Origin of the sequence: Fictibacillus phosphorivorans, from assembly GCF_001619875.1 — a bacterium.
Classification (GTDB): Bacteria; Bacillota; Bacilli; order Bacillales; family Fictibacillaceae; genus Fictibacillus; species Fictibacillus phosphorivorans_B.
The window spans coordinates 57672-288357 of the sequence record NZ_LRFC01000038.1; the positions used below are offsets into that span (position 1 = coordinate 57672).

Sequence of the window (230686 nt, forward strand, 5' to 3'; positions counted from 1 at the left end):
TTAGAAACACCATACCCCGACCAAGAAGCACTTAAAAAGGATATTGAATATATCCTTCAACAAATTCAGTTACTTGCAGAAGAAGCAAAAAATGAGTTTCCACCAGATGGAGAAAATGTTGATGAAATCATAGATGAATTGTATGAAGTTTATGTAAGAGAAGATACCGAACGATTTAATGATTTAGTACAGTATGTTCTAGGCTTAATTAAGAAACGTTTTGATGTAATTCAAGAAGGTACTATTCATCGTGATACGAGAGGATGGCCATTATATTGGCAACATGAATCTGAAGATAAGTGGGAAGTTATTAAAATGATGAGGTGGTTTGCAGGTAATGAGGGTAGACGATTTGGCCAGCTACTCGCTCCTGTTGTGAATGGTGTTAGGTTGCAGGGACCGTTTAAACCAAGCTGGTGGACTGATGAAAAACCACCGCGTTTAGTCGTTATTGATGGAGAGGGCATCGGACACGATTCTAACATTACTACAAGTATACCAATGGAAGTCACTAATCGCTTTAAAGAAACAGATGCTGTGGTTTTAGTAGATAATGCAACACAGCCTATGTTAGATATACCTAAGGTGATTTTACGTGAAGCGACTTCTCGAGGCCAATTAGAGAAGCTAATGGTTGTCTACACAAGGTTTGATCAAGTAGAAGGTTCAAATATGATAGATGATGAAGATCGTATTGATCATATTCTAGGTATTCAAAATGGTGCCATTGAAGCAATGCAAGAAGCATACAACCTTAATCCCAAATTAATTCGTCAGCTTAGAGATCATTTGAAAGATGCTACATTCTTTTTCCCAAACACAAATGAATTAAAAAATACTTCTGATGAATTGAAAGAAGAAATGGATAAATTTATACAGGCTCTGTGTGATAAATCTTTAGATGTGGATTTTCAAACTCCAAACGCAAACGGTAATAAGGCAATTCCCAGTTATGATTTCGGTCGTCTCGTTCTCGTAATCAATGAAACAGAAGAGTTATTTATGCAAAAGTGGATGGGTTTGTTAGGGTTAAGTACTTCTCAATTCCCTAAACAACATTGGATGAGAATAAAAGCATTATCCAACCGGTTAGCCAACTGGCCTAACACTGTTGAATATAATGACCTTAAACCTGCTAGCGACCTGGCAAGTTACATGATGCAAAGAATTAATGAATTTATAAACACTCCTAAACAGTGGTCAACAAATGTCCCAGATGAAATAGCAATCAATATTCTTCAGAACTTGTCTCAAACTATTTCCGATAAAATTAATCAATTAGTGCTTAATCGAATTAAGATCGAAAATCATGTTCAATGGATTACTGCTTATAATTTTCGTGGAACAGGATCAACTATCTTAAGAGCAAAAGAGATGCGTGATATCTTTGAAAAAACCATTCCTCGACCTAAAATAACTTATGATTCTCACTCGGATGACCTACTAGAGGCTATCAAAAATATGATTACTGAAGCAATTGAATTAACTCTTCAAGAGGAAAAAACTCGAGCAAATCAAATTTAGGGGTGATTTTCATGCGTAAAGCGGATGAAGAAACGATAATTAGGTTAGCAAAAGAAGGTAAACAAATCTCAAAATATGGACTGAAAATTTCTCAGAGTACGAATACTGGGAGATATATGAAGCAGCATATGGAGCGGGAGAAAGAAGTTCTTTGGGTGTTAAAAGAATGATTACCGCTCGTCTTAATAAACTTACGACTGCTAAAAATAAACAGGAACGGGAGGAATTAAAAGATGAGTTAAATGAACTAATCTTCCATCTATATAGCCGTTATAAGGCAAGTCAGCAAAAAATTGATGAAATGAGATCTATTATTAATAATTAGTTCTTTCATTGCCTTTTTATAAACAAGATGACGCATACTGTATCAGGCGTCATTTTGTTTATTTTCATGTTGGGGTTTAGTTAATTAGTTATACAAGGCGCGAAGACGGTCAGTTAGTTTCTTTTCAAATGAAATCATTAAAAATAAGCTACCAAATATTTAAGCTGTGCTTAACAGTATGTTATAAATGCCGTTATGTATACCATTATTTCGGCTAACACTGTTTTAAAATCGTTGAAGGTGAGATAGGAAGCAGGAGAACCGTCCCTCGCTTCCCAGAAAGAAGACGGGAGAAGTTTTCCGTCTTTTTTATACTGAGATAACTCAAACAATCTTAAGATTCTTATCATATATAAGGTCAATATTTTAAACAATAATAGTGTTGTAGTACAATATTTCAAAAAAAAACGTTAAACTCTGAGAACATAGGGCATTTATTTTTAAATAATATAATAATAAATTTCAATTATTTACCAAAATGAGATATACTACATTAGTATTCTATGTATATTGATAGATTAGTATATTCCATAATAATAATTCAAAGAGGTGAGGGTAGTCTTGGATAAGACAGATGAAAAAAAAGTAAATTGGTTTGTTAGAATCTTATTAATTATATTCATACTTTATTTATTCGCAATTATTACAGCAGGGTTTCTGATGGGGACACCTACATACAGCTTGACACCGGAATATATAACATTGTTTATACTAATAACACTATTAATCCTATCTGAATCCTTCGATAACTTAAGTATGGGTAAATATTTGTCTCTTTCAAGGGAAATTAACGAAAAGAAAGAAGAAATAATAGAGGCAAAGAAGGAAAATGCTGATTTAAGAGAACATATAATTAAAATGACCACATTAATTAATCAGAATCAACACCAAACTAACAATACAATAAACGGAGTAACACCTGAATTACTTCAAATGTTAGGGGTAATAAAGGCCGATGAGCACAAGGAACCCGAAAGTGATAATGAGTCTTCTACACTAAGTGATACAACTACATCAGATTTATCAGGTTCTATAACTGTTACAGAACCAAAGAAACCAGAGTTTAGCAAGCGGTACTTTTATAAATTTACTGAAAAGGAATCAATAGATCAATATCTTACTAAGCATCAAATTCCTGAAGTAAACATTATAAGAGAAGTACAATTTGCACCAGCTTTTCAAGGATTAGATCCTATTATGGAACGCAAAATTATCTTTGATGCTTATCTTAAGACAGACATTAAAGAATTTTTCTTTGAAGTTTTATTAACAATCAGCCCAATGACATTAGATCGAATATATGTACAGTTATCAAAGATAAATTACTATAGTAAAGCGAAGCATATAAAAGCACAACTGATACTATTAATACCTGAATTCCCTGCAGAATATGAAGGACGCCAACATATTCGTCCTGAACGTATCATAGAGGCCTTTCAACCAGCAATCTCGAATGATTTAATAAGAATTGAAATTGTTCAATTTACGTTAGAAGATATAGATAGATGGAAGAAAGAGTTAAATAATTAGTGGTTTTGAACCGTCTGTTTCTTTTCTTTTCTAAATGTTACTCAAGAAAATCATCATCATCGTTTTTAAATGTACATAAGGAAGTTTTTATTGTTATAACATGAACGGTGATTGGTAACTTTTGATAGGTGAATTATTAAATTGATACCGTGAACCGTATCATAAGTAACTATTGTATGGCTGAACTTGCAAAGTCAAACATTTGACAAAAACACAACTCCGTAATAGTATTAAAAATTATCAGAACTACTTAAATTTAATAGATAGCAAGCTATGATTGCTGTGGGTCGTACTACAGCAGGAGCAGCTTCTGGAGAGACCGCTTGGTAAGCGGCGCCGAAGGGTTCACAATCTCAGGCAAAAGGACAGAAGAGTATTGAAGTTAGACTTTGTTGTGCCTGTTGTTTTTAGCGCAGTAAAAGCTTATTTAATATTCTAATGTACAAGAGATTGGAGATTCTTCCAGTCTCTTTTTTCGTTTTATTTGCATCTTAGAAGGAGGATTCATACGTGTCACAGCATGAGTTAAAGAGAGATTTAGCCAACCGCCATGTGCAGCTGATTGCTATTGGAGGAACGATTGGTACGGGTTTATTTTTAGGGTCTGGTAAAGCGATTCAGCTTGCGGGGCCGTCTGTTATATTTGCTTTTCTGATTGTTGGGATAGGATTGTTCTTTATGATGAGAGCTTTAGGAGAATTATTGCTTTCAAAGGAGGGGTATCAGTCGTTTACGGATATTGCGGAGGACTATCTTGGACCGCGTGCTGCGTTTATCACAGGATGGACGTATTGGTTCTGCTGGATCATGACAGCGATGGCCGATGTGATTGCGGTCGGTGTTTATGTTCAATATTGGTTTGACATACCGCAGTGGGTTCCGGCACTGATAAGTTTACTTCTTTTACTCGGGCTGAACCTTTTAACGGTTAAGCTTTTCGGAGAATTAGAGTTTTGGTTTGCTTTGATTAAAGTGGTTACGATTCTCGCGCTAATTGTAATCGGGGTTGTTTTGCTCGTAATCGGCTATCAGACTGATGCAGGAGCTGTTTCAACGAACAATCTTTGGGCGCACGGAGGGTTGTTTCCAAATGGGCTGACAGGCTTTTTACTCTCGTTTCAGATGGTTGTGTTTGCGTTCGTAGGGGTGGAGTTGGTCGGTGTAGCGGCGGCAGAAACGTCTAATCCTAGAAAAAATATTCCGTCTGCGATCATTAAGATTCCACTTCGAATTTTGTTTTTCTATGTTGGCGCTCTAATTGTCCTTCTTTGCATCAATCCATGGACACAATTAAACGCAGCGGAAAGTCCATTCGTTAAAACGTTTAGCTTAATAGGAATTCCGCTTGCGGCTGGAATTATCAATTTCGTCGTTTTGACATCTGCAGCATCTGCGTGCAACAGCGGATTGTTTTCCACGAGCCGGATTTTATTTACTTTAAGCAAGAGTGAGCAGGCGCCACAATCTTTTAAGAAACTGACTAAAAATCATGTTCCTGGAAACGCGCTTTGGGTTTCTGCCGTTGTCGTTTCAGCAGGAGCGCTTCTAAGCAAGCTAGTTCCAGAACAAGCTTTTGGGATCGTAACGACAATCAGTGCTATTTGTTTTATCTGGGTATGGAGCGTCATCTTAATCAGCCATATCAAATATCGTAGAACACGTTCAGATCTTCACAAAAAGTCAGCATTTAAAGCACCTTTTGCTCCGTTCATTAATTATGTGGTACTAGTACTGTTCGGGTTAATTTTAATCGTGTTGCTTGTTGCAGATGCTACCCGTCCGGCGTTGTTGCTGACACCTTTGTGGTTTGTTTTGTTATATTTCATGTATCGTTCTAAAAAAACATTGCCAAATAAAAACGTTCATTAATCAATAAATGAAAGGACAGAAACACACTCACTCGTACGTTTCTGTCCTTTTACATTTTTACTGTAATCGAGTAATCAAATAAGCGATATCTGATGTAAATGCCTGTTATCTTTCAATAGGCGAATAGATTGTGCTATTTTTTCTATTCCGGTTTGTATTTGATGTTCGCCAACTTGAGAAATGCACAAACGAATAAGGTGATCTTGATTAAATTCAGGCAAAAACATTCTTTCGCCATCATCTAGTAAAAGGTGTTGTGTTCGTAATAGGGATGTAAGTTTTTTGGCTGATACATGGGGAGGCAAATAGATGGAAAGGTAAAACCCCGTATCAGGCTGCGAATAGTGCGTCTCTTCAGGAAGTAACTGATCACATGCTCTTTTTAGTTCATCCATTTTATGAAAATAGGTGTTCTTAATCTTTTTCAGATGGTTGTAATACATTCCGCTTTTTAAATAAATGTCTAATGCACCTTGTGAAAGAACGGGGCTGTTAAAGTCAGCACTAAACTTATAACGCAAAAAGCTTTTAATCATCCTTTTCGGCAAGACTACACTCGCAATTCTGAGTCCTGGAAGAAAGACTTTTGAAAAGCTTTGTATATAAATGACTCTTCCTGATGTGTCATAAGCGAAAAACGGATCGGCTTTCTTATCACGCTCTAATTCACCTAGAAAATCGTCTTCTACAATATATACATCATATTTAGCTGCCAGCTCTACGATTCTTTTCTTTTCGCTATTTGTATAGGAGTGTCCAAGAGGATTCTGGAATCTTGGAATGACATAGAAAAACTTAATCTCGTTATTTTTAAATATAAATTCTAGACGCTCTAAGTCGATTCCGCTCATGGATAGTTCAATACCAAAGGTCTTTACCTTGTTCAGTTTAAGAGTCTCAATCATTCCAAAATAGGTTGGCTGTTCTATTAAAATATTCTTTTTATTATTAGGAAAAGAGAGATTTGTTAATAAATGAATGGCTTGCTGTGACCCAGAAACGATGACGACATCGCTAGGATTCGTAAATACTTGAGAACGCTGAAGGTTTTTAGTGATTTGAGTTCGTAATGAAGGAAGACCTTGTTGATCGGTATACGTGAAAATTTCTTCTTTGTAGTGTTCAATGGCTTGATTTAAACAGTGTTGAAATTCAGTGTAAGGCAACAGCGTTTTATCCGGTCCAGCAGATAAAAAATCAATAACATCAGTGTGATCTTCAGGAAGTCGGAATGCATTGACGACATAATAGCCCTTTTGAGGCACGGTATAAATCAAGTGCTCTTTTTCCAGCTCATTATATGCTTTAATGATTGTATTCTTGCTGCAGTTATACGCATCAGATAGTTGTCGAATAGAGGGCAGCTTATGGCCGGCTGCGAGTTTCCCATCTGTCAGCTGTTGCTTTATGTCTTCTAAAATGATTCTGTATTTTGTGCTCAATCGTGCTTCACTCTCCTCAAACTGTACCCTGACAGTGGATAAAAACAGCGATAGTAACATCTATCTCATTCTAATAGTATGTGATTATATCCATTATAGTCGGGGAGGAAGAGAATTGGAAAAAGAAAAGATAGGATTATGGTATGGCTTAGTGGGTGTCATTTGCTTTAGCCTTACCTTGCCTGCGACGACTATAGCTGTAGAACATTTCGGGACGACGGTTGTTGGGTTAGGAAGAACGGTGATTGCCGCATTACTTGTAGCAATCATACTAATCGCGCGGCGGGAAAAGGTGCCTAGTGTGCAGCAGTTTAAAAGCATCCTGATTGTTGCAACAGGTGCAGTGTTAGGTTTCCCATTACTCACTTCATGGGCAATGAAAACACTGCCGGTTTCACACGGGGCGGTAGAAGTAGCCTTATTGCCATTAGCAACAGCCGGTATTGCTATGTATAGAGCAGGAGAGAGACCATCTGTACGTTTCTGGATATCCAGTATAATTGGTTCCGGAGCAGTTATTTTATATGCGGGATCTCTAGGCTTTGGTTCCTTTCAAGTTGAGGATGCAGGTATCTTAGCTGCTGTTATCCTCTTAGGGCTGAGTTACGCAGAAGGAGGCAAGCTGTCAAAGGAGATTGGCAGCTGGCAAGTCATTGCATGGGCGATCGTAATAGGAGCGCCTTTCTTTGTTATTCCGGTAGGGATGAGTTTTTCTGCCGAGATGTTACATGCTCCTATACAAGGTTGGAGCAGTTTAATCTATTTGGCTGTGGTAAGTCAGTTTTTAGCATATGTCGCCTGGTACGCAGGCATGGCATTAGGAGGAATTGCGCGGATTAGTCAGATGCAATATTTACAACCGTTTCTGATGATTATGTTTTCTGCCCTTTTTTTAGAAGAATCTATCACGACAATGACAATCGTCACTGCTATCGTTGTCGTCGCTTCTGTATACATTGGAAAAAACGCACCGATATCTAAGTATCAAATACATGCAAAGATTAGTGAGACGAGAATGGACAATAAAGGATAAAGTGATCTACTACAAATGAAAAAACACCTAATCTAGCTTGTCCCTAGCAATGTTTTTACCTCGGAGACATCTGATTAGGTGCTTTTCATTTCTCTATGATTTCAATTTTACATCAAAACGATCAGCGTCCATCACTTTTACCCATGCTGCGACAAAGTCACGTACGAATTTTTCTTTGTTGTCATACTGTGCATACACTTCTGCTAGGGCGCGAAGTTCTGAGTTTGATCCGAAAACAAGGTCGAAGCGGGAAGCAGTTCGCTTCACTTCTCCTGTCTTACGGTCGCGGCCTTCATATTGATTGAAGCCCGCTGATTTCCATTCGATGCCCATGTCGAGCAGATTGACGAAAAAGTCATTTGTTAGCGTACCGATACGGTCTGTGAATACGCCGTGTTTCGTCCCTTGATAATTTGTCCCAAGCACACGCATACCACCGAGAAGGACTGTCATTTCAGGAGCCGTCAGACCGAGCAGCTGTGCTTTGTCTACGAGCATCTCTTCTGGACTCGTAGAGTATTCTTTCTTCTGATAGTTGCGGAATCCGTCAGAAACGGGCTCTAATACATCAAACGTACCGGCATCTGTTTGTTCTTGTGTCGCATCACCGCGTCCAGGGGTGAAGGGAACAGTTATATCAAAGCCTGCGTCTTTTGCTGCTTTTTCAACGGCTGCACTTCCTCCGAGAACGATTAGATCAGCTAAACTCACTTTCGTATCGAGCTGGTTTTGGATCTCTTGGTAGATTCCTAGAACTTTCTCCAGCTGTGCGGGTTCGTTTGCTTCCCAGTCTTTTTGAGGCGCCAGACGAATGCGTGAACCATTCGCACCTCCGCGCATATCAGAATTACGGTACGTGCTTGCTGAAGCCCAAGCCATTTTAACGAGCTCGCTTACAGATAATCCAGCATTTAAGATTTTTTCTTTTAACTGAGCGATCTCAAATTCTGACAAATCATAATCAACACTCGGAACAGGATCTTGCCAGATTAGATCTTCCTCTGGCACCTCTGGACCTAAGTAACGGACTTTAGGACCCATGTCACGGTGAAGCAATTTGAACCAAGCACGCGCAAAGGCATCGGCAAACTCATCTGGATTCTCATAATAGCGGCGAGAAATTTTTTCATAGTCGGGATCCATACGCAATGCCATATCCGCTGTTGTCATCATCGTCTTAACGCGAATGGAAGAATCTTCAGCATCAGGAGCCATATGCTCTTCTTTCATGTTGACAGGACTCCATTGGGAAGCGCCTGCCGCACTCTTTGTTATCTCCCACTCGTATCCAAATAAGAGGTCGAAATAACCGTTATCCCATTGTGTCGGGTTCGAAGTCCACGCTCCATCAACACCACTCGAGATCGTGTCACGTCCTTTTCCGCTTCCGTGTTTGCTCAACCAACCTAAGCCTTGTGTTTCAAGGGTAGCTGCTTCTGGATCATCCCCAACAAGTGAAGCATCACCTGCACCATGTGCTTTTCCAAAAGTATGGCCGCCAGCGATAAGGGCAACTGTTTCTTCGTCATTCATCGCCATACGGCTGAACGTGTCCCGAATATCACGAGCACTTGCGAGTGGATCAGGCTTTCCGTTAGGTCCCTCTGGATTCACATAGATCAGACCCATTTGAACGGCTGCAAGTGGTTTTTCAAGCTCGCGGTCACCGGAGTAACGGTTGTCCGCTAACCATTCTTTTTCAGTACCCCAATACACATCTTCTTCCGGATGCCAGATATCTTCACGTCCGCCAGCAAAACCAAACGTTTTTAACCCCATGGATTCGATGGCTACGTTTCCTGTTAACACAAGCAGGTCTGCCCATGAAATTTTGTTGCCGTATTTTTGCTTGATCGGCCATAAAAGGCGGCGTGCTTTATCAAGGTTGACGTTATCTGGCCAGCTGTTAAGTGGTGCGAAGCGCTGGGATCCTGACCCGCCGCCTCCACGTCCGTCAGCTGTTCGGTATGTACCTGCAGCATGCCAAGACATTCGGATAAAGAAAGGACCATAGTGACCGTAGTCAGCTGGCCACCAATCTTGGCTGTCTGTCATCAGCTCATGAAGATCTTTTTTCAGCGCGTCATAATCCAGCTTTGAAAATTCTTCGCGATAATTAAAGTCTTCACCCATCGGATTAGATTTTTGGTCATGTTGACGAAGAACATTTAAATTAAGCTGGTTCGGCCACCATTCCTTATTTGTCGTACCTCGAGGAGCTGTCGTTGTTGTGATCGCAGTATCTTTGTGGTGAGTTACAGGACATTGTCCTGCGGACGTATGTTCTTTTTGATCGGGCTTATTGTTGTTTTCCATTACAATTCTCCTTCCTAGTCTGGAACACAAGATTGTAAAGCGTGACAAAGCTATGATGTTAAATTTCAGATTATTATGATAGTTCTATTATAGTAGACAGACATTTGGATTCAAAGCGTAATGCTTGTAATTACTGTCTCTAATGCCAATCGTAAAAAAGATTTAAATATTACAAAAAAATACATATTAATAGGTTTTAAGAACTAGTATAATTTGGGTATATAGTAAATTACGACCTGTACTACATAGTTAAAGTTCCAAAAGATTATGAGGAGGGTAAATTTATGAAGAAGATTTTATCACTAGCTTTATCATGCTTTTTGTTAGTAGGTATTGTCACACCTGTTTATGCTGCAGAAGATGAGGATATCGCTAAAGCGTTAGAGATGATTGAAAAGACGAACAGAGATATTGATACGAAGATCGAAAAAGCAGTTAAAGAAGCAGATTCGCTGCATGCTAATTATCTTTTTGAGATTCAAAAGTTAGAAGAGGGAGATAAAGTAGTAAAATTAAATGAAGAGAAGAAAAAAATCGACTCTGAAATGAACAATTTGAACAGCAATGAACAAGACAAGCTGACTAAGTTAACAGAGAAGCTGATAGAGACAACTGCAAAATTAGAAGAAGAAAAATTGCGTATTAAAACTAAGATGGAACAGATTGATAATGAAATAAATGCAGTAACAGCAGAATTAGTCTCATCAGGTGATGATTCTAAGAAATTGAATGATAAATTAAATAAACTCAATGAAAAGTTAAATAAAAAAAATGATAAGTATACAGAGAAAACAGAAAAGTTTACAAAAGATCTTCAAAAAGTAATAGATAATGTATATAATGAAACACTAAAAATGTCGGCTGTAGCTATTGAAAAGGCTGCTCAAAAAGGAGTTATCGCTGAGTGCAGTTGGAAACTCGTGCGCTTTGCTGATCAATGGGTTTGGATAGATCCTGTAAGGGTAATTAGATTTACTAAGGGATAAAAAAATTTTCATCGCAAAAAAGGAAATAGTCTGTCTATCATAGAATTACAGCTAAAGCGAGTCTGAATTAAAAAGGCTCGCTTTTTATTGATTTTTTTAAAAGGGGGTATTTGAAATGCCTTTTCACATAGGCAAAAAAGGTTCAACTATTGAGAAAGTGTCTTTTGAGACATTTAATATAGGTCTTCTAGCTCGTGGAGATGGTGTAGATATCATGCTGCAGGCGATAGAAGCTAACGAACCTTTTTATGTATATCCCAGCGATAACCCCAATGTAATGGAATTCTTTTATATCCTTAAAGGTGAATTAAGTTGCGAGTTAAATGGACAAAAAGTTCATTTAGGCCCTCAAGACTATTATTATACGAGTGATCTAGAAGAGCCGGTATATTTTACAGCTATTACGGATGTAGAATATTTATGGGTGATTACGGAACCTACTTTTTATCAATTAAGTGAAAGTGTTACACAATTGAAGGATATCGTTGACCAAGTAGAAGTAAAAGACAGATATACATTTAAGCATAGCGAAAGAGTAAGTCTCTATGCTGTGCAAATCGCAAAGAAATTAATGGTTCCTAAAGAAAAAGTTGAAACTTTGTACATCGCTGCATTGTTACATGATATTGGAAAGATCAATACGCCTACTGAAATATTAACAAAGCCTGAAAAGCTGACAGAGGAAGAGTTTTCAATTATTAAGAGGCATCCATCAGATGGTGCGGAGATGGTGAAAAACCTCTATTACGAAGGTGTAGCACAGATTATCGAGCAGCATCATGAACGATTGAATGGAAGCGGGTATCCGAAACAGTTAAAAGGTAATGAGATACTTTTGGAAGCACGAATAATAGCAGTAAGTGATACCTTTGACGCTATGACAGAAGATCGAGCCTATCGAAAAGCCTTTGACGCACAAGCGGCTATTGATGAACTAATAAGGCTGCAAGAGTCTCATTACGATAAAAGGGTTGTTGACGCTTTATTAGAAATCTTAAAAGAAGAAAAGCGGATTTAAACCATTTAACTTAATAACAGCAAGCAACAGATAACCACCTTACCACATGAGGGGGTTATTTTTTTATGTCTTGATAAAAATTTTAAATTAAAAAGATTAAACATTGGATATTTCGGGTATTTAAAGAAATTATATGTGTAAAAATAGTAAAAATCTAACCCTCCATATACTAGGATCAACAGTTTTTAGCGAAGGAGAGAAAGAATGAACTTACAGTTTGATCAATATAAGCAGTTAGGTATTCGGGAAATATGGGGAAGTAAGAACCAAACCATTTCTTCCGTTTGCTATGATTCGAGAAATGTAACTCGCAACTCTTCCTTTGTGTGCTTAACCGGAGAAAATAAAGACGGTCATGTTTTTATGGAAAGTGCCATTCAAAAAGGTGCTGTAGTGGTGGCTGGTGAAAATAAAACTTTATTAAAGAAGGCAAGCAAAAGATACGGAAATCTGACTTTTTTACATGTACATGATGCACGTGAATTTTTGGCAGCTTTATCAATTGTTTATTATCAAAACATCCATGAAAAATTAATAACAGTTGGTATTACGGGAACAAACGGTAAAACAACGGTTGCAGCCTATGTACGTTCACTTATGAATTTATGCGGCATAAAATCGGGTTCGATCGGAACTACGGGAATGATTACATCTACCGGGAAGTTGAACTTTACACAGTCAACACCCACAACCCCTGAAGCACCTGACCTTCATTACATACTTCAGGAATTTGTACAACATGGAGATCAGCTTGCTGTAATGGAGGTTACCTCTGTAGGTATTGAACAAAAAAGGGCAGAAGGCATCCATTTTGATGTAGCCATACATACGAACCTTTCGCCAGAACATCTAGAGTTTCATCATACATTTGAAAACTATAAACGTGCGAAACTAAAGCTTTTCAATCAAGCAAAAAAAGCTGTCGTAAATATGGATGATGAGGGTATGTCAGAAGAAATTTTGCGATCCTTTAAAGGGCCTCTGCTTACCTACAGTTTGGAAAGGGACAGTGGCGCGGATGTCATCGCTACGCATTTAAAACCGTTAGCAGATGGGACGGCTTTCACCCTGACCATAAAAAATAAAAACTATTTTGTGAAAGTGCCTTTATACGGGACTTATAATATAGCAAACCTGCTTTCAGCCCTCTGTACAGGTATGCACGCAGGGATCTCCATCGATCAGATGCTTCAAGTCCTTCCTGAACTAACAGGTCCTGAAGGAAGATTCGAGATCATTCATAAACAGAACCGAAAGATTATTTTGGATTACGCACATACACCCGTTGCTTTGCAAAATCTTGTAACGGAAGTAAAAACGTTGCCATACAAGCGGCTGATCGTCTTAGTTATGGGGATCGGAATTAGGGACAAAGAAAAGATGCCAAAAATGGCACGAACCATTGAGAATCAAGCTGATGAAATTGTTGTATCTGTCGATCATCCAGGGTACAATGACCCGCGTGAAATCATCGGACATGTGATGAAAGGGTTCAAAAATCCTTATGCGGCAAACATCCACACTGAACTGAACCGGCACGACGCCGTCATAAAAGCTCTTTCTTTAAGCAATGAAGGGGACACGGTTCTTTTAACAAGCGGCTGTATTAACGGAGCGCAGATTATTAAAGGAGAAAAGATACCGCACTCTGACAAAGATATTATTGCAGAGTTTTTCAGAAGTAAAGAGGTTGTGAAGAGTAGAAGGATGATTGTATTTTCTAAGATGAAGTGGGCTGCGCACCAAGAGCGAAATATACTTTAACTAACTTTTAACCCCGTTATGAGCATAGCGGGGTTTTTGCTATTTTAATACTTATAGCGTGAAACACGCTGCAACTGCAGTTATCGTGATTACAAATAAATAAGCGGGGTAATGGTAACTACTTACAAAAAATCCCGATAACGAAAGGGCTGACAACTTGAATACGCTACTTTTAGTATCACTTTTGGTGAGTTCGATCTTAACTGGGTCAAACCCGAATCAAATGCAAGTCAATAGGACGAGCAGCGAAGAGCCGAACGCATCCGTTCATGCCACTTTTGAAGAGCAGCAAGAAGCAATCTTACAATTTATTAATGTCGACGTTGCGAGAGTTTCTAGTTATGAAATGGAAGCTTTTGATTCTCTAGCAAAAGTGTCTGGTGAAAATTATACAGATGATGAAACGATGTATTTAGAGCTGGTCGAAAACACGATTCCAGCTTATGAAAAAGCATTAGCAGAAGTAAAGAATATTGAAGTACAAGGGCAAGAGCTAGAGGAAATGAAAAAACGGCTTTTAGTAGCTACGGAAACCTTTTATGAAGCCATCTTGCTCCAAAAGCAGGCTTTAGAACAGCAAAGCGAAGAGTTAATGGTTGAGTCAAATTTTAAACTAGAGGAGTACATTCAATTAGTTGATGCCTATCATCTGGAATTAGAGCTGCTGAGTCTAAAGTACAAAGTTGAATATGAGAGAAATGACGAAAATACAGAGAAATCTGATGAAAGTTTCATTTAATCGTGCAAAAGCTGAATCAAAAGGTGCGTAACGTGCCAGTTTGATTCAGCTTTTTTGTTTTAATGCAATTTTTTTAGATGAACTTTCTTTGATAGAGGGCATTTCGAAGTGGTGTGAGCGAAACGGAGGCCGAACTGAGCGAAACTAAGGTCGAACTGAGCGAAAACGCTACTCAACTGAGCGAAACGAGCGCCCTATTGAGCGAAACTGAGGTGTCATTGAGCAAACGTGTAATAAATATAAGAACACGTACCGTGAAAACCCAACACCACCGCGAAACCAGCCTTAAAACGACATCTATTCTTCCAGCAGCATATGTATAAACTCCTGTGTTGCGAACGTAACATATTTGCCTTTCTTTTTGATGATTGCTAATTGATAGGGAAGAGTTGGATTAACAATTGGAATCGCTTTTATCGAATCGGAATCTACTTTCTCTGAAATAGATTGTGGAAAGATAGAAACCCCTAAACCTTCACCGATCATACCGCTGATAAAATCCCACTGTGAGCTTTCGTATGAAATTTTCGGGTGAAATCCTGCCTTTAAACACTCATGAATCACCCTGTCATGCAGTGTAAATCCTTCTTTAAACAGAATAAAAAGTTCTTCACTCAACTCCTTCATCTCAACTGTTTTTCGGTTTGCGTAAGGGTGAGAAGAGTGAACAAATAACAATAGCTGTTCTTCTATAAAACTCACGACTTCGAACTCTTCTTGGTCTGCAGGTAAGACGACAATGGCAAGATCCAATAGGCCATCATGAACTTCTTGCTGAATTTCGTTCGCCCCGTGTTCGACCATCTGAATTTTAATGTCGGGGTAGCGTGTTTTGAATTTCTTAATGAGTTTTGGGAAAAATAAGAAACCGATAAGAGGTGGTATTCCTATTTTGATTTTGCCTTTTTTCAAATGCATCAAGTCGTACAAATTCGCGGAGAGATTGTCGAGAGAATCGAGTATCATTCTACTTTGTTCGAAGACGATCTCACCCGCTTCAGTAAGCTCGATTTTTCTGGAAGATCGGTCGATCAGCTCCATTTCAAGTTCATCTTCTAAACTTTTAACCATTTTACTGAGAGCGGGCTGAGAGAGGTGCAAAACTCCTGAAGCTTTTGTAAAACTTTTATACTTTGCAACTGCGTGAAAATAAGTGAGCTGGCGAATATCCATATTTATTAACTCCCAATCTATAACTTTTTCTCATACTAGTAATAGTTATAATTCATTTTACTTATTTATAGCACAAGAGTAAAATGTCCTTCGTGCAAAGAAACCATTTTTAAAGAAGTGCCAAATGATGAAAGCGCACTCTTTTATATACAAAAAGGAGGAAAGATTTTGATTAGTATTATTATAGGTCTAGCTCTATTGATGTTTTTTGCTTACCTCGGCTGGTCGATCATTTGGGTTGCGCCAATCGTAGCTGGAATTGTTGCGCTAATGAGCGGTTTAGACCTTATGGACGCCTATACAAATACGTATATGACTGGCTTTGTGGATTTCGCAAAAGCTTGGTTTCCAATCTTCTTATTAGGAGCAGTACTCGGAAAGCTGATGGAAGATACCGGAGCAGCAAAATCGGTTGCTATTCAGTTTACAAAGTTTATAGGGGAAAAACGTGCCATACTCGGCGTACTAGTAGCATCAGCTGTACTGACATATGGTGGAGTGAGTCTCTTCGTTGTTGTATTCGCAATCTATCCGATTGCTCTAGCTTTATTTAAAAAAGCGGATATCTCGAGAAGGCTGATCGCACCGACAATTGTTCTTGGTGCTTTCACGTTTACGATGACGGCCGTACCAGGAACGCCTCAGATCCAAAATTTAATCCCGATGAACACGTTTAAAACAACACCGATGGCGGGTACCATTATCGGTATTGTTGCAACGCTTATTATGGCTGTAGGCGGATACTTCTGGCTGAAGTTTAGAGAAAAACGATTAACAGCAGCTGGAGAGAAATATACAGAGCCGGATCGATCAAAAGAAAATGAAGATGAAGAAGAGGGTAACCTCCCAAACTGGATTCTTTCATTAGTACCTTTACTAGTCGTTGTCATTTTACTTAATTTCTTAAAAGTAGCTCCTATTCCATCCCTATTAGCTGGAATTTTAGCCATTCTACTTATTAATGTGAAGCAATACAAGACGTTCATTCCATCTATGAACGAAGGAGCGAAAGGCTCTGTTATGGCAATCATCAACACGAGTGCAGCTGTTGGTTTTGGTGCTGTCGTAACAAGTGTGCCTGACTTTGACAACATTACGGATATGCTTTTAGGCATCTCGAGCAATCCGCTTGTATCCGAATCACTAGTGGTTCAGCTTCTGGCAATGATCACAGGTTCTGCATCAGGCGGGATGGGAATTGCCTTACAAGCGCTTGGCAATACGTATTATGAATTATCACAGTCAACAGGCATGAGTCCAGAAGCGTTCCACAGAATGGCATCCATTGCATCTGGTGCATCCATCCTTCCGCATAACGGCGCATTGCTGACTCTTCTTGCGGTAACACAATTAACGCACAAGGAAACCTATAAAGATGTGTTTGTTGTAGCTTTAATCATACCTACAATAGCTGTAATTGTCGGAATCATCATGGCAAGTATGGGTATTATATAAAAAATTTTAGGAGTGAGTCGTATGGTAGAAAATAAAGTAGTTGTTATTACAGGATCTGCAAGCGGTATTGGCTTTGAAATCGGAAAAGTGTTTGCTGAAAACGGAAGCAAAGTGGTCTTAACAGATCTTAATGCTGAAGGAGTGAAGAAGGCTGCGGAAGAACTTAAGAATCTTGGGCATGAAGCGATCGGCCTTAAAGCTGATGTTACAAGTGAAGAAGATATTAAGAACATGATCGAAACAGCACACAAAGAGTATGGGCGAGTAGATGTTTTAATTAACAATGCAGGTCTTCAGCATGTATCACCCATCGAAGAGTTCCCTACAGATAAATTTGAACTGATGATTAAGATCATGCTGACGGCACCATTCATCGCAACAAAGCACGTGATGCCGATCATGAAGAAACAAGGCTTTGGACGCATCATCAACATTTCATCGATTAATGGTTTGATTGGATTTGCTGGAAAAGCGGCTTACAACAGTGCAAAACATGGTGTAATTGGCCTTACAAAAGTTGCAGCACTAGAATCAGCAGCTGAAGGCGTAACGGTTAACGCCCTATGCCCAGGTTATGTGGATACACCACTTGTTCGCGGTCAATTAGAAGATTTAGCAAAAACAAGAAATGTATCCTTAGATAAAGTTCTTGAAGAAGTTATCTATCCGCTAGTACCGCAAAAACGTCTTATGGATGTAAGCGAGATTGCAGACTATGCCATGTTTTTATCAAGCGATAAAGCGAAGAGCGTAACAGGACAAGCCATCGTCATTGATGGCGGTTATACAGCTCAATAAACCTGGAAACCCCTCAGCACAGGAGTGCTGAGGGGTTTTTTACTCTTTCCTATATGAGAAATTCTCAATTCATATAAAAAAGCTCCAGCCAAAAGGCAAGAGCTAAGCTTTATAAAGCCTCATTAATGACTTTCTTATAATAAAGAACAGATAACAAGCCAAATATCGAATAAAGGATCGTATAGACGACCATCACGATAATCATCGGCGTCCAAACTTCAGCACCAAATAAGAACCAGCCAGATTGTACGGCGAAATAACTGTGAAGTAAGCCAATCATTAAAGGGATACCAAAATTAAATAGTTGCTTATACTGAGTTCCTTTTAAGAGATCTCCTTGTGTATATCCTAACTTCCTCAATATGGTATAGTTTGATTTTTCATTCTCACCTTCATCCATCTGTTTAAAATAGAGGATACAGCCAGATGTAATAAGGAAAGTAAGTCCTAAGAAACCTACGATAAACATCATGAGTCCCATGTTTTTCTTTTGATTGCTGCTGATTTCATATCGTGATTCATTGTAGAGTTTTTCGTGTGTTCCCGTGGATTTAAAAAGTTTATCCGCTTCCTCAAGCTTTTCGCGATCCTTAATTGCAACGCCAATATAGAGATTAGATTCCTTCTGAATTTTAGGATCTAAATCTTTTTTGATACGTTTGAAAACCGTATCATCTACAATGGCAACAGGTACACCGCCTCCTGTAAAGTACCAGGAAACAGGGTGTTCTTGCTTCAGTCCTTCGTAAGTTTGGGAGATGACCTTCGTCTTTCCTTTCAACTGAATGGTCCCAGAATTTTTTAAAGGCATAAATTTCTGCAGAAGATCGTTATAACCAGTAAACACCGTTTCGTCTGGTGAAACATCTATCCAATCAACAGACTTATCACTAATTAGGGGAAGAGGCATCGCCTTTGGATCGATGACTAAATCTTCAAGACTTCGATCAACAAGTTGTCCGGCGTTCACGGTTGATTGAATGACCTCAATGGATGTTTCCGTGTAGGCTATCTCTTTTTCTTTTAAAGCTGCCTCAAAGCGATCTGCAGTTTCTCTTTGGATAATAGAAAAATCATGTGGTATACGATCCTGCGCTGTTTTTTCTGCTGAATAATAAGAGATATAGGCAAGACATAGCAAAGCAATGGATAGGGCGGATACCGTCGTAATAATGGTTAAGAGCAAGGCGTTAGATTTCATGCGAAACATAACAGATGCAAGTGACATCACTTCATTAATAGATAAATATCCGTCTTTTCGCTTTCTGATCACGTTAAAGATAAAGCTAACAGATCCTTTGTAAAAGAAATAAGTTCCTAGTATGACTGATGCAAGAATGACGATCATGGCACCGAATAACTCAGGCATCGTTGTAAAATCCCCGCCAAATAGCTTAGAGGAAATGAAATAGCCCGTCATGATCAGAAGCAATCCGATAACACCGATAATGATTTCCAAAACAGAGATTTTTCTCATTTTGTTCTCCGTTGAAGAAATGACTCGGAACAAAGCGAGTATACTTTGTTTTTTTATAAAGATGTAATTCGTTAACATAATAAATAGATAGATAGCAGAAAAAACAATAACCGTCTGAATAAGAGCGTGTGTTGAAAAACGTAGAGTTGCGATTGCTTCAACCCCAGTTGTCTTAAACAGTATTAAAATAATTAATTTCGAAAAAGAAAAGCCAGCAAAAATGCCGATTCCTAAGCTTCCGAAATAGAGTATGAGATTTTCAACAGTTAGCATACGGAATATTTCACTTTTGGTCATGCCGATCAACTGAAACAATCCGATTTCTTTACTTCGTCTTTTAATAAAAATGGTGTTGGCGTATAACAGAAAGATACTAACAATAATGACAAGCAAGACAGAAGCAGCGCGTATGGATGCTTCTCCTTTCACAGAGCCTTCAACGGAATCCATGGAGGGATCATATTGCAGCGTAACAAATGCGAAATAAAGAGCTGAACTAAAGATTAAGGCAAAAACGTATAGGTAATAGTTTTTCAAGTTTTTCTTACTATTTCGGAGAATAAGCTGATTAATGTTCATGGTGGACACCGCCTAAAACACCTTGCGTTTTCATGATGTCTTTAAAGAAGTTCTGTCGATCTTGGTCGCCTTTCATCAATTGCGTGTAGATCTGTCCATCTTTAATGAACACCACACGGCTGCAATAGCTTGCGGCAACCGGATCATGTGTCACCATTAATATGGTGGCCATACGATTTTCATTGAGAGCACTCAGTTTATTTAATAAATCAGATGCAGATTTTGAATCAAGAGCACCTGTTGGTTCATCTGCAAAGATGATACTCGGCTCATGTATAAATGCTCGAGCAGCGGAAGTACGCTGCTTTTGACCACCTGAAATTTCATTTGGATATTTGTCCTTAATGTCATGAATGCCTAACTCATCCGCTACCATTTCGAATTTTTGTTCGGCTGTTTTCTTTGGTGTCTTTGAAATGGATAAAGGCAATAAAATATTTTCTTTCACCGTTAACGTGTCTAATAAGTTATAGTCTTGAAAGATAAACCCGAGATGGTTCTTGCGAAATTCAGCAAGCTGTTTTTCTTTCATAGCTGTCATTTCTACAGAATTAATATGAATGGTGCCTTCGCTTACCCGGTCGATCGAGGAAAGGACATTTAGCAATGTTGTTTTCCCAGACCCGGAAGCCCCCATAATACTTACAAATTCCCCTTTTTCAACGTTTAAGTCAATCCCTTTTAGGACGTGCTGTTTATTATTTTTAGTACCGTAACTTTTATGAAGTTTAACTGCGTTCAAAATACTCATTTCCATAACCCCTCTCTGATAGTTTTAGTATAGAAAGAGTTCATCTGTTATTCCTTCTATTGACCGAACAAAATACAAAAGCATGTGACACTTTTGTCACATGCCCATAATCTGATGAAATTCATTCTTACTAGGGAAAACAAGGGTAAAGGTCGTTCCATCATGCAGCTTTGACGCTGCAGAGATTTTTATATGAAGAGAATTCGCTGCTTTCTGAGCTAAATACAACCCCATACCGGTTGACGCTTGATCATGATGTTGAGAAGTTGAAGTGAACCCTTTATCAAAAATACGAGATAGATCACGCGCGTCAATTCCACGTCCAAAGTCCGTTATTTCAAGATAGGTGCGTTCATCTTGTTCATAACTTTTTATCCTGATATCGGAATCATCGCTATACTTTACGGCGTTGGTAAGGATCTGCCGGATGATAAACGCAAGCCACTTTGTATCCGTTAAAACATGCGTAATCTGCAGATCAAGATCAAATCCTATTCCTTTTTGTATACACCACGACTGCAGTGTTTTTAGTTCGGAAAAAAGAAGAGTTTCTAAATCAGTGTTCTCCATATAAAGGTCATTTTTAATAAAAGGAATTCTCTTTTGATGAAGCTGCTGATCGAGCAGAAGGTGAATGCGCAGCCACTCATAGGTTAAGTCAGCTTTTAATGATTTATCGTCTATCCGTTGAATCATTAAGTGTAATGCGGTTAAAGGTGTTTTTACTTCATGAATCCAAGATAACATCTCATCTTTTTCTTGCTCAATCTCCGTTCTAATTTTTGAAGCGGCTTGGTTTAAATGTTGAGTTTGTTCTAAGATACTTTTCTCTACAATCGTTTCAAAAGGGGAGCGGGCAGTTGGAAGACAAGAAGGATCCATGTCATTTATACGTTCTTCTAGTTGTTTATAGTAAATCGTTTCTTTTTGATAACGTAAAAATAAGAACAAAAAGAAGAGAATTGAAAATAAAAAAACAAAATAACCCACAGCTGACAGGGAAATGGATGGGTCAACATAAGCGCCGAATAATAAAATCAGCTGTTGTAAAAGGAAGAACAAAATCCAGCTTCGCCTTTCTGTTATAAAGTGCTTAATCATACGTTATTCTCTTCAATCGCCATATAGCCTTGGCCAACTTTGGTTTCAATATATTGGCCTAACATGATCTCATCTAAACGTTTTCGGAGGCGATTTACGTTGACGGTCAGCGTGTTATCACTAATAAACCGCTTATCATCCCATAAGCTGTTTATAAGATTATCACGGCTAACGATTTTATTTTTTTGTTCGATCAGAAGCTTAAGAATAAACACTTCATTTTTTGTCAGTTCTACAGACCCTTTATCGTTTGCAACTAAATTCTTCTCATAGTCAATGGTTGCCCCGCACCATGATTTCAAGGACACGGCCTCGGTGTTGTAGTTATAAACACGACGTAAGATAGCATGAATTTTAGCGATTAAAACGTCAAAATGAAAGGGCTTTTGAACAAAATCATCCGCTCCAAGCTGCATAGACATCACCATGTCACTTGGATGGTCACGAGAAGATAAAAAGATAATGGGAACATTAGAATGAGAGCGGATATTTCTGCACCAATGAAAACCATCAAATTTAGGAAGCTGGATATCAATGATGACTAAATCAGGTTTAATCGTAGTAAACTCTTGAATGACATGAGTAAAGTCAGTAATACCATACACCTCATAAGACCACTGAGCTAAACGTTCTTTTATCTCGTTAAATAGTGTTGAGTCATCTTCTATAAGCAGAATCTTAAACATACTTTATCACCACATCATAAAAGTTGTATGGTTAGATTTTATAGCAAAACCTGGATATTTACTACTAAGGCTGCAAGCTCACTTTGGATCATATAAAAAGGATCCTTTACGAGAGGATCCTTTGAGGAACTATAAAACGTCAACTTCACTCATCAAACCGTGTGTATTTCCTTCAGAATCTTTAAAGAATACCATCCACGTTTCTGTATTTCCCATTTTTGCAACGATGTGCGGTGAATCGATGAATGTTACTTCTTTTTCCTGAAGCGTGCTGTAGGCTTGCTTGATGTCGGCCACGTTAAAATAAATAACAGAGCTAGAATGAGCAAATTCCTCTTTTTCAGGCAGGGTTAACATGATTCTAAGTCCGTTACAGTCAAAGAATGCCATCGTATCCGTCTGAAATAATAGATTCAACCCTAAGATCTCCTCATAAAAAGTAATCGACCTCTTTATGTTATGAACCGGTACGGCAAGCTGTCCCACGTTTTGAATAACATTCGTTTGAATCGTCATACTGATCTCTCCTTTTCATTTTCTTCAATCATCATAAACAATCTTAAGAATTAATTCTTATCCAATATCACCTTTTTTCGATATTGAAGGGGAGAGAGTCCAACATGCTGTTTGAACAGTTTGCTGAATGAAACAGGATTGTTCAGTCCGATTTCAAATGTAATATCGGTCATTGAGTAATCTGTATGCTTTAACAGAAGGATGGCTTTAGCGATTCTTCGTTCAGTGATGTCCTGAAAAGGTGTTTTCTTATAGATGGCTGAGTAATTTCTTAATAAATGATTAGGGGACAAACATGAAATGGCTGCAATCTCTTCTAATGTAAGCCGCTTATCATAAAAAGCTCTAATATATTCATGTGCAATGCTGACTCTCTTATAAATCTCTTCACGAGTAGACAAATGTACGGCGTCAAGCCGACCGACTTCTCGGAATGTCTTTGTTTGTTCCATGAGGAGAATTTCCATAATAAGATGAAACTGTTCATCTAACAAGTGTAAATCATTTGTATATTCACTGGCACTTTCTTTGAGATGATCGAGCACATACATTAAGCGATTGCTTGTTTCATAGGTTTTTTCAAAAAATGCAGCAGAAGGAATGTTGTTAAAAGGATCATCCAGCAGCTTGTTCGCTGAATGGGACATGTTTCGTAAAACATCTCCTGCAAAATGCTCTTGGAAAAAAACACAGAAGGATTCGACCTCACTGCGTTCTTCGATAGAGATGGCATATGGACCTTCATTAAGGAGCAGATAACGTCCTTCTTCGACTGCAAAATACCCTTTATTCGTTTTGTAATGAGCCTTTCCATTTGAGAAGGTTTTAATAGAGAGAAGTCCGTTACCCTCCCAATGGTATTGATTGCTACTTGCATGTAGTATGTAGTTTGATGTGCTTTTCTCAGCCATTTTGCAGCTCTCCTCGGCAGAGTTTGTAATAGGTAAATTATACCTTAAAGCGTGTTCCTTAGCGTATTATTCTTAACAATGTTCCACATGAAACATTAAAAAAAGAAGGTGATGATTTATTAATTTCTACAGAATGAATCAATCATACTTAACCACTGGCCATTTTTCTTTTCTAAGTGAACGCATCAGCACAGGACTTGCATGTAAGTTCGTCTGAGCAAGCTAATGCCATGCATTGATTTAACGATCGTCACTTTTAAACATTTCTAGAAACCACAGACATGGGTCTTTGTAATTGGGAGCTCACGAACGGTAATTTCTCTAGACTGCTGACTTAACTGCATGTGTGTATCTGAATACGAAAATCGTAAATTTGGTACGTCAAATGGAAAGTACATCAACTTGCTGATTTGTTGAGATGGAGCTAAACAAAGAAAAAACACCTGAAAGCTTGCCGAGCTTAAAGGTGTTTCGTATGAGAAAAAATATCGTCTTGGTGGCTTTTAATTCGTTTTAATTGTGCAACGATAATGATGCTGATAATGACAAGCAAGAACCAAGAGCTGATCTTACCAATGTGAACGAGTGACCAAGACGCTTCCTGATTAGGGTACTGCCAGGCTCCAAGAAACGTTGTAATGTTCTCCGCAATCCAGATAAAAAATCCAATCAGCAAAAAAGAAAGAAGGATTGGCATCTTATAGACACGGTCATTAATCGTATAATGTACAACTGTCTTATAAAAGATAGGAAATAAGAGCAGAATTAGAATCCACCTGGCATCAAACGAGTAATGATGGGTAAAAAAGTTTAAATAGATCATTACACATATTCCAAAAGAAAAAAGAGAATTCGGCCAACCCGTAATCTGAAGATCTAACCTCCGCCAGCTTTGACAAATATAGCTAGCAACACTTGCATACATAAAACCGCTGTAGAGAGGTACACCGTAAATTTTAGAATAGGCTTCTTCAGGATAGCTCCAAGATCCCATATGTACTTTAAAAAGCTCAAGAGCTAAGCCGATCAAGTGAAAGACACAGATGACTTTTAGTTCATCTATCGTTTCAAGCTTCGTTACGATCATGGCAACCTGTGTGATGAGACATAAAAGAAGTATGAAATCGTATCGTGGGATGAGCGGAATGCTGACGAATTTTGAAAGAGCTAACGCACCAAAGATGATGACTGGAAAGATGCAAGAAAGTGCTTGTAAATAAGTGAATTGCAGAAGCGCCCTCATGAGTAAACCACCTTTTATCGATTGATATGGAAATATATTGTATCCATAATAACCTATGGTGATGTAAAACTCATCATACAAAAAAATGTTTAGTTTAACATGAATCTGTTAGTTGACTTCTTTTATTTAAGTGCTGCATCTGCTAATGAATAGACGATCGCATCATCTGTTGGCGGATTATGAAGGCCAGCTCTCACATCTCGAAAATGCCGCTGCAGCGGGTTTTGTACAGAAAGACTTCTAGCTCCAACGATTCTCATCGCGAGATCAACGACTCTGTTTGCGCTGTTTGTTACAGAATGCTTAACAGCAGCGAGTTCTGTCGCTAGATTTTGACGTTGTTCTGGGTGGTTTACCCATTTTTCAGCAACGGCATGAAGAATGGTTCTTGCCTGAAAGAGCTCAAGTTCTATCTTTCCAATCTTTCTTCTTACTTCTGGTACGTCTGAGATAGGTCCTGATAAAGTGTTAGGACTATACTCTGATGCAAATGCAATTGCATAATTCCGCGCTGCTTTTGCAATACCCAGGTATACAGCAGGCACCTGCAAATACCAGCCCTTTGGTATGCTGTTCTTCCCATCTTCTATGACAAGAAGATTTTCCTGTGGTACGTAAACGTCTTTTAATAGCAGATCATCACTCTTTGTACCTCTCATCGAGATGCTGTCCCAAGTTTCCTTAACAAAAACGCCTTTTTCTTGGTGGTTCACTAAGAAAAATCCTTTATGATTGGTTCCTGAGATCGTCGCTGTAATGACCGAAAAATCAAGGGCTTCTGCCATAGACGTAAAAGCTTTGCTTCCGTTGATCAGCCATCCATCTGCTTTCTTTACGGCAGATGTAGTAGGCATACCCCCTCGAGAAGGGCTTCCTGTTGCACGCTCTGTTTGAGCCAAATTAATGAGTGCTTTATGTTCCACAACTTTCCGGCTAAGATCAGCGAATGAATTACCACTCCAATGACGGTTTTCTGCCGCCTCTAAAAGGGTACCCAAATGCCACCCAAGAGAAAGGGCAGTAGGAGCATCTCCCTCAGCTAAATGCTCTTGTATCGTTAAAAACTCGAGAAGGTTTAACCCCTTACCACCATATTCTTTTGGAATGGTGAGAGAAAGAAAGTTATGATTCTTCAGGTCTTGAAAGTTCTCATGGGGAAAAACGCCTTCACGATCTACATGCTCTGCTCGTTTCTTGAAGTTTTCTTTTAATGCTAGAGCAGTATTTATCGCTTCTTCAAAACTATCTTTTTGAATGGTTTTTCTCAAAGATATGCTCATGGTTCCCTCCTAAAGTTTTTTAAATTGGTTTTAGAATTTGGTCTTTTGATTTTATAAAAAGACTTCATTGAAAAGTTGATTGTAGTGTAAGGTGCGAGACTCCTGTGGGACAGGAAGGGAGGTGAGACACTTAAAAGTGAAACGCCAGAATGTGGCTCACCCCCTGCCCCACGGAAAGCGAGCACCTGAAACGGAAATCAACAGCTATCAAGTACTTCAAAGAACAACTAAGCACAAAAAAGCCCTCTTTCAAAGACGAAAGAGGACGTAAATTCCATGATGCTCACACGCTCTCTCATCTATCAGACATTCAAAAAACATCTGCTGGAATTAGCACCTTTCTTTAAAAAAGCGGTTGCTGCAGGATCATAGGACCAGTTCCTCCCCTGACTCTTGATAAGAATCATACAATATTCATTTATTAGTCATCACTATAAAGCATCAAGCAAACCGCTGTCAATTAAAAACTGAAAACTAAGAACATTTACTCATTTCTAAAATAAATCGTTGACAGACCATTTTTATTCCTGTATATTCTGTTGATAAATTCAATAATATCGATTTCTTATCGAGAGAGGTGGAGGGACTGGCCCTTTGAAGCCTCGGCAACAACTATTTTTAGTACTGTGCCAATTCCAGCAAGCGGAATCGCTTGAAAGATAAGAGGAAACGTATACGTATGTTTTTTTGACGTATCTTCAAACCTCTTCTTACATGTGAAGAGGTTTTTTATTTTCTCTTGGAACAGGTACGAAAATACAGGATACGGAGGAATTTATTTTGAGTAAAGAAATTTTGTTTAACGCGTTTGAGATGACGAGTGCCATGCATAATTCTCATGGCCTTTGGAAGCACCCTGAGAACAAGAGACACCGAAACTATAAGGATCTGAATTATTGGATTGAATACGCAAAACTTCTCGAAAAGGGGAAGTTTGATGCAGTGTTTTTTGCAGATGTACTAGGTGTTTATGACGTGTACAAAAGAAGCAAGCATCCGTCGATCCGCGATGGACTGCAAGTGCCTTTAAACGATCCAGCGCTTCTCATATCTGCGATGGCGAGTGTTACTGAAAATCTATCGTTTGCCATTACGGTCAGTACGACGTATGAACAGCCTTTTGGCAACGCGAGACGTTTTTCCACACTTGATCACTTAACAAAAGGTCGTATCGCTTGGAATGTGGTCACGTCTTACTTGCCGAACGCTGCAAGAAATTTTGGTTTAGAGGATATGATCAAACATGATGAACGGTACAACATTGCTGATGAATATCTAGAAGTGTCATACAAGCTTTGGGAAAACAGCTGGGAAGATGGTGCATTTGTTGAAGACCACGAAACCAATACGCTTGTAGATCCTGAGAAAGTTCATGAAATCAATCACGATGGCCACTATTTTAAAGTGGAAGGGCCACATTTAAGCGAACCATCCTTACAGCGGACTCCTGTTATCTATCAAGCTGGAACATCAGAGCGGGGCCGTGATTTTGCAGCAAAGCATGCAGAGTGTATTTTTGTCGGTGGACCAACACCAGAAAGAATTCGTTTTTATGCTGACGATATTCGTAAACGCGCTGTAAAACATGGACGTAATCCAGAAAACATTAAGATCTTTTCGTTTTTAAACGTGGTGGTCGGAAATACCACTGAGGAAGCAGAAGAAAAGTTTAAAGCATATACAAGCGTCTGGAGTGCTGAAGCGGCAAAAGCGCAATACGGAGCAAGCGGCTATGATATTGCCGAATATGAAGAGTTAGATCCTGATCTTCCGTTTGGTTACAACAAATCCACAGAGGGCGGACATTATAAAGCGGCTATGCTTACAACCGATGCGCCAAAACCGCTTACGGTGGGAGAAGTATTAACTCGTTTTGAATCACCAGATAGAAGTAGTTTTATCATCGGCAACCCAGAAGAAGTAGCAGATGGTATACAAGCTCAATTTGAAAAATCAGGAGTAGATGGATTCAACTTAAACCATCTCGTTACACCAGGTGATCTAGAATCTTTTGTGGAGTTGGTTGTACCCGTTCTTCAAGAGCGAGGACTGTACAAAAAAGAATATAAACAAGGCACACTTCGAGAAAAATTATTCTCCCAAGGGGAGCCGCTATTGCCAAATGATCATCCGGCGGCAAAATTCAGAAGAGCCTTTGTGGAAAGTAAATAATAAAGTGGGGAGAGAGACAAATTGAGAAGATATTCATTACTTTTATTTGCAGTCTTTATTAGTGTTCTATTGTCAGGTTGTGGTGCTTCAGGAGAAAACGAGAAAAAGGAAATTACTCTAGGCGCTACCGTTCCATACAGTGATATGCTTGAAAAAGGAGTAAAGCCGTATCTTGAGAAAAAGGGATACAAAGTTGAAGTGAAAGAGTTTAACGATTATGTCCAGCCTAATATTTCATTAAAAAGCGGTTCATTGGACGCAAACCTCTTTCAGCATAAGGTTTATATGGACGCCTTTGGAAAAGAGAATAATATGAAACTCGCTTCTGTTATAACGGTGCCCACTGCACCAATCGGCATCTACTCTAAGAAATATAAAACATTAGATGAAATAAAGCCTGGAAGCACGGTTACTCTAGCAAATGATCCGACTAACTTATCGAGAGGGTTAACGGTTTTACGAGATAACGGATTAATCGAGATTGATAATTCCGCAAACCCTTTAAAAGTATCTGAAAAAGACGTTACTAAAAACCCAAAAAATCTCAAGTTTCAGCCAGTAGAGGCTGCGCAAACACCACGAACACTAGACTCGGTAGATCTCGCGGCAGTGAACGGAAACTTTGCCCTCTCTTCAGGTCTGGACTTAAAGGATGCTCTTGTTAAAGACAAACTGCCTGAGGAGATCATTAATCGAATTGTTGTACTCGAAAATGATAAGAATTCCAAACTTGCTAAAGATCTTAAAGCTGCAGTAGAATCTGAAGAATTTAGAAAAGTGATAGAGCGTAATTTTGGAGAGTTTCATAAGCCAGATTGGATGAGTAAATAAATAGACAAAAAAACTTGTCCAATAGCCGTTACCAACTCCCTTAACCTTCATAGAATATCCTATGTTGACTCGGAAGGGGGACTTCTATTGAATAACTGCCCGCACTGCGGCCTTTTTCGGTATGATTTAAGCGGCTGCATCTGCTCTGATCAAGACACTCATTTCGATTGGAATAAGAGATATATCGATGAGATCTTCAACGCAAAGAATGGTCATGTACAAGCATCTAAAAAGATGAAAATACAACAGAATCTATCAGATCGATAATCGCAATTAGCCTTATCTTTTCTACTAAAAAATGAGCTGACAATGCTTTTGTCTAGGACAAAGGCATAAGTCAGCTTTTTACATGCAAGAAAAAAGCAGACCTCTTTAACAAGGTCTGCTATTTCCTTCTCTTCTATGGACGAAGTGACGGAGGTGTATTCAACTTTCTAACATATGAAGAGCGTTCACTTGGCAAAGAATCAGTGTTAGAGGTTTCAATATTTTTTTGAATGACAATACTTGAACCGATTTGCCCTTGTACCTTAAAGCCCCAATGCTTAAATACGTTTAATGCATCGGTATTGTCCTCATCTACTGTACCAAAAACAGTGTGGATGCCTTGTTCCAACAAGTGTTTTTCGAAAACTGGAAGAAAGGAGCTGGCGATCCCTTTTCCTTGATGCTTCGTATCTAAAACAACATAGTCCACAAAAATCATGTTTCCAATTCTAAAACGATAACAAACAAAACCTACAATTTGGTTATTGCTTTCACAGATAACCATGACTTCATTCGCCATTTTTAAAATTAACTCGATTACCTCTCTGCGGACTTGAAAGTTATTAACGACTAAATCTGCTAATAAAGGATCGTCTTTACCAGGAACCCGTTTACGAATATACAAATATATTCCCCCTTGTATTACTTTGAAAAGGGAAGATTGATGAAAAAAAGCAAAATTGTATCTTAAATGGTTGTCAAAAAACACTGATGCAGTTATTCCGAAATATCCCCTATGCTTGTACTATATGTGGTTATCTATGAAAAAGTTTGGATATTGTCCCATCTTAAGCTAAAAAGGCATCGGCCTATTTATGAAAGGTTAAATACAAATGCAAAAGCCGGAGAAATCTCCGGCTTTTCTAGCATTTTCCAATTATGCTGGTCTTTTTTTACAAGTTTTCTTTCTTTTCTTTGGACCAAAAAGGGCTTGTAGTAGGCTCACTATAGACACCCCCTTCTATACCGAACTTCAGAGAAGAGGACCTTCTGTTCCCCCTCTATCCTATCTTACGCAAGCTTGTCTCAATTGCTTGGACAAATAACGATTTTAGAAAAAATGGATTAAGAAAAATACATACGTTCAAGTAATGATAGAATTTTGTTTATAATTTAAGGAAAAAGATTTGAAGATAAAGTGGAAGTCATTCATGGATATTGTGAGAGAACAACGAAAACATATATGTCCTTGAGTATTTGGTTTTTACATTGCTTGGACTCCTGCATGGTTTGTTAAAATAAAAGCTACATTTGTTTGAATGAATAAAAAAACCACTGACATAATGGCAATTCCATTACATCAGTGGTTTTATGCATGTTGTTATTAACGAACACCTTTCATGAACACTTGAATCTTTGGTGCGAGCATGAACAGGATAAGACTTAGAAGAATGGCTACTCCACCAATTACTCCAAAGTACATCATTTCGGTTTTATCTGTATAAAATTTAACGATTTGTGCGTTAATTGCCTGTGCAGCTGCACTGGATAAGAACCATAAGCTCATTGTTTGTGCTGAGAATGCAGCAGGTGCAAGTTTCGTTGTTGCAGAAAGACCTACAGGTGATAAGAGAAGCTCACCAATTACAACGATAAAATAACTAAGAACAAGCCATAATGGATTTACTAGTGCGTCTTCTCCGCCAAAGTATGCAGGCAGAAGAATAACAAGGAATGATAGTCCAGCAAATAATAAACTTAAAGCAAATTTCTTAGGTACTGACGGCTGACGGTCACCAAGCTTCACCCAGATCCAAGCGAATAACGGCGCTAGAACAATGATGAACAATGGGTTTAATGATTGGAACCAAGCAGGTGAAATTGTGATACCTGCAAATTCAAGGTCTGTACGCTTGTCTGCATATACAGCAAGAATGGTAGACCCTTGTTCTTGAATAGCCCAGAACATTACAGAAGCAATAAATAACGGGATATAAGCGATAATTCTTGAACGCTCGGTTGCCGTCGTTTTTGGGCTGCGGTACATTACGATAAAGTAAAGTGTCGGAATGGTAATACCGAAAATACCAACTAGAGTAATGAATACGTCTAATGTAAAGATACCAGCAGGGATTGTTGTACCTAAGATTACAGCTAACGCAACCACACTAATACCAACGATTAATGAAACTTTTTTCTTCTCAGCAGGTGATAATGGGTTGGGCACATAAGTACCTGCAAGACCAAGATTCTTTTTCTTAGTAACAGCAAATACGATTAGTCCTAAAAGCATACCAAGTGCAGCAATCCCAAATCCTAGATGGAAGCTAGTTTTTGAAACTTCCCCTACAATCAATGGAGAGATGAAAGCACCTAGGTTAATACCCATATAGAAAATACTGAAACCAGCATCTCGGCGATTATCTTCAGGTGAATACATGTCACCTACAACGCTTGAAACGTTAGGTTTAAGTAAGCCTGTCCCAATTACGATAAAGACCATTGAAATAAACAACATAGTCAGATCGCCTGGTAATGATAAGACAATGTGTCCGATCATTATTAAAATACCACCATAGAATAACGCTCTAGATGTACCAAAAACTCTGTCTGCTAACCAACCACCGATTACACCTGACATATATACGAGTGAACCATAAATGGACATAATAGCTAAAGCAGTGGACTCTTCTAGCCCTAAACCACCTTTAGAAACCTCATAGTACATGTAATAAATGAGGATCGCTCTCATCCCATAATAAGAAAAGCGTTCCCAAAACTCAGTGAAGAATAGTGTGAATAGACCTTTAGGATGTCCAAAGAAGCCTTTTTGAGGTACACTATCCGCAATTTTCTGTCTATTGATGTCTGACATAAGACAACCTCCTTTAGTTCATTAAATATAATACTTTGAAATATTTATTATTGTCAAAAGTTTTCGGCTTATCTATTATTACAGGTTCTTATGCATTCGTAAATGGAAATTACAACCTATGAAGCCGTTTTCACTTATAACTATGCAAATACAAAGTATAAAAAGTGTATAAATTTTGTATAGAAATTACCCGGATAGTATGTACAAAAGGATCAAAATAATTGTAAGGTGTTGGGAAAATACTTATAACATTGTGATACGAGTAAGATTTCAGTAGTATAGAAGAATAAGTTTAAGGTTTTGAAAAGAGGTCTTGATCAATGAACAGAAACTCCATTTATGGATTAACGATTGAACAGCTTACAGCCTGGCTCGGCCAGCATGGATATAAACCCTTCCGCGCTACACAAGTTTGGAACTATCTATATAGAGAACGGGTAACTACTTTTTCGGAAATGACCGATATTAAAGAAGAGTGTATGCAATTATTAACCGACAATTTTACGATTCAAACGCTTCGTGAGCATGTAAAGCAAGAAGCATCAGATGGAACGGTAAAGTTTTTATTTAAACTGCAGGATGGCAACTTGATTGAAACCGTCCTTATGAGACATAAGTACGGCCTCTCTGTATGTGTTACGACCCAAATAGGCTGCAATATCGGGTGCAGCTTTTGTGCAAGTGGTTTGTTAACAAAAACAAGAGACCTTTCGAGCGGGGAAATTGTTGAGCAAATCATGAATGTTCAGCATCATTTAGACGCAGTGGGTGAGGGAGAAAAAGTAAGTCATATCGTTGTAATGGGAATCGGCGAACCATTTGATAATTTTGAGAACATGGTGGACTTCTTAAAAATTATGATCGACCAAAAGGGTCTAGCGATCGGCTCCAGACACATTACGGTTTCAACCAGTGGAATCGTTAATAAAATGTACGAGTTTGCAGATGTGAACATCCCTGTAAATCTAGCCTTATCCCTGCACGCACCGAACAATGAACTGCGTACACGAATTATGAAGATCAACCGAGCTTTTCCTGTTGAAAAGCTAATGGATGCGATCAACTATTATATTGAAAAAACAAATCGCAGGATTACAATTGAATACATTCTATTAAAAGATGTAAATGATCATGTAGAAGAGGCTGTTGAACTTGCAGCACTTTTCCAAGACAAGAAGAAGAAAACGTATATTAACTTGATCCCTTATAACCCAGTTGATGAGCATAGTCAGTATCAGCGAAGTGACCAAGAATCAGTTCTAGCTTTTTATGATACGCTCAAGAAAAACGGCATCAACTGTAAAATCCGTCAAGAGCACGGAACAGATATTGATGCTGCATGCGGCCAGTTAAGGAGTAAACAGATCAAGAAGGATAAAGATCAATCTGTTAAGTCTTAATGGGAAGCTGTTTACTAAAAGTGTGTGGTGAATGGAAGTGGACAGTAAAAATGGCGAAGTGGACAGTAAAACTCAAAAAGTGGACAGTATTTTCTAAAAAGTCGACAGTAAGCACACTTTGAGGTGTTTGCGCGCTCCCCATATGTTGTTTACTCATTAAAACTGCCCCTATGTGGAAGTAGTTTTGTTGATAGTGACGGTAATCTGTCTGATTCGAAGGTTAATCTGTCCGATTCAAAGATTAATTTGTCCGATTGGCATCATAATCTGTCCAATCTCCACCATAATCTGTCCATTTCAGCCAATAATCTGTCCAATGATACTACTTTCAAAAGCAGCAACATTAAATTCGAATACAGCGTAAAGGAAAGAGACCCATTTTCAATGGGTCTCTTTTCTTAAGTTGACAACTGTAAAACAATTACATATGATGATGGTAATTCAGTGGAAAGGATGGTGTGTTTGTGAGCGTTGTCGTTCTTAACTAAAACAATTTGGATACAGGTATGCAAAAGAAAAATGAAACGGGTTCTCCGGTTTATTTGTTGTGCTCTTTTGTTGCCGCCAATAGTTAAGAACAGCGGTCAGATACAAGCCATCATATTCATTCCTTGATGCTGCGGACTCTTCTTATGAGCCGATTTTTTTATGCAGTTTTTTAGGGTGAAGTCTATCTATGAGGCAGAAATGACAATGTTCATTTCTGTCTTTTTTTATTGGCACGTTCCTGGCCTCTGTTTAGAGGAGGGGATATAAAAAATCATTTTTTTAAATGAAAAAAATTTTGGAGGTAGATCCACTTGAATAAACAAACCATTACTATGCTTGAATACAACAAAATTAAAGAAAATCTTAGATCATTTGCAATGAATGCAGCTACGAAAGGGGTCATTGAAAAACTTGAGCCTTCCTCAGATTTATCAATAATTAAATCGTGGATGTTAGATACGACTGAAGCTAAGCTGATTCTGGAGAAAAGTGCTAGCGTTCCGATCGCTAATTTAAATGGGTTAGAACAGGTGCTTGAAATACCGAAAAAAGGTTTGAACCTATCACCTGAGCAGCTTACTTTAATATACGGCTTACTCGAAAATGTTACAAGAATGCAGCGTTTTATGAAGGATAAGAATTTTTTAGCACCGGCAGTATCCACTTATGCATACTCCATGTTTGATCTCGGCGATTTAAGAGATGAAATCTATCGGTGTATCCGAAATGGCAGAGTTGATGATCATGCCAGTAAAGCCTTATTAAAAGTCAGGAAAAAAATAGCCGTAGTAGAGGAAAGAATCAAATCAAAGTTAGATCATATGATGAAGTCAGCGGCTTATCGCGATATGCTGCAGGATCCAATCGTTTCAATGAGAGATGGGCGTTATGTGATTCCGGTTAAAAGTAAATTTAAACGAAATATTGATGGGCAGATCCTTGATCAATCTTCTAGTGGTGCAACTGTCTATATGGAACCAAATGATGTGCGGAAACTGCAAACCGAAATAAGTATGTTGCGAGCAGAAGAAGAGATCGAGATTTCAATGATACTCGGTATACTGACAGGAATGGTAGCGGGATATGAGAGAGAGCTTCATATTACGATTGAAGCGATGATCCACTATGATTTTATTTTTGCTAAAGCAAAATATAGCAGAACGATGGATGCTCGAGTTGTTGAAATCAACCAAGACAATAGGATTAGTATCCATAACGGTAAGCATCCGCTTCTTGGTGAGAAATGCGTCCCGTTACATTTTAATTTGGGTGAGAATTATCAATCCCTAATCATTACGGGTCCAAATACAGGCGGAAAGACGGTTGCGATCAAAACCGTTGGGTTGTTGACGTTAATGGTTCAGTCTGGCCTTCATGTACCCGTGGGAGAAGGCAGCTGTTTTGCAGTGTTTAGAGAACTCTTTGTTGATATTGGAGACGGACAGAGCATTGAGCAGTCTTTAAGTACCTTTTCTTCTCATATGACAAATATTATATCGATTTTGAAAAATGCAGGTCCACAAGATCTCGTTATTTTAGATGAACTAGGAGCAGGAACAGATCCATCTGAAGGTATGGGCCTTGCCGTTGCTATTCTTGAAAAATTGTACAGCAAAGGAAGTATGATTCTAGCGACCACACATTATAGTGAAATAAAAGAATTTGCTGCTTTAACACCTGGTTTTGAAAATGGATCGATGGAGTTCGATTTAGAAACTTTGCAGCCTATGTATTCATTAACAATAGGTAAAGCAGGAAAAAGCCAGGCATTCGCGATCGCTACCAAACTCGGGATGGAGAAAGAGGTTATCCACCGTGCACAACAAATCACTCAAAAAGAAAGTTATCCACATGTGGACAATGAGGTTTTAGGCATGTTTTCCACAGAAGGATTTGAAAAGATCACTCATTTAAGAGATAATGCCCGTTCAAAAGTGAAAAATCAGATTAAAAAACCACAGAAAGCGGAGAGTCTCCAAAATGCAGTCTTTCAAATCGGTGACCGCGTTTTTGTTTCAAGTCTAAAAACAGCAGGGATTATTTTCGAATTAGAGAATAACCAAGGAGAGTTTGGTGTAATGGTTGAAAACCAAAAACATTACATCCATAAAAAACGGCTGAAGCTCCATATTGAAGGTAAGATGCTTTATCCTGAAAACTACGATATGGATATCGTTTTTGAGTCTAAAGAAAATCGAAAAAAAGATAAACTCATGAAGAAGCGTCACATTGAGGGACTTTCGATCGAAAGAGAAGAAACTTAAGAGGGGGGAGTGAGATGGAAAGTAGTAGAATTCTGTATAAAATTTTAAAACGAACGGATTTAACAGAAGACCTCTTAGACAACTTTAGCAGGTATCAGGAAACAAAAAAGGTATGGTATCTTGAAGATGGTGAATTCAAAACGAAGGATGACAGTTTCATTGATGACTGGTCTGCTGCCAAGAAGAAGTTAGTGATTGAGGAACTTATGTTATGCGTTACAAACAATGGCATCGTCGCAGGCGCATATAAAGGGATGAAGTTAGTAGGTTTTGCAAGTGTAGAGAGCGAACGTTTTGGCTCAAACCATCAATATGTTGAGCTTCCTTACATCCATGTTTCAAGTGAGGCAAGAGGGCTAGGAGTCGGGAAAATGCTTTTCGAGATATGCTGCAAAGAATCTAAGAAGTTAGGTGCTGCGAAATTATACATCGCTGCTCATCCATCTATTGAATCACAAGCCTTTTATGAAGCAGTAGGATGTAAACAAGCCGAGGAAATCAACATGGAGATCGTAAAAAGAGAGCCTTTAGACATTCAGTTAGAGAAAATTTTATAGAAATAGAAGAGACATCTATTCAAGTGATAGATGTCTCTTTGTTTGCAGGAAGGATCATTACGCTGTGGACTTTAGAGTTTTCAATATCATGTCCTACATCAACTGCTTTTGAAAAAGTATGATCACAGGTAATGTTAGAAAGAGTGATATCATCAGCTCGATGTGGTCCTCCATACACTTTTACAGCGGGTCCGGCAGATTTAAAATTCTTAATGAAAATCTGATTTAGTATGACATTTCGAGCTCTGTATTGAATGGCGATTACCGGGTTTTGTTTATAATCGTAGGAGGGATCGCCGATTATAGTTAACCCATTAATGACAACATGATTGTATCCTGAGACAACTAGGCTTCGTGGTGTTGAATCTCTGTATAGATGAGTATAACTAGGAGCGATGCTATAAATATTTGTTGCGGTAATATGATGTGCTGTTTTTGATTGTGGATCAATGTCCTTATGATGGCCAATATGACGAAAATTGTAGGATCGGTTGTCATTGATCGAAATATGTCCATAGATGTGTACATTCGTTGCAGCAGAAGCATTATGATGAGCTTTTACTTCTACTCCGCCAAAACAGCGAGTGGTGGAGTTGTTTAACAGCCATACATTATGTGATCCATCATCAACTTCAATGCCATTAGAATTAGAAAAGCCTTTCTTATGAGACCTGCCGCTAGGATCACACATATGGGAATTGGAAATAAAGATATATTCACTGTGGTGAGTTGTAATCCCATCATCTCCAAATCCATATCCGTTAAGATTATCTAACCAAATGTATTTGCTGCCTCCTCTTGAACGTGTACCATCCCCTAAATACGTATAAACAGAAGAGGAGACATCGAAACAATGAAGTCCGGGGGTAATGGCCTCAAGGTCCATCATCCAGCCATACGTAACGTTAGCAAAAGTGACACAGCTAGATCGATTATTTCCGGCACTCGTCTTTTCTTCATCTCCTAATCGTTCAATGTTCCAGTCCAAACTCATTCCTTTGACTGCTATGTTGCGATTTCCCTTTAGGTGATTCTTATTTGTGATAAGCCACTCTGCTTTTGATGATTGATCATGCAGTTTTAAAGTTGTTTTGTTCTTTCCTTCCCCTAAAAGAATTGTCCATGAAGGCAATTTGATTCCTTTTGTAACATAAATCCCCTCTGGAATACGAACGATTACCTTTCCTTTACCTATTGCTTTCCGAAACGCTTCTGTATTGTCTGTTATGCCGTCACCAATTGCGCCAAAATCTATTACGTTTACTTCCTCTTTTATATGGTCATACAGTTCTTCGTATTGCTGATCTAACGTACTGATCCAACTTGGAAAGACATTCTCTTCTTCATCAAGCTCCCAATCAGTTGTTTGTATATCGTTATATAGGACTTTTTTAATCAAAAAACTTTTGGTTATATACTTTATCCAATCAAAACTAAAACTCTTATGCTGTGACCACTTTTTGCTCGAATTCTTAAATAGGTTTTCTGATGTGAGTAAATCAACAGGTTGTGATAGGGCTTCTTCACGATTTAACTTTTCGATGAGTCTTTTATTTTCCATGGGATTATGTTTTTTATCTAATTGCAGCAAAGTAATAATCACCTCTTTTAAAATAAATGAACTATAGTTAATGGTTTCCCTATCTCAAGTTATGTAATCAAGAGAATGAAAAGGGGGTAGGGGAGGGGATTTTTGTCATGATATATATCTTGCAAACAAAAATGTTTACAAGTTTACAAAAATGTTTGCGGTTGTTTGCTATTTTGTTTGCAAGTTTACGAATGTGTTTGCATGTTGCTGTGTAAGGGATTAGAGAGTTTGAGAGTTTTTGTTTGCAATAATGTTTGCAAGTTTACAGAAAATGTTTGCGTGTTTACAAATTTGTTAAAAAGAAAATAGGCATTGTTTAATTTAAGATAACCCTCTAATCTAGTAACATAGCAACAAAATAAAGTTGAAAAAAAGAAAGGATGTACGCACATGAGTAATTCTAGAATTGCTGCTGTTGATGTAGGTAACGATTCATTAAAAGGAATTTTCGGTACATTAGATCATGAATTAAACATCCCTAACGTAATTGCTAGAGACATTGAAGATCGTCCTGTAATAGGGATTGAGGAGTTAGACAGCAAAGACCCGTTAGAAGGCATACATATTAGAGTACACTCCCCTGCCCTAAAAGAAAATAATGTCATTTATCGTGTTGGTCAGCTTGCTGCTAAAAGTGACAACTCTACTGAACTAGATCCCGGAAGCAGCAAGTCTGAAGAAGATCAAACATTGATCATGCTTTTTGCAGCTCTAGCTCTAGATGCTGTAAAAGAAGAAAACGCAAAGACGTTCACAAAGAACAATAACGTTATCGATACGAGCTACATCTTAGGTACTGGTTTGCCTCTTCGTGAAGTGAAAGAAGGGAAAGACGCTGGTTACCGTTCTAAGCTATTAGGATCTGTTCACCAAGTAGAATTCCTTGTAACGCCAAAGTACCAAGGAATTAAGGTGAATTTGAAATTTGAAGAAGTAAAAGTGTATCCAGAAGGCTTTGCAGCATTTATTAACCTTGTAATGGATAACGATCTTAACATAATTAATAAAGACTTAATCGACAAGCCGATTCTTATTCAGGATATTGGCGGACTTTCTACTGATATCGCAGTGATTAAGAACAGAAACGTTGATGATGATAAAGCGCAAGGGTTTAACTTAGGTGTTTCTGAAGCGCTTGAGCAAATTAGAGAAGAGATCCGCTCTAAGCATGGTGTTGAACTCGACAGCCGTCGTGATGTTGTTGATATCATTACGAAAAAGACGAACCGCAACCACATCATGGTACGCGGTAGCCGTACTAGCGTTCATGATATTACAGATCGCATTTTAGTAGATCTGGCGAAAAAGCAATACCGCCTGCTTCGTAACGTTTGGCAAAAGAATTCTCAAACAGAAATCTGCTATTTTGTTGGAGGAGGGTCTGCTGTACTAAAAGATTACATCAAAACGTTAAACAACAATTTAGATGGCTATAACATCGACTTCTTTGAGGACGAAAAAGAAAGCATTTGGATGATGGCAAATGCCTATTACAAGCTAATCTCTGATCACCTTAGAAGAACAGCCCCTAAAGAGAAAAAGAGCGAGGATAAAGACAAAAAAGCCGTTAAAGCTTAAGTATAAGTAGGGTGATGAAATGGACAAAAAAGCATCCAATGAAATAACAAGAGGGAAAACGATCGCTTTTCGCATTCCCTCTGACACCCCTGATCACGTCTTAAAACAGCTTCAAAAGCTTAAAGAGACAGAGAGGCGCAACTTTTCGAGCAGAATTTCTGAGTTTGTTCTTCAAGGTGTTGGACAAAGTATTCAAAAAGACAGAGAGACGATTACGATTCCGCTTCCGAAAAATCTTAGTAAGATGCAGAGGGATTGGTTGAAGCATGAACATTCAGAAGCTTTATTAGGAAACATTATGTATCAGCTTATATCGAATCCGGTACGAACCGCATCATTGCTGGCGGCTTTAAACAGCAACTCAACTGACATTGATCAAGCTCTTTATCTGCAGGAAGAACATATAGATCATGAAGTTTCTTTAGACCGCTATGATGACATACCTGCCGAATCGGAAAGCTCAACAAGTGATTTTGACGATGATGACCTTAGTCAGTTTGATTGGAATTCTGCTAAACGGGATGAAGATGAAGAAAAAGAAGAACCTCAAAATCCAGAGCAGGAAATGGAAGATCTGTTAGGCGATTTTCTAGCACATATGAATAAATAACGTTGGCGCAGCTGTTATCAGCTGCGTTTTTTTTGTATTTAAGGGGGTATATGTGAGTAGAAGAGAGTGCGTAACTTGTCGAGGATTGTAGACTCGTGGATAAATAGCTAAAACTTTTGGATTGAGAGCAAAAACTCGTGGATAAACAGGCAAAATTTCTGGATTGCGTGCCGAAACTTCTGGATTGCGTGCCGAAACTTCTGGATTGCAAGGACTAAATACCCGGTTGGGTATAGGTAATGACCAGTTTCGGGACCCGAAACTGCACCTAAATTAAACTTTGACAAATAAGCATTTTTATAAAAAACAGTTTGCTCTCTTCCACTGCAGGGAAGGGTCTCTATATGGTGTTTAAATACATATAGAGAGGAACAATCGAATGAGCGACCTTAATAAGTTGAATGGGAACAGCAAAGATGAGCAGTTGGAACAATATCGTACAGATGACAAAGGCAAAAAGCTGACAACGAACCAAGGTTTAAAAGTAGCCGAAGATGAATTCTCGTTAAAAGCGGGAGAGCGTGGCCCAACACTTATGGAGGATTTCCATTTTCGCGAAAAGATGACTCACTTCGACCATGAACGAATTCCAGAGCGTATTGTGCATGCTCGTGGTTTCGCAGCTCATGGTGAATTTGAATTATACGAATCGTTAAGTGACTATACAAAAGCTGATTTCCTAGGCAATACTTCAAAAAAAACACCTGTTTTTGTACGCTTTTCAACAGTAGCTGGTTCACGAGGATCAGCTGAAACCGTGCGTGACGCCCGCGGCTTTGCAACTAAATTTTATACGGATGAAGGGAATTATGACCTCGTAGGCAACAACATTCCAGTCTTTTTTATTCAAGACGCTATCAAGTTCCCTGATCTTGTGCATGCGTTGAAACCAGAACCACACAACGAGATGCCGCAAGCTGCAAGTGCTCACGATACGTTTTGGGACTTTGTTGCAAACAACCAAGAATCTGCTCATATGGTCATGTGGGCGATGTCTGACCGTGCCATTCCACGGAGTTTTCGTATGATGGAAGGGTTTGGGGTTCATACGTTCAGGCTTGTAAATGCAGAGGGGAAAGCTCATTTCGTTAAGTTCCACTGGAAACCGGTACTCGGAACTCATTCACTGGTCTGGGATGAAGCACAAAAGATATCTGGTAAAGATCCAGACTTTCACCGCAGAGATCTATGGGAATCCATTGAGAATGGAGATTACCCTGAATATGAATTAGGGTTGCAGATTATCGCTGAAGAAGATGAATTTAACTTTGATTTTGACATATTAGATCCGACTAAACTGTGGCCTGAAGAGGATGTACCTGTGAAAATTGTCGGCAAGATGACGCTGAACCGAAACGTGGACAATGTGTTTGCTGAGACGGAACAAGTGGCTTTTCATCCAGGACATGTTGTGCCGGGAATTGATTTTTCGAATGATCCGCTCTTGCAAGGACGATTATTTTCTTATACAGATACACAATTATCACGTCTTGGTGGCCCAAACTTTCACGAACTGCCGATCAACCGCCCAGTTTGTCCGTTTCATAACAATCAACGTGACGGGATTTCACGGCATACGATCAATAAAGGTCAAGTGAGTTATCACAAAAATTCTTTAGCAGCGAACACGCCGTCAACTACTCCTGAAGCAGAAGGCGGCTATGTACATTATCAGGAAAAAGTGGAAGGCAGAAAAATTCAAAGCAGAAGTGAGAGCTTTAAAGATCACTTCTCTCAAGCCACACTGTTTTGGAACAGCATGAGTGATCCGGAAAAACAGCACCTTAAGAATGCTTTTAGTTTTGAACTCGGTAAAGTAAAAAGCAAATCTGTACAGCAACAAGTGGTCGATATGTTTGCTCACGTGAGTCTGGAGCTTGCCACAGCGTTTGCTGAAGCGATTGATGCGGTACCGCCCAAAGGGGAAGATTCTGCTGTAACCAAAAAATCTCCTGCGCTCAGTCAGCTCAATACGACACAAAGTCCAAAGACAAGGAAAGTAGGAGTTATTGTCGGTTCAACTATTAGTGGTGAGGTTGCAGAAATTCTCCAGGCTTTAAGCAGCAATGGCATTCAAGCAGAATGCATCAGTGATAAGCTAGGAAAAAGAACAGCCGATAACGGAGCAGAGTTGGAGATCATGCATACATTTTTAACCGCTTCGTCTGTACTATTTGATGCGATATATGTTGTTGGTGGAAGCGGTGATAACGCGATGTTTAAAAAAGAAGCTTTACATTTCGCAAACGAGGCGTTTACACATTACAAACCTATTGGAGGAACTCATGAGGGACTTCATTGGCTAAAAGAAGCAGAACTTGCTGGAAACCCTGGTGTAGTAATAGGTGAAGGAAAAGAAGATTTTGTATCCAGCTTTTCTGATGCTATTGCCGTACATCGTCATTGGGATCGTCAATTATAAAAATACTCTGGAGCAGTGGATGTATGTTCACTGTTCTTTTTTTGTGTTCTAGAAGCACCTGAAACGGAGATAAACGACCTTAACACCAACTAAATAAAAATTCAAGAATGAAAAACAAGGAAAGATACAAACTACATATGAATCAACATAAAAGGAGACTTCATATGTACAGAAAATTATTGAGCTTAATCATGGTACTCACGTTAGCCATTCCGATTGTTACAGGGATCCATGCTGATGCTGCACCAAAACAAAGGGTGCCTGGTCCATGTTATAGCCAAAATGCGATTGATTTGTATTCTGAACAAAGAAGATTGTGGAAAGATCATGTGTATTGGACAAGGAGCTATATTGTAAGTGCTCTTTCAGGAGCAGAAGATCAAAATGCAGTATTAAAACGATTGCTGCAAAATCAAACAGACATCGGAAATTCCATAAAGCCTTATTACGGTGATGCTGCAGGGAACCAGCTTGGTAAACTATTAACAGAACATATTGTAATCGCAGGGCAGTTAGTAGATGCAATCAAGAAGGGTGATACGGTAAATGCAGGCAAGATAAATAAAGAATGGTACCGTAATGCAGATGATATCGCCAGATTTATGAGTAAAGCAAATCCGAACTGGTCTGAGAAAACAGTGAAAGAGATGCTTTATGTTCACTTGAAGTTTGTATCTGATGAAGTAGCTGCAAGACTTAAAAAAGACTACGCGGGTGAGATTGTAATCTTTGATAAAAACATGAATCACATGGCGATGTTTGCTGACGAAATCACAAACGGGATTATGAAGCAATTTCCCGACTCATTTAGAACTTCTTAAAAAGAAAAAGCCTCTCAGATTGGGAGGCCTTTTTCTTATTTCTTGTCTTTTTGTTTTTCTTTTTCATCAATTGTTCCTTGAGAAAGCGTATCATTGACCTGTTCGTGAACCTTCTCTAAATCCTTATCTGTTCCAGACTGGTTTTTCTTATTTGGATCGTAATTTTTTTCTGCTACTTTTTCTGATTGCTTCTGTTTATCGCTCATGAAATAAATACCTCCTATATAACCAATGAAGTAAATCTTCAGCTATAATTTGCTGATACTTTACTTTTCCCTATCCTCTTTCCCTAAAACATGCAGAGATAAAAAAGCCTCATCCATTATTTAGGACAAGGCTTAGGATTTAAAAAAAATCAAGAAAAGCAATAGGCTTTTCGGTAATCATTTTCTCGAATTGAATCATATTCTCTTGCTTGCCTTTTATTTTTCCGCATTGGTATAAAAACGTTGGCTTATGTGAGCCTAACAGTGCTGCTGTCAAAGTTTGAATATCCATAGAAAGTGCTGCTTCATTGTTTGAAGGTGTTCTTGTAATATCATCTTCACCTATTGAAAAAGTACCGTTGTTCCATTCAGCTTTGTCATCTGTGATCGCTATTGTTATAGGACCACCCGCTTGTTTAAAGGAATATTGTTTTAAGAATGCCTCAACATCCACAATACGTGCCATAAAGTATGGATAGTGTTCTTGGTGAATGCGAGGGTTGTTGATCAGAAATGGGAGTTGATCATTAGACGGTGCGATGATTTTCACCTTATCTACCATTGAGTCATGCTGGCAGATAAAATTCCACAAAGCACGGCGAGCGTCTTCTGTGACATAAACAAACTCCTGAACATCCAACAACTTATCTGCAGCTTTACAGCATAAATAACCTTTTGGAACTCCATCTTCATCCCTATAAATAATTCGGTTGTATCCTTCTGTGAACACATGGTTATTCCACCAATCATCTGTTCGGACTAATAGATGATTGTAGGTTTGAAACCACTCTTCATAAACAGCATTTAATAAGCTGTTACCATCTTCCTCCGTTAATCTAGACACAGTCCCTGGAACTTCTTCGTAACGGATGAGGTCACTTTTTTCGAGTGTGTACTTATTAACAGAAGCCGTTAACTCCCAGCCGAACCGGCGGTAAAATTGAATGTTAAATGGGTGCAGCAAGCTGATCGTCTGTCCTTTTTCTTTCATGGAAAGAAGTGCTTTTTGTAAGAGACGTGTTACAGATCCTTTACGTCTATGCTCTGGCCATGTAGCTACACCTGCAATTCCTCCCATAGGAAATCGCTTGTTATCAATACTGATCTCTAAAGAAAGAATATGGAGTTTAGAGAGTAGATCTTCCTTTTCGAACTCTCCCCAAATCTCATGCTTCTTCATCACTTCAAAACGCTTTGGCCGATCTTCCTTTTTCACTACATATTGAAAAGCATATTGTGAAAGCTGCAATGATTTTTCGTATTCCGTTTCTGACAGTCTTCTTATCTCCATTTCGCATGACCTCCCTTTTCACATTCATTCTACAAGTTTGGATTGAACATTGAAAAGTGATTTACTAATTTTCTGAAAATCGATATTTTTATAGAGGTAATATAATTTTTTTTAGTGAAAAATATTGGATATTTATAAAAACTATCGAAATTATATTCATTAGCAGTTATAATTATAAACTGTTGTGCATAACCGCAACTTTAAGTGAGGCTTAGGATGAGAATTCATAAATATATCAGTACAACAGGCTATTGTTCAAGACGAGAGACGAAAAGGCTTCTTGAGAGTGGACGGATTACGGTAAATGGCGAGACCGCTAATAAGGATACGTTTGTAAATGAGGGTGATATCGTTCTAATCGATGGGGAGAGTCTTCCTCAAAAGGCTGCTGCTGTTTATGTAGCATTTAACAAACCAGTTGGAATTACGAGTACATCGAATCCCGAGATTGAAGGCAACATTCTTGAGCTAGTGGACCTTCCAGAGCGTGTATTTGCAGTCGGGCGTTTAGATAAGGCTTCTCAAGGATTAATTCTTCTAACCAATGACGGAGAGTTCGCAAATCGTATATCTCAGGCTGATTTTGGCCACGAGAAAGAATATGAAGTAACCGTCGATCAGCCGATAACAGATTTGTTTCTTCAAAAAATGGCTCAAGGTGTTCCGATCTTAAACACAGTAACAAAACCCTCGAAAACAGAGCTTGTCAGTAAGTATGTATTCAGAATAACGCTTACCCAGGGGTTAAACCGGCAAATCCGGCGAATGTGCAAAGCATTAGGTTATGAAGTAGAGAAATTAGAGCGTATACGCATTATGAATATACATCTTCATGCATTAGAGGTCGGGAAGTGGCGGTACTTAAGGGATGAGGAGCTTTATGAACTAAAGAAGTGTTTAGAACTTCTTTAAAAAAGGAAAGAATCACTAGGTTTTTATAAATAAACTAGCATTTCTTACAATATTGCGAAAATTGTAGAAAAGCCATATACTTGGTAATGGAAAGTATATGAAAGCGCTTTACACCTAAGGAAGAGAGGCATACATCATGGGATTACCGAAGCAAAATATTGACAACCAGATGAGACAAACTAGTATTTCCAGTTTAATTAAATTTATAGTTCCATCCTTAATTGGGATCTTCTTATTTATGATTCCTATCTCATTTAATGGGGAAATTACAATTCCTGTAGCGATTTTAGCAGGAATTCTACAAGATTTAATCGGGAATTATATTCCTCAGATTATGACAGCAATCATTGCCATTACGGTTATTGGATCGCTTGGGACCTACTTTTTTAAACCTAAAGCAATTGTTAACCAGCCATTTTTGAACACGCTGTTCAACGTTAATATCGCATGGCAAATGATACGTTTACTTGGACTCATTTTTGCAGTGATGACCTTGTTTAAATTAGGACCTGAAGCAGTATGGTCTGAGAACACAGGACAGCTTTTACTTTATGATCTAATTCCGGTATTATTCTCGGTGTTCTTGTTTGCTGGATTATTTTTACCACTACTGTTTAACTTTGGATTGTTAGAACTATGTGGAGCATTACTCGTTAAAGTGATGCGTCCTGTGTTCAAGTTGCCAGGGCGCTCATCGATTGACTGTCTAGCATCTTGGCTAGGTGACGGTACGATTGGGGTTCTTTTAACAAACAAACAGTACGAAGAAGGGTACTATACGAAGCGTGAGGCGGCTGTAATCGGCACAACATTCTCAGTCGTATCGATTACTTTTGCTATTGTTGTTCTTGCTCAAGTAGATTTGGCTCATATGATTGTTCCTTATTATTTAACAGTTGTACTGGCTGGGCTTGTATGTGCGATCATTATTCCGCGCATCCCGCCGTTATCCAGAAAACCGGATACGTATTATGAAGGTGCAAAAGAAAACGTAGCGGATGAAGTCATTCCACAAGGGGAAACACCATTTAGCTTTGGGCTTAAAAAAGCAGTTAATCGTGCGGATCAAAACAAGAGTGCGGCAACTCTAGTTAAAGAGGGTATTCAAAACGTACTTGATATGTGGATGGGTGTTGTGCCGATCGTTATGGCGATTGGAACATCTGCATTGATGGTCGCTGAGTTTACACCATTTTTCTCATACCTAGGTGCACCGTTCGTACCGATTCTAGAACTGCTGCAAGTTCCTTTTGCATCAGATGCAGCAGAGACGATCGTAATCGGATTTGCGGACATGTTCTTGCCATCCATTATCGGAGCTGGAATTGAAAGTGAACTGACTCGATTTGTAATCGCAGCCATGTCTGTAATTCAATTAATCTATATGTCTGAAGTTGGCGGACTGCTTTTAGCATCTAAAGTGCCTGTTAACTTTAAAGATCTCGTTATCATCTTTTTCTTGCGTACGTTTATTTCACTCCCAATTGTTGTGGGGATGGCGCATCTTATGTTCTAACAAAGAAAGCTGTTCGGAGGAATCCTCTGAACAGCTTTTTATTTGTAGCTGAGTTGTGTGTAAATTGTAAGGGGTCTGTCCCGGGGACAGACCCCTTACAATTTATTTATAACAGCTCTTTTATGTGTTTTTCGATGGTTTCTGGTTTGTCTGTTGGCGCAAAACGTTTTACAACTTTTCCGTCACGGTCTACTAGGAATTTTGTGAAGTTCCACTTAATCGCCTTAGAGCCTAAGATTCCTGGTGCTTCAGCAGCCAAGTATTTAAAAAGAGGATGTGCATCATCTCCGTTAACGTTCACTTTCGCAAACATGGGAAAGTTTACTCCATAGTTTAATTCGCAAAACTCCATGATCTCGTCACTCGTTCCAGGCTCTTGTGCACCGAATTGGTTACAAGGAAAGCCGAGCACTGTTACCCCTTGTTCTTTATGGCTTTCATAGAGTGATTGGAGACCTTGATATTGGGGTGTAAAACCGCATTTGCTTGCTGTGTTAACAATTAAAAGCACGTCTCCTTTATAAGAATCAAGATTCGTTTGATCTCCCTTAATCGTTTCAACAGAAAAATCATAAACTGACATTTTTTCTAGCTCCCTCGTCTAGCGTTTTTAATTAGTTTAACGATAAATGGAACGGCTTTCACTGAAAATGCTCGGAGTGGTAAAATAAGGTGAATGTTTAAGGGGGAATTAAAATGGACGCAGTGTTTCATGTGGAACATCAAGTTTTTAACTACCGTGTTGCAGCCGTTATGATGCAAGAGGGCCGTGTTTTAATACATCGGTCCAAAAAAGAATCAAACTGGTCTTTACCAGGAGGAAGAGTTAAACTCGGCGAAGATGCGCAAACAAGTCTGCAGCGTGAAATGAAAGAAGAATTAAATTTACAGGTAACCATTGATCGCTTTTTATGGACGGTAGAGAACTTTTTTACCTATGCAGAGAAAGAAATTCATGAGGTTGGTTTATACTTTAAACTAGCAGCAGAAGAACAGTGGCCGCTATATAATGGTGAAGAATTTACGGTATTAGAAGCAGAAAGGTTAGTCTTCAAATGGGTTCCTCTACAAGATTTAGATCAGTATGAGCTATACCCTGAAGTGGTAAAGAAGAAGCTTCTATCTAGCTCATTCGATTCTGATTATTTCCTAGTAAGCAGCAAATTGCAAAATGTATAAGAAAGAGGATAACCATGCATCCAACGATAAAAAAACTAAATGTTAAAACGCTAGATCGTCCTGTCCTAATTATGAATCCCCCTTCTGAATATAGTGAAGTGGTGAGTTCTTTTGACACAGACGTTCATGAAGAACCAAAAGAAGAATCGTATCCATTTGTTCAGGTGTTCGGTACAACAAATGAACAGCTTCAAAAAGATGCGAAATTGGGGGCTGAGAAGGTAGAGAATGATGGTCTTCTGTGGCTGTGTTACCCAAAAAAGAGTTCAAAAACGTATAAAGGATCTGATTGCTCACGGGAATCGGTCGCGGCGTTATTATCGGACGAAGGATTTGAACCGGTTAGACAGGTAGCTATTGATGAAGACTGGTCAGCGTTAAGATTCAGAAAACCAGAACACATCAAGTCGATGACTCGCAAAAGCGCAGTAACTAAAGAAGGACAAAAAAGAATAGAGAATTAAGGAGTGGAAGGCTCAAGAGGTTAATAATTCTTGGAGTCTTCCACTTTTTTGGTAGAGATGTGAAAGTGAGCCTAGTTTGTATATGTGGTACGTGCATTTTCGTGAAAATGTTTACTGCAAAAAAGCACAAGAAATAATTACAAGGTAATCCATCATAAGTACGAGGTAATGCGAAATATATCCGTGTTTAAGGTCAATAATTCCGTGTATAAATTTATTTATCCGATTTTTGACTCATACAATTGATGTGTCCACCCCATTTGTACAAAATGGGGTTTTTGTAATTGTGTGGGGTCAGACCCCTAAGCCTTAAGTCTTACTTCAAAATACAGCCTCGGCCAGTTTTGAGAAAATGCGCAGGAAGGTAAGCTAAAGATACGAAAGGAGGAAGCCACTATGAAAAAATTAGGCTTACTTGTAGTTGGAGGAATTGCTGCAATCGTGCTGATTGCTAACGTGGGTCCGATGGTTGGTCTTGCGATTGGTCTTGCTGTTATGTACTACGCTTTTAAGAAAGCGATGGCAGCAGAAACAGGAGGAAAGAAGTTCTGGTGGGGCGCACTATCGGTTGTAGGTCTATGTGTTTCGGTTGCGAACTTACCAGCCATCTTAGGAGCAGTAGCGATCTACGTACTTTACATCGTGTATAAAAAGTGGAATCAATCTGGAATAACAGAAGACAAAGTTGATAACGACCCGTTCACCAATTTTGAAAGAGAATGGGCAAAACTTAAAAACAGCTAAAAAACGAAGAAAAATGATAAACAATCTAAAGGAGCGAAAAATACTATGAATTTATTTGAACGCATTAAAAACTCGATTTCAGCGGATGTTCATGAACTTTTAGACCAAAAAGAACAAAAAAATCCTCTTTCTCTTCTTAACCAATATTTAAGACAATGTGAGTTAGAAGTGAATAAAGCAAGAAAGCTAGTTGAGCGTCAGCAGCTTTTAAGAGACCAATTTTCTCTTGAAACAGAAGAAGCAGAGTCGAAAGCCGTTAAACGTGCTCATCAAGCTGACCTAGCGCAACAAGCAAATGAATCAGAGCTTTATCAGTTTGCAATTCAGGAAAAAGAGCAGCATGAAAATCGTGCAGCTAAGCTAAAAGAATCCACTAAGCAAGCAGAAAAAGATCTTTCAGAATTAGAACAAAAGTATGAACAGATGAAACATAAACTAAAAGATATGCAGATCAAGCGAATGGAATTGATGGGACGGGAAAATGTAGCTCGAGCGCACCAGAAGATGGACCGCGTTATCGATCCATCAAGTTCAATGAAAAAATCAGTGTTCCGCTTTGATGAGCTTGAAAACTATATGGATCGTCTTGAACAAAAAGTAAACGCAGATTATCACGCGAGCTCAATGGAAGCGAAGCTCGCAAAATTAGAAAAAGAATGGAAAAAAGAAGAGACACATACTACCGTTTAATTCAGTATGTGATACGATAAAAAAAGACAACAGGCGCAAAGTGCTGCGCCTTTTACGACGTTTATGACAGAAAGTGAGTGAGTGCAGATGCTGAACATGAAAAAAAGTGATTTGATCAGTTGGGGGCTTTTAATCGCCTGTGTCTTGCTGTTATTAGAAGCTGTTCTGATTGGTGAGGGCATTTTATTTGCGCTTTTATTTGGTGCTGCACTCATGTTTTTTGGACGTAAGCGATTACCGAGACGTTCTGGCAAGGTCATGTTCTGGGTAGGTGTGTTTATCACCGTCATGAACATTTTGAGTATGTATACATTTAAGCTCTTGCTAGTAGCTGTCGTTATTTATGTCATTTATGAATTTTATCAATCCAAGCAAAATCCGGTTATCATCAAGCCGCACGTTGATGATCAGCATACTTTCTCACCGCATGAAGATATATACCGAAAAGAGCCGCTTTTAAAAAATATCTTGATCGGTACTCAACAAACCCCAGAGCATGTGTATGAATGGAGTGACATTAACATTCAATGCGGACCTGGAGACTCGATTATTGATCTGAGTCAGACGATTCTCCCTAAAGGAGAAGCGGTCATTATGATACGCGGTTTTATCGGTAACATCACGATACAGATTCCTTACGAGGTGGAAACGGCTGTCAGTCATTCTGTTTTATTAGGAAATACACAAATTTTTGATCAGCCAGAACCCAAAGTGTTCAACCAGACGTTATTTTTTAGAACGAAAGGTTATGGTGAGGCTGAGAAAAAAGTGAAGATCGTGACAAGTTTGATCGCTGGCAGTTTGGAGGTGAAGCGGGTATGAGTACCGTTTTGCGCCACTTGTTTTCCGGAATTGCGTCAGCTTTTGCTGTATCCATCGTCTTAGGCGCCATTGTATATTCTTTATTTCCGATCGATGACTGGAACTTTTTATTAGAGAGGCGACTGCTTGATTTTCCTATAGCGTTCGTATTGCCTTTTCTTGTGTTTTTAATGGGAGCTTTCTTTGGCTTGAATTCTGGGATTACATCCCGTAAACAGCTTAATCTCATCAATCGTACGCTCGCCTCGATTGAGGATGGAAGACAAGTAAACATGAAAGAAGTTTCTAGTCTTGAGTTAAGGGCGATCACCAAAAGAATGGAAGGCATTCAGAAGCAGTTAGGCGAAAAGATTCGCCAGTCACAAAAGATGGCGACTGAGAAAGCTGTTGATCAAGAAAAACGAATTCAAGAAATCATTTCCCAAGAAAGAAACCGGCTGGCTAGGGAGCTTCATGATTCAGTTTCTCAGCAGCTCTTTGCAGCAAGTATGATCATGTCTGCGGTCAATGAAACCCGGTCTGAAGAAGATACACGGGAATCGAAGCAGCTTAAACTCGTCGAAGAAACGATTCATCAGACACAGCTTGAGATGAGAGCACTTCTCTTGCATCTTCGTCCTGCAGCATTGAATGGCAAATCGCTGCAAAAAGGGATGGAAGAACTTTTACAAGAGCTGCTGCAAAAAGTACCGATCGAGCTTAAATGGAAAATTGAAACAATCCCACTTGCTAAAGGGGTAGAAGATCATCTGTTTCGTATTTTACAAGAATCGGTGTCTAATATTCTTAGGCATGCACAGGCAAACAAAGCCCAGATTTTACTTGTGCAGCGTGACGATCTTATCCTTCTTCGGATAGAGGATGATGGAGTCGGCTTTAAGCTGGATCAGGAAAAAACAGGTTCATATGGACTGCAGAATATGCATGAACGTGCTGCTGAAATCGGCGGTACGCTTAAGATTGTGAGTCTGCCAGGTGAAGGAACACGACTTGAAGTGAGAGTTCCAATTTTATCAGCGGGAGAGGAAAAAGTATGATTAAAGTGTTATTAGTGGATGATCACGAAATGGTGCGTATCGGCGTTTCTGCTTATCTTTCTGCGCAGGCTGATATTGAAGTAACAGCAGAGGCGGAAAACGGAAGAGTAGCGGTTGAGAAGGCATTAGCGCTTAAACCAGACATTATCTTGATGGATCTTGTGATGGACGAAATGGACGGAATTGAAGCGACACGCGAGATAACAACGGCTTGGCCAGAAGCAAAAATTATCGTCGTTACAAGTTTTCTAGATGATGAAAAGGTGTATCCTGCTTTAGAGGCAGGAGCATCCAGTTATATGTTAAAAACATCAAAAGCGAGCGATATCGCGCAAGCGGTTCGCGACACATTTCACGGCAAGTCCGTCCTTGAACCGGAAGTAACGGGCAAGATGATGAGCAAGATGAGGCAAAAACAAACGCGCGAGCCACATGAAGAGCTGACTGCACGCGAGATGGAAATCTTATTATTGATGACAAAAGGAAAGACGAACCAAGAAATTGCAGATGAGCTGTTTATCGCTTTAAAAACAGTTAAAGTTCACGTGAGCAATATTTTGAGCAAATTGGATGTACAAGATCGAACACAGGCTGTCATCTATGCTTTTAACCATTCGTTGGTTTAAGACTTTAATCCGCTTTTACAGAGATATGCTGAAACGTTTTAAAGTCGAATAGTCCTAAATCTGTCAGCTTCATTTCTGGAATAACGGGCAGAGTTAAGAAAGATAGCGTTAAGAACGGATCAAAGTCACCGGTAAAACCGAGGTCTTTTAGTTTAGCTTTTAAATGAATGATCTCCTCATTTACTTTTGTAAAGGGTTGATCTGACATTAAACCCGAAATGGGCAGGGGAACGGATGCGAGAACTTTTCCATTTTTAACGATTACATAGCCGCCCTGCATGTTTAGGATGGCTTCTATGGCTACAAGCATATCTTCATCATTCGTGCCACAAACGACAAGGTTATGAGAATCATGGGCGACAGTGGACGCGATCGCTCCGTTCTTAATTAAAAGACCCTTAACAACACCAAGGCCGATATTGCCAGTTTGTTTGTGGCGTTCGATAACTGCCATTTTTAATAAATCATCAGAGACTGAAGGTGTAAAGCAGCCGTTTTCTGTAATAGCAGGAAACACCTTCTTTTTTGTTACAAGCTGGTTCGGAATGACTTCAATAACGTAAATGGAATCTCCGGTATTAATAGGAATCGCGAGCTTTTCAGATCCTATCTTCGGAAGGTTCACGGATTGTGTTAAAAGAGCTGTGGGTTTTTCCATGTTAGCCTGTTTACCTGTAAATGCGCCATCCTTAGCAACTGATTTTCCACCAACAAACACTTCAGATATAGATATCGTATCTAAATCATCCAGTAAAATAAAATCTGCTACTCGTCCTGGTGAGATGGCACCTTTTTCATCTAGACCGTAGCATTCAGCTGCATTTAGAGTAGCGAGTTGAATGGCTTGAAGAGGGGAGATTCCTTCTTTGATCGCAATTCGTACGTTATGATCAACACTTCCTTCAGCTACGAGGTCGTCGAGGTGCTTATCGTCTGTACAAAACAAAAAGCGTCGTGCGTTATTAGCTGTTACAGCTTTAATGAGCACTTTTAAATTCTTCGCAACAGATCCTTCCCGAATTAAAACGTACATGCCCCGGCGAATTCGATCTAGTGCTTCTACGGCTGTTGTGCATTCATGATCTGTCGTAATCAGGGATGAGCGATACACGTTGATTCCGTTCGCATCTAGGCCTGCCGCATGCCCGTCGATTATGCCGTTGTAGTTCGCTGCCGAAACAATCTTACTAAGCATATCGTTATCCCCTTTAAAAACGGCTGGAAAGTCCATCACTTCTGCTAGCCCGAGTACACGAGGGTGCTTATAGAAAGGTTCCAGATCTGGTGCTTTTAAGGTGGCTCCTGCATTTTCAAAAGGCGTTGCTGGAACAGAAGACGGCAGCATCACACGAACGTCCAGTGGAAGTCCTTCAGATTGATCCAGCATGAATCTAATCCCTGTGGTTCCTGATACGTTGCCGATCTCGTGCGGGTCTGTGATGACGGTTGTGACCCCATGAGCGAGCAATACTTTGCTGAACTCAAGTGGTGTCACCATTGAGGACTCGATATGCACATGCCCGTCTATAAAAGCAGGCGAAACATATTTACCGGTAGCATCAATCGTCTCATGCCCGTCGTACTCTCCAATTCCTGCAATATAGCCATCCACAATCGCGATATCGGCTTCAATCATTTCAAGGTTAAACACATCAATAATCTTACCGTTCTTTACAACAACATCTGCAGGAATTCTTTTTGTACTCACATCAATTCGTTTTCTTAAATGATCCTGGTTCATAAGCCGATCTCCTTTAGAGAAAAATCTACCATCTAGTATACGAACAACTGTAGCATCTTATTTCATATGTATAAAAAGAAAAACGGTCCCAAGGGGGAGACCGTTTTGTATCGTTAATTCAGAATGTCGATAACTCGACCTACTTGACCATCTTCTAAACGCACCTTAATACCATGTGGATGGGTGGGTGAGTTTGTTAAAATATCTTTTACGATGCCTTTTGTTTTCTTGCCAGAACGCTGATCCGCTTTTAAAATCACGTTCACTGGGAGTCCTGGAGTGATGTTTGAACGCTTGCGATGCATTTAAACACCCGTTCTCCGTGCTTGATTGTTTGCTTTTTTCGTCTGCTGATTTTTAAGCTGGTTGGCCACTTTTACAGGGCCTTTGCTGAATTTGCCGCCTGATTGCTGTGCTTTCTTCTCAGCTAAGCGCTGTTTAGCGATCTCTTGAAAGCTTAACTTCTTTTTCTCCTCCGCCATCTTAATCACCTCTATTTATTTTCTCTTTTTGAATCCTGCTTCTTTTAAATAGCCTTCTGCTTCTGCATATGTTTCAAAAGCTGCTTCAAGCGCATCATCTTCATCAAAGATAAACCACATGCCGTCTTCTCCTACAAGACGAATTTTTTCGTGGCCGTAGCTGTACCACTCTTCTTCTTTTCGCTCGTCTTCGTCTGAACGATCTTTCTTAGGCTGCTGCCATCCGTGTTTTTTAGAAAGAAACTCCATCGATTCTTGAATAAGAGCAATCAATTCGTCAGCTTCATAATCGCGAATATTAACATAGCCCTTTTCGTTCTTAACGCTTTGAGGCAGGTGTCCGCCGTAAACAAAGCCGTTTCCGTTCGGGTGTAGGTGATACACGACAATCTTCTTGTCTTGCACACTTCCTTCAAAATGGAAGTTCAAGCGGCCTAAGGATACTTCATGCATCTCAAGCTCTGGGAAATTTTCTTCAATTAACGCAATTTTATCTTCAAATGAAAGCATTTTTTATACTCTCCGTTTCTTTTGTTGTGATTGGTTGATTATATCACATTGGGTGAAGAAAACGAAAATGCCTCTCGTGGATAATTCTCTGTTAGACTTGGAAGTAAGTTGATCTCCGTTTCAGGTGCTTCGCTTTCCGCGGGGCAGGTGGTGAGTCACATTCTTAACGTTTCACTCTTAAGTGTCTCACCTGCCAGCCTGTCCCGCAGGAGTCTCGCACCTTACACTCCTATCAACTAGCATTGGAGAAAAAGTGATCTTAAAGCAAGATATATCTTAGAAACCTTTTTGTTTTCTTATTCGAGCAGTCAGAGAGCAATTACGCGCGATTGTGTCTGTATTACGCGCAGGATTACTGGAATTGCGCGCGTGTTAACCTCTGTAGTGCGCAAAATCACCTCAGTTACGCGCAGTCATCGCTTGTTTTCATTGCACGAAGTAAATCACACGCATAAAAACTTCGTCAAAATAGCGAAAAGCTGGCAATTTCGGTTAACTTAACCTCTTTTGTGCCAGCTTCTACATGGTTTATCGTGTGGTTGCTTCTTTTTTTATCGACTTTTCTAGTTCAAACCAGTAGTCAGCGAGTGTTTCCATGCCTTTGTCGAAGTTTTCGAGATGGAAATGTTCGTTCGGCGCGTGGAAGTTTTCTGTTGAAAGACCGAAGCCCATTAATACAACAGGAATGTTTAGCATCTGATCGAACGTTGCAACGATCGGAATCGATCCGCCGCCGCGCGTGAATGCTGTTGGCACGCCGTACACTTTTTCGTAGGAACGTGCTGCCGCTTGAATCGCAGGGTGATCGAATGGGGTGACATAAGGTGCACCTTTATCAAAAAGAGTGACTTTCACTTCGATGCCTGCAGGCTTATGCTTTTCGATATGGGCTTTTACTTTTTCAATGATTTCATCTGGCTCTTGATTCGGCACGAGTCGGCAGCTGATCTTTGCGTGAGCTTTTGCAGGGATAACAGTCTTGATGCCTTCCCCTTGGAAGCCGCCCCATACACCGTTTAATTCTAGCGTTGGACGTGCCCATGTGCGTTCGATGTGAGAATAGCCTTCTTCGCCGGCAAGCTCTGTTACGCCAAGCTGTTGCTTTAGTGCGTCTTCAGTTAGCGGAAGGGCACGGAACGCTTCTCTTTCTTCATCTGTTAATTCTTGTACATTATCGTAAAAGCCATCTACTAAAATGCGGCCGTTTTCGTCACGGAACGATTGAAGTAGCTCTGTGATCGCATGCAGCGGGTTTTGAACTGCTCCACCATATAGACCTGAATGAAGGTCACTGTTTGGTCCCGTTACATCCACCTGCATCGCACACATGCCGCGCAGTCCGTAGCAGATTGCAGGCTTTCCGCGGTCTAGCATGCCTGTATCCGAAATTACGATAACGTCTGCTGCAAGCAAGTCTTTATTTTCCTCAATGAACTTTGGAAGGCTAGGGCTGCCGACCTCTTCTTCTCCTTCAATACAGAATTTGAAATTTAGAGGCAGTGCTCCTTCCGTTTCTAGAATTGCTTGTAAAACTTTTACGTGCATGAACGTTTGACCTTTATCGTCGGATGCACCGCGAGCGTATAATTTATTGTCACGAATAGTCGCTTCGTATGGCGGAGACTCCCACAGCTCTACAGGGTCAACAGGCTGAACGTCATAGTGGCCGTAAACGAGCACAGTCGGTTTGCCTTCAGCTTTTAACCAATCCCCATAAACAACACGATGTCCATCTGTTTCATAGATTTTTACGTTGTCCATACCGGCTTTGGTAAGGTTATCTGCAATCCATTCTGCACCTTTTCGTACGTCTTCCTTGTGCTCGGGCAGTGCGCTGACACTTGGAACGGCAAGCCAATCGGTCAACTCTTTTAAATGTGTGTCGCGATTTTCTTTTAGATAATTCACAATTTTGTCTGTCATCTTTAAATCCTCCTTATGTACGCTATACTCTATTTCCTAGTTTAATGGAGTTTAGCTCAGAAATGAAATATTCTTTATCCTCTTTTTTCTTGATAAGTTGAGCTGCTTCTAACGCAAGCGTGCAGTATTCCTCCACCTTGTTTTCATCACCTTTTACTTGATACCCGCGAGCAACAGCTTCATAAGCGAATGCGAGATCAAAATCGCCTATATAATTTTCTAAGCATAGAGTCAGAGACTGGTTTCCGTGAAGAAGGGCTGAGTCACTCATTTTTAAAAGGGAATAGACTCTTGAAATCTGCCATTCTCCACGAGCAAAGTGGAGAGGTTCACCCGCTACACCCCAATGGAAACGGGAAGCATGTGCAGTGTGGATCATGTCCAGGTCTTCCTCATGAGTGCGGTCTTTCTTTTCCATGAGGTCCCATGTTTTGTTAAAATTCTCGACCGCCTGTTTTCGGTGCCATTCTATCATTGTAAACTTGTTCATCGATTTCACACACCTTATGTATTTGTGGTTTACTAAAGGTAAAGCTATCGGTATGAGTATTCTGTATAAAGGACGTTTTCCCTTTTATAACACGATCAGAAAATATAACATGTTAGCATGATGCTTTTCGACGTCGTAACAAGTTTAGGTCGATAGTATAAGGGCAACTAAGTCTGACGCGAAAGATATGGCGTCAAACAAGTTTTCTTTAAAGTTCAGATAGAAAGAAGTGCGTGAGATGAATAAAAAAATAGGTTTTATCGGGTTTGGAAAAATGGCGCAGGCGATGGCAAGAGGGATGATAGATTCTGGTCTCATCAAGGCTGATCAAATCATGGCAAGCATGCGTACGGAAAAAACGCGAAAGCAGGTAGAGGAGCAATTTGGAATCACTACTCATCCATCAAATTCAGAAGTGGCAAAAAAGGCAGACATACTGTTTCTTGCGGTTGCTCCTTATTCGTATTTTGAAGTGATTGACGAGATAAAAGAGGTTGTAAAGCAGGATGTTATGATCATTACGATTGCAGCAGGCATTACGATGGGGGACGTCGAACAAGCTTTTGGGAAAAAGATAAAGGTCGTTCGAACGATGCCGAACACACCTTCACTTGTCGGAGCAGGTATGACAGCTGTTTCGGTAAATGATGAAATCACAGATCACGAATTGGAAATCGTCGAAGAGCTGTTGAGCAGTTTTGGGAAAGTGGAAGTTATTATTGAATCCCAGATGGATGCAATTCCTGCAATCAGCGGATCGTCACCTGCATACGTGTACATGATGATTGAAGCGATGGCAGACGGCGGTGTAAGGCAAGGGCTGTCACGTGATCAATCCTACCGCTTAGCCGCTCAAGCAGTGCTAGGAGCGGCACAGATGGTGCTTGAAACGGGAAAACATCCAGGTGAGTTAAAAGATCAAGTAACCTCTCCTGGGGGCGCAACAATTGCAGCGGTCGCAACACTTGAACAAGAACGTTTTCGCGGTGCGGTGTTAGCGGCGATGGAAAGCTGTACAGTGAAAGTCAAAGAATTGGGGAAAAAATAGATGGGTTTTAAAGATTTAGGAATTCACGAGCAATTTATCGATCTATTGCTGCAAAACGGTATTGGGGAACCGACGCCGATTCAAAAAGAAACGATTCCTGTAATTTTAGAAGGTATAGACGTTGTTGGACAAGCGCAAACAGGGACAGGAAAAACGCTCGCATTCGTACTTCCGCTTCTCCAAAAAATTGATGTTGAGCGTGACGTGATACAAGGCTTAATCGTTGCTCCGACTAGAGAGCTAGCCATTCAGATTACAGCTGAAGTTCGTAAACTAACAGAAGCACTCGGTGAGATTCATGTACTCGCTGTCTATGGCGGCCAGGATGTGATCGCGCAAATGCACAAGCTTGAGGGTAAAGTTCATGTTGTAGTAGCAACACCTGGAAGACTTCTTGATCATATCCGCCGCGAAACGATTGACTTATCTCATGTTTCAACGTTCGTATTAGATGAAGCCGATCAGATGCTGCATATCGGATTTTTAGATGATATTGAAGACATCATGGATGAGGTGCCGGAGAATCGACAAACGCTACTCTTTTCAGCAACGATGCCGGATGAAGTAAAAAAGCTTGCTGAAACGTATACGAAAAATCCTCGCGATATTCACGTGAAAACGAAGCAGATTACATTAAAAGAAATCCGACAGCGTATTGTGGAAACGACGGACCGCGGGAAGCAGAATGATCTCGTTCAGACAATTCGTTTGCTCCGCCCTTATTTAGCTATCATTTTTTGCCGGACGAAAAGAAGAGCAAGCAAGTTAAATGAGGCGCTGCAAAACCTGGGTTACAATTCTGATGAACTGCATGGTGACCTTTCGCAGGCGAAAAGGGAAGACGTGATGAGGCGTTTTCGGGAAGGCGAGATTCAGTTTCTAGTTGCGACAGATGTTGCGGCACGCGGCCTTGATGTGGAAGGCGTCACTCACGTTTTTAATTATGACATTGCGCTGGATGCGGAAAGCTACATTCATCGTATTGGAAGAACGGGGCGTGCTGGCGGTAAAGGATTGGCAGTTACTTTTGTTGCGCAAAAGGACCGCCGTTTGCTGCAGATCATCGAGCGGGAGACAGATCAGAAATTAAACGTTCTGAAATTGGAATATTTATGAGTTTACGAGGTCATCCTTAAGGGTGACCTGTTTTTTTATGGGTACATAATACCAACTATTATTACCAGGTAATAAAAAAGTTGCGTCATAAAACAAACCTTGTTACCATGATAAAGTACGAGAATTCGAAAGAGTCAGATTTAAAGGAGTTGAGCAAATGAAAGATTTACAATCGTTTGGCTGGTATGCAGCAAAAATCGCTCCAAAGCTGCCGAAAGAAGCCTTTAAACCAGTACCATCTCGTTTATGGGGTGGATTAGTCTACCTAGTGATCGCAATCGCCGGTATTTTAGTTATCGGGTTATTAAATAATTTACATCCTTGGCTCGGAATAGGAATCGCTGTAATCTTAGGAACTTGTTTCGCGGGCATGGGCTTTTTGGGACATGAAATCCTTCACGGAACGGTGATCCGCAAACCTTGGCTGCGTGACTTTTTAGGAGCAGTTGCCTTTTGGCCATTAAGCGTTGGACCGAAATTATGGCGCAAGTGGCACAACACAACACATCACGTTCATACACAGCATGACGGCAAAGATCCTGATGCTTGGCCAACTCTAGAAAACTTGTCACACAAACCATTTTTACAAAAAGTGTACAAGCTCCCAATGTGGATGCGTTCAATCGTTAGCTTTGCTTTCTTATCTGTATCGTTTACGCTGCATGGACTCTTCATGTTTAAACGATTTATTAAGGAGTTCAAACCGAGCAAACGCCCATCTGTTTGGATTCAGCTGTTGTTGCCGTGGGCGATGTGGCTTGGATTACTTGCATGGCTTGGGCCTGTTAAATGGTTCTTTGCGGTATTGTTGCCATTATTGATCGCAAATGCCATCGTAATGAGCTACATTTCTACGAATCATCGTTTGAACCCGATGACAGATGTAAACGATCCGTTAGCGAACAGCTTAACGGTTACCGTTCCAAAATGGGTGGATGTGATCCACTTTAATTTCTCTTACCACACGGAACATCATCTGTTTCCTGGTATGAGTCCAAAATATTATCCGCTCGTAAAAAAGCACATTAAGGAAATGTGGCCAGAGCGCTATCACGAAATGCCGCACTGGAAAGCACTCGTGGCGTTATGGAAAACACCGCATGTATACTTTAATCAGCACCAATTCGTCGATCCGGCACCGGGTAATCTTTATCCTTCGCTCGGGCATGGGATGAATGAAACGTTGGAGAAGAAGCGTGATCGCGATCCAATGAGCAGAAGAACATCGAAAAGCATCCATTAATTTGGGTGTTTTTTTTTGTGGAGCCATTGAAAAAGGGATTGGACAAATTAATTCTGAATTGGACAATTTATGTTGGAGATTGGACAGATTACGGGGCCAATCCGATAAATTAATGATTCAATTGGACAGATTATCACTTCAATCGGACAGATTCTCATTTTTGTTGCTCAATTAAGGAGCTTAAATCATATACTCTCCCCTTTGTAGTACCTGTATGGGGCAGCTTCAGAGATACTAAGAGCTTTGACGCTGCTGAAACGGAAGAAAGTTTCAGAAAATCGCGTGCTTGTTGGTTGGTTATAGTTGGTTGTATGAGAAGAGAGTAATCTTTAAGTGCTTTAATGTGGGAGGTCTTGCTAGAATGGGAACAATGAGGACAATTCCAAGTTCGATAGCCTTTTTTCATAGCGAAGGTCATACATCCCGTACACTGTACACCCTTAATAATTATATCTTTACTAATTTTATACCGCTCAAATACATCCACCTCACGTGGCGTGTGTTCTTTAATCAATCTTTTGGTGATCTTGTTCATCACATCCCTCGAAACTATCACACGCTGCTTATATTTTTTGTGAAACTCTCTGATTCGGTCTAGCAGCTGAACACTATGAATGATTTTCCTCGAAACACGACTCGTACGGTCATCTGTTCTCAGCACGGATTGGGAATGAGTCATAACAACTAATGTTTCAATCGGAACAGTGGGAAACTTATGTTTAGAAAGCCAGTTTTCAAGCTGATACTTTTGACGTTCGGCCTGTGCGATGGGGTCTTGGAAGGGTTCTTCTATACCATTTTTGGTGCGTAAAAGTTGATTGAAGGTATGATCGAAGAATAGATTTCCAGAGATGTTTTTCGCTTCGATGATTAAAATGTACTCGGGGTTTACAATAAGCGTGTCGATTTGAAAAAAAGTAGATTCATGGGGGATTCGAAGATCGTGTAGAACGTGGCATTCTTTCCTGTTCGGCAGCATGTTTAGAAAGTAGTTTATAGAGTCTTCACCGCGAAAGCCGGCCATCATCTTGCTAATCTCTGTTTCAAGACTCTGTTTAACAAGATCGTCATTTAATCGGTTCATCAAGAGTTGGAGTTTATTCATATAGATTGGCATAATTCTTACCTTTTTTATCATAGCATCACTCCTCATGTTAAAATTCTCCATTCATCGTAAAAAGTCCTTTAAAACGCTATAGGATTGATTAAAGGATTGGTAAAATAGAGAGTGAGTAATTTTGAAGGAGAATTGTCTATGAAAAAAGAAATCAACTGTGAAAGCTGCTTGATGCCGATTAAGGCGAGGGAAGAACTGCGCACGGTATGGGCATTTTTTAAGTTACGGCCGTATCATCGATCATGTTATGAAAATTCATTAAAAGGGGCTGCTCTTTTTGTAGGAAATCAGCCGGTAAACGGATTCCCTGGGAATTTTACAGCACTAGCTGCATTTGTCTTAGCATGGACTCCATTGTTCACCGACATTACACCTGCTTTATCAATCGTCGGTTCGCTGATCGTCCTTTTACGGTTATATTCTTTTTTACGATTTGAAAAACAGCTGCCACAATAAATAAACGTGCTCTCCATCTTTGGAAAGCACGTTTTTACTCGTTAAGCTTGAACGCGATAAACGCGAGCTTCGTATGGCTGAAGCGTGAAGCTCGTTACATCTTCATGAGCCGCAACATCTTTATTCGCTAATAGCAGATTTTGAGCGTTCAACGCAAGTGTAGATTCGAAAGCTGCAGCTTCCTTAGAAAGGTTCGTGATTACCACTACTTTTTCTTCACCTATCGTACGTGTGTAAGCGTAGATTTGCTTGTCATCTTCTAAGATCAAATCGTACGTTCCATATGTGAAAACTTCGTTGCTTTTCTTTAAAGCGATCATCTTTTTGTAGAAGTTCAGAACAGAATTTCCGTCTTGCTCTTGCTTCTCGACGTTAATCTCCGTGTAGTTTGGATTCACTTTCATCCAAGGTGTGCCGCTCGTGAAACCTGCGTTCTCTTCGCTGCTCCACTGCATCGGAGTACGGCTGTTATCACGAGACGATGACCAGATTACTGACATGATGTCTTCGTGTGAAACGCCTTCTTCACGCTTGATGCGGTAACGATTTTTGTCTGCCACATCATCATAGTCCTCGATTGAATCGAACTGTACGTTCGTCATACCGATTTCCTGACCTTGATAGATAAAAGGTGTTCCTTGCATCAAGAAGTACATCGCACCGAAGCTTGTTGCACTTTCAAACCAAAACTCCTCGTCGTTGCCCCAAGTGGAAACAACTCGAGGTTTGTCGTGGTTTTCGATGAACAATGCATTCCAGCCTTCTTTTTCAAGGCCTTTCTGCCAACGAGATAATACTTTTTTCAATTCAACGATATCTACCTCTGGATTTGTTTCTGCATCCCAAAGGCCAAGGTGTTCGAATTGGAAGATCATGTCCATCTTTCCGTTTTCTTTTCCTACCCAAAGATCGGCTTCATCAATTTTAACGCCGTTTGCTTCACCAACCGTCATTACATCGTAGTTCGCATATGTGCGGTCTTTGAACTCTTGTAAGAACGTGTGGATGCCTTTTTGGTTCATGTGCATGTCGAATGAAGAAACGTACTTTTCGTTTTTCGGATTCGGCATGTCAGGGAAACCTTCACGCTTTTTAATATGGCTGATCGCATCAATACGGAAACCGTCGATTCCTTTATCTAGCCACCAGTTGACCGTGTCATATAGAGCTTCACGCACTTCAGGATTCTCCCAGTTTACGTCTGGTTGCTTTGTTGAGAAAACATGCAGGTAATATTGATCTGTCTTTTCGTCATATTGCCATGCAGATCCTGAGAAGATGCTTTCCCAGTTGTTCGGTTCTTTACCGTCTTTACCGTCTCTCCAAATGTACCAATCACGTTTAGGATTGTCTTTAGAAGAACGAGACTCGATAAACCACTGGTGCTCATCACTTGTATGGTTCAGAACAAGGTCGATGATCAGCTTCATACCGCGCTTATGAACTTCTTCCATCAATAGATCGAAGTCTTCCATCGTTCCGAAGTCATCCATGATATCTTGATAGTCTGAAATGTCATACCCGTTATCGTCGTTAGGAGATTTGTACATCGGGCAGATCCAGATCACGTCGATGCCAAGGTCTTTAATGTAATCCAGACGCTGAATGATTCCTTTTAGATCCCCGATTCCATCTCCATTTGAGTCTTGGAAGCTGCGAGGGTAAATTTGATAGCCAACGGCTTCTTTCCACCAAACTTTTTCCATAATGTTACCTCCATGTTTTCTCTTAAACAACAGGGCAGGGGATACCGTTGAACGGCTCCCCATTGTCTGTTTGTTTTATTTATTATCTTTATAAAAATAAGGCTGCTTTCTGATCAGTTTATTTTTACTTCACTGAAAAAGTTGATTGTAGTGTAAGGTGCGAGACTCCTGGGGGATCAGCGGGACAGGTGAGACACCTAACAGCGCAGAGCGCTAGGTGGCTCACCGCACGCCCCCCGGAAAGCGAGCACCTGGAACGGAAATCAACCCCATTCAAGAGCAACTAAGCTTATAACGCAATCGTCACTGCAACACCTGCATGATCGGAAACAACTGGTGTTTCTTTTCCGTTAAAACGTACAGATGATTGAAGGACGTCAACGGGCTTGCTGCTTAAAATATAGTCAATCCTGCGGCCAGCTTCGTTGTCATCCCAGCCTGCAATCGATCCTATGATTGTCAGGCCGTCATCTTTTTCGGAAGCTAGTTCATATGTGTCGTAAAGGCATTTTTCTTTTACATAATCAAAGCCTTCACTACGGACGTTAGCATCGTTGTTCAAGTCACCCATGATAAAGGAAAGACCTTCTTCAGGAATGTACTGCATCAACCGATCGAACTGCCCTTTAAACGGTTCGACATCATCTTCCCACCAGCCAAAGTGACCGGAGAAAAATTGAATGTCTTGTCCCTCATAGGAAACAGAAGCTTTTACAATCTTACGCGTTTTCCAATTGTGCATATCTTGTAAGTCTGAAACAAAAAAGCTTTCATGAGATGTAATCGGGTGGCGGCTGATGATCGCCAATCCTTCTTCATACGTCACATAGCCGAAGTGTGCCATGTCCCATACGAAGTCATAATCTTCAACGCCAAGTTTCTTCAATAGCTCTAAAAGAACAAGGGCATAATTATCTTTTTTGATGTTGTCTTTTACGAGAGGAGCGTCGATCGACTGCATAACCTCTTGAAGTGCGATAACATCATAACGCTCACTCGCGATATCGCGAGCAAGCATCTCTAATTTTTCCATCTGGTTCTCTTCCTGCCAAGCATGAACGTTTAACGTTAATAGCTTCATGAATTACATCCCCAAACGATCTTGAATATCAGATTTTAAAACGTCCGCTTTTGGTCCGTAAATCGCTTGAACACCTTTATCTTTGATGATCAGCCCAAGTGCGCCGTTTTCTTTCCATTCTTTCTCCGTTGCAACACATGTTGTGTCTTTAACCGTTACACGAAGACGAGTCATACAAGCATCAACGTCTTCAATGTTGTCAGCTCCGCCTAAAAGGCCGATGATCGCTGAAGCTTGAGAGTTGTCAGAACCTGTTGCAGCTTCATTTTTAGCTGGTGCTGCATCGTTTTCAGTTGTTTCAATATAGTTTCCTGCACGACCTGGAGTAGGCAGGTTGAACTTTTTGATCAATACATAGAAAATCGAGAAGTTTAATCCAAAGAATACGATACATGTTAATGCAAAGTTGATTAAGTCACGTGTTAATCCTGCTTTTACAAGCAATGGTGTACGTGTAAGAAGCTCGATAAAACCGAATGCGTGAACACGTACATGGATAAGATCCGCTACCGCGAACGCAAGACCAGTCGTGATTGCGTACACGACATAAAGAAGTGGTGCAGCAAACATGAACATGAATTCGATCGGCTCTGTAACACCTGTTAAAAATACAGCTAGTGCTGCAGATATGAACATGGACTTATACTTTTTACGCTTGTCTTTATCAACGTTCATGTACATAGCAAGCGCAATTGCTACAAGTGATGCGGTTGAAAGGACAACTTGACCCATTTTAAAACGAGCAGGTACAACATCGTTTAAAAGTGCTTGATACGCTTTTGTATCTCCAGCAGCTAAGAAATTGTTAAGGTCGTTGATCCAAGCTAACCATAGTGGATCTTGTCCAGCTACAGAAGAACCTGCTCCTGAACCCGTCATGATTTGATAGGTTCCTCCAAGCTCCGTATAGTTGATCGGCACCGTTAACATGTGGTGAAGACCGAATGGCAATAATAGACGCTCTAACGTACCGAACACAAATGGTGCGATAACTGGAGCTGTATTACGAGATGTTGCGATCCATTTACCAAAGTCATTTAACAGTCCTTGAATAAACGGCCAAACCAATGCAAGAACGAGTGCTGTTACAACCGACCATAAGATAACTGCGAATGGTACAAAACGTTTTCCGTTAAAGAATGCTAGTGCATTTGGAAGCTTATTGTAGTTGTAATATTTGTTGAATAGTATCGCACCTAGGAAACCGGAAATGATACCGACGAAAACACCCATGTTAAGAGCAGGTGCTCCAAGAATTGATGTGAAATAGTCACCAACAACTAATTCAGAGCCAAATAGAGATTTAACTTTCGCTCCTTCTTCAAGCATCATAGCGCTGTTAACACCAAAAATGGCTCCAGTGATACGGTTGATCAGGATAAATGCAATGACTGCTGCAAAAGCACCGCCGGCACGTTCTTTAGCCCAAGATCCTCCGATCGCTACTGCGAATAAAATGTGCAGATTTGTAATGATTGCCCACCCGATGTCTTCCATTACACGGGCAATCGTTTGCACTAATGCCATGTCGCCACCAAACATAGCGATAACCTTACCTAGTGATATCATCAAACCAGCAGCTGGCATAACTGCTACTACGACTAGAAGCGCTTTACCAAGCTTTTGCCAGAAATCAAATGAAATGAGTTTTCCACGTTGTTTCAAAACGATTTCCTCCTTTAGTATATATCTTTTGTTGAATTTTTGAAATCGTATTCATCCGTTTGCAAAAAAATATGAATCGCTTACAAATTTGTATATGCATGTCGGTGCAATCGTTTGCATTAGTGATTGTAAAATAAAACGATTACATTTACAAGTTAATTTGTTTAAAAATAATATAAAAGTTTTTCCAGTAGTGTTTTTGGGGTTCTAATTTTGGATGCGGCAGCATAATGGTGGCCATCGTGCGTTAAAAAAGCATGTTTGTGCGCGCAATCTTGGAGGAAGCGCGCGCATATCTATTAACTCTGCGCGTAAAATGGACTCGACCGCGCGCAAAGAGCTTCTTGCTGCGCGCGTGTGTAATGAAAATAAAACGCGTACCGTAAAACGATTATGTGAGTAAAGAACTATGAACATTTTCTCATTTATATACAGAGGTAAAATATACAAAGGCTTTAGAAAACATGTGTGGAATAGGAATGATGTAATAAATTTGTAAAATTACAATTGAATAAATATTCATTATTAAGTATAATTATTTCGGAGTGAGGAAGGGGAGAAACAAATGAAAAAGAAAAAATGGATGGCTGGTGCGTTAAGTATAAGCTTACTCGCATCTATGCCTTATGCGGTAACAGCGGAAGCACCTCAAAAACAATGGACGAACGTTAATGCTTATGAAGAGGCTGATGGCAGCCCGTTCAACTCAGAGCATTATGATTTCGTAAAATACTCAAAAATAGGTGAGATTCTACAAGATTTTGAAAAACAAAGTAAGCGTGTGACCTTGGAGCAATCGGGCACATCTTCTGATGGTTATCCGATGTATGTTGTAACGATTTCAAATCCTGAAGATAAAGGGAAATATGGACATTACAAAAAGCTTCGCAGGCAGATGTTCAAAAATCCACAAAAAGCTCAAGATTGGATTGCTGAGAATCCAGATTTTAAGGTCCCAGTTATGATTAATGGATCCATTCATGGTACGGAATACATAGGGTCAGATGCGGTTCTTCAATTGATTGATCGCTTTGCCAATGATAATGATGCGGAGACGAAAGAGATTCTGAGTAGTAACATTCTCATCTTTAATGTAGTAGCGAACCCGGATGGCCGTGTAGATGGGACGCGCTTTAACGGAAACGGAATCGACTTAAACCGTGATTTTATTACACAGTCTCAAGAAGAAACGAAACAGACCGTTGATCTTATTACCGAATGGAATCCGATGGTCTTTCTTGATCTGCACGGATATGTGAACAGTTCTGACGGCAAACCTGGCCTTATCGAGCCATGTACACCGCCTCATAATCCGAACTATGAATATGACTTGTTCTCAAATTGGGCGTTGGATCAGGCAGAGGCGATGGAAGCTGAAATCGTTGGCAATAAAGCAAACTATGCATCTGATCATTATAAAAATATGACAGGAACGTATATCCCCCAACGTGATGACAGTGCGGGTTGGGACGATTATCCGCCAATTTTTACACCGATGTACGCGATGTATCACGGGGCATATGGATATACGCTTGAAGCACCGACAAACAGCTGGGACGGTGTAAGATGGGCAAATGACGCAGTTATGGGTGCTCTGAAGTTTGCAACGAATAACAAACAAGGTATGCTGACTGATCAAATTGAGATTTTCGAACGTGGCATCAATTTCGATCATCCGTATCATGAAGAAGGATTTTTCCCGAAAGCATACGTACTTCCGGTAAATGAAAAGGATCCGACTGTTACTGAAAAAGCAGTGAATCACCTTCTTGAAAACGATATTTCTGTAGAAAAAGCAACGAAAGCCTTCTCTGCAAATGGACAAACTTATCCGGCAGGGACATACATTGTGGACATGAGCCAAGCGAAGGCCGGCCTTGCGAATACGATGTTATGGGATGGGGAAGATATCACGAACGATACGCCTGCGATGTACGACATTTCTGCATGGAGTCTTCCAGAACTTTGGGGCTTTGAAGCAATTGAAGTTAAGGAAGAACTAAAAGTGAAAACAGCTCCTGTAAAAGAAGCAGACTATGCCGGCTCTATTTATGGTAAAGGTCCATATGTAATTTCAAATAGCTCTGTACAAGCTGTGAAATTGGTGAACGACTTAGTAAAAGCAGGAGAAAGTGTTTATAAAGGAAATGATGGACAGTTTTATGTAGAGACTTTATCGGCTTCGAATAAAACAATTGTAAAGAAATCAGGTATCTCAATGGAAACTGCGAAAATACCAGCACAAAAAGAAAAACTATCAACACTTAAAGTCGCAATCCTAAAAGATGGCGGCATGAATAAAGCACAAAGCCACGCGGGTACGAAACTGGCCCTTGAACGTCTAGGCTTTTCTGTAACGGAAGTAACACCAACTGAAGTTGCTGAAAAAGGACTTTCGCAGTTCGACGCGTTCCTTTACTCAGGAACGGATGCAATGCTGCAGTACGAACGATTAAGTGTTGGCAATAAGCCGTTTACAGTTGGAACGAAAGAAGCGTACGAAAAGTTTAAGACAAATGTACAAACGTTCATTAATAACGGCGGAAAATACATTGCAGTTGGTGCTGGAGGCGCAAGAGCAACAAGTCAGCTAGGATTAACGACTGTAAAAGTAAACACAGGCAGTGCGAACAGCAACGGGATCGTAAAAGTGAATTACAATGAAGATGAAGTAACAGCAGGTTATAACTCTGCTGACCTTGGTTTCGTTTACAGACCGGTATGGTTTACAGAGTTAGGCAATGCGAAATCTGTAGCAACGTTAGCTTCTGGCGACTTCTTTGTTGCTGGCCACTGGAAGGGTAATGAACAGGCTGCAGGACAAGCGGTGATCGTTGAAGAGGCAGGCAAAGATGTGACGCTGATCGGGATTGAAGCAGGTTTCCGTGATCACACGGATTACTTATTCCGTCTGTTATCCAATGCGCTTTATCAATAAAGAACCTTTCTAATTGACAACGTGTTAAGTGCTGCATTACTTTTATAAGGAAAGTTTACCCTGTTCAATAAAAAGACCTGAAGAGCATCGAGATGAATTCGTTTCCAGCTCTTTGGGCTTTCTTTGTATCAGAAAGTATGTATGTAGAAGATTGTTTTTGGGTTGTTTTTATGCATCATGGACAAGTTGATTGAAGTGTAAGATGCGAGACTCCTGTGGGACAGGCGGGCAGGTGAGACTCTTAAGAGTGAAACGTCCGAATGTGGCTCACCGCCTGCCCCGCGGAAAGCGAACATCTGAAACGGAAATCAACCACTTTCAAGAAACTTCACGAAAATGCCCAAATAAAACTGAAATGTTTTAAAGCTTTCGGACAGGTGTAAATTATAAAGGTAAGCAAACGGAAAGGTGAGTGAAAAAGAAATGTTCAATAAATTATTTGGAAAAAAAGAAGTAAAAAAAGAGGAGACGGTTATTGCTCCGTTAACTGGGAAAATCGTAAACATTGAAGAGGTGCCGGATCCGACTTTTGCTCAAAAGATGATGGGCGACGGTATTGCGATAGAACCAACTGAAGGCGTTGTGGTTTCACCTGTAGATGGAGAAATCGTTCAGTTCTTCCACACAAAGCATGCGATCGGGATTCAATCAGAAGCTGGAGCTGAAATTCTTATTCACGTTGGGTTAGAAACAGTGAGTATGAACGGTGAAGGCTTTGAAGGTCATGTTAATGTAGGGGACAAGGTGAAAGCAGGCGATAAGCTTTTAAGCTTTGACCTGGACCTGATCAAGGAAAAAGCGGCTAGCACTGTTACGCCTATTGTAATTACAAATGGTGATGCTGTTGAGTCTTTGGATAAGCGTGCCGCTTCTGAAGCAACAAAAGGTGAAACGTCATTATTGCAGATTAAAATGAAATAAGGGATGGGATCAGGCTAACCACGCCTGATTTTTTTCCATATGGAAAAAGGGGAGGCTATGATGAAAAAAGGAGTTATTTCTTTAGGAGAAGCACTTGTTGATTTTATTCCAACTGATGAAACGAATACCACCTACCAGAAAAGCCCTGGCGGTGCGCCCGCAAATGTGGCTGTAGGAGTAGCACGACTAGGATCGGCATCTACTTTTTTAGGAAAAGTAGGGGATGATGTTCTAGGTTCATTCATGATCGATACATTAAAGAGCTATGGTGTGAATGCCTTTCACGTTTACAAAACGGAAGAAGTAAGAACGGGTGCAGTTTTTGTGACATTAGGCGAGAAGGGCGAACGTTCTTTTGACTTTTACATCAATCCTAGTGCAGACCGCTACTTAGAAGAAAAAAATGTTCAGCCTAGTCTTTTTAAAGAGCATAAAATCCTCCATTTTGGATCTATTTCATTGATCGGGGAGCCTTCTAAGAGTGCTACTGAAAAGGCGGTCAGATTGGCTAAGGAAAACGGGATGTGGGTTTCATATGATCCTAACCTCAGACTCTCACTGTGGAAGACACCTGCGCATGCACGAGAAACAATCCTTTCAATGATGCAGCATGCAGACATTGTGAAGATCTCAGAAGAAGAATTAGAATTTATTACAGGATTAAAAAAGGTTGAGGAAGGTATTAAGGTGCTTCAGCAATATGAGATTCCACTGCTATTTATCACTCTTGGAGATGACGGCAGTTATGTAGTCACGAAAGAAGGCGGAGAGTACATTCCTGCTAAACGTGTTTCCGCTGTAGACACAACTGGAGCAGGCGACGCTTTTGTCTCAGGCATTCTTCATCGTTTGAATGAGTACGATGGCACGCTTGATGACCTCACACTGGATGAAGCGAGTGACATGGCCTTGTTCGGGAGTGTTTCAGGATCGCTTGCGGTTTCGGTAAAAGGTGCGATGACTGCACTGCCTACTTTAGAGCAAGTGGAGAAAGAGCTTGCACAAAACAAGCAATAAACGCATAGAATAAGAAAATATTTTGACTAATGTTTTTGTTTTTTGGTAATATTATTTTATTATAAAAGATGATATGCAGCTGTGAAGGATGAATAGTAGCTAATTGAACACTCTTTTTAGCGAGCTGGGGATGGTGAGAGCCCGGCAAGAGACATTAGTGAAACGGCAATCCGGAGTTGTTTTTTGAAAAGAGGATTCGTTTTTTTACATACGGATCAACTAGGGTGGAACCGCGGGAGATAACAACTCTCGTCCCTGGGCATAGCGCCTTGGGACGGGAGTTTTTTTATATGTTAAAAACAACCGATCCATAAGGCAAAATCCGAATGGGAGGAATAAAAATGTCAAAAAACATGGAAACCATCACAAATCATGCGAAACATCGCGGTTTTGTTTTTCCGGGATCTGAAATTTACGGAGGTTTGGCGAACACATGGGATTATGGTCCGCTTGGTGTTGAACTGAAGAACAACGTAAAAAAAGCTTGGTGGAAAAAGTTTGTTCAAGAATCTCCATATAACGTAGGTCTTGATGCGGCGATCCTGATGAACCCTCGTACGTGGGAAGCTTCTGGACACATCGGCAACTTCAACGACCCGATGATGGACTGTAAGAACTGTAAGGCGCGTCACCGTGCCGATAAATTAATTGAAGACGCAGCTGAACAAACAGGAAAAGAGATCATCGTTGACGGACTTCCTTTTGAAAAGATGGAAGAGCTCGTAAAAGAGTACAACATCGCTTGTCCTGAGTGTGGAAGTCATGACTTCACAAGCATCCGCCAGTTCAACCTCATGTTTAAAACATACCAAGGTGTAACGGAATCTAGCTCAAACGAGATCTACATGCGTCCAGAAACGGCTCAAGGGATCTTCGTTAACTTTAAAAATGTTCAGCGAACGATGCGTAAAAAGCTGCCGTTCGGTATCGCACAGATCGGTAAAAGTTTCCGTAACGAGATCACACCAGGTAACTTTACGTTCCGTACACGTGAGTTCGAACAAATGGAGCTTGAGTTCTTCTGTAAGCCAGGAACGGAGATCGAGTGGTTCAACTATTGGAAAGATACTGCTGAGAACTGGCTGAAGTCTCTTGGTATGACATCTGAAAACCTTCGTTTGCGCGACCATAACGAAGATGAGCTGTCTCATTACTCAAATGCGACGACTGACTTTGAATACAAGTTCCCGTTCGGCTGGGGCGAGCTTTGGGGTGTTGCATCCCGTACGGACTTCGATTTGAAGCGTCACATGGAATTCTCAGGTGAAGATTTCAACTACATCGACCAAGAAACGAACGAACGCTACATTCCGTATTGCATCGAGCCTTCTTTAGGTGCTGACCGTGTAACACTCGCATTCCTCATTGATGCGTATGAAGATGAGCAGCTTGAAGATGGTACTTCAAGAACCGTTATGCACTTGCATCCGGCACTTGCTCCTTATAAAGCAGCGATCCTGCCACTATCTAAGAAGCTTTCTGAAGAAGCAACAGAAGTGTTCAGCTCACTTGCGAAAGACTTCAATGTGGACTATGACGAAACTGGTTCAATCGGTAAACGTTACCGTCGTCAAGATGAAGTAGGTACACCTTTCTGTATCACATACGATTTTGATTCAAAAGAAGATGGCATGGTTACAGTCCGTGACCGTGACACGATGGAACAAACACGTGTGAAGATTGCTGATCTTAAGAGCTTTATTGAGTCTAAGGTTCAGTTTTAACTAAGGTTTTGATTCATTGTTGCTTTTGTGGGTGATTGATTTCCGTTTCAGGTGCTTCGCTTTCCGGGGGGCGTGCGGTGAGCCTCCTCTGCGCTTTGCGCACTTAGGAGTCTCACCTGTCCCGCTGATCCCCCAGGAGTCTCCCACCTTACACTCCAATCAACTTTTCAAGGAAGCTTCAAAGATCTAAAAGCTTACTAAAAAGCACACATTTGCTCCTTGCGATGTGTGCTTCTGTTTTTTCTGTGGCGTTTATTCTACAATAGAGTGTGAGAGATTAATTCATAGCCCATGGGCTTTTATTGGAGGTATATACATGAACGAAGGACGTATTCAAAAGGTACAGAATTGGTTGAAGCAAGAAGGGCATACTTTCGCGTTCATTCATACGACGGCAAACGTGTTCTACCTATCAGGATTATATTCTGATCCGCATGAGCGTGTATTAGGTGTGACTGTACTTGCAGAAGGAGAGCCATTTATGATCTGTCCGGGTATGGAGCGTTCGCAAGCTAAAGACGCAGGTTGGACATATGAGATCGTAGGATACAGCGACTCTGAAAATCCTTGGGCGAAAGTTCAGGAAGCATTAGCTAGCCGCGGTGTTACGTCTGCGTCATCTGTTGCGGTTGAAAAAGAAACACTTCCGTACGCGCGTGGTGAGAAGCTTCTTGGTATGTTTGATGGTGCTGTTTTAGTTGGAGCGGAAGAACTGTTGAACGAGCTTCGTCTTATAAAAGAAGAGAGCGAGTTAAAGACGTTGCGTGAAGCAGCTAGACTTGCAGACTATGGAGTCGAGGTTGGAGTTGCAGCGCTTCGTGAGGGCGTAACGGAGATGGAAGTACTCGCGAAGATCGAATACGAACTGAAGCAAAAAGGGATCAGCGCAATGTCGTTTTCTACAATGGTGCTTTTCGGTGAAAAAGCGGGACAGCCTCACGGGAAGCCAGGTCTTAGAAAGCTTCAGCATGGCGACTTCGTATTGTTTGATCTAGGTGTTGTGCTAGATGGCTATTGCTCAGACATCACGCGTACTGTAGCGTTTGGCGATCTGGATGAAAAGCGCCGTGAGATTTACGATACGGTGCTGGCGGCTCAATTAAAGGCATTAGAAGCATCTAAGCCAGGAACTCGTATCGGTGACCTTGACGTGATTGCGCGCAACCACATCACGGAAGCAGGATATGGGGACAACTTCCCGCATCGTATCGGACATGGTCTGGGAATTGATGTTCACGAATTCCCGTCCATGAGTGATAACAACGACGGCGTGCTGCGAGAAGGTATGACATATACGATCGAACCAGGCATCTATATTGATGATATCGGCGGCGTGCGTATTGAAGATGACGTGTATGTAACAGCAGATGGGTACGAAACGTTAACGAAATACCCGAAAGAGCTGCAGATTATTAAATAATTTAAGAAAATGATGAAGGATGACTCGTTTGAGAGTCATCCTTTCCTCTTTTATGGGCCAAAGATTGGCCATAAAGACTCTTAGAAGGGGTGTGAAGGATCTCAATCCAAAAGTTTTGCTCCTGAATCCACGAAAAACAGGGTTCAATCCAAAAGTTTAGGTCATGAATCCAAAAGTTTTAGGGATTTATCCACGAGTATACATTTTTAGACATATATCGACAAAGAAAAACTTAGAAAAAGAGCAGATCCCATTTCTGCTCTTTAAAAGTTTTTTAATTATAGGGGCAGCACATAAAACATCATCAGAAAATGCATTACACTGCCGGCTAGCACAAACAGGTGCCAGACCGCGTGGTGAAAGGGAAAACTGCGCCATACATAAAAGATGCTGCCCAGTGTATATATGATTCCGCCCGCTACTAAGAGTTGAATCCCTGCTGGCGGCATGTTTGCTGTGATGTCTTGAAAAGCAAATGTGATCAGCCATCCCATCGCGACATAGCCTAATGTTGATAGCACCACAAACTTTTTCGTGAAGAAGACTTTAAATACTACACCAGAGATCGCAAGTCCCCAAACGACGCCAAACAGTGTCCAGCCGAGTGCGCCACCCACGACGATCAATACGATCGGCGTGTATGTGCCGGCAATAAACAGATAGATGGCGGCGTGGTCCATAATTTCAAATAGATCTTTAACCCGTCCTTTAGGAAAAGCGTGCACGAGGGTGGAAGCTGTATAAAGAGCAAGCATCGTTCCTCCGAATACCGCGAAGCTAACAATATGAACCGCTGTTCCTTTCCATACCGCAAATACGAGCAGTATAGAAGTAACCGCAACACTAAGGAGGACACCGAGTCCGTGTGTAATGGCGTTTGCTATCTCTTCGCGTTTTGAAAATACATGTGTACCCATTCCGATCACCTTCCTTTACGTTATGGTAAGTATATCAGAAAACGGTATGCTTTAACCAATTAAAGAATATAAGATTTTGTAAAAAAGAAGGATTGTATTCTAACAGGATTGAAATAGGTAAGATTATAGACTTTATAGATAAAGAGAGGGTCATGAATATGGAGGTAACACGCTATTCATCCATTCCTGCTTTTTACGCGGATGTGGAGTCTTTCTTATTGAGTCAGGAAGACCGAGCGGGAATCATGCTTGGCAACAGTCTGCGCTTTAAAGACAAAGTATGGGAAGAAGAACAGCCTTTCTTGGCAACGGTAAAAAAAGATGGGGAAATTGTACTTGCAGCGATGCTCATTCCGCCCTATGCTTTGCTTCTTCTCGAAAAAGATGAAGCAGAAGGGCTGGCGGCTGTCCCGCATTTAATTCAATACTTAATAAAAGAAGATTATGCCATTCATAAGATTATGTCACCAAAAGCGGTCGGAAAAGCATTCAGTAAAGAGTGGACGACAGCACATCAATTGGAAGAAAAAGTACTGATGGATCTTCGACTGTATACGCTGCAGTCTGTCATACAGCCGGCGGCACGTCCAGGGAAATTAAGAAAAGCAACACAGACTGACTTAACGTTCTTGCCTCAATGGATCTTAGAGATGACAGAAGAAACGAACCAGCTTATGACATTTGCTGAAGCAGAAGAGTATGCGAAGGATCGAGTAGAAAGTGAATTCCTTTTTATATGGGAAGAAGATGGCCGTCCTGTTTCTATGGCTGCAAAAACACGTCCGAACATTAAGGGGGTTTCTGTTAATCTCGTATATACACCACGTGACTTAAGAGGCAGAGGGTACGCAAGTGCATGTGTGGCCATGTTAAGCAAATACCTCCTAAATGAAGGTTTTGAGTTCTGCACACTGTATACGGATCTCGCTAACCCGACTTCTAATAAAATCTATCAAAATATCGGGTATCAGCCAGTATCCGATTTTATCGAGTTAAAGTTTAATCAAAAAAGTACAGAATCTCCAGTCTGATTACCGGCAGACTCTGTCTCTTTTACTAAGATAATAAGTTATGTATCTTTTTGCGCCTGCTAAAGTGCCTTCAGGAAGTTTGTCTGGTGCAAAGTAACGAAAGTCGAACGATTCGTCTTCATCAATTGACAGTTCACCCGAAACAGAACTTGCCGTATAAACCGCAGTCACAGCATATAATTCATCACCATTTGGCGTCTTTAGATAGTGATCTTCACCTGAATAATCGTGAAGCTGGGTTAAACCGTCTATATCGAGCCCAGTTTCTTCTTTTACCTCACGAACAGCGGTTTCTTCAAAGCTCTCACCAAGTTCCATCAAACCGCCTGGCAGCCCCCAGCCACCATCTTTTCGGTGCTGCAGCAGAATTTCTTCTCTATCATTTTTAATGATAACAACTGACCCTGGTAAGATGAGCGGTGCACTTCCTACATATTTGCGAAGATCTTCATAATAAGCCATCGTATCGCTCCTTTCTAACCAACATTTTACAGAAAATAGGTTAATAATTCATCTAAAAGTGGAACAATGATAAAAGAATGATTGAGGGGAGTTTTTGAATGGAAGCTTTTGCAAGGCCTCGTGTGGTTGTGAGTAAATGTCTAGAATTCGACGCATGCCGATACAATGGTGATGTGATTTATAATGATGTGATCAAAAAATTAATGAATTATGTTGATTTTGTTCCTGTATGTCCAGAGGTGGAGATCGGGCTCGGGACACCAAGAGAAACCATTCGTATCGTTAAAAAAGGGGAAGATCATTTGCTTCTTCAGCCTTCCACTCAACGAGATGTAACGAACGAGATGAAAATGTTCTCAGATGGTTATTTATCTAAAATCATTGATACGGATGGATTTATTTTAAAAACGCGTTCACCTTCTTGTGGTTTAAAAGAAGTGAAAGTGTATGCTTCAACAGAAAAAGGACCAGCGATCGGTCATTCGAGCGGATTATTCGGAGGAAAAGTAGCCGAGCTTTTTTCGCACTTAGCGATTGAAGAAGAAGGGCGGTTAAATAACTTTACGATCCGAGACCGTTTTTATACTAAGCTATTTACACTTGCCGCGTTTCGAAACATCCTTCCACAAGGAATAAATGCGTTAAAAGAATTTCATAATAAAAATCAGTTTCTTTTTATGGCGTATAGCAATCCGACATTAAAAGTGATGAACCGTATCTTAAAAAATGAGCAAGAGAATGGGGAGGAACGAACCATTCAATTGTATGCGAAGGCGATGAATAAACTGTTTAACCGTGCGGCAAGAAGTGATTCAAACCGAAAAGTCGCGTATGAAATTTTTAAGCGGTATGAAGATAGGCTATCTCAAGGAGAGGTCGCTTTTTTTGAACAGCTTCTTCAAAAGTACGCAGACAAAAAAGAGCCCTTCTCGAGTGTTGCTACGATTTTGAAATCACACGCCATCCGATTTGAAGACAGCGAAGTGTTAGCACAAACCTTTTTTGCGCCGTATCCTGAGATTCTGCTGGAGATCTCAGATTCAGGTAAGGGAAGAGACTATTAGAACAAGCCAATAGAGTGCTGGAATGGTAAGGAAGGAAAGAATCGTACTTAATGCTACACCTGCAGCGGCAAATGAGGCATCTTTACCATATCTCTCTGCATACATCGAGATGGTTGGAGCGGAAGGCATGCCTGCGGTCAGAACAGCAACAGCGAATAGTTGAAAAGGCAACGAAAAAAGAGCAAATGGCAATAACAGAACGGGAAAGAAGACCAGCTTATAGAAACTAGCTAGCCATAATGACTTGTTGGCGCAATAGCTTTTCAGTTTCTCAATCGGCATGTTCCCTAGAAGAACACCGATCAGCAGCATGGAAAGAGGAACAGTGGGCTTTCCTGTCATTTCAAGTGTGCTGGACAGAACGGCTGGCAGCGTTCCTGGCAGCAGCATGAGAACAAAGCCGATGAATGTGGCTGTTACACCAGCGTTTAAGAACACTTTGCGCCATTGAACTGTTTCAGAGTTTCTGGCAAAGAGATAGATGGCGTACGTCCAAATGACTAATAAATAAACAAAGTTAAAAAGAGTTGCGATAAACACCCCTTCTTTTCCAAACAATAAAAAACTGACAGCTATGCCTAGAAAGCCTTGGTTTCCAAAAATCATGATGCCTTCTAAGGCATTTTTTTGTTTATTTGGAGACCTCAATTTCTTTACCGTCCACCATGAAATGATTGAGGACAAGGTCAGAACAAACACCGACATAACGGAAAGCCAGGCGAACTGTTTCATATTTTCAAAGGAAAAAGGGACGTCCATGCCAAATAAAATAAGAGCAGGAAGCGTGACATTCAAGATAAGAGCAGTTATTGTTTTTTCACTTCCAAGCGGTAAGATCTCCTTTTTACGAAGGATATAACCTAATAACGCAATGCTGTACAATAGGGTTAACTCCTGAATAAAGGGACCAAAATGGTTCATCTATCATCCCCTCCTTACTAAAAGGGTATGGTTTGCTGGTGAATTGGGTGAAAGTGATTTATGCGATGCTTTGTGTTCGTGGACATAGTTGATTTCTGTTTGTTGGTTTAAGAGGAGATTTGTTAACTGGGCTTTAAAAAAGCTGAAGTGAATTGTCAAAGAATTTACATACATATGAACGTAAGATTTTTGCTCCTTTAACAAAAGATACATGTATAAAACTAAAGGAGTGAAAATCATGAAAAAATTCATACCGTTAGCCCTAGCTTTTTCTGTTTTAACGAGCGGCGTTGTTACGGTTTCTGCTGCAAACCAAGAAAAGGTACAGGTAGAAGCGCGGGATAAAGGTCACCATTTTAGACATATGAAAAAGTTTGAAGAGCAGGTTCATAAAGCAAATGCTCTAAAAATCGAGCGGTTAGAGATTCAGAAGGAAATTCTTCAAAAGAAAGATAAACTATTCACACAGCATATAAAAGCTGAAGAAAAGGGAACGCAAGAAAAAAGGACAGGAAACAAAGCAAATTGGCAGGATATGAAAAAAATTCATCAAGAATTAAGAGCTTTGCAAAGAGAAGCGCATGAAACAAAAAAGGCGATGCATGAAGCGATGAAGGCCGATAACGAGAAGCTTGCTTTAGAGAAGATGAATCAGTGGCTAAGCATCAATGAAAAAATCAACAGCAAGCTAGGTGAAAAATCAGCTAAGCTGGATGAGGCTTTGGCGAAGTATAAGTAATTTTTAAAAGTGTTGAGACAAAAGTTGCCTCAACACTTTTTTATGAGTTACTTCGCTTTATGCAATGGTGGGTAATCGGGATAATCAGTTATGATACCATCTACACCAGCATCTAAAAGTGGTTGAACTTCCTCTTGTTTCCGAACGGTCCAAGCCATGATCCCCATGTTGCGTTCATGAACTTCATCTACGATAGAGGAATTCACAAGGGTTCTGCTAGGATTCACAAATTCCGCATATGAAGCGAATTCATTTAGCTTTGCTTCGCTTAAGTCTGTTGCACGGGACGTTAGAACGCCTACAGGTACTTTAGGCAAAAGCTTGTCCATTCGCTGCATAGAATCAAACTCAAAAGATTGAACAATGATTTTATGATGAGCAGGAAGATGCATGTTTCGTTGCTTTATAGCTGCTGCCACTTTTTCTTCAATACCAGGATAATAATACGTTGCTTTTAATTCGATAAGAATACCCGTTTTTCCACGAAACTCATCAAGAACTTCTTCAAAAGTAGGGACTTTTTCTCCTGTAAATTCTTCTCCAAAGTAGCTCCCAGCATCTAGTTGACGTATTTCATCAAGCGTACGGTCTTTTACATATCCTGTTCCGTTCGTTGTACGGTCTAATGTAAAGTCGTGGATAACAACTAGCTCGCCATCTTTTGATTCTTGCACATCAATTTCAATATAATCAGCTTTCATTTCAACACCTTTATGAAAGGCTGCCATCGTATTCTCTGGTGCATATCCTGCTGCACCGCGATGGGCAACTGTTTGAACTTGATCGGATGGCTCATAAGCAAGCGTTGTCGTCGTAAACATTGAACCTACAATCCCCAAGTGATAGTATTGATGCAACTGCCGCTTTTTTAACATGCATGTCCTTCATCCCCTCTGTCATTGTTTGATCGAGAACTTACTTGCCTCATGCAACAAGCAAGCTCACAAACATTATGCTAACAAAGGAAAATAAGGAAAGAATGGTCAAAAGCTCCTGAGTATTTTAAAGAAAAAAAGGTCTTTATAAGGGGATATCTTAATAAAAAGCTCTTCTGTAAAGGGAGTGTGAATGAAGTGTCACCACTGTAAAAATGTAAAAAACCAGGCGTGATTAAACGCCTGGTTTTTGAGTCTCTTCTGGGTGTTTGAAGCTTCTTGCAATATAGATAAAAGGTGTAGAAGCAGCAGAAACAACAAACTTAATCACATATGTCGTGAAGAAGATCTGGATCCAGATATCCCATGAAAACACGCCAGCAAATGCAATCATACAAAAGATAAACGTGTCGATCAGCTGACTTACCATCGTACTTCCGTTGTTACGAATCCAAAGCTGATCAGGACGGGAAAACTTTTCCTTCAACTTTGCAAACAGTTTAACGTCAAGATACTGACTGATCAGGTATGCAGCTAGACTTCCGATTACTAGTCGTGGCATAAAGCCAAAGATAGCTTCAAGATGCGGCTGGAAGATATCACTTTCATGTGGTTGAAAAACGAGCACCATCTGCATGATGATCGTCGTCATGATGAGTGTGAAGAACCCAAACCATACCGCTTTTTTCGCTTCTTTTTCCCCGTACTTTTCGTTGATTAAGTCTGTCGCTAAATAGATGGTGCCGTAAATGACGTTACCAAGTGTCATCACAAGACCGAACATCTCAATGGTTTTAACGACTTGTAAATTAGCGAGAATCGTTGCTGCGGCAATCCAGGCAAATAAACCAGTCTTTCCAAACCACTTATAGCACGTTAGGAACAATATAAAATTAACAAGTGCAAAAGCTACACCAAAATAAAAATTAAACATAAAATTACCTCCTAGTTTTGATAACGCGGGAGTTTTCGAACCGCGAAAAACTTTTAACACAACAGTTCACAATTATAAGTCAGTTTTTGTAATTAAGCAATAAACCCTATAAATATATGATCTCTATGCAGTTTACTTTCTCATTCTTTGTGAAATACATAGTGTATGTGGATTTTTGATATTGAAAGTGGTTGATTTCCGTTCCAGGTGCTCGCTTTCCGCGGGGCAGGCGGTGAGCCACATTTGTAGGTTTTACTTTTAAGTGTCTCACCTGTCTAGTTGCAGTGGCTAGCCCCTCGAGGTCAAAAGTTGAACGGCTAAGAAGGCTAGTGCGCCTTCCTTACCCATTCACCTTTTGCTTGTCGGGGCTTAACGAGCCACTTCCACTTTTCGGGCTGCCAGCCTGTCCCGCAGGAGTCTCGCACCTTCCACTCCAATCAACTCACACCGAAGAAATACATATGTGGTCTGAAAGCAACCATCACTTAGAAGAAACTAAAAGATAAAGCACACTAAGGAGCAGGTGAATGATTACTTTTGATAATGTTTCTAAAGAATATCCAGATGGGACGGCTGCTGTTCGTGATTTAAACCTCACGATACAACCAGGGGAATTTTTTGTTGTTATTGGTCCGAGCGGATGTGGGAAAACGACGATGCTTAAGATGATCAATCGGCTTATTCGTCTTACAAAAGGCACGATCCTCATCGATAACAAGAGAATCAGTGATTACAAGATTGATGAGTTACGCTGGAACATCGGGTATGTTCTTCAGCAGATTGCTCTTTTTCCTCATATGACAATCTTGGAAAACATCAGCATCGTTCCCGAGTTGAAAGGCTGGGACAAAGAAAAAATTGGTAGAAGAGTGGACGAGCTTTTAGAAATGGTCGGCTTAGATCCTAAAACCTATCGAGATCGCAAACCTAAGGAGCTTTCCGGGGGACAGCAGCAGCGAGTAGGTGTCGTTCGTGCATTAGCTGCGGATCCTGACATCATTCTTATGGATGAGCCTTTTAGTGCACTGGACCCGATAAGCAGGGAAAAGCTGCAGGAAGATCTTTTTACCTTACAAAGAAATATTAAAAAGACCATTGTTTTTGTGACCCATGATATGAAAGAAGCGATAAAGCTTGGAGATCGAATTTGTGTGATGAATGAAGGCTCTATCGTACAAGTCGGAACGCCCAAAGACCTGCTCGAAAACCCTGCCGATGATTTTGTAAGAAATTTTGTAGGCACGGATCGTGTGAGTTCTGTTGAAAAAATGGATCTTACTAAGCTTGTAAGACCATTGAACGCTGAAGAGATCGGATTGGATTATCAATTACATAGCATCTCAGTAAAAACGAGTATAAAAGAGGCGCTTGAAATCTTAACTCACGAAGATGAAGTGACTGTTGAGGATCAAGGTGCGATCATAGGAAAAGTTAACAGACAGGCTGTTATTCAATATCTTGCAGATCATTTGCAGGAAAGGGGTAACAGAGATGACTAGTTTTTTGCAAGTTTTTCAAGACAGAAAAGGTGAACTCGCAAGTGCCCTAGTAGAGCATATTCAGATTTCATTTATCGCTCTACTTTTTGCCGTTGTTATTTCGATACCCCTCGGAATCTATTTAACGAAAAAACCAAAGGCAGCTGAACCGATTATTGGAGTGACTGCTGTGCTGCAGACGATTCCTTCACTTGCTCTTCTAGGGCTCTTGATTCCACTATTCGGAATTGGGAAGGTGCCAGCGATTATCGCTCTTGTTGTATACGCGCTTCTGCCCATCTTAAGAAATACATATACAGGGATCAAAGAAGTCGATTCGTCCCTGATTGAAGCGGCGCGAGCAATGGGGATGAACAGCAGGAAGAGGCTGATGAAGGTTGAGCTTCCTTTAGCCATGCCTGTTATTATGGCCGGAATTCGAACCGCCATGGTCCTGATCATTGGTACAGCTACGCTGGCTGCTTTAATCGGCGCAGGTGGATTGGGCGATATTATCTTGCTTGGTATTGACCGCAATAATACGATGCTGATCGTGCTGGGAGCTGTTCCAGCTGCACTCTTAGCTATTTTATTCGATTTTTTGCTAAGAAGATTTGAGCTTTTATCTTTTAAGCGAGCACTAACAATCGTCAGTTCATTTTTGATAGCGGCTTTACTAATCATTCTTGTTCCTTTTGCTATGAAAGGCGGACAAGAGGATATTGTTATTGGCAGTAAACTAGGATCTGAGCCTGAGATCCTGATCAATATGTACAAGCTCTTGATTGAGGAAGAGACCGATTTAAATGTTGAACTAAAGCCAGGACTCGGTAAAACGTCCTTTGTGTTTAATGCGTTAAAATCAGGAAGTATTGATATCTATCCAGAATTTACGGGTACTGCAATCGCCGAATTTTTAAAAGAAAGCGCAACAAGTACAGATAGCGAAAAAGTATATGAACAAGCCAGAAAAGGAATGGAAGCCAAGTTTGATATGCAGCTACTGAGCCCAATGAAATATAACAATACGTATGCGCTTGCTGTTCCGCAACAAGCGGCAAAGCAATACAACTTAAAAACCATTTCTGATTTAAAGAGCGTCAGTCAAAGTTTGAATGCAGGGTTTACTTTGGAGTTTTCTGATCGGGAAGATGGCTACAAAGGAATCCAAAAGCTGTACAATATTCAGTTTGCAAACGTCAGAACGATGGAACCGAAACTAAGATATAACGCGGTGAAAAAGGGAGAAATTGATGTGGTGGATGCCTACTCAACAGACAGCGAGCTGCGTCAATATAACTTAGTCGTTTTAGAAGATGATAAGAAGCTTTTCCCGCCATATCAAGGGGCACCAATGCTGCGTAAAGAAACGGTAGAAAAGCATCCAGAGTTGAAGAAAGCATTAAACAAATTGGCTGGGAAAATTACGGATGATGAAATGCGTGAGATGAATTATAAGGTGAATGTTGAAGGAATGTCGCCTGTGGAAGTGGCTAAAGAATTCTTAGAGAAGGAAGGGCTGCATTAACCTTCACTTAACAAGCTTTCTCTAATATTTCGACAAAAATTTCCCGGAAAATAATAAACCATCCATAGCAGTTTTGGACTGCATGGATGGTTTTCGTTTAGAAATCTACTTTAAACGTAAGTGGATCAGCTATCTTCTTTTTCTTATCATTAAGGACTTCACTGGAAGTTATCGTTACGTTTTTGATTTTTTCTGGATCTGTCTCATCAATGATAAAGCCGAGGCTGCCGACTTTCTCTTCACCGGGCTTTAATTCGCCATTTAGTTTTTCTAAATAGAAGTCATCCTCCCACGTTACTGTTTCTCCTTGATCAGTTTTAATTTCTGATACAGGGTTGAAATGAACGTTTTCTTTACCGTTATTTTTAATTCTTACGTTAACACGAACATAAGGGAATTTGTCTTTTTCGGTATAACCATGGAAGAAATCAATCAGATCAAGAGAAGGTGCGTAATCAAGCACTTTTACTTCTGCAATCGTTAGCGAGATCAAATCTGATTTTTGTTCTTCACCGGGTTTTGCGTATTTTTTTAGTGTGACGGTTCCATCAGGATCTTCTACTGTTTTGTTAATTTCTGTAAGCTCTGTATCATCAGAAGCCTGGGAACTGTCGTTAAACGAGAGTTCATCTTCATTCTTTGAAGGGGTTTCTTGTTTTTGTTCATTCTGCTGTGTTACGTTTTTCTTTTCTTGTTTTTCAGTATCCGTTGAACAGCCAGTAAAAATGACAGCTGTTAATCCAAGTAAGATCCAGCGTTTGAAAGCCATAAAGGTACCTCCTAAAAGATAAGCACCCCGCTAAAAAACGGGATGCTTTTTTTGTTAGATTATCCTACTGGGATAAGGATTATTTCTTTGCAGCAGATTTGGTTTTCTCAAGGATAGCGAAGATCTCTTTTGCAGTATCTGTGTTATCAATTTTTCCAGTGAAATGATCCATTCCTGGTCCATAAGCATAGACATTTACATCTTCACCAGTATGCCCATCTGTTGTCCACCCAGTTCCTGTACGAAGATCAAAGATCTTTTCGATGGCGTTATCGATTTCTAAAACATCACCGCTTTTTTCTTTTGCATCTTTAACAGATTGAACTTCTTCAGGTGTTAATTCAAGATCAATATACTTCTTTAATGTTTCTTCTACAGGTGCACCTTTTGCGATTTCTTTTGCGATAAAGTCAGGTGTTTTCTTGGCTGCTTTAATATCAGCTGGATCCCACTTGTAGTCACCATCACGTCCCATTGTCATACCGCCTGTTGAGTGGTCGGCTGTTGTGATAACAAGCGTGTGCTTGTCCTTTTTAGCAAATTCGATAGCAGATTCGAAAGCTTGTTCAAAGTCTTGCATCTCACTCATTCCTGCAACAACATCATTGTCATGGCCAGCCCAGTCAATTTGGCTTCCTTCAACCATAAGGAAGAATCCTTTGTCATTTTTATTTAAACGATTCAATGCAGAGTTAGTCATTTCCTTCAATGAAGGCTGTTCTTTAGGACGATCGATCATTTTATCAATCTCTTTCGGGGCAAACAATCCTAAAATTTGTTCGTTGTCGTCTTTTAACATATCTTCACGGTTTGTAACGTAAGAATAACCGTCTTTTTGGAATTCCTCTGTAATGTTGCGATCTTTACGATCAAAATAGCTTGTACCGCCACCTAAAATAACGTCAACCTTATGCTTGCCGTTCACCATATCATCGTAATAGTCATCTGCAATTTGGTTGTAGTTTTCACGAGATTCGTCATGCGCACCAAATGCTGCAGGTGTAGCGTGGTTGATTTGAGATGTTGCGACTAAACCAGTTGATTTTCCGTTTTCTTTCGCTTGTTCTAATACTGTTTTTACATCTTGTTTTTCCATATCAACCGCGATTGCGCCGTTGTATGTTTTGATTCCTGAAGACATAGATGTAGCTGCCGCGGCAGAATCTGTTACGCTCTCTTTTTTATCATGAGAATACGTGGACTGCATCCCTACTAAATACTTGTCGAACGCTGTGTCTTCCATCATAGGAGTGCTTTTATCGTCTTTAAATGCGCGGTAGGCTGTCGTATAAGTAGGACCCATGCCATCACCGATTAAGAAGATTACATTTCTAATTTCGTTTTTGTTCTGATCCTCAGCTGATGCCTGATTTATAGCTAAACTGCTTATTGCAAGTGTTGAAGCCATTGCGACAGTTAAGACTTTTTTTGATATACGCATAATTGCCTCCTGTTGTATTCGTAGTTGTCTTACAGGGAGAAATTATACTCGCATAACATTTCGGTTAGATTATGAGAATGTAAAGGTTGTGTAAATAAAAGGGAAATTGTTTTCTGTTAAGAAAGGATGAGGGATTAGGCTGAAAAAAAACCGCTGGGTGTTTTGTCAAAAATCGGATAAATATTTTTATGTACGAATATATTTCATTTAACTGCGGAATTAATAGTGGATTACCTCGTATAAAAACTGAATTACCTCGTATAAGGAGTTTGTCTGTCTAAAACGTTATTTTGCGAATACATCAAAAAGAGGCTATGACTCAGGATTTTGAGTCAGCCTCTTCTATTTCGTATGAATTATACCGTTTGAACCGCTTTTTCAAGAGCTGTTTCAGCTGGAACATAGTCGTAGCCAAGATCAGTCGCTACAGCTTCATAAGTTACGTATCCGCCAGCTGTGTTAAGTCCAGCTTTAAGAGATGCGTTTTGAGCGATTGCTTCTTGTGCTCCTTTGTTAGCAATTTGAAGTGCATAAGGAACGGTTACGTTTGTTAGTGCGATCGTTGAAGTACGCGGCACGGCACCAGGCATGTTTGCTACTGCATAGTGAACAACACCGTGCTTGTCGTATGTCGGGTTGTCATGTGTTGTGATGCGGTCAACTGTTTCAAAAATACCGCCTTGGTCGATCGCAACGTCAACGACAACAGAACCTGGAGTCATGGATTTGATCATTTCTTCTGTTACTAATTTAGGTGCTTTTGCTCCTGGAATTAATACAGCTCCGATTACAAGATCAGATTCAGCAACAGCTTGAGCGATGTTTAATGGGTTAGACATCAGCGTTTGGATACTGTTTCCGAAGATATCGTCTAGTTGACGCAGACGGTCCGGGCTAAGGTCGATAATTGTAACATCAGCGCCAAGTCCGATCGCAACTTTAGCTGCGTTCGTACCAACAACACCGCCACCGATGATTGTTACTTTGCCGCGACGAACACCTGGTACGCCTGCTAGAAGGATACCTTTTCCGCCTTTAGGCTTCTCAAGGAACTGTGCACCGATTTGTGCAGACATGCGCCCAGCAACTTCACTCATTGGTGTTAATAGAGGAAGTGTGCGGTTAAATTCAACTGTTTCATAAGCGATCGCTGTTACACCGCTCTCCGTTAGTGCTTTCGCCAAAGCTGGCTCAGCCGCTAAGTGAAGATATGTAAACAGGATCAAATCTGAACGGAAGTACTTATATTCAGAAGCTAATGGTTCTTTAACCTTCATAACCATTTCTGCAGCCCATGCGTCTTTCGCTTCTGCAACGATTTCTGCGCCTGCTGCTGCATAGTCTTCGTTTGTAAAGCCGCTGCCAACACCCGCATTGTTTTCTACAAGTACTTTATGGCCTGCTGCTGTTAATGTAATCACACCTGATGGCGTAATCGCAACGCGGTTTTCATTGTTTTTAATCTCTGCTGGAATTCCGATAATCATTTGTGAATCCTCCTATATATATGAGTCATTGAGTGCGTTTTCAATTGTGATTTCAGTATAGTTCGGAGGTAAACGCTTTGCATTGTTAGGAAACTAGAAAATAAAAAAAAGCATTTGTGAATTTTCACAAACGCTCCTGCTTAAAAAGTCTATTCATCTTAAAATCCAGGTAGATCATAATTTTTTGGTGAGGGCTTTTCATGTCAATGTTGGTGATCTCGCTAATTCGCTTTAAACGATAAAGCAACGTGTTCATGTGAATGTGAAGGACTTCTGATGCCTTATTCAAGTTTTCGTCCATTGTTAAATACGTCTCTAGCGTGTGATAGAGCTCCGTTTTATGCAGACGGTCATACTCCTGCAGCGATCGAAGCATTTCGTTTTGATAGCCTTGCCTTTGTTGTTTATCATAAATCGCATCTAAAAACTGGTAGATGCCGAGTTCATGGTAGCCGTTCAGGTTTAGTGTTTCACCGCCTAGCTTTTCGTGGACAGCGAGTACACTGGATGCTTCTTTATAACTTTTTTCAACATGTGAAAAAGAAGAGACAAGACTGCCGTAAGCCGCTTTTATTTCAGAAACTGAAAATCGTTCTTTCATATGAGTAAAAAAGGACTCCACAAAAGATTTTGCCAGGTCTAATGGCGGCTCTTTGCCAACGAATGAGGCAAGGAGAAGCATTTGGTTTGCGTCTGCGGCAGACAAGAGGACATTGATCTTTTGATTGACCGCTGCCAAGTATAGAATGTCTTTTTCTAATGCAGGCGTTACTTCGTCCTCTAGCTGCAAAATAAATACGGTCGCAGGAAGGACTGGCAAAATGTTGAGTTCATGCAGTTTTTCTAAAATACGTTCTTCTTGAGGAAGATTTCCTGTAAGCATCTTCCAAAAAAGCTCTTGCCGGTTTTCTTCTTTCTTTTTTGTGCCGATCTGCATTTGTAGAAGCTGACTTTTAGCAGAAGCAGCGGCTAGTTTTAACAACTGCATATCCTCTTGAGTTAGCTGTTTTTCGACCTCTAGAACCCAAATATAACCGAGAACTTCATTGTTTTTTCGTATGGAAACGGCCACGCGGTCACCAAGTCCAACCTTTTGGATAGAACTAACCCGCACTGGGTCATCACTTTCTTGCAGTCTTGGAATCACGCCATCCTTCCAAAGACTGTTCACTACTTTTTCAGGTACGCGGCGCCCGATAATGGTTGCAATGCGCGCCGGATCTGTGCCGTCTTCGTGTGTACTGTAAGCAAGGAGACGATGGTTCTGATCTTCAATCGTTACAGGGCATGACAAAACATCGCTAATTTTATCTGCTAAATTTTCAAGACTGCCGAATGTCCCTTTAAAAGGATCTGATTGATAGTTCTTCATTACTTTTTCTCCCGCCAATGGTTTCTTTGGTTTTATTCTACCGAAAAAGGGAACGGGATTACAGGAGAAAAGCAATGGATTGTAGAAATGTTAATAAGGTAAAGGAATGCAAATGTATAGGGGGATTAATAATGAAGTTTAGTGAATTTACATACGAACGTCCAGATGTCGCAAAGCTTAAAATGGAATTTGAGGAAGCGGTCCAGATTTTTAAGGATGCTTCATCAGCAGAGAAACAAAACGAAGCGATGAAAAAGGTTTCAGCATTGCGCAATCGTTTCGAATCAAAAGCAAGGCTAGCAAAGATTCGTCACACGATTAATACCGAAGATGTTTTTTATAAAGACGAACAAGCCTTTATGGATGAAAACCTTCCAGTCTATCAAGGTATGGTAACGTCTTTTCATGAAGCACTTGTTCAATCCCCTTTTAAAGGGGATCTTGAAAAAAAATGGGGCAGCCAGCTGTTTCGTTTAGCAGAATTAAAGGTGAAGACGTATTCAGAAGAAGTATTGGAAGACCTAAAGCAAGAAAATAAATTAAGCTCGGAATATGTAAAAGTTATGGCATCAGCGAAAATTGAGTTTGACGGAAAAGAGCTAAACCTTGCCCAGCTTTCTCCATATGTACAATCCGCTGACCGGGAAACGAGGAAAGCAGCAAGCAAGGCGAGCAATGCGTTCTTACGTTCAAATCAAGAAAAGTTCGATTCGATTTATGACGAGCTTGTCAAACTTCGTACAAGAATCGCTAAAAAGTTAGGCTACAATAATTTTACTGAACTTGCTTATGACCGTATGGGCAGAACGGATTACAACGCGGCAGATGTAAAAGTATTCCGTGATCAAGTAAAAGAGGTTATCGTTCCACTCTGTTCGAAATTGAAGAAAAGCCAGCAAAAACGCATTGGTTTAGATGAATTCAAATTTTACGATGAGCCGTTCAGCTTTACAACAGGAAATCCTAAGCCACAAGGTGATGCAGGCTGGATCGTGGATCAGGCGAAGCAAGTATTCAGCGGCCTTGCGCAAGAAACAGGAGCGTTTTTTAACTATATGGCCGAAGACGAGCTCATGGACTTGGAGAGTAAAAAAGGAAAAGCACCTGGCGGCTATTGCACGTATCTACAAGACTATACGGCTCCGTTTATCTTTACAAACTTTAACGGGTCAGATAACGATGTGCGCGTACTGCTGCATGAAATTGGCCATGCGTTTCAAATGTATACGAGCCGCGGGTTTGAAGTTCCGGAATATCAGTTCCCAACCCTTGAGGCGTGTGAGATCCACTCGATGAGCATGGAGTTTCTAACGTATCCGTGGATGGAAAAGCTATTTGGTGAGGACACAGAAAAATACTTATATTCTCACTTAACGGGTGCTGTTGAATTTATCCCATATGGTGTTGCAGTCGATGAGTTTCAGCATTTTGTGTATGATAACCCAGATGTTTCGCCTACTGAACGCCGTACTAAATGGAGAGAACTTGAGAAGGTGTATTTGCCGCACCGTGATTATGATGGGTTAGAATACTTAGAGAACGGTGGTTTCTGGCATAGACAAGGCCACATTTTCCGCTCACCGTTCTATTATATCGATTACACGCTCGCTCAAATTTGTGCCCTTCAGTTCTGGAAGCGTTCTGTAGAAAACCGTGAGAGCGCATGGGAAGATTACTTCGCGCTTTGCCAAAAAGGAGGAAGCCTGCCGTTTACTAAGCTGGTTGAAGAAGCAGGGTTAATTTCGCCTTTTGAAAAAGGATGTGTAGCATCCGTAGTCGGTGAAGTAGAGAAATTCCTTTCGACGGTTGATGAAGATCAGTTTGCGAAAGCATAAGAAGATATAAAGATTGGATGTGGAGAACCGGCCGTGTGCCGGTTTTTCTTATTGAAATTGGATGTTGGGTGGGAGATGTGGGGGCGTGAGCTGGGATGGTGCTGGACCGGACCGGGGTATATGGACTACAGATTTTGTCGATAAATGACATCTCGTGGATAAACTTTAAAAACTTCTGGATTCATACCTAAAACTCGTGGATTAACAGCCAAAATTTGTGGATTGCGGCCATAAATTTGTGGATTGATATCGGATTGAGAGCTAAAATACACCATGGGGTATCACTTCCCGGCTATATAAAAGACGTTTCGGTAACCGAAACTTTGAAGAATTATTGACACTTGTAAAGGGAATGCTGTTTTCAGCTGCACATAAGTTTGTGAATAGAGGCTTGAGTGGTAAAATAATAAAGAAATCGTAGAAGTTTTAAAGACTCTTAGTTGAAAAGGAGTAATACAAAAATGGCTGAAACGAAACAGCGTAACTATACACCGCTCATTATCGGACTATCCATTGCGATCAACGTGCTTGTGGCCGTATTGTTCTTCTTGCCTGAATACGAAGGAGAAATTGCTTTTGATGTAACGTTATTGCCGAGATTGAACGCGATTTTTAACAGCTTTACATTCGTATTTTTACTTGCTGCTCTTTATTTTGTTAAACAAAAAAACATCACCCTTCATAAACGCTTTATTTTTGCTGCATTTACGAGTACAACCTTCTTTTTGCTGTCTTATGTTACGTATCATTACTTAACAGAATCAACATCTTATGGCGGTGAGGGGCCACTTAAGTACATCTACTTCTTTATCTTAATCACACATATCCTGCTCGCCATTGTGATTGTGCCACTCGCATTAATAACCGTTACACGAGGACTCAATATGCAAGTGGACAAGCACCGTAAAATTGCACGCTGGACGATGCCTTTATGGTTGTATGTAAGTTTAACAGGCGTACTTGTCTATTTGATGATTGCGCCATATTATTCATAAACAAACAGGGGACTTTTGCTGAAGAGAAAACAGCAAAAGTCTTTTCTGTATGGAGAGGAAACAACAAAATGAGCTTATTTTGGATCATACCGGTTGTACTGTGCGGATTTGGCATCGCTTTAATCGTTTATGGGATCCGTTATAACAAGGAAGATTATGAACATACGAAACGCTATGGAACGAATTATAGTGGTGGAAGTGTTTCCGATACGTTCATTGGAGCATTAGTTGAGTTCATCTTCGTTGTTGTTATCGATCGATTTGTGCGTTTTTTTCCTAAATGGCTGATAAAAGCTTTCTTGTTCGTTATTGGAATTGCCTTTATTGTGCTCGGTGTATATATCTTTTCAGACATGCCGTCAAAGACTTAGTATGCGATGCCCACCCGTGACTGAAAGAAATCTGGCATCTTTATGAGAGAGTACGTAAAATGAGCCGTATCACCTGTACTGATTCGGTTGCCGTCTTCAGGCAAAAAATCTTTTTCCACGCGGTATGTTCCTGTTGCTTCACCATCAGGGAGGTATGTTGGACAGACGATCGTCCAGTTAAGGCCGCTTTCTTGAAGCTCGTGAAACGCTTTATGGTGGTCTTCAGCTGCTCGTGTTAGTTTGCGTTTTGATTCAGAAGACTGATATCGAAGCAAGTGGGGTTCTGTTCGGCTCTGCAATATCCCTGCTGTTCCAATTGTGATGATCCGCGAGATTCCTTCCTTTTTCATAGCTTCAATGACTAGTGGCATACTTTCTGACAGAACGCTCTCTCCATCAGTGGACAGGGTGCTGATGACAATGTCGCAGCCCGCCATTGCTTTTTCAATATGCTCCTGTATGAGAGCATTCCCCTCTACGATGTGAATTTTTTCTAGCAAGTTACCAGTTAGCTTAGCCGGATTACGCACTAATGCTCGAACTGCAATCTCATCTGTAGCTGCCAGCTCCGCTACTTTACTTCCAACTCTCCCTGTGGCTCCCAAGATACATAATTTCATCGGTTTTTCCTCCGTTTGGTTTCTTTTGTATATCATAACATTTCTTTATAAAAGCTTTTTTAAAAAGGCTGCTTGCTCAATCTATGATACAAATGAAAGTTGTTGATCTCCATTTCAGGTACTCGCTTTCCGGGGGGCGTGCGGTGAGCCACCTCGGCGCTTTGGCCCCTAGGTGTCTCACCTGTCCCGCTAATCCCCCAGGAGTCTCGCACCTTCCACTCCAATCAACCTAGCACAGATGAGAAATGAACAAGAAAATAGCATTTCTAAAAGATTGCTTGCAGACACAGGAGCACACTGCTTTATAAAATGCTTTCAATAGCAGCAAAGTTTGCGAAAATAGCCAATGAAAAACACCCTTGCCAACAGAGCTGACAAGGGTATTTCCTCTAACTTTAACGAATGGTAATAACATCTGTATATCTGTAATCTTGTTTTTCCCCTCTATAAGAGAAGGCAACCACTCGGTACTGGCCAGGGGCTGCATTTTGTCCGGAGATCTTACCGTTCCAGTCAAAGTAATTGTATTCTTTAGGAACATTCTCGTACGTGCCGATTACTCCGAATGACTGAGATAATGTGGCGTTATAAAGTACGAGCTCTACTTTTTCTGCAGAAGCAGGCAAGTAGGCAGCAAACGTGAAGTTGTTGTTTCCTAAGGCTGTCGCGCTAAAATGCGTAATGGAAGGGAAGTCAGGTTCTTGTACAAATAAAATCGTTGGCACTTCTACCAGCTTGCTTCCATCACTAATTCGGATCGTACCTTCATGATAGCCAGGAGCAAGTTTTGATGCATCTACTTGTACATTAAATCTAACGTCTTTCGCGCTTTTTCCGTTAATCTTTACGTTCTTGCTTGTTGTTACTTTTACACCTTCTAAAGCAACGTCAAACGTGTAATCTTTCGTCTTATTGCTTAAGTTTTTAATTGTAAAATGTTCACCTCGTACTTCTTTGCCTTTCGTTTTGGAGAATACACCAAATGAATGGCTGCCAGGTGATACAAGTGTTTCGGTTTCAATCGCTTCAACGACACGGATGCTTCCTGCTCCTTGCGAATTATGAGGGTAGCGTTTTCCCGTAGCGTCATACAAGTTTTCTGCTGTATTCATGAGCGCAGCTTTCACATCGTCAACACCCCAGTCAGGATGTGCTTCGAGTAAAAGGGCAGCTGCACCAGCAACGTGAGGAGACGCCATGCTTGTCCCTTGCTTTGCTCCGTAACCATGTGGGTTCAGAGGATCATGTGTTGGAACTGTACTCACGATGTTTACTCCAGGTGCCGACACATCAGGCTTAATCATCCACGTATCCATAACAGGTCCACGAGATGAGAAATCTGCCATTAATTCACCAACAGCACCAGCAAACTTAATATCAAAGCTTACGGTTACTTTCCCTGACTTAGCCAGAAGTGCTTGTCCATCTGCTTGATTCAACATGATTGTCGGAACAGCCATTCCAGGAACAACAGGCATGCTTCCAGCAACGTTATTATAAATCACTGCACCAGATGCGCCTGCTTTTTTCGCTTCTGTCGCTTTATCTACAAATGCAATACCTGCACCACGGCTGATTAATGCGATTTTACCTACTAAATTTTTTCCGGCAAAATCAGCAGGTGCACCAAATCCAACATCTACTAATTCAAAGTTTTTCCCGTTTAGAGCGAGCAATGCTTCATCTGATGGAAACCCTTGAACAGCAGAAGAGGCATAAGTTGTGCCATCTGATGAAGTAGTTGTAGCTGAAAAGACGTTATATGGAAGCTGAGTAGCCCCGACAGAAATAGCTTCTCTAGATGTACCAGGTGAACCGACTGTCCAGTTGTTCGGTCCGCTGTTTCCGTTTGATGTTACAGCCACAACACCGTCAGACATCGCTTGATCAAGTGCGATACTCGTTGCCCAATCCGGATTGTTTAACGTGTTTCCAAGTGATAGATTCATAATGTCAGCGCCATCTTCAACCGCTTTTTCAACTCCGGCAATAACGTTTTCAGTCGATCCGCTTCCTCCAGGCCCTAACACGCGGTACGCTAGCAGCGTTGCATCAGGTGCTACACCTTTAATACCGCCATCCGCTGCAACAGTTCCAGCAACGTGCGTGCCGTGTGTTGTTTCAGCGCCTCTTGGGTCTCCTTTAGGTGTTTCTTGCGGATCGTTGTCTTTATCTACAAAGTCATACCCTTTATATTGACCGAATGCCTGATCTAGGTCAGGATGTGTGTAGTCGACACCTGTATCAATAACTGCAACTGTTATTCCTTCCCCTGTGTAGCCTGATTCCCACGCTTTGTTTGCACCGATAAAAGGAGCTGAGTTCATCATTTGAGGAGTTACTTCGTCAAATGACTGATCACCCATATCATCTCCTGTTGTGTGGTATTCAACATCTGGGTAAACGGCTTTAATACCTGATACCGTTAACAGATCAGGTATCTCATTAGCTGGAATTTCTAATGAAAAACCTGAAAAGACATGGTCGTATTCGTTGTTGACTTTATATGTTTTGGCGCGAGTGGAGATCTCTTTCACCACAGCGTCACGTTTTGATTTCAAGTTTGATTTCGTTTGTTTTTGACCTTTCTTTTTTGCTTCTAGGACAGAAGGTTCTTTTAATTCAACAATTACTTTTGTAACATGAGAAGAGTTTAAATTATACTTCCCGTAGAGAGGTGCTAGTTCTGGCTGTGCATCGTTAGAGGATGGAGCAGCAGAAGCACCAGAAAAAGCAGAGAAAATAAACGTACAAGCTAATGTTAAACTAGAAGTCTTGCGCAAAAAGTGTTTCATTCAAGCAGACACCCCTTAATTTTAATGTAAAGGTAATCTTCTACCATCTTTTTCAAATCCCTTGATGAGTTGGTAAAAACAGATATTTTGTCCTTATATTGGAAAACCATTAGGTGTCTTTAGTCACTGAAAATATTTTGAGCAAACCATGGGTCTGATGATTTGGTCCCGTGATAAGATAGGAATATTGTTCTATGAGAAAGAAGGTGAATGAATGGCACAAGAAGAACGTTATGGCTCGATTCAGGAAAATCGGATTATCCCGCTTTGGAGTCTGACAGTGTGGCTAGTAGTCATGAACACGACGATGTTTAACGTTGCACTGCCGAGTGTCATTTCACAATTTGATTTGAGCCCGACCGCTGGTTCGTGGATTGTTTCAGGTTATTCGATCGTGTTCGCCTTATCGACCATTACATTCAGCAGGTTGTCTGATTTTATACCGATTGGGAGGCTGTTACTCACTGGCCTTATTATTTTAGGAATCGCTTCAATTATTGGATATTTCTCCAATAGTTTTGAGTTCGTGCTGATCAGCCGTATGGTTCAAGCGATGGGAGCAGGGGCCGTTCCGGGGCTCGGAATGGTGCTCGCGACTCGTTATATCCCGATTTCAAGGCGAGGACGCGCCATGTCACTGATCTCGTCTGCCGCATCACTTGGTTTTGGTTTAGGGCCAGTGATTGGAGGCGGCATTACACAGTTGTTTGGCTGGAATTTTCTTTTTGTGGTTACAGGTCTCGTACTGCTGCTTTTACCTGTTTTCAAGGTATATTTGCCTGTTGAACAGAAAAGCGAAGGCTCGTTTGACGTTATCGGAGCCCTATTAACAGGAGGCGGAGTGACTTCGCTGCTCCTCTATCTCTCGTCATTCTCTCTATATTTGCTGTCTTTAAGCGTACTATTCTTTGTCGTACTCGTTTTGTATTCCAACAAAAAAGAAGATCCCTTTATTCGTGTGAGTTTATTTAAGAACACAAGGTATGTCTCGATTTTACTTGTCGGTCTTATCGCATTTATGACCCATTTTGCGTTTTTGTTTGTAATGCCTGTCATGCTTTCAAATTTATTTCAAAAAGAGCCGGCGACGATTGGTTTTGTTATCTTTCCAGGTGCAATGCTCTCGGCGTTTGCCGCTATTTATGTGGGACGATGGATTGATCGATTCGGAAATCTCCCTGTCATGCGCGCAGGACTCTTATCGCTTCTGTTATCCGCTATATTGTTCTCTCTTTTTGCAACAAAAGCGTATTACATGACGGCAATCTTTTATATGTTTACGAGTATCGGGTTTTCTAGTTTAACGTCTAGTTTAGCGAATGAGAATTCTAGAATACTAAGTAAAGATGAAGTGGGTTCAGGCATGGGGATGCTGCAGCTTGTTCAGTTTTTTGGAGGAGCGCTAGGTGTAGCCGTTGCTGGACTGTTAATTGAAGGACAAAAAGCTTTGGCGCTTGATGTCATCTACCGAAATGTGTTTGTTTTTTATACGATTCTAGTGGTCGTTTCAATGGTTATCTATCAAGTGAAATTAAAAAGAAATGTGAGCCTCGGATCGTAAATGATTCCTCAGCTCACCTTTTTTTGTTATTTTAGCATTTTAAAATCATACGAGTAGATGGATTTGCCTTTAATGGATCGCAAAATATCGTTCAATCCTTTAATCTTGATCTCTTCTATCTTCTTTCTTTCTGTTAAGGAATAATGCTCGATGTAGTATTTTTCTTTTGTTTTTTCGTTATGCCTTACGACGTATAGATGATCATCTTTAAAGAATAGCTCTTCGTTATGTCTAACACCGTCTTGAGGTGCATCTTTCACCGTAAACAAGTTCCTTACTTTTGAGTTTTTTGTATTAAAGGCATATATTTCACCTAAGCCATTTGCGTAATAAAGAACTCCGTTAAATAAATGCGCAGAGTTTTTTATGTTGTATGGAATGTGTGCGATTAAATTTTTTTCATTTCTGTACGTGGATATTGTAAATTGCTCTTGAGTCAGGTTTTCTTTGTTGATGCGATAAAGAACGATGTTTTCACTTGTTTCATCAACATATTCTCTCAGTATGACATAGTGAAATTGATCATCACTAAGAATAGGAGAAAAGCCTGTTAATTCTATGTTTTTCGGATTATTCACCTTTACGAGATACTGAACGTTTACGTCATTCGTTGATAAACTTACTTTTTTAAAGAAATATTCGTTCTTCTCGGTATCTTGTGTTAATACAACTACATCATTTTGATCATTTCCAGAACTAGAAATGTAATAGGGAATGTTTCCTTTATTAAATCCATTTTCGTTCCCATACACGATATTCGAATCATATCCGCCATCTCCACTTATACCGGTATTGAAAATGGTAAAATATAAATCTCGTTTTTGAAGGTAACCCGTTCTTTCACCTGTATATTGAGGCTTCTCCATTTCAAATTCTTTAAATGTGTTTCCGATTAAACGTATTTTGTTTTTGTCCACTAAGAGGACCTCGTTATCAGTTGTGGTTACACTTCCAAGTTCAAGGCCGTTCATTCTGAAAGCATCTGCTTTGCCATCGTCATTGATAAAAACAGCTAAACTTACTCCCTTATCATCCATGTCCTGGTCAGCGGTTGTAGAAAAATACATAACGGCTTGCTTATCTTTTAAAAAGTTTTCTTGTTCAATCGCCTCTTTTTTTATAGACATAGAGGCATCGATACTTTGGTTAAAGAAAAACTGATAAGTCAAACCGCCAGCAGAGGTCATAAGCAGAAGCAAAATAAATATCTTTTTCAATGTAATCACCTTTCAGATAAAGAAGGCAATAAGTCGTAGTGATACGTCCTTATTGCCTTGTTGTTTTAAATATTCCGGACTAGCTTTGTGTCGGGAGCATCCCTGACATCTCTAGGATAAACTCCTAGACCGCCATCAACATCAAGATCTAGATTGCCGTTTAATTTATATGCTGACCAAATTAATTTCGAACAGTTTTTATCTCCAATATGTGAAGTCGTTCGGTTGGTTACAAAGTTATACGAATAGGCGTCGATTCCCACTCGGCTAAATGCCCAGTTTGCTGCGTTATCACGATTTGTTGTACTTGTCGTAACAGATTTGACCTGTGCATCTCCTTGGTCGACTTTTCGTAAAGTGGTGGAGATCGTGCGAACACCTGTATCAGGAACCGATTCAACAATCGTGCTGCTCGTATAATACATGCCGACATGCCCGTGATTCATATAAGCAGTCTGTGAGGCTGTGTAATAAAAGTTGCCTTTTGTACTGGTACCGACAGAAACCGTTCCTCCGCTGCCGCCCATCGTGCCAAATTCACCTTTTTGCTGTTTTTCATTTTTCCCTTTTGTTTCGTCGTTCTTCAATTCTTTGTAAATTTGTTTGAGCAGGGCTTCTTCTGTATCACCCGTGTTCTTTGCGATGGATCGAACGGTTGAAAGCAATTCTTGTGAGGTTAAGTCAGGCTGCATTTGCAAAATTTCATCTTTATAAGAAATAGTATGATTTTGAGCAAAAGCACTTGGTACCGAAAAAGCTGCGAGACAGAATGCTAAAACACTACATAATAGATGTTTTTTCATCTTCCAAACCTCCTGCCGTAATACGGGACCCCTTTGTCGACAAGTCCAATTTACCATTTATATACAAATGAGTAAATATGAAAACGATGAAACAGTATGATGGACTTATACAGAAAATGGAAGATACTTCTAAAGAACTGTCAAGACAATAAGAAAAATATGATAAAACAGGCCAAAGGGTATTGCGGAAAAATAGTAAGATGGAAGGCTTTCGGTGAGGAGTGATAAGAGGGATGGTAATTTGAAACAGTGTACTTCTTGTGGCGGGAAATGAGTATTTTCTCAGGTGAGAAACATGAAATCTGAATGGGGAATAAATTGTTAGGGGTCAGACCCCAACAATTTATTTGAAAATGTTTTAAAAACTTTGAAAGCAATGGCCGATACATAATAATAGGAAATACCTAAACATAGGAACTTTTAACAAATGAAGAGAAAAACGGAAAGGACGAGGGTCGAATTCGTGGAAAGAAACAAAGAACTGATTGATTCATTATTGAAACTTCAGGAGCTATTAGACACAGAACCAGATACAGTAGATGCCATACCCGCTTTCACACAATACATCCGCTCTTTTTTGCGTATTAAACCGACAGGCCGCACATTGCCCACCATTGAGATCATGACGCTCATAAAAAGAAGAAAACCAAACTTATTCTATTTACTTAAACGACATTCTAAAGACGATATGATGATCATGTTAACGTATCTCGATATGGATTATGAGCAAGCACAGATAAAAATAGAGCGCATTTTACAAGGAGAAGTCATCGCTTAATAAGCGGGGCTTTTTTTATTTTTTCTTTTCTTCGTTATAATAAGAAAAAGGAGTGAGGAGAATTGCAAACCGTTGGATTTATAGGAACAGGTGTAATGGGAAAAAGCATGGCAGGTCACTTGATGAATGCAGGTCATCCCGTCCATGTTTATACGAGAACAAAAGAAAAGGCGGAAGACCTGCTTGAAAAGGGTGCTGTTTGGGCAGATACGCCAAAGGAGATTGCAACAAATTGTGATGTGATCATCACGATGGTCGGCTATCCAAAGGATGTAGAAGAAGTTTATCTAGGCGCTGACGGACTGATCGCACACGCTAAAGAAGGTTCTTATCTCATTGATATGACGACATCGAGTCCACAGCTTGCCCAAAAAATTGAGCGCACTGCTGCTGAACGAAATATCTCGGCACTTGATGCACCTGTATCAGGCGGGGATATTGGAGCAAGAGATGCTAAGCTTTCCATCATGGTTGGCGGAAAGGAATCGGCATTTAACGATATGAAGCCCGTTTTTTCAAAGATGGGAACAAACATCGTGTACCAAGGAGAAGCAGGAGCAGGACAGCATACCAAGATGTGTAATCAGATTGCGATTGCCTCTGGAATGATGGGCGTTTGTGAAGCGATTCTTTATGCAGAAAAAGCAGGTTTAAATCCAGAGAAAGTTCTAAAAAGCATTGAATCAGGTGCTGCCGGAAGCTGGAACCTTAGCAATCTAGGTCCAAGAATATTAAAAGGTGATTTTGCACCCGGTTTTTATGTGAAACATTTTATAAAAGATATGACGATTGCTTTAAACTCAGCGGAGGAAATGGGATTATTGACACCTGGACTTTCTCTTGCTAAGAAATTGTACGATGAGCTTGCAGAAATGGGTGAAGAAAATAGCGGCACCCACGCGCTTTATAAACGTTTAGCGAACCGAGGATAATCCCTTGGTTCTTTTTTTTTGCTCTTTACAAAGCGAAATAATTACGATTTAATGTAGTTGGCGTAGCGTATTTTAAAGTACCTCTCCCGAATGTAGCGGCCTTATAGTTGGGGAGATTCATAAATTAAGAAGCTAAATTTGCAAAAAACAAAAAGAAAAGGAGCGTTCTAAAGGATGAGAGATCTTGCAACAAGAAATTCTGTACGAAAAGAGATGATCGGGCTTTTATTGTTAGCCATCTTTATCATTTCGTTTCTATTTATGGAAGAAATTAAGAATGACTCTGTATTCGAAAACTTGCCGAGTTCTATCATGCATGTGAACACGGTATTTTTAAGTATTTTAATAGAAGCGGTTCCCTTTATTTTATTAGGAGTTTTCGTTTCAGCCTTAATTCAAACCTTTGTATCAGAACAACATATCCAAAAATTGATTCCTAAAAATCCTTACGCAGGAATTGGTGCTGTTCTGTTCATGGGGATCATCTTTCCAGTCTGTGAATGTGCCATTATTCCAGTAGTGAGACGTTTAATTAAGAAGGGCCTGCCGCTTCATCTAGGTGTTGTTTTTCTTTTGACGGTTCCGATTGTCAATCCGGTTGTTATACTCTCCACGTTTTATGCTTTTCGAACGAACATGACGGTTGTGTATGGTAGAATTGGACTCGCTCTTTTAGTAGCAATCGTTATTGGATTAATTATCTATTGGGTTTTCCGCAATGCAGATCAGTTAAAATCCCATGTTCAGCATGGCGGACATGATCATTCACATGGTTTGTCGATCAGCCGCTGGAAACAAACGGTCTATCATGCATCAGACGAATTCTTTGATACAGGGAAGTTTCTTATTTTTGGAGCTTTCCTAGCGAGTATGTTCCAGGTGTTCATTAACCGAAATGATTTGCTGGCACTTGGCAGTAATGAGTGGTCATCGACAGGTTTAATGATGGGGCTGGCATTCTTGTTATCCATTTGTTCTGAAGCAGATGCCTTTATCGCCGCTTCGTTTGGAAGTGCGTTTACAGTAGGATCGATCATTGCCTTTTTGGTTTACGGGCCAATGCTTGATGTGAAGAACATGCTCATGATGTTCGCGTATTTTAAGACACGGTTTGTTTTTGTGTTAATGGGCTTGATTACGTTTGTGGTTTTTGCTGCCGCTATGGTATTTCAATACGTGTAAAGAAGGGAGTATGGTGATATGAAAAAGGAGAACCAAGACTTTCATGCCTATTTAAGGGGAATTATCTTAATCGGTTTTATGCTTCTATTAATTGGTTTAATCACTACAGGAAAGCTTACTTACTATGTTGCACCTAAAATGCATATTTTTGTTTACTTTGCGATTGCGATCTTTGCCATATTAGGTGTTATGCAGTTTTATAGAAGAACAGACAGCGAGCATGATGAGGCTTGCGGATGTGGAGTAGATCATACGCCAAAAGGCAGGCCGATGCAGCATTTTTTAATCTATATGATTTTTGTCATTCCTCTTCTTACAGGGTTTATGATGCCTGAAAAAGCGATGGATAGCTCTGTAGCTGAAAAACGCGGAATTCGTTATGGAACGGGATTGTATGCGAAGCCGGCTCAGCAAACTGATGACGGGAAAGTGGTGCCTAATCAAGAAGTCGATGTTGAAGCCTATTTAGAAGATCCAGAAGGCTATATAAAGAAGATGGAAGAGAACGTAAAGAAGGAAAATCCAGTCGAAACGTATGATATAACGGATTATTATAAGAAATTCGGTAAAGAGCAATTACAGAAAGAAAAAATTGTGGTTACGTCTGATTACTACCTCGATATGATGACTGTCCTTGATGTCTACTTAGACAAGTTTATTGGAAAAGAAATAGAGACAAAGGGCTTTGTTTATCGTGAAGAAGGGATGGCCGAGAATCAAGCCGTGATCGCTCGTTTTTCCATGAACTGCTGCAGTGCCGATGCGGTTGTATATGGGACAATTGTAGAAGGTGAAGGGGTTTCTAAACTGGAGTCTGATGAGTGGTACTCCGTTTCGGGAATAATAGATGAAACAGAGTTAAATAAAGTGCGCTTGCCACTAGTGAAGGTAGAGACTATGAAAAAGATTAAGCCTCTAAAAAATCCTTACGTCTATCCAAGCGCTGAAAGTCTAGGAGCTTATTAATATCAGAAAAAAAGCGGAGGGAAGTTCCTCCGCTTTTTTTATTAGTATACGTAAGTGCCGACAATAAATAGTTCAAATAAAACGGTAACACCTATAAAATAAGAGACTTGCGCAAACAAACCCCAGTCTTTATTCTTGGCTAGTTGCATAACGTACAGCGCAACAGCAGAGACGATAACGGGTACAATAAGCGAGCTTCCACTAAACGTAAGATACTTTGGTGCTAGCGAATAGAACGTACTATTGAACAAGGATTGAATGACATAAAGCTGAGTGAAGATAAAGAGTCCGATCGATATCCACTTTGCCCAAGGTTTTTCTTGTTCGATCACATCAATTCGGACAAAATACAATATACCTAAGAATAATACAGGGGGAACCACCCAAATAAACGCACTTGTCATCGCGATAAGCGATACGACAGAAGCTGCAAGCGCATCAAACGTAGCGTTATACACATCTTGTTTACCAATGGATTGGCTCTCTTTTTTAATGTCAGAATCTTGGCTTGCTATAAATACTCTGTAATCACTTACTGATTCTGCTTTCAGCCAACCTATCGTCTGTTCATCAATATATAGGGGATAGACAGAGAAATTGTCGGTCGTGCTAATCCGTGAAGCTTCCCATTCCTTGTTTTTTAAAGTTGCTTTATAGATGTTCCCCGCTTCCTTCTTTGCTGAGATGGGTCCTTTAGCTGAAAAGAGAACAACAGGCTGATTGTTTTCAATATTCAGCTGCTGATACATAGGATTCTCCATTTCGTAACCTAAATCAGACTCTATAAAATGGACAGTGTTAAAGGAGAGAGCTGTTAATTGATCAGAAGGAGCCGCTCCGTAATAAGTTTTAAATGACTTTGTTCCTTGTTTCGATGAATAAAGTGTATAAAGAAAATGAACCTGGTCTTTTGATTCTGCAAATCTGAAATTATAGATCTTATCTGTAGGTGTTTTGTTATATTGAATAATAGAATGCGCTTTATATTGCCCCTCTTTTTCTTGTAAATAAAAAGCTTCCATCTGAACCTTTTCACCAACTGTTGCAATAAATGAATTGGATTCAGAGTGTCCTGTTAACTCTGAAAGCTTTTCTTTTGCCGAATAAATGAGACGGCTCTTTCCGCTTTCAGAATCATACACATAGACTTGGTTCCCTTTTGAATAAGCAAATCGGGTCTTTGAATCAGCTAATAATTCTACATTCTTATCAAGGACTGTTTGTTTACCTTCTTCATAGAGAATGAGTTCCCCGTTTGAAACAAAAGCAATTTGCTGGCCGTTTGTCCAAAAATTTCCTCTCTCATCAAGAGGCAAATTCTCTGTCTTTTCTGTTATCAAATTTAGCTTTTCATCTAATGTAGTCACCTTTAAACCATTCTTTTGTTTCGTGTAGATCTGATAATGGTTATCTTTCTTTAATGCGATAGGTTCAGCACTAATCGAATCTGCTGGTGTACTGACCGATCTGCTCCAGTCAGAGTGTGGCAATCTCGTTTCATTCACAATATTATTCCAAACCACAGCCCCTAAAAGCAGTAAAACGACAGCTAAAGGCAGCAGCAAAGCCTTGTAGTTCGATTGATTCCTTTTCTTTTTCTTTGGTCGCAACTCGGTGTTCATAGTGGTAAAGCCCCCTTTTCTCTTTAAAAAGAACAAAATATAACTATTCAATAATAAGACGTATATCCCTGTAAATTCCATTCATTTTTTTAAAAAAAGTAGTTAAAAAGTAGCGAAAGGGGGGATGAACAGTTAAATGTTAAAGGAATAGGAGTATATTTTATTGACATTTTTATGATTTTGTTGCTAGTTGAAGTGGTTGTTTTACGTTCCAGGTACTTCCAAAAATGAAGTTTAAAGCAATAATCTCTTAGAAAAGAGCCGTTTTAATAGATGTTATAAATTGTAGAATCATGACTATTCCCTAGGAAATGATGTCGAATTTAATAAACATTTTAAAATAATAGTAAGAAATGAACCGATTAGTTGTACTTTTAATTGGTCTAAAATATATACTTTTTAAAAATAAGCAAGCGGAAGTTACAGTCATTCAAGCAGAACACAAGGAACTTGCCCTGACCATGTAGAAATAAACGTTAGAAAAGTTAGATAAGAGGCAAAATTAATAATCCAGCAGATTGGTTAAAGTACAGGGAGATAAAACGGAATTCCCATCTAAATCCGCTAAGATTGATAAGGTAAATAACACGAACAAAAAGAGGTGCGGTTACGGCAACAAGGAATCACAACTGGAAAATTTTCGCTCACCCTCTTCCAAAAAAATAAAAGAAATGGGTGGAATGGATGAGAAGACAGAAATGGTTCATTTACCTAGTGTTAGCCGTCTTTCTTGCTGGGTGTTCCAGTGAGGCTTCAAAAGGTACGTTGAATGATAAAAACTTAACTCTGCAAGATCATCCGAAAGGCGCTTATCCAAGGTATTATGATCAAGTGTCTAAGGAAGAAACGGAAAAAGCCTTGCCATTTCCATTAAAAATACCAAGTGAACTGCCGTTTAAAGTGGTATTATCCACCTACCAAATTTCAGATTGGGGGGAAAAGAGAAATATTCTGCTCGACACCGTTTTTTATCCGACACAAGAGGGACAAAATGTGTACTTGGCTTATCGGATCTCAAATTTTCTACCCAAAACAGACAAATTAGAGACGAAGGATAAAGTTAAGCTGAAAGACGGAACAAAAGCGTATTTCTCTGGAAGTACTGACCTGCCTATGATTGCCTGGAAAAAAGACGGTTTGTATCATAAGATGGAATACTTAATAAAAGAAGGAACAGACAGAAAAGCTGAAAAACAGAAGCTTTTAGAGGCTGCTAGTTCTATTTATAGATAGATTGAATGGTGAATTGAATATAAATAAAAGAAGCTGACTCAAAAGGATTTCCCATTGTCTGAGTCAGCTTTCCTTATTTAATGAACTCGTTCTGCTTTAATGATTAACCGATATTTATCAGAATAAAGTGGTTCGCATGTAATAAGTGTTAGCTCTTCTTCCTTCGAAGCATTCAATACGGATAGATCCTCAGGATTAACGATGATCTTTTCATAAACTCTGTAGACAATTTTCCCAGACGTGGTCTCAATTCTAATAGAATCTCCTATCGTTACCTCATTTAATCTATGAAAAAACTGGCCATACGTATGTGATCTGTGACCGGCCATTACGCTGTTTCCTGGTTCACCTGGAAAAGAAGTAGAAGTCATCCAACCAACTGCATTCTTAAGATCCTTTTGAGCAACACCAGGAACGACCATGGTCTCCAGATTGATTTTTTCGATGGTTATTTTTCCGATTACACCTTCTTCTATAGCAATCGTTTTATCTATTTCTTCGGGTTCTTTTTTTTCTTCTTTATCGGTTTTGTCAGCCTTTATCGCTTTTACTTCTGGAAGTGTAAAAGGGTTTTGATAAGAATGGTTTAATGCACTCCACTCTTTTTCAAGTGCTTTCTGTTCGTTTTCTGTCTTCCAGTCTGTTAGTAACGGTATGAAAAGGAGCGTGATGCCAAGAAGGACTGCTAAAAGTGCCGCACGTTTTACCGTTTTTGCACTCATGGCTCCATCCGGACTGCTTTAAAGTATAGTCCAATTCCTAAAAGTAAGAGTAATGTGCCTAGCATCGTCCATGTTGATTGGCCAAAAGGGCTTCCGGTTTTCGGTAGAGTTTGATGTGGCGGGCCAGAAGCATTTATTGGTTTTTCTACATCAGAAATGACAACAGGTGTTTCCTCGTCAGTTGAAGTCTTCCCTTTTATTTCTGTTGAAAGGGTAGAGGTTACGCCATCCGCACCTTGAGTCATGATGCCTGTAGAGATTGAATCGCTAGTTCCAGAGTATGCTCCCGTTATTCGCACATTCACTTTTGACGTACCCGTTTCTAACGTTGGAACCATGATCCAAACTATACCTTCTTTATCCTTCTGGATAGTTGCACCCTTTATCCCGGATATATTAAGGTTTTCTATTTTAACCGTTTCAGGGAGAAGAAGGCGAAGCTTATACGAATTTGCAGATGTCTCATTCTGATTCTCAACTTGGAGCAAGTAGTCTAAAAAGAGTTTACCTTTCTTCATTTCCGCAAAGTAACTTCCCTTAACTTTAACCATCTTCCAGTCAAATTCAGGAACATCTTTTAATAAAAATGTAATTGGTGTAAGAGATACATCTTTCACTCCGTTCATCCCGATCATGAGTGGCAGTTGAATATTTTCCCATCCGTTAATTTTCTTCATAGTAAATTGAAGAATGATATTTGATTCTCCTGTCATGCATTTTGGAAGATGAATATATGCATAATCCTCTTTAACGCTAACGGTTGCCCCTTCAATCCCAGTAACTGAAACGTCGGAAATGAGATCGCGAGCTGGAAGTTTTACTTTTAAAACTGTGTCTTCGAGTATCATTGAATTCATATTATTCATTTTTAACATTAACTTAAGCTTTACATGATTCTTAAGTGATTCCAACATTACCGCTTCAGATTTCATTGTAACTTTCGTTAAGTCAGCTGAAGGTTGCTCAACTTCATCCGTTGGCAGCAAGAAGAATTTTACATCGAATGTCAATATTTCATCACTTTCCATGTCTGGAAGTGTTAATGTGATACCAGTGGTTGTATCATAATTAGCGATAATATCTTCTTTGTTACGATTTTTGTTAGTCTCGGTGATTAAAACTTCAGGAGGATATGTAGTGTCTAACTGGGTGTGAGGCGGGTAAGGGATGGTGACGGTTAATCCGCTTAACGTGTTTTCTGTATGATTTATAAGCTTGAACTTGTAAACAGGACGCATTTTCTTTTGTGCATCAGGTACGTTTCCATTAAGTAGGATTGAGCCGCTTAATTTACGCATAGATTCACTTACGGTAAAATCAGAAAATGCAGTGACTGTTGGATCAATCTCGAGAGCATTCAACAAAGTTGTCTCGGAAGTAGAAGATTCATTGCCGGCAGCTAATACACTCATGGGAACAAGCATCATACATAAAACAAGAAATGAAAAAAACACCTTTTTCAAATAATTCACATTCCTTTCTATTTTTGGATAATTAGCACCAAGGAAGATATACCCATAAAATATGACGAAATAACATGAAATTTGAAATTTAAGTATTTTTTTGTGTGATATCATGAATCAAAGGAGTGATTTAATTTGCAAAATTTAGCCTTTGAATCTGCATGGGACAGGACTTTAGCCCATAAAGACCGATTAGAGATCGAACGAGTTTTTTCTGGGTTAAATCATACTCATAGAATGGGGCAGGAGGCTGTAATTTTGAAGACAGCCTTTAATCATAAAGAGGAATTTTTAGTGACTGTATTAGTAAGTAACTATTCAAAGGAACCATTTTTACTGGAAGACAAAAAAGTGTTATATAACGAGGGCGGCGAACTTATTAGCGAGATGAAGTCTCATTATGAACTTGTGATTCCAGCACAAACGAGTATGCCGTGGACGTTTATTTTTCCAGCTGAAGCCTTAAAGAAAATGCCATCCAAAGTGCTTGGGGAAATAATCATCAATTAAAGTGGGGGAACGTTTTGAGAACGATTATTTGGTTTGTTTATTTTTGGGCAGTTTTATTAAAGTTGATCCCATCCTTAGGTCGCGTTAAGAAGCTGCATAAAGCAGGTAGAATGGAAGAACGTGATCAGTTAGTAGATAAAAAAGTGAAAGAATGGTCGACATCGCTTGTAAAGTTGAGTGGCTCTAAGATTACGGTAAGTGGAGAGGAAAATATCCCAAAAGACACTGCTGTTCTTTTTGTGTGTAATCATCAAGGTAATTTTGATATTCCGATCTTATTAGGCTATATACAAAAACCAAAAGCTTTTATCTCAAAGATCGAAGTAAAGAAAATGCCTTTTATCGGCACATGGATGGAGCACTTGAACTGCTTATTTATGGATCGTAAGAATGTAAGACAGTCGGTTAAAGCGATAAATGAAGGCGCAAAATTGCTAAAGAACGGAACATCTCTTGTTATATTTCCTGAAGGAACAAGAAGCAAAGGGGATAACATGGCTGAGTTTAAAGCAGGCAGTTTTAAATTGGCCACTAAATCAGGTGTTCCAGTTATTCCTGTATCCATTAACGGTTCTTATAAAATCATGGAGCAGCAAGGGTTTTGGATTAAACCAGCAGACGTTCATATTACGGTTTATCCGCCGGTCTATCCAGAGCAGTTAGAAGCAAAAGAACTTGCGCGCTTGACAGAACAAATCATAAAAGAAGGCGTTAAGAAAGCTGTTTCTTAATGGATAATCCCTGTTAACTAGAGTTAAGCCTATACGAGAATCGCTAAAATTGGTATTATTGGTATAGAAGGTAATAATTTCTAGGAGGAATACCATGACCGGAATCATTTCTGTCATTATGATTTTCTCAATTCCCATTATCGCCATCGTATTAGGACATTTTCAATCGCAAACGAAGTTAAAACATAAGATGTTAAAAGATGAGCTAGAGCTTGAACGTTTAAAGCATGATAACTATGTGATTGAGACGCAGAAGATGAGGCTTGAGCTTGAACAGATGAAGCTGATTGACGCAAGTGATAAGAAATCCGTGTAAAAAAGCCTCTCGCGATGAGAGGCTTTTTTAGCTTTATCTGTAATTAATAAATTGAACATCGATAGGCAGATTGGCTTCTCTTACAAGTGCGATAATCTGCTGAAGGTCGTCTCTGCTCTTTGCTGTTACACGAACTTGATCATCTTGGACTTGGCTTTTTACTTTTAAACCAGAGTTTTTGATCAGCGTGTTAATTTTCTTCGCGTTGTCTTTATCGATCCCCGTAACAAGCTTAGCGCGCTGGCGAACAGTTCCGCCTGAAGCTTGCTCAATCTTGCTGTAATCCAGGTTCTTGGTTGGTACTCCGCGTTTGATCAGCTTTGTAATAAGAACATCTTTTAGCTGCTCAAGCTTGTACTCATCATCGGAAACTAATACGAGTTCTTCACTTGATTTATCAAGTGTGATCTCACTTTTGCTTCCTTTGAAGTCATAGCGTGTTGTGATTTCTTTTGTTGCGATATTAATCGCATTGTCGACTTCTGATAGATCGACTTGTGATACGATATCGAATGAACTTTCTTTAGCCATTTTATGAAACCTCCTGACGTTTACTTCGTTTATATAGTTACAGTATAAATACATTGCGGTTATGTTTCCAGTTTGTACACATTCTTTTCCGTGGAAACGGGTACAAAATGAATAATGTATGTTAAAATGAAGGCTGGAAAATTTACAGAATGTTTAAACCACTAGGAGGAGTACTTTGTGCTTCATTACAAAACGTATACACACGAAAAAAATCATCAATGGGTGATTTTTGTCCATGGAGCAGGGGGCAGTTCATCCATTTGGTATAAACAGTTACGAGAATTCAAGCAGCACTTTAATATTTTGCTCGTTGATCTCAGGGGTCATGGCAAATCACAATCCGATAAATTTTTATTAAAAAAATATTCGTTTAAAGAAGTCAGCCTGGATGTGCTTGAAGTCATGGATCATCTTAATATCCAAAAAGCACATTTTGTAGGTATTTCTTTAGGGACGATTTTAATACAAACAATCGCTGAACTCTACCCTGAACGAGTAGCTACCATGACGCTTGGCGGTGCGGTGACGAAGATGAATTTCCGCTCGAGGCTCTTAATTGCGATGGGCAACCTCTGTAAGTCATTTATTCCGTACATGTGGTTGTACAGCTTGTTTGCTTGGGTCATTATGCCGAAGAAAAGGCATGAAGCTTCCCGTTCTTTGTTTATTGGTGAAGCCAAAAAGCTTTGTCAGAACGAATTTAAGCGCTGGTTTAAGCTAACGCTAAAAATTAATCCTTTTTTACAAAGCTTGCGCAAAAAAGAAATCCCGATTCCAACCCTATATATAATGGGTGAGGAAGATTATATGTTTTTACCGCCGATTCAGGCGTTTATCGACAAGAAAAAGCATTCAAAGCTTCTGACGATCAAAGATTGCGGACATGTATGCAATGTTGACCAGCCAGATATTTTTAACAAGAATTCAATTGAATTCATTAAAAGACAAATTGCCGCAGCACCAAATGCGTCATAATAAAAAGGAAGTCCCCGTTTGGGGGACTTCCTTTTTCGTTCGGTTATAAACTTACAGCTCTGGCAATCGTAAATAACCGTGATGCGGGGTGGAAACCTTTTGTAATCAAGTCTTTAATGATGGTTGCGCCCAGCATGCTGTAGACCGTTCCGTTTCCGCCAAAACCTAAACAATAGTATTCACCAAGACGGTTCGGGTGTTCACCGATATATGGCAAACCATCATGTGATTCTCCGAATGTCGCGCACCATGTATGAGAAATCCTTGGTGCTAAATCGGGGAAATGTTCCCTAACCTTTTCAAGGATCCGCTCACCGTGTTCTTCAATCATTCCTTCATTTAACGGAGCCTCTGCTTTATCTTCATCCAAGCCGCCAGCAACAATTCTTCCGTCTTTTGTCGTTCTCATATACAGATAAGGACGTTTCGTTTCCCAGATCATCCACTCTTTGTACCACGTTTTCAAGGAAGGAAGCGGTTCAGTTACGATAGCATAGGAACGGTTTAAATCGGCTCCCAGCTGCTGAGCGAGAAAGTCATTTTCATAACCGGTCGCAAAAATAATATAACGAGCTGAAATAACTCCTCTTTCCGATTCACATGTAAACCCATGTACGGTTTTGGTTTTGCGTATAAGTGGCGTTTGTTCAAAAATTCTTACTCCTGTGGCTGCAGCGTCTTTTAACAGGATCTGAACAAATTTATACGGGTTTACATCGGCATCTCCACTTGTGACAAGAGCAGCAGGTTTTGAAAATGGAAACCTTGAAGAAATTTCTGATGGCTCTAAATAGTCAACCGGAAAGTCATATTTTTTCAAAACTTCATATTCACGAATTAGCTTTGAGGCGTCTTCACCTGCGCTGGCGAAGTATAAGCTTTTTTGAGGGCGAAATTCAGGATTCTCTGAGAGTTGAGAGGCGACCTTGTATAAATCTTTCATCGCGGTCTGACAAAGCTGGTAAAAATATACCGCATCTTGTTCGCCCTGCTGTTCAATCAGTTCGTGAAGCATCTTGTCACTGGAGAATTGCAGAAGTCCAGTATTCGCTGAGGAGCTTCCTGAGCCGGGATGTCTTCTATCAATTAATACAACATCAAGTTCTTTTTCCTGACTCAATACATGAGCACAAAGAGCGCCAGCCATTCCACCGCCAACAATTAATACGTCACACGAGATATTTTCTTCAAGTTCTGGAAATTGAGTGATTTCTGTATACGTTTCAGGCCAATATAGCTGACCGTTGTGTAGATTCATATTTACTCCTCCTCGTCTTCCATTGATTCCCCCGAATGACATGAAAGAAACGCATGAAAGGAAATATTTATCAATACGATAAGAAGGAGGGGGAGTGTACATGATTTATTGGATATTGACAGGTTTTATACTGCTCGTTCTTATCAGGATGATTCTTTTTATCCCAAAAAGATGGAGTGTTTCACAAACGGTTTTGGTCCAGACATCAACAGAACAACTGTATAATGATTTATCTACAATAAAAAATTGGAAAAGGTGGCAAATGGAGAGTGAAGAAGAGGAGATCGACCTTTTATATATAGGTCCTGAAAAGGGAGAGGGAGCATCTGTTTACTGGAATGCTGATGGGAATTCTGCGGGTTTGCGCATATACAGATGTGTACATTTGAGAACTATACACTATTTTATGAAAATAAATGCAAGTGAAACGTTATTATATTTTAAATATGAATTGTTTTCGTTAGGGGAAGTGGTAAAAGTGGCATGGGTTTGTGAGGGAACTTCAAAAAATGCTCTTCTTTCTCTCATTTATAGATGGGGCGTTCGCAGGGAAATGAAAAAAGCGTTAGAGAAGCTTTCGGAAGTTTATTTTCATGAAGAGAAATCATTGCAAACGGCATAAAAAGAGCTGCTAAACCGATTGGTTAAGCAGCTCCTTCTTTTTTATGGTAAGTTTGTTACCTTGTCTTCATCTTTTATGATTAATAACATCTTACCCATGTCGAGCTTTCTTTCGTACTGATCCGCTTCAACGTCAGATAACCCCATTTCAGTCATTTTTTTGCGGAGCTCGTCCCCTCTTGATTCAAATACGTTGCTGAGGGCAGTGCCCAGTCCTTCTTCCTTTAATCCGATTGTATTAACATCTGCATCATGTGCAAGATCTTTTGTGTCATCTTTTTCGTGAGATAATACATACAGGTTGTCTTCGTGAATACCTTGCGTCTTCAGTTCATTTGCAGCTGCAATCAATTCTTGTTGGGAGTTGAATTCGTGTACGATTGGTTTAACCATTTACTATCCTCTCCTTTTACGAAGTTATAATATATATTCACGGAATCAGCCCCTATTAAACTACCTTTTTCACTAAGTAACCGGGAGGAAAGTACTAAATTTATGGATTCATCAAGAATCTCTAGGTACTAACTCCTTTTTTTATAGGAATATAACGTTTTTACACCAATTTAACGAATATCCTCTATCTTTTTACAATTCAAAATATATAATTTAAACTGTTGGGTTTTTGACAAAATGAAATGATAGGGGAGTATTTCAGATGAAGAAAACACTTTCGGCCTTAGCGCTGTCATTGGCATTAACACCTATGGGAACAGCTGTCCATGCAGAAGGAAATTCATTTTCAAAGCAAAGCGGTCCATATTTGGACGTTCAGTTGCTTGGAGTGAACGACTTTCATGGCCAGATTGATATTACACGCAAGGTGGCTAATCAATCTGTAGGACGTGCGGATTACCTAGCTAGCTACATAAAGCAAAGAGAAGCTGAGAATGATAACACGCTTATCGTTCATGCTGGAGATATGGTAGGCGCGAGTTCGCCAACGTCCGCATTGCTGCAGGATGAGCCGACTGTTGAAATCATGAACGAGATGGGATTTGATGTAGGTACACTAGGTAACCATGAATTTGATGAAGGCGTAGATGAGATGATGCGACTGATTAATGGCGGATCTCATGAGAAGACAGGTGATTTTGAAGGAGCCAACTTCCCTTACGTGGTTGCTAATGTAGTAGATAAAGAGACAAAGAAACCTATTCTTCCACCTTACACGATTAAAAAAGTGAAGGGTGTAGATATCGGATTTATCGGTGTTGTTTTCTCGGATACGCCTGACATTGTTATCCCAAGCGGCACAGCTGGTGTAGAGTTTACAGACGAGACCGAGGCAATTAACAAAGCAGCTAAGGAACTGAAGAAAAAGGGTGTAAAGGCAATGGTTGTGCTTGCTCATAACCCGATCGATCAAGCGAGTACAGGAGAAGTTTCTGGTGAATTAGTAGATATGGCAAATAACGTTGATGATGAAATCGATGTTATGTTTGGCGCGCACAATCATAGAAACGTAAATGCAGTAGTAGATAATAAGTTACTCGTACAAGCCTATTCGTACGGAACGGCATTTGCAGATGTAGATCTAAAGATTGACCGCCGCACAAAGGACATTGTAGAAAAGAAAGCTGAAGTGGTTACGACGTTCCATAACGGAATCACTCCAGATGCGAAGATAACGGAAATCATTAAGCGTGCGGAAGACCAAGTGGCTCCAATTATTAATGAAGTAGTTGGCAAAGCAGATAAGTTATTATCAGGCGCGGAAGCATATAGCGGCGAATCTGAATTAGGTAATGTGATTGCTGACTCTATGACAGAGCAAACAGGCACGGACTTTGCGTTCATGAACCCAGGAGGAATTCGTGATGTGATCAATCCAGGAGAAGTGACGTGGGGTGAACTCTTCAACGTTCAGCCTTTTGGCAACGATCTTGTAACAATGACGTTAACAGGTGCACAAATCAAAGAACTTTTTGAATCGCAATGGTCAACAGGGCGTGAAAAGATGCTTCAAATCTCTGGATTAAAAGCAACATTTGATATGTCTAAACCAGTTGGACAAAAAACGGTCTCCATAGTTAAAAACGACGGAACTCCGATTGATATGGCTACAGAGTATACCGTTACAGTAAACAACTTTATGGCAGGCGGCGGTGACGGTTACACGGTTTTATTAGAAGGAAAGAATCAAACCATTTCCGTTACAGATCTTGATGCATTAGTAAATTATTTTAAAAATCGTGATTCAGTAACAGCAGAGATCGAAGGACGAATTGTAAAGATTAATCAATAATAAGAAAAGGCAAAGCGCATGTAAGTCGCTTTGCCTTTTTTCTATTCGCCACGATCTACTAGATCTAATCTGCCTGTCGCCGGGTCGATGACAAGACCGTGAACTTTTACTCCTTCAGGAAGCAGAGGATGATTTCTTACGAGTGAGACACTGTTTTTCACTGAATCCTCCACACTGTCAAAACCTTTAAGCCAGTTCTTTAAATCCAGTCCAGAATATCTTAATGTGTCGAGAGTCGTATCCTCAATACCGCGATCTTTCATTTTAGCGATGAATTGATCAGGGTTCACACTGCTCATACCGCAGTCATAGTGACCGATAACCATCACTTCCTCAGCTTTTAGTTCATAGATCGCAACAAGAATACTTCTCATAATCGAGCCAAATGGATGGGAGATAACCGCTCCAGCTGACTTTACAACTTTTACATCACCATTTTTAATATTCATTGCACTTGGGAGTAATTCAGTCAGTCTTGTATCCATACAAGACACAATGACGAGCCCTTTATCAGGAAATTTAGTGGTTTGGAAAGGTTCATATTCTTTGTTTTCAACAAATTGGTGATTGAATTCTAAGATTTCGTTAAGTACGGACATGATTCTCCTCCTTGTTTCTACAGAAAATAATTAGACAATGAAAAGATTTAGAAGTATACGTCTTTTTCTATCATATTCAGCTTAAACTCGCTAACATATTCACTTCTATATTAACTATTATACAAAAAAGAGAGCTCAATCTGCTCTTTTTTGTTTAGGAAGCGCTTGTTTTGTTGATAGAAACTCTAAAACAAAAGCACATTGTGACAAACATTTTAGTAAAAGGTACGTATAATCGCAAGTAACACCACATAAATTGGTAAGTTTGAAAGGAGGAAAAACTTAGAATCAACTTACCAGTAAAGTAGGTTTAAATAGATCGGAACAAATAAACGGAAAATTGAAAGGGGTAGGGAAGATGGAAGTTATGACGTATGTCCTTTGGGTTCTGCTGTTAATGGGGTCGGTTATGAAGAATTACATGGTTGCAGTGTCAATGCCGAAAACAGGACAAGTTATGATGACGAATGCTCTAGCCGTTAGTTCGTTCTCGTATGCAAAAGTGAGTGACAAGATTGAATCTGATTTTGAACGTGCAAATGCGGGCACATTCAACAAGCAGAATTTCAGTTGGGTAGATACGTCATAGAATCATAATGGATAGGAGCGGAAAAGAGACTTTAATGTAAAGGGGGACTTCTATTAGAGACAAAAACTGAATCAATTTTCGCATTCACTATCATGCTGGCGGCCTGGATCACCGTACGTGTGCTAGTGAATGGAGGGTTACCGAGCGGAATTTGGAGCGCGAAAGACGGCTTATTTAAAGCTGTCTTTTTGCGTTATTTTATTTATGTGCAGCTGTTTGTTAAAATAAGAAAAAAAGACAATTGTGGTGAATCCGATGAATATACCAGTAAGTCAGTTTGCGAAGAAAATAGAAAAGCATGTAGCCGAAATGAAACAGCTGAGTGAAAATTCTCCTAAGCTGCGTGAACACGTTTCAGCGATTCAAACGTTGTGCGAGCTCATGCTGGAGGCAGAAGAGGACCATTCAGCTGGTGTAAAAGAATGGATACCGTCTCACCCTGTGCAGAAGCCGACAAGCATGATGATCGCACCACCTGCAAAAACTCATAAAAAATCGATGATGGATTTCGATATGGACTATGATGATGAAGATCAAGACGAAAAAGATGGCAATGGTGACTCTATTTTTGATTTTTAAATGCTTTTTGGTGAACAGCCTGCTCTTTTTGAGCGGGCTTTTCTTTTTATTGTGGTTTGTAAGGCAGGTGAGGTACTGAGAAAGCGTAATTCTAGGAGTGCTACAAATAATTTCGAGAAATTGAACTAGAATTCCGCCTGCTTTAAACACTCATTCAATAAAAACAAAACGCTCTTTTCTAAAGATTGTTGCTTTAAAATGTTGTCTTCTATGTTCAATGATTGTAGTGCAAGGTGCGTGCCTACCACATGAGAAGCTTCTTTCAAGGCATGCGACGAGGAATCTTACTACGGAAGCATAAACTTGTAGACACAGGAGCAAGTATACTTCCTTGAGGCGGGCAGGTGAGACACTTATACGTGAAACGTACAAATGTGGCTCACCGCCTGCCCCGCGGAAAGCGAGCAGCCTGGAACGAAGATCATTCACTTCCAAAAGCAACAAAGTTTGCGAAAACAGCCAGACAAAAAAACAGCGCCTAGTCAGCACTGTTAAATCGATACGTATGTGTTTTGATGTTCCATTCTTTGATCTCTGCGTTTTGCAATTTCAATCTTTTCGTTAATCTTTTTATTAGAAAAATAAACGGCAGCGGCTGTTGCAATAAGGCTAAGAGCAGCTAAACCAATCATTGTATAGATCATCGTAATAAGAAGTTCCATTTTGTTGTTCCTCCCTTATTCGTTTCTGTCTTATTTTTTGTATTCCACTATATAATTTTATTTAAACCTCTTTTTTGTATAGGTCAAATGAATCAAAATGAAAATATGAGAATGGAATGATGGTAAAAATTTATCCCTCGTTTTATAATAAAATTACGAACATACGTTCTGTTTTTGTTCGATAGAAATTGAGGGGTGAGTAGAATATGAATGGTGCAAGTGAATGGTTAAACCTTGTCAATCTCCTCGGAAATGTTGGCTTTCCCATCGTCATTGCTGGTTATTTGCTTTTTCAGTTTGAAAAGCGGATTCAGAGTTTAGAAGGAATCATTAGAGAACTTCACTCAGAGCTGGTAGAAAAAGAGGAGCTTGAAAGGAAGATCGATCAATATGTCCGCTTGCTGGACAGCGAACGTCAGCCGAAGAAACGTTAACGTTCGCATTTTTTATCATGGACAACCCGTCCGCCAAAATCTTTACAATCCTGTGGCATTCTTTTGTATCCGCATACTTCAGTGGTAAGATAAAAGAAAAACAGGAGTGGAACACTATGAAGCTTTTTCTTATATTAGGAGCGATTCAAGCCATGCTTGCTGTCATGCTGGGAGCATTCGGTGCACATGCACTTGAGGCGAAATTAACAGCACGCAACATGCTAAGTGTGTACCAAACAGGGGTTCAATACCATATGTATCACGCACTCGCATTGCTGGCAGTCGGCATTTTACTAGGAAAGTGGCCAGCATCGGCTCTATTAACGGGAGCAGGATGGTCGTTCTTTATTGGTATATTATTGTTCTCTGGAAGTCTGTACGCACTCTCAAACACAGGCATGAAGTTTTTTGGACCGATCACACCGCTTGGTGGCGTAGCGTTCATCGTAGGTTGGATTTTGCTGATTATTGCAGTAGTAAAAGCATAATAAAAAGGCGCTCAATTTAGAGCGCCTTGATTTATGATTGCCTGAACCAGACAGGAATGAAGTTCTATCAACGTGGGCTGTATTGTGAGAGCTGCCCGGTTTGTTGCTGCGTGCCGAACGGATAGCTATAATTGATCTCTTCATCAAACGTTACATAGTTCACGTACACCATTAACAGTAAATAACGCTTTCCTGTTTGGGGATCACTTAAAATAATGTGGTCACGACCTGCTGCCTCAATTACCCCTTTAAAAACTTTCGCGTTCCATTTTTCGTTGTTCTCAAACGTCATATAGACGGTTGCGACTTTCCCTTTGTTCATACGTAAAATGTTTTCAATATAAGATTGCTCAAGCGGAAGTTGACCTGGTGCACCTATATCAGGCAGGGGACCGCCACCCATTCCTGGTGCTTGCTGGCTTTGGGCCATGTCCTGAGGAACGCCCATTCCAGCCATACCACCCATACCGCCACCCATTCCACCACCCATCATACCGCCCATGCCATTCATGCCATTTTGCTGCCGATAATACTCTTGACCATACGGATTAAAGTTGTTCATCAACAAACCTCCCTAAAAGGTGTTAAACACATTTGGACAATCACTTTGTTTAGGCTGATAAAAACAATGCGCCTTGAAGCTTCCGGAGTTTGGCTGATTGTACCAAGTCGGAGGACAAGCCCCCTTTGGATCAAAAAACCATAACGAGTTTTTAGCGGGATGAAAACGCTGACCATTAATAACTCTTTTTGCTAATCTTCGTTCGTTCTCTCTCGCGCCTTGATAAAAGTATCCTTTGATGGTAGCTTCAAATCCTCCAGGCCGCTGAAAAACCATTTGCTGCATCGTTCGGATATTTTTAAAATCAAGGCAATTAGAGCGAATGCGGTTTACGCCGGTGTTGCCAACGAGAAGCATGCCTTGATCGCCTTCCCCTTCCGCCTCAGCACGTATGAGCCGTGCCAGCAGATCAATATCCTTATTTGTTGCTTTAATGACTGCCACTTGCCTTCCCCCTCTATGTGTTCATTCTTGGTGTACAAGCAGGGAAACAGAACATTCGATATTATGTGTATGAGCTGTTTTGGCAAACTAGACCAAACGAAGGTGAAGTTTTTGTTTTTCACAGCAGAAGACCAGAAAGAAATAGGGATTACAATTACGAAAGGGGGGCAGAAGTAGATTTCAGAGAGTTGTTTTTGTGGAAAGGACTTTTAGAGAGTGTATGTACGTGTTCAGTGGACAAGGTCTTTATTAAGAGCAAGTTTAAACTATATATTCACGTTATTTTTTATAAATTCACGTTATATGAATTAATTTCACGTTAATCAAAATATATTCACATTAATTGTCATAATTTCACGTTAGCCAATTTTTAACAGGTAATACGAAAAAAGATGACTCGTTATCAAAACGAGTCACCTTCATCACTTACACTTGCAGATATGCAGGTACTGCCTCTTTCGTCAGGATGTTTCCAACATAGAAAGATCCGAACTCGCCGTAGCGCGCACTTACTTCGTCAAAGCGCATTTCGTAAACGAGTTTTTTGAATTGCAGCATGTCGTTGGAGAACAGCGTTACGCCCCATTCCCAATCGTCCAAGCCAACTGATCCAGTGATGATCTGCTTCACTTTCCCTGCATAGCCACGGCCGATCATACCGTGAGAGTACATCATCTTCTTGCGCTCTTCCATCGGCAGCATGTACCAGTTATCGTCACCATCACGACGCTTGTCCATTGGATAGAAACATACATGCTTCCATTTTGGCAGTTCAGGGAACAGACGAGCTTTAATCATCGGATCCATCTCGCCACTTTCGTTTTGCGGGTTGTACGTACTTAACTCAACAACAGAAACGTAAGAGTATTCTTTTACCGTATATTGCGCGAATGCTGTCTTGTTAAATGCGTTCTCGATCTCGTTTAGTTCTTCCATCGTAGGACGAAGAAGCATCATCATGAAATCAGCTTTTTGCCCCATGATGCTGTAAAGAGCATGACTGCCCGCTTTGTTTGCTTCTACGTTCTCCCATTTTTCAAGAAACGTTAAAAATTCGTTAATCGCATATTCTCTCTGGTCACTCGTAAGCGTTTTCCAAGCGGCCCAGTCCATCGAACGGAAATCATGAAGGCAATACCAGCCTTCTAGTGTAATCGCTGCTTCACTCATCGTATCTTCACTCCTTGCTAGATATAAACACGTCCCTACAAATATACCATAAGTAGGGACGAATCCAAAAAGGAGGGATTAACTATATTGGCGGAGCAGCTGCTCAATTTTTGCTTTTACACCAGAAGGATTTTGCAGCTCGCTGCGTGTTAGCTTAAGGCGTACTTTTGTTTCGTCAAGATCCATCGCCTCTGACAGCATACCGAACAATCCTTTCCCTTTTTTATCAATTTCAAGTAACAGTTCGATGCTGTCTGCCTTTGGAACCATAATTACTTCTAACTCATCAAGACTTCCTCTATATGCTCCTGAAGTCGGCACATATTCGAACTCTTGTAAAAATGGAAGTCTCTGGCGCATATAGCGCGGTGCAGAACCGCAGTATGCTTTTCTGAGGCGGAACCCAAGCTGTTCGATCGCATCAAAAATGGCAGACGTTTCCGCATCTGGCAGCACACGAATCTGATCATTGTCTGTAGGATCTACAGCCATCTGAATATCGAGTCCTGTTTTAATCCAGACAGGCGTATGGCCGAGAGTTAACGGTGCATCATACGGTAGTTTAAATGAAAACGGGATCTCTTGCTGGCTGCCCGCTTTTACGGTAAGAGAGCTCGTAACAGTCGTTTTCTCGATCGCCGCTGTTTCACGAACTTTTTTATCATCTATTTCACGGTAGTATTCTGTCATGACATAAAGGGTAATGTGATCGATGGTTTGATCGACCTTGCCGCCTTCAATTTTTATCTTACCTGTTATGTTTTCGCCAGGTGCGTAAGTATCTTTATCTAAAAGGGTGTCTACCTTTGCTGATCCGATTCCTACTGAAGCTAACATGCGGTTTACAAATGACATTTGAATTCCTCCTCCAAATTTTTCAATTAATTGTACGGAGGGGCACTTGAAAAGATTCATGTGCAAATAAAAAAACTTTCTTCCAATTTGGAAGAAAGTTATTTCAGTCTAGGCTATCATCTTTCTACATGCGTCCGCACATCTGAAACAGGCTTTTGCACACTCCTGACAATGCTCGTGTTCGTGTTGTTCACATTCATTACCGCAGGCTTCACAAACTTTTGCACATAGTTCACAGATTTCTTTGATGAACGGGCTGTTTCTCGCCATCATCTCTGCAGCATAACTGCAAATATCAGAGCATTCACGATCAAGTCTGATACAATCTGCCATCATCTTTACGTCTTCTTCTTTTAAACAAGCATCATAGCAATGGTTGCACGCTTGGATACAACGCAGGCATTCATCGATGCACTCTTGAAACGTTTGGTTCATTTCGGAAAAACCTCCTATCATTGATTTTAGTAAAATGTTCCCCTAAGCTGTCGTTGTAAACATGTGAGGTTTAGACGTTGAAAAATTCAAAATATAAGAACTTCTCCTATCAAGCGCTTACAACTGTATGGGTAGGTTTAAAAGGTATGGAAAAAGGAGTAACCTAATAGGGAGTGCAAAAAGTAGAGTAGTTTATAGGAAATAGGAGGCAAATCATGAGTGATCTTTTTATAGATTTAAAAAACAAAGTACAATCCGCAAATCCGGTTATCGTTTTTCCTGAGGGGACGGACGAAAGAATTCTAGAGGCAGCTAGCCGTCTAGCATCTGAAAAAGTATTGCAGCCTATTTTAATAGGAAACCCTGCTGACGTGACAGCAAAAGCACAAGCTGGTGGTTTTTCACTAGATGGTGTACAAGTTCTAAACCCTGCTGAATATGGGGAGTTCGATGCATTGGTTGACGCACTGGTTGAACGCCGCAAGGGTAAAACAACAGAAGAGCAAGCACGCAAAATTTTGTTGGATGAAAACTACTTCGGAACGATGCTTGTATACACAGGAAAAGCTCACGGACTTGTTAGTGGTGCAGCACATTCTACAGCTGACACTGTTCGTCCGGCGCTTCAGATCATCAAAACAAAAGAAGGCGTGAAGAAAACATCTGGTGCGTTCATCATGGTTCGCGGTGACGAGAAGTATGTGTTCGCTGACTGCGCGATCAACATTTCTCCAAACAGCCAAGACTTAGCTGAATCTGCGATGGTTTCTGCTGAAACGGCTCGCGTTTTTGGAATTGACCCGAAAGTAGCGCTTCTTTCATTCTCTACAAAAGGATCCGCGGTTTCACCTGAGACGGAAAAAGTGATAGAAGCATTGGAAGTTCTTAAAGGTATGAACCCAGATTTTCCGTACGACGGAGAGCTTCAGTTCGACGCAGCGTTCGTCCCGTCTGTTGCGGCTAAAAAAGCTCCAGAATCACCTATCAAAGGGGAAGCGAACGTATTTATCTTCCCAAGCCTTGAAACAGGAAACATCGGATACAAGATGGTTCAGCGCCTAGGCGGTTTTGAGGCAATCGGGCCGATCCTTCAAGGATTGAACATGCCTGTTAACGATCTTTCCCGCGGCTGTAATGCAGAAGACGTTTATAAATTAGCCTTGATTACAGCGATGCAAGCACTGTAAGTTTATGTAGTGGGAAAAGCCAGCTCATTGTGAGCTGGCTTTTTTATGTCAGTGTACGCAAAGATGCTGATAATAGGTTTTTGTACGTTTGGAACGGACACTATTGCCATGTTATATAAGTTTTCCGTGATGAACATTCATTTTTCCTTAATAAGAGGTCGTTTTTCCGTGATGAGAGGCTTTTTTTCCGTGATAAACATTGTTTATTCAGTGATTATTAAATAAGTTGTCTTTTTCCCATGGAATAGGCGCTATTGGGACCTCAAAAGACACCATCACCTATAGTGACAGTGCCTTCTCGTTTCGATCCCACATTCGTTTAATATTTCCAGGTAGCAGCTCGCTTTCCTCCGCTGAAAGCTGTCCGCTGTAAAAAAGTTCGCTATTCTTGTGCAATACACCAAGTAAAGTAGCGTGAATATCCGAAACGGTCAGAGGACGTCCGAGCAGTTCCGCCAAACTCGCCATAACGCGAGGCTCAATCACCGGATACTGAAACTTTGTCTCCTCACCCGCTAATCCTCGCTTATAAAACTCTCCGATCAGCGCCGCACGCTCTGAACCGCTGCCGTCCACGCAAAGGTAGATCTGTACAGCGACCCCGCCGCGCATACGCCGCTGAGAAATTCCTGCAAATTTTTTTCCGCCGATGCTTAGGTCATAACTTCCCGGGCAATAAGAACCGACGATCTCATACGCTTCAAACGCCGTATCATAAGGCGCGAGCAGCTCTTCAACAAGTGCCGTCATCGTGTCGTACCCTTGATTGATGTCGATCGTGCCTTCTTTTTCAGGAAGGATCAGTGAGATGTTTAGCACGCCGCTGTCAAGCACTACGGCAAGCCCTCCAGAATTCCGCACAATAACGCGATAACCTTTAGACTCCAGAAAATCAATTCCCTCCTTCAAATGAGGAAGGCGTGTATCTTGTATGCCGAGGACAATCGTGTCATGGTGAACCCACGTGCGTGCGGTTGCCGGTGAACCGCCGCTTCCAATCGACGTGCAAAGGGTGTCATCGGTCGCAAATGACTGCCGCGCATCAAATGACGGACCGAGGGTAGACTGGTCGATCAGCCGCCAAGCGGGCTGACTCAGTAAATGATCCGCCATTACAGTTTCTCTGCCACAATAATAAAGGATTTTGGAATGCCTCGGTCGAGTTCATCCGGGTGTGGTTCTTCAACGAACTGTTTGATCAATAGTCCAGCTGTACCGATTGCTGTAATGATTTCACCGAGCGTCCATTGGCGGATTTGCACTTGAAACGGTGCGCGTTCCTCTGATGTTGCGTACTGCATCTCAGGCAAAAACTTAGAATACGCAACGTCTGTCGTTATGAGCTCTTCGCTAAAATAGTTCCCTGAAACTTTATGTTTTCGTACCGCTTGGCTTTTGCCTTGAGATTCTATAAGTTTTGTAGATACAGGGTGAAAGTCTTGCAGAATAAGTGTTCCGCCTTTTTTCAAAAGACCTGCAACTACCGCAAAATAGTCGCTCAGATCAGTAAAGTAGTGAAGAATGCCGTTCTCCATAAACGCCATATCATAATCTGCAGACATTTCGGATTCTGGCAGATTCAATATATCCTCTACCACATAGCGGACATTAACATTAGCTGCATCAGCCAGTTCACGCGCATAAGCTGCATTCGATTCTGAAATATCGATTACGGTAACATTTGCTCCGAGCAGTGAGAGTGCAACTGCTTTACTGCCATGAGAACCTAATAGATTTACGACCTTTTTGCCCGAAACGTCTCCAACGTACTGATCCAGTGGCTGAAGGCGGCGCTTAGGATCTTTTTTGATACGTGCAACTGCTTTTTCCGGCATGCCATAGCGGTTTACCCAAGCGTTATAAGAGCTGTTGCTCCATGCTTGTCCGTTTCTAATTCTGCGTTCTTGATCCATGATTTGTTCCTCCTGAAATCTATATAAAATCTATCATTTCCGTATTAAGCCTTATCTAGTATAACTCAAATTAAAAGGGTAAGAAAATGGTGGATAACAGATATCTTTTACCGATAAATAGAAGGACCAGCTAGAAAAAAATAGTGGTTGTTTTCAAAGTTATGAACACGATACAATAGGGTATATTCTATTTAAATACAACACGAATTTGGTACAGAAAATACCTTCTCGACGTAATGATTGAGGAAGGGATTTTTCTTTTTTACGAGAACTCTTACCTATAAATGCTGTAGAGAGGGAGCAGGAAAAATTCAATGGCCAAACCATTAGGAAAGTTGCACGAAGAGAAAGTATTTAAAGATCCAGTGCATCGATACATTCATGTGCGTGATGAGCTGATCTGGCGTCTGATCGGCACGCGCGAGTTTCAAAGGCTGCGCAGAATTCGGCAGCTTGGAACGACATACTTAACATTTCATGGAGCAGAACATAGCCGTTTTAGCCATTCTCTTGGTGTTTATGAGATTACGAGGCGGATCATTGATATTTTTCAAGAAAAACAAACGTGGGATCCTGAGCAGCGTCTGCTCGTTCTGTCCGCTGCCCTTTTGCATGATGTAGGACACGGTCCATTCTCACACTCCTTTGAAAAAGTGTTCGGGGTCGATCATGAGGAGTTCAGCAGAGATATTATTTTAGGAGATACAGAAGTTCATAACGTCCTTTTGCAGATGGGTGAGGATTTTCCGAAGCAAGTGGCAGAAGTGATCGCTAAAACACACCGAGATAAACTGATTGTCAGTTTGATCTCAAGTCAGATTGATGCAGATCGAATGGATTACCTTTTACGAGATGCCTATTTTACTGGTGTAAGCTACGGCAACTTCGATATTGAGCGGATTCTTCGTGTGATGCGTCCGACAGAAGAAGGTGTTGTCATTAAATCAAGTGGAATGCATGCAGTGGAAGATTACATAATGAGCCGCTACCAGATGTACTGGCAAGTTTATTTTCATCCTGTAACGCGCAGTGCTGAAGTCATTTTGAGTAAAATTCTTCACCGGGCGAAGGAACTCTATGAAACAGGGTATACCTTTAAAAGAGAGCTGTCTCATTTTAAAACGCTGTTTGAAGGCAATGTTTCACTTCACGACTATATCTCTCTAGATGAAGGGGTTATTCATTATTACTTCCAAGGCTGGATGGAAGAAGAGGATGCTATTCTTAGCGATCTTTGTCAGCGATTTATTGATCGGAAATTATTTAAATATACCGAAATGGTTTCGTTTACGGATGGACATTTATTGTCCGGCTACTTTACAGAAGCAGGCATCAATCCGAAATATTATTTAGTCGTCGATTCATCATCAGATCTGCCATACGATTTTTACCGTCCTGGTGAAAAAGAAGAGCGCCTGCCGATCAACCTGTTGAAGCCAAACGGCGATATTCGTGAGCTATCCCGCGAATCGGATGTTGTGGAAGCCATTTCAGGAAAACGCCGAACAGATCACAAGCTGTATTTTCCACTTGATCTCATTGAGGCGATTGAAGACGAAACGCTTAAAAGTAAAATTAAAGAGATTTTAAATAGATAGAAATTCTGAGAGTTAATGTTGTAAGCAGTGAGATTTTGAAGGGTAAACTTTAGGAGCATTTTAAGTGTTTATAAAAGAGTCCTTTTAATTTGGTCTTAATAGACTTCACTGACAAGTTGATTGAAGTGGAAGGGGCGAGACTCCTGCGGGACAAGCGGGCGGGTGAGACACTTAAACGTGAAACGTTACGAATGTGGCTCACCGACTGCCCCGCGGAAAGCGAGCGCCTGAAACGGAAATCAACTACTCTCAAGAGCAACATAGGTTACGCAAAGAGCCTACAAATAGATAAAACGAAAAAGGATGTTAGGGGGAAGTACTGTGTTCGAGGATCATTTAAAAGTAGTGACTTTGATTCAAGAAGCCGGGGAAGTCGTGGGCCGGAAGAAGCTTCAAAAGATGGTGTATATCGCAAAAAAGTTAAATTTTCCTTTTCAAGAAAAGTACCAATTCCACTTTTATGGCCCGTATTCCGAAGAGTTGACGCTAAAAATTGAAGAGCTCTGCAACATGGGATATATACATGAGGTGAAAGAAAAGGTGAGCGGTTACTCGCAGTACCGGTATGCTGTGAATGAAGAGGGACAGAAGCTTCTTTCTACATATGGTGCGGAAATCGAACAGTTAGGGAACTGTGTCCGCTCGATGAATGAGCAATCCTCGCGTTTTCTGGAGCTCGTTTCAACTGTTATGTATTTTGAAAAGCTTGAGCCAGATGAGATCAAAGAAAAGGTCCAGACCGTTAAAGCGAAACAAAAGTACACAGAAGAAGAGATGGAAGAAGCTTTTACTTATATCAACTCATTAAAAAGCCAGGTACAATAAAAAAACCTGTTTGAGGGCTTGTTCGTTCAGCCTAAGAACAGGTTTTTTGATTACCATTTAAATTGAAGCGGATAGCCGTGATTGTAAAGGCCGTAAAAATAAATAAATCCTATGAATATAAAAAAGGGAACGATAATGGCAAGCAATGTAGTAATAAAACCTTTTATAACACTCTTATCGTAAAGGCGAGTTGCGTAATAGCCGATTCCTAGCCCTAAAAATAACAAACCTAAAATTAAAGCCGCAAGCCAAATCTTCATGTGACACCATCCCTTTTTATCAGCATATCCACCACGTTCTTCCTATAAACGACAGTTTATTTGAAACTTTTTTCGATCTCTTGCGACTAACATGAAAAAGGAGGGCTTAGTGATGAAAAACATGAAGCTGTTTTTAATGGCATGTCTGCTCGTTCTCCTTGCCGCTTGTGGCTCTAAACCAGTGCCAGAAGAGGACAAACAGAACGGAGCACCTCAAGTTGAGAACGAGATACCTGCTGAAAAAGCAGGTGTAGAAGCAGAGCTCGCAATTGAAGAGGGCAATGAGGAAGCCAAATTCACGTTAAAAAATTCTTCCGATCAAGAAGCGGGAACTGGAACCGCATATGTACTAGAAAGATGGACAGATGGGAAATGGGAGAAAGTAAATAACAATCAAATGTTTACTGAGCAGATGATCATGGTGAAGGCTGGGGAAAACTATGATCAAGCCATTGATTTAAAGGATCAAGAGGCAGGGACCTATCGCGTGTCAAAAGACTTTTTTATGAATGAAGAGAAGGAAAAGGTCGCTGTTGTGTTTGATAAAAAATAAGAAAAGACCAAATACAGCTAACGGTTCCCGATAAAACGAGAAAAAGCAAGCCAAATTGCATAGTAAGTAGCACTATAAATCGCAGCGTAATTCGTTGCGGTTTTTTCTTGGTGAATAAAGATTTTGGTGAAAAAAACGCCACTTTAATTACCTCATTTAGCTCCCCCTTTAAGCGCAAAGATTAAAAGGAGTTAAAAAGAGTATATTGCTTAAAAAGTGCTGTCCTTATTTCATAAGCGAACAGGATTGTCGAAAAAAGAAAAACGTTAAAAATATATAAAGGGGTGGAGTTTTGAAGACATGGCATGTGATTTTTTTAGGCACTTGCATAATAGTAGCAGCGATAATAATAAGTATAGGACTTAATGGTATAGATAAAAGCATAGATGCCTTAATCTCAAGATAATAAATCCAGATAAAAATCTAAAAGTTTTTTCAGCAATCGGGTACGTTAATTGAAGATCACAGAGCTGTTTGTGCAGATTTTTTTTCAATTAAAGGGCAGTATTCCTGAAATAAGTTATTCCATGATCGGGTGCTATTGTATTTAGATAGGTTACATTTTATTAGAAAAAGAGCATGGAGTTAAATCCTCGAGTTTGAAATAATGGACATTTATTAATTGTAATAAATCATCAATCGTCCAATCATTCTTTTGGGGAGGTGTAAAATGATATATTTAGAAACATCTAGATTGCAATTACGTGACTGGAAAGAAGCAGACTTAGAACCATTTAGGCGACTAAATGCTGATGAAGATGTTATGAAGTATTTTCCTAAAACCTTATCAACCGAAGAAACAAATGTGTTCTATAAATCAATTTTATCTGAATTTATAGAATGTGGATTTGGGTTATATGCTGTGGAAGTAAAGGAAAATAAAGAGTTTATAGGATTTATTGGATTTCATAGGGCAACATTTGATTCTGATTTTACACCGTGTATAGAAATTGGATGGCGACTGAAAAAAGAGGCTTGGGGAAAAGGATATGCAACTGAGGGAGCGACAGCCTGTTTACAATATGGATTTAACGAATTGGGTTTTAGTGATGTCTATAGTTTTACTGCCGATGTTAATAAGCCCTCAAAAAATGTAATGATAAAAATCGGTATGAATTTTATTAAAACTTTCAATCACCCGAAAGTTAAGAAAGATAGTCATTTAAATAAACATGTGCTATTTCATATAAATCAAAAATAAATCTGCTGGTGGGTGTGGATTGCGTAACAAGACAAAAAGTAAACGACCAGAAAAATTCTGGTCGTTTACTTTTTGTCATTTAAATTATAGTGCTATTTAAGCTGATGAACAGCATTTAGTGAGGTAAAAACGCTAACTGATAGAAGAACAATACCGCAAATAGATAGACTAAGAACGGAACTTCGCGATATTTACCTTTTACTACTTTTAAGATTGGATACGAGATGAATCCTAGTGCGATTCCTGTTGCGATTGAAGACGTCAGTGGCATCGTTAAAATAATTAAAAACGCAGGAAACGCTTCATCTAACTCGTTCCACTTGATCTTGCTCAAAGATCCGAGCATCAAACTACCAACGATAATGAGTGTTGGTGCCGTAATGGCTGCTAGTCCTGAAATGGCACTTACGAGTGGTGCGAAGAAGGCAGCTAAAACAAACAAAATGGCAACGACAACGGATGTTAAGCCAGAACGGCCACCTGCTGCAACACCTGAAGAAGACTCGATGTAAGCACTCGTTGGACTCGTTCCAAATGCTGCACCAACCGTAGTTGCAACAGAATCTGCGAGAAGGGCTTGGCGTGCACGAGGCATCTTTTTGCCTTTCATGAGACCAGCTTGTTCAGCAACACCGACCATTGTTCCCGTTGTATCAAAAATCGTAACAAGCAAGAAAGAAAAGACAACTGCATACAATCCATATTGGAACACATCTGAAAATGCGGTGATCGGATCACCAAAGATGAATAGCTCTGATGGCAGGTTTGGAACAGACATGATTTTGCCAAACTTTAGTTGCTCCGTGTAATAAGCAATAGCACCTGTTGCAATCATTCCGAAGAACAATGCGCCGTTCACGTTTAATGCCATTAAAATAAGTGTGATTGCAAGTCCGGCAAGTGCCAAGAGTACAGATGGTGAATGCAGATCACCGAGACCTACTAAATTTTCGGGATGAGCGACGATGATTCCAGTAAGTCGCATTCCGATAAAAGCGATAAATAATCCAATACCAGCAGTAATCCCGTGCTTTAAGTTTGCTGGAATGGATTCGATTAATTTTTCACGAAATGGTGTTAACGATAAGATCACGAAAATGATACCTGCAACGAAAACAGCACCGAACGCAATTCTGTAGTCAATGTTTGGGTTATTCCCGACAACCGAAAACGCAAAATATGCATTCAGCCCCATACCCGGAGCGATGGCAATCGGATAGTTTGCGAGAAGTGCCATCCACAATGTTCCGACAACTGTGGCGATGATCGTTGCCATAAATACCGTGTCAAACGGAACTCCTGCAGAATGTAAAATAATCGGGTTAACTACAACGATGTAAACCATTGTTAAGAAGGTGGTAATTCCCGCTAAGATTTCTGTTTTAATGGTTGTACCAAGCTCTTTAAGTTTGAAAAACGATGAAAGCATGTGCTAGAACCTCCAAAATACGAACGATTTATAAGTACATGTTATATAATATTCGTTTTTAGGGAATTATTCAACATATATCTTTAAAGTTTCCAACTGAGAGTTTTTTATGTTTTGTGATACAATACGTGGTAACAATGAATGGTAGAGGAGCTGGAAGCATGAAAGATTTTTTCAATTCCAATGATAACGCCAAAGACGGCGATAAAAAGAAAAAAGGGATGGGCTTTACCATCATTAGCGGAGATTCAACCGATGGCCATGGCGGGTATGGGGTAGGCAGTCTTACGCTTGATCATGTAACGCCTGTTATTGTAGACGTTGAAGACTCCAACGCTTATATCGATATGGGCGCGATGCATGCGAGAAGTGATGTGGAGAAGCGCATCAAATTCACCCCGAATCGTGAAGATACACCAAATCCAAGATTGTATTGGCTCGTTTGGGTAACAATCAATCGCGGGGCAGAAGGTCCATATTATTTCGGTCTAACCGCTTGTGAAATGCAAGTAGACGTTGAAGCTCGACGTGGCTATAAGAGTTTGCCAGAACACGTGAACCGCATGGATAAATCCATGAAGGGGAAAATCATCGTTGAGGATATGGATATAAATGCTCGCCGTGTGCTCGGAAACTTCCTTAAAGAGCATGATGAACAGATGTTTAACCGTTCTAGCGATGAAATCAAGGCATTAGTGGAATAAATATGGCAAAGTTATGAACCTTTTTTGAACATTTTTTAAATAACTTGTGACAAGAAAGCACTTCCATTAGAATGTAGATAGCATTGTACACACAATGTTTCTAGGACAATAAAGTGCCCGGGGCTCCTGTAGTAGAGCTCCGGGCATTTTATTTTGTGTGCCTAACTGATTACTGCTGGCCATTTAGAGTGGGCAAGTCGACATCTGACGAGGTATGTCGACTCGTGGATAAAATGTCAAAACTTTTGGATTCGAAGCGTAAACTTCTGGATTGGAGCTCAAAACTTGTGGATTCAAAGCGTAAACTTCTGGATTGAGCGTCAAAACTTCTGGATTCAGCCCCAGCTTGCACTGCCCAAGCGCCATCTACCAAGAAAAAATCCGCTTAAAAAAGCCCTTCTTCTCTTTCTTCTGCTCTAGTTTCTCTTTTATTTCTTTTGATACGCCGTGTTCATCACAATACTCGACAGGCTCTGTTCCTTTTTCATAATACGAGATGCGTGTTACTGGGCAGCTTTCGGTAGCGAGCTTGCCGTTTTGCGGGTTGATGGTTACCGCTGTTACTCCTTCTGGCTTTTCGAACGATAAGATCTGCTTATTCTTTAATGCGCCTTCCATAAAATACGCCCAGATTCGCTTGGAGTAGCCAGTATCGTTCACATCATGCAATTCTTCGTTGTTATCGTAACCGACCCAAACACCGGTAACGAGTTGTGGAGCATAACCGACCATCCAGCTATCGTTCGGTGTGGAGCCTGACTTTCCTGCCATAGGACGTGTTAGATAATGATTGATACTTGAGCCTGTTACGCTAGTATAATCGTTCAGCTTCTCATCAAATGTTCCTTCTAAAAGATCGGTCATCACAAACGCTTTGTTTTCATCGATGACTTGTTCGCTTTCGTACTTATGCTCATATAGCACTTCACCTTTAGAGTCGGTAATCTTTGTAATAAAAACAGGTTCTACCCTTTTGCCGCCATTTGCAAAAACGCCATATGCGTTTGTCAGTTCTAAAACGCCCACTGCCTTAGACCCGAGAGCAAGCGAAGGAATTCCGGCAAGCTCACTCTTTATGCCAAATTTCTTTGCTGTTTTCACCAGTTTTTCAGGTCCTAAATATAGGTTCGTTTTAACAGCATAAATGTTATCAGAAAGAGCGAGCGCTTGTGCCATCGTTATAAAATCATTGGCGTAGCGGTTCTTAAAGTTCTTCGGTTTATAGTTGCTTACACCGTCTCCCATCGCGAATGTGGTGGGTTCTGATTTGATCGGAGTCGATGCGGTATATCCGTGCTCGAGTGCCGTGTAGTACAAAAACGGTTTGAACGTTGATCCTGGTGCCCGTTTCGCTTGAAGTGCACGGTTGAAAGAACTTTCTTCAAAATCCCGCCCGCCCACGAGTGCTTTTACATCACCACTGCGAGGATCCATAGCGACTAATGCGGTCTGAATGGAGCTGTTATCGATGATCCGGTTCTCAATCGTATGTTCTGCGACTTCCTGCATGTGTGGATCGAGTGTTGTGTAGATGCGAAGTCCGCCAAACTGTATGGAATTTGTGTTTACGTTCAGTTCTTTTTTTAATGCACGCATAACAGCATCCTGAAAATAGGGAGCGACCGTTGCGACCTCTTCCTCTTCTTCCCGAACAAAGGATAATCTATCTGATGTGGCTTTTTGAACGTCTGCTTTTTTGATCGAACCATCTTCAGCCATTGAGCTCAAAATGATCCCTTGTCTTTTTTTAGCGTTTTCTTCGTGTAAGATCGGTGAATAGTAGCTTGGCCCTTTCGGAATCCCTGCTAGCATACTTGCTTCACTTAAAGAAAGTTCCTCTGCATTCTTTCCAAAATAATAACGTGAAGCAGACTGTATGCCGTAAGAACCGTGACCATAATAGATCGTGTTCAAATAACCTTCTAAGATCTCATCCTTTGAATAACTCATTTCAAGGCGAAGTGTGTAGAACGCTTCTTGAAACTTTCTTCGCCACGTTTTCTCGTGTGTAAGAAAAAGGTTGCGGGCATACTGCTGGGTAATCGTGCTCGCCCCTTGCACTTTTGCGCCGGCTTTTACGTCAGCGAGCAGTGCTCCGGCAATCCTCTTCAGATCAAATCCGTTATGTTTATAAAAACTTTTATCCTCAATTGAAATGGTGGCAGAGATCAAATTCTTATCTATTTTTTTGAGCGGAACCCAATATCTATTCTGCCCTCCGTTATTGATCTCTCCCATCTTTGAACCGTCAGCGGCGTACATGATGGTTGTTTGCGGAACGAGCAATGCAGGCGGACCCATGAGTTTAGCAAGAAGCAGCAGTCCAGCAATAGATAGCGCAAAGCTTCCTGAGGCAATGATTCCCCATTTTTTGATCCAGCGTATTTTCTGCTGTTTTGTAGCTTCTTTATAAATCTGCCAAAACTTCATAATCCGCCCTCCTTAAAAACTCTCATTTTCTTATCTAGTATGGTGAAAAAAGGTGCTCCTTAAACGTAGGAAAGGGAATGAAGTGCTATAATGGCAGGGAGACTGAGGAGGTTCGGAATATGCTTATACAAAACATTCAATATATGACGGTAACGGATGATGGAAAATGGATGGTAGAGGAAGGCGATATCCTTATAAAAGACAATAAAATTGATTCAATAGGAAACGTGGAATGCGATGAAAAGGTTGAGAAGCTCGACGGAAAAGGGATGCTTGCGCTGCCTGGTCTTGTGAATGGACATCAGCACACTCCGATGTCACTATTGCGCTGTTATAGTGATGATGTAACCTTAATGACATGGCTAAATAAAAAGATGCTGCCTCTTGAGATGAAGATGAACGATGAAGATCGTTATTATGGAGCACTGCTTTCGATGGCGGAAATGATTAAAAGCGGAACAACTTCTTATGCGGATATGTACATAGGCATTGATACCATTGGAGAAGCGGCTGTGGAATCCGGGATTCGTGCCGTTATCGCTCGTGGACTTATCGCGATGGATTCGGATTATGAAGGGCGGTTAAAGGAAGCGGGAGATGTGGTTGACCGCTGGCACGGAAAAGGAAACGGACGGATTACAACGATGATCGCACCTCACTCACCGTATATGTGTCCACCTGATTTCTTGAAAGCTGCAGTCCGTTTATCAACCGAAAAGAACGTTCCGCTTCATATTCATTTAGCAGAAACGAAAGATGAAGAGAAAATGATCCAAGAAAGATATGGTTTGCGCCCCGTAGAATATTTAAGACAAGCAGGTGTGTTTGATCGGCATGTGCTGCTTGCCCATGGGGTTCATTTTAGCGATGAGGATTATGAAACGTTAAAAAATGTTCAAGGCGGCATCATCCACAACCCGGTGAGCAACGCGAAGCTCGGTTGCGGGATCAGTGATGTGAAGCGTTTAATGGAAACCGGTGTGAAAGTAGGTCTAGGAACGGATGGTCCAGCAAGTGCTAGCTCTCTTGATCTATTTTTAGAAATGAAAGCGGCTAGCTGGTTCCAAAAATTAAAATACGAAGAGGCGGCAGTCCTTAGTGCACACGATGTGTTGACCATGGCAACACAGAACGGAGCAGACATCCTTGGAATCGGAAGTGAAGTCGGATCGTTAACAGTCGGAAAGAAGGCCGATATCCTATTGATGGACATGAATAAGCTTCATCTGACTCCTAGTCATGAACCGGCAAACTTGCTCGTTTATTCAGCAACAGGACAAGACGTTGATACGGTGATTATCGATGGCAAAATTGTCATGCGCGGGCGCGAGTTGAAGACGATTGATGAAGAAAAAGTGATGGCAAATGCTAAAGAGCGAACGAAGGAGCTCTTACAGCGGTTGTAATATGACGAGGGTGTCTCGAAATGAGGCACTTTTTTAATGCAAAAAAATATTGACATAAAAAATAAAATAATGTTATTATAAAATATTTGATTAAAATGACTATATATGATAGGCTTGAAAAGGTTACCAAATCTGGAGGTGGAGTATTTGTTTCAAATTGGCGATAACATTTTTTATCCAATGCACGGAGTAGGTTTAATTGAAGCCATAGAAGAAAAAGAATTCCCCGACCAAAAACAACAGTATTATGTTATAAAAATGTCAATCAGTAATATGCAAGTTATGATTCCAGCGAATAAAATATTGAGTTCAAATATACGACCAGTTACGGATCTACTTGCATTAAAACAAATTATCCACATTTTTCAGCATGGAGAATCAGAAGAGTTACTAACGTGGAAACAAAGGTATAAAATAAACTCGGACAAACTAAAAACGGGTGAAATACAGGAAGGTGCTGAAGTTGTGCGTGATTTAATGCGTATGAAGAAAGAAAAAGCACTTAATGCGAGCGAAAAAGTAATGTTAGATAATGCATATGGATTTTTAATTAGTGAACTTGAAGTAATCAAAGGAATCACTGAAACCCAGATTAAAAGTTTCTGTTAAGGTTTAATTAAATGGTATGGGGTCTTGAATAGGATCTCATTAATAGTCGTTTCAGAGACATCACACTTCTTAAACTTACTTATATTAACCTCTATAATTTCTACAATAATCTAATCCTTAATTTTGATTTTACTTTCCTCTATAACCCTATGAAGTTTTTTAAATGAATTCTACTCAATAATCACTTGATCGTTGTAATACTGATTCACACTGGCACGGACAAGGAGCCGTAAGGATGGAAGAGAGGTAGGGCTTCCATTGTTTTAGATATACCTCAGTGACTATTTTTAGAAGAATTACTTATTCACCTCCACTAGTACTGTTGATTGACTATAAAAATGGGAAAAGCAGCCGAGAGTGGGTAACGACGGTTGCTTTTTTTATTTCAGTTAATAATTTCAGAAAATTATGTTAAAATAAACAGGGTTTTAATATCACTAATTAAATAAAAGAAGGAGGCCAACACGTCATGATCATTAAATGGATCAAATTTCGTTAATGACAAGTGCAGGCCAAGATGACTCCGTTGAGTACTTATTGCTCTGCGCTTTACACAAGGCGAAAAAATAAAATCACGGAGGATACAAATGATGAAACAACAACTTTTACAAACGAATAATGTGGATATAAATACAGAAAGCTTCGGTAAACCTAGCGATTCTGCTGTTCTACTCATCATGGGTGCAATGTCTTCGCTCGATTGGTGGGATACAGAGTTTTGTGAGCGTCTTGCAGCAGCTGGGAGATATGTGATTCGGTATGATCATCGCGATCTCGGTCAATCTGTCGTCTATGAACCTGGCACGTCAAACTATACGATTACGGACCTGGCTGATGATGCGTTTGGAATTCTAGATGCGTATTCCATAGAGAAAGTAAATATTATGGGAATGTCTCTGGGTGGAATGATCGGGCAGATTATGGCGATCATGCATCCTGAACGTGTGCTTAGCTTGACGATCCTTGCGTCCAGTGTTTTTGGTTCTGAGCAAGCTGAGCTGCCTCAGATGGATCAGAAAATCTTAGATTTCCATGGAGAAAGTGCTTCTATTGATTGGTCTGACCGAGAAGCGTCCATTGCTTATTTAGCAGAGGGATGGGCAGTCCTTTCAGGATCCAAGCCTTTTGAAAAGGAAAGAATGTACGCATTGGCAGAAAGAGAATACACCCGTGCCAAACAGATTCAAAGCCGGTTTAACTATATTTTTCTAGGCGGCGGTGAAGAGTATTTAGATCGGATGAGTGAAATTGGAGTTCCGACAATCATACTTCACGGAACTGAAGATCCAGCTCTTCCGTTCGAACACGGTCAAGCGCTTGTGAGAGCGATTCCGCATGCTGATCTCATCACGCTCGAAGGAACGGGGCATGAGTTGCATACAGAGGATTGGGATATCATTATAGATTCGATTGTAAGGAATAGTTCTATAGGAAATTAAAAGTCGAGGAAGCCATGAACAACGGCTTGGGTGTTCATGGCTTTTTTGATTCTTGAGTTCCAGGCATGTTGGTAAGAGGGGTATAATGCTGGGTGTTTAGAGTCGAATTTTGTCAACTCGCCGATATATGATCAAAACTCGCCGGATTATAGCAAAAACTCGCTGGATTAATTCAATAATTTCTAGGATTATGGCCTCAATTTCCTGAATAGAGTTAATAATACCCCTCCTGGTATTAGGTCAAGTCACTTATAAGAGCAAATGCTGCCCTATTTGTCGTTTGTAAAATAAAGATCAGAATAAAAGGATCACATTAATAAAGTTTTGTTCCTTATTATCCGATTTTTTTAGAAACTCCACTAATAAGAAATCGCCCGTGCACGAAACACGGGCGAATGGAGCGTCAGAAGGGACACACGAGTCGGTAAAGCGAGGCCGGTTTTTCTTCAGACGAAAACCCGGTGCTTTTACACGTGTGACAGAGGCCTATTTATTTTTAGACGTAAGGACAGTAACGATAAGCGAGCTAAAAGCGACCGCAAACATCAACGCCTCAAAGATCGTCAGAGGCATCACCCCCCTTAACTGTAAGCTGCGGATACCCGCAAGATGTCCAGCTTCAGTTTAAAAAAGGGAATGCGCCGACCGTCTGTCCTTCTGAACGCTATCTTCATTATACCACTTAATTAATCAGAATAGTCTGCCAAAAGAAACGGGGTATTTGACCTATTTTTAATAATGAAAGATTAGGGAACAGTAATGTGGTATGGAAAGGGAGCGGCTATTTAGTATTGACGCACATTCTTACAAAAATTGAATTGGAATCTTAGGGCTGGAATGCTATAATCATTTTGTTTGTAAAAAGTCGAAACAACGATGCCTGGCATTTCAAAATATATAGTAGGAGTGAGACCAACATGAGTATTTGGTTTACTGAAAAACAAACGGAAAATTTCGGAATTACGATGAAAATTAACAAAACGTACGTATCTGAGCAAACAGAATTTCAAAAGCTAGATATGGTAGAAACAGAAGAATTCGGAAACATGCTGATCCTTGATGGCATGGTAATGACTACACAAAAAGACGAGTTCGTTTACCACGAGATGGTAGCACACGTACCTCTTTTCACACACCCTAACCCAAAACACGTTTTAGTTGTAGGCGGAGGAGACGGCGGAGTAATCCGTGAAGTGCTGAAGCATCCATCTGTTGAAAAAGCAGTACTTGTTGAGATCGACGGAAAAGTAATCGAGTATTCTAAAAAGTACTTGCCTGAAATCGCTGGTGACCTAGAGAACCCACGCGTAGAAGTACAAGTAGATGACGGTTTCATGCACATCGCGACAAGCGAAAATCAGTACGATGTTATCATGGTTGACTCAACAGAACCGGTTGGACCAGCTGCTAAGCTTTTTGAAAAAGGGTTCTATGAAGGAATCTCAAAAGCACTTAAAGAAGACGGAATCTTTGTTGCACAAACAGACAACCCATGGTTCACGCCTGAGTTGATTTCTCAAGTATTCAGTGACGTTAGCGAAATCTTCCCGATCACACGTCTTTACACAGCGAACATTCCAACTTACCCAAGCGGACTTTGGACGTTCACGATCGGGTCTAAAAAGCACGATCCATTAGAAGTTCCAGCTGATCGTTTCCACGAGATTGAGACGAAGTATTGGACGCCACAGCTTCACACAGCTGCATTCGCGCTGCCGAAGTTTGTAAGTGACTTAATTAAAAAATAATACTGTAATCGTAAGCTTTGTTGCTTTTGAAAGTAGTTGATTTCCGTTTCAGATGCTCGCTTTCCGCGGGGCAGGCAGTGAGCCACATTCGCAACGTTTCACTCTTAAGTGTCTCACCTGCCCGCCTGTCCCGCAGGAGTCTCGCACCTTACACTCCAATCAACTTTTCAGTGAAGTTTTCTTTGGGAAAGTGAGAGCATAAAGTAACCGATCATCTGTTAGAAATATCAGTATTAAAAATAAAAATGGGGGCCGTCAAAAGCGGGTGTGAACTTGCTTTCGGGACGGTCCCGTATTTTACATAAGGAGTGTAAAACATGCGTTTTGATGAAGCTTATTCTGGAAATGTGTTTATCTTAAGCAAACCTGATTATAAAACGGCAGATGCTGTTCTTTACGGAATGCCGATGGATTGGACGGTTTCCTTCCGACCAGGCAGCCGTTTCGGTCCAGCTCGTATTCGTGAGGCGTCACTTGGACTTGAAGAGTACAGCCCATACATGGACAAGCATCTTGAAGAAGTGAACTATTTTGATGCAGGTGATATTCCGTTGCCTTTTGGTAATCCGCAGCGTTCACTTGATATGATCGAAGAGTATGTTTCCACGTTACTCGCTGACAACAAGTTTCCGCTTGGAATGGGTGGAGAGCACCTAGTCACTTGGCCTGTATTTAAAGCATTGAAGCAAAAATATGATGACTATGTAGTGATTCATATTGATGCGCACGCTGACCTTCGCGAGCAGTATGAAGGTGAAGTACTCTCCCACTCTACACCGATCCGTAAAGTGTGTGATCTGATCGGAGCAGAAAACGTGTATTCGTTCGGAATCCGTTCTGGAATGCGTGAAGAGTTTGAATTTGCAAAAACAAGCGGCATGCACATGTACAAGTTTGATGTAGCAGAACCTCTAAAAGAAGTTCTTCCAACATTAAAGGGACGTAACGTGTACGTTACGATCGACATTGATGTATTGGATCCATCTGCAGCACCAGGAACAGGAACAGCAGAAGCGGGCGGAATCACATCTAAAGAGCTTCTTGAAGCGATTCAGTTGATCGCAAAAGCGGACATCAACGTGATTGGTGCAGACTTAGTAGAAGTGGCCCCGATCTATGATCACTCCGAACAAACACCAATCGCAGCAAGCAAGTTCCTTCGTGAAATCTTGCTCGGCTGGGTAAAATAATTGAGAAATAACCCCTGTTCGAAGGCTGTTGTTTGCAGCCGTTGGACAGGGATTTTTTATTGTTGTGGGAGTGTGAATGTCGAGCTGTGTCGAAATGTTTTTATTTTGTGATTTAGACTGAATTGGTATCGATTTAGACTTAATTTTTTCTGTAGAGACTTAATAGACCTCCATTTAGACTCAATTTCTCCTCAAAACGACTTAATTGCGTCCTCACAACTCAAACAGCAGACTCCAACACATAAGAAAACCGGCCTCGAAACATCGAGACCGGCGAGCACTAAGCTAATTCTTCAACTAATTTTTCTTTTTTAATCGATTTAGCAAACCAAAGCGCTTCTACTACAAAATAAACCATTGATCCGATGCAAACATACGTCCAGATTTCTTGAAGCTTGGGGTTTTGCCACAGATCAAGCAGCATGAATAGGGAAGGCAGTGTTAACGTCACCCATGATTGAACAAAAGCCACTCTGCCGATGAACGCTTCGTAAGGCTTTTTAAGTGCAGAAGATAAAAAGAAAAGAAACCATAGAAACGCCCACAGTACCCACGTTAGGGCACTCACAACATCGCCTTCTTGAACGTAAAACACAAGTGCATAGACGACAGCCATCATCGCTACCCATAAAGAGTACCAGCCAAGCCCGCTAGAATCGAATCCTTTTAAAATCGTTACCCCTAAATACAGATAGGTAAATCCAAACAAGAAAACGGCTCCATTATTGAACATCGACCAATTCGATCCATCAGATGTAATAATTAAATAGATCGGTGTGATCACTTGCAACAAGCCCACTAATATATTAAAAAACGCGACACTTTTTTCTTCTGCTTTACCTAACAGCATCAAGCTGTTTAGAAATAAAGCTCCACCTGAAAATAGTAATCCGATAGAACCCATAGAAATTCCCTCATCACCTTTGTTATTTTAAACCACGCAGAGGTCAGACCTCTTACATTAATAAAATATAGTAAATTCCCATGTGTAATGCAATGGAAACTTAAAGAAAGATAGTAAGTTAGAACTGACTTAATCGTTTTTTCGCTAAGATTGTCGAATTTTGTTATATTATTAAGACTTTTTTGCTATAGTTACTGTAGAGAATTAGAGGGATAAAGGCGGGATGAATGTAATGACAGCGATTTCAAAAAGTTTGATGCATGTTCAAAATTTTATAGATCAGCTTTCTGACGCTGTAATACTGGTTGCGTCTAATGATGAAATAGCAGCTGTAAACAAGCACTTTCTGGATCTTACAGAACAAACTGAATTTTCAGCTGGAGGAAAACATATCGATAAAGTTCTTTTACGCCATGCGAACGGAAGTGAAGGAACCCTTTTAGCTGTGAAGGGTCTTATAAACGTTAAAATGAGTGTGGGCTTTTTGCCGATTCATGAAGACTTTTACCGTTATTATATCGTAAAAGAGCAGCCTGCTGTCGTTCATTCGTGCCAAGAGCCTCTCATGAAAACATTAATGAACATCGTTCCGGATTTTATTGGAATAAAAGATGGGGACGGTCGTTTTGTGTTTGCGAACGAATTTGTAGGTGAGCTATTTGAATTGCCTGGCTTTGATTTTACAGGGAAAACCGATGCTGATTTAGCTGAGATCATACCAAACTATCGTGATGTTTTTCAATACTGCATCGAGACAGATGAACAAGTATGGCAGGCGAAAGAAATCGTACGGTGTGAAGAATATGTGCCTGCACGTGATGGCAGAACCCGCTTTTTTGACGTATACAAAGTTCCTGTTTTTCATCCAGATGGATCTCGTAAAAACTTGCTGGTCTTTGGCCGCGAGATAACGGAAAAGATTGAGTCCCGGATGCTTTTAGAAGAAAGTGAAGCGAGATACAGACTTCTTGCTGAAAACGCAATGGACATGATCACAACGCATAAGGTGGATGGGACGTTCACGTATGTTTCTCCTGCTTCTTATGCCCTATTAGGAAAAAAACCGGAAGATATCCTAGGAGATACAGGTTATGGGATGCTTCACCCTGATGATGAAGAGATTTCAAGAAAAGCACATGACGAATTGATTCAAGGACCTTGCACAAAAACGATTCCTTTTCGATTGCAGCATAAAGACGGTCAATACATTTGGCTTGAAACATCGTGTAAAAGTATTACAGATGACACTGGAAAAGTGGTCGAAATCATTGGGGTTACCCGTGACATTTCAGAAAGAAAAAAATCAGAAGATCTGCTTCGTCAGTCGGACAAGCTTTCCATTGTCGGACAGATGGCGGCTTCTGTAGCACATGAAATTAGAAATCCGCTAACTTCCCTAAAAGGGTTTGTTCAATTATTACAAGAAAGTGAACAGCTTGATGCATCCAACTATTACAACATTATGGATAAAGAATTGAACCGGATCGATCAGATTATGGGGCAGTTGTTATTGCTTGCAAAACCACAAGTAAGAACGTATAAGAAGGTATGTTTAAAAGAGATCGTTGAATTTGTTAAATCTCTTCTTCAGCCTGAAGCGATTGTTCAAAACGTACAGTTCAACACGGAGATGACTGAGAGTTTGCCGTTGATCTATGCCGAAGAAAACGAATTGAAGCAAGTGTTGATCAATGTGCTGAAAAATGCAATCGACTCGATGGCGAATGGCGGGGAGATTACAATACGTGGAGAAGTAATCGACGGAAACATTCATGTGTCTGTAAAAGATCAAGGCTGTGGAATACCAGCCGAGCGGATTCAAAAAATGTGTGAGCCTTTTTATACGACAAAAGAAAAGGGCACGGGTCTCGGATTAATGGTCAGTTCAAAAATCATGAAAGAACATAAAGGAAAACTTCATTTTAGTAGCATAGAAGGTAAGGGGACGACGGTCTCTATGATCTTACCTCTTTAATCATATGAGCTGGCTCTGTCATGGAGTCAGCTTATTTTTGTAATGAAAATTTATAACACAGAAGTATTTATCTCTTTTATTTTTACAATATCCAAAATTTACTACACGAAAATGATATACTTGTCTCAAGTAAGAATGTTCTTATTTATAGGAGGGGATATTATGGCTGATGAGTACGAGAATGAGATCACTAATTATTATTCGTTGAAGTCTGTTTCCCATAAAATGTTCGACTTAATTAGTAAACAACTGAATGTTAAAACTACATATGTAACAAGGAGGGGGAAAAGGGCGATTACGGTCCTAAGCTCCTTTAATGAAGAAGAGGAAATAATTACTGAGGGTTACAGTGTAGAATATGGAGAAACGTATTGCCGTTTAATCATTATGAACGAAGGCAACACGATGCATACAAAAAACTTAATGACCGATGCAAGAACACGAGAGTTAGAGGTAACAGGTCAATTAAAAATTAAAGGTTTCTTAGGTGTAACACTAAAAGATTTAAAAGGGAATGTCTTTGGCACTCTTTGCGTGATGGATCGAAAGGAAAGAGAGTTTTCGGAAAGTGATGTAAACTATCTTCACTCGATAGCGGGCATTTTGTCACACATTATCGAACTCGATGAAACAAAACATCATATGGGATTCTTAAGTGTTCCAATCATCCCGCTGACAGAAGGAGTATCCATTCTTTCTTTGCAAGGCATTGTAGATGAGATCCGCTCAGAACAGATCATAAGTGATGTTCTTCATAATGCGGCAGAAAGTGACATCGATTTCTTTATCATTGATTTATCTAAACTATATATTCAGGATAACCGTTTTCCAAAAGTGTTGTTTACACTGATCAACGCTCTACATTTGATGGGAGTAGAAACGATTATAACGGGAGTGTCTCCTGCATTTGCTCATGAGCAAGTCTATCATTTCGATTTGACGAACGTGAAAACAAAGTATGTAAATAACATTCAATCTGCACTAGACTACATAGGTTATCATTTAGTTGAAAAATAGTGTATAGGGGACTGGCTTTCAATTTGGGGAGTTGATCGTTTTTGTTTGTCGATTTTTGTAAACTCGCTGATATATTACGGAAGCTCGCCGTATTTTATCTGTTTCTCGCCGTATTATGTCCCATATTTATTAATTTGTTTCCGATTGTAACTTACCTTCGTCATAAAAAAGGCTTTTCACCTCTTAAAAGTGAAAAGCCACATAATTTATTATCCATATTTAGGCTAGTATCAAAAAAACTCTACACACTCTCCGGCTCAGCCACTTTTACGAGCTGTTTTCCTGTGTTTTCACCTGAAAACAGTCCTAAAAACGCATCAATCGTGTTCTCGAAGCCGTCCACGATGTTTTCGCTGTATGAAAGTTTGCCTTCTTTTAGCCATTTCGCAAGTTCGATCGCGCCTTCCTCAAAATGAGCTGCATAATCGCTCACGATGAAGCCTTTCATCAAGGCGCTGTTAATCAGAAGCTGACTTTGCATGCGTGGGCCCACATCTGCTTTTTCTAAATTATAAAGAGCGATCTGCCCGCAGACAGGGATTCGTGCACCTTTGTTGATCAAGGCGATTACGCTGTCGGAAATTTCACCGCCAACATTATCAAAATATACATCAACGCCATTTGGGCATGCGGCTTTCAATGATTCATACACATTTTCCGTTTTATAGTTGATGGCAGCATCAAAGCCTAGTTCGTCCTTCAAATAAGAGATTTTCTCATCTGAACCCGCTATTCCGACTACACGCGCGCCTTTTATTTTAGCGATCTGGCCGACGATTGTTCCAACGGCACCAGCTGCACCGCTGACAACAACCGTTTCACCTTCTTGTGGATCACCGATATCTAGCAAACCGAAATAAGCCGTTAAACCTGTCATGCCGAGGACACCAAGGTTTGCCGTTAATGGAGCAATCGAAGGATCAAGCTTTCGAACTTCAGCATCGCTTGCGACATTATAAGTTTGCCAGTTGAGGTTTCCAATTACAAAATCGCCTTCAGCCAGTTCTCCAGAGCGAGATTCCACAACTTGTCCAACAACGCCTCCAGAGATCGGCTCATTTAAGGCAAATGGAGGGACGTAGGACTTGCGGTCACTCATGCGTCCTCTCATGTAAGGATCCACTGAAAGGTAGATGGTCTTCAAAAGCACCTGATCATTTTTAAGCTCAGGGATGGATGCTTCTTCATAGTGAAAGTCACTTTTTTGCGGAGTTCCTTTGGGGCGGTTCACCAGTATAATTTTTTCGTTTTTCATCATAATCCTCCTCACATGAAAATCTTCCTCTTCAATCATACGTCAATACTCTCTCTCTAACCAAGTCATCCACTCATGAAAACATACTTTTAGGTTAATTTTACCTATTAAACAAACGAATTTTTAAAAAGACACCCATAAGGTTGAAGCGAGGCATTGAAATCTTTTATAATAGGTAAGTTAAAGAGGTACACCAAAAAAGGAAGTGTTGTTCGCATGGATCAAGATACGGAATTGTCTGTTGCGCTTACGATAAGTTCAGAAGTCCATTTTAGCGGTGAAAAAGAAAAGCATTACACCGAGACAGAAGGTAAGCTTTATAAAAGAGGGGACGTCACCTATCTTCAGTACAAGGAAGAGATAGAGGGTGCAGGTTCTGTCAATAATGTGATTAAGATTACGCACGCTGGAATTCTGATCATTCGCTCAGGCAGTGTATCTATGAAACAGAAATATTTAATTGGCCAGACAACAAAAGGCATGTACGACAGCCCATATGGCCAGCTATGGATGGAAACGACCACACATGAAATGAATTTCCGATGGAATCAGCAAAACCAGACGGGTGATCTGAAACTCTCGTACGAGCTGGTTCTTCAGGGTGAACATACAGGAACACATCAAATTAAGATTAATTTTCAGGAGGCAAAAGCATGAATATCCTTGACCAGGTCAAGAATCTGTTAAAAGAAGAGATTGAAGAAGCGGTCGTAAAAGCAGGACTCGCGAAAAAAGAAGAACTGCCAGCAGTCGTTCTTGAGGTTCCGAAAGATAAAGCAAACGGTGACTTTGCGACGAACATGGCGATGCAATTGGCGCGTATCGCAAAAAAAGCACCTCGTATGATCGCTGACGAATTAGTGGCTAACTTTGATAAAAGTAAAGCGTCTATCGCAAAGGTTGAAATCGCAGGTCCTGGATTCATCAACTTTTATATGGATAACTCATACTTAACAGAGCTTGTACCAACTGTCTTAAAAGCAGGCAAGGATTATGGGCGCACTGAGCATGGCGGAGGCAAAAAAGTTCAAGTTGAGTTCGTATCTGCAAACCCGACAGGAACACTCCACTTGGGCCATGCCCGTGGTGCAGCAGTTGGTGATACGATCTGCAACATCCTAGATTATGCTGGATATAGTGTTTCCCGTGAATTCTATATCAACGATGCTGGAAACCAGATCAACAATTTAGCAACGTCTATTGAAGCGCGCTACTTCCAGGCGCTAGGCAAAGATAAAGAGATGCCAGAAGACGGCTATCATGGTGCTGATATTATTGAATTCGGTAAAGAACTTGCAGAAGAGTACGGCGATTCATGGCTGGATAAAGAAGAAGCTGAACGCGTTAGCTTTTTCCGTGAATACGGTCTTACACGTGAATTAGAAAAGCTGAAAGAAGACCTTGCTGAATTCCGCGTGGATTTTGATGTGTGGTTCTCAGAAACTTCTCTTTATAAAAACGGAAAAATTGATGCAGCACTGAATAAGCTAAAAGCTAAAGGTGTTGTTTATGAAGAAGAAGGAGCAACATGGTTCCGTACGACAGATTACGATGATGACAAAAACCGTGTACTGATCAAGAATGATGGGTCTTACACGTACTTAACGCCGGATATCGCGTATCACAACGATAAGTTTGAGCGTGGCTTTGAAAAGCTGATCAATATTTGGGGAGCAGACCACCACGGTTACATTCCGCGTATGAAAGCAGCGATTCAAGCGCTTGGTTATGATAAAGAACAGCTTGATGTCATGATCATTCAGCTCGTTTCTCTTTTCCAAAACGGAGAAAAAGTTCGTATGAGTAAGCGTACGGGTAAAGCTGTTACACTTCGTGAATTGATGGAAGAAGTGGGCATCGACGCAACTCGTTATTTCTTTGCGATGCGTTCCAATGATACACATCTTGATTTTGATATGGACTTAGCCGTTTCTAAATCAAACGAAAACCCTGTATTCTATGTACAATACGCACATGCGCGCGTTTGCAGCATGCTTCGTCAAGGGGAAGAGATGGGACTTTCTTATGATGGAGATCTGGATTTATCAAAGATCGATTCTGAGAAAGAGTTCGAGCTATTGAAAAAGATCGGGGAATTCCCGGCCGTTATTAATGAAGCGGCTGAAAAACTTCTTACACACCGCGTAACAAACTATGTATTTGAGCTTGCATCTGCTCTTCATAGCTTCTATAACGCTGAGCGTGTACTGGATCCTGAAAATAAAGAAAAATCACAAGCACGTTATGCTTTGATGAAAGCCACTCAAGTGACGATCGAGAATGCATTAAACATCGTGGGCGTAGAAGCGCCAGAACGTATGTAATAGAGAGATTAAGTTAAGAAAACCTGTCTGCAGACAGGTTTTTTCTTTTTGAGGAGAGGGTCCTTGCTGGTCTTGAAAGAAGTTGATTTCCGTTCCATGTGCTCGCTTTCCGCGGGGCAGGCGGTGAGCCACATTTGTTCGTTTCACTTTTAAGTGTCTCACCTGTCTAGTTGCAGTGGCTAGCCCCTCGAGGTCAAAAGTTAAACGGTCATGAAGGCAAAGAGCGCCTTCCTGGCCCATTCATCTTTTGCTTGTCGGGGCTAAACGAGCCACTTCCACTTTTCGGACTGCCCGCCTGTCCCGCAGGAGTCTCGCACCTTGCACTCCAATCAACTAGTCAATGAAGGAAAAAATAAAGAAATGACAGGAACTAAACCATTCAGTTTAACTTCAATATTTACAATGATTAAAACAGCTATGTACTTCTTCTAATGATTTCTCAAGCCTACAGTATTACCTTTTTTACGCTTACCCTTGCGTTTTTAATGGCTAGTGCAAATCGCGCTAATCTTTCGCGTTACCTGTTTTCTACATGCAGCAGCGGTTTGCGAACCTAGAGAATGGCAAAAAGGGATTTTCCAGCTTTTTCTTGAATTCTAATAAAGCACATTATTCCTCAGGAGGTTACTCGAATGACAACATCCAACAAAAGCCCTTTCGTTATTGGACAGATCGAAGGGTATTCAAAAGAATTTTCTAACCTGATTTCCATGATGAATTACGCGAGGGAGACTACGATTTGGGAAGTGCAAAATTTATCTGTAGAAGAACTTGATTTTAGAATCAATGGAACGGGTAACTCGATCGGCATGCTGCTTGCTCATTTTGTTGCCGTAGAAAAGATCTATCAATTTTTAACAATTAATGGAAAAGATCTGCCTGACGAGGAGGTTGATCGTTATGCAGATACTCTTCAGCCCGCACTCGATTTAGGCGAAGCGGGGACGATCATTAATGGAAATACAGCTGAATTTTATTTAGAAGACTTAAAGAAGACCCGTGAAATCACACTTAAACATTTTCAGAACCTTCCAGATTCGTGGTTATATGAAACGACGCCTTGGTGGAATAATGAGCTCAGCAATAATTATTTTAAGTGGTTTCATGTTTTTGAAGACGAAATCAATCACCGTGGACAGATACGAATCATTAAAAAACAGTATGAACGAGCGAACAACTCAACGACATCTCAAGCTTAATTGCGATGAAATAGGGATATTGTAATAAGAACGTGCCATATTAATAAGAGATAGGTTTGGAATCTCGTTTGAATGAGGGGGTACATACATGAAGTTAATCTTATTATCATTGATAACAGGCGCCCTCGTAGGCTTTGTTTTTGCCCTGTTAAAGCTGCCGATCCCAGCACCGCCTGCATTGCCAGGAATCATGGGAATCGTCGGCATCTATATAGGCTATCAAGTATACATTTGGATGGCAGGAACCTTTTTAAAGTGAGGAACATATGGCATTAGCTGGACTGACCTCTGAGTTTCAAATCTATTATGAAAAGTTAGGAACGGGTGCTCCACTCGTATTTTTACATCCGTCAGGTATGAGCCATCTTGTGTTCAAGTATCAAAAAGAGCTCTCACAATATTGTCAGACCATATTTCCAGATGTTCGGGGGCATGGCCGGTCATCTGTTAAAGACCCTGAAACCTTTACAATTTGGGACCTTGCTGATGATGTGGCAAGCCTTTTGGACCATCTGTTGATTGATGAGGCGTTTATTTGCGGTTATTCTGCAGGAGGCTCGATTGCACAAGCGTTTGTAGAAAAATATCCGCATCGGACCAAGGGGCTTATTTTAAGCGGGGGCTTTTCTCAAGTTTCTACTTTTGCCCTGAAAAAACAGTTTCAAACAGGAATAAGACTGGCTAAAAATACACCAGCCCTTTTAAATCAATTTCTAGTAAGCACACATTCAAATTCCCAGAAAGATCGAAAAGAGATGCTGGAGTATCATAAACAGTCCGATCCGAAAACGTGGGAAAGATTTTACAAGGAAAGCTTTGCGTTTAACTGCACAGATCAGTTAAAAGAATGGTCGTTCCCAATGTTGTTTCTGTACGGCGACCGAACGGAATATATGCACCCTTATAGAAGGATATACACCAAAAATGTGCACCCAAGAGCAAAGTTCGTCATTTTGAACAAAGCGCTGCATCAGCTTCCGATCAAGCATTATAAAAGTTTTAATGCCGAAATACAGCGTTTTATAACCGGTTCTACATAAGAATCGTTCCGCCGCTCATTCTTTTAAAACCGCGTACTTTCTCAAGCTCGTCAATGAGCTGAAGAACGGCGCGGTCTTTTTGTTTCGCTTCGATCATCACATCAAGCTCATCTGTAAAATCAGACATCATCTTAAAAAATGGAAGCACATAGTCAAGGCTTACATAATCGTGGTGACTTCTGTATGCTTTTTCATCTTTAGGTGATGAGAGGTGAACCTTTGGCGGCCGTCCAGTGTTTTTCCAAGTGGCGACAAACCGCGGAAGAAGTTCCTCGAGTGCCGTATTGTCATCTGGGTTCGCTTTGTAATGGTGATAATCAAACATCAGCGGAATGCCTTCTTTCTCACAAACCTCCAGTGTTTCTTTTGTCGTAAAGGTTTTGTCGTCGTTCTCAAGTGTCATCCGGCTTTTAACATCGGAAGGCAGCATTTTGATATTTTTATAAAAACGTTCTAATGCAGAAGATTTATCTCCATAAGCCCCGCCGATATGAATATTGATATAACTGCGGTCCTCGATGTTCATACCTTTAAGAAGGTCGTAATGATACTGCATGTCTTTTACAGCGTTAACGGTTACTTCCGGTCGCGGGCTTGTAAAAAGGGTATATTGGTTCGGGTGCATGCTCGTTCGAATGTTGTATTTTTTCACGAGCTTCTCAATCTCTTTGCACTCTTTTTTCGTTTTCTCTAAGAAATCCCAAGCCGCTTCAGGGTGTGTAGCTAAAGGGACGATAGATGAAGACATCCGATAAAGCGGCAGTTCGTGCGCAACGCAATAATGAAGCACACGAAGAGTCCGCTCCAAATTGTTTTTTGTAATGGCGAGCAGTTGTGCCGTACGTTCCTTTTCTTCGCGTTTTTGATATGTAGCATATGTCATCGTTTTTGCAGGTGAGGCCTCATATAAGTTGAGAGCCGTTGATACAAAACCAAAAGATGTTAACATGTTTGGCCCCCTGTTGTTTATTGTCCGTTTGTAAAAGTTACTGCTATAGCGCCGGTGGCTCTAGAAAGCGGGCATACTGAAAATCAACCAGCTTTTCAAAAGCAGCAAAGAAATTTTCTTTTATAAAAGTAGTTTTCTAAAGATTGTTGCTATCAAATGTTGTCTACCATGATTTTTGATTGGAGTGCAAGGTGCGAGACTCCTGTGGGACAGGCGGGCAGGTGAGACACTTAAGAATGAAACGTCCGAATGTGGCTCAACGCCTGCCCCACGGAAAGCGAGCAGCCTGAAACGGAAATCAATCACTTTCAAAGCAACTTTGCGAAAAGTACCTTTATAAAAAAGGCGAAAGTATAAACCCGATCACTTCTTTTACCCGCACTTTAGCCGTTCTGGTTTTTTGAAGCCGCTCGAGTGTCAGTTTTTCGGAACGGGCAAGGTCAGACTCTATCACCTTTTTGGCGTTTTGAATTTCTGTTTTGTCAGTAAAGATACAATTGATTTCGTCGTTATAAAAAAAGCTGCGCAGGTCAAAGTTTGCGGTACCGATATCGCAGATCGATTCATCGAACATCAATACTTTTGAATGATAAAATCCTTCGTGAAACTGATAGATTTCTGCTCCTGCTTCTAAAAGAGGTTTTACGTAGCGATAAGATGCTTCTTGTACAAATGGATGATCAGGAGTCATGGGTACGAGCAGCTTAACGTTTACACCGCGATTCAGTGCAGAGAGAAGTTCCTTGTTCATCTTTTTACCCGGAATAAAGTACGGTGAACCTATAAAGATGTTTTTTTCAGAGCGTTTTATTTTTTCACGAAAGAAACGATAGGCTGCATGACCTTTTGAGGGAACGAGCATGATTTCTTTGTGGTATTCTTCATCAGCCGCAGGAAGTTGCTTGCTGGTCATCTTATCATTCGTCGAGCCATTCCAATCATCCATAAACAAACGCTGCAGTTCATTCACGACAGGACCCCTTAATTTTAAATGATAATCGCGCCAATCCCCAAATCTCGTGACTCTGCCCATATATTCATTTCCTACGTTATACCCGCCGATATATCCGATCTTTCCATCAATCGTGGTAATTTTACGATGATTTCGGTGGTTGATGCGATATAACAGATAAGGAAACTGAGGCTTGTTGCTGTATTCGAAATGGACTCCCGCATTCTTTAAATTTTGAATGGTCTTCTTTTTTACGCCATAACTTCCTAAGTAGTCGAGAAGAAGCCTGACTTCTACGCCTTTATTCGCTTTTGAAATTAATCTCGTGCATAGGTCACTGCCAAGTTCATCATCACGTAAAATGTAAAACTGTATGTATATGGAATGTGAAGCATCATCTATATCTTGAAAAAGCGCATCGAAAAAATGTGAGCCAGTTGATAGAAGCTGCAAGCTTCCTTTTGTTGTCACGGGAGGTTCTTCTTTTAAGATCGTTTGTTTATGTCCTAAATAAAAATCAATCCACGCTAAAATCCCCACGATCGCAATCACTAAAACGATCCACACGTACATCTCCTCCTTCTGCCAAAACTTTTATTTAGTATGCCCTTGCCATTAAAAACGACTAAAAAAATTTTTTAATGAGATGTTGACTGAATGCTCATTCATTTATTTTTTATGATATAATGATGTCAGAAAATTAATTTCATTTAGAATTATTAAAAGAGAAAGAATTAGGGAATAGCAGCATTGGAAGGGAGAGAAAGTGATGAACGGCTTAATGGTAGCAAACTGGCTTGCATTTCTTTTTGTAACCGCTTACGCATTATTTTTGTTCGCTTATGTGGTAAAGACAAGGTACGAGTTTATCAAGCTCGGCAAAAAAGTAGAGTTTGATAACACGGTGCAAGAAAGAGTTAAAGCGGTTTTGGTCAACGTATTTGGTCAAAAGAAGCTGTTAAAAGATAAAAAAAGCGGAATTATCCACATTATGTTCTTTTATGGATTTATTCTTGTCCAGTTCGGAGCGATCGATTTTATTTGGAAAGGGCTCGCACCTGGGTCTCATCTGCCACTCGGGCCGCTTTATCCGGGATTCACGTTTTTCCAAGAAATCGTAACAACGATGATCATGATCGCAGTGGTATGGGCTTTTTACAGAAGATATGTTGAGAAGCTTGTACGTCTGAAACGAGGCTTCAAGTCAGGTTTAGTGCTTCTGTTCATTGGCGGCTTGATGCTCTCCGTACTCGTAGGGAATGGAGCGGAAATCATCTGGCATGACATGCCTTATGAGTGGACGGCTCCGATCGCTTCAGGTATCGCAATGGCTCTCGGTTTTCTAGGTAAAACCGGTGCTGCAGTCGTCTTCTTTATCTCTTGGTGGATTCATTTATTGTTCTTACTAACATTCTTAGTGTACGTGCCTCAATCAAAGCACGCTCACTTGATCGCGGGCCCGCTGAACGTTTGGCTTGGCCGCAAAGATAAGGTAGGAAAGCTGTCTTCTATTAACTTTGAAGATGAAACGCAAGAAGTTTTCGGTGTAAATAAGATTGAAGACTTCAACCAAAAACAGCTTGTCGATCTCTATGCTTGTGTGGAATGTGGCCGCTGTACGAATGTTTGTCCAGCAACGGGTACAGGTAAGATGCTTTCACCGATGGACATGATCGTTAAACTTCGTGACCATCTAACGGTAAAAGGTGCTGCTGTTACATCCCGTACACCTTGGAAGCCTGCTTTTGCGTTCTCCAACACAACAGGCAACCAGATCGCTTTTGAAGCAAGAGGAAAAGGTGCTGAAGAAACTGCTGCCACAACAGACGGATCATCTGCACTTGCTTATGATGTGGAAATGATCGGTGAAGTGATGACAGAAGAAGAGATCTGGGCTTGTACAACTTGCCGTAACTGTGAAGATCAGTGTCCAGTTATGAACGAACACGTAGACAAGATTATCGACATGCGCCGTTATCTTGTTTTAACAGAAGGTAAGATGGATGCTGAAGCGCAGCGTGCGATTAAGAATATTGAAAAGCAAGGAAACCCTTGGGGAATCTCAAAAAAAGAACGCGAGAACTGGCGTGAGCTGAAAGAAGATATCGTGATTCCAACGGTTAAAGAGAAGGAAAAAGCAGGCGAAGAGTTTGAGTACCTTTTCTGGGTAAGCTCGATGGGTGCTTATGATAACCGCTCACAAAAGATCGCCCTTTCTCTTGCGAAGATCATGAACGAAGCAGGTATCACGTTTGCGATCTTAGGTAACAAAGAGAAAAACTCAGGTGATACCCCACGTCGTCTTGGGAACGAGTTCTTGTTCCAAGAGATGGCGAACGCGAACATCGAACTGTTTGAGAAGCATGATGTGAAAAAAATCATTACGATCGATCCGCATGCGTATAACACGTTTAAAAATGAATATCCGGAGTTTGGTCTAAAAGCAGAAGTCTATCATCATACAGAACTTTTAGCGGAATGGATCAAGGAAGGAAGAATTCAGCCTAAACATGAAGTGAATGAAACGATCACCTATCACGATTCCTGCTACCTTGGCCGTTATAACGAAGTATATGAGCCGCCTCGCGATATTTTAAAAGCGATACCTGGCGTGAAAGTGGTCGAGATGGACCGCAACCGTCAAAACGGTATGTGCTGTGGAGCGGGTGGCGGAATGATGTGGATGGAAGAAAAAGCGGGCTCGCGTGTTAACGTCGCGCGTACAGAACAAGCGCTTGCTGTAAACCCAACTATGATCGGAAGCGGCTGTCCATACTGCTTAACGATGTTGAGTGATGGTACGAAAGCGAAAGAAGTAGAAGATCGAGTACAAACATTAGACGTTGTTGAAATCTTAGAAAAATCCATATTTGGGTCTCAAAAACAAGAGATTCTTCAGTAGTCTTTAGCATGTGAATAAGCTGCCTGCAGTTGAGCCGGCAGCTTCATGCTTGGGATTTGGTCGACTGAGCGTTCGCTCGGCTTGTCTGCAATACATTTTGTAAGCGTTATCAATATTTTAAAACAGGAGGTCTTTTACATGACAAAATCAGTAATCGTTAGCGGTGTACGTACGCCTGTCGGGAAGTTTGGCGGTGGATTAAGCTCTCTTACGGCTTCAGATTTAGGCGGGATCGCGATTAAAGATGCACTTCAACGAGCGGAAATCGCTCCAGAATTAGTTGATGAAGTCATTTTAGGCTGCGTTCTTCAAGGAGGGCAAGGTCAGATTCCTTCTCGTCAAGCGGCTCAAAAAGCAGGGTTGCCATGGGAGACGAAGACAGAGACGATCAACAAAGTGTGTGCATCAGGTCTTCGAGCAATCACTCTAGCTGACCAAATTATTCGTGCGGGTGATGAAGAGATCATTGTTGCAGGCGGAATGGAGTCGATGAGCAACGCACCATACATTTTACCGAAAGCTCGCTGGGGTCTTCGTATGGGTGATAGCTCAGTGAAGGATCTGATGGTGCATGACGGATTAACGTGTACGTTTACGGGTGTTCACATGGGGATCTACGGAAATGACGTGGCAAAAGAGATGGAGATCTCACGCGAACGCCAAGATGAGTGGGCGTACCGCAGTCATAGCCGTGCCGTTGAGTCTATTGAAAAAGGGATTTTTGCTGAAGAAATCGTTCCAGTAGAAGTGCCTCAGCGTAAAGGAGAGCCAATCGTAGTTTCTCAAGATGAGTCGCCTCGTAAGGATACTTCGGTAGAGTCTCTTGCTAAATTAAGACCTGTATTTTCTCAAGACGGAACGATTACTGCAGGAAACGCGCCTGGCGTGAACGATGGTGCGGCAGCAGTAGTTGTGATGAGTGAAGAACGTGCTGAAAAAGAAGGCAAAGAAGTGATGGCAACGATTCTCGGCCACACGGCGATCGCAGTAGAAGCAAAGGATTTCCCGAAGACGCCAGGACTTGTAATCACGGAGCTTTTAAAGAAAACAGGAAAAACATTAGAAGAAATTGACCTTTTTGAAATTAATGAAGCATTCGCTGCTGTTGCGTTAACGAGTGCAGAGCTTGCTGGATTAGATCTTGAAAAAGTAAACGTGAACGGTGGAGCAGTTGCACTCGGCCATCCGATTGGGGCGAGCGGCACGCGCATCGTGCTGACGCTGATTCACGAATTAAGAAGACGCGGCGGCGGACTAGGCATTGCATCGATCTGTTCAGGCGGCGGTCAAGGTGACGCGATTTTAGTAGAAGTAAAAGCATAGGAGGAACATTTCATGAGCATTCAAAACATTATGGTAATTGGTGCAGGACAGATGGGTTCAGGGATTGCGCAAGTGTGTGCGATGGCTGGCTACTCCGTTGTTTTGCACGATATGAAAGACGAGTTTGTACAAAAAGGAATTGGGATCATTCAAAAAAACTTAAATCGTTCCGTTGAAAAGGGACGTATGGATGAGAGTGAAAAAGAAACGATTCTTTCTCGCCTAACACCCTCAATCTCTCTAGAGAACGCGTCAAATGCAGACCTTGTGATTGAAGCAGTCGTTGAAAATATGGAAGTGAAAACGCAGCTATTTAAGATGCTGGATCAATTTGCACCAGCACATACGATTTTAGCATCAAACACCTCATCACTTCCGATTACAGAGATCGCTGCGGCAACCGAGCGTCCTGAAAAAGTAATCGGCATGCATTTCATGAATCCTGTACCGGTTATGAAACTCGTAGAAATCATCCGCGGTCTTCAGACAGCAGATGAAGTGTATGAAACGATAGAGTCGGTATCTAAGAAGCTGCAAAAAGTTCCAGTAGAAGTGAACGATTTCCCAGGTTTCATCTCAAACCGCATCCTCATGCCGATGATCAACGAAGCGATCTTCGCCGTGTATGAAGGCGTAGCAACACCAGAAGCAGTGGATGAAATTATGAAACTCGGAATGAATCATCCGATGGGCCCGCTAACACTAGCAGACTTTATCGGGCTTGATACATGCCTGTACATCATGGAAACATTGCACGAAGGCTTCGGTGACGATAAGTACCGTCCATGCCCATTGCTAAGAAAGTACGTGAAGGCAGGCTGGTTAGGCAAGAAGTCAGGCAGAGGCTTCTACAGCTACGCTTAGGGGTCTGACCCCACACAAAGACAAAAATTCGATTTTTGTCTTTGTGGAAGAGACAGCAAAAGAGAGACAACTCACGGAGAGAGACTACAAGACGGCATTTCACTATAGGAATGGGGAGAGACCATGAACCTCGTGTTTACAGAAGAACAGAAGATGATGCAGAAGATGGTTCGGGATTTTGCGCAAAAAGAGATAGCACCGGCCATTGAACATATGGAAGAGACAGAGGAATTCCCGCGTCATCTGATTAAGAAAATGGCAGAGCTTGGACTGATGGGGATTCCGATTCCAGAAGAGTATGGCGGAGCAGGGATGGATTTTACGTCATACATCATTGCGATTAACGAATTATCAAAAGTGAGTGCGACGATCGGTGTAATTTTGTCCGTTCATACGAGTGTCGGAACAAATCCAATCCTTTACTTCGGGAATGAAGAACAAAAGAAAAAATACATTCCTAAATTAGCGAGTGGAGAGTACCTAGGGGCGTTCGGACTTACAGAGCCGAGTTCAGGTTCTGATGCAGCAAGCTTAAAAACACGTGCTGTTAAACAAGGCGATCATTACACTTTAAATGGTTCAAAAATTTTTATTACTAACGCAGGTGAAGCAGATGTGTACATCGTATTTGCATCAACTGCGCCAGACAAAGGCAGCTACGGAATATCGGCCTTCATCGTAGACAAAGATACACCAGGTTTTTCAGTAGGGAAGAAAGAGAAAAAAATGGGGTTGAACGGATCGAATACGTGCGAGATCGTTTTTGAGGATGCGCGCGTTCCTGCTGAAAATCTGCTTGGTAAAGAAGGAGAAGGCTTTAAGATCGCGATGAGCAACCTCGATGTGGGCAGGATCGGAATCGCTGCTCAGTCGCTTGGCATCGCAGAGGCTGCCTTAGAATATGCGACAAACTACGCAAAAGAGAGAAAACAGTTTGGCAAACCGATCGGTGCGAATCAAGGTCTAGGATTCAAACTAGCAGACATGGCGACAGAGGTAGAGGCAGCAAAACTTTTAACCTACCGAGCGGCTGATCTGAAAACAAAAAACCTGTCATGCGGTAAAGAAGCATCGATGGCAAAGCTTTTTGCTTCAGAAACAGCGATGAAATCAGCGATCGAAGCGGTTCAAGTGTACGGCGGCTACGGTTATACGAAAGAGTATCCGGTAGAGCGACTGTTCCGCGATGCGAAGGTGTGTCAGATCTATGAGGGAACAAGTGAAATTCAGCGCATGGTACTCAGCAAACATTTACTAGGATAAAAGGGAGAGATAGAGATGCAATTTATGTTATCTGAAGAACATGAAATGATTCGCAAGATGGTACGTGATTTTGCGAAAAATGAAGTAGAACCAACAGCAGCAGAACGTGACGAGGAGGAGCGTTTTGACCGTGCGATATTTGACCAGATGGGAGAGCTTGGACTTTGCGGGATTCCTTGGCCTGAAGAGTACGGCGGAATCGGTGGAGATTATTTAGGCTACGTCATCGCGGTTGAAGAACTTTCACGCGTTTGTGCGTCAGTCGGTGTAACACTTTCGGCTCACACATCACTTGCAGGCTGGCCGATCTTCAAGTTTGGTAACGAAGAACAAAAGCAAAAGTTCCTTCGTCCGATGGCAGAAGGCAAGAAGATCGGAGCATACGGCTTAACAGAGCCGGGTTCAGGATCTGATGCAGGGAACATGAAAACAACCGCTAAAAAAGACGGCGATCATTACATCATCAACGGCTCTAAAATCTTTATCACAAATGCTGGAGACGCTGAGATCTATGTCGTGTTTGCCCGCACGGATATCGAAGCAGGATCAAGAGGAGTTTCTGCATTCATCGTAGAAAAAGGAACACCAGGCTTTTCTTTTGGGAAAAAGGAAAAGAAACTCGGAATTCGTTCATCTCCAACACTAGAAATCATTTTTGAAGATTGCCGCGTGCCAGCTGAAAATCTTCTTGGAAAAGAAGGAGAAGGATTCAAGATTGCCATGATGACGCTTGACGGAGGACGTAACGGAATCGCGGCTCAAGCCGTTGGAATCGCACAAGGTGCATTAGATGCTTCCGTGAACTACGCAAAAGAACGCAAGCAATTCGGTAAGCCGATCGGTGTGAACCAAGGAATCGGATTCAAGCTTGCTGATATGGCGACAAAAGTAGAAGCGGCAAGACTTTTAACCTATCAAGCGGCATGGAGAGAGTCTGAAGGTCTTCCATACGGTAAGGAATCTGCAATGTCAAAACTTTTCGCAGGAGACATCGCGATGGAAGTTACGACAGACGCTGTTCAAGTATTCGGCGGATACGGCTACACGAAAGAATATCCGGTTGAACGTTATATGCGTGATGCGAAAATCACACAAATTTACGAAGGTACACAAGAGATCCAGCGTCTTGTTATTTCTAAAATGCTTTTGAAAGATTGATGGTGTGAAGTTTTACGACACAGTGGCTAGGGAAACTCCTTGCTAAATCAGTTCTCTAAAGCCGAACTTCTCTCAAGAAGTCTTTAGTATTTCCTTCTGTGAAAAGTTGTAGGTGATTGATGTTTCAAAAAACAGAGGTTTGCTAAATTTGTTTTAAAACACCCTTGCAGTTGATTGGAGAGGAAGGTGCGAGACTCCTGCGGGACTGGCGGTCAGGTGAGACACTTAAGAGTGAAACGTCCGAATGTGGCTCACCGCCTGCCCCGCGGAAAGCGAGCACCTGGATCGGAGATCAACTACTTCCGTAAAAAGATTTTCAAGACCACTTTAGGAGGAAACCATGCATCCATTAGCACAGCGCATCCAGCAAAAAGACGAACGTGCTCTCGCGAAAGCGATCACGCTTGCCGAGAACAACGGTGAAGACAAACTCGAGCTTTTAAAGAGCATCTACCCGCTACAAAAAGGTGCCCACTGGATCGGCATCACCGGTTCACCTGGTGCGGGAAAAAGCTCGCTCGTTAATCGCCTCATCTCTTTTTTGCGTAAAAAAGAAATGACTGTAGCCGTTGTTGCGGTCGATCCGACAAGTCCTTTTAGCGGCGGTTCTATTCTTGGAGACCGCGTGCGCATGGCTGATCATTTTACCGACCCAGGTGTTTTTATCAGAAGCATGGGGACGCGGGGCAGTCTCGGCGGCCTTTCAAGGTCAACGAAAGAAACAGTAAGGCTGATGGATGCGTATGGTTTTGATGTGATTTTAATAGAGACGGTTGGGGTAGGGCAGTCTGAGCTCGACATTATGAAGCTAGCGGATTCGGTTGCGGTTGTTTTAAATCCGGGCAGCGGGGATGTTGTGCAAGTCTTTAAGGCAGGAATCATGGAAATTGCGGACCTTTTTGCAGTGAATAAAGCAGATATGCCAGGGGTTCCAAAGCTGCTCGCAGAGATTGAAGCGATGCTTGACCTTGTAAAACACGACAGTCCGTACCGCCCGCCAGTCGTACAGACCATTTCTACGGAAAATATAGGTTTAGAAGAGTTGTGGAATGCTCTTTGTGTGCACCGTGACTATTTAAATAAAAGTGGTGAAGGCAAAGAACGAAAGCTTTCGAACCTCAAGCGTGAGGTGATGGAAGTGGTTCAGCATGAAATTTATCAGGAAGTTTGGAAAAACGAACAGAAAAACGGGTTCTCCTGGCTGGCCGACTTAGAATCAGGTACGACAGACCCTTATACAGCTGCAGAACACATTTTAAAAGGACGTTTGCAGCCGGCTGACGGGAAACAGAAATGAGGGAGGCCAATTGGGTAAGAAGGAAGTGCCGTCGCTCGTAAAAGATGAAAAATTGATTCAAAGGCGACGGGAAGAGATGGTAAAAGCGGCAGTTTCTCTATTTAAAGAGAATGGATTCCACCGCACGACTACCCGTGAGATCGCAAAAGCTTCAGGATTCAGCATCGGCACACTTTATGAGTACATTCGTTCAAAGGAAGATATTCTCTATCTCGTTTGCGATAGCATCTATGACGGGGTAAAGCTGAGACTTCAGCAGGATATCAATGGGGAAGACAGCGGCATTCAAGGAGTCGAACGTGCGATCACAGCCTATTTTAAGGTAATGGACGATATGCAGGATGAAGTGCTCGTCATGTACCAGGAAGCAAAGTCACTCTCTCACGAAGCACTTCCATATGTGCTGAAAAAAGAGCTGGAGATGACGGCGATCTTTGAAGAACTGCTTTTTAAAGTAGTGAAGCAAGGTGAACTGCAGTTAACTGAAAAAGAAATCCAGGCAGCAGCTCACAATATCTTGATCATAGGTCAGATGTGGACGTTCAGACGCTGGGCGCTGCAGAAAATGTATACGTTGGAAGAATATACCCAATTACAGCTTCAACAATTGCTTTATGGCATAAAAGGAGCGTAAGAAAGGATGAATGAAATGACACAGACCGACATTTACCGGCCGAAAAATCCGGTTCGATTTGTAACCGCTTCCAGTCTTTTTGATGGTCATGATGCGTCCATTAACATTATGCGAAGAATCATTCAGTCAAACGGATGTGAGGTGATCCACCTTGGACATAACCGTTCTGTAGATGAAGTAGTGAGTGCAGCGATTCAAGAGGACGTTCAAGGAATCGCGATTTCTTCTTATCAAGGCGGACACGTTGAATATTTTAAATACATGATCGATCTATTAAAAGAACGCGGTGCAGGACATATCAAAGTCTTTGGCGGAGGCGGCGGTGTTATTATCCCGCCTGAGATCAAGGAGCTTCATGCTTATGGTGTAACGCGCATCTTCTCACCTGAAGATGGAAGATTGCTAGGACTTCAAGGTATGATCAATAAAATGGTAGAAGAATGTGATTTTCCGACAGTAACTTCTTTAACTGACGAGATTGAGAAAGTGAAAGAAAAAGATGTGCGCTCTGTTTCTCGTCTTATCACACTAGCGGAAAACGCAAAGCAGGCACCAGAAGAGATCGCGGCAACGGCTGAACAGACGTTAAATGAGTTAAAAAGTCTGCAGAAGCAAGTGCCTGTTCTCGGAATTACTGGTACAGGTGGAGCGGGAAAAAGTTCACTGACTGATGAACTTGTGCGCCGTTTCTTAAATGAGTGTGAAGACAAAACGATTGCGATCATCTCCATCGACCCGACAAAACAAAAGACTGGCGGGGCACTTTTAGGTGACAGAATCCGTATGAACGCCATCTATCACCCTCGTGTGTATATGCGCTCACTCGCAACGCGCGGCTCTCGTTCCGAGCTGTCTGATGCGATTAAGGATGCGATCGCTGTAACGAAGGCAGCTGGATTTGATCTGATCGTTGTTGAGACAAGCGGAATCGGCCAAGGGGATGCTGGTATTTCTGAGATCTCAGATGCTTCACTTTATGTGATGACAAGTGAGTTCGGTGCACCGTCACAGCTTGAGAAGATCGATATGATCGATTATGCGGATATTATCGCGATCAATAAGTTTGAGCGTAAAGGTTCTGAAGATGCGCTTCGTGATGTGAAGAAGCAATATCAGCGCTCTCGCAACTGGTTTGATAGAGAGCTAGATGAGATGCCGGTTTATGGAACGATCGCAAGTCAGTTTAACGATGCGGGTACGAATATCCTTTTTTATCACTTGATGAAGGTGATTGAAGAAAAGTCTGGAATAAATTGGGGCATTCAGCCGGCTGCTGAGGCGATGACGGCGAAAAAGAACGTGATCATTCCAGGTGAACGTGCGCAGTACTTGAATGAAATCGCACAAACCGTACGTAAATATCATGAAACGGTAGATGAACAAGCGAAGTTAGCTCGCAAATCCTTCCAGATTCAAGGGACGCTTGAAACGGTAAGAGAATACGATGTAGCAGGTGAAGAAGTAGAGGCGAGTTTGAATAAAGCGCTTGAAAAAGTGGAAGAAAAACTTTTACCAGCGACTTCAAAAGTGCTGAAACAGTGGCCAGAGCTAAAAGAAATGTACAGCAAGAAAGAATTCGTAACGAAGATCCGCGATAAAGAGATCGTGACTGAGCTGACGACGAAAAGTCTATCAGGTCTTGATATTCCAAAGGTGGCGCTTCCGAAGTTTGAAGACTGGGGAGACATCGTAAAGTGGATCATGAAAGAGAATGTACCAGGCTCGTTCCCTTACACAGCTGGCGTGTTTCCTTTTAAACGTAAAGGAGAAGATCCGAAGCGCCAGTTCGCTGGAGAAGGAACACCTGAACGGACGAACCGCCGTTTTCACTATCTATCAAAAGATGATGATGCAAAGCGATTGAGTACAGCGTTTGATTCGGTGACTCTTTACGGAGAAGATCCGGATTACCGTCCTGACATCTACGGTAAAGTTGGGGAGAGCGGTGTGAGCATCTGTACGCTCGACGATATGAAGAAGCTGTATGACGGTTTTGATCTGATTGCTCCTTCTACATCTGTTTCGATGACGATCAATGGTCCGGCACCGATCATCCTAGCGATGTTCATGAACACCGCGATCGATCAGCAAGTGAAACTTTTTGTGGATACGAATGGCCGACAGCCAAATGAAGCTGAGTATGGCGAAATTAAAGCGATGACGCTTGCCTCCGTCCGAGGAACTGTTCAAGCTGATATTTTAAAAGAAGATCAAGGGCAGAACACGTGCATCTTCTCAACTGAGTTCGCGCTGCGCATGATGGGTGATATTCAGCAATACTTTATCGACCATCAAGTCCGCAACTATTATTCGGTTTCCATTTCTGGCTATCATATCGCTGAAGCTGGCGCGAATCCGATCACACAGCTCGCGTTCACACTCGCGAACGGATTTACGTATGTGGAATATTATTTAAGCCGCGGTATGGACATTAACGCATTTGCGCCTAACTTATCGTTCTTCTTCTCAAATGGGTTGGATCCGGAATATAGCGTGATCGGCCGTGTGGCTCGCAGAATTTGGGCAACCGTTATGCGCGATAAGTACAAAGCGAATGAACGCAGCCAGAAGCTGAAGTATCATATTCAAACGTCTGGACGTTCCCTTCACGCGCAAGAGATTGATTTTAACGATATCCGTACGACGCTTCAAGCGTTGATGGCACTTTATGATAACTGTAACTCGCTTCACACGAATTCGTATGATGAGGCGATCACGACACCGACAGAAGAATCGGTTCGCCGCGCGATGGCGATTCAGATGATCATCACAAAAGAGCTAGGGTTAGCTCGAAACGAGAACTCGCTGCAAGGCTCGTTTATCATTGAAGAGTTAACAGATCTAGTAGAAGAGATGGTTCTGCAAGAGTTCGAGCGCATGAATACAAGAGGCGGCGTGCTTGGTGCGATGGAAACACAGTATCAGCGCGGAAAGATTCAGGAAGAGTCGATGTATTATGAGATGAAAAAGCATGATGGCTCGCTTCCGATTATCGGTGTGAACACGTACTTGAACCCGAATCCGCCATCTGAAGAAGAGTTCAACATGCAGCTCGCTCGTGCGACGAAAGATGAAAAAGAGCAGCAGATTCAGAATTTGAACGCATTCCAAGAGGCATGCAAAGATCAAGCAGGTGAAGCTCTTAAACGTTTGAAATCTGTTGCATTGTCTGGCGGAAACATTTTCGATGAGCTTATGCATACTGTAAAATCTGCAAGTCTCGGACAGATTACGAGTGCGCTTTATGAAGTAGGCGGAAAGTATCGTAGAAATATGTAAATCATGAAATGAAAAACATGGTGCTCTGTATATGGGGCATCGTGTTTTTTTGTCTTTATTTAGATCTTTAATTAATTAAAAATAGGGAATTTCTAAACTTTCAAGCTGGGATCTAAAATCCCAGCTTTTTTTTATGAAATAATCACTTGGTATTTAGTAAAAGATAAAACAATCATATTACCGATTTGTTGTACGGAAAAGAATTATATATCTATGAAAGGGGGAGGCATATTGAATTGGTTTAAGAAGGGTTCAAAAACAGAAGAAGATTCATTACTTAAAGTTATTGAGCAATTCAAGAAGTCCGGTGATTTTATTGATTTCCAAAACCCTCAATCGCCAACCCACTATTGGATATCCTACTTTGGTTCATTAGTGGATGCGGAGATTATTCATCGTGACATCCTTCCTTATTTAAATAAATCATCTTTTAAAAAAATAGAAGATCTTAAGGCAGCTCTTCCCATTGAAAATATAGTGGTTACAAGTGATCTTGGGCAGATTCAACAAATGATGTTAACAGGTTCTGTGCTGATTCGCTTAAACATTGCAGATAAACAAGGTCTGCTTGTAAGAGCAGAGATGAATAAAGCGCGGGAAGTAACGATACCAGAAGAAGAATTCAGTGTTGTTGGTCCTAAGGAATCGTTTGTTGAGTCCTTAACGACAAATTTAAATTTAATTAGAAAGCGGCTGCCTATACCAGAATTAGAGATCAAAGAATTTAAGATAGGAAATCTTTCAAAGACAAGAGTGGCGGTCGTATATATTTCTGGAATAGCTAACGAAGAAAACATTAATACCGCGTTGCAGAGAGTGGGGGATATCCAGTTCCATCAAATATTGGATAGTTCGTATATTGCTCAAATGATACAGGACAATGACAACTCACCGTTTCCACAGCTGATTGACACAGAACGGCCAGATCGTGCAGCGGGTGTTCTGGCTGAAGGAAGTATCGTTATATTGGTAGATGGATCGCCGCATGCGTTAATTGGGCCAACTACCCTTGTGAAATTTTTTTCAGCTTTGGAAGATTATTTTGTTAATTGGCAACTGGCATCAGTATTAAGGATTCTACGTCTAATTGCCGTAACGTTTTCAATTTTAGTAACACCAATCTATGTAGCCATCCTTAATTATCATTATGAATTGATACCGAAAGATTTGATGGCTACTCTCGTATCTTCTAGAAGTTTAATCCCCTTGCCGCCTTTTTTCGAGGCACTCATTTTAGAACTGACGATTGAACTTTTAAGAGAGGCAGGGGCAAGGCTTCCGACGAAAGTAGGACAAACAATTGGTATCGTAGGTGGAATAGTAATTGGAACAGCCTCTGTTGAAGCGGGATTAACAAGTAACGTATTGCTGATCATCGTTGCATTAGCAGCACTGGCTTCATTTACGACACCTGTATACAAAATGAGTAACACCATTCGTATGATCCGATTTCCATTTTTAGTGATGGCTGAATTATGGGGATTGGTCGGCATTGCGATTGCTTTTATATTCTTAATGGGACACTTGCTTCGTCTCACTTCTTTTGGCAGACCGTATTTAGAACCCATTTATCCTCCAAGGATTGAAGATCTAAAGGACGCATTCGTTCGTTTACCTTTTAAGATGCAGCCGAAAAGACCCGTGGAACTGCAATCACCGGAAACGATCAAGTTTTCAGAAAAAGCAGCGAAACAGAAGAAGGATATTGATGAATAAATTTCTTTATGGAGATGTTATTTTATGAAAGTAGCGGTAAAAGAACAATTTCTAATATCCCCTTATCTGGCCTTTTTCATTGTGCATAGTATGCAGACTGGTGTCGGTGTTATGGGTTTTCAACGGTACGTGGCCATTTATACAGAACAGGATTCGTGGATCCCAGTATTAATAGGAGGGGCTGCTGTACATCTAGTGATTTGGATGATGTATAAGATGCTAAATAAAGAGCAAGGAGATATCCTATCTATCCATGAGACTGCTTTTGGAAAATGGTTTGGCGGTTTTTTAACCTTGCTTTTCATCATGTATTTAATGGCAATGGGAATTACGGTACTTCGGACATTCATAGAAGTGCTCCAAGTCTGGATGTTTCCGTTGTTGAAGACCTGGACGTTTACCCTCGTTTACTTAATCGCTGCATATTATATCATCGCAGGGGGATTCCGTTCTGTAGTCGGTGTCTGTTTTTTAGGGGTGGTGGTTCCCTTCTATCTGATCCTTACTTTTTTAGCACCACTTGAATTTGCGAACATTCGTAATTTGTTGCCAGTATTTGATCATTCCATGAAAGAATTTGCCTTATCCTTTAAATCTATGACTTTAAGTTATTTAGGATTTGAAACGCTCCTTGTTTTTTATCCCTTTTTTAAGAAGCCGGAAACGTCGCAGAAATGGTTTCATTACGGAAATCTTTTTACCGTGTTTTTATATTTATATCTAATGATTATCACACTTATTTATTATACTCCTGATCATTTGAAACGTACGATTTGGGCTACAATAGCTATGTGGAAAATCATAAGGTTCCCTTTTGTGGAACGGTTTGAATATATTGGTCTAGCCACATGGACGATAGCTATCCTTCCTAATGTTTGTTTGGCGTTTTGGGCTGCAAGCAGGATGACAAAGCGAACGTTTAACATTAACCAAAAAAAATCGCTTATCTTTATATTAATGATTGCATTTATCGTAAGCCCATTGTTTAAAGATCGTACTGAAATTGATCTTTTAAATAGCATTGTCTCTCAATTTGGCCTTTATTTTAATTTTGGATATATACCATTCTTGTTTTTCATTCATTACATAATGAGTAAAGTGAGAAGAAAAGTATGAAAAAAATTGTTATAACAATCATTATTATAGCCATAGTGGGATATTTTGGGAGAATTGACAAAGAAATTCTGGATGAGTTGGACATTGTTACAGCAGTGGGGTATGACTCTAAAAGCAAGAATAAAATAGAGGCTACTGCAGTCGTGCCAGTTGTAAATCCCGATAAAAGTATTTCGAACAAGACGATAACATCCATAGGTAATTTAAGTAAGGAAACCTTATATTATCTTAACAAAAAATCGGCTAAACCCGTTGTCAATGGAAAGATAGAAGTAGCTCTCTACAGTAAACAGCTTGCTGAAAAGGGTTTACAGAATTATATAGATTATCTTCATCGAGATCCAAGTATCGGTACGCGACTGCTTTTAGCTGTTGTTGATGGAAATGTTAAAAAGATGCTAGAGGAACCTTTTAAAGAATTCGACACAGGGACGTATATTCAAAGACAAATCATACAAAACATACAAAATGGATTTATACCTACAACAAATGTACACTTGTTTCTATCTTCCTATTACACGGAAGGTATGGATCCAGTGCTACCTATTATTGAGCTAAAAGAAAAAAATATTAATATTAAAGGGCTTGCCTTATTTAAGGGAACAAAAATGGTTGACTCAATCCCTTATAGAAAAATGTTCGTCTTTAAAGCGCTGCATGAAAATATTAAAAATGCGGGATATAAATTAAGAACTACAGAAAAAGGGAAAACGGAGTACATCTCAATCCAAGGAATTCAAACAAAAAAGAAATTTCAAGTTCAAAACATACACACATCTCCGAAGATCACACTTCATTTAAAGATAAAAGGGTATATCAGAGAGTATACTGGAGCTACAGTAACAGCAAATACGGTAATTAAAGCAGAACGATTAATGAAGGATAAAGTGCAAAAAGAAACGGTATCCATGATTAAAAATTTTCAAAGATATAATATTGATCCGTTGGCATTTGGTGAACAAGCAAGAAGCAGAACAAGACATTGGGATAAAAAGAAATGGGAGCAGCAATACAAAAAAATGAAAGTAAATGTTGTAGTGGATGTCTCGATTGTTGAAATCGGTGTTGTTGACGGCCACTAAATACTATAAGGGATCAATCGTTTATTCATAGTTACTATTTTAAAAAGCTATTTTTTGAAGATGCTTTTAATAAGTTGGTCACATAACCTATGAATCCTGGTAAAAATGACGAATAATTTTAAAAAAGATAGATTACCACTGGCATATCCGTATGGGATTTGTTTATAATGAAGAGTATGATTCTTCTAGAGAATGAGCACAATGTGTTGATATAAATGAGTGTGGAGAAGGAAAGGAAGTGCCGATGTGGCTATGTTGAACACGTATACGAAGGAACAAGTCGTTGAAATGTCTATGGTCGAAATCGCATTTGAAATTTTGCAGAATGAGAAGCAGCCTGTTCAATTCTACGATTTAGTTAAACAGATCGCTGAAATCAAAGGCCTGTCTAAAACTGCAGTTGAAAACCGAATTGCGTATTTTTACACAGATATGAACATTGACGGACGTTTCGTTTCATTAGGAGATAACAAATGGGGTCTTAAAACTTGGTACCCAGTAGAAAGCTCTGAAGAAGAACTAGGTGCAACAAACAAACCGACAAAACGTAAAAAAGCTTCTGATGATGATTATGACTTCGAAGAGGACTTTGATGATGAAGACTTCGATGAGTTAGAAGTTGAAGATGAGTTCGTTGAAGACGACGATCTTGCTGATGACGATGATGATGATGACGACGATGAAGAAGAATTAGATTTTGATGAAGAAGACGACGAAGAATTTGATGAAGATGAAGATGAAGATCTTGAAGAGGAAGACGAAGATCTGTAATCGAAGTTTTCAATAGAAGTTGTAGAAAACCGGTGCCTTTTAGGTGCTGGTTTTTTGTTTTTTTGATAGATGTGGATTAAGAGCAAAAATTTGTGGATTGCTCATCAGAATTTGTGGATTCGAGGCTGAAACTCGAGGATTGAGAACCAAATCTCGCGGATTCAACCTCGTATATTCGGGATTCAACGAGGGGATTCCTGAATATACAATGAAATTTTACCGTTTCATCCTAAAAAAGGATTCTTACAGACCATCTTGACATGTGCTCTGGACTCGGGTAATATTCTTTTTGGGCTATTCCTGTATCTTTTATTTAAAAGAGTAATTTTATATGATATCAAAGCAAAAGTGCCCCCTAACCATAGGGGAAGTGTCTTTTGCTTTTTATTTTTTTACGGATTGGTACTTATCATAAGCCCCTTCCGATAGTAGAAAAAGCGTTAAACGCACATACTTATTTTAGAAAATTTAGGGGGATTGAACACATGACAAAATATATTTTTGTTACAGGCGGGGTTGTTTCTTCTTTAGGAAAAGGGATTACTGCTGCATCATTAGGCCGTTTATTAAAAAACCGTGGAGTTAAAGTAACAACTCAAAAATTCGATCCTTATATCAACGTGGATCCAGGGACGATGAGCCCTTATCAGCACGGTGAAGTTTTCGTAACAGATGATGGTGCTGAAACGGATTTGGACTTAGGTCACTATGAGCGTTTTATCGATATTAACCTAAACAAATACAGCTCTGTTACCACTGGGAAAATTTATTCAACGGTTCTTCGCAAAGAGCGCCGCGGTGAGTATCTTGGTGGAACAGTTCAGGTTATTCCGCATATCACAAACGAGATCAAAGAGCGTGTTTTCCGTGCTGGCCGCGAAACGAATGCAGATGTTGTTATCACAGAGATCGGTGGAACAGTTGGTGACATCGAGAGCTTGCCATTCCTAGAAGCGATTCGTCAGATTAAAAGTGATGTAGGCTCTGAAAATGTAATGTACATCCACTGTACGTTGATTCCTTACATTCGTGCTGCAGGCGAGTTGAAAACAAAGCCGACACAGCACAGTGTAAAAGAACTACGCAGTCTTGGTATTCAGCCGAACATCATCGTGGTTCGTACCGAAATGCCAGTTCCACAAGAAATGAAGGACAAGATCGGTCTATTCTGCGACATCGATCCGAAAGCAGTTATTGAAGCAAGAGATGCGGACACACTTTACCAAGTGCCGATCGATCTTCAAGAGCAAAAGATGGACGAGCTTGTGTGCAAACATCTGAAGCTTGAGACGCACGAGCCAGATATGGCGGAATGGAAAGAACTGATCAACCGAGTAACAAACCTGAAAGGAAAAGCGAAGATCGCACTAGTCGGAAAATATGTGGCACTTCAAGATGCTTATATTTCTGTTGTTGAGGCGCTTCGCCACGCTGGGTATCACTTTGATACGGATATCGAGATCGACTGGATCAACTCTGAAAACGTAACGGCAGAAAATGTGAACGAACTTCTTCAAGGTGCTGATGGTATCCTTGTTCCTGGCGGATTCGGAGACAGAGGAGTAGAAGGAAAGATCTTGGCTACTCAGTATGCGCGTGAGAATAAAGTTCCTTTCTTAGGAATCTGTTTAGGTATGCAATTAGCTTCAGTAGAGTTTGCCCGCAACGTTCTTGGACTGGAAGGCGCTCATTCAGCAGAATTGATGCCTGAAACGCCATTCCCGGTAATCGATTTACTTCCTGAACAAAAGGACATCGAAGATCTTGGCGGAACACTTCGTCTAGGATTATATCCTTGTAAAATTAAAGAAGATACAAAAGCGTTCGATGCTTATAACGATGAGGTGGTTTACGAAAGACACCGTCACCGTTACGAGTTCAACAACGAGTATCGTGAACAGATGGAAAAAGCAGGCTTCATCTTCTCAGGAACATCTCCTGATGGACGCCTTGTAGAAATCATCGAATTAGAAGATCATCCATGGTTCGTTGCGTCACAGTTCCACCCTGAATTCACATCACGACCAACACGCCCTCAAGCATTATTCCGCGACTTTATCGGTGCGGTAACACAATTGAAGAACTAATATATTATGGCCGGCAGCTTCCTCATTTTTTGAGTGGGGCTGCCGGTTTTTTATGTTCGTTTGGTAAGGGATGTACAGTGGGGTGCGTCCGTTTTAGGCGGACCGAAACAGGTCTGATTTAACTTTTACGTGATTGAGGGCAATTTTCCCGTGATTTCCCAACTTTTTTCCGTGATTAACAACAAAAATACCGTGATTGCAGCTGTTTTTTCCGTGATCCACCTCGTTGATGTATTTCTCAAAAAGAAAAAAGCTTGGCAAAACGCCAAGCTCCCTTTTAATCCAGTTCATATTCCTCTAAAATTTCTTCTGTCGTCAAAAATAGTGCGTAATAAGCAAATAAAGCGGTTAATCCTGATGGAAATCCTAAGCGGGAGCCATCATCTAGCGGCACTAGGCCGCGAACTGCCTTCGTATCGATTACAATATCAGCCGTCGTCTCCAAATCCGCTTCTTTTCCGCGCCCACCCATCAAAATGACATGACAATCAGCCATTTGACGCACTTTTGCACAAAAAGCCACCGCTTCTTCATCATTCACAAAACGAGTTGCAACAACCACACTATCAACCGGTAATAATTTCTCCCAGCTTTCATCCGAAAACGCTACAGCCTGACGGAATTGATTTTCACCATATAGTGCCTCACTTACAACAGCTTCCATCTCACCGAACCCCTTGAAATGAACGGTTCCTTCTGACAAAAAAGTCTGTGCCAGCAAGCGGGAAGCTTCTTCAATCGACTGTTCTTCTTTATCGGAAATGGATTTTAACAATCCTGCAACTTGTGTTGAAAATATTTTTAACATGAAAATGACTCCTAACTTTTTCTTAAATCGTCGTGAAAATGCTTCTTTATTTAGTATACTGAATTTAACAATACAATTCATGGTTAACAGCAGGAAAATGATCTGACTATCGAGAATGATATACAGACAAAGAAACTCAGATGAGGTGAGCAATAATGAGCGGGAAAATATTAATAGTAGACGATCAGTATGGCATAAGAATTCTTTTGAACGAAATTTTTCAAAAAGAAGGTTATAGGACGTATCAGGCAGCTAATGGTGTACAAGCTCTTTCTATTGTAGAAAAGGACCGTCCTGATCTTGTCATTTTAGATATGAAAATTCCTGGAATGGATGGTTTGGAAATTCTTCGCCGTGTCAAAAAACACGATGAGACCATTCAAGTTATTATTATGACGGCTTACGGCGAACTCGACATGATTCACGAGGCGATGAAACTGGGAGCTATTACTCATTTTGCAAAACCGTTCGATATTGATGAGATCCGCGCAGCGGTTAGGAAAGAACTTCCATTAAACACGCCTTCCTCTTAAAAATCTTTTAAATGCAGGCGTGCCGCCAATGATAGCGTTTACACCCCAAAAACGTTGATGTGTTGCGGTTTTCAGGCGATATTGGTATGCTATACTAGAATGAAATATGAGCATTATGAAATGTTTAGCAAGACGCCATGAAAGGTAAACTATAATGGCTTCTTTTTGCTGTGTATGCACATTTCAGCAAATATACTATACAAAATGTAGTTGGTCTGCTCGTGCCAATATCTAAGGAGGACATTACTATGCCTTTAGTTTCAATGAAAGAAATGCTTGAAAAAGCAAAAGCGGAAAATTATGCAGTTGGTCAATTCAATTTGAACAACCTTGAGTTCACTCAAGCGATCCTTAAAGCTGCACAAGAAGAGAAATCTCCAGTAATTCTTGGTGTTTCTGAAGGTGCTGCTCGTTATATGGGCGGATTCAAGCTTGTAGTTGCTATGGTTAAAGCGCTTATGGAAGAGTACAAAGTAACTGTACCTGTAGCGATCCACCTTGACCACGGTTCTAGCTATCAAAAGTGTGCTGAAGCCATTCATGCAGGTTTCACATCTGTAATGATCGACGGATCTCACCACCCATTAGAAGAGAATATCGCTCTTACTAAAAAAGTTGTTGAGCTTGCTCATTTCCACGGCGTTTCTGTTGAAGCAGAACTTGGCCGTATCGGTGGACAAGAAGACGATCTAGTTGTTGAAGATGCTGATGCAGCTTACGCAATCCCTTCTGAGTGTGATCAACTTGTTCGTGAGACTGGTGTTGACTGCTTCGCGCCTGCACTAGGATCTGTTCACGGACCTTATAAAGGTGAGCCGAACTTAGGATTCGACCGCATGAAAGAAGTAATGGAACTAACTGGTGTACCTCTTGTACTTCATGGTGGTACTGGTATCCCAACAAAAGATATCCAAAAAGCAATTTCTTTAGGAACTGCTAAAATCAACGTAAACACTGAAAATCAAATTGCTTCTCACAAAGCCGTTAAAGAATACATCGGATCTAACCCAGACAAGTATGATCCACGTAGCTATTTAACTGCAGCTCGTGATGCAATCCAAGCTACTGTAGCTGGAAAAATGCGTGAGTTTGGTTCTTCAAACAAAGCTTAATACAACCTTTCTTTGAAACCGCCTATACATCATAGGCGGTTTCATTTACACTATAAGAGTGTGAAAAATGACAAGCTTTTTAAGTGTCTACTCCAGGGTTATTGTAAAATTGTAAGCGTAATCCTTCGTGTATGAAGACGCACAAGTTATAAAAGAATATAGAAGATAGAAAAACTCAACAAACAGGAGTGATTATTTTTGAAATTCTTTATTGATACTGCCAACATTGATGATATTAAGGAAGCCTATGACCTGGGCATTTTATCTGGAGTAACAACAAACCCGTCTTTAGTTGCTAAAGAAAAAGGCGTTGATTTTCATGAGCGACTAAAGGAAATCACGAGTCTTGTACCGGGTTCAGTTAGTGCTGAGGTGATCGGAACTTCTTATGAAGAAATGGTTACAGAAGGCCGTGAGTTAGCGAAGATCGCGCCAAACATTACAGTAAAAGTTCCAATGACACTTGATGGATTAAAAGCGGTTAAAACATTTTCTGATGAAAACATTAAAACAAACGTAACGCTTATTTTTAATGCGAACCAAGCATTGCTTGCAGCAAGAGCTGGTGCAACATATGTATCACCGTTCTTAGGGCGCTTAGATGATATTGGCCAAGACGGGCTTGAACTCATCTCCCAAGTGGCGCAAATTTTTGCGATCCATGAGATCCCAACCGAGATCATCGCAGCATCCATCCGCCACCCTGTTCACGTAACAGAAGCGGCAATCCGTGGAGCGCACATTGCAACAATTCCGCCAAACGTAATCAAAGGGCTTGTAAAGCATCCTTTAACAGATCAAGGGATCGAAAAATTCCTAGCCGACTGGGAAGCTGCGAATAGAAAGTAATTTCACATTGTAGCTATTGGAAGTGGTTGATTTCCATTTCAGATGCTCGCTTTCCGTGGGGCAGGCGGTGAGCCACATTCGAACGTTTCACGTTTAAGTGTCTCACCTGCCCGCCTGTCCCACAGGAGTCTCGCATCTTACATTCCAATCAACGGTCATAGAAGACAAAATTTTAAAGCAACAATCTTCTAGTAAAGCTTTGATTTATTTCATCTTCATCGTAAGTTGATTGGAGCAGAAGGTGGCGAGACTCCTACGGGACGAGCGGTCAGGTGGAGACTCCTAACGGCGCAAAGCGGCAGGAGGCTCACCGTACGCCCCGTGGAAAGCGAGCCACCTGGAGCGGAAATTAACTGCTTAACGTAGCGACATAGAAACACATAAATTTTATACATGAAAAGAAAATTTTGGTAAATAATAATACTATTGAAACTGGTAATGCAATCACAACTTATGTGACTCTTACTGAAAGGAGTTTACCATGGAAAAACTGATGATTGAAGGGGGCTATCCTCTCGAAGGAACGGTCCATATAAGCGGAGCAAAGAATAGTGCGGTGGCATTGATTCCCGCTACGATACTAGCAGAATCTACCGTTACCATTGATGGTTTACCTAACATATCAGATGTTCGTATTCTGCGTGATTTGTTAGAGGAAATCGGAGGGGAAGCTTACCTGGATGAGAATCAGACTCTAACGGTTAACCCTGAAAAAATGATTGCGATGCCGCTGCCGAGCGGAAAAGTGAAAAAGCTTCGTGCGTCTTACTACTTGATGGGTGCAATGCTCGGACGATTTAAAAAGGCTGTTATCGGATTGCCTGGAGGATGTAACTTAGGGCCGCGTCCGATCGATCAGCACATTAAAGGGTTTGAAGCATTAGGCGCAAAAGTAACGAACGAGCAAGGGGCGATCTATCTTCGTGCAGATGAGCTTGTTGGAGCACGAATCTACTTGGACGTTGTAAGTGTTGGTGCGACAATCAATATCATGCTTGCAGCAGTAAGAGCAAAAGGACAAACGATCATTGAGAACGCGGCTAAAGAGCCTGAAATCATTGATGTAGCCACACTTTTAACAAGTATGGGTGCAAAGATTAAGGGTGCAGGTACTGATGTGATTCGAATTGATGGTGTCGATGAGATGCATGGCTGCCGTCATTCAATCATTCCTGACCGAATTGAAGCAGGGACATACATGATCTTAGCAGCGTCAATGGGTCAGCAAGTGCTCCTTGATAATGTGATTCCGCTTCACTTGGAATCGCTGATCGCGAAACTGCGCGAGATGGGCGTTTTCATTGAAACAAAAGATGATCAAGTGCTCGTTTATCGAGGGAAAGACCCATTAAAGAGCGTTGATATTAAAACGCTTGTCTATCCAGGGTTTCCGACGGATCTACAGCAGCCGTTCACTTCACTTTTAACAAGCTCAGAAGGAACGAGCATTGTAACCGATACGATCTATAGTGCGCGTTTTAAACATATTGACGAACTTCGCCGTATGGGAGCAACTGTGAAAGTTGAAGGACGTTCTGCTATAATAAATGGGCCGACAAAACTTGCGGGCGCAAAAGTAAAAGCATCTGACCTTCGTGCAGGAGCAGCGCTAGTGGTTGCAGGGCTTATGGCAGAGGGTGTAACAGAGATCTCTGGCCTTGAGCATATCGACCGCGGCTATGAATCTTTAGTAGACAAGTTAAAAGGGCTTGGTGCTAAAGTATGGCGTGAGAGCATGGGTGCCGAAGAAATGGAAGAGCTAAGGAATTCATAAACAAAAATGAAAAATCACCTATACCCGGTGATTTTTCTTCAGGATAAAAATGTAAGCGTTTCAAGACTGGGGAGGGGACACACATGGAGAGAAGTTTATCGATGGAGCTTGTTCGTGTAACAGAAGCAGCAGCTCTTGCATCAGCGCGCTGGATGGGTAGAGGAAAGAAAGACGAAGCGGATGATGCGGCAACAACCGCAATGCGAAATGTTTTTGATACGGTTCCTATGAAAGGGACTGTTGTAATCGGAGAAGGAGAAATGGACGAAGCACCAATGCTTTATATCGGTGAAAAGCTTGGGACAGGCTATGGTCCGCGAGTAGACGTGGCAGTTGACCCGTTGGAAGGAACAAATATCGTCGCATCAGGTACATGGAATGCGCTTGCGGTTTTAGCGATTGCAGACCATGGAAACCTTCTTCATGCGCCAGACATGTATATGGACAAGATCGCAGTTGGCCGTGAAAGCGTTGGAAAAATCGACATCAATGCACCTGTCATTGACAATTTAAGAGCAGTAGCGGAAGCGAAAAACAAAAATATTGAGGACCTCGTAGCGGTTATTCTAGATCGACCTCGTCATGAGCAGATCATTCAAGACATCCGTGAAGCGGGTGCCCGTATTAAATTGATCTCAGACGGTGACGTGGCAGCAGCAATCAATACAGCGTTCGACGATACAGGTGTAGATATTTTATTCGGATCAGGCGGAGCTCCAGAGGGAGTAATCGCAGCAGTAGCATTAAAATGTCTTGGCGGAGAGCTTCAAGGCAAGCTTCTTCCTCAAAACGATGAGGAATTAGAACGCTGTAAACGTATGGGTATTGATGACGTGAACCGTGTATTATACATGGACGACCTTGTAAAAGGCGATGATGCAATCTTTGCAGCAACAGGTGTAACAGACGGTGAGCTGTTAAAAGGGGTACGTTTTGACGGATCAACAGGAACGACGCAATCGGTAGTTATGCGTGCAAAATCAGGAACAGTGCGTTTTATCGATGGTAGACATAGTTTAAAGAAAAAACCAGACCTTGTGATCAAACCATAAAGAAGAGGGTAGGCCGGACAATTTCGTCCGGTCTTTCCGTTACATGTACATGATTGAATGACAATTTTGAGTTGCAAAAGCTCTGGATGTATTGTAAATTCTCGATAGACAGTCATTTGTTCCTTGAGTTTCTGCTGCTTGATTAAAGACTGAATATGTGGTTAAAATAAGAAGTATGATTCATTAGGTTAATATTTTCTTCATACCCACTAATCCCTTAACTTTCAAAGGAACTCCTTCCATTAAAAAACCAAAACCAAACCAACAAAAAATCCCATTTAAAATAAAAACAAAAGTCAGTTATTAATAGAAAAGCGTGGTGTCACTATGGGGATAGATTTAGCAACATTAGAGACAAAGAAGTTAAAAGAGCTTTATGAGCTTGCCAAACAATTTAATATTCAATATTACGGTAAATTAACAAAACGAGAATTGATGTTTTCGATTTTGAAAGTACAGGCAGAACTTGATGGCTATTCATTCATGGAAGGTGTATTGGAAATCATTCCGAACGAAGGATTCGGCTTTTTGCGTCCGATCAACTACTCACCGAGTTCTCAAGATATCTACATATCTGCCTCACAGATCCGCAGATTTGATTTAAGAAACGGGGATAAAGTGTCGGGGAAAGTTCGTCCTCCGAAAGAAAACGAGCGTTATTACGGACTTTTACAAGTTAATGCGGTTAATGGAGAAGACCCTGAAACAGCAAAAGAACGTGTCCATTTTCCTGCACTGACAGCTTTATATCCAGAAAAGAAAATGGTAATGGAGACAACGAGCAACAATATCTCAACACGAATCATCGATATGATGGCACCTGTTGGATTTGGCCAGCGTGGATTGATCGTCGCTCCTCCAAAAGCGGGTAAGACAAGCCTGTTAAAAGAGATTGCACACAGTGTAACGACGAACAACCCGCAAGCGGAATTGATTGTTTTGCTTATCGATGAGCGTCCAGAGGAAGTAACAGATATCGAGCGTTCTGTAAAAGGTGACGTTGTAAGTTCAACGTTTGATGAAGTGCCTGAAAACCATATTAAAGTAGCTGAGCTTGTTTTAGAGCGTGCCATGCGTCTTGTTGAGCATAAAAAAGATGTTGTTATCTTGCTGGACAGCATCACGCGTCTTGCTCGTGCATACAACTTAGTTATTCCGCCAAGCGGTCGTACGCTTTCTGGTGGTATCGACCCGGCTGCGTTCCACCGTCCGAAGCGTTTCTTTGGTGCTGCTCGTAACATCGAAGAAGGCGGAAGTCTAACGATTTTAGCAACGGCTCTTGTTGATACGGGTTCTCGTATGGATGACGTGATCTACGAGGAATTCAAAGGAACAGGAAACATGGAGCTTCACCTAGACCGCAAGCTGGCTGAGCGCCGTATTTTCCCTGCGATCGACATCCGCCGTTCTGGAACGAGAAAAGAAGAGATGCTTATCGCAAAAGATCATCTTGAAGCCCTTTGGTCGATCCGCAAGACGATGGATGACTCGTTCGATTTCGTAGATAAATTCATGAAACGCATGCGCAAAACGGAAAACAACGAGGAGTTTTTCGAGCTGTTTGAGAGTGAAAAAAAGGGAACGCCAAAAAGAGCTAAACCCGTAACAAACTAACGAAAAAGTATGGTTGCAAATGGGTTTTGTCCCTGTTATACTATTTTTATGTGTTTATAACTCTGTCTCCGCATAGGAAACAGGGCAGAAGGAGTGGAATTAGAAATGAAACAAGGAATTCATCCGAATTATAAAAAGGTTATCTTTGTTGACGCTCAAAGCGGATTTAGCTTCCTTTCAGGTTCAACTTTGTCTTCAAACGAGACAATGAAGTGGGAAGACGGTAACGAATATCCAGTAATCAAAGTGGATGTTAGTTCTGACACTCACCCGTTCTACACTGGACGTCAGAAGTTCTCTGATGTTGGTGGACGTGTTGACCGCTTTAAGAAGAAATACAACCTTAAGTAATTTGTTGCAAGCAAAAGGGCAGGAGTCTTTCTTGCCCTTTTTTCTTTTATATAAACATACATTTTAAAGACTCGGTAACTGTATGGATGGACCGGGTTTTTTATACGCCTTAAAAGGAGTAAAGCACTCCTGTACCGAACGTGTAAGTATGAGAAAACAGAAGCAAAATCGTACATACTAAGGGAAAGATTGTTGCGAAAGGGGGAGCAGGCCATGTATGTGATGAAACAAAATGGCTGGATCGAATTGATTTGCGGCAGCATGTTCTCTGGAAAGTCAGAAGAACTCATTCGCCGTGTAAGAAGGGCAACGTATGCCAAGCAAAAAGTACAGGTGTTTAAGCCGCTGATCGATAATCGCTACAGCGAGGAGTCGGTCGTGTCTCATAACGGGACAGCTGTGTTGGCTGAGCCTGTTGGACGATCTGTTGAGATTTTAAAGAATGTTTTACCGGAAACAGAAGTGGTTGCGATCGATGAAGTTCAATTCTTCGATGAAGACATCATCCCAGTTGCTCAAGAACTTGCGGATCAAGGACTGCGCGTCATTGTTGCAGGACTTGACCAAGACTTTAAGGGCGAGCCATTCGGTCCTGTTCCAAAAATGATGGCACTTGCTGAACACGTGACAAAGCTTCAGGCGATCTGCATGGTTTGCGGCTCACCTGCTAGCCGAACACAGCGTTTGATCGACGGCAGACCAGCTTCTTACGATGATCCCGTGATCTTAGTAGGCGCATCCGAGTCATACGAACCGCGCTGCCGCCATTGTCACGAAGTACCAGGAAAGAAACGAAACCTCCTTTCAGGCGCAGAGGGCTTAGAAGGTCGGTTAAAATAGTTGATTAAGTCCGAAAGCCTTGTGCTTTTGGGCTTTTTTGTTTTGGGTGGGATGAGAAGGCAGAATCTGCGCGTGTCGGAAAATGTCGCGGTATGTCGACTCGTGGATAAATGCTTAAAATTTGTGGAATGGAGGCAAAAACTTTTGGATTCAGAGGCGAAACTTGTGGATTGAAACTCAATATTTATGGATTCACCTAACCAACCTCTGAGTTTCCTTGCTTCAGCCCAGCTCCTCCCATAAAAAAGCGCAGTTTCGCCTAAAGAAACTGCCTGCTATAGAACATAAACACCTCCAGATCAGGAAATCCTAACGATATGGGAGGTGTTTATAGTGAAAAAGGCGATTATTGCTCCAGTTTTCGTGTTGCTCGTGACCACAGCGTGTTCACCTATGCAGTCCTATAAGGAAGAAGGCGCAAAAACGGAACCGGCAGCTCATGAAAGTAGACGGGATGTACGCGATAACCTGTTTGGCCATGGAATTATAAATTACCACCTAACGAAAAATGAGCCGCGCAACAGTTATAGTTTTGACACAAACATGAACCCGAGTGATTATCGGACGATGAACTCAACGCGATTCGATTTGTCTGATGACCAGGATATGATCCGTCAAGCTGTAATTGATGCATCTGGCATTAACCCGCAGATGGTCACCATTAACGGGAACTATGCGCACATTCATATTAACGTGCCGCATGATATGTCAAAAAAGGAACGTGCTGCAACCTATCGTAAAATTATGAATGCCGTTGAACGTGCGGTTCCTCGATATAATTTCTCACTTAAAATCGATGACTAGACTAGCGGGAAATAAAATGGGAAATGGGGTCAGACCCCATTTCCCATTTATTTCCCAAGCCTTCGAGCAGCTTGCTGGATTGGATCCCACGAACCGTTGTAAGGCGGGGCGTAGGATAAATCAAGATCAGTCAGTTCTTCAACGTCCATCTCATGGTACAGAGCTGTCGCTAAAACATCAATTCGTTTATCAACGCCTTCTGCTCCTATAATTTGACCGCCTAAGAGCTTTTTCGTTTCACGATGATACGTAATTTTAACTTCTAATTTTTTTGGATCAGGATAATATCCAGCATGACTTTTTGTTGTGATCTTAATTTCTCCAAAAGGAATATTGAGTTTTTCTGCTTCTTTGTTGGATAACCCCGTTTTTCCGAGGGTTAGATCCATAAATTGAATGATGGAGGATCCTACAATTCCTTTAAAAGGTTTCTCGACGCCAGCCATATTCAGCCCTGCGATTCGGCCTTGCTTATTTGCCGTTGTTCCAAGCGGGATATGGTCATTGAGTTTTTTTACACGATGATAGTGGGTCGCGCAATCACCAGCGGCATAAACGCCATCCACATTCGTTTCCATTCGCTCGTTTACAACGATAACACCTTGCTCGTTCAGTTCCACATTCGTATTTTTCAAAAAGTCTGTGTTAGGAGTTACGCCAACTGATACGATCACGAGGTCTGTTGGATAATCTTTTTTAGCGGTTTTCACAAACTGAACATGATCATCCCCTTTAAAGCCTAGCACTTCTTCCTCTAAGCAAAGTTCGATGCCATGTTTTTCAGCTTCTTCATGAATGAATGGAGCGAAATCTTCATCAAAGATACTGCCAAGCTGATTGCTGCGCTGGATGATGCGTACACTCTTACCGAGTCGAATCACGTTTTCCGCCATTTCGAGACCGATGTATCCCCCGCCGATAATCGTTACGTTCTGCACATCTTTCAGTCCGGCCATCAGTTCCTCAGCGTCTGGAATCGTTTTAAGCGGATAGATGCCTTTTAGATGAACCCCCGTCCATTGTTTGGGGATGACCGGCCGCACACCAGTAGCGATCAGAAGTTTATCATATATCACCTCGAACGGTTTCCCTGTTTTCGTATGTATGCCAGAGACCGTTTTGGATTCCGTGTTTACGGCATTTACTTCGTGAAACGTCCGTGCGTCCATTCCGTATTTTTCGCGAAAGGTTTCAATACTGCGAGCGATGAGTTTTTCTGTAGAAGGTATAAGCCCGCCAACGACATACGGAAGTCCGCATTGTCCGTAAGAATAGATCCCGCCTTTTTCAAGAACAGTAATATCCGGGTTCTCTGTGTTCCTGACAATCTGCATCGCGGCACTCATGCCAGCTGCGTCTCCTCCAATAATGCAATATTTCATCTGATCAGCTCCTTACATCTCTCTAACAATATAGTATTCCCATTGTCTCGAAAAAAGTAACTATACTTGTAGGATGACACAACTCTCTTGTCTTTGACCAACAAGAAGTATGGACTTAAAACGAACTATGATAGTAGAAAGAGGTGGTGGACTGTGCTAGAAATTAAATCAAACGGAACGGACTGGAATGCACCGGTTCAACCGATTCATACGTTGTTAAAAAAATTGGAACAAAAACCATTAGACCCTGTCTATGAAGGCATGGGGAATTTTATTATTAAGTATAAACATGAACATCAGACAGATCATCCGCGCTATGTTGGATGTACGCACTTTCTCGGTCATTTTGCGACCATTCCATATGTATTCAATCTGATTACGAATGAAAAAGTAGTGATAGAAGAGTTAACGAAAGCGATTCGAATGAACCAAGAGCGTCTGGATTACGAGCAATTGCGCCGAAATATTTTTTCCTATTAATTTCCTTTTGTCCTGTGCTATGCTTTTTGTGAGGTGATGGAAATGAAGGGAAAAGTAGCTTCCTTGAACATCAAGCTTCCGGAAGAAGTAGCAACATCTAAAAAGACTTTTTTTACAGCGTACCATAAAATCCCGCAGCAGCAGCCGGTCTTTTTACATAAAACGCATTTCGAGGGAGACGGTGTTGGAGATAAGGTCCATCATGGCGGACTGGATCAAGCAGTTTGCGTTTATCCTTATGAACATTATGAAAAGTGGAATGCTGAGCTAAAGCTGGAGGTGCCGCTTACGATCCCATCATTCGGTGAAAACATTACGCCAACGAAAATGACAGAAGACGATGTGTGTATTGGGGATATTTTTCAGATGGGGAAAGCAGTCGTTCAAATTACACAGCCTCGCCAGCCCTGTAACACATTAGCTTCTATATTGTGCCGTCCTGATATGATTAAAAAGGTCGTAGATACAGGCCGTACGGGATATTATCTCCGCGTTCTGCAAGAAGGAATGGTGACGACGGGTGATGAGATGGTGAGAATTCATCAGCACCCTGCTGGCATTTCTGTAACAGAAGCCAATCTTATCAAGTATGGATTTGAAAAAGAGTCTGGGAAAATTCAGCGATTAATTGAAGTGAAGGAATTAGCTGAATCGATGAGGCAATCCCTATTAAAAAGAACTTAAAACTTTTATTATAACACCTTTTAAAAAAGGAATCATTTGGGAAAATGGTTTCTTTTTTACGTGGTTTATGGCACTGTAAATACCTTGTTTTTCCCAATATTTGAAAACAACAATCATGATACAATGATTTAGTAATAATCGAACAATTCTGAATTATACATAACGGGCCCGGGACCTGACCACCAAGAGCACATGGTTTGATTGTTATAAAATCATGATTGGGGGAAAAGAAATGAAAAAAACTGTATTACGCGCATGCAGTGCAGTTCTCAGTTTGTTGTTTGTCCTATCTTTAATGGTAGGGAATCTCCATTTCTCTGCATCAGCAGCAACGGTTGAAAAAGGACCGAAAAACTTCCTCGTTGGTTTTAAATCAGATATTCAAACAGCTCAAGTGAATGATATTAAAAAAATGGGTGGGCAGGTTAAGCATCAGTATAAGTTTATGGATACGATGCTTGTTTCCATGCCTGAAGCAGCAGCAGAAGCGCTTAAGAAAAACCCGAATGTTTCTTATGTAGAGGAAGACGGAATCGCGTATAAAACAGCTCAATCTACCCCTTGGGGCGTTACACATATTAAAGCCAATCAAGTTCATGCGACTGGAAACACAGGATCAGGTGTTAAAGTAGCGATCTTAGATACTGGAATTGATGCGAATCATGAAGATTTAACCGTACGCGGAGGCGCTAGCTTCGTACCAAGTGAGCCAAATGCGCTTGTTGATGGTGACGGGCATGGAACACATGTTGCAGGTACAGTTGCAGCACTGAATAACACAGTAGGTGTTCTTGGTGTAGCTTATTCTGCCGACCTTTATGCGGTAAAAGTTCTAGACAGTACAGGAAGCGGAACATACAGCGGGATCATTCAAGGAATTGAGTGGGCGGTTGGAAACAATATGGATGTTATCAACATGAGCTTAGGTGGAAGCTCTGGATCAACGGCGCTTCAGCAAGCTTGTGATAATGCATATAACTCTGGCGTGCTAGTAGTAGCGGCAGCCGGAAACTCAGGAACAAGAGGAAAGCAGAATACAATTGGCTATCCAGCAAAATATGCTTCTGTTATGGCAGTTGGAGCGGTCGATTCTAGCAACAACCGAGCTTCCTTCTCTAGTGTAGGGGGAGAGCTTGAAGTAATGGCTCCAGGTGTAAGTATCTTAAGTTCTGTGCCTGGCAACCAATATGCGAGCTACAACGGAACGTCAATGGCTTCACCACACGTGGCAGGAGCGGCGGCACTTATTATGGCTGGCAACCCAGGCCTGACAAACGTTCAAGTTCGTCAAAAACTTGTCAACACAGCAAAACCACTTGGTGACTCTTTCTATTATGGAAAAGGTGTCATTGATGTGTATGCGGCAACTCGTTAATAGCTGTAAAAGAGACTTCATTGCGAAGTCTCTTTTTTGTATTGTTAGTACGCTGTTTATATAAAATGTGTGATTTTCACACCGAATTCTTTACAAAATATTTGAAATTGATAAGCATCAAAAAAGATAAGTTCTTTTTTTTGCAGGTCATAACTTAATATCGTAGAACCAATCAGAGCATCTTTTCTCCGATAAGCTCTAATATTGGCAGTATGCTGAAACTCTTCAATCATTCCTTTTTCCGTTCCTGTCTTCAAGAGCTCAAAAACGGAAGGAAGATCATTGCTATAAATCTGCTTGTTTTCCCCGCATTTAATCAATCTTATCGTTTTCTTCATTCGCATTTCTCCATATCTATAGTGGTTATTTTTCGCTGTAGTCATTATAATAATAGTTAGTTTCAATTGGCAAGAAGGCACATTATTGTTGCATAGTTACCTTTTTTATACTAAGGAGTGTCAAAAATTGAGAAAAAATTATATACATCCAGTCGAGATAACTTTGGATGTAGTTTGTGGAAAATGGAAGGGTGTCATTCTTTGGCATCTGCAGCAGGAAAATATTCTGCGTTTTGGAGAGCTGAAAAAGCTATTGCCTGGTGTATCTCAAAAAACATTAACGCTACAGTTAAGAGAACTAGAGGAAGACGGGCTTGTTAAGCGCAAGGTTTATCCTCAAGTTCCGCCAAAGGTAGAGTATTCACTTACGCATTATGGGCAAGAATTAGAAGCGACGCTAAATCAGATGTGCGAATGGGGTAAGAGGCATAAAGATAAAGTTGGACAAAATAATCAGCCAGTCAGTCAAGAAAACTCTTAATAAAGAACCTTAAAAAGATTGAGAGTTTAGCTGATAACGACTATAATTATAATGTTATGCATATAAAACAGAGGTGAAAAACCATGTTAGAACGTTTAGAGACAATTGAACAGCGATATGACAAGCTAAATGAAATGCTAAGTGATCCTGAAGTTATAAATGATACAAACAAGCTTCGCGAGTATTCAAAAGAACAATCTTCTCTTCAAGATACAGTAGCGGTTTATCGTGAATATAAAGAAGCTAAAGAGCAGCTGGATGAAGCTAAATTGATGCTTGAAGATAAGCTTGATGCTGAAATGACAGCAATGGTAAAAGAAGAGATCTCAGGACTTAACCAGCAGATCGAAGAATTTACAGCTCAGTTAAAAATTCTATTGCTTCCAAAAGATCCGAACGACGACAAGAACGTTATCGTCGAGGTTCGTGGAGCAGCAGGCGGAGACGAGGCGGCACTTTTCGCTGGCGACCTTTATCGCATGTACACACGTTATGCAGAGATGCAAGGATGGAAGTCTGAAGTAATCGAAGCTTCATACACAGAGCTAGGCGGATATAAAGAGATCATCTTTATGATCAACGGTGCTGGTGCTTATTCGAAGCTAAAATATGAAAACGGCGCACACCGTGTTCAGCGTGTCCCTTCAACAGAATCAGGCGGACGTATTCATACGTCTACAGCTACAGTTGCTGTACTTCCAGAGGCTGAAGAGGTTGAAGTTGAGATTCATGAAAAAGACGTTCGTGTTGATACGTTTACATCTTCTGGTCCTGGGGGTCAGTCTGTAAACACGACTCAATCAGCGGTTCGTTTAACACACATTCCTACAGGTACGGTTGTATCGTGTCAGGATGAGAAATCACAGATCAAGAACAAAGAAAAAGCGATGAAGGTTCTTCGAGCGCGTGTTTATGATAAGATTCAGCGAGAAATTCAAAAAGAGTATGATGAGACACGTAAGAGTGCGGTTGGATCAGGTGACCGTTCAGAGCGTATCCGTACGTACAACTTCCCGCAAAACCGTGTTACCGACCACCGTATCGGCTTAACGATTCAGAAGCTTGACCAAATCCTTCTTGGTAAGATGGATGAGTTTGTTGAAGCATTGATTACAGAAGATCAAACAAGCAAGATGAAAGCTCAGGCGGACGCGTAAAATGAGTACTAAAGTTCATGAAGCCCTCGCGTGGGCTTCTTCTTTTTTAGCTGAAAACGGACGCGAAGGGTTTGCCGCAGAGATTTTGATGAGGCATGTGTTAGGTGATGTGAACCGGACGGAGATGCTCATGCGTCTTCACGATGCGATGGATGAGGATGCGTACGCTGAGTTGAAAAGAGCGGTCGCGCGCCATGCTGACGGGGAACCTGTTCAGTACATTACGGGCAAAGAAGAGTTTTATGGCCGAACGTTTTTGGTGAACAAAGAAGTCTTAATTCCACGCCCTGAAACCGAAGAACTGGTCGAGCATATGCTGACGCTTATTTCTAACCAATTTGGAGTTGAAGAGCACGTATCCGTTGCAGATATTGGCACAGGAAGCGGTGCGATCTCGATTTCGTTAGCACTTGAAAACGAGCGATTGAACGTATATACGGTTGATATAGCAGAGGAATCGATTGATGTCGCCCGATGGAATGCAGATACACTTGGTGCAAAGGTTACATTCCTGCACGGCGACTTGCTGCAGCCTTTCATTGAACAGGGTAAGAAGCTGGATGTAGTCGTATCAAACCCGCCTTATATCCCTGATCATGAGATAGCGGTACTTGAAACCATCGTAAAAGACCGAGAGCCGATGAGAGCATTAAGCGGCGGGGAAGATGGATATGTTTTTTACAGAAGATTTATGGAAGAGTTGCCGCTCGTGTTGAAAGAAAAAGCGATTGTTGGCTTTGAAGTAGGAGCTGGGCAGGGAGAGACAGTAGCGGATATGCTGCGTGAAACGTTCCCTGGTGCTGAAGTTTATGTGAAAGAAGACATCAGCGGCAAGGACCGTATGGTTTTCGCCCTTCTTGGGAAATAACGTGGGAAATGGGGTCTGACCCCGGGTCAGACCCCAAACAATTTACACACAATTCAAATCAAAAAAGGAAAGAGGCCCTTTGGCCTCTTTCCTTTTTCCTTATCCCACCCATTCTATTCTTATTCTCATTTTTATTCTTATTCCTTCACCATCAACTTAAGAGGTGCGGGAATCTTCTTTTCTACTTTCTTTCCAGCTAGTACGTCTGATGCGGCTTTTACAGCGAGTTCACCGATCAGTGCAGGCTGTTGAGCGACCGTTGCTGCTAGCTTTCCTTCTTTTACAGCGTTCACCGCATCATCATTTCCATCAAATCCAACGACTAACACATCGCGGCCTGAGCTGTTGATGGCTTGCAGGGCACCTAACGCCATTTCATCGTTGTGTGCGAAGACTGCTTTTATGTCAGGATTTCCTTGAAGGACGTTCTCCATAACGTTCAACCCTTTTGTCCGGTCAAAGTCAGCTGATTGCTTGGCAGCGACATCTAGCTTTTGATCTGCCACGTTATGAAACCCTTTACCGCGTTCGCGTGTAGCGGATGCACCTGGTACACCTTCTAACTCAGCGACTTTTGCGCCTTCACCAAGCTGTTCCACGATAAAGTCAGCAGCCATTTGGCCACCTTTTACGTTATCAGAGGCTACAAGTGTTGCTACATCCCCTTTATCTGTTGAGCGGTCGAGCGTCACAACTGGAACCCCAATGTTGTTTGCAGATTGAACGGCAGTGGAGATCGCGGCTGATTCTGTAGGATTGATCAATAGGGCATCAATTCCTTGCTGCAATAGGTCTTCAACATCGTTTACTTGTTTAGCAGAGTCATTCTGTGCATCTACGACAACTACTTCTGCTCCTTGTTTCTTTGCTTCATCGATAACACCATTTTTCATGGAAACGAAGAACGGATTGTTTAGCGTTGAAACAGATAAGCCGATTTTTATTTTTTCTCCGTCTCCTTTTTTGGATGGCTTCGCCCATGAAGGGGGCTCTAATGAACATGCTCCTAGTAAGAAAAGAGAGAGTGACATCATAATTAATAAAGCTTTTTTCATAATTTGAACCCTCCTATGCTGCTTTTTTGCGGTCAATCAATACGGCGATCAGGATAACGACACCTTTTACGACCATTTGGAAGAATGAAGAGACGCCTAGCAAGTTCAGACCATTGTTAAGCGTTCCGATGATCAAAGCTCCAATCAATGTTCCGACAATCAAACCTCGTCCGCCAGATAGACTTGTACCGCCTAGTACGACGGTGCGATCGCGTCTAACTCATAAGATGTTCCGGCAGTTGGCTGTGCTGAGTTCAAACGCGAAGTTAAAATCGCACCGGCCAATGCCGCAAGAAGTCCAGCTAGAGAATAGATCATCACTTTTACTTTTGTTACTTTAATACCTGATATGATTGCGGCTTTTTCGTTTCCACCGATCGCGTATGTTTTACGTCCGAACGGAGTCTTGTGAAGGATCACCCAAAACAATGCGAAAGAAACCATCATCGTAATCGCTGGGACTGGAATGCCTAAAAAATATCCTCGTCCGAAAAGCTGAAATAAATAGTTCTCGCCAAGACCTGTAATCGGGTTCCCGTCTGTATACACGAGAGTCAATCCACGGAAAATCGTCATGGTAGCAAGTGTTGCGATAAAAGGAGCCATTTTTCCTTTTGTGATCAATAGGCCGTTAATCGCACCCATCACAGCTCCAAGTAAACATCCGATTAAGATGGCGAGCATCGGGTCCATTCCCGATACGATCATACCAGCCATCAACGCACTCGAAAGCGCTAGAATCGCACCGACCGATAAATCGATACCGCCTGTTAAAATAACGAATGTCATACCAAACGCAATAAGTGCATTAATCGCCACTTGGCGAAGCAAGTTTAATAAGTTTAGTGGTTCTAGGAAACTTGGGTTCAGGACCGATACAATAACGACAAGAATGATGAGGCCTAAGAATGGTCCAAGCTTCTGCGTGATCGTATCGACATGATTCACTTTTGCAGGTGTAGTTTTCATATTACTGTCCTCCTGTTGCATACGTCATAATCTTTTCTTGTGTGGCTTCATTCTTCAGTAGCTCACCACTGATTTTCCCTTCGTGAACGACAAGGATACGGTCGCTCATGCCAAGTACTTCTGGCAGTTCAGATGAAACCATAATGATGGCTACACCTCGATCGGTAAGCTCATTCATCAGCTGATAGATTTCACGTTTCGCCCCAACATCAACGCCTCTTGTCGGTTCGTCCAAAATGAGAACTCTCGGGCCGATCCCGACCCATTTAGCGATAACGACTTTTTGCTGATTACCACCTGATAAATTCTTTGCAGATGTTTCGCCAGACTCTGTTTTGATACGAAGGCGCTTGATCAGCATATCGACAAAGTCTGTTTCTGTTTTATAAGCGATAAACCCATTTTTCGAAAAGCTCGTTAAGTTCGGCAGTGCCATATTTTCGCGTATCGAAAAATCCAAAACCAATCCTTCATTTTTCCGATCTTCTGTTATAAAACCAATCCCGCGTTTCACAGCCTCAAACGGATTTTTAATCGATGCTTTCTGCCCGTTGATCAAAATCTCACCAGAATCCAGCTGGTCGAGGCCAAACAACGCTCGCATGATCTCAGTTCTGCCAGCACCCATCAGGCCAGCAACGCCAACAATTTCACCAGATTTTACTGAAAAATTCACATCTTCAAAAACACCTTGTCTTGTGGCATTCTTGACTTCTAAAATCGTATCGCCAATATTCGGATTACGCTCTGGATAACGATCAGTCAGTTCACGGCCCACCATTTTTCGAACCACTTCATCAAAGCTAGTCTCTGAGACCATTTGCGTATCTACCGTTTTACCGTCCCGCATGACCGTAATGCGGTCACATATCGCGAAGATCTCTTCCATCCGGTGAGAAATATAAACGATGGACACGCCTTCTTTCCGAAGTGCGTTGATCACGTTAAACAATTTTTCAATCTCACGCTCTGTAAGTGCAGCAGTAGGCTCGTCCATGATGATGACTTTTGCATTCGTCATCAGTGCTTTTGCAATTTCAATCATCTGCTGTTCACCGACTGAGCAGAGTCCAGCTTCTTTCTCAAGCGGGATCGTAACAGCCAGTTTGTCGAATTGCTTTTTTGCCAACGCTTTCATTTCTTTCGTTTTTAAAAGGCCGAACGGTGAGCGTAATTCTTTTCCGATAAACAGATTATCAAGCACCGTCATATCAGGCCATACGTTCAGCTCTTGATGGATAAAGGCAATACCGTGCTTTTCGGCTTCTTTCGGATTATCAAAATAACGTTCTTCCCCATCAATCACTATCTTTCCAGAATCTCGTTTATGAAGACCGGTCAGAATGTTCATCATCGTTGATTTTCCTGCGCCGTTTTCACCCATAAGGGCATGAACTTCGCCTTCTTTGAGATCGAAATGAACACCAGTTAGTACTTGGTTGGCACCAAATGCTTTATAGATGTCGTTCATTTGAATATGCATCACAATCACCTCTTTCTAGAAGATTACACCTGCTTGTAAAATACAGTTTGCGTATGGTGTGACTTCACCTGTCCGAATCACAACTTTTGCAACCTTTGTTTTTTCTTTAAATTCTTCATGCGATAAAAATTCAATCTCGGTATCTGAAAAAGTTTTCTTCATAAATTGAAGCGTATTTTCGTTATTTTCTTGTATTTCACTCGCTAAAACCACTTTTTCGACAACCATATCATCACTTACAGCTTCTACTACCTCTGCAAAACTTGGTACACCGAGAGTTAAAGCAAGATCGATCCGCGGAACATCACTTGGAATCGGAAGCCCCGCATCAGCGATCACAATAAGATCGGTATGACCAAGGTCGCTTAACACTTTTGAAATATGACTGTTTAACATGCCTTGTCGCTTCATAATGTTTCCTCCACTTCTTCTCGAAGTGGCATTCCGCCTTGTGCTCCAAACTTTGTAACCGATAGGGAAGCCGCTCGGTTAGCGAATCGAAGGCTGTCGCTTATGCTGTTTCCCTCTGCTAGAGCTACAGCAAGTGCGGCATTAAACGTATCTCCTGCACCTGTCGTATCGACGGCTTCAACGGGATAAGAGGGAACAAGCACTTCTTTTTCACCATCATGATATCGAACGCCATCTTTGCCCTCTGTTATAAAAACTTTGTTAGGATACTGTTTTAATGCTTCTTCTGTTGATAAACCATCAAACAATACCGCAGCTTCATGTTCGTTAGGTGTAATGTAGCTCGCTTTGGCTATCACATTTTGTGAAAGCGGGCGGGCAGGAGCCGGGTTAAGCAGCAATGAAACATTGTGTTCTGTACAAATTTCACTCACGTATTCAATCGTTTCTTCAGGAATCTCTTGCTGAATGAGCACCATATCCGCTTGTTTTATTAGAGTCAGTGATTTTTTCACATAGTGTGGTGTGACATGATCGTTTGCACCTTTCACAACCACAATACTGTTGTCGCCTTCAGCTAAAATGATATGAGCCGTACCGCTCTCTGCATCTGTAACCGGTTCCACATTCGTTGCATCAACACCGTTTTGTTTAAAATTCTCTACGATTGCCGCTCCATAATGATCATCGCCTACACATCCGATCATGAAGACGTCTGCTCCAAGGCGAGCAGCTGCTACAGCCTGATTCGCTCCTTTTCCTCCGGGTACGGTTTTAAACGAGCTGCCTAATACGGTTTCTCCCGCTCCAGGCCGCTTATCTGATGTAACAACTAAATCCATGGAAGAACTGCCAATGACCACAATCTTAACCATTTGTATCAACCTTTCTTGTTGTGTTTCGATCTATAAATGTAACAGGCATCTGAATATGCTGTTGTTCAATCTTTTCTTTGTTCATGATTTTAACAAGCAATTGTGCAGCTTCTTTCCCCATTTCATAAGCCGGCTGGCGTATGGTAGAGAGGGGAGGAAACAACAAGCTACTCTGCGGAATATCGTCAAATCCGATGATCTGCAGATCCTCTGGAATCGACTTTCCGAGGCGAAGCGCTTCGTGTAACACAGCTGTCGCAACAATGTCATTACTTGCAAGCACCCCGTCTGTATCTGGGTAGGTGGCAAAAAGTTCTTTTGCCCATTTCTCTGCGTCCTCAAATGCAAATGAAGTTGTCGTCATCACATGAAAATCAACACTTGATTGACTTAACACTTCTAAAGCACCTTGAAAACGGTCTTGAGCTGGCTGGATGTGTGCTGGGCCTTTTAAAAGAGTGATGCGCTTGCTTCCTCTTTTTAAAATTTCGTCTGCTGCTATTCTGCCGCCCTCTTTTCCGTCCGCATACACCGACGGATAATCGTTCGATGTTCGGTCTAGAAAAACAACGGGAATGGACAGATCTTTATAGTTTGTTTTTGTTTTATTATTTGTTGCAGAGATAATTCCGACCACATTGTTTTGAATAAATGTGTTCAGGTAATCCATCTCTTTCTCAGCGTTCTCATCACTGTTTCCAAACAATAAACGGTAGCCTTCTCTTTGCATCTCATCTTCAACACCTCTTGCAAGCTGCGGAAAAAACGGGTTCGTTATGTCTGGCAGCAACAGTCCGATAAGCTTTGACTTCTTTTTAAAAAGGGAGCGGGCTACTTCATTAGGGCTGTACTTTAACTCTTCAACCGCTGCCATCACTTTTTTTCGTGTATCCTCGTGCACATATCCTGTTTCATTTAGAACACGAGATACAGTCGCAACTGACACACCTGATTTCTTTGCAACATCACGAATCGTAACCAATGTTTCGCCTCCTCCCAAACTATATGTAACCGTTTACACATATAAATTAACACGAATGAAAGCGGTACGCAAGTTGGTAAATGTTTCTTTGATATTTTTTATCTGACTGAAAAGTGGTTGCTTGGAGTTACTTTCTTCATTGACAAGTTGGTTGGAGTGTAAGATGCGAGACTCCTGCGGGACAGGCGGGCAGGTGAGACACTTATACGTGAAACGTTCGAATGTGGCTCACCGCCTGCCCCGCGGAAAGCGAGTATCTGTAACGGAAATCAACCACTTCCAAAAACAACGAAGCACAACGATTGTCGAATCACCAAGAACGAATTTTACTAGTTTACTAGTATGAAACTTTTGCGCTGTGTCCAAACTGTGGTTAGATACGACGGGGGAGGAAAAAACAATGAAAAAACGCAATCATTTCTTTATTCTTATTCTTATTTCTTTAGCGGTGATGTTCTTATTTTTTGAAACGCAAACAAAAGTGGCAAACGCAACAATGAATGCCTCTGTTAAGATACCAGATGAGTCGATCAGACTTCGTATTTTAGCGAACAGCAACAGCGAAGCTGATCAAAAGCTTAAGCGTGAGATCCGAGACGAAGTGAACGCACAGATCACGACTTGGGTTGGCGAGCTATCCACTATTTCTGAAGCACGTGAGATCATTCGTAAACAGCTTCCTGCGATTGAAACAATCGTTCAAACCAAGCTGGATGAAGCTGGACTGGAAAAGACGTTTTCAGTAGAACTAAACAAGGTAGCTTTTCCTACTAAAATGTATGGCGAGTACATCTATCCAGCAGGTCAATATGAAGCCGTGCTGATTACGCTTGGAGAAGGTGAAGGGAAGAACTGGTGGTGTGTTCTTTTTCCACCATTATGTTTCTTAGACTTTGAAAACGGTGATGCCGTAAAAGAAAACAAAGATAGCAAAGCGGATGTGGCGGAAACGGCTTCTGCTGAGGAAACGGAGCAAGCAGATGAAATCCAGACTAAATTTTTTGTAGTAGAGCTGTTTCATAGCCTTGTTAGCGCAGTGGGCTCCTTATTCTCTTAAAAGGTGCATAAGTTCCTCCCTATTTTCATAGATTATAGAAAATGAAGAAGGTAACCGAATGGTGGTTAACCTTCTTTTTTTGAAAAACTCGTAATAACTGGAGTGTTGTCCGTTTGACACGCACATCCTAACAGGTGAATTTTACTTTTCCGTGATTATTTGTTTTTTTTCCGTGCCAGTTTTTCCGTGATGAAAGACCATTTTTCCGTGATTATTACAACTCAACTTAGAGTGTTTAAAAAATGTGTCTACATACGCTGGAAATAAGGCTCTTTTAACACCTAATCACAGCACTTTTTCAAGCTTGAGCTTAAACAAAAAAGTGAAAACGGCCAAACGAGGCTGAAATTATATAAGAATAGGGGAGTTACGTTATGACCATTATTTTAAGGCAGGCGATGCAGCATGAGGCAAAGGATTTATTGCAGCTCGTCGGGAAAGCTGGGCTTCAGTCAGAGGGGATCAAGGACAGCATTGAAAACTATCTCGTTGTGGTAAATGATGCAGGAGAGACGATTGGAACGGTTGGATTAGAGCGCATCGGGAATGATGGCTTACTGCGTTCATTCGTTCTGAAACAGAAATATTCGTCTGAAACGCTTCTCCTTAAACTCATTGATAAAATTTTGGTATACTCAAAAGATAAAGGAGTCGAGACTCTTTATTTGCTTACAAAAGCTGTGCACATGTTTGAAGCACTTTCTTTTAAGATTATCCCAAAAGATAAAGTGCCTCCACATATTGAAAGTGCAGAGCATGTTAAAAATAATGCAACATCAGGAGCGGAACTTTTAGCTTACGCATTGGATTCTTAAACATTTGTCAACAAGTTGTCCACAATTAACGACAAATTGTGTATAACTCTGTGGATATAAAAGTTTTGCAGTTCACCTTTTAAATATAAGGTTACCTGAGTAGTAGAAAGGATTTATCTCATGAGATCATTCCAAACGGAACGCTGGACTGTGGATAAAACAGAACAACCATTAACAACTCATCCACATGTTATTCAAGCTTCCTTGTGGATAAAAAAGAATGAAGTTATCGCGATACCAACTGAAACGGTTTACGGACTGGCCGGAAACGCCAAAAGTGATGAGGCGATTTCACGCATTTTTGAAGCGAAAGGAAGACCGAGTGATAATCCGCTCATCGTCCACATTTCCGAACGATCACAGTTAGAAGGGCTTGTTTCTTCTATTCCTGAGACCGCTAAAAAACTAATGAATACGTTTTGGCCAGGCCCATTAACAATCGTGCTGCCAAAAGGAGACGAAGTAAGCGAAAAAGTAACGGCTGGGTTATCCACAGTTGCAGTACGAATGCCTGATCACGACATCGCTCTTGCGTTGATCGAAGCTTCAGGTGTGCCACTTGCTGCACCAAGTGCAAACCTTTCAGGGAAACCTAGTCCGACAACTGCGGATCACGTTTATGAAGATCTTAAGAGCAGAATTCCCGGCATTGTGGATGGAGGGTCAACGGGTGTTGGCGTAGAATCCACAGTTGTAGAGTGTGCGAATGATCTCGTAACGATCTTAAGACCTGGCGGGGTGACGTTAGAAGAATTAGAAAAAGTAGCTGGTTTTGGCCATGTTGTTGTGGATCCTGGCCTGGAAAATGAAAAGCATGCACCAAAGTCACCAGGCATGAAGTATACCCACTATGCACCTGACGCACCATTCGTTCTTGTGGACGGAAGTCCTGAATTTTTACAAGGGCTTGTGGATAAAGAACGTGAAGCGGGACGGAAAATCGGGATCCTTACTACCGAAGAAAGAATGGATTTTTATAAAGCGGACTGTTTGATTCCAGCGGGGAAGCGGTCGAATCCTGAAACGGTGGCACAGCATTTATACGAGGCATTACGAGCATTTAATGAAGCGAATGTTGACCAAATTTTTGGGGAAGTTTTTCCGAAAGAAGGAGTCGGCGTCGCGATTATGAACAGACTCGAAAAATCGGCTGGCGGACATATCGTAAAAGAATAGAAAATGGGGCCAGATCCAACTTTTTTAATTGAATCAGTCTTTTTTAATATAAAAAGAGGTGCAGGACCCCTTTGAGCGACCCTGAATTAAAAGCTAAATTATAAATACACAGTAATCCATTTTATTGTCACGGTAAATCCAACTAAATTCACGGATAGAATGAGTAATTTCACGGATAAAAAATTTTAAACGATTTTCGACAAAACGATCACTCTCATCCTCATGTGAATTGAAAAAAAGCCTGCGTCCATTTTAAGACGCAGGCTTATTTGTGTGGATGGGAAGCAAGATCGAGAATGTTGTACCCTCATCAATCTTACTGTCGATTAGAATTTTACCATGATGGTTCTCAACGATTTTATAACAGATCATGAGGCCGAGGCCGGTACCTTTTTCTTTTGTCGTATAAAAAGGTTCGCCGAGCGTCGGCAGGCGTTCTTCTGGAATACCGCATCCATGGTCGATAAAGGAAGCCATCACATAATTGCCTTGTTTTTGAAGATGAATATGTACAGAACCACCGGTAGGCATCGCTTCGATCGCATTCTTCAGCATGTTTACAAACACTTGCTTGATCTGATTATCCACACACCAAATCTCAGGCAGGTCAGGTTCACTTTCAAAATAGATCTGGACATTTGTTAAGATGGCTTGCGTATCAAGAATCGAGATAACGTGCCTTAACAGCTGACGAAGATCGGTTTGTGTAAAATTCATCGCTTGCGGTTTAGCGAGCAGCATGAACTCTCCAACAATGCTGTTGATGCGGTCGATCTCAGATAGCATGATTTCATAATAATCTTCGTTTTCTGAAGCTCTCGACTGAAGAAGCTGCAAAAAGCCGCGAATGGAAGTAAGCGGGTTGCGAATTTCATGAGCCACACCAGCAGCAAGCTGTCCGAGTACTGATAATTTGTCAGACTTTCTTAGCATTTCTTCAGCATTTTTGCGTTCCGTTAGATCACGTGCGACAACAACGCAAGAATCAGGCTGATTGGTATCGTTCAGAATCGGTGTCGCATTGGCTTCAAGGGTGACCCAGTGACCGTGTGCATGTTTGCAGCGCACTTCAAATTTTACGGGCTTTTGTGTTTGCACCATTTCGTTGATTGCCATTTTTACTTTTGGTCTGTCATCGGAATGAAAAAAGCCTTGAATCTTTTTGCCGTCATAAAGAGACGGGTCAAAACCCAGAAGAAGCCGGTTAGAAGGGGATACATATTTTACGTTGCCTTCTAAATCAACAACACCTATTAAATCGGTCGTGTTCTCCGCAATGATCCTGTATTTTTCTTCGCTTTCCTTTAGCGCTTTTTCCTTAAGTTTTTTTTCTGTAATATCGCGTGAGATGGCAGAAAGGGCGACGACTTCACCGTTTTCTCCGTAAATCGGGCTTAAGGAAAGGCTTACATTTAGACGTTTGCCGCATTTCGTTAAGCGTATGGTCTCGACACCTTTTACATAACCGCCATGTTTAACGATTGTCATCAGTCTTTCTGATTCAGCAGCTTTATCCTCAGGCACGATGGGAAGGATGTGTGAGGTCTGGTTGATGAGTTCGTCTTGTGACCATCCATAAATAAATTCAAACGCCGGATTCACTTTTACAGAGTAATTGGTTAGATGAACAACTGAGATGGCATCGCTAGAGTGATAGATGACGGATTCAAGCAAGTCCTTTGTTTCTCGGAGTTCTTTCTCCGCTTCTCGTTTTGCGGTTACGTCTTTTGCGATGCCAAACACACCGAGCACTTTGTTTAGCACGATGATCGGAGTGAGCGTGAACGTGATCTGACGGATGCCCCCATTCTTTTGCCTGATGCGGGTTTCATGCATTTTTGATTTGCCTTTTAAGGCTTCGTTAAATTGATCAATCGCAATCGCTTTTCGGTCAGGCATCAAGAACGGAACAAAAGTCATGTTCAATAGTTCCGTTTCACTATATCCGGTTAGTTTCGTACATGCTTTATTAACGGTCGTAAACTTTCCGTCCATATCCAGTGAAAATAAGGCGTCAATGTTGTGATCCATCAAAGAACGGAAACGCTGTTCGCTTTCAGCAAGCTGGGTCTCGACGGATACACGTTCGCTCAAATCTACACAAATTCCATACACTTCCGTAACGTTACCATCTTTATTATAAATGGGGCCGATCGCGGCTAAAAAAGGAATGCCGTTCAGCGCTGCTTCATATGTAAGGCTTTCTCCGTTCAGGGCTTTTTCGTACATTTCCTTTTTAAAAGCAGCCATTTCTTCTGGAAAGATATCTTCTATTCTCTTATTTAAAACGTTTTCCTTCTTGAGACCAAACAAGTCAAACAGTTCGCCTTCGCTCTCGGTCATAATAAGGTCTTCATTTTGTTTTTTACAGCGAAAAGTCATGCTTTTTTGACGGGATAACCCGGTCTGAAAGAAAGACGGCTGCCACACGCCTTTTCCTTTATCTTTTATGGCCGAAGCGTTCTTAATCATCCTTGTTCCTCTCCTTTACGTGCAGAGTTCTATCTTTTTATATACGATAAAAGTTTTATTTTCCCTTCCTCTAAAGCAGTAAAGAGTTCATTTTTTAAAGCCGTCTAACAGCTTGTATGTTTTTTAGTCTTTTTAAAAGTAGACATGCATAGCTTGAAAGTATGATGGTTAAAGGAGTGGGAACTAGTTGGCAACGATGGGAGAATGGATGACACTTTTGTTTATGTCTGTTGCGCTAGGTATGGATGCTTTTTCAATCGGCCTTGGCATGGGAATGATATCACTTCGATTAAAGCAGATTATGAAAATTGGTGTGACGATCGGACTTTTCCATATGCTGATGCCGCTTGCCGGGATGACGATCGGAAAACAGATTTCTCTCCACTTTGGTGGTATTGCGGCGATCATTGGCGGAATATTGCTCGTCATACTCGGGATAACGATGATTCGCTCTTCTTTTTCAAGTGACGACGAACCTTTCGTACAGCCGATCGGTATCGGGTTATTGGTCTTTGCATTAAGTGCGTCTTTAGACAGCTTTTCGGTAGGCTTGTCATTGGGGATCTATGGGGCGAAAACATGGCTGACGATATTGATGTTCGGTATAATGAGCATGGTTTTAACATGGGCTGGGCTCATTATGGGAAAGAAAGTGCAAAAGTGGCTCGGTTCGTATGGTGAGGCCTTTGGCGGCTGTATCCTGCTCGCTTTTGGTGTGAAGATTCTGTTTCCTTTTTAACTTTTGGAGATGGCATTTGCAGGGTGAACTCCTGGAAAGCGAAGCAACCTGGAACGGAGATCAACTACTTTCAAAAACAACTTGGATTGCGAGAACAGTCATTTTTTTATTCATTAAACCGATGATATACTTAATAAAATAACGTTATCCCAGATGAAAATAGGGAAAGATAGAATATGAGGTGATGCCATCATGAATAAGAACGTGTTATTTATTTGTACAGGCAATACGTGCCGCAGCCCGATGGCAGAGGCGATTTTACGTGAAAAAGGAAAAGGCAGGTTCAACGTTAAGTCAGCAGGCGTTTTTGCGGGAAATGGGGCAGTGATGAGCTCAAATGCATCTCATGCTCTTTCGGAGAGAAAGATCAAAGAAAGCCATCAGTCACAAGGCGTATCCGATTATCTGATCGAATGGGCGGACCTCGTATTAACAATGACAGAAAGCCACAAACATGCTCTTGTCGGTCGTTGGCCGGATGCCGTGAATAAGACATACACGTTAAAAGAGTATGTTCTCGATGAAGAAGATCAAAAGAGAATTGAAGAAATCTACGAGCTGTATACAGAGATTGAGATGCTGAAGCTTCAGTATATGTCAAAGGACTCTGCGGATGAAGAAGTGAGACAAGCGTTCGAGAGAGAAGTACGGCCGCTCGTTGAAAGACGAATGGAACTGGAAAGTGCTGTTCCGTCTCTAGACATTACGGATCCGTTCGGGGGACCACTCCACCTTTATCAGGAGACGAGAGATGAAATTGAAGCACTTATTGAAAAATTAATGAAAAAAGACGATAGCAAGAAGTAGTAAGACATAATTCAATAAGGCTGTCTTAAATTGCCGTGAAGTAACATTGTACAGGGCATAAGGACAGAATATAATGGAAAAAAGTATGAGAGAGCAGGTGCACACAACATGAAAGTAGCAATTGGATCAGATCACGCCGGAGTTGAATTACGAAAAGAAATCATCAGCTTGATTGAAGAACTGGGCATGGAAGTTGAGGATGTAGGCTGTGAATGCAATACATCTGTCGACTATCCGGACTATGCCATCCCTGTAGCTGAAAAAGTAGCCAACGGTGAAGCGGATCGCGGAATCTTAATCTGCGGTACGGGTATCGGAATGAGTATTGCGGCAAACAAAGTAAAAGGAATCCGCTGCGCGCTTGTTCATGATCTGTTCAGTGCTAAAGCAACAAGACAGCATAACGACAGCAATGTACTTGCCATGGGTGAACGTGTCATTGGGCCAGGTCTCGCTTTGGAAATCGCAAAAGTATGGCTAACCACAGAATATGAAGGCGGACGCCACGGTCGCCGTGTCGGTAAAATCTCTCAATACGAAGGCCAATAGCATTATAGCTATTAACCCATAAAATGAAGGGAAGACCATCTAATGAGCGATGAGCTCCAACAAATTCAAGACCAAGTCCTGAATGTTTTGCAAGATCTGCAAAAGCATGCACAATTAAGACCGTCTCAATTATTAGTAGTAGGCGCAAGCACAAGCGAAGTAATTGGTGAACGAATTGGCACATCAGGCACGATGGATACAGCGGGCGCACTTTACCGAGGTATCATAGCGTTTCAAGAGGAAACAGGAGTTGCACTTGCCGTGCAGTGCTGTGAGCACTTGAATCGTGCGCTTGTTATGGAGCGCGAAGAAGCAGAAAAACGAGGTTATGAGGAAGTCCGGGTCGTTCCTGCACGATCGGCAGGTGGAGCATTGGCAACACATGTTTTCCACCACATGAACGAACCCGTGATCGTTGAATATATAAAAGCCGATGCAGGCATTGACATCGGCGATACCTTTATCGGGATGCACCTGAAGCATGTAGCCGTGCCTGTGCGCAGTGAAGTGAAGAAAGTCGGCGCTGCTCATGTGACGTTGGCGAAGACTCGTCCAAAGCTGATCGGCGGGGAACGCGCGGTGTATCCGAGCAAGGAAGACATACGTTGTTTTTAGTGGAAAGCCCTCTTGGTGAGGGCTTTTTGTTTTTTAAGCTGGCTGTAGGTGTGCGCAAGGGTGTCGAGCTGTGTCGAGGATTGTAGACTCGTGGATAAACTGCCAAAACTTTTGGATTCAGCCCAAAAACTCGTGGATTGAAGCACAAAACTCGTGGATTCAGCACTAAAACTTTTGGATTCATGAGTGTTTTTTGTGGGATTACGGTTAACAAGGCTACTTTCTGCGGTTTCTGTGCTCTCACACCAATAATCTGAAGCTTGGCACTCGCCAAGCCCCTTAGTGATGTTCAATTTCATAGTGAATCCACTCAGAATTGATGTTTTTTCCGCCCATTTTCTTATAAAGAGCCTGTGCAGACGTGTTATCGATGGCCGTTTGCCACGACATGTACGCGTAGCCTTCATTTTTCGTGTAATCCAGCACATGCTGAAACAGCTTTTCGCCTAAACCTGCGCCCCGGAACTCAGCATCTACAAATAAATCATTCAAGATCGCAATTTTTTGTACACGTGTCGTGCTGAAGGAAAAGTAAAGTGTAGCAAATGCGGCTAAACGACCGTCATCGGTTTCCGCGACAAATTGCGTTCCTGCTTCATCAGACGCAAGCAAATGCTTGATATGATCCTCAAGTTTTGTTCCTTCAGGTGTCTTTCCTTTATAAAAGTCAACGATATAGCGAAGCATTAAGCCGTTCAACTGCTCTACATCCTCTAAAACGACTGGACGGATCTTAAAAGTTGCCACCAAAAGCATCTCCTTTAATTTGGGTTTTTTACATCTATATTAAGTGATTCTTAGTGAACTGAATAGGTCGAAGCGGAGTCTTAAATAAAAAAGAGAGCGGAGAATCTTCCCGCTCTTACCGTTAGTTTATATATGTCGCATTGATTAAAGGAAGTCCAGACTTAGCGTCCTTGCCGTTTTTCACGTTTCCGTAGACGGTGACTTCTGAACCTTCTCCAAAGCTGCTGTCCATCGTAAAGTTCATCACCTTAAACGTTGTTTCGCCAACCTTCATCTCAAAGCTGCCACCCATGCCTTTTTCCTCATGTGCTGTAATTGTTCCGGTTGCTTTTATGATTTTTTCGTTATAAGCACCAGGATCTGATTCAAGCGCTTTTGGATCTAACTGAACTGCATTTTTCTCCATATTTTTGATAATCTCAGCTTGTTGACCAGCTAGATCATCGTTTGTGTTTTGATCTTCATTGGCTCTTTTCTCTGTTTTTTCTTTTGCTTCAGGCTTTGCTTTTTCTTCGCTGCAGCCGGTCAGTGCTAGTACGAAAACAAGGAGACTCGCTCCAAACCACTTTTTCATCATGCTAAAAAACACCCCTTAATGTATAACTCTATCTCTATTATGTATCATCATACCATGTTCATTCCTTTCAAATAAAATGAATTTTCGCACTTGTGCATTTCCTCTTACAACTTAAAGCATTAACGTGTAAGATATAGGGGTATGTTACAATCATAATAATTTTTCACATAAGGTAAGGGGGAAGCGAAATTGAACCATTTGAAAACAGCTGATCAAGAAGTCTACCAATCCATTATGGATGAATTGCACCGCCAGCGTACGAAAATTGAATTGATTGCTTCTGAAAACTTTGTAAGCCAAGCCGTAATGGAAGCTCAAGGCTCCGTTCTGACGAATAAATACGCTGAAGGCTACCCGTCTAAACGTTATTATGGCGGATGTGAACACGTGGATGTTGTTGAGAATTTAGCAAGAGACCGCGCGAAGAAAATTTTTGGTGCGGAACACGCTAACGTCCAGCCTCACTCTGGTGCACAAGCGAACATGGCCGTCTACTTCACAATCCTTGAGCAAGGTGACACAGTACTTGGTATGAACCTTTCTCATGGCGGTCACTTAACACACGGAAGTGCCGTAAACTTCTCAGGTATCCAATACAATTTTGTTGAGTATGGAGTAGATGCTGAGAAAAACGTGATTGATTATGAAGACGTTCGTCAAAAAGCCCTTGAACACCGTCCGAAGCTGATTGTAGCGGGCGCGAGCGCTTATCCGCGTGCGATTGATTTTGCAAAGTTCCGCGAGATCGCAGATGAAGTTGAAGCTTACCTTATGGTGGATATGGCCCACATCGCAGGACTTGTAGCGGCAGGCCTTCACCAAAATCCAGTTCCTTATGCAGATTTTGTAACAACGACAACACATAAAACACTTCGCGGTCCTCGTGGAGGAATGATTTTATGTAGAGAAGAATTCGCGAAAAAAATTGATAAATCCATCTTCCCAGGCATCCAAGGCGGTCCTTTGATGCACGTGATCGCTGCAAAAGCGGTATCGTTTGGAGAAGTGTTAACAGATGAGTTTAAGAGTTATGCAGAGCAGATCGTGAAAAACGCTAAACGCCTAGCAGACTCACTGAAAAAAGAAGGCATCACACTTGTTTCTGACGGCACAGACAATCACTTGATCTTGATCAACGTGAGCGAACTTGCGCTAACAGGAAAAGTGGCTGAAAAAGCACTAGATGATATCGGAATCACGGTAAACAAGAACACGATTCCATTTGATAAAGAAAGCCCGTTTGTAACGAGCGGAATCCGTATCGGAACAGCAGCGGTAACATCTCGCGGCTTTATTGAAGAAGACATGGACGAGATCGCTTCTATCATGGCTTCCGTGCTGAAGAACGTAGAAGACGAAACCGTGTTGAAAGATGCAGAGACACGCGTTGAAAAGCTAGCAGGAAAATATAAGCTTTACGAATAAATGAAGATAAAAAAACCAGTTTCTTAAGCGGAAACTGGTTTTTTTTGTAAAATATGATCTTTAATTGTAGTCCTCCGAGCAGGTATTGGAATAATATATTGATGCTTTGGAAGGTATTGAATAAGTTTTACTAATGCTAGGCTCCCAAATAAAACAGCGAAAAACATAATAGGCATCATTCTTGTCTGCCATACGCCGTCAGGAAGAATTTGAATAAACATAATAAGAACAAAAGGATGTAACAAATAAATACCCATTGAAAACTTCCCAATAACTTGAAGTGAAGTTCTCACAAAGTTTATCTGACTAACATAACTATACAGTCCAATCGTTGCAAAACTTAAGAGCGGAATATTAATCATATTTGTAGCTCTTCTTGATGAAATAGAACCGATTGTCTTGTATTCGTAAATTGCTCCTACATATACTCCAATTAAAACAAATACTAGAATAATTTTGTTTTTCTTAGTCCATTTAGAAATGGGTTTCCAATAGTAAGCTAAAAAACCTCCAAATACAAAGTAAAAAATCCAGTGAAATAAAAATACTTTATCAATCATTACTGTTTCAAGTACCCCTGAAACGAAAGGAATATCCTTCGTAATAAAAAAGTAATAACTTGAAAAAGCAGATATTCCTAGAGCGATCCACCATGCAATACCATTTCTAATAAATTGCAAGAGAGGGAAAATCAAATAAAACTGAACTACAATGGCCATAAAGTATAAATGATAAAACGATTGCCCTAATGTGAAATTATAAAGAAATACTTTAGGATCTGTAGGGAATTTCCCACCAAGAATATATACAGTTACCAGCTGGTAAAATATGCTCCAAATAATAAAAGGTAATAAAATCTTAGTTGTTCTGGAAGAGACAAATTTTTTGAAAACAAACCCTTTTTTATTTATTGAATTGAAAAGTAAAAATCCACTTATGACAGCAAATGTGGGTGTACCAAAACGTCCTAATTGATTGAAGAAATAAGTAAACCAGTTAAATACTCCGTCCGCTTGATTATAATACGTCGCAGATACATGAACTAGTAATACACCGATACATGCGAACGCTCTTAAAAAGTGAATTTCGTTAAAATATTCTTTAGTTGCTAAATTTTTATTCACTCTTTACATCCTCTCTTATAAGCAAAAAGTTTTGTGAAATAAAAAAGCCCTTATAATCTTCGTTTATCATATTAGAAAACAAAGGGTAAAACATCTTGAAATATATGGGTTTTCCAACGGTGGAACTATGATTCTCCCAAAGTAATGTTAAGAAAGTATTAAGTTATTTAAAAACCTTTTTAAAAAAGTAGTGATTCAAATAAGATTACTTATAAAAATGAATAAAGCACTTTTAGCAGTACTGTGAATTGTTGCTCTACTAATCCCTACATTCTCGATGCTGATGCTCATGGCTCGAAAATCTAAGCAAAAAGGTATAGCACATGTAACCCTGCAATAGATCTCGTCCCATCACTGGATCTGAGTACGCATTCTTGGCAGTAGTTGCGATGCAAAAAGGAATCGACGGAAAAGAACTGTTGTAGACGTTAAACCTACCTATGATTTTGAGGCAAAAAAAAGGGAATAGTAGTAGAAGTAATCGTTATGTAAAATTTGGAGTCTAAATTACATGAAAATGATGTGAGTTTTCCTTGAAGTAGATGTTGTTTTTCTGTACAATGCTAGAGATGCTTTTTGAACGACAACTATAAGATACATAAGGAGAGGTGCTTAACATGAGCAATGTATATGTCCTTGATCATCCGTTAATTCAGCATAAATTAACATACATCCGTGATGAAAGAACGGGTACAAAAGAATTCCGCGAGCTCGTTGATGAAGTAGCGGGACTGATGGCCTTTGAAATTACACGAGATCTTCCATTGCAAGAAGTAACGGTAAAAACGCCGGTTGCTGAAGCGACAATGAAAACAATCGCTGGAAAAAAACTAGGGCTAGTACCGATCCTTCGTGCAGGACTTGGAATGGTAGACGGAATCCTTAAACTTATTCCAGCGGCAAAAGTTGGACATGTTGGTCTTTACCGTGATCCTGAAACCCTAACACCGATTGAATACTACGTGAAGCTTCCATCTGATGTAGAAGAGCGTGATTTCATCGTAATCGACCCTATGCTTGCTACAGGCGGATCTGCAGCTGCAGCTATTGAATCAATCAAAAAACGCGGCGCGAAAAACATTAAGCTTATGTGCTTAGTGGCAGCTCCAGAAGGTGTAAAAGTGATCCAAGAAGAGCACCCTGACGTTGATATTTTCTTAGCAGCACTTGATGAAAAATTGAACGACCACGGATACATCGTTCCAGGCCTAGGGGACGCTGGAGACCGTTTATTCGGAACAAAATAAGCAGTAAAATGAAAAAACTGATTCGATTGAGGGTAAAAACCCACATTCGAGCCAGTTTTTTTGTTCGGAAAAGGGGTTAAATCCTCGGTGTGAGCGAAACTCCGGTACTATTGAGCGAAAACTGGACTCCATTGAGCGAAACTGAGGCCTAACTGAGCGAAAAACATACTCAACTGAGCGAAACGCATGGTCTTGTGCGCGAACGTGTAATAAATAAAAGAACACGTACCGTAAAACAGCAAAAAAAGAAGGCTGACAACCGTCAGCCCCCAACATTAACCCGAGCAGTTAGTTCATTTCCTCAAACTTCATATCGATGAGCGATTTATCATCATGCATGACGCCAACTTTGACAAGATGCTTCCTATCTTTTTGATAAACGGTAAAATCAAAGAAATCTGTTATAGTACCGTCTGGGCTTATGTTCCGTGTATCGTATTGATAATCGCTCACTCTGCTGTTTGGATACTTTTCTTTCGTCTCAGCTAAAGCCATCTTGCCCCATTTTGCATAATCTTTATGTGTCAAAGATGAATCCATATCTGCTGGTGTCTGATCATTGTATTGAACGTTTAAGGGTTTCGTACGATCGTTCTCCACATTATTTCTCATATCTGTAGATTCTTCAGTTGGCTTTTTGTCATTGTTCATACAGCCGCTCACAGCCAAAATCGTAATCATCGTAAATAAAACAATCCATTTTTGTTTCATGTTGAACAAGCTCCTTCACATATAGTTAATGTAAGTATTTATCATTTGGAGTTAATTATTCAGGATATTGGAAATGATAGGGAGAGATAGTAAACAAAGTGAATAATAAACTATTGAAACAAGCCACAAAATTTCCACAATTTATTTAATAAACCGTCCCGTAAGTCGTTGACATAGAAATGTCACTATTGTATTCTTACAAAGGGAATATGGTAAGGTTTACATTCTTGTTATTTCAAGGGTTTTCAAGAAAAAAATTACCAAGTTTCCACTAGGAAGGAGTCCATTTGATATGAGCAACGGGAAACGCCCTTATAAAGCGATGGCTTTAATGTCAGGCATTCTTTCTCAGCTTGTTGGATGCATTTTAGTTGGACTTTTTGGAGGGAAATGGCTGGATGAGAAAGTCGGCAATGAATTTCCAATCTTCCTAATCATCGGGTTGTTTCTAGGTCTTGGAACAGGTGTTTACGGGATGATCCGCTTAATATCGAAGTTTTCAGGGGACGGGCAATGATGAATGAGTACAAATCAGTGTTTTTTAAATACATAAAGTACACATTGTATCTTCTCTCTCTTTTATTCATCGGTTATGCTGTCACTCCTTACAAAGCCATCTTTTTAGGACTGGCTCTTGGAACTGTGTTCAGTCTCTACAATCTTTGGAGTATGTACTCAAAGATCGAACGAATGGGACAAGCAGTGATCCAGCAGAAAAGAGTGAAAACACTCGGCTCACTTTCAAGACTCCTCTTTGCAGGGTTAGCGGTGCTCATCGCGATGAAATACCCGGAACATTTTCATTTATTAAGTGTGGTAGTGGGATTGATGTCAGTCTACATTATCATGTTAATAGATTCACTAACTCAAGTTACACGTACTCCAAAGGAAAAGAGGTGAACATAGGTGGAACATGGTGCACATTTTGAAAAATTCATGGGTTTGACTTTTAATATGTCAAACGTACTGATGATCACAGTTTCATCCGTTATTGTTTTCCTAATTGCGGTACTCGCTACTCGAACCCTGTCAATGCGACCAGGAGGAATGCAAAACTTCCTTGAATGGGTAGTCGATTTCGTAAAAGGAATCATCAACAGCACAATGGACTGGCATACGGGCGGACGCTTTTTAGCTTTAGGACTTACATTGATCATGTATATTTTCGTTGCCAACATGCTGGGATTACCTTTTGCAGTAGTAGTCGACCATAATCTATGGTGGAAATCCCCTACTGCAGACCCGACTATTACATTGACTCTTGCAGTTATGGTAGTAGCGTTATCACACTATTACGGTGTGAGAATGAAAGGGTTCAAGGAATATGGAGCTGAATTCTTCAAACCGATGAAGTTCTTGTTCCCACTAAAGATTATTGAAGAGTTTGCGAACACATTAACGCTTGGTCTTCGTCTTTACGGAAACATCTTCGCTGGTGAGATGCTTTTAGGTCTATTAGTAGGTTTAACTAAGATGGGTATTTTTGCTGGCGTGCTAGGAATCTTCCCGCTAATCGTGTGGCAAGGCTTCTCAGTTTTCGTTGGTGCTATCCAGGCATTTATCTTCACAATGCTGACAATGGTTTACTTGGCTCACAAAGTAAGTCACGACCATTAATTTTTTTCAGGAAATATCAAGCTTCTAATAAAAAAGGGGCCCATTTTCATAAAACTTTAAGGGAATTCAGAAGGGAGAAATTTTATCATGAATCTTATTGCAGCTGCAATCGCGGTAGGTCTAGCGGCACTTGGTGCTGGTATTGGTAACGGTTTAATCGTAGGACGTACAGTTGAGGGGATCGCTCGTCAACCAGAACTACGTGGTACTCTTCAAACAACAATGTTCATCGGGGTTGCGTTAGTTGAGGCACTTCCAATCATCGGTGTTGTTATCGCGTTCATCGCACTTGGTTCTTAATAATAACAACCATTGTTTATTACGATTTCTATAATGGCGAAGCAAGTTTCCGTAGAGGGACTACCCTTCGCCATTCCTTATGTATGATTGATTGAAGGGAGGAAATGGTGTGCAAAACTTAATTCTAGGTGCTGCTGCAGGTGAAGGCTTGAACACAGGAGATATTCTTTACCAGTTAGTTGCATTTTTAATCCTACTCGTATTATTGCGTAAGTACGCATGGGGCCCATTAATGGGTATCATGAAGGAGCGCCAATCACATATTAACAGCGAAATTGATGCGGCTGAAAAATCCCGTCAAGAAGCTAAAAGCTATCTTGAAACTCAAGTTGAAGAGTTGAAGAAAGCGAAAGAAGAAGCAAAAGCTATTATTGATAACGCGAAAAAGCAAGGCGAAGCACAAGGTGAAGCAATTATTAAAGCATCTCGTGACGAAGCTGAGCGTGTAAAAGAAGCTGCATTAGCTGAGATCGCTTCTGAAAAAGAAAAAGCAGTTGCTACACTTCGTCAAGAAGTTGCTGCTCTATCCGTTAAGATCGCTTCTAAAGTTATTGCAAAAGAACTTGATGAGAGCTCTCAGGAGAAGCTTATTAACGAATACCTTCAAGAGGTAGGCGAGTCTCGATGAGCAAAGATCAAGCAATCGTAGCTAAACGTTATGCATTGGCACTATTTGAAGTAGCTGGTGTTACGAAACTTGAAGAAACCGTTTCTGAATTGCGTCTTGTGAAAAACGTACTGGAGATCAACAAAGACCTTCAAAAAGTTTTATCACATCCAAAAGTATCAAAAGATCAAAAGAAAGAATTGATCAAAGAGAGCGTTGGAGCTGACCTTTCTCCGGCTGTAATGAACACGATCTATCTAATGGTAGACCGCAACCGTTACACATTTATCCCTGAAATGGCAGCGCAGTTCATTGAATTAGCAAATGAGGCACAAGGCATTGCCGACGCAAATGTATACTCTGTACGTCCTTTGTCAGACTCAGAGATACAAAAGTTGGAGCAAACGTTTGCTGCCCGAGTCGGCAAAAAAGCGTTGCGCATTAATAATATTGTAGATTCTTCCCTTGTTGGAGGAATCAAGATCCGCATTGGCAACCGTATTTTTGACGGAAGCATCAGCGGAAAGTTGAATCGAATGGAACGTCAATTAGCTTCTAACGGAAGCTGAGAGGATAGGGGTGAAATTCATGAGCATTAAAGCTGAAGAAATCAGTGCTTTAATAAAAAAACAGATTGAAAACTATCAATCTGAGATCGAAGTTAATGATGTGGGTACAGTTATCCAGGTCGGTGACGGTATTGCCCGTGCCCATGGATTAGATAACGTAATGGCTGGTGAGCTTGTTGAATTTTCTAACGGTGTAATGGGTATGGCCCAAAACCTTGAAGAAAACAACGTAGGTATCATCATTCTTGGGCCTTACCAAGAAATTCGTGAAGGTGACGAAGTAAAACGTACAGGACGCATCATGGAAGTTCCTGTAGGTGAAGAGCTTCTTGGCCGTGTAGTTAACCCACTTGGACAGCCGATCGACGGTAAAGGTCCAGTTGCGACTACAAAAACTCGTCCTATCGAGCAAAAAGCTCCAGGCGTAATGGCTCGTAAATCAGTACATGAGCCGCTTCAAACAGGTATCAAAGCGATTGACGCACTAGTGCCAATCGGACGCGGACAACGTGAGCTTATCATTGGTGACCGTCAAACTGGTAAAACCGCTGTAGCGATCGATACGATCCTTAACCAAAAAGATCAAGATATGATCTGTATCTATGTGGCGATCGGACAAAAAGAATCAACAGTTGCGGGCGTTGTGGAAACACTTCGTGAGCACGGTGCACTTGATTACACGATTGTTGTATCAGCATCTGCTTCTCAACCTGCACCATTGTTATTCTTAGCTCCATATTCTGGGGTATCTATGGCAGAAGAATTCATGTGGGCTGGTAAGCACGTATTGATCATTTATGATGATCTTTCTAAGCAAGCTGCTGCATACCGTGAGCTTTCCTTGCTACTTCGCCGTCCTCCAGGCCGTGAAGCATATCCAGGGGACGTATTCTACCTTCACTCTCGCTTGTTAGAGCGTGCTGCGAAGCTGAATGACGATCTAGGTGGCGGATCCATCACAGCGCTTCCGTTCATTGAAACGCAAGCATCTGACGTATCTGCTTATATTCCAACAAACGTTATCTCTATCACAGACGGACAGATCTTCTTACAATCTGACTTGTTCTTCTCCGGTGTTCGTCCGGCGATCAACGCAGGTATCTCCGTTTCTCGTGTAGGGGGAGCAGCTCAGATCAAAGCGATGAGCAAAGTATCTGGTACACTTCGTCTGGATCTTGCTTCATACCGTGAACTAGAAGCATTCGCTCAGTTCGGATCTGACCTTGATAAAGCAACGCAAGCAAAACTTAACCGTGGTGCACGTACAGTAGAAGTACTTAAGCAAGGACTTCACAAGCCACTAAAAGTTGAGCACCAAGTTGCGATCCTTTATGCATTGACTCGTGGTTACATCGATGATGTAGCTGTTGAAGATGTAAACCGCTTTGAAGAAGCGCTTTACGCACACATGGAAGCAAACTCTAAAGACGTTCTTGATGCAATCAAGACATCTGGAAAACTTCCTGGCGACGACAGCCTAGACGAAGCGATCAAAGCATTCAAAAAGACATTCGCGTAAGATTTTAAATAGACTTTAAAGCAGAGGTGCGGCAACAGCCGTACCTTGCAACCAGCTTACAACAAAGGTTTGTTTTAAAACGAGGTTTGCCTGTGTTTTAAAACTTTCACTAAAAGGTGGTGAAAATGAATGGCATTAAAAGATATAAAAGCACGTATTGACTCTACTAAAAAGACCATGCAGATCACAAAAGCGATGGAGATGGTTTCAGCTGCAAAGCTAAACCGCGCTGAACAAAATGCAAGATCTTTCGGCCCTTATGTGGATAAAATCCAAGAGGTAGTTGGAAGCATTGCATCTGGAAGCAACGCGAAACACTCTATGCTTTTAACACGCCCAGTGAAGAAGACAGGTTATTTTGTCGTTACAGCTGACCGTGGATTAGCAGGTGCTTATAACTCAAATATTTTGCGCCACGTCTACCGTACCATTCAAGAGCGTCACAAATCATCTGATGAGTATGCATTGATCGTAATCGGTAAAGTCGGTGTGAACTTTTTTAAGAGCCGTAAAATGCCTATTCTTGACAGCATTACAGGCGTGGCAGACCAGCCATCTTTTGCTGAGATTAAGGCGATCGCATCAAAGGCAGTCGGTCTTTATGCTGATGGAACGTTTGATGAACTTTACATGTATTATAACCATTTTGTAAGTGCCATTCAGAGCGATCTTACGGAGAAGAAGCTTCTTCCGTTAACAGATATCGCTGCAACTAAATCAAAATCTTCTTATGAGTATGAACCATCAGAGGACGAGATCCTTGAAGTGCTTCTTCCTCAATATGCAGAGAGCTTGATTTATGGTGCTTTACTTGATGCGAAAGCAGCCGAGCATGGTTCACGTATGACTGCGATGAGAAATGCAACGGATAACGCTAATGAACTGATCGGCCAATTGAACCTCTCATACAACCGTGAGCGTCAAGCAGCCATCACTCAGGAAATTACGGAAATCGTCGGCGGTGTAGCAGCTCTAGAATAGACTTTCTAAGTGGTTCTAGCAGCTAATGTGCAAAGTAAGATAGGAGGGAAACCGATGAATAAAGGCTATATTACTCAAATTCTTGGACCGGTCGTTGACGTTAAGTTCGAAGGCCAGCTTCCAGAATTGCTTAACGCTTTAACTGTTAGCGCTGAGGGTGTTGACTTAACACTAGAAGTAGCACTTCACCTTGGTGATAACATGGTTCGTACAATCGCAATGGATTCAACGGATGGTCTTGTTCGTGGGATGGAAATCGCTGACTCAGGTAAGCCGATCTCTGTACCAGTAGGTGAAGCAACACTTGGACGCGTATTTAACGTAACAGGTGATCACATTGACCTTGGTGAGGCAGTACCGGCAGAAGTTCGCCGTGACCCGATCCACCGTTCAGCACCTTCTTTTGAAGAATTAACAACAAAGACTGAGATCCTTGAAACTGGGATCAAGGTAGTTGACCTTATCGCTCCATACGTAAAAGGTGGAAAAATCGGTCTTTTCGGTGGTGCGGGAGTAGGTAAAACGGTTCTTATCCAGGAGCTTATCAACAACATCGCACAAGAACACGGTGGAATCTCCGTATTCGCAGGTGTTGGTGAGCGTACTCGTGAAGGAAATGACCTTTTCCACGAGATGAGCGACTCTGGTGTTATCAAAAAAACGGCAATGGTATTCGGACAAATGAACGAGCCGCCTGGAGCACGTGCACGTATCGCTCTTTCTGGTTTGACAATGGCTGAATTCTTCCGTGATGAAGAAGGACAAGACGTTCTTTTCTTCGTAGATAACATCTTCCGTTTCACGCAAGCAGGTTCTGAAGTATCTGCCCTTCTTGGCCGTATGCCATCAGCGGTAGGTTACCAGCCAACTCTTGCAACAGAGATGGGTCAATTACAAGAACGTATCACATCAACGAAAAAAGGTTCAGTAACATCTATTCAAGCGGTATATGTACCTGCCGATGACTATACGGATCCGGCTCCAGCTACAGCGTTCGCTCACTTAGATGCAACAACAAACCTTGAGCGTAAATTAACAGCTATGGGTATCTATCCAGCGGTAGATCCACTAGCTTCAACTTCACGTGCACTTTCTCCTGAGATCGTTGGAGAAGAGCATTACGAAGTAGCTCGTAAAGTACAGGCGACACTACAGCGTTATAAAGAACTTCAAGATATCATCGCGATCCTAGGTATGGACGAGCTTTCTGAAGACGATAAGCTAGTTGTACACCGTGCGCGCCGTATCCAGTTCTTCTTATCTCAAAACTTCCACGTTGCAGAACAATTTACAGGACAAAAAGGTTCATACGTTCCTGTTAAAGAAACAGTTCGTGGATTCAAAGAAATCCTTGAAGGAAAATACGATGATCTTCCGGAATCAGCGTTCCATCTCGTAGGCTCTATTGAGGATGCTATTGAAAAAGCAAAAACTTTGGCCTAATGCCTGAAAGGGGAAGATTGGATGAAAACCATTCAAGTCAGCGTAGTAACCCCTGATGGTCCTGTGTTTGAAGGAAATGCGAAAATGGTCAGCGCGAAAGCAAAAAGTGGGGAGCTTGGAATTCTTCCAGGCCATATCCCTCTTGTAGCTCCTTTAACGATCAGCGCCGTGCGTGTTCACGACACTGATGGGAAAACACAATATGTGGCCGTTAGCGGTGGATTTATAGAAGTGCGACCTGAAAAAGTCACGATCTTAGCAGAAGCTGCTGAAGTCGCTGGCGAAATCGAAGTGGATCGTGCACGTGCATCAAAAGAGCGTGCCGAGAAGCGTCTTGCAGGCAACCAGCAAGACAACTTAGATGCAACGCGTGCGGAGCTTGCACTTAAACGTGCGATCAACCGTATTGACGTAGCAGCAAAGCGATAATTTTCAAGCCTTTCAGCTTTCCAGATTTGGAGAGTTGGAGGGCTTTTTTGTTTGTGGAGGCGGTTATGTGAGGGAATTAGAGAGTGCGAAATATGTCGAGGATTGTAGACTCGTGGATAAAAGCTCAAAACTTCTGGATTGAGACCCAAAACTCGTGGATAAACAGTCAAAATTTTTGGATTGAGTGCTTAAATTTTTGGATTAAAACTATAGAATACCCTACTAGGTATGTGGAATAGCCAGATTTAGGATCCGAAACTGCACCTATTTTGTGTTTAAAGGCATCATTCGGACGCTTCCCATCACAAACGACCCAAACAACCTGAAAAACCCCCATGACACATCCAAAAACATGGGGTCACAGAGGTTCTAAAAACTATACCACGGTCTAAGGGAGGAGGTTAAAGACACGTTGATTCGGTTTTATTTAGCTTCTTCCAAGAACACACAGAGAACCATGTACCCTTCGTAACCAGAGCTGGTCACCATGTGGATCAGGAATCGCGTTCATTTCCACAACCTCTTCTTCCTGAGATACTTCATCACCAAAAGGATTCAGGAAGCTGCCAACAGGTGAAACAAGAGGTTTTTTTCTCTTTTTTATCAATCAGATCACCTCCAGATAAATAAGGAAGTGGAGAAATTATAGCTTCTAAAAAAAGCTATACACTATTAAATGCTCGTCCGCGGCATTCGGTATGTGTTATTATCACAGAATATGTAAAATAAATACTGAAAAAAGGTGAATGCTAGAAATAGATGAGGAGTGTGTGCAATGAGCTTTCATGGACAGCAAGTCTTACCGGCAGCCAGGAAGATGAAGGATTTTGAGAAGCTTTTGAAAAGTAAATATACATACATCGTTTGTTTGGATACACATATCAGTCAGCTGAAGTTTATGATCGCGATGGCGAACGAAAGAAACAAGAAGGTGCTGGTTCACCTTGATTTGATCAACGGATTAAAAGCAAATGAATACGCGGTAGACTTTTTAGCTCAGGAAATGAAGCCGGCTGGCATAATATCAACACGCTCCAATTGCATCATTCGTGCAAAAAAGAGGAACATGATCGCCGTTCAGCGTTTATTTTTATTAGACTCATTAGCACTAGAAACAAGTTATAAAGTCATTGAACGTGCTCAGCCAGACTATTTAGAGGTTTTGCCTGGCATCATGCCGGAAATCATACAAGAAGTAATGAAACAGGCGGGTATACCCGTAATTGCTGGTGGATTAATTCGTACAAAAATGAACGTAAAAGAAGCTCTTGATGCAGGTGCAGAAGCGGTAACAACATCAAACCCAGAACTGTGGATTTAATGTTCTTGTGAAATAACGTTTGACAACGTTTACATCCTTGCTATAATAGAGACAAGTTAATAAACGTGACGGAGAACATGGAGATCCACAAGGGTTACTTATAGGACAACTATAGGTATCTTTTGCTGGGTCTTTTTTGTTTGAAATCCGCACATTAACAGCGATTGTCAAACTAGGGGAGGTATTAGAATGTCAACATTTACAGCAGAACTTATAGGCACAATGATTTTAATCATTTTTGGCGGGGGCGTTGTTGCAAACGTTTCCTTGAATAAATCGAAGGCTCAAGGTGGAGGCTGGATCGTCGTTGCGCTTGCTTGGGGACTTGCAGTTGCGATGGCAGTATACGCTGTCGGAAGCTTTAGCGGTGCACACCTTAACCCGGCGGTTACACTCGGACTCGCATCAATCGGTGAATTTGCCTGGGCGGATGTGCCAGCGTATATAATTGCTCAAGTTCTTGGCGGTATGCTTGGCGGGATGGTTGTTTATTTTCACTTTCTGCCGCATTGGAAAGCGACCGATGATCCAGCGGCTAAGCTAGGAGTCTTCTCAACAGACCCTGCCATTCCCCATACGTTTTCGAATCTATTATCAGAATTTATTGGAACCGCTGTTTTACTAGTAGGATTATTGTCAATCGGAGCGAATAAATTTTCAGACGGATTAAATCCTTTGATCGTTGGATTTCTAATCGTGGCGATCGGATTATCGCTTGGTGGACCAACAGGATACGCAATCAATCCTGCGCGTGATCTTGGTCCCAGAATTGCGCACTTTCTTCTGCCGATTCCAGGGAAAGGCGGATCCAATTGGACGTATTCTTGGATCCCGGTCGTAGGACCAGTTCTTGGTGGTGTGTTTGGCTCTTTATTTTATCAGGCAGTCTTTACTGGAAAAGTGACAACGCTTTTTTGGATCTGGACAGTCGTTTCACTGGCCGTTTTCGCCATCACGTTCTTCTTAGGAAACAAAGGCACACAAGCATTGCCACATGGAAACGAAATAGAAAACTAAATCATAAACATTTGGGAGGGCTTACTTATGGAAAAGAAATATATTATTGCACTTGATCAAGGAACAACAAGCTCAAGAGCAATCCTTTTTAATAAAGCAGGAGAGGTTGTTGATCTTTCGCAGAAAGAATTCAAACAGCACTTTCCGAAGCCAGGCTGGGTAGAACATGATGCACAAGAAATCTGGGGCACCATCTTAGCCGTTATTGCGGAAGTTTTATCAAAAACAGACACAGATCCGAGTGAGATTGCTTCAATCGGAATCACGAATCAGCGTGAAACAACAGTTGTGTGGGATAAGAACACCGGAGTACCTATTCACAAAGCCATCGTATGGCAATCCCGCCAAACCGCTGAGATCTGTGATGAGCTAAAACAACAAGGATTGAACGACAAGTTCCGTGATAAAACAGGACTTTTAATCGACGCGTATTTTTCAGGAACAAAAGTTAAATGGATTCTTGATAACGTAGAGGGTGCGAGAGAAAAAGCAGAGAACGGCGACCTTTTATTCGGAACGATCGACACGTGGCTGATCTGGAAGCTCACAGGCGGGAAGGCACATGTTACGGATTATTCCAACGCTTCACGCACGCTCATGTATAACATTTACGATCTAAAATGGGATGATGAGCTGCTCGAAATTTTAGGAGTTCCGAAGTCCATGCTTCCAGAAGTAAAATCATCTTCAGAAGTATACGGCGAAACGATCGACTATCACTTTTTCGGTAAAAACATTCCGATCGCAGGGGTCGCGGGAGACCAGCAGGCCGCACTCTTCGGACAAGCATGTTTTGAAAAAGGAATGGCAAAAAACACGTACGGTACAGGCTGCTTTATGCTCATGAACACAGGCGAAAAAGCCGTTAAATCAGAGCATGGCCTATTAACAACCATTGCATGGGGAATCGATGGGAAAGTAGAATATGCGCTAGAAGGAAGTATTTTTGTAGCGGGTTCAGCGATTCAATGGCTGCGCGACGGACTTCGCATGCTGAAGAATGCAGCAGACAGTGAAGCTTATGCAGAGCGCGTTGCTTCTACAGATGGTGTTTATGTTGTGCCTGCCTTCGTTGGCCTCGGTACTCCTTACTGGGATTCTGAAGCACGCGGCGCGATCTTTGGACTGACGCGCGGTACAGAAAAAGAACATTTTATCCGTGCTACACTCGAGTCGTTAGCCTATCAAACAAGAGATGTGCTAACAGCGATGGAAGCAGATTCAGGCATCGAGCTTAAAAAGTTGCGCGTAGATGGCGGAGCAGTGAAGAATAATTTCTTAATGCAGTTCCAGAGCGATATTTTAAACGTGCCTGTTGAGCGTCCAGAAATCAATGAAACGACAGCGCTCGGTGCGGCTTATCTTGCAGGGCTCGCTGTTGGGTTCTGGGGCGATCGCGAAGAAATTGCAGATAAGTGGAAAGTGGACAAAGACTTTGACGTAAACATGAAAGAGGAAGAGCGTACAGAGCTTTATGACGGCTGGAAAAAAGCAGTTGAAGCAACGATTGCGTATAAACCGAAAGCATAACCCTTTAAAAACTCGCAAAACTGCGCTATACTAAAAACAAGTTGATATTGAACCGGTTGGAGATCAGGAGAGACCACAAAACCTCGTACAGAAGATGCGGGGTTCTTGTGGTCTTTTTTTGCGTGCTAAAAACACTGTAATGCAGGAAAACGTGTGTTGCAGGAGCAAATTGCGGGAAAACTACCCGTATCATCTACATGTCCATCGGTTCTGTACAGAAGGAGTGAAGAGAAAATGACAGCAGCATTTTCAACATATAACAGAGAAGATATTATCGGTAATATGAAAAAAGAGAAGCTGGATCTGCTCGTAATCGGAGGCGGGGTAACAGGAGCGGGAATTCTTTTAGACGCGCAAACACGCGGAATGAAAGTAGGACTTGTAGAGATGCAAGACTTCGCTGCCGGAACGTCGAGCCGATCCACAAAGCTCGTGCATGGAGGACTTCGTTACCTAAAGCAATTTGAAGTAAAGCTCGTTGCTGAAGTAGGTAAAGAGCGTGCAATCGTGTACGAAAACGCTCCGCACGTAACAACACCAGAGTGGATGCTTCTTCCGTTCTATAAAGGCGGCACATTTGGAAAATTCTCAACGTCGATCGGACTAAAAGTGTACGATTTCTTAGCAGGTGTTAAACGCAAAGAACGGAGAAAAATGTTTTCAGCTGAAGAGACTTTGCGTCGTGAACCCCTATTAAAAAAGAAAGACCTGCTTGGCGGGGGCTATTATGTAGAATACAAAACAGATGACGCTCGTCTGACGCTTGAAATCATGAAAGAAGCCGTAGAACGCGGTGCATCAGCCGTCAACTACGCAAAGGTTACAAGCTTTATCTATAACGGAAAAAGAGCTGTCGGTGTAAAAGTTGAAGACCAGCTTACGGGTGAAGTTCACGAGATCTACGCAAAAAAAATTGTGAACGCAACTGGTCCTTGGGTAGACGAACTTCGTGAAGAAGATCGTTCTAAAACAGGAAAAGAAATTCATCATACGAAGGGGATCCACCTTGTAATCGATGGATCAAAGTTCCCGCTCAAGCAAGCGGTGTATTACGACACAGAAGATGGCCGAATGGTTTTTGCCATTCCACGTGCAGGCAAAACGTATGTAGGAACGACGGATACCGATTATAAAGGAGACCTAGCAAATCCGGGGATGACAGAGGAAGACCTCGAGTATGTTCTGAAAACCATTCACTTCATGTTCCCAGATGTGAAGATCACACGCGATGATGTAGAATCTTCTTGGTCAGGACTGCGTCCGTTGATACATGAACCGAAAAAAGGGCCTTCCGAAATTTCTCGTAAAGATGAAGTGTTCCACTCGCCATCAGGATTGTTGACGATCGCAGGCGGAAAGCTTACGGGTTACCGAAAGATGGCTGAAAAAGTAGTAGATATTGTCCGCGACCAGCTTGGGGAAGAAGAAGGTGCGAAATTCCCAGGTTGCCGTACACAGCAAATGGAATTATCCGGTGGTAAGATGGGCGGAAGCGAAAACTTTGGAGATTTCCTGCGTACCAAAGTGCAAGAAGGTTTAGCGCTTGGGTTGGATGATGCAAAGGCTCGCGAACTTGTTCAGCGTTATGGAACGAACATTGACGTGGTGTATGGATTCTTGAAGGAGCGCGGTGAAGAGGCGAAGAACTACAACTTGCCGAGAAGTTTGTATGCTTCATTACTCTACGCATTAGAGTACGAGATGGCTTCTACACCATCAGACTTCTTAATCCGCCGTACGTCCGCTTTATACTTTGACATCGACACCGTTTATAAGTGGAAAGACAGTGTGATCAATTGCATGGCAGATAAATTAGGCTGGGACGCAGAGCAAAAACGTGATCATGCAGAACAGTTTGAAGAGCAGATAAGATTGTCGGTAGAGGCGATCTAATAAGGTAAAGTGAGGGCATTCCGCTTGTTTTGTGAGCGGGATGCCTTTTTTGCAGGTGGGGGGTATTTGAGGTATAAAGCAAGTCAGAAAAATGTCGAGGATTGTAGACTCGTGGATAAATGGACAAAATTTTTGGATTCAAGCCATAAACTCGTGGATTGAACGCTGTTTTTCGTGGATTGGACCTTATAATTTGTTGATTGAGTTGTCGCAATACCCACCACCGTATTGCGAAAGGACAGTTTCGCTCACCAAAATGGTCCCTATTTAAGCTAAAACAAAAGGATGCTCCCATGCAAAACGGGGAGCATCCTTAATTTTTAATAAAAGTTGATCGCGATAAGTAGTCTGATGGATATTTTTGCAGCAAAAAGTGCAAAAATAGATTGATTTCATATGGAACTTCATCAAAATTATCATCATCAGATTTTCGCAACGTTTCTACTAACTCAAAAAAGTGTATTTTATCAGATTCATCTGCCGATTTCTTGAAATAACCCCAAACATGCTCGAGAGTGTTGCATAAAGCACGCCTATCAAAAGGCTTCTTCTTCAAATCGGCAATCATCACCATGATCTCATGGTAATCGGCATCAGTTTCAGCATCTCTCATTAAATGTTGAACCTCTTTATAAAAGTTATAGCCTTTTGCCATCACCGTGTACTTTTCACTTGCCCAAAGCAATTCGGTCTCTTTTTTCAGGTGGTTCACATCCTTTGTATATCGAAATATGATTAAATAAAGATGTACAGAGCAAGTGCAATAATGGATACGAGTATGACAACTGCATAAATAGCAGTCAATCGAATCAAGTTTTGTTTTGTTGAGCTGCCGTATTTTTCGTCCTGCGTTCTAGAAATCATGATCGTACCGACTAGACCGGCGATCGAGATCACAACGATCAAGAAATAAGCGATCCACCATATATCCATTTCAAATCTCCCCTTTTCCCTATCATACAGCTAACTTTCTATACGCTACATGCAAAAAATTTACAGGATTATGAACATTTCTATAGAAAAATAAGAAGGAGACAATTATATAGTAGAGATTCCATATGTGAAGAAGCACATCGACACAAAATATGGAATTTGCTATAATTAAAGCGGTTACAGAATTTATAAAATTCTGAAGATTAGGGGGTAGTCAGAATGGATTTTTATCATCTGTATCAAAACAATTACCTCATTGTGGCTGTATTTTTATTCTTAGGGGTCCTGTTGCCGGTGGTCGCATTGACTGCAGGCCGTTTGTTGCGTCCTTATAAACCATCAGCAGAAAAATACACCACGTACGAAAGCGGAATCGAGCCTTTTCACCAAAGCTGGGTTCAATACAATGTCCGCTATTATTTGTTTGGGCTTATGTTTGTTATTTTTGATGTTGAAACCGTATTTCTATATCCGTGGGCCGTTGCCTATGAAGAGCTAGGTGTGTTTGCCCTGATCGAGATGGGAATTTTCGTTGTTCTTTTAACGTTAGGTCTTGTATACGCTTGGAAAAAGAAGGTGCTTAAATGGACATAAAATGGGAGCTTACGGCTGAAGAACGCGCCGAACTAGATCGTAACGTATTCATGGTAACACTTGAACAAGTAAAAGCATGGGCCAGAAGCAACTCGCTATGGCCATTAACCTTTGGACTCGCTTGCTGCGCCATTGAGATGATGGGTACAGGATCGTCACATTATGACCTAGACCGATTTGGAAGCATCTTTCGGACGTCACCGCGTCAATCCGATGTGATGATCGTTTCTGGAACGGTAACGAAAAAGATGGCACCTGTACTAAAAAGATTGTATGAGCAGATGCCGGAACCGAAATGGGTCATTGCGATGGGGTCGTGCGCAACAGCTGGCGGGCCATACATCAAATCCTATGCGGTTGTAAAAGGTGTCGATCAAATCGTGCCTGTGGATGTGTACATACCAGGATGTCCACCTAACCCTGCTGCACTCATTTATGGCATCAACAAGCTTCAGGAAAAGATCCGTTTTGAAGCGAAGACCGGCAAGAAGGTGATGAGCGAATGACAGATAAGCAAAATGAATCCAACGAAGGATTATCAATAGAAGAACAAAAAAAGAAAGCAGCAGCTGAAGCGAAAGCAAAAGCACTTGAGCTCGCAAAACAGCGTCAGGCTGAAAAAGCGAAACCTGTGGAATCGGCAGAACAACCAACAGCCGAACTAGAATTAACAAAAGAAGAGCTGAAGAAAAAAGCAGCCGCTGAAGCGAAAGCAAAAGCACTTGAGCTCGCAAAACAGCGTCAAGCTGAAAAAGCGAAAGCTGCCGAAACGGCAGAACCAACGACAACAGAACCAGAATTAACAAAAGAAGAGCAGAAGAAAAAAGCGGCCGCTGAAGCGAAGGCAAAAGCACTGGAGCTCGCAAAACAACGTCAAGCTGAAAAAGCAGCAGAACCATCAGACACAACAGACGAAACTTCTGATGACCTAGCTAAACAAAAAGCACTCGCAGCCGCAAAAGCGAAGGCTGCCGCAGCAGCGAAAGCCAAAGCAGCAGCTGCCGCTAAAGCAAAACTAGCTAGAGAAGCAGGTGGCGACACTTCAGCACAACCCGCATCAGATGATGAAAAAGCGAAAGCTGCTGCAAAAGCAAAGGCAGCAGCCGCAGCGAAGGCAAAAGCAGCTGCCGCTGCCAAAGCAAAAGCTTTAAGAGAAGCGGGAGGAGATGCACCGTCTGAAACACCTGCAGGCGACGACGAAAAAGCAAAAGCGATTGCAGCCGCGAAAGCCAAAGCCGCTGCAGCAGCAAAAGCACGTGCCGCCGCAAATGCAAAAGGAGCTGCAGCTGAACCTGCTGCAGAAGAAAAACCATCACCAAACCAACCAATCCTCGATACCTACATAAAAGTCATCAAAGAACATCTAGGAGAAGATGTACTAGAAGATTCCTATATTAATAGGCTGTCTAAAGACGTGCCTACCTTAGTTGCAAAACCCGATACCTATTACAAAATCGCTGAGTTTTTAAAACATAACGATCAGCTTCGTTTTGACTATCTTTCAGAAATGCATGGCACAGATTTCGAAACACACTTTGAAGTATATAACCATCTGTATTCGTACGTGAATCGCCAGTCCGTCGCACTTAAAGTGAAAATAGACAGAACAAGTGCTACTACCCACTCTATTACCCCGTTATGGGAAGGTGCAAACTGGCCAGAGCGTGAAACATTTGACCTATTAGGTATTCATTTTGAGGGCCATCCGAACTTATCGCGCATCATGCTTCCAGATGATTGGGTAGGTCATCCGCTTAGAAAAGATTACGAACCGCATGACGTGGAGGTGTAGACATTGATCAGAACAGAAGAGATGCTCCTCAACGTTGGACCTCAGCATCCGAGTACACACGGCGTGTTCCGGATCGTGCTGAAAATTGACGGAGAAACCATCATCGAAGCAACACCGGTTATCGGCTACCTCCATAGAGGTACGGAAAAGCTAGCGGAAAACCTTCAGTATACCCAGATCATTCCGTACACCGACCGAATGGATTACCTAGCGGCTATGACAAACAACTATGTGATCTGTCACGCGGTTGAAACGATGATGAGCCTTGAGATTCCTGAACGAGCGGAGTATTTGCGTGTAATCGTGATGGAGCTCGGCCGAATTGCGAGCCATCTCGTATGGTTCGGTACCTATCTCTTGGATATTGGGGCGATGAGTCCTTTCCTATATGCTTTTCGTGAACGTGAAGCGATCATCAATATGTTGAACGAGATTTGCGGAGCACGCCTTACGTTTAACTACATGCGTGTAGGCGGTGTGAAATGGGATGCGCCAGATGGCTGGATCGAGAAGGTCCGAGATTTTGTTCCGTATATGAGAGAAGAGCTCGCAGGTTATCACGACCTTGTTACAGGAAACGAAATTTTCTTAAACCGTGTAAAAGGAATCGGTTTTTACACAAAAGAAGAAGCACTGAACTATAGTTTGAGCGGAGCAAACTTAAGATGCACGGGTACCAATTGGGATCTAAGAAAAGATGAACCCTATTCCATCTATGAACGATTCGATTTTGATATTCCGGTCTTTCATACTGGTGATGCATGGGCGCGCTATCAGTGCCGCATGCAGGAAATTGAAGAATCACTCAAGATTTTAGAACAAGCGGTGGAACAGTTTCCGGCAGAAGGTCCAGTGATGGCAAAAGTGCCAAGGATCATCAAGCCACCTAAAGGAGAAGCGTTTGTACGTATTGAGTCTCCACGTGGAGAAATCGGATGCTATATTGCATCAGAAGGAAAAAAAGAACCTTACCGCCTAAAGTTCCGCAGGCCCTCTTTTTATAACCTTCAGATTCTGCCAAAGCTTTTAGTCGGTGAAAACATCTCCAACTTGATTACCATCTTAGGCGGGATTGATATTGTTCTCGGGGAGGTTGATGGCTGATGGAGGATCTTTTATACGCCCAGCCAGGCTGGACACATGTGGCCATTTTCTTTGCGCTCGGTGCAGCACTGCTCATGACCGTGCTAGGCTTCGTAACATACGCGATCTTAGCAGAGCGAAAAGTGCTCGGATTTATGCAGATGCGCACAGGACCGAACCGGGTTGGAGGACGATTTGGACTTCTTCAGACCGTTGCTGATGTTTTTAAACTTTTAATAAAAGAAGATACGATCCCGAAGCTTGCTGACCGACCGCTCTTCATATTGGCGCCGGTTATCGCGTTCGCGCCAGCGTTCATGGTGCTCGCGACGATTCCGTTCTCGGAAAATTTGCAGTTTGCTGACCTTAGTGTCGGCCTTCTGTATTACGTGGCTGTTTCAGGGCTCTCAACGATCGGCATCTTGATGGGCGGCTGGGCATCTAATAATAAGTACTCGCTGCTTGGCGGCATGCGTGCTGCAGCGCAGATGATTTCATACGAAATTCCGCTTGTCATCTCGGTAGTCGGGGTTATCCTATTTGCCGGAAGCCTGAACTTAAACGACATCGTGAGAGGACAAGAAAATATCGCATACATCTTTTTAACGCCGATCGGATTTTTCGTATTCTTGATCTCCTCGATCGCCGAGTTAAACCGTACGCCGTTCGACTTGCCAGAAGCAGAGTCAGAGCTCGTTGCCGGTTATCACGTTGAGTACTCAGGGTTTCGCTGGGCGTTCTTCATGCTAACAGAGTATGTGTATCTGTTTGCGATGGCGTCGCTCACAACCGTTCTGTTCCTAGGAGGCTGGAACCCGATTCCGTTTTTAGGTTTCATACCAGGAGCCTTGTGGTTTGGCGTTAAATTTAGCATCGTCGTGTTTTTCATGATCTGGATTCGCGGAACTCTTCCGCGCCTCCGCGCCGATCAGCTGATGGGCTTCGCCTGGAAAGTCCTGCTGCCGCTAGCCTTGCTGAACATTTTCGTAAGTGCAGCAGTTAAGGAACTTTTCTTATAAAACGGTCTTTAGATATTGCTTACTATATAAAGGTAAAGGTGATTGAGGCAAATTTCCTTACAATCAAGGTTTTGTCTATAACTTCATTGACTAGTTGATTGGAGTGCAAGGTGCGAGACTCCTGCGGGACTGGCGGTCAGGTGAGACACTTAAGAGTGAAACGTCCGAATGTGGCTCACCGCCTGCCCCGCGGAAAGCGAGCACCTGGAGCGGAGATCAACACTTTCACAAACGACAAAGCACAATCACTTTAAAAATGTTTTTACAACAAATAAAGCTCAATCAATAGAAAGACCAACGCATAAGGAGCGTGATCTCAGGATGAAAGGTCTTGTAAAAGGTTTAAGCTATACGGTCAAAAACCTGACAAAGCAAAACGTCACGACAAGCTATCCAGACGTGCCAATCCAGATGCCTGACCGTTTCCGAGGCATCCAAAAGTTTTACCCAGAAAAGTGTATCGTGTGCAACCAATGCGCACAGATCTGCCCGACCGACTGCATCCAGTTAACAGGGAAGCCACATCCTGATCCTGCAAAAAAAGGGAAAATCATCGATACGTACGACATTAATTTTGAAATCTGCATCTTGTGCGATTTGTGTACAGAAGTTTGTCCGACTGAAGCGATCGTCATGACCAATCAGTTTGAGCTTGCGGAATACAGCCGGGATGAGCTTTTCAAAAACCTCGAGTGGCTCGATGAAAACGATGAGAATGTCAGAAAGGAGAACAAAGCATGACCGGTGAAATGATCGCTTTTTTCTTTCTTGCCCTAACAGCCATTGCCGGCGGTGTTCTTCTTATTAACCTAACAAATGTCGTACACATGGTTGTTGCCCTTATCTTTACGTTTATTGCCATTGCCGGTATTTACGTTACACTATCGGCCGAGTTCGTTGCCGTCGTACAAGTGCTCATTTATTCAGGAGCGATTACGATTATCATGCTGTTCGGAATCATGCTGACCCGTCACCAGGAAAAAGAAAAGAAGCTCCCTCGTTTAAAGGTCATCTTAACAGGGCTTGCGATTGGTCTTTTCTTTCTGATCATGTACGGCAAGATCAAAGACCTTGATTTTGGACAGCAGAACGCAGAACTTCATATCGATAACACGAAAAAGATCGGGATCGAACTGTATTCTCATTATGTTATTCCGTTTGAGCTAACATCTGTGCTGCTGCTCGTCGCATTGATTGGTTCGATTATCCTTGCCAAACGGGATGACGATGAAAAGGAGGCAAAAAAATGAGCTCTATTCCATTAGCAGCTTACTTGATGCTTGCCTTGATCCTTTTTTGCATCGGCTTGTTTGGTGCACTAACAAAGCGAAATGCGGTAATTGTACTCATTTCTATTGAATTGATGCTGAATGCCGTAAATATAAACTTGGTTGCTTTTGCTAAATACTCAATCAACCCTGGGCTTACTGGTCAAATTTTCTCGCTGTTTACCATAACGGTGGCCGCAGCAGAAGCGGCAGTCGGACTTGCGATTCTCATTGCACTATACCGCAACAGACAGACGGTAAATGTGGATGAGATGGACACGATGAAGCGATAAGGAAGG

General features: G+C 41.2%; 223 protein-coding genes, 1 pseudogene and 3 riboswitches (1 of these 227 running past the window's edge). Of the genes and pseudogenes, 144 read left to right on the forward strand and 80 right to left on the reverse strand.

Annotation, left to right across the window (positions count from 1 at the left end; genetic code table 11):
* The 5 genes from AWM68_RS16395 to AWM68_RS16410 form a co-directional block, all read left to right on the forward strand.
* Positions 1–1524: the 3' portion of a hypothetical protein gene (locus AWM68_RS16395; RefSeq protein ID WP_066244290.1), read on the forward strand. Its footprint begins 717 nt before the window's first position; the window shows 1524 of its 2241 coding nt (coding positions 718–2241); its start codon lies off the left edge, out of view; it ends in the stop codon at positions 1522–1524.
* 11 nt (positions 1525–1535) lie between these two features.
* Positions 1536–1694 (forward strand): hypothetical protein, encoded by a 159-nt coding sequence (locus tag AWM68_RS21760; RefSeq protein ID WP_197468193.1) that lies wholly within the window; start codon positions 1536–1538, stop codon positions 1692–1694.
* Positions 1691–1849 (forward strand): hypothetical protein, encoded by a 159-nt coding sequence (locus tag AWM68_RS21765; protein WP_197468194.1) that lies wholly within the window; start codon positions 1691–1693, stop codon positions 1847–1849. The genes AWM68_RS21760 and AWM68_RS21765 overlap by 4 nt, the downstream gene beginning before the upstream one ends.
* A gap of 561 nt (positions 1850–2410) precedes the next feature.
* Positions 2411–3379 (forward strand): hypothetical protein, encoded by a 969-nt coding sequence (locus AWM68_RS16405; RefSeq protein ID WP_066244292.1) that lies wholly within the window; start codon positions 2411–2413, stop codon positions 3377–3379.
* A 300-nt stretch (positions 3380–3679) separates the two neighbouring features.
* Positions 3680–3758, forward strand: a riboswitch (glycine riboswitch).
* A 131-nt stretch (positions 3759–3889) separates the two neighbouring features.
* Positions 3890–5248 (forward strand): amino acid permease, encoded by a 1359-nt coding sequence (locus tag AWM68_RS16410; RefSeq protein WP_066244295.1) that lies wholly within the window; start codon positions 3890–3892, stop codon positions 5246–5248.
* Between the two features lie 74 nt (positions 5249–5322).
* Here the strand turns inward: AWM68_RS16410 and AWM68_RS16415 are convergent, their stop codons facing one another.
* Positions 5323–6690, reverse strand: coding sequence for a PLP-dependent aminotransferase family protein (locus AWM68_RS16415; protein WP_066244299.1), 1368 nt, complete (start codon positions 6688–6690; stop codon positions 5323–5325).
* 115 nt (positions 6691–6805) lie between these two features.
* On the opposite strand from AWM68_RS16415, the gene AWM68_RS16420 reads away from it, so the two are divergent.
* Positions 6806–7723 (forward strand): DMT family transporter, encoded by a 918-nt coding sequence (locus AWM68_RS16420; protein ID WP_066244301.1) that lies wholly within the window; start codon positions 6806–6808, stop codon positions 7721–7723.
* Positions 7724–7816: 93 nt separating this feature from the next.
* On the opposite strand, the gene katG is transcribed toward AWM68_RS16420, so the two are convergent.
* On the reverse strand, positions 7817–10039 hold the full coding sequence (gene katG / locus AWM68_RS16425; protein ID WP_066244305.1) for a catalase/peroxidase HPI: 2223 nt from the start codon (positions 10037–10039) through the stop codon (positions 7817–7819).
* A 284-nt stretch (positions 10040–10323) separates the two neighbouring features.
* Here katG and AWM68_RS16430 point away from each other — a divergent pair, with 284 nt between their 5' ends.
* The 4 genes from AWM68_RS16430 (at position 10324) to AWM68_RS16445 (ending at position 14546) form a co-directional block, all read left to right on the forward strand.
* On the forward strand, positions 10324–11025 hold the full coding sequence (locus tag AWM68_RS16430; protein WP_066244307.1) for a hypothetical protein: 702 nt from the start codon (positions 10324–10326) through the stop codon (positions 11023–11025).
* A gap of 115 nt (positions 11026–11140) precedes the next feature.
* On the forward strand, positions 11141–12043 hold the full coding sequence (locus AWM68_RS16435) for an HD domain-containing phosphohydrolase (protein ID WP_066244310.1): 903 nt from the start codon (positions 11141–11143) through the stop codon (positions 12041–12043).
* A gap of 204 nt (positions 12044–12247) precedes the next feature.
* Positions 12248–13807 carry a UDP-N-acetylmuramoyl-L-alanyl-D-glutamate--2,6-diaminopimelate ligase gene (locus tag AWM68_RS16440; RefSeq protein WP_082820747.1) on the forward strand — a complete coding sequence of 520 codons (1560 nt, stop codon included), beginning with the start codon at positions 12248–12250 and terminating at the stop codon, positions 13805–13807.
* A gap of 157 nt (positions 13808–13964) precedes the next feature.
* The gene (locus AWM68_RS16445; protein WP_066244313.1) at positions 13965–14546 is read left to right on the forward strand and encodes a hypothetical protein; all 582 of its coding nucleotides are present in this window, start codon (positions 13965–13967) and stop codon (positions 14544–14546) included.
* A gap of 297 nt (positions 14547–14843) precedes the next feature.
* Here the strand turns inward: AWM68_RS16445 and AWM68_RS16450 are convergent, their stop codons facing one another.
* Positions 14844–15719 carry a LysR family transcriptional regulator gene (locus tag AWM68_RS16450; protein WP_066244315.1) on the reverse strand — a complete coding sequence of 292 codons (876 nt, stop codon included), beginning with the start codon at positions 15717–15719 and terminating at the stop codon, positions 14844–14846.
* A 168-nt stretch (positions 15720–15887) separates the two neighbouring features.
* Between AWM68_RS16450 and AWM68_RS16455 the strand changes: the two genes are divergently transcribed.
* Both AWM68_RS16455 and AWM68_RS16460 read left to right on the forward strand, forming a co-directional pair.
* A complete protein-coding gene (locus AWM68_RS16455; RefSeq protein ID WP_066244318.1) occupies positions 15888–17174 on the forward strand; it encodes a GntP family permease in 1287 nt (428 codons plus the stop codon).
* 21 nt (positions 17175–17195) lie between these two features.
* Complete coding sequence (locus AWM68_RS16460; protein WP_066244320.1) at positions 17196–17972, forward strand: 3-hydroxybutyrate dehydrogenase; 777 nt, start codon at positions 17196–17198, stop codon at positions 17970–17972.
* 109 nt (positions 17973–18081) lie between these two features.
* Here the strand turns inward: AWM68_RS16460 and AWM68_RS16465 are convergent, their stop codons facing one another.
* The 8 genes from AWM68_RS16465 to AWM68_RS16500 all read right to left on the reverse strand — a co-directional run bounded on the left by AWM68_RS16465 (position 18082) and on the right by AWM68_RS16500 (position 26516).
* Positions 18082–20028, reverse strand: coding sequence for an ABC transporter permease (locus AWM68_RS16465; RefSeq protein ID WP_066244323.1), 1947 nt, complete (start codon positions 20026–20028; stop codon positions 18082–18084).
* Positions 20018–20779, reverse strand: coding sequence for an ABC transporter ATP-binding protein (locus tag AWM68_RS16470; protein ID WP_066244325.1), 762 nt, complete (start codon positions 20777–20779; stop codon positions 20018–20020). Before AWM68_RS16470 ends, AWM68_RS16465 begins: the two co-directional genes overlap by 11 nt.
* Before the next feature lie 96 nt (positions 20780–20875).
* Entirely contained in the window at positions 20876–21880 is a 1005-nt protein-coding gene (locus AWM68_RS16475; protein WP_066244328.1) for a sensor histidine kinase, read from the reverse strand.
* Positions 21877–22566: a response regulator transcription factor gene (locus AWM68_RS16480; RefSeq protein ID WP_066244331.1), complete on the reverse strand. Its 690-nt coding sequence runs from the start codon at positions 22564–22566 to the stop codon at positions 21877–21879. The genes AWM68_RS16475 and AWM68_RS16480 overlap by 4 nt, the downstream gene beginning before the upstream one ends.
* 129 nt (positions 22567–22695) lie before the next feature.
* Positions 22696–23076: a VOC family protein gene (locus tag AWM68_RS16485; protein WP_066245706.1), complete on the reverse strand. Its 381-nt coding sequence runs from the start codon at positions 23074–23076 to the stop codon at positions 22696–22698.
* 56 nt (positions 23077–23132) lie between these two features.
* The gene (locus AWM68_RS16490; protein WP_066244332.1) at positions 23133–23993 is read right to left on the reverse strand and encodes a helix-turn-helix domain-containing protein; all 861 of its coding nucleotides are present in this window, start codon (positions 23991–23993) and stop codon (positions 23133–23135) included.
* Positions 23994–24453: 460 nt separating this feature from the next.
* Positions 24454–25236, reverse strand: coding sequence for a DUF817 domain-containing protein (locus AWM68_RS16495; protein WP_066244333.1), 783 nt, complete (start codon positions 25234–25236; stop codon positions 24454–24456).
* A 122-nt stretch (positions 25237–25358) separates the two neighbouring features.
* A complete protein-coding gene (locus AWM68_RS16500; RefSeq protein WP_066244336.1) occupies positions 25359–26516 on the reverse strand; it encodes an acyl-CoA dehydrogenase family protein in 1158 nt (385 codons plus the stop codon).
* 292 nt (positions 26517–26808) lie between these two features.
* Positions 26809–26919, reverse strand: a riboswitch (SAM riboswitch).
* Positions 26920–27078: 159 nt separating this feature from the next.
* Positions 27079–27182: riboswitch (SAM riboswitch) on the forward strand.
* A 114-nt stretch (positions 27183–27296) separates the two neighbouring features.
* Here AWM68_RS16500 and AWM68_RS16505 point away from each other — a divergent pair.
* The 3 genes from AWM68_RS16505 to AWM68_RS16515 all read left to right on the forward strand — a co-directional run bounded on the left by AWM68_RS16505 (position 27297) and on the right by AWM68_RS16515 (position 29786).
* Positions 27297–28688, forward strand: a complete 1392-nt coding sequence (locus AWM68_RS16505) for an LLM class flavin-dependent oxidoreductase (protein WP_066244338.1) — start codon at positions 27297–27299, stop codon at positions 28686–28688.
* Between the two features lie 21 nt (positions 28689–28709).
* A complete protein-coding gene (locus tag AWM68_RS16510) occupies positions 28710–29519 on the forward strand; it encodes a MetQ/NlpA family ABC transporter substrate-binding protein (RefSeq protein ID WP_066244341.1) in 810 nt (269 codons plus the stop codon).
* Positions 29520–29606: 87 nt separating this feature from the next.
* On the forward strand, positions 29607–29786 hold the full coding sequence (locus tag AWM68_RS16515) for a hypothetical protein (RefSeq protein ID WP_066244344.1): 180 nt from the start codon (positions 29607–29609) through the stop codon (positions 29784–29786).
* A gap of 133 nt (positions 29787–29919) precedes the next feature.
* Here AWM68_RS16515 and AWM68_RS16520 read toward each other — a convergent pair whose 3' ends face one another.
* The gene (locus tag AWM68_RS16520) at positions 29920–30411 is read right to left on the reverse strand and encodes a GNAT family N-acetyltransferase (RefSeq protein ID WP_066244347.1); all 492 of its coding nucleotides are present in this window, start codon (positions 30409–30411) and stop codon (positions 29920–29922) included.
* 699 nt (positions 30412–31110) lie between these two features.
* Positions 31111–32601, reverse strand: a complete 1491-nt coding sequence (locus tag AWM68_RS16525; protein WP_066244351.1) for a peptide MFS transporter — start codon at positions 32599–32601, stop codon at positions 31111–31113.
* Positions 32602–32921: 320 nt separating this feature from the next.
* On the opposite strand from AWM68_RS16525, the gene rlmN reads away from it, so the two are divergent.
* The 3 genes from rlmN to AWM68_RS16540 all read left to right on the forward strand — a co-directional run bounded on the left by rlmN (position 32922) and on the right by AWM68_RS16540 (position 37311).
* Positions 32922–34001: a 23S rRNA (adenine(2503)-C(2))-methyltransferase RlmN gene (gene rlmN / locus AWM68_RS16530; protein WP_066244353.1), complete on the forward strand. Its 1080-nt coding sequence runs from the start codon at positions 32922–32924 to the stop codon at positions 33999–34001.
* Between the two features lie 800 nt (positions 34002–34801).
* Positions 34802–36754: an endonuclease MutS2 gene (locus tag AWM68_RS16535; protein ID WP_066244357.1), complete on the forward strand. Its 1953-nt coding sequence runs from the start codon at positions 34802–34804 to the stop codon at positions 36752–36754.
* Positions 36755–36768: 14 nt separating this feature from the next.
* Positions 36769–37311 (forward strand): GNAT family N-acetyltransferase, encoded by a 543-nt coding sequence (locus tag AWM68_RS16540; protein ID WP_066244361.1) that lies wholly within the window; start codon positions 36769–36771, stop codon positions 37309–37311.
* A 19-nt stretch (positions 37312–37330) separates the two neighbouring features.
* Here AWM68_RS16540 and AWM68_RS16545 read toward each other — a convergent pair whose 3' ends face one another.
* A complete protein-coding gene (locus AWM68_RS16545) occupies positions 37331–38902 on the reverse strand; it encodes a glycosyl hydrolase family 28-related protein (RefSeq protein ID WP_066244362.1) in 1572 nt (523 codons plus the stop codon).
* Between the two features lie 390 nt (positions 38903–39292).
* Between AWM68_RS16545 and AWM68_RS16550 the strand changes: the two genes are divergently transcribed.
* From AWM68_RS16550 to AWM68_RS16565, 4 genes are all read left to right on the forward strand, one after another.
* The gene (locus AWM68_RS16550) at positions 39293–40480 is read left to right on the forward strand and encodes a ParM/StbA family protein (RefSeq protein WP_066244363.1); all 1188 of its coding nucleotides are present in this window, start codon (positions 39293–39295) and stop codon (positions 40478–40480) included.
* A gap of 19 nt (positions 40481–40499) precedes the next feature.
* Entirely contained in the window at positions 40500–41090 is a 591-nt protein-coding gene (locus tag AWM68_RS16555) for a hypothetical protein (RefSeq protein ID WP_066244366.1), read from the forward strand.
* 379 nt (positions 41091–41469) lie between these two features.
* The gene (locus tag AWM68_RS16560) at positions 41470–43512 is read left to right on the forward strand and encodes a catalase (protein WP_066244369.1); all 2043 of its coding nucleotides are present in this window, start codon (positions 41470–41472) and stop codon (positions 43510–43512) included.
* Positions 43513–43676: 164 nt separating this feature from the next.
* On the forward strand, positions 43677–44333 hold the full coding sequence (locus AWM68_RS16565) for a glycosyltransferase (RefSeq protein ID WP_066244371.1): 657 nt from the start codon (positions 43677–43679) through the stop codon (positions 44331–44333).
* Positions 44334–44368: 35 nt separating this feature from the next.
* Here AWM68_RS16565 and AWM68_RS21100 read toward each other — a convergent pair whose 3' ends face one another.
* Both AWM68_RS21100 and AWM68_RS16570 read right to left on the reverse strand, forming a co-directional pair.
* Positions 44369–44539 carry a DUF4025 domain-containing protein gene (locus tag AWM68_RS21100; RefSeq protein ID WP_082820748.1) on the reverse strand — a complete coding sequence of 57 codons (171 nt, stop codon included), beginning with the start codon at positions 44537–44539 and terminating at the stop codon, positions 44369–44371.
* Positions 44540–44678: 139 nt separating this feature from the next.
* Positions 44679–45830: a GNAT family N-acetyltransferase gene (locus tag AWM68_RS16570; RefSeq protein ID WP_066244373.1), complete on the reverse strand. Its 1152-nt coding sequence runs from the start codon at positions 45828–45830 to the stop codon at positions 44679–44681.
* Between the two features lie 216 nt (positions 45831–46046).
* Here AWM68_RS16570 and AWM68_RS16575 point away from each other — a divergent pair, with 216 nt between their 5' ends.
* Together AWM68_RS16575 and AWM68_RS16580 are read left to right on the forward strand one after the other, a co-directional pair.
* Positions 46047–46742, forward strand: a complete 696-nt coding sequence (locus AWM68_RS16575; protein ID WP_066244377.1) for a pseudouridine synthase — start codon at positions 46047–46049, stop codon at positions 46740–46742.
* A 136-nt stretch (positions 46743–46878) separates the two neighbouring features.
* The gene (locus AWM68_RS16580; RefSeq protein WP_066244380.1) at positions 46879–48258 is read left to right on the forward strand and encodes a YjiH family protein; all 1380 of its coding nucleotides are present in this window, start codon (positions 46879–46881) and stop codon (positions 48256–48258) included.
* A 106-nt stretch (positions 48259–48364) separates the two neighbouring features.
* On the opposite strand, the gene AWM68_RS16585 is transcribed toward AWM68_RS16580, so the two are convergent.
* A complete protein-coding gene (locus AWM68_RS16585; protein ID WP_066244383.1) occupies positions 48365–48841 on the reverse strand; it encodes a glutathione peroxidase in 477 nt (158 codons plus the stop codon).
* A 113-nt stretch (positions 48842–48954) separates the two neighbouring features.
* Between AWM68_RS16585 and AWM68_RS16590 the strand changes: the two genes are divergently transcribed.
* The 7 genes from AWM68_RS16590 to AWM68_RS16620 all read left to right on the forward strand — a co-directional run bounded on the left by AWM68_RS16590 (position 48955) and on the right by AWM68_RS16620 (position 53820).
* Positions 48955–49437, forward strand: coding sequence for an NUDIX hydrolase (locus AWM68_RS16590; RefSeq protein WP_066244386.1), 483 nt, complete (start codon positions 48955–48957; stop codon positions 49435–49437).
* A gap of 14 nt (positions 49438–49451) precedes the next feature.
* Complete coding sequence (locus AWM68_RS16595; RefSeq protein ID WP_066244388.1) at positions 49452–49901, forward strand: hypothetical protein; 450 nt, start codon at positions 49452–49454, stop codon at positions 49899–49901.
* Between the two features lie 396 nt (positions 49902–50297).
* On the forward strand, positions 50298–50645 hold the full coding sequence (locus tag AWM68_RS16600) for a flagellar basal body rod protein (protein ID WP_066244390.1): 348 nt from the start codon (positions 50298–50300) through the stop codon (positions 50643–50645).
* 45 nt (positions 50646–50690) lie between these two features.
* A complete protein-coding gene (locus AWM68_RS16605; protein ID WP_066244395.1) occupies positions 50691–51335 on the forward strand; it encodes a PspA/IM30 family protein in 645 nt (214 codons plus the stop codon).
* Between the two features lie 87 nt (positions 51336–51422).
* Positions 51423–52157 carry a cell wall-active antibiotics response protein LiaF gene (gene liaF, locus AWM68_RS16610; protein ID WP_066244398.1) on the forward strand — a complete coding sequence of 245 codons (735 nt, stop codon included), beginning with the start codon at positions 51423–51425 and terminating at the stop codon, positions 52155–52157.
* Positions 52154–53194 carry a sensor histidine kinase gene (locus tag AWM68_RS16615; protein WP_066244400.1) on the forward strand — a complete coding sequence of 347 codons (1041 nt, stop codon included), beginning with the start codon at positions 52154–52156 and terminating at the stop codon, positions 53192–53194. The genes liaF and AWM68_RS16615 overlap by 4 nt, the downstream gene beginning before the upstream one ends.
* On the forward strand, positions 53191–53820 hold the full coding sequence (locus tag AWM68_RS16620; RefSeq protein ID WP_066244402.1) for a response regulator transcription factor: 630 nt from the start codon (positions 53191–53193) through the stop codon (positions 53818–53820). The genes AWM68_RS16615 and AWM68_RS16620 overlap by 4 nt, the downstream gene beginning before the upstream one ends.
* Positions 53821–53824: 4 nt before the next feature.
* On the opposite strand, the gene ade is transcribed toward AWM68_RS16620, so the two are convergent.
* From ade to AWM68_RS16645, 6 genes are all read right to left on the reverse strand, one after another.
* Entirely contained in the window at positions 53825–55561 is a 1737-nt protein-coding gene (gene ade, locus AWM68_RS16625) for an adenine deaminase (protein ID WP_066244405.1), read from the reverse strand.
* A gap of 113 nt (positions 55562–55674) precedes the next feature.
* The gene (locus AWM68_RS16630; protein WP_066244407.1) at positions 55675–55866 is read right to left on the reverse strand and encodes a YwbE family protein; all 192 of its coding nucleotides are present in this window, start codon (positions 55864–55866) and stop codon (positions 55675–55677) included.
* The gene (locus AWM68_RS21535; protein ID WP_197468195.1) at positions 55867–56043 is read right to left on the reverse strand and encodes a hypothetical protein; all 177 of its coding nucleotides are present in this window, start codon (positions 56041–56043) and stop codon (positions 55867–55869) included.
* A gap of 15 nt (positions 56044–56058) precedes the next feature.
* Positions 56059–56553 (reverse strand): hypothetical protein, encoded by a 495-nt coding sequence (locus AWM68_RS16635; protein ID WP_066244409.1) that lies wholly within the window; start codon positions 56551–56553, stop codon positions 56059–56061.
* 528 nt (positions 56554–57081) lie between these two features.
* The gene (locus AWM68_RS16640) at positions 57082–58476 is read right to left on the reverse strand and encodes a dipeptidase (RefSeq protein ID WP_066244415.1); all 1395 of its coding nucleotides are present in this window, start codon (positions 58474–58476) and stop codon (positions 57082–57084) included.
* A 22-nt stretch (positions 58477–58498) separates the two neighbouring features.
* The gene (locus tag AWM68_RS16645) at positions 58499–58966 is read right to left on the reverse strand and encodes a hypothetical protein (RefSeq protein ID WP_066244418.1); all 468 of its coding nucleotides are present in this window, start codon (positions 58964–58966) and stop codon (positions 58499–58501) included.
* Positions 58967–59204: 238 nt separating this feature from the next.
* Between AWM68_RS16645 and proC the strand changes: the two genes are divergently transcribed.
* The 3 genes from proC (at position 59205) to AWM68_RS16660 (ending at position 62373) form a co-directional block, all read left to right on the forward strand.
* Entirely contained in the window at positions 59205–60014 is an 810-nt protein-coding gene (gene proC, locus AWM68_RS16650) for a pyrroline-5-carboxylate reductase (protein WP_066244421.1), read from the forward strand.
* On the forward strand, positions 60015–61130 hold the full coding sequence (locus AWM68_RS16655) for a DEAD/DEAH box helicase (protein WP_066244423.1): 1116 nt from the start codon (positions 60015–60017) through the stop codon (positions 61128–61130).
* A gap of 157 nt (positions 61131–61287) precedes the next feature.
* Positions 61288–62373 carry a fatty acid desaturase family protein gene (locus AWM68_RS16660; protein WP_066244425.1) on the forward strand — a complete coding sequence of 362 codons (1086 nt, stop codon included), beginning with the start codon at positions 61288–61290 and terminating at the stop codon, positions 62371–62373.
* A gap of 154 nt (positions 62374–62527) precedes the next feature.
* Here AWM68_RS16660 and AWM68_RS16665 read toward each other — a convergent pair whose 3' ends face one another.
* Positions 62528–63511 carry a nuclease-related domain-containing protein gene (locus AWM68_RS16665; RefSeq protein ID WP_197468196.1) on the reverse strand — a complete coding sequence of 328 codons (984 nt, stop codon included), beginning with the start codon at positions 63509–63511 and terminating at the stop codon, positions 62528–62530.
* Positions 63512–63628: 117 nt separating this feature from the next.
* On the opposite strand from AWM68_RS16665, the gene AWM68_RS16670 reads away from it, so the two are divergent.
* The gene (locus tag AWM68_RS16670) at positions 63629–63946 is read left to right on the forward strand and encodes a hypothetical protein (protein WP_066244430.1); all 318 of its coding nucleotides are present in this window, start codon (positions 63629–63631) and stop codon (positions 63944–63946) included.
* 41 nt (positions 63947–63987) lie between these two features.
* Here AWM68_RS16670 and AWM68_RS16675 read toward each other — a convergent pair whose 3' ends face one another.
* From AWM68_RS16675 to AWM68_RS16685, 3 genes are all read right to left on the reverse strand, one after another.
* Positions 63988–65652, reverse strand: a complete 1665-nt coding sequence (locus tag AWM68_RS16675; RefSeq protein ID WP_066244433.1) for a glycoside hydrolase family 13 protein — start codon at positions 65650–65652, stop codon at positions 63988–63990.
* Between the two features lie 289 nt (positions 65653–65941).
* Positions 65942–66733, reverse strand: a complete 792-nt coding sequence (locus tag AWM68_RS16680) for an endonuclease/exonuclease/phosphatase family protein (RefSeq protein ID WP_066244436.1) — start codon at positions 66731–66733, stop codon at positions 65942–65944.
* Between the two features lie 3 nt (positions 66734–66736).
* Positions 66737–68398, reverse strand: a complete 1662-nt coding sequence (locus AWM68_RS16685; protein WP_066244439.1) for a PTS transporter subunit IIBC — start codon at positions 68396–68398, stop codon at positions 66737–66739.
* Positions 68399–68963: 565 nt separating this feature from the next.
* Here AWM68_RS16685 and AWM68_RS16690 point away from each other — a divergent pair.
* From AWM68_RS16690 to AWM68_RS16710, 5 genes are all read left to right on the forward strand, one after another.
* Positions 68964–71336 (forward strand): M14 family zinc carboxypeptidase, encoded by a 2373-nt coding sequence (locus tag AWM68_RS16690; protein WP_066244441.1) that lies wholly within the window; start codon positions 68964–68966, stop codon positions 71334–71336.
* A 423-nt stretch (positions 71337–71759) separates the two neighbouring features.
* The gene (locus tag AWM68_RS16695; protein ID WP_066244443.1) at positions 71760–72257 is read left to right on the forward strand and encodes a PTS sugar transporter subunit IIA; all 498 of its coding nucleotides are present in this window, start codon (positions 71760–71762) and stop codon (positions 72255–72257) included.
* Between the two features lie 60 nt (positions 72258–72317).
* Positions 72318–73274 carry an aminoimidazole riboside kinase gene (locus AWM68_RS16700; RefSeq protein ID WP_066244445.1) on the forward strand — a complete coding sequence of 319 codons (957 nt, stop codon included), beginning with the start codon at positions 72318–72320 and terminating at the stop codon, positions 73272–73274.
* Positions 73275–73615: 341 nt separating this feature from the next.
* A complete protein-coding gene (locus tag AWM68_RS16705) occupies positions 73616–74998 on the forward strand; it encodes a glycine--tRNA ligase (protein WP_066244448.1) in 1383 nt (460 codons plus the stop codon).
* 316 nt (positions 74999–75314) lie between these two features.
* Positions 75315–76418, forward strand: a complete 1104-nt coding sequence (locus AWM68_RS16710) for a M24 family metallopeptidase (protein WP_066244451.1) — start codon at positions 75315–75317, stop codon at positions 76416–76418.
* Positions 76419–76696: 278 nt separating this feature from the next.
* On the opposite strand, the gene trhA is transcribed toward AWM68_RS16710, so the two are convergent.
* Complete coding sequence (trhA, locus tag AWM68_RS16715) at positions 76697–77335, reverse strand: PAQR family membrane homeostasis protein TrhA (RefSeq protein ID WP_066244454.1); 639 nt, start codon at positions 77333–77335, stop codon at positions 76697–76699.
* A gap of 158 nt (positions 77336–77493) precedes the next feature.
* On the opposite strand from trhA, the gene AWM68_RS16720 reads away from it, so the two are divergent.
* A complete protein-coding gene (locus tag AWM68_RS16720) occupies positions 77494–78366 on the forward strand; it encodes a GNAT family N-acetyltransferase (RefSeq protein ID WP_066244458.1) in 873 nt (290 codons plus the stop codon).
* On the opposite strand, the gene AWM68_RS16725 is transcribed toward AWM68_RS16720, so the two are convergent.
* On the reverse strand, positions 78367–78828 hold the full coding sequence (locus AWM68_RS16725; protein WP_066244461.1) for an NUDIX hydrolase: 462 nt from the start codon (positions 78826–78828) through the stop codon (positions 78367–78369).
* Between the two features lie 98 nt (positions 78829–78926).
* Here AWM68_RS16725 and AWM68_RS16730 point away from each other — a divergent pair, with 98 nt between their 5' ends.
* A complete protein-coding gene (locus AWM68_RS16730) occupies positions 78927–79892 on the forward strand; it encodes a YbgA family protein (protein WP_066244464.1) in 966 nt (321 codons plus the stop codon).
* On the opposite strand, the gene AWM68_RS16735 is transcribed toward AWM68_RS16730, so the two are convergent.
* The gene (locus AWM68_RS16735; RefSeq protein WP_066244467.1) at positions 79869–80813 is read right to left on the reverse strand and encodes an AEC family transporter; all 945 of its coding nucleotides are present in this window, start codon (positions 80811–80813) and stop codon (positions 79869–79871) included. The genes AWM68_RS16730 and AWM68_RS16735 overlap by 24 nt on opposite strands.
* A gap of 238 nt (positions 80814–81051) precedes the next feature.
* Between AWM68_RS16735 and AWM68_RS16740 the strand changes: the two genes are divergently transcribed.
* Positions 81052–81552, forward strand: coding sequence for a hypothetical protein (locus AWM68_RS16740; RefSeq protein WP_066244470.1), 501 nt, complete (start codon positions 81052–81054; stop codon positions 81550–81552).
* A 47-nt stretch (positions 81553–81599) separates the two neighbouring features.
* On the opposite strand, the gene AWM68_RS16745 is transcribed toward AWM68_RS16740, so the two are convergent.
* Positions 81600–82427 (reverse strand): glycerophosphodiester phosphodiesterase, encoded by an 828-nt coding sequence (locus AWM68_RS16745; RefSeq protein WP_066244474.1) that lies wholly within the window; start codon positions 82425–82427, stop codon positions 81600–81602.
* Between the two features lie 235 nt (positions 82428–82662).
* Positions 82663–83361, reverse strand: coding sequence for a queuosine precursor transporter (locus AWM68_RS16750; protein ID WP_066244476.1), 699 nt, complete (start codon positions 83359–83361; stop codon positions 82663–82665).
* A 527-nt stretch (positions 83362–83888) separates the two neighbouring features.
* Between AWM68_RS16750 and AWM68_RS16755 the strand changes: the two genes are divergently transcribed.
* Both AWM68_RS16755 and opuFB read left to right on the forward strand, forming a co-directional pair.
* Positions 83889–84860, forward strand: a complete 972-nt coding sequence (locus AWM68_RS16755; RefSeq protein ID WP_066244479.1) for an ABC transporter ATP-binding protein — start codon at positions 83889–83891, stop codon at positions 84858–84860.
* On the forward strand, positions 84853–86367 hold the full coding sequence (gene opuFB, locus AWM68_RS16760) for an osmoprotectant update ABC transporter permease/substrate-binding subunit OpuFB (RefSeq protein WP_066244481.1): 1515 nt from the start codon (positions 84853–84855) through the stop codon (positions 86365–86367). Before AWM68_RS16755 ends, opuFB begins: the two co-directional genes overlap by 8 nt.
* Positions 86368–86464: 97 nt before the next feature.
* Here the strand turns inward: opuFB and AWM68_RS16765 are convergent, their stop codons facing one another.
* The 4 genes from AWM68_RS16765 to AWM68_RS16780 form a co-directional block, all read right to left on the reverse strand.
* Positions 86465–87136, reverse strand: coding sequence for a DUF4352 domain-containing protein (locus AWM68_RS16765; RefSeq protein ID WP_066244484.1), 672 nt, complete (start codon positions 87134–87136; stop codon positions 86465–86467).
* Between the two features lie 79 nt (positions 87137–87215).
* Positions 87216–88577 (reverse strand): alkaline phosphatase, encoded by a 1362-nt coding sequence (locus AWM68_RS16770; RefSeq protein WP_066244486.1) that lies wholly within the window; start codon positions 88575–88577, stop codon positions 87216–87218.
* A gap of 356 nt (positions 88578–88933) precedes the next feature.
* Positions 88934–90064: an alanine dehydrogenase gene (gene ald / locus AWM68_RS16775; RefSeq protein WP_066244490.1), complete on the reverse strand. Its 1131-nt coding sequence runs from the start codon at positions 90062–90064 to the stop codon at positions 88934–88936.
* A gap of 124 nt (positions 90065–90188) precedes the next feature.
* On the reverse strand, positions 90189–91436 hold the full coding sequence (locus AWM68_RS16780) for a PucR family transcriptional regulator (protein ID WP_066244494.1): 1248 nt from the start codon (positions 91434–91436) through the stop codon (positions 90189–90191).
* 131 nt (positions 91437–91567) lie between these two features.
* Here AWM68_RS16780 and AWM68_RS16785 point away from each other — a divergent pair, with 131 nt between their 5' ends.
* The 3 genes from AWM68_RS16785 to AWM68_RS16795 all read left to right on the forward strand — a co-directional run bounded on the left by AWM68_RS16785 (position 91568) and on the right by AWM68_RS16795 (position 94637).
* Complete coding sequence (locus AWM68_RS16785) at positions 91568–93271, forward strand: M3 family oligoendopeptidase (protein WP_066244497.1); 1704 nt, start codon at positions 91568–91570, stop codon at positions 93269–93271.
* Between the two features lie 461 nt (positions 93272–93732).
* A complete protein-coding gene (locus tag AWM68_RS16790) occupies positions 93733–94266 on the forward strand; it encodes a DUF420 domain-containing protein (RefSeq protein ID WP_066244499.1) in 534 nt (177 codons plus the stop codon).
* A 68-nt stretch (positions 94267–94334) separates the two neighbouring features.
* Positions 94335–94637 (forward strand): hypothetical protein, encoded by a 303-nt coding sequence (locus AWM68_RS16795; protein WP_066244502.1) that lies wholly within the window; start codon positions 94335–94337, stop codon positions 94635–94637.
* Here AWM68_RS16795 and AWM68_RS16800 read toward each other — a convergent pair.
* Both AWM68_RS16800 and AWM68_RS16805 read right to left on the reverse strand, forming a co-directional pair.
* On the reverse strand, positions 94634–95257 hold the full coding sequence (locus AWM68_RS16800; protein ID WP_066244504.1) for an NAD(P)-dependent oxidoreductase: 624 nt from the start codon (positions 95255–95257) through the stop codon (positions 94634–94636). The two genes, AWM68_RS16795 and AWM68_RS16800, sit on opposite strands and share 4 nt — an antisense overlap.
* A 395-nt stretch (positions 95258–95652) precedes the next feature.
* The gene (locus AWM68_RS16805; RefSeq protein ID WP_066244507.1) at positions 95653–98052 is read right to left on the reverse strand and encodes a S8 family serine peptidase; all 2400 of its coding nucleotides are present in this window, start codon (positions 98050–98052) and stop codon (positions 95653–95655) included.
* A 214-nt stretch (positions 98053–98266) separates the two neighbouring features.
* Here AWM68_RS16805 and AWM68_RS16810 point away from each other — a divergent pair, with 214 nt between their 5' ends.
* On the forward strand, positions 98267–99613 hold the full coding sequence (locus AWM68_RS16810) for an MFS transporter (RefSeq protein WP_066244509.1): 1347 nt from the start codon (positions 98267–98269) through the stop codon (positions 99611–99613).
* A 26-nt stretch (positions 99614–99639) separates the two neighbouring features.
* Here the strand turns inward: AWM68_RS16810 and AWM68_RS16815 are convergent, their stop codons facing one another.
* Positions 99640–100830: a hypothetical protein gene (locus tag AWM68_RS16815; RefSeq protein ID WP_066244512.1), complete on the reverse strand. Its 1191-nt coding sequence runs from the start codon at positions 100828–100830 to the stop codon at positions 99640–99642.
* A 65-nt stretch (positions 100831–100895) separates the two neighbouring features.
* A complete protein-coding gene (locus AWM68_RS16820; protein WP_066244515.1) occupies positions 100896–101633 on the reverse strand; it encodes a hypothetical protein in 738 nt (245 codons plus the stop codon).
* A 463-nt stretch (positions 101634–102096) separates the two neighbouring features.
* Here AWM68_RS16820 and AWM68_RS16825 point away from each other — a divergent pair, with 463 nt between their 5' ends.
* The 4 genes from AWM68_RS16825 to AWM68_RS16840 all read left to right on the forward strand — a co-directional run bounded on the left by AWM68_RS16825 (position 102097) and on the right by AWM68_RS16840 (position 105491).
* Complete coding sequence (locus tag AWM68_RS16825) at positions 102097–102411, forward strand: hypothetical protein (protein WP_066244517.1); 315 nt, start codon at positions 102097–102099, stop codon at positions 102409–102411.
* Positions 102412–102473: 62 nt separating this feature from the next.
* A complete protein-coding gene (locus tag AWM68_RS16830; RefSeq protein ID WP_066244520.1) occupies positions 102474–103343 on the forward strand; it encodes an NAD(P)-dependent oxidoreductase in 870 nt (289 codons plus the stop codon).
* 174 nt (positions 103344–103517) lie between these two features.
* Positions 103518–104525 (forward strand): permease, encoded by a 1008-nt coding sequence (locus tag AWM68_RS16835; RefSeq protein WP_066244522.1) that lies wholly within the window; start codon positions 103518–103520, stop codon positions 104523–104525.
* Positions 104526–104543: 18 nt separating this feature from the next.
* Positions 104544–105491 carry a TIGR03943 family putative permease subunit gene (locus AWM68_RS16840; protein ID WP_066244525.1) on the forward strand — a complete coding sequence of 316 codons (948 nt, stop codon included), beginning with the start codon at positions 104544–104546 and terminating at the stop codon, positions 105489–105491.
* A 41-nt stretch (positions 105492–105532) separates the two neighbouring features.
* Here AWM68_RS16840 and AWM68_RS16845 read toward each other — a convergent pair whose 3' ends face one another.
* A complete protein-coding gene (locus AWM68_RS16845; RefSeq protein ID WP_066244528.1) occupies positions 105533–107113 on the reverse strand; it encodes a hypothetical protein in 1581 nt (526 codons plus the stop codon).
* A gap of 684 nt (positions 107114–107797) precedes the next feature.
* Here AWM68_RS16845 and AWM68_RS16850 point away from each other — a divergent pair.
* Positions 107798–108346, forward strand: a complete 549-nt coding sequence (locus AWM68_RS16850; RefSeq protein WP_066244531.1) for a hypothetical protein — start codon at positions 107798–107800, stop codon at positions 108344–108346.
* 77 nt (positions 108347–108423) lie between these two features.
* Here the strand turns inward: AWM68_RS16850 and AWM68_RS16855 are convergent, their stop codons facing one another.
* Positions 108424–109068, reverse strand: a complete 645-nt coding sequence (locus AWM68_RS16855; protein ID WP_066244534.1) for a class D sortase — start codon at positions 109066–109068, stop codon at positions 108424–108426.
* Positions 109065–110480, reverse strand: a complete 1416-nt coding sequence (locus tag AWM68_RS16860; RefSeq protein WP_197468197.1) for an LPXTG cell wall anchor domain-containing protein — start codon at positions 110478–110480, stop codon at positions 109065–109067. Before AWM68_RS16860 ends, AWM68_RS16855 begins: the two co-directional genes overlap by 4 nt.
* Positions 110481–110666: 186 nt before the next feature.
* On the opposite strand from AWM68_RS16860, the gene AWM68_RS16865 reads away from it, so the two are divergent.
* From AWM68_RS16865 to AWM68_RS16875, 3 genes are all read left to right on the forward strand, one after another.
* Positions 110667–111041 carry an SLAP domain-containing protein gene (locus AWM68_RS16865; protein ID WP_066244540.1) on the forward strand — a complete coding sequence of 125 codons (375 nt, stop codon included), beginning with the start codon at positions 110667–110669 and terminating at the stop codon, positions 111039–111041.
* A gap of 14 nt (positions 111042–111055) precedes the next feature.
* Entirely contained in the window at positions 111056–111772 is a 717-nt protein-coding gene (locus AWM68_RS16870; protein ID WP_231868446.1) for a lysophospholipid acyltransferase family protein, read from the forward strand.
* A gap of 94 nt (positions 111773–111866) precedes the next feature.
* Positions 111867–112088, forward strand: a complete 222-nt coding sequence (locus tag AWM68_RS16875) for a hypothetical protein (RefSeq protein ID WP_066244547.1) — start codon at positions 111867–111869, stop codon at positions 112086–112088.
* A gap of 33 nt (positions 112089–112121) precedes the next feature.
* Here AWM68_RS16875 and AWM68_RS16880 read toward each other — a convergent pair whose 3' ends face one another.
* On the reverse strand, positions 112122–112619 hold the full coding sequence (locus tag AWM68_RS16880) for a YajQ family cyclic di-GMP-binding protein (protein WP_066244549.1): 498 nt from the start codon (positions 112617–112619) through the stop codon (positions 112122–112124).
* A 177-nt stretch (positions 112620–112796) separates the two neighbouring features.
* Between AWM68_RS16880 and AWM68_RS16885 the strand changes: the two genes are divergently transcribed.
* Complete coding sequence (locus tag AWM68_RS16885; RefSeq protein WP_066244552.1) at positions 112797–113594, forward strand: alpha/beta fold hydrolase; 798 nt, start codon at positions 112797–112799, stop codon at positions 113592–113594.
* 43 nt (positions 113595–113637) lie between these two features.
* Here the strand turns inward: AWM68_RS16885 and AWM68_RS16890 are convergent, their stop codons facing one another.
* Positions 113638–114852: an NAD(P)/FAD-dependent oxidoreductase gene (locus AWM68_RS16890; protein WP_066244554.1), complete on the reverse strand. Its 1215-nt coding sequence runs from the start codon at positions 114850–114852 to the stop codon at positions 113638–113640.
* A gap of 100 nt (positions 114853–114952) precedes the next feature.
* Here AWM68_RS16890 and AWM68_RS16895 point away from each other — a divergent pair, with 100 nt between their 5' ends.
* Positions 114953–115474, forward strand: coding sequence for a hypothetical protein (locus AWM68_RS16895; RefSeq protein WP_066244558.1), 522 nt, complete (start codon positions 114953–114955; stop codon positions 115472–115474).
* A gap of 41 nt (positions 115475–115515) precedes the next feature.
* Here the strand turns inward: AWM68_RS16895 and AWM68_RS16900 are convergent, their stop codons facing one another.
* Positions 115516–115866, reverse strand: a complete 351-nt coding sequence (locus AWM68_RS16900; protein WP_066244561.1) for a general stress protein — start codon at positions 115864–115866, stop codon at positions 115516–115518.
* Between the two features lie 262 nt (positions 115867–116128).
* Between AWM68_RS16900 and AWM68_RS16905 the strand changes: the two genes are divergently transcribed.
* Positions 116129–117718 (forward strand): bifunctional metallophosphatase/5'-nucleotidase, encoded by a 1590-nt coding sequence (locus AWM68_RS16905; protein WP_066244564.1) that lies wholly within the window; start codon positions 116129–116131, stop codon positions 117716–117718.
* Positions 117719–117759: 41 nt separating this feature from the next.
* Here AWM68_RS16905 and AWM68_RS16910 read toward each other — a convergent pair whose 3' ends face one another.
* Positions 117760–118317: a beta-class carbonic anhydrase gene (locus tag AWM68_RS16910; RefSeq protein WP_066244566.1), complete on the reverse strand. Its 558-nt coding sequence runs from the start codon at positions 118315–118317 to the stop codon at positions 117760–117762.
* A 358-nt stretch (positions 118318–118675) separates the two neighbouring features.
* Here AWM68_RS16910 and AWM68_RS16915 point away from each other — a divergent pair, with 358 nt between their 5' ends.
* From AWM68_RS16915 to AWM68_RS22050, 3 genes are all read left to right on the forward strand, one after another.
* Positions 118676–118906 (forward strand): hypothetical protein, encoded by a 231-nt coding sequence (locus AWM68_RS16915; RefSeq protein ID WP_066244568.1) that lies wholly within the window; start codon positions 118676–118678, stop codon positions 118904–118906.
* A gap of 255 nt (positions 118907–119161) precedes the next feature.
* A complete protein-coding gene (locus AWM68_RS16920) occupies positions 119162–119485 on the forward strand; it encodes a YwdI family protein (protein ID WP_066244572.1) in 324 nt (107 codons plus the stop codon).
* 359 nt (positions 119486–119844) lie between these two features.
* Positions 119845–119967 (forward strand): hypothetical protein, encoded by a 123-nt coding sequence (locus AWM68_RS22050; RefSeq protein ID WP_269446799.1) that lies wholly within the window; start codon positions 119845–119847, stop codon positions 119965–119967.
* A gap of 9 nt (positions 119968–119976) precedes the next feature.
* Here the strand turns inward: AWM68_RS22050 and AWM68_RS21540 are convergent, their stop codons facing one another.
* Positions 119977–120147 (reverse strand): hypothetical protein, encoded by a 171-nt coding sequence (locus tag AWM68_RS21540; protein WP_156488439.1) that lies wholly within the window; start codon positions 120145–120147, stop codon positions 119977–119979.
* 206 nt (positions 120148–120353) lie between these two features.
* Here AWM68_RS21540 and AWM68_RS16925 point away from each other — a divergent pair, with 206 nt between their 5' ends.
* Complete coding sequence (locus AWM68_RS16925) at positions 120354–120581, forward strand: YvrJ family protein (protein WP_066244574.1); 228 nt, start codon at positions 120354–120356, stop codon at positions 120579–120581.
* A 116-nt stretch (positions 120582–120697) separates the two neighbouring features.
* Positions 120698–121069 carry a DUF423 domain-containing protein gene (locus AWM68_RS16930; protein WP_066244576.1) on the forward strand — a complete coding sequence of 124 codons (372 nt, stop codon included), beginning with the start codon at positions 120698–120700 and terminating at the stop codon, positions 121067–121069.
* A 67-nt stretch (positions 121070–121136) separates the two neighbouring features.
* Here AWM68_RS16930 and gerQ read toward each other — a convergent pair whose 3' ends face one another.
* The 5 genes from gerQ to AWM68_RS16955 form a co-directional block, all read right to left on the reverse strand.
* Positions 121137–121631, reverse strand: a complete 495-nt coding sequence (gene gerQ / locus AWM68_RS16935) for a spore coat protein GerQ (RefSeq protein WP_231868447.1) — start codon at positions 121629–121631, stop codon at positions 121137–121139.
* Positions 121632–121643: 12 nt separating this feature from the next.
* Complete coding sequence (locus tag AWM68_RS16940) at positions 121644–122075, reverse strand: cell wall hydrolase (RefSeq protein WP_066244579.1); 432 nt, start codon at positions 122073–122075, stop codon at positions 121644–121646.
* 426 nt (positions 122076–122501) lie between these two features.
* Complete coding sequence (gene hemQ / locus AWM68_RS16945) at positions 122502–123245, reverse strand: hydrogen peroxide-dependent heme synthase (protein ID WP_066244582.1); 744 nt, start codon at positions 123243–123245, stop codon at positions 122502–122504.
* 78 nt (positions 123246–123323) lie between these two features.
* Complete coding sequence (locus tag AWM68_RS16950) at positions 123324–124100, reverse strand: sporulation protein (protein WP_066244585.1); 777 nt, start codon at positions 124098–124100, stop codon at positions 123324–123326.
* Between the two features lie 108 nt (positions 124101–124208).
* Positions 124209–124535, reverse strand: a complete 327-nt coding sequence (locus AWM68_RS16955) for a four-helix bundle copper-binding protein (protein ID WP_066244589.1) — start codon at positions 124533–124535, stop codon at positions 124209–124211.
* Positions 124536–124750: 215 nt separating this feature from the next.
* Here AWM68_RS16955 and pta point away from each other — a divergent pair, with 215 nt between their 5' ends.
* Positions 124751–125722 carry a phosphate acetyltransferase gene (gene pta / locus AWM68_RS16960; protein WP_066244591.1) on the forward strand — a complete coding sequence of 324 codons (972 nt, stop codon included), beginning with the start codon at positions 124751–124753 and terminating at the stop codon, positions 125720–125722.
* Between the two features lie 279 nt (positions 125723–126001).
* On the opposite strand, the gene AWM68_RS16965 is transcribed toward pta, so the two are convergent.
* The gene (locus AWM68_RS16965) at positions 126002–126835 is read right to left on the reverse strand and encodes a lipoate--protein ligase family protein (protein WP_066244594.1); all 834 of its coding nucleotides are present in this window, start codon (positions 126833–126835) and stop codon (positions 126002–126004) included.
* Positions 126835–127635 carry a class I SAM-dependent methyltransferase gene (locus AWM68_RS16970; RefSeq protein ID WP_066244597.1) on the reverse strand — a complete coding sequence of 267 codons (801 nt, stop codon included), beginning with the start codon at positions 127633–127635 and terminating at the stop codon, positions 126835–126837. Before AWM68_RS16970 ends, AWM68_RS16965 begins: the two co-directional genes overlap by 1 nt.
* 314 nt (positions 127636–127949) lie before the next feature.
* On the opposite strand from AWM68_RS16970, the gene AWM68_RS16975 reads away from it, so the two are divergent.
* Together AWM68_RS16975 and AWM68_RS16980 are read left to right on the forward strand one after the other, a co-directional pair.
* Positions 127950–129233, forward strand: a complete 1284-nt coding sequence (locus tag AWM68_RS16975; protein WP_066244599.1) for an HD domain-containing protein — start codon at positions 127950–127952, stop codon at positions 129231–129233.
* Between the two features lie 321 nt (positions 129234–129554).
* The gene (locus tag AWM68_RS16980) at positions 129555–130058 is read left to right on the forward strand and encodes a YwgA family protein (RefSeq protein WP_066244602.1); all 504 of its coding nucleotides are present in this window, start codon (positions 129555–129557) and stop codon (positions 130056–130058) included.
* Between the two features lie 50 nt (positions 130059–130108).
* On the opposite strand, the gene AWM68_RS16985 is transcribed toward AWM68_RS16980, so the two are convergent.
* Complete coding sequence (locus AWM68_RS16985; protein WP_066244604.1) at positions 130109–130318, reverse strand: hypothetical protein; 210 nt, start codon at positions 130316–130318, stop codon at positions 130109–130111.
* A 112-nt stretch (positions 130319–130430) separates the two neighbouring features.
* On the opposite strand from AWM68_RS16985, the gene AWM68_RS16990 reads away from it, so the two are divergent.
* Positions 130431–130871 (forward strand): immunoglobulin-like domain-containing protein, encoded by a 441-nt coding sequence (locus AWM68_RS16990; RefSeq protein WP_066244607.1) that lies wholly within the window; start codon positions 130431–130433, stop codon positions 130869–130871.
* Between the two features lie 670 nt (positions 130872–131541).
* Positions 131542–132072 carry a GNAT family N-acetyltransferase gene (locus AWM68_RS16995; protein ID WP_066244609.1) on the forward strand — a complete coding sequence of 177 codons (531 nt, stop codon included), beginning with the start codon at positions 131542–131544 and terminating at the stop codon, positions 132070–132072.
* A gap of 115 nt (positions 132073–132187) precedes the next feature.
* On the opposite strand, the gene AWM68_RS17000 is transcribed toward AWM68_RS16995, so the two are convergent.
* Positions 132188–133501: an NCS2 family permease gene (locus AWM68_RS17000; RefSeq protein ID WP_066244611.1), complete on the reverse strand. Its 1314-nt coding sequence runs from the start codon at positions 133499–133501 to the stop codon at positions 132188–132190.
* A gap of 161 nt (positions 133502–133662) precedes the next feature.
* Between AWM68_RS17000 and AWM68_RS17005 the strand changes: the two genes are divergently transcribed.
* Positions 133663–134205, forward strand: a complete 543-nt coding sequence (locus tag AWM68_RS17005; protein ID WP_066244613.1) for a YwhD family protein — start codon at positions 133663–133665, stop codon at positions 134203–134205.
* Between the two features lie 366 nt (positions 134206–134571).
* Here AWM68_RS17005 and AWM68_RS17010 read toward each other — a convergent pair whose 3' ends face one another.
* The gene (locus AWM68_RS17010; protein ID WP_066244616.1) at positions 134572–136635 is read right to left on the reverse strand and encodes a transglycosylase domain-containing protein; all 2064 of its coding nucleotides are present in this window, start codon (positions 136633–136635) and stop codon (positions 134572–134574) included.
* Between the two features lie 119 nt (positions 136636–136754).
* Between AWM68_RS17010 and AWM68_RS17015 the strand changes: the two genes are divergently transcribed.
* The 5 genes from AWM68_RS17015 (at position 136755) to speB (ending at position 143027) form a co-directional block, all read left to right on the forward strand.
* Positions 136755–138041 carry an amidohydrolase gene (locus tag AWM68_RS17015; RefSeq protein ID WP_066244618.1) on the forward strand — a complete coding sequence of 429 codons (1287 nt, stop codon included), beginning with the start codon at positions 136755–136757 and terminating at the stop codon, positions 138039–138041.
* Positions 138042–138188: 147 nt separating this feature from the next.
* A complete protein-coding gene (locus AWM68_RS17020) occupies positions 138189–138650 on the forward strand; it encodes a CarD family transcriptional regulator (protein ID WP_066244623.1) in 462 nt (153 codons plus the stop codon).
* Positions 138651–139240: 590 nt separating this feature from the next.
* On the forward strand, positions 139241–140089 hold the full coding sequence (locus AWM68_RS17025; protein ID WP_066244625.1) for an alpha/beta fold hydrolase: 849 nt from the start codon (positions 139241–139243) through the stop codon (positions 140087–140089).
* A 917-nt stretch (positions 140090–141006) separates the two neighbouring features.
* Positions 141007–141837 (forward strand): polyamine aminopropyltransferase, encoded by an 831-nt coding sequence (gene speE, locus AWM68_RS17030; protein WP_066244627.1) that lies wholly within the window; start codon positions 141007–141009, stop codon positions 141835–141837.
* Positions 141838–142154: 317 nt separating this feature from the next.
* On the forward strand, positions 142155–143027 hold the full coding sequence (speB, locus tag AWM68_RS17035) for an agmatinase (protein WP_066244630.1): 873 nt from the start codon (positions 142155–142157) through the stop codon (positions 143025–143027).
* A gap of 280 nt (positions 143028–143307) precedes the next feature.
* Here speB and AWM68_RS17040 read toward each other — a convergent pair whose 3' ends face one another.
* Positions 143308–143931 (reverse strand): AmiS/UreI family transporter, encoded by a 624-nt coding sequence (locus AWM68_RS17040; protein ID WP_066244631.1) that lies wholly within the window; start codon positions 143929–143931, stop codon positions 143308–143310.
* A 223-nt stretch (positions 143932–144154) separates the two neighbouring features.
* Here AWM68_RS17040 and AWM68_RS17045 point away from each other — a divergent pair, with 223 nt between their 5' ends.
* A complete protein-coding gene (locus AWM68_RS17045; protein WP_082820752.1) occupies positions 144155–145906 on the forward strand; it encodes a PAS domain-containing sensor histidine kinase in 1752 nt (583 codons plus the stop codon).
* Positions 145907–146068: 162 nt separating this feature from the next.
* Positions 146069–146923, forward strand: coding sequence for a GAF domain-containing protein (locus tag AWM68_RS17050; protein WP_066244634.1), 855 nt, complete (start codon positions 146069–146071; stop codon positions 146921–146923).
* A 241-nt stretch (positions 146924–147164) separates the two neighbouring features.
* Here the strand turns inward: AWM68_RS17050 and AWM68_RS17055 are convergent, their stop codons facing one another.
* Positions 147165–148181 (reverse strand): NADP-dependent oxidoreductase, encoded by a 1017-nt coding sequence (locus AWM68_RS17055; protein ID WP_066244637.1) that lies wholly within the window; start codon positions 148179–148181, stop codon positions 147165–147167.
* A gap of 213 nt (positions 148182–148394) precedes the next feature.
* Here AWM68_RS17055 and AWM68_RS17060 point away from each other — a divergent pair, with 213 nt between their 5' ends.
* The 5 genes from AWM68_RS17060 to AWM68_RS17080 all read left to right on the forward strand — a co-directional run bounded on the left by AWM68_RS17060 (position 148395) and on the right by AWM68_RS17080 (position 152741).
* Positions 148395–148835: a DUF1934 domain-containing protein gene (locus AWM68_RS17060; RefSeq protein WP_066244639.1), complete on the forward strand. Its 441-nt coding sequence runs from the start codon at positions 148395–148397 to the stop codon at positions 148833–148835.
* Entirely contained in the window at positions 148832–150502 is a 1671-nt protein-coding gene (gene argS / locus AWM68_RS17065) for an arginine--tRNA ligase (protein ID WP_066244642.1), read from the forward strand. The genes AWM68_RS17060 and argS overlap by 4 nt, the downstream gene beginning before the upstream one ends.
* Positions 150503–151134: 632 nt before the next feature.
* Entirely contained in the window at positions 151135–151701 is a 567-nt protein-coding gene (locus tag AWM68_RS17070) for a DinB family protein (RefSeq protein ID WP_066244646.1), read from the forward strand.
* 88 nt (positions 151702–151789) lie between these two features.
* Complete coding sequence (locus AWM68_RS17075; protein WP_066244648.1) at positions 151790–151960, forward strand: DUF1427 family protein; 171 nt, start codon at positions 151790–151792, stop codon at positions 151958–151960.
* A 7-nt stretch (positions 151961–151967) separates the two neighbouring features.
* Positions 151968–152741, forward strand: coding sequence for an alpha/beta fold hydrolase (locus AWM68_RS17080; protein WP_066244651.1), 774 nt, complete (start codon positions 151968–151970; stop codon positions 152739–152741).
* On the opposite strand, the gene uvsE is transcribed toward AWM68_RS17080, so the two are convergent.
* A complete protein-coding gene (uvsE, locus tag AWM68_RS17085) occupies positions 152734–153690 on the reverse strand; it encodes a UV DNA damage repair endonuclease UvsE (RefSeq protein WP_066244654.1) in 957 nt (318 codons plus the stop codon). The genes AWM68_RS17080 and uvsE overlap by 8 nt on opposite strands.
* Positions 153691–154024: 334 nt before the next feature.
* A complete protein-coding gene (gene cls / locus AWM68_RS17090; protein WP_066244657.1) occupies positions 154025–155209 on the reverse strand; it encodes a cardiolipin synthase in 1185 nt (394 codons plus the stop codon).
* 202 nt (positions 155210–155411) lie between these two features.
* Here cls and AWM68_RS17095 point away from each other — a divergent pair, with 202 nt between their 5' ends.
* The 13 genes from AWM68_RS17095 (at position 155412) to AWM68_RS17155 (ending at position 174134) form a co-directional block, all read left to right on the forward strand.
* Positions 155412–157544 (forward strand): 4Fe-4S dicluster domain-containing protein, encoded by a 2133-nt coding sequence (locus tag AWM68_RS17095; protein ID WP_066244661.1) that lies wholly within the window; start codon positions 155412–155414, stop codon positions 157542–157544.
* A gap of 138 nt (positions 157545–157682) precedes the next feature.
* Positions 157683–158867: an acetyl-CoA C-acetyltransferase gene (locus AWM68_RS17100; protein WP_066244662.1), complete on the forward strand. Its 1185-nt coding sequence runs from the start codon at positions 157683–157685 to the stop codon at positions 158865–158867.
* Between the two features lie 12 nt (positions 158868–158879).
* On the forward strand, positions 158880–159731 hold the full coding sequence (locus AWM68_RS17105; RefSeq protein ID WP_066244664.1) for a 3-hydroxybutyryl-CoA dehydrogenase: 852 nt from the start codon (positions 158880–158882) through the stop codon (positions 159729–159731).
* 123 nt (positions 159732–159854) lie between these two features.
* Positions 159855–160994, forward strand: a complete 1140-nt coding sequence (locus tag AWM68_RS17110) for an acyl-CoA dehydrogenase (protein WP_066244667.1) — start codon at positions 159855–159857, stop codon at positions 160992–160994.
* Between the two features lie 15 nt (positions 160995–161009).
* Positions 161010–162152, forward strand: coding sequence for an acyl-CoA dehydrogenase (locus tag AWM68_RS17115; protein ID WP_066244670.1), 1143 nt, complete (start codon positions 161010–161012; stop codon positions 162150–162152).
* Between the two features lie 340 nt (positions 162153–162492).
* Positions 162493–163449, forward strand: coding sequence for a methylmalonyl Co-A mutase-associated GTPase MeaB (gene meaB / locus AWM68_RS17120; RefSeq protein ID WP_066244673.1), 957 nt, complete (start codon positions 162493–162495; stop codon positions 163447–163449).
* 10 nt (positions 163450–163459) lie between these two features.
* Positions 163460–164083, forward strand: coding sequence for a TetR/AcrR family transcriptional regulator (locus tag AWM68_RS17125; protein ID WP_066244675.1), 624 nt, complete (start codon positions 163460–163462; stop codon positions 164081–164083).
* Positions 164084–164098: 15 nt separating this feature from the next.
* Positions 164099–167362 (forward strand): fused isobutyryl-CoA mutase/GTPase IcmF, encoded by a 3264-nt coding sequence (gene icmF / locus AWM68_RS17130; RefSeq protein ID WP_066245707.1) that lies wholly within the window; start codon positions 164099–164101, stop codon positions 167360–167362.
* Between the two features lie 213 nt (positions 167363–167575).
* Positions 167576–169078: a spore germination protein gene (locus AWM68_RS17135; RefSeq protein WP_082820754.1), complete on the forward strand. Its 1503-nt coding sequence runs from the start codon at positions 167576–167578 to the stop codon at positions 169076–169078.
* A gap of 24 nt (positions 169079–169102) precedes the next feature.
* Positions 169103–170194 carry a GerAB/ArcD/ProY family transporter gene (locus tag AWM68_RS17140; RefSeq protein WP_066244677.1) on the forward strand — a complete coding sequence of 364 codons (1092 nt, stop codon included), beginning with the start codon at positions 169103–169105 and terminating at the stop codon, positions 170192–170194.
* On the forward strand, positions 170191–171276 hold the full coding sequence (locus tag AWM68_RS17145; RefSeq protein WP_066244680.1) for a Ger(x)C family spore germination protein: 1086 nt from the start codon (positions 170191–170193) through the stop codon (positions 171274–171276). The genes AWM68_RS17140 and AWM68_RS17145 overlap by 4 nt, the downstream gene beginning before the upstream one ends.
* A gap of 252 nt (positions 171277–171528) precedes the next feature.
* Entirely contained in the window at positions 171529–172047 is a 519-nt protein-coding gene (rpoE, locus tag AWM68_RS17150) for a DNA-directed RNA polymerase subunit delta (protein WP_066245712.1), read from the forward strand.
* Positions 172048–172532: 485 nt separating this feature from the next.
* The gene (locus AWM68_RS17155; protein ID WP_066244683.1) at positions 172533–174134 is read left to right on the forward strand and encodes a CTP synthase; all 1602 of its coding nucleotides are present in this window, start codon (positions 172533–172535) and stop codon (positions 174132–174134) included.
* Positions 174135–174411: 277 nt separating this feature from the next.
* Here AWM68_RS17155 and AWM68_RS17165 read toward each other — a convergent pair whose 3' ends face one another.
* Complete coding sequence (locus tag AWM68_RS17165) at positions 174412–174942, reverse strand: DUF2529 family protein (protein WP_066244693.1); 531 nt, start codon at positions 174940–174942, stop codon at positions 174412–174414.
* Between the two features lie 152 nt (positions 174943–175094).
* Here AWM68_RS17165 and AWM68_RS17170 point away from each other — a divergent pair, with 152 nt between their 5' ends.
* The 9 genes from AWM68_RS17170 (at position 175095) to AWM68_RS17210 (ending at position 183871) form a co-directional block, all read left to right on the forward strand.
* A complete protein-coding gene (locus AWM68_RS17170; RefSeq protein ID WP_197468209.1) occupies positions 175095–175475 on the forward strand; it encodes a response regulator in 381 nt (126 codons plus the stop codon).
* Positions 175476–175723: 248 nt separating this feature from the next.
* Positions 175724–176587, forward strand: a complete 864-nt coding sequence (gene fba, locus AWM68_RS17175; RefSeq protein ID WP_066244697.1) for a class II fructose-1,6-bisphosphate aldolase — start codon at positions 175724–175726, stop codon at positions 176585–176587.
* Between the two features lie 198 nt (positions 176588–176785).
* On the forward strand, positions 176786–177436 hold the full coding sequence (fsa, locus tag AWM68_RS17180; protein WP_066244699.1) for a fructose-6-phosphate aldolase: 651 nt from the start codon (positions 176786–176788) through the stop codon (positions 177434–177436).
* Between the two features lie 481 nt (positions 177437–177917).
* The gene (locus AWM68_RS17185; protein ID WP_066244701.1) at positions 177918–179210 is read left to right on the forward strand and encodes a UDP-N-acetylglucosamine 1-carboxyvinyltransferase; all 1293 of its coding nucleotides are present in this window, start codon (positions 177918–177920) and stop codon (positions 179208–179210) included.
* An 83-nt stretch (positions 179211–179293) separates the two neighbouring features.
* The gene (glpX, locus tag AWM68_RS17190; protein ID WP_066244703.1) at positions 179294–180262 is read left to right on the forward strand and encodes a class II fructose-bisphosphatase; all 969 of its coding nucleotides are present in this window, start codon (positions 179294–179296) and stop codon (positions 180260–180262) included.
* Between the two features lie 327 nt (positions 180263–180589).
* Positions 180590–181876: a transcription termination factor Rho gene (gene rho / locus AWM68_RS17195; RefSeq protein WP_066244705.1), complete on the forward strand. Its 1287-nt coding sequence runs from the start codon at positions 180590–180592 to the stop codon at positions 181874–181876.
* Between the two features lie 105 nt (positions 181877–181981).
* Entirely contained in the window at positions 181982–182227 is a 246-nt protein-coding gene (locus AWM68_RS17200; protein ID WP_066244707.1) for a type B 50S ribosomal protein L31, read from the forward strand.
* 213 nt (positions 182228–182440) lie between these two features.
* A complete protein-coding gene (locus AWM68_RS17205; protein WP_066244710.1) occupies positions 182441–183067 on the forward strand; it encodes a thymidine kinase in 627 nt (208 codons plus the stop codon).
* Positions 183068–183460: 393 nt separating this feature from the next.
* The gene (locus tag AWM68_RS17210) at positions 183461–183871 is read left to right on the forward strand and encodes a hypothetical protein (RefSeq protein ID WP_156488440.1); all 411 of its coding nucleotides are present in this window, start codon (positions 183461–183463) and stop codon (positions 183869–183871) included.
* A gap of 47 nt (positions 183872–183918) precedes the next feature.
* Here the strand turns inward: AWM68_RS17210 and AWM68_RS17215 are convergent, their stop codons facing one another.
* A complete protein-coding gene (locus tag AWM68_RS17215) occupies positions 183919–185253 on the reverse strand; it encodes an FAD-dependent oxidoreductase (protein WP_066244715.1) in 1335 nt (444 codons plus the stop codon).
* Between the two features lie 153 nt (positions 185254–185406).
* On the opposite strand from AWM68_RS17215, the gene AWM68_RS17220 reads away from it, so the two are divergent.
* The 3 genes from AWM68_RS17220 (at position 185407) to AWM68_RS17230 (ending at position 187792) form a co-directional block, all read left to right on the forward strand.
* Positions 185407–185733, forward strand: a complete 327-nt coding sequence (locus AWM68_RS17220; RefSeq protein ID WP_066244717.1) for a hypothetical protein — start codon at positions 185407–185409, stop codon at positions 185731–185733.
* Positions 185734–185775: 42 nt separating this feature from the next.
* Positions 185776–186417, forward strand: a complete 642-nt coding sequence (locus AWM68_RS17225; protein ID WP_066244720.1) for an MOSC domain-containing protein — start codon at positions 185776–185778, stop codon at positions 186415–186417.
* A 232-nt stretch (positions 186418–186649) separates the two neighbouring features.
* Positions 186650–187792 carry a S8 family peptidase gene (locus tag AWM68_RS17230; protein WP_066244722.1) on the forward strand — a complete coding sequence of 381 codons (1143 nt, stop codon included), beginning with the start codon at positions 186650–186652 and terminating at the stop codon, positions 187790–187792.
* A gap of 56 nt (positions 187793–187848) precedes the next feature.
* On the opposite strand, the gene AWM68_RS17235 is transcribed toward AWM68_RS17230, so the two are convergent.
* Positions 187849–188130 carry a hypothetical protein gene (locus AWM68_RS17235; RefSeq protein ID WP_066244724.1) on the reverse strand — a complete coding sequence of 94 codons (282 nt, stop codon included), beginning with the start codon at positions 188128–188130 and terminating at the stop codon, positions 187849–187851.
* Positions 188131–188257: 127 nt separating this feature from the next.
* On the opposite strand from AWM68_RS17235, the gene AWM68_RS17240 reads away from it, so the two are divergent.
* The 3 genes from AWM68_RS17240 to prmC all read left to right on the forward strand — a co-directional run bounded on the left by AWM68_RS17240 (position 188258) and on the right by prmC (position 190636).
* The gene (locus AWM68_RS17240) at positions 188258–188611 is read left to right on the forward strand and encodes a winged helix-turn-helix transcriptional regulator (RefSeq protein WP_066244726.1); all 354 of its coding nucleotides are present in this window, start codon (positions 188258–188260) and stop codon (positions 188609–188611) included.
* An 83-nt stretch (positions 188612–188694) separates the two neighbouring features.
* A complete protein-coding gene (gene prfA / locus AWM68_RS17245) occupies positions 188695–189768 on the forward strand; it encodes a peptide chain release factor 1 (RefSeq protein WP_066244729.1) in 1074 nt (357 codons plus the stop codon).
* Between the two features lies 1 nt (position 189769).
* Complete coding sequence (gene prmC / locus AWM68_RS17250; protein ID WP_066244731.1) at positions 189770–190636, forward strand: peptide chain release factor N(5)-glutamine methyltransferase; 867 nt, start codon at positions 189770–189772, stop codon at positions 190634–190636.
* 137 nt (positions 190637–190773) lie between these two features.
* Here prmC and rbsB read toward each other — a convergent pair whose 3' ends face one another.
* The 6 genes and pseudogenes from rbsB to AWM68_RS17280 form a co-directional block, all read right to left on the reverse strand.
* Positions 190774–191691, reverse strand: a complete 918-nt coding sequence (gene rbsB / locus AWM68_RS17255; RefSeq protein WP_066244733.1) for a ribose ABC transporter substrate-binding protein RbsB — start codon at positions 191689–191691, stop codon at positions 190774–190776.
* Between the two features lie 13 nt (positions 191692–191704).
* Positions 191705–192660 (reverse strand): annotated as a pseudogene (gene rbsC, locus AWM68_RS17260) (ribose ABC transporter permease RbsC).
* A gap of 1 nt (position 192661) precedes the next feature.
* Positions 192662–194143: a sugar ABC transporter ATP-binding protein gene (locus AWM68_RS17265; protein ID WP_066244735.1), complete on the reverse strand. Its 1482-nt coding sequence runs from the start codon at positions 194141–194143 to the stop codon at positions 192662–192664.
* Positions 194144–194158: 15 nt separating this feature from the next.
* Positions 194159–194554 (reverse strand): D-ribose pyranase, encoded by a 396-nt coding sequence (gene rbsD, locus AWM68_RS17270; RefSeq protein ID WP_066244737.1) that lies wholly within the window; start codon positions 194552–194554, stop codon positions 194159–194161.
* A complete protein-coding gene (rbsK, locus tag AWM68_RS17275) occupies positions 194551–195429 on the reverse strand; it encodes a ribokinase (RefSeq protein WP_066244738.1) in 879 nt (292 codons plus the stop codon). The genes rbsD and rbsK overlap by 4 nt, the downstream gene beginning before the upstream one ends.
* Positions 195422–196411 (reverse strand): LacI family DNA-binding transcriptional regulator, encoded by a 990-nt coding sequence (locus AWM68_RS17280; RefSeq protein WP_066244739.1) that lies wholly within the window; start codon positions 196409–196411, stop codon positions 195422–195424. The genes rbsK and AWM68_RS17280 overlap by 8 nt, the downstream gene beginning before the upstream one ends.
* Before the next feature lie 163 nt (positions 196412–196574).
* Here AWM68_RS17280 and AWM68_RS21545 point away from each other — a divergent pair, with 163 nt between their 5' ends.
* From AWM68_RS21545 to AWM68_RS17295, 4 genes are all read left to right on the forward strand, one after another.
* A complete protein-coding gene (locus AWM68_RS21545) occupies positions 196575–196757 on the forward strand; it encodes a hypothetical protein (protein WP_156488441.1) in 183 nt (60 codons plus the stop codon).
* A 54-nt stretch (positions 196758–196811) separates the two neighbouring features.
* Positions 196812–197468 carry a stage II sporulation protein R gene (gene spoIIR, locus AWM68_RS17285; RefSeq protein WP_066244742.1) on the forward strand — a complete coding sequence of 219 codons (657 nt, stop codon included), beginning with the start codon at positions 196812–196814 and terminating at the stop codon, positions 197466–197468.
* Positions 197469–197842: 374 nt separating this feature from the next.
* The gene (locus AWM68_RS17290) at positions 197843–198283 is read left to right on the forward strand and encodes a hypothetical protein (RefSeq protein ID WP_066244744.1); all 441 of its coding nucleotides are present in this window, start codon (positions 197843–197845) and stop codon (positions 198281–198283) included.
* A 120-nt stretch (positions 198284–198403) separates the two neighbouring features.
* Positions 198404–199459 (forward strand): L-threonylcarbamoyladenylate synthase, encoded by a 1056-nt coding sequence (locus AWM68_RS17295; protein WP_066244745.1) that lies wholly within the window; start codon positions 198404–198406, stop codon positions 199457–199459.
* Between the two features lie 252 nt (positions 199460–199711).
* Here the strand turns inward: AWM68_RS17295 and AWM68_RS17300 are convergent, their stop codons facing one another.
* Positions 199712–201931, reverse strand: coding sequence for a PAS domain S-box protein (locus tag AWM68_RS17300; protein WP_066244746.1), 2220 nt, complete (start codon positions 201929–201931; stop codon positions 199712–199714).
* Between the two features lie 196 nt (positions 201932–202127).
* On the opposite strand from AWM68_RS17300, the gene AWM68_RS17305 reads away from it, so the two are divergent.
* The 4 genes from AWM68_RS17305 (at position 202128) to AWM68_RS17320 (ending at position 204641) form a co-directional block, all read left to right on the forward strand.
* Entirely contained in the window at positions 202128–202670 is a 543-nt protein-coding gene (locus AWM68_RS17305; protein ID WP_231868463.1) for a manganese efflux pump MntP family protein, read from the forward strand.
* A gap of 192 nt (positions 202671–202862) precedes the next feature.
* Complete coding sequence (locus AWM68_RS17310) at positions 202863–203477, forward strand: low molecular weight protein arginine phosphatase (protein ID WP_066244751.1); 615 nt, start codon at positions 202863–202865, stop codon at positions 203475–203477.
* A gap of 108 nt (positions 203478–203585) precedes the next feature.
* Entirely contained in the window at positions 203586–204026 is a 441-nt protein-coding gene (gene rpiB / locus AWM68_RS17315; RefSeq protein WP_066244753.1) for a ribose 5-phosphate isomerase B, read from the forward strand.
* Between the two features lie 42 nt (positions 204027–204068).
* Positions 204069–204641, forward strand: a complete 573-nt coding sequence (locus tag AWM68_RS17320) for a TIGR01440 family protein (protein WP_066244754.1) — start codon at positions 204069–204071, stop codon at positions 204639–204641.
* Here the strand turns inward: AWM68_RS17320 and AWM68_RS21920 are convergent.
* The 3 genes from AWM68_RS21920 to AWM68_RS17335 form a co-directional block, all read right to left on the reverse strand.
* On the reverse strand, positions 204638–204940 hold the full coding sequence (locus AWM68_RS21920; protein WP_066244756.1) for a hypothetical protein: 303 nt from the start codon (positions 204938–204940) through the stop codon (positions 204638–204640). The two genes, AWM68_RS17320 and AWM68_RS21920, sit on opposite strands and share 4 nt — an antisense overlap.
* Positions 204921–205388: a GNAT family N-acetyltransferase gene (locus AWM68_RS17330; RefSeq protein WP_331710055.1), complete on the reverse strand. Its 468-nt coding sequence runs from the start codon at positions 205386–205388 to the stop codon at positions 204921–204923. The genes AWM68_RS21920 and AWM68_RS17330 overlap by 20 nt, the downstream gene beginning before the upstream one ends.
* Positions 205389–205509: 121 nt before the next feature.
* The gene (locus tag AWM68_RS17335; RefSeq protein ID WP_066244760.1) at positions 205510–205965 is read right to left on the reverse strand and encodes a hypothetical protein; all 456 of its coding nucleotides are present in this window, start codon (positions 205963–205965) and stop codon (positions 205510–205512) included.
* 189 nt (positions 205966–206154) lie between these two features.
* Between AWM68_RS17335 and glyA the strand changes: the two genes are divergently transcribed.
* Positions 206155–207390 (forward strand): serine hydroxymethyltransferase, encoded by a 1236-nt coding sequence (glyA, locus tag AWM68_RS17340; protein ID WP_066244762.1) that lies wholly within the window; start codon positions 206155–206157, stop codon positions 207388–207390.
* Between the two features lie 23 nt (positions 207391–207413).
* On the opposite strand, the gene AWM68_RS17345 is transcribed toward glyA, so the two are convergent.
* A complete protein-coding gene (locus AWM68_RS17345) occupies positions 207414–208514 on the reverse strand; it encodes an acyltransferase (protein WP_066244763.1) in 1101 nt (366 codons plus the stop codon).
* A gap of 617 nt (positions 208515–209131) precedes the next feature.
* Here AWM68_RS17345 and upp point away from each other — a divergent pair.
* A complete protein-coding gene (gene upp / locus AWM68_RS17350; protein WP_066244766.1) occupies positions 209132–209761 on the forward strand; it encodes a uracil phosphoribosyltransferase in 630 nt (209 codons plus the stop codon).
* A gap of 288 nt (positions 209762–210049) precedes the next feature.
* On the opposite strand, the gene AWM68_RS17355 is transcribed toward upp, so the two are convergent.
* Complete coding sequence (locus AWM68_RS17355) at positions 210050–210472, reverse strand: DUF3889 domain-containing protein (RefSeq protein ID WP_066244768.1); 423 nt, start codon at positions 210470–210472, stop codon at positions 210050–210052.
* Positions 210473–210764: 292 nt separating this feature from the next.
* On the opposite strand from AWM68_RS17355, the gene AWM68_RS17360 reads away from it, so the two are divergent.
* From AWM68_RS17360 to AWM68_RS17405, 10 genes are all read left to right on the forward strand, one after another.
* Entirely contained in the window at positions 210765–210989 is a 225-nt protein-coding gene (locus AWM68_RS17360; RefSeq protein ID WP_066244770.1) for an AtpZ/AtpI family protein, read from the forward strand.
* Positions 210986–211372, forward strand: coding sequence for an ATP synthase subunit I (locus tag AWM68_RS17365; RefSeq protein WP_156488442.1), 387 nt, complete (start codon positions 210986–210988; stop codon positions 211370–211372). The genes AWM68_RS17360 and AWM68_RS17365 overlap by 4 nt, the downstream gene beginning before the upstream one ends.
* Positions 211373–211378: 6 nt before the next feature.
* A complete protein-coding gene (atpB, locus tag AWM68_RS17370) occupies positions 211379–212089 on the forward strand; it encodes a F0F1 ATP synthase subunit A (protein ID WP_082820757.1) in 711 nt (236 codons plus the stop codon).
* Positions 212090–212176: 87 nt separating this feature from the next.
* Positions 212177–212389 carry a F0F1 ATP synthase subunit C gene (gene atpE / locus AWM68_RS17375; RefSeq protein ID WP_066244772.1) on the forward strand — a complete coding sequence of 71 codons (213 nt, stop codon included), beginning with the start codon at positions 212177–212179 and terminating at the stop codon, positions 212387–212389.
* A gap of 109 nt (positions 212390–212498) precedes the next feature.
* Positions 212499–213017: a F0F1 ATP synthase subunit B gene (atpF, locus tag AWM68_RS17380; protein WP_066244774.1), complete on the forward strand. Its 519-nt coding sequence runs from the start codon at positions 212499–212501 to the stop codon at positions 213015–213017.
* The gene (locus AWM68_RS17385; RefSeq protein WP_066244776.1) at positions 213014–213565 is read left to right on the forward strand and encodes a F0F1 ATP synthase subunit delta; all 552 of its coding nucleotides are present in this window, start codon (positions 213014–213016) and stop codon (positions 213563–213565) included. The genes atpF and AWM68_RS17385 overlap by 4 nt, the downstream gene beginning before the upstream one ends.
* Positions 213566–213584: 19 nt before the next feature.
* Complete coding sequence (gene atpA, locus AWM68_RS17390; protein WP_066244778.1) at positions 213585–215084, forward strand: F0F1 ATP synthase subunit alpha; 1500 nt, start codon at positions 213585–213587, stop codon at positions 215082–215084.
* 129 nt (positions 215085–215213) lie between these two features.
* Positions 215214–216065, forward strand: a complete 852-nt coding sequence (gene atpG / locus AWM68_RS17395) for an ATP synthase F1 subunit gamma (RefSeq protein WP_066244779.1) — start codon at positions 215214–215216, stop codon at positions 216063–216065.
* Between the two features lie 54 nt (positions 216066–216119).
* Entirely contained in the window at positions 216120–217508 is a 1389-nt protein-coding gene (gene atpD / locus AWM68_RS17400) for a F0F1 ATP synthase subunit beta (RefSeq protein ID WP_066244782.1), read from the forward strand.
* Positions 217509–217529: 21 nt separating this feature from the next.
* Positions 217530–217937, forward strand: coding sequence for a F0F1 ATP synthase subunit epsilon (locus AWM68_RS17405; RefSeq protein WP_066244784.1), 408 nt, complete (start codon positions 217530–217532; stop codon positions 217935–217937).
* 427 nt (positions 217938–218364) lie between these two features.
* Here the strand turns inward: AWM68_RS17405 and AWM68_RS17410 are convergent, their stop codons facing one another.
* Positions 218365–218544: a hypothetical protein gene (locus AWM68_RS17410; protein WP_066244786.1), complete on the reverse strand. Its 180-nt coding sequence runs from the start codon at positions 218542–218544 to the stop codon at positions 218365–218367.
* A gap of 168 nt (positions 218545–218712) precedes the next feature.
* On the opposite strand from AWM68_RS17410, the gene AWM68_RS17415 reads away from it, so the two are divergent.
* The 4 genes from AWM68_RS17415 (at position 218713) to AWM68_RS17430 (ending at position 223698) form a co-directional block, all read left to right on the forward strand.
* Positions 218713–219258, forward strand: coding sequence for a glycerol-3-phosphate responsive antiterminator (locus AWM68_RS17415; protein WP_066244787.1), 546 nt, complete (start codon positions 218713–218715; stop codon positions 219256–219258).
* Between the two features lie 189 nt (positions 219259–219447).
* Positions 219448–220275: an MIP/aquaporin family protein gene (locus AWM68_RS17420; RefSeq protein WP_066244788.1), complete on the forward strand. Its 828-nt coding sequence runs from the start codon at positions 219448–219450 to the stop codon at positions 220273–220275.
* Positions 220276–220302: 27 nt separating this feature from the next.
* Positions 220303–221805, forward strand: a complete 1503-nt coding sequence (gene glpK / locus AWM68_RS17425) for a glycerol kinase GlpK (protein ID WP_066244790.1) — start codon at positions 220303–220305, stop codon at positions 221803–221805.
* 234 nt (positions 221806–222039) lie between these two features.
* Positions 222040–223698 (forward strand): glycerol-3-phosphate dehydrogenase/oxidase, encoded by a 1659-nt coding sequence (locus AWM68_RS17430; RefSeq protein WP_066244791.1) that lies wholly within the window; start codon positions 222040–222042, stop codon positions 223696–223698.
* Between the two features lie 313 nt (positions 223699–224011).
* Here AWM68_RS17430 and AWM68_RS17435 read toward each other — a convergent pair whose 3' ends face one another.
* Positions 224012–224383, reverse strand: coding sequence for a DUF1722 domain-containing protein (locus tag AWM68_RS17435; protein ID WP_066244795.1), 372 nt, complete (start codon positions 224381–224383; stop codon positions 224012–224014).
* Positions 224384–224433: 50 nt separating this feature from the next.
* Positions 224434–224631: a hypothetical protein gene (locus AWM68_RS17440; protein ID WP_066244797.1), complete on the reverse strand. Its 198-nt coding sequence runs from the start codon at positions 224629–224631 to the stop codon at positions 224434–224436.
* Positions 224632–224850: 219 nt separating this feature from the next.
* Between AWM68_RS17440 and AWM68_RS17445 the strand changes: the two genes are divergently transcribed.
* The 9 genes from AWM68_RS17445 (at position 224851) to nuoK (ending at position 230680) form a co-directional block, all read left to right on the forward strand.
* The gene (locus tag AWM68_RS17445) at positions 224851–225225 is read left to right on the forward strand and encodes an NADH-quinone oxidoreductase subunit A (protein ID WP_066244799.1); all 375 of its coding nucleotides are present in this window, start codon (positions 224851–224853) and stop codon (positions 225223–225225) included.
* On the forward strand, positions 225216–225731 hold the full coding sequence (locus AWM68_RS17450; RefSeq protein WP_066244801.1) for a NuoB/complex I 20 kDa subunit family protein: 516 nt from the start codon (positions 225216–225218) through the stop codon (positions 225729–225731). Before AWM68_RS17445 ends, AWM68_RS17450 begins: the two co-directional genes overlap by 10 nt.
* Positions 225728–227017, forward strand: a complete 1290-nt coding sequence (locus AWM68_RS17455) for an NADH-quinone oxidoreductase subunit C (RefSeq protein ID WP_066244802.1) — start codon at positions 225728–225730, stop codon at positions 227015–227017. Before AWM68_RS17450 ends, AWM68_RS17455 begins: the two co-directional genes overlap by 4 nt.
* A gap of 3 nt (positions 227018–227020) precedes the next feature.
* Positions 227021–228121 carry an NADH-quinone oxidoreductase subunit D gene (locus AWM68_RS17460; RefSeq protein WP_066244804.1) on the forward strand — a complete coding sequence of 367 codons (1101 nt, stop codon included), beginning with the start codon at positions 227021–227023 and terminating at the stop codon, positions 228119–228121.
* Positions 228118–229119, forward strand: a complete 1002-nt coding sequence (gene nuoH, locus AWM68_RS17465) for an NADH-quinone oxidoreductase subunit NuoH (RefSeq protein WP_066244806.1) — start codon at positions 228118–228120, stop codon at positions 229117–229119. The genes AWM68_RS17460 and nuoH overlap by 4 nt, the downstream gene beginning before the upstream one ends.
* 110 nt (positions 229120–229229) lie before the next feature.
* Entirely contained in the window at positions 229230–229373 is a 144-nt protein-coding gene (locus tag AWM68_RS21550) for a hypothetical protein (RefSeq protein ID WP_156488443.1), read from the forward strand.
* Positions 229374–229440: 67 nt separating this feature from the next.
* Positions 229441–229860 (forward strand): NADH-quinone oxidoreductase subunit NuoI, encoded by a 420-nt coding sequence (gene nuoI, locus AWM68_RS17470; protein WP_066244809.1) that lies wholly within the window; start codon positions 229441–229443, stop codon positions 229858–229860.
* On the forward strand, positions 229857–230369 hold the full coding sequence (locus tag AWM68_RS17475) for an NADH-quinone oxidoreductase subunit J (protein ID WP_066244810.1): 513 nt from the start codon (positions 229857–229859) through the stop codon (positions 230367–230369). Before nuoI ends, AWM68_RS17475 begins: the two co-directional genes overlap by 4 nt.
* Positions 230366–230680 (forward strand): NADH-quinone oxidoreductase subunit NuoK, encoded by a 315-nt coding sequence (gene nuoK, locus AWM68_RS17480; protein ID WP_066244812.1) that lies wholly within the window; start codon positions 230366–230368, stop codon positions 230678–230680. Before AWM68_RS17475 ends, nuoK begins: the two co-directional genes overlap by 4 nt.
* Positions 230681–230686 lie beyond the last annotated feature (6 nt).

Excerpts from the sequence above, each read along its gene's own strand:
- AWM68_RS21760 (WP_197468193.1), top strand. The coding sequence starts at position 1,536 with ATGCGTAAAGCGGATGAAGAAACGATAATTAGGTTAGCAAAAGAAGGT.
- AWM68_RS21765 (WP_197468194.1), top strand. The coding sequence starts at position 1,691 with ATGATTACCGCTCGTCTTAATAAACTTACGACTGCTAAAAATAAACAG.
- katG (WP_066244305.1), bottom strand. The coding sequence starts at position 10,039 with ATGGAAAACAACAATAAGCCCGATCAAAAAGAACATACGTCCGCAGGA.
- AWM68_RS16430 (WP_066244307.1), top strand. The coding sequence starts at position 10,324 with ATGAAGAAGATTTTATCACTAGCTTTATCATGCTTTTTGTTAGTAGGT.
- AWM68_RS16435 (WP_066244310.1), top strand. The coding sequence starts at position 11,141 with ATGCCTTTTCACATAGGCAAAAAAGGTTCAACTATTGAGAAAGTGTCT.
- AWM68_RS16440 (WP_082820747.1), top strand. The coding sequence starts at position 12,248 with ATGAACTTACAGTTTGATCAATATAAGCAGTTAGGTATTCGGGAAATA.
- AWM68_RS16450 (WP_066244315.1), bottom strand. The coding sequence starts at position 15,719 with ATGGATATTCGCCAGCTCACTTATTTTCACGCAGTTGCAAAGTATAAA.
- AWM68_RS16460 (WP_066244320.1), top strand. The coding sequence starts at position 17,196 with ATGGTAGAAAATAAAGTAGTTGTTATTACAGGATCTGCAAGCGGTATT.
- AWM68_RS16465 (WP_066244323.1), bottom strand. The coding sequence starts at position 20,028 with ATGAACATTAATCAGCTTATTCTCCGAAATAGTAAGAAAAACTTGAAA.
- AWM68_RS16470 (WP_066244325.1), bottom strand. The coding sequence starts at position 20,779 with ATGAGTATTTTGAACGCAGTTAAACTTCATAAAAGTTACGGTACTAAA.
- AWM68_RS16475 (WP_066244328.1), bottom strand. The coding sequence starts at position 21,880 with ATGATTAAGCACTTTATAACAGAAAGGCGAAGCTGGATTTTGTTCTTC.
- AWM68_RS16480 (WP_066244331.1), bottom strand. The coding sequence starts at position 22,566 with ATGTTTAAGATTCTGCTTATAGAAGATGACTCAACACTATTTAACGAG.
- AWM68_RS16490 (WP_066244332.1), bottom strand. The coding sequence starts at position 23,993 with ATGGCTGAGAAAAGCACATCAAACTACATACTACATGCAAGTAGCAAT.
- AWM68_RS16495 (WP_066244333.1), bottom strand. The coding sequence starts at position 25,236 with ATGAGGGCGCTTCTGCAATTCACTTATTTACAAGCACTTTCTTGCATC.
- AWM68_RS16500 (WP_066244336.1), bottom strand. The coding sequence starts at position 26,516 with ATGAGCATATCTTTGAGAAAAACCATTCAAAAAGATAGTTTTGAAGAA.
- AWM68_RS16525 (WP_066244351.1), bottom strand. The coding sequence starts at position 32,601 with ATGTCAGACATCAATAGACAGAAAATTGCGGATAGTGTACCTCAAAAA.
- rlmN (WP_066244353.1), top strand. The coding sequence starts at position 32,922 with ATGAACAGAAACTCCATTTATGGATTAACGATTGAACAGCTTACAGCC.
- AWM68_RS16540 (WP_066244361.1), top strand. The coding sequence starts at position 36,769 with ATGGAAAGTAGTAGAATTCTGTATAAAATTTTAAAACGAACGGATTTA.
- AWM68_RS16550 (WP_066244363.1), top strand. The coding sequence starts at position 39,293 with ATGAGTAATTCTAGAATTGCTGCTGTTGATGTAGGTAACGATTCATTA.
- AWM68_RS16555 (WP_066244366.1), top strand. The coding sequence starts at position 40,500 with ATGGACAAAAAAGCATCCAATGAAATAACAAGAGGGAAAACGATCGCT.
- AWM68_RS16560 (WP_066244369.1), top strand. The coding sequence starts at position 41,470 with ATGAGCGACCTTAATAAGTTGAATGGGAACAGCAAAGATGAGCAGTTG.
- AWM68_RS16565 (WP_066244371.1), top strand. The coding sequence starts at position 43,677 with ATGTACAGAAAATTATTGAGCTTAATCATGGTACTCACGTTAGCCATT.
- AWM68_RS21100 (WP_082820748.1), bottom strand. The coding sequence starts at position 44,539 with ATGAGCGATAAACAGAAGCAATCAGAAAAAGTAGCAGAAAAAAATTAC.
- AWM68_RS16570 (WP_066244373.1), bottom strand. The coding sequence starts at position 45,830 with ATGGAGATAAGAAGACTGTCAGAAACGGAATACGAAAAATCATTGCAG.
- AWM68_RS16575 (WP_066244377.1), top strand. The coding sequence starts at position 46,047 with ATGAGAATTCATAAATATATCAGTACAACAGGCTATTGTTCAAGACGA.
- AWM68_RS16580 (WP_066244380.1), top strand. The coding sequence starts at position 46,879 with ATGGGATTACCGAAGCAAAATATTGACAACCAGATGAGACAAACTAGT.
- AWM68_RS16585 (WP_066244383.1), bottom strand. The coding sequence starts at position 48,841 with ATGTCAGTTTATGATTTTTCTGTTGAAACGATTAAGGGAGATCAAACG.
- AWM68_RS16590 (WP_066244386.1), top strand. The coding sequence starts at position 48,955 with ATGGACGCAGTGTTTCATGTGGAACATCAAGTTTTTAACTACCGTGTT.
- AWM68_RS16595 (WP_066244388.1), top strand. The coding sequence starts at position 49,452 with ATGCATCCAACGATAAAAAAACTAAATGTTAAAACGCTAGATCGTCCT.
- AWM68_RS16600 (WP_066244390.1), top strand. The coding sequence starts at position 50,298 with ATGAAAAAATTAGGCTTACTTGTAGTTGGAGGAATTGCTGCAATCGTG.
- AWM68_RS16605 (WP_066244395.1), top strand. The coding sequence starts at position 50,691 with ATGAATTTATTTGAACGCATTAAAAACTCGATTTCAGCGGATGTTCAT.
- liaF (WP_066244398.1), top strand. The coding sequence starts at position 51,423 with ATGCTGAACATGAAAAAAAGTGATTTGATCAGTTGGGGGCTTTTAATC.
- AWM68_RS16615 (WP_066244400.1), top strand. The coding sequence starts at position 52,154 with ATGAGTACCGTTTTGCGCCACTTGTTTTCCGGAATTGCGTCAGCTTTT.
- AWM68_RS16620 (WP_066244402.1), top strand. The coding sequence starts at position 53,191 with ATGATTAAAGTGTTATTAGTGGATGATCACGAAATGGTGCGTATCGGC.
- ade (WP_066244405.1), bottom strand. The coding sequence starts at position 55,561 with ATGAACCAGGATCATTTAAGAAAACGAATTGATGTGAGTACAAAAAGA.
- AWM68_RS16630 (WP_066244407.1), bottom strand. The coding sequence starts at position 55,866 with ATGCATCGCAAGCGTTCAAACATCACTCCAGGACTCCCAGTGAACGTG.
- AWM68_RS21535 (WP_197468195.1), bottom strand. The coding sequence starts at position 56,043 with ATGGCGGAGGAGAAAAAGAAGTTAAGCTTTCAAGAGATCGCTAAACAG.
- AWM68_RS16635 (WP_066244409.1), bottom strand. The coding sequence starts at position 56,553 with ATGCTTTCATTTGAAGATAAAATTGCGTTAATTGAAGAAAATTTCCCA.
- AWM68_RS16640 (WP_066244415.1), bottom strand. The coding sequence starts at position 58,476 with ATGACAGACAAAATTGTGAATTATCTAAAAGAAAATCGCGACACACAT.
- AWM68_RS16645 (WP_066244418.1), bottom strand. The coding sequence starts at position 58,966 with ATGAACAAGTTTACAATGATAGAATGGCACCGAAAACAGGCGGTCGAG.
- proC (WP_066244421.1), top strand. The coding sequence starts at position 59,205 with ATGAATAAAAAAATAGGTTTTATCGGGTTTGGAAAAATGGCGCAGGCG.
- AWM68_RS16655 (WP_066244423.1), top strand. The coding sequence starts at position 60,015 with ATGGGTTTTAAAGATTTAGGAATTCACGAGCAATTTATCGATCTATTG.
- AWM68_RS16660 (WP_066244425.1), top strand. The coding sequence starts at position 61,288 with ATGAAAGATTTACAATCGTTTGGCTGGTATGCAGCAAAAATCGCTCCA.
- AWM68_RS16665 (WP_197468196.1), bottom strand. The coding sequence starts at position 63,511 with ATGATAAAAAAGGTAAGAATTATGCCAATCTATATGAATAAACTCCAA.
- AWM68_RS16670 (WP_066244430.1), top strand. The coding sequence starts at position 63,629 with ATGAAAAAAGAAATCAACTGTGAAAGCTGCTTGATGCCGATTAAGGCG.
- AWM68_RS16675 (WP_066244433.1), bottom strand. The coding sequence starts at position 65,652 with ATGGAAAAAGTTTGGTGGAAAGAAGCCGTTGGCTATCAAATTTACCCT.
- AWM68_RS16680 (WP_066244436.1), bottom strand. The coding sequence starts at position 66,733 with ATGAAGCTATTAACGTTAAACGTTCATGCTTGGCAGGAAGAGAACCAG.
- AWM68_RS16690 (WP_066244441.1), top strand. The coding sequence starts at position 68,964 with ATGAAAAAGAAAAAATGGATGGCTGGTGCGTTAAGTATAAGCTTACTC.
- AWM68_RS16695 (WP_066244443.1), top strand. The coding sequence starts at position 71,760 with ATGTTCAATAAATTATTTGGAAAAAAAGAAGTAAAAAAAGAGGAGACG.
- AWM68_RS16700 (WP_066244445.1), top strand. The coding sequence starts at position 72,318 with ATGAAAAAAGGAGTTATTTCTTTAGGAGAAGCACTTGTTGATTTTATT.
- AWM68_RS16705 (WP_066244448.1), top strand. The coding sequence starts at position 73,616 with ATGTCAAAAAACATGGAAACCATCACAAATCATGCGAAACATCGCGGT.
- AWM68_RS16710 (WP_066244451.1), top strand. The coding sequence starts at position 75,315 with ATGAACGAAGGACGTATTCAAAAGGTACAGAATTGGTTGAAGCAAGAA.
- trhA (WP_066244454.1), bottom strand. The coding sequence starts at position 77,335 with ATGGGTACACATGTATTTTCAAAACGCGAAGAGATAGCAAACGCCATT.
- AWM68_RS16720 (WP_066244458.1), top strand. The coding sequence starts at position 77,494 with ATGGAGGTAACACGCTATTCATCCATTCCTGCTTTTTACGCGGATGTG.
- AWM68_RS16725 (WP_066244461.1), bottom strand. The coding sequence starts at position 78,828 with ATGGCTTATTATGAAGATCTTCGCAAATATGTAGGAAGTGCACCGCTC.
- AWM68_RS16730 (WP_066244464.1), top strand. The coding sequence starts at position 78,927 with ATGGAAGCTTTTGCAAGGCCTCGTGTGGTTGTGAGTAAATGTCTAGAA.
- AWM68_RS16735 (WP_066244467.1), bottom strand. The coding sequence starts at position 80,813 with ATGAACCATTTTGGTCCCTTTATTCAGGAGTTAACCCTATTGTACAGC.
- AWM68_RS16740 (WP_066244470.1), top strand. The coding sequence starts at position 81,052 with ATGAAAAAATTCATACCGTTAGCCCTAGCTTTTTCTGTTTTAACGAGC.
- AWM68_RS16745 (WP_066244474.1), bottom strand. The coding sequence starts at position 82,427 with ATGTTAAAAAAGCGGCAGTTGCATCAATACTATCACTTGGGGATTGTA.
- AWM68_RS16750 (WP_066244476.1), bottom strand. The coding sequence starts at position 83,361 with ATGTTTAATTTTTATTTTGGTGTAGCTTTTGCACTTGTTAATTTTATA.
- AWM68_RS16755 (WP_066244479.1), top strand. The coding sequence starts at position 83,889 with ATGATTACTTTTGATAATGTTTCTAAAGAATATCCAGATGGGACGGCT.
- opuFB (WP_066244481.1), top strand. The coding sequence starts at position 84,853 with ATGACTAGTTTTTTGCAAGTTTTTCAAGACAGAAAAGGTGAACTCGCA.
- AWM68_RS16765 (WP_066244484.1), bottom strand. The coding sequence starts at position 87,136 with ATGGCTTTCAAACGCTGGATCTTACTTGGATTAACAGCTGTCATTTTT.
- AWM68_RS16770 (WP_066244486.1), bottom strand. The coding sequence starts at position 88,577 with ATGCGTATATCAAAAAAAGTCTTAACTGTCGCAATGGCTTCAACACTT.
- ald (WP_066244490.1), bottom strand. The coding sequence starts at position 90,064 with ATGATTATCGGAATTCCAGCAGAGATTAAAAACAATGAAAACCGCGTT.
- AWM68_RS16780 (WP_066244494.1), bottom strand. The coding sequence starts at position 91,436 with ATGAAGAACTATCAATCAGATCCTTTTAAAGGGACATTCGGCAGTCTT.
- AWM68_RS16785 (WP_066244497.1), top strand. The coding sequence starts at position 91,568 with ATGAAGTTTAGTGAATTTACATACGAACGTCCAGATGTCGCAAAGCTT.
- AWM68_RS16790 (WP_066244499.1), top strand. The coding sequence starts at position 93,733 with ATGGCTGAAACGAAACAGCGTAACTATACACCGCTCATTATCGGACTA.
- AWM68_RS16795 (WP_066244502.1), top strand. The coding sequence starts at position 94,335 with ATGAGCTTATTTTGGATCATACCGGTTGTACTGTGCGGATTTGGCATC.
- AWM68_RS16800 (WP_066244504.1), bottom strand. The coding sequence starts at position 95,257 with ATGAAATTATGTATCTTGGGAGCCACAGGGAGAGTTGGAAGTAAAGTA.
- AWM68_RS16805 (WP_066244507.1), bottom strand. The coding sequence starts at position 98,052 with ATGAAACACTTTTTGCGCAAGACTTCTAGTTTAACATTAGCTTGTACG.
- AWM68_RS16810 (WP_066244509.1), top strand. The coding sequence starts at position 98,267 with ATGGCACAAGAAGAACGTTATGGCTCGATTCAGGAAAATCGGATTATC.
- AWM68_RS16820 (WP_066244515.1), bottom strand. The coding sequence starts at position 101,633 with ATGAAAAAACATCTATTATGTAGTGTTTTAGCATTCTGTCTCGCAGCT.
- AWM68_RS16835 (WP_066244522.1), top strand. The coding sequence starts at position 103,518 with ATGAGAGATCTTGCAACAAGAAATTCTGTACGAAAAGAGATGATCGGG.
- AWM68_RS16840 (WP_066244525.1), top strand. The coding sequence starts at position 104,544 with ATGAAAAAGGAGAACCAAGACTTTCATGCCTATTTAAGGGGAATTATC.
- AWM68_RS16845 (WP_066244528.1), bottom strand. The coding sequence starts at position 107,113 with ATGAACACCGAGTTGCGACCAAAGAAAAAGAAAAGGAATCAATCGAAC.
- AWM68_RS16850 (WP_066244531.1), top strand. The coding sequence starts at position 107,798 with ATGAGAAGACAGAAATGGTTCATTTACCTAGTGTTAGCCGTCTTTCTT.
- AWM68_RS16855 (WP_066244534.1), bottom strand. The coding sequence starts at position 109,068 with ATGAGTGCAAAAACGGTAAAACGTGCGGCACTTTTAGCAGTCCTTCTT.
- AWM68_RS16860 (WP_197468197.1), bottom strand. The coding sequence starts at position 110,480 with ATGAGTGTATTAGCTGCCGGCAATGAATCTTCTACTTCCGAGACAACT.
- AWM68_RS16875 (WP_066244547.1), top strand. The coding sequence starts at position 111,867 with ATGACCGGAATCATTTCTGTCATTATGATTTTCTCAATTCCCATTATC.
- AWM68_RS16880 (WP_066244549.1), bottom strand. The coding sequence starts at position 112,619 with ATGGCTAAAGAAAGTTCATTCGATATCGTATCACAAGTCGATCTATCA.
- AWM68_RS16890 (WP_066244554.1), bottom strand. The coding sequence starts at position 114,852 with ATGAATCTACACAACGGTCAGCTATATTGGCCTGAAACGTATACAGAA.
- AWM68_RS16895 (WP_066244558.1), top strand. The coding sequence starts at position 114,953 with ATGATTTATTGGATATTGACAGGTTTTATACTGCTCGTTCTTATCAGG.
- AWM68_RS16900 (WP_066244561.1), bottom strand. The coding sequence starts at position 115,866 with ATGGTTAAACCAATCGTACACGAATTCAACTCCCAACAAGAATTGATT.
- AWM68_RS16905 (WP_066244564.1), top strand. The coding sequence starts at position 116,129 with ATGAAGAAAACACTTTCGGCCTTAGCGCTGTCATTGGCATTAACACCT.
- AWM68_RS16910 (WP_066244566.1), bottom strand. The coding sequence starts at position 118,317 with ATGTCCGTACTTAACGAAATCTTAGAATTCAATCACCAATTTGTTGAA.
- AWM68_RS16915 (WP_066244568.1), top strand. The coding sequence starts at position 118,676 with ATGGAAGTTATGACGTATGTCCTTTGGGTTCTGCTGTTAATGGGGTCG.
- AWM68_RS16920 (WP_066244572.1), top strand. The coding sequence starts at position 119,162 with ATGAATATACCAGTAAGTCAGTTTGCGAAGAAAATAGAAAAGCATGTA.
- AWM68_RS21540 (WP_156488439.1), bottom strand. The coding sequence starts at position 120,147 with ATGGAACTTCTTATTACGATGATCTATACAATGATTGGTTTAGCTGCT.
- AWM68_RS16925 (WP_066244574.1), top strand. The coding sequence starts at position 120,354 with ATGAATGGTGCAAGTGAATGGTTAAACCTTGTCAATCTCCTCGGAAAT.
- AWM68_RS16930 (WP_066244576.1), top strand. The coding sequence starts at position 120,698 with ATGAAGCTTTTTCTTATATTAGGAGCGATTCAAGCCATGCTTGCTGTC.
- gerQ (WP_231868447.1), bottom strand. The coding sequence starts at position 121,631 with ATGAACAACTTTAATCCGTATGGTCAAGAGTATTATCGGCAGCAAAAT.
- hemQ (WP_066244582.1), bottom strand. The coding sequence starts at position 123,245 with ATGAGTGAAGCAGCGATTACACTAGAAGGCTGGTATTGCCTTCATGAT.
- AWM68_RS16950 (WP_066244585.1), bottom strand. The coding sequence starts at position 124,100 with ATGTCATTTGTAAACCGCATGTTAGCTTCAGTAGGAATCGGATCAGCA.
- AWM68_RS16955 (WP_066244589.1), bottom strand. The coding sequence starts at position 124,535 with ATGAACCAAACGTTTCAAGAGTGCATCGATGAATGCCTGCGTTGTATC.
- pta (WP_066244591.1), top strand. The coding sequence starts at position 124,751 with ATGAGTGATCTTTTTATAGATTTAAAAAACAAAGTACAATCCGCAAAT.
- AWM68_RS16965 (WP_066244594.1), bottom strand. The coding sequence starts at position 126,835 with ATGGCGGATCATTTACTGAGTCAGCCCGCTTGGCGGCTGATCGACCAG.
- AWM68_RS16970 (WP_066244597.1), bottom strand. The coding sequence starts at position 127,635 with ATGGATCAAGAACGCAGAATTAGAAACGGACAAGCATGGAGCAACAGC.
- AWM68_RS16975 (WP_066244599.1), top strand. The coding sequence starts at position 127,950 with ATGGCCAAACCATTAGGAAAGTTGCACGAAGAGAAAGTATTTAAAGAT.
- AWM68_RS16985 (WP_066244604.1), bottom strand. The coding sequence starts at position 130,318 with ATGAAGATTTGGCTTGCGGCTTTAATTTTAGGTTTGTTATTTTTAGGG.
- AWM68_RS16990 (WP_066244607.1), top strand. The coding sequence starts at position 130,431 with ATGAAAAACATGAAGCTGTTTTTAATGGCATGTCTGCTCGTTCTCCTT.
- AWM68_RS16995 (WP_066244609.1), top strand. The coding sequence starts at position 131,542 with ATGATATATTTAGAAACATCTAGATTGCAATTACGTGACTGGAAAGAA.
- AWM68_RS17000 (WP_066244611.1), bottom strand. The coding sequence starts at position 133,501 with ATGCTTTCATCGTTTTTCAAACTTAAAGAGCTTGGTACAACCATTAAA.
- AWM68_RS17005 (WP_066244613.1), top strand. The coding sequence starts at position 133,663 with ATGAAAGATTTTTTCAATTCCAATGATAACGCCAAAGACGGCGATAAA.
- AWM68_RS17010 (WP_066244616.1), bottom strand. The coding sequence starts at position 136,635 with ATGAAGTTTTGGCAGATTTATAAAGAAGCTACAAAACAGCAGAAAATA.
- AWM68_RS17015 (WP_066244618.1), top strand. The coding sequence starts at position 136,755 with ATGCTTATACAAAACATTCAATATATGACGGTAACGGATGATGGAAAA.
- AWM68_RS17025 (WP_066244625.1), top strand. The coding sequence starts at position 139,241 with ATGAAACAACAACTTTTACAAACGAATAATGTGGATATAAATACAGAA.
- speE (WP_066244627.1), top strand. The coding sequence starts at position 141,007 with ATGAGTATTTGGTTTACTGAAAAACAAACGGAAAATTTCGGAATTACG.
- speB (WP_066244630.1), top strand. The coding sequence starts at position 142,155 with ATGCGTTTTGATGAAGCTTATTCTGGAAATGTGTTTATCTTAAGCAAA.
- AWM68_RS17040 (WP_066244631.1), bottom strand. The coding sequence starts at position 143,931 with ATGGGTTCTATCGGATTACTATTTTCAGGTGGAGCTTTATTTCTAAAC.
- AWM68_RS17045 (WP_082820752.1), top strand. The coding sequence starts at position 144,155 with ATGAATGTAATGACAGCGATTTCAAAAAGTTTGATGCATGTTCAAAAT.
- AWM68_RS17050 (WP_066244634.1), top strand. The coding sequence starts at position 146,069 with ATGGCTGATGAGTACGAGAATGAGATCACTAATTATTATTCGTTGAAG.
- AWM68_RS17055 (WP_066244637.1), bottom strand. The coding sequence starts at position 148,181 with ATGATGAAAAACGAAAAAATTATACTGGTGAACCGCCCCAAAGGAACT.
- AWM68_RS17060 (WP_066244639.1), top strand. The coding sequence starts at position 148,395 with ATGGATCAAGATACGGAATTGTCTGTTGCGCTTACGATAAGTTCAGAA.
- argS (WP_066244642.1), top strand. The coding sequence starts at position 148,832 with ATGAATATCCTTGACCAGGTCAAGAATCTGTTAAAAGAAGAGATTGAA.
- AWM68_RS17070 (WP_066244646.1), top strand. The coding sequence starts at position 151,135 with ATGACAACATCCAACAAAAGCCCTTTCGTTATTGGACAGATCGAAGGG.
- AWM68_RS17075 (WP_066244648.1), top strand. The coding sequence starts at position 151,790 with ATGAAGTTAATCTTATTATCATTGATAACAGGCGCCCTCGTAGGCTTT.
- AWM68_RS17080 (WP_066244651.1), top strand. The coding sequence starts at position 151,968 with ATGGCATTAGCTGGACTGACCTCTGAGTTTCAAATCTATTATGAAAAG.
- uvsE (WP_066244654.1), bottom strand. The coding sequence starts at position 153,690 with ATGTTAACATCTTTTGGTTTTGTATCAACGGCTCTCAACTTATATGAG.
- AWM68_RS17095 (WP_066244661.1), top strand. The coding sequence starts at position 155,412 with ATGAACGGCTTAATGGTAGCAAACTGGCTTGCATTTCTTTTTGTAACC.
- AWM68_RS17100 (WP_066244662.1), top strand. The coding sequence starts at position 157,683 with ATGACAAAATCAGTAATCGTTAGCGGTGTACGTACGCCTGTCGGGAAG.
- AWM68_RS17105 (WP_066244664.1), top strand. The coding sequence starts at position 158,880 with ATGAGCATTCAAAACATTATGGTAATTGGTGCAGGACAGATGGGTTCA.
- AWM68_RS17110 (WP_066244667.1), top strand. The coding sequence starts at position 159,855 with ATGAACCTCGTGTTTACAGAAGAACAGAAGATGATGCAGAAGATGGTT.
- AWM68_RS17115 (WP_066244670.1), top strand. The coding sequence starts at position 161,010 with ATGCAATTTATGTTATCTGAAGAACATGAAATGATTCGCAAGATGGTA.
- meaB (WP_066244673.1), top strand. The coding sequence starts at position 162,493 with ATGCATCCATTAGCACAGCGCATCCAGCAAAAAGACGAACGTGCTCTC.
- icmF (WP_066245707.1), top strand. The coding sequence starts at position 164,099 with ATGACACAGACCGACATTTACCGGCCGAAAAATCCGGTTCGATTTGTA.
- AWM68_RS17135 (WP_082820754.1), top strand. The coding sequence starts at position 167,576 with ATGAAAGGGGGAGGCATATTGAATTGGTTTAAGAAGGGTTCAAAAACA.
- AWM68_RS17140 (WP_066244677.1), top strand. The coding sequence starts at position 169,103 with ATGAAAGTAGCGGTAAAAGAACAATTTCTAATATCCCCTTATCTGGCC.
- AWM68_RS17145 (WP_066244680.1), top strand. The coding sequence starts at position 170,191 with ATGAAAAAAATTGTTATAACAATCATTATTATAGCCATAGTGGGATAT.
- rpoE (WP_066245712.1), top strand. The coding sequence starts at position 171,529 with ATGTTGAACACGTATACGAAGGAACAAGTCGTTGAAATGTCTATGGTC.
- AWM68_RS17155 (WP_066244683.1), top strand. The coding sequence starts at position 172,533 with ATGACAAAATATATTTTTGTTACAGGCGGGGTTGTTTCTTCTTTAGGA.
- AWM68_RS17165 (WP_066244693.1), bottom strand. The coding sequence starts at position 174,942 with ATGTTAAAAATATTTTCAACACAAGTTGCAGGATTGTTAAAATCCATT.
- fba (WP_066244697.1), top strand. The coding sequence starts at position 175,724 with ATGCCTTTAGTTTCAATGAAAGAAATGCTTGAAAAAGCAAAAGCGGAA.
- AWM68_RS17185 (WP_066244701.1), top strand. The coding sequence starts at position 177,918 with ATGGAAAAACTGATGATTGAAGGGGGCTATCCTCTCGAAGGAACGGTC.
- glpX (WP_066244703.1), top strand. The coding sequence starts at position 179,294 with ATGGAGAGAAGTTTATCGATGGAGCTTGTTCGTGTAACAGAAGCAGCA.
- rho (WP_066244705.1), top strand. The coding sequence starts at position 180,590 with ATGGGGATAGATTTAGCAACATTAGAGACAAAGAAGTTAAAAGAGCTT.
- AWM68_RS17200 (WP_066244707.1), top strand. The coding sequence starts at position 181,982 with ATGAAACAAGGAATTCATCCGAATTATAAAAAGGTTATCTTTGTTGAC.
- AWM68_RS17205 (WP_066244710.1), top strand. The coding sequence starts at position 182,441 with ATGTATGTGATGAAACAAAATGGCTGGATCGAATTGATTTGCGGCAGC.
- AWM68_RS17210 (WP_156488440.1), top strand. The coding sequence starts at position 183,461 with ATGCAGTCCTATAAGGAAGAAGGCGCAAAAACGGAACCGGCAGCTCAT.
- AWM68_RS17215 (WP_066244715.1), bottom strand. The coding sequence starts at position 185,253 with ATGAAATATTGCATTATTGGAGGAGACGCAGCTGGCATGAGTGCCGCG.
- AWM68_RS17225 (WP_066244720.1), top strand. The coding sequence starts at position 185,776 with ATGAAGGGAAAAGTAGCTTCCTTGAACATCAAGCTTCCGGAAGAAGTA.
- AWM68_RS17230 (WP_066244722.1), top strand. The coding sequence starts at position 186,650 with ATGAAAAAAACTGTATTACGCGCATGCAGTGCAGTTCTCAGTTTGTTG.
- AWM68_RS17235 (WP_066244724.1), bottom strand. The coding sequence starts at position 188,130 with ATGAAGAAAACGATAAGATTGATTAAATGCGGGGAAAACAAGCAGATT.
- prfA (WP_066244729.1), top strand. The coding sequence starts at position 188,695 with ATGTTAGAACGTTTAGAGACAATTGAACAGCGATATGACAAGCTAAAT.
- prmC (WP_066244731.1), top strand. The coding sequence starts at position 189,770 with ATGAGTACTAAAGTTCATGAAGCCCTCGCGTGGGCTTCTTCTTTTTTA.
- rbsB (WP_066244733.1), bottom strand. The coding sequence starts at position 191,691 with ATGAAAAAAGCTTTATTAATTATGATGTCACTCTCTCTTTTCTTACTA.
- AWM68_RS17265 (WP_066244735.1), bottom strand. The coding sequence starts at position 194,143 with ATGCATATTCAAATGAACGACATCTATAAAGCATTTGGTGCCAACCAA.
- rbsD (WP_066244737.1), bottom strand. The coding sequence starts at position 194,554 with ATGAAGCGACAAGGCATGTTAAACAGTCATATTTCAAAAGTGTTAAGC.
- rbsK (WP_066244738.1), bottom strand. The coding sequence starts at position 195,429 with ATGGTTAAGATTGTGGTCATTGGCAGTTCTTCCATGGATTTAGTTGTT.
- AWM68_RS21545 (WP_156488441.1), top strand. The coding sequence starts at position 196,575 with ATGCGAGACTCCTGCGGGACAGGCGGGCAGGTGAGACACTTATACGTG.
- spoIIR (WP_066244742.1), top strand. The coding sequence starts at position 196,812 with ATGAAAAAACGCAATCATTTCTTTATTCTTATTCTTATTTCTTTAGCG.
- AWM68_RS17290 (WP_066244744.1), top strand. The coding sequence starts at position 197,843 with ATGACCATTATTTTAAGGCAGGCGATGCAGCATGAGGCAAAGGATTTA.
- AWM68_RS17295 (WP_066244745.1), top strand. The coding sequence starts at position 198,404 with ATGAGATCATTCCAAACGGAACGCTGGACTGTGGATAAAACAGAACAA.
- AWM68_RS17300 (WP_066244746.1), bottom strand. The coding sequence starts at position 201,931 with ATGATTAAGAACGCTTCGGCCATAAAAGATAAAGGAAAAGGCGTGTGG.
- AWM68_RS17305 (WP_231868463.1), top strand. The coding sequence starts at position 202,128 with ATGGGAGAATGGATGACACTTTTGTTTATGTCTGTTGCGCTAGGTATG.
- AWM68_RS17310 (WP_066244751.1), top strand. The coding sequence starts at position 202,863 with ATGAATAAGAACGTGTTATTTATTTGTACAGGCAATACGTGCCGCAGC.
- rpiB (WP_066244753.1), top strand. The coding sequence starts at position 203,586 with ATGAAAGTAGCAATTGGATCAGATCACGCCGGAGTTGAATTACGAAAA.
- AWM68_RS17320 (WP_066244754.1), top strand. The coding sequence starts at position 204,069 with ATGAGCGATGAGCTCCAACAAATTCAAGACCAAGTCCTGAATGTTTTG.
- AWM68_RS21920 (WP_066244756.1), bottom strand. The coding sequence starts at position 204,940 with ATGAAATTGAACATCACTAAGGGGCTTGGCGAGTGCCAAGCTTCAGAT.
- AWM68_RS17335 (WP_066244760.1), bottom strand. The coding sequence starts at position 205,965 with ATGATGAAAAAGTGGTTTGGAGCGAGTCTCCTTGTTTTCGTACTAGCA.
- upp (WP_066244766.1), top strand. The coding sequence starts at position 209,132 with ATGAGCAATGTATATGTCCTTGATCATCCGTTAATTCAGCATAAATTA.
- AWM68_RS17355 (WP_066244768.1), bottom strand. The coding sequence starts at position 210,472 with ATGAAACAAAAATGGATTGTTTTATTTACGATGATTACGATTTTGGCT.
- AWM68_RS17360 (WP_066244770.1), top strand. The coding sequence starts at position 210,765 with ATGAGCAACGGGAAACGCCCTTATAAAGCGATGGCTTTAATGTCAGGC.
- AWM68_RS17365 (WP_156488442.1), top strand. The coding sequence starts at position 210,986 with ATGATGAATGAGTACAAATCAGTGTTTTTTAAATACATAAAGTACACA.
- atpE (WP_066244772.1), top strand. The coding sequence starts at position 212,177 with ATGAATCTTATTGCAGCTGCAATCGCGGTAGGTCTAGCGGCACTTGGT.
- AWM68_RS17385 (WP_066244776.1), top strand. The coding sequence starts at position 213,014 with ATGAGCAAAGATCAAGCAATCGTAGCTAAACGTTATGCATTGGCACTA.
- atpA (WP_066244778.1), top strand. The coding sequence starts at position 213,585 with ATGAGCATTAAAGCTGAAGAAATCAGTGCTTTAATAAAAAAACAGATT.
- atpG (WP_066244779.1), top strand. The coding sequence starts at position 215,214 with ATGGCATTAAAAGATATAAAAGCACGTATTGACTCTACTAAAAAGACC.
- atpD (WP_066244782.1), top strand. The coding sequence starts at position 216,120 with ATGAATAAAGGCTATATTACTCAAATTCTTGGACCGGTCGTTGACGTT.
- AWM68_RS17405 (WP_066244784.1), top strand. The coding sequence starts at position 217,530 with ATGAAAACCATTCAAGTCAGCGTAGTAACCCCTGATGGTCCTGTGTTT.
- AWM68_RS17415 (WP_066244787.1), top strand. The coding sequence starts at position 218,713 with ATGAGCTTTCATGGACAGCAAGTCTTACCGGCAGCCAGGAAGATGAAG.
- AWM68_RS17420 (WP_066244788.1), top strand. The coding sequence starts at position 219,448 with ATGTCAACATTTACAGCAGAACTTATAGGCACAATGATTTTAATCATT.
- glpK (WP_066244790.1), top strand. The coding sequence starts at position 220,303 with ATGGAAAAGAAATATATTATTGCACTTGATCAAGGAACAACAAGCTCA.
- AWM68_RS17430 (WP_066244791.1), top strand. The coding sequence starts at position 222,040 with ATGACAGCAGCATTTTCAACATATAACAGAGAAGATATTATCGGTAAT.
- AWM68_RS17440 (WP_066244797.1), bottom strand. The coding sequence starts at position 224,631 with ATGGATATATGGTGGATCGCTTATTTCTTGATCGTTGTGATCTCGATC.
- AWM68_RS17445 (WP_066244799.1), top strand. The coding sequence starts at position 224,851 with ATGGATTTTTATCATCTGTATCAAAACAATTACCTCATTGTGGCTGTA.
- AWM68_RS17450 (WP_066244801.1), top strand. The coding sequence starts at position 225,216 with ATGGACATAAAATGGGAGCTTACGGCTGAAGAACGCGCCGAACTAGAT.
- AWM68_RS17455 (WP_066244802.1), top strand. The coding sequence starts at position 225,728 with ATGACAGATAAGCAAAATGAATCCAACGAAGGATTATCAATAGAAGAA.
- nuoI (WP_066244809.1), top strand. The coding sequence starts at position 229,441 with ATGAAAGGTCTTGTAAAAGGTTTAAGCTATACGGTCAAAAACCTGACA.
- AWM68_RS17475 (WP_066244810.1), top strand. The coding sequence starts at position 229,857 with ATGACCGGTGAAATGATCGCTTTTTTCTTTCTTGCCCTAACAGCCATT.
- nuoK (WP_066244812.1), top strand. The coding sequence starts at position 230,366 with ATGAGCTCTATTCCATTAGCAGCTTACTTGATGCTTGCCTTGATCCTT.